201 protein-coding genes, 7 tRNA genes, 3 rRNA genes and 2 pseudogenes (2 of these 213 only partly in view) are annotated in these 230,686 nt (G+C 51.4%); 133 read left to right on the top strand and 80 right to left on the bottom strand.

Translation table 11 applies throughout. The features are described from left to right. Positions 1-73, top strand: the 3' portion of a protein-coding gene (locus tag EO763_RS21580) for an acyltransferase (RefSeq protein WP_161530168.1). It extends 920 nt beyond the left edge of the window; only the last 73 of its 993 coding nucleotides appear in the window; the start codon falls outside the window, past its left edge; it ends in the stop codon at positions 71-73. A gap of 30 nt (positions 74-103) precedes the next feature. On the opposite strand, the gene xylB is transcribed toward EO763_RS21580, so the two are convergent. Further along, the gene (gene xylB, locus EO763_RS21575) at positions 104-1,561 is read right to left on the bottom strand and encodes a xylulokinase (protein WP_161530167.1); all 1,458 of its coding nucleotides are present in this window, start codon (positions 1,559-1,561) and stop codon (positions 104-106) included. Between the two features lie 62 nt (positions 1,562-1,623). Continuing rightward, complete coding sequence (gene xylA / locus EO763_RS21570) at positions 1,624-2,943, bottom strand: xylose isomerase (RefSeq protein WP_161530166.1); 1,320 nt, start codon at positions 2,941-2,943, stop codon at positions 1,624-1,626. 545 nt (positions 2,944-3,488) lie between these two features. Between xylA and xylF the strand changes: the two genes are divergently transcribed. From xylF to xylR, 4 genes are all read left to right on the top strand, one after another. Further along, on the top strand, positions 3,489-4,484 hold the full coding sequence (gene xylF, locus EO763_RS21565) for a D-xylose ABC transporter substrate-binding protein (RefSeq protein WP_161530462.1): 996 nt from the start codon (positions 3,489-3,491) through the stop codon (positions 4,482-4,484). A gap of 116 nt (positions 4,485-4,600) precedes the next feature. Further along, a complete protein-coding gene (locus EO763_RS21560; protein ID WP_161530165.1) occupies positions 4,601-6,142 on the top strand; it encodes a xylose ABC transporter ATP-binding protein in 1,542 nt (513 codons plus the stop codon). A gap of 28 nt (positions 6,143-6,170) precedes the next feature. Beyond that, a complete protein-coding gene (gene xylH / locus EO763_RS21555; protein ID WP_244322102.1) occupies positions 6,171-7,301 on the top strand; it encodes a xylose ABC transporter permease XylH in 1,131 nt (376 codons plus the stop codon). Positions 7,302-7,437: 136 nt separating this feature from the next. Next, complete coding sequence (gene xylR, locus EO763_RS21550; RefSeq protein ID WP_161530163.1) at positions 7,438-8,616, top strand: D-xylose utilization transcriptional activator XylR; 1,179 nt, start codon at positions 7,438-7,440, stop codon at positions 8,614-8,616. A 66-nt stretch (positions 8,617-8,682) separates the two neighbouring features. Here the strand turns inward: xylR and EO763_RS21545 are convergent, their stop codons facing one another. Continuing rightward, positions 8,683-9,258 (bottom strand): DJ-1/PfpI family protein, encoded by a 576-nt coding sequence (locus EO763_RS21545; RefSeq protein ID WP_039542456.1) that lies wholly within the window; start codon positions 9,256-9,258, stop codon positions 8,683-8,685. Positions 9,259-9,684: 426 nt separating this feature from the next. On the opposite strand from EO763_RS21545, the gene argG reads away from it, so the two are divergent. Together argG and EO763_RS21535 are read left to right on the top strand one after the other, a co-directional pair. Further along, positions 9,685-11,031, top strand: coding sequence for an argininosuccinate synthase (argG, locus tag EO763_RS21540; RefSeq protein ID WP_161530162.1), 1,347 nt, complete (start codon positions 9,685-9,687; stop codon positions 11,029-11,031). Between the two features lie 267 nt (positions 11,032-11,298). Further along, positions 11,299-11,952, top strand: a complete 654-nt coding sequence (locus tag EO763_RS21535; protein ID WP_040032263.1) for an acyl-homoserine-lactone synthase — start codon at positions 11,299-11,301, stop codon at positions 11,950-11,952. On the opposite strand, the gene EO763_RS21530 is transcribed toward EO763_RS21535, so the two are convergent. The 3 genes from EO763_RS21530 to EO763_RS21520 all read right to left on the bottom strand — a co-directional run bounded on the left by EO763_RS21530 (position 11,930) and on the right by EO763_RS21520 (position 14,610). Then, a complete protein-coding gene (locus EO763_RS21530) occupies positions 11,930-12,667 on the bottom strand; it encodes a LuxR family transcriptional regulator (RefSeq protein WP_040032264.1) in 738 nt (245 codons plus the stop codon). The two genes, EO763_RS21535 and EO763_RS21530, sit on opposite strands and share 23 nt — an antisense overlap. A 377-nt stretch (positions 12,668-13,044) precedes the next feature. Next, positions 13,045-14,247 (bottom strand): pectinesterase PemB, encoded by a 1,203-nt coding sequence (pemB, locus tag EO763_RS21525; protein ID WP_161530161.1) that lies wholly within the window; start codon positions 14,245-14,247, stop codon positions 13,045-13,047. Between the two features lie 21 nt (positions 14,248-14,268). Then, on the bottom strand, positions 14,269-14,610 hold the full coding sequence (locus EO763_RS21520; protein ID WP_161530160.1) for a GlpM family protein: 342 nt from the start codon (positions 14,608-14,610) through the stop codon (positions 14,269-14,271). 198 nt (positions 14,611-14,808) lie between these two features. Here EO763_RS21520 and EO763_RS21515 point away from each other — a divergent pair, with 198 nt between their 5' ends. The 13 genes from EO763_RS21515 (at position 14,809) to EO763_RS21455 (ending at position 28,953) form a co-directional block, all read left to right on the top strand. Further along, positions 14,809-15,825, top strand: coding sequence for a 3-oxoacyl-[acyl-carrier-protein] synthase III C-terminal domain-containing protein (locus EO763_RS21515; protein WP_161530159.1), 1,017 nt, complete (start codon positions 14,809-14,811; stop codon positions 15,823-15,825). Next, entirely contained in the window at positions 15,822-16,850 is a 1,029-nt protein-coding gene (locus EO763_RS21510; RefSeq protein ID WP_161530158.1) for an NAD-dependent epimerase/dehydratase family protein, read from the top strand. Before EO763_RS21515 ends, EO763_RS21510 begins: the two co-directional genes overlap by 4 nt. Beyond that, entirely contained in the window at positions 16,843-17,649 is an 807-nt protein-coding gene (locus tag EO763_RS21505; protein WP_161530157.1) for an MBL fold metallo-hydrolase, read from the top strand. The genes EO763_RS21510 and EO763_RS21505 overlap by 8 nt, the downstream gene beginning before the upstream one ends. Then, on the top strand, positions 17,646-18,932 hold the full coding sequence (locus EO763_RS21500; protein ID WP_161530156.1) for a F390 synthetase-related protein: 1,287 nt from the start codon (positions 17,646-17,648) through the stop codon (positions 18,930-18,932). The genes EO763_RS21505 and EO763_RS21500 overlap by 4 nt, the downstream gene beginning before the upstream one ends. Beyond that, positions 18,932-19,585 carry a phosphatase PAP2 family protein gene (locus EO763_RS21495; RefSeq protein ID WP_161530461.1) on the top strand — a complete coding sequence of 218 codons (654 nt, stop codon included), beginning with the start codon at positions 18,932-18,934 and terminating at the stop codon, positions 19,583-19,585. The genes EO763_RS21500 and EO763_RS21495 overlap by 1 nt, the downstream gene beginning before the upstream one ends. A 4-nt stretch (positions 19,586-19,589) precedes the next feature. Beyond that, positions 19,590-20,714 carry a sterol desaturase family protein gene (locus EO763_RS21490; protein WP_161530155.1) on the top strand — a complete coding sequence of 375 codons (1,125 nt, stop codon included), beginning with the start codon at positions 19,590-19,592 and terminating at the stop codon, positions 20,712-20,714. Further along, a complete protein-coding gene (locus EO763_RS21485) occupies positions 20,707-21,834 on the top strand; it encodes a fatty acid desaturase family protein (RefSeq protein ID WP_161530154.1) in 1,128 nt (375 codons plus the stop codon). Before EO763_RS21490 ends, EO763_RS21485 begins: the two co-directional genes overlap by 8 nt. Further along, positions 21,834-22,931 carry an acyl-CoA desaturase gene (locus EO763_RS21480; RefSeq protein WP_161530460.1) on the top strand — a complete coding sequence of 366 codons (1,098 nt, stop codon included), beginning with the start codon at positions 21,834-21,836 and terminating at the stop codon, positions 22,929-22,931. Before EO763_RS21485 ends, EO763_RS21480 begins: the two co-directional genes overlap by 1 nt. Positions 22,932-22,991: 60 nt before the next feature. Continuing rightward, positions 22,992-23,921: a lysozyme inhibitor LprI family protein gene (locus EO763_RS21475; RefSeq protein ID WP_161530153.1), complete on the top strand. Its 930-nt coding sequence runs from the start codon at positions 22,992-22,994 to the stop codon at positions 23,919-23,921. A 289-nt stretch (positions 23,922-24,210) separates the two neighbouring features. After that, complete coding sequence (gene aldA / locus EO763_RS21470; RefSeq protein ID WP_161530152.1) at positions 24,211-25,650, top strand: aldehyde dehydrogenase; 1,440 nt, start codon at positions 24,211-24,213, stop codon at positions 25,648-25,650. 227 nt (positions 25,651-25,877) lie between these two features. Beyond that, positions 25,878-27,038: an FMN-dependent L-lactate dehydrogenase LldD gene (gene lldD, locus EO763_RS21465; RefSeq protein ID WP_039501819.1), complete on the top strand. Its 1,161-nt coding sequence runs from the start codon at positions 25,878-25,880 to the stop codon at positions 27,036-27,038. 106 nt (positions 27,039-27,144) lie between these two features. Next, a complete protein-coding gene (locus EO763_RS21460; RefSeq protein ID WP_161530151.1) occupies positions 27,145-27,645 on the top strand; it encodes a GrpB family protein in 501 nt (166 codons plus the stop codon). Positions 27,646-27,738: 93 nt separating this feature from the next. Further along, positions 27,739-28,953, top strand: a complete 1,215-nt coding sequence (locus EO763_RS21455; RefSeq protein WP_161530150.1) for an AI-2E family transporter — start codon at positions 27,739-27,741, stop codon at positions 28,951-28,953. Between the two features lie 10 nt (positions 28,954-28,963). Here EO763_RS21455 and EO763_RS21450 read toward each other — a convergent pair whose 3' ends face one another. Both EO763_RS21450 and EO763_RS21445 read right to left on the bottom strand, forming a co-directional pair. Beyond that, positions 28,964-29,326: a DUF596 domain-containing protein gene (locus EO763_RS21450; RefSeq protein ID WP_161530149.1), complete on the bottom strand. Its 363-nt coding sequence runs from the start codon at positions 29,324-29,326 to the stop codon at positions 28,964-28,966. Between the two features lie 42 nt (positions 29,327-29,368). Further along, positions 29,369-29,755: a hypothetical protein gene (locus tag EO763_RS21445; protein WP_208851969.1), complete on the bottom strand. Its 387-nt coding sequence runs from the start codon at positions 29,753-29,755 to the stop codon at positions 29,369-29,371. 310 nt (positions 29,756-30,065) lie between these two features. Here EO763_RS21445 and EO763_RS21440 point away from each other — a divergent pair, with 310 nt between their 5' ends. Then, positions 30,066-30,611, top strand: coding sequence for a hypothetical protein (locus tag EO763_RS21440; protein WP_161530148.1), 546 nt, complete (start codon positions 30,066-30,068; stop codon positions 30,609-30,611). 47 nt (positions 30,612-30,658) lie between these two features. On the opposite strand, the gene EO763_RS21435 is transcribed toward EO763_RS21440, so the two are convergent. The 4 genes from EO763_RS21435 to EO763_RS21420 all read right to left on the bottom strand — a co-directional run bounded on the left by EO763_RS21435 (position 30,659) and on the right by EO763_RS21420 (position 33,376). Then, positions 30,659-31,216 (bottom strand): hypothetical protein, encoded by a 558-nt coding sequence (locus EO763_RS21435; RefSeq protein ID WP_161530147.1) that lies wholly within the window; start codon positions 31,214-31,216, stop codon positions 30,659-30,661. A 145-nt stretch (positions 31,217-31,361) separates the two neighbouring features. Further along, complete coding sequence (locus tag EO763_RS21430) at positions 31,362-31,538, bottom strand: type II toxin-antitoxin system prevent-host-death family antitoxin (protein ID WP_161530146.1); 177 nt, start codon at positions 31,536-31,538, stop codon at positions 31,362-31,364. Beyond that, on the bottom strand, positions 31,539-32,954 hold the full coding sequence (locus tag EO763_RS21425; RefSeq protein ID WP_161530145.1) for a Fic family protein: 1,416 nt from the start codon (positions 32,952-32,954) through the stop codon (positions 31,539-31,541). It lies immediately after the preceding gene. Positions 32,955-33,073: 119 nt separating this feature from the next. Then, positions 33,074-33,376, bottom strand: a complete 303-nt coding sequence (locus EO763_RS21420; RefSeq protein WP_161530144.1) for a hypothetical protein — start codon at positions 33,374-33,376, stop codon at positions 33,074-33,076. A 213-nt stretch (positions 33,377-33,589) separates the two neighbouring features. Between EO763_RS21420 and EO763_RS21415 the strand changes: the two genes are divergently transcribed. From EO763_RS21415 to EO763_RS21385, 7 genes are all read left to right on the top strand, one after another. Beyond that, positions 33,590-33,949, top strand: a complete 360-nt coding sequence (locus EO763_RS21415) for an HVO_A0114 family putative DNA-binding protein (protein ID WP_208851968.1) — start codon at positions 33,590-33,592, stop codon at positions 33,947-33,949. Beyond that, a complete protein-coding gene (locus EO763_RS21410; protein WP_161530143.1) occupies positions 33,939-35,189 on the top strand; it encodes a DNA cytosine methyltransferase in 1,251 nt (416 codons plus the stop codon). Before EO763_RS21415 ends, EO763_RS21410 begins: the two co-directional genes overlap by 11 nt. 11 nt (positions 35,190-35,200) lie before the next feature. Further along, the gene (locus tag EO763_RS21405; protein WP_208851967.1) at positions 35,201-37,087 is read left to right on the top strand and encodes an McrB family protein; all 1,887 of its coding nucleotides are present in this window, start codon (positions 35,201-35,203) and stop codon (positions 37,085-37,087) included. An 18-nt stretch (positions 37,088-37,105) separates the two neighbouring features. Further along, positions 37,106-39,595 carry a restriction endonuclease-like protein gene (locus tag EO763_RS21400; protein WP_161530142.1) on the top strand — a complete coding sequence of 830 codons (2,490 nt, stop codon included), beginning with the start codon at positions 37,106-37,108 and terminating at the stop codon, positions 39,593-39,595. Positions 39,596-39,864: 269 nt separating this feature from the next. Continuing rightward, positions 39,865-41,090 (top strand): IS3 family transposase gene (locus tag EO763_RS21395; RefSeq protein WP_244322017.1). Its coding sequence is split into 2 segments (ribosomal slippage): positions 39,865-40,210 and positions 40,210-41,090, totalling 1,227 coding nucleotides; the frame shifts between segments, so codons are not numbered across the junction. 139 nt (positions 41,091-41,229) lie between these two features. Further along, positions 41,230-41,754, top strand: coding sequence for a type IV toxin-antitoxin system AbiEi family antitoxin (gene abiEi / locus EO763_RS21390; RefSeq protein ID WP_039490190.1), 525 nt, complete (start codon positions 41,230-41,232; stop codon positions 41,752-41,754). Between the two features lie 29 nt (positions 41,755-41,783). Beyond that, complete coding sequence (locus tag EO763_RS21385) at positions 41,784-42,671, top strand: nucleotidyl transferase AbiEii/AbiGii toxin family protein (RefSeq protein ID WP_161530141.1); 888 nt, start codon at positions 41,784-41,786, stop codon at positions 42,669-42,671. Positions 42,672-42,775: 104 nt separating this feature from the next. On the opposite strand, the gene EO763_RS21380 is transcribed toward EO763_RS21385, so the two are convergent. The 10 genes from EO763_RS21380 to ycjG all read right to left on the bottom strand — a co-directional run bounded on the left by EO763_RS21380 (position 42,776) and on the right by ycjG (position 54,149). After that, positions 42,776-43,639: a YicC/YloC family endoribonuclease gene (locus EO763_RS21380; protein ID WP_161530140.1), complete on the bottom strand. Its 864-nt coding sequence runs from the start codon at positions 43,637-43,639 to the stop codon at positions 42,776-42,778. 97 nt (positions 43,640-43,736) lie between these two features. Next, positions 43,737-44,645, bottom strand: a complete 909-nt coding sequence (locus EO763_RS21375) for a LysR family transcriptional regulator (RefSeq protein ID WP_103162628.1) — start codon at positions 44,643-44,645, stop codon at positions 43,737-43,739. A 204-nt stretch (positions 44,646-44,849) separates the two neighbouring features. After that, positions 44,850-45,797: an isoaspartyl peptidase/L-asparaginase family protein gene (locus EO763_RS21370; protein ID WP_039490183.1), complete on the bottom strand. Its 948-nt coding sequence runs from the start codon at positions 45,795-45,797 to the stop codon at positions 44,850-44,852. Positions 45,798-45,857: 60 nt separating this feature from the next. After that, complete coding sequence (locus EO763_RS21365) at positions 45,858-46,679, bottom strand: M55 family metallopeptidase (protein ID WP_161530139.1); 822 nt, start codon at positions 46,677-46,679, stop codon at positions 45,858-45,860. A 26-nt stretch (positions 46,680-46,705) separates the two neighbouring features. After that, entirely contained in the window at positions 46,706-47,782 is a 1,077-nt protein-coding gene (locus tag EO763_RS21360) for a DmpA family aminopeptidase (RefSeq protein ID WP_425281352.1), read from the bottom strand. Positions 47,783-47,790: 8 nt separating this feature from the next. Further along, positions 47,791-48,690: an ABC transporter permease subunit gene (locus EO763_RS21355; protein WP_161530138.1), complete on the bottom strand. Its 900-nt coding sequence runs from the start codon at positions 48,688-48,690 to the stop codon at positions 47,791-47,793. A gap of 8 nt (positions 48,691-48,698) precedes the next feature. Then, positions 48,699-49,619, bottom strand: coding sequence for an ABC transporter permease (locus tag EO763_RS21350; RefSeq protein WP_014913740.1), 921 nt, complete (start codon positions 49,617-49,619; stop codon positions 48,699-48,701). A gap of 18 nt (positions 49,620-49,637) precedes the next feature. Further along, positions 49,638-51,179, bottom strand: a complete 1,542-nt coding sequence (locus tag EO763_RS21345; RefSeq protein WP_039474573.1) for a glutathione ABC transporter substrate-binding protein — start codon at positions 51,177-51,179, stop codon at positions 49,638-49,640. An 88-nt stretch (positions 51,180-51,267) separates the two neighbouring features. Beyond that, positions 51,268-53,139 (bottom strand): ABC transporter ATP-binding protein, encoded by a 1,872-nt coding sequence (locus EO763_RS21340; RefSeq protein ID WP_161530455.1) that lies wholly within the window; start codon positions 53,137-53,139, stop codon positions 51,268-51,270. Between the two features lie 44 nt (positions 53,140-53,183). Then, on the bottom strand, positions 53,184-54,149 hold the full coding sequence (gene ycjG, locus EO763_RS21335; protein ID WP_208852021.1) for an L-Ala-D/L-Glu epimerase: 966 nt from the start codon (positions 54,147-54,149) through the stop codon (positions 53,184-53,186). Between the two features lie 204 nt (positions 54,150-54,353). Here ycjG and rph point away from each other — a divergent pair, with 204 nt between their 5' ends. After that, a complete protein-coding gene (gene rph / locus EO763_RS21330) occupies positions 54,354-55,070 on the top strand; it encodes a ribonuclease PH (protein WP_102117023.1) in 717 nt (238 codons plus the stop codon). 57 nt (positions 55,071-55,127) lie between these two features. Continuing rightward, positions 55,128-55,769, top strand: a complete 642-nt coding sequence (gene pyrE / locus EO763_RS21325) for an orotate phosphoribosyltransferase (protein WP_161530136.1) — start codon at positions 55,128-55,130, stop codon at positions 55,767-55,769. 59 nt (positions 55,770-55,828) lie between these two features. Here the strand turns inward: pyrE and slmA are convergent, their stop codons facing one another. The 3 genes from slmA to coaBC form a co-directional block, all read right to left on the bottom strand. Further along, positions 55,829-56,425 carry a nucleoid occlusion factor SlmA gene (gene slmA / locus EO763_RS21320; RefSeq protein WP_005967978.1) on the bottom strand — a complete coding sequence of 199 codons (597 nt, stop codon included), beginning with the start codon at positions 56,423-56,425 and terminating at the stop codon, positions 55,829-55,831. Positions 56,426-56,548: 123 nt separating this feature from the next. After that, positions 56,549-57,007, bottom strand: coding sequence for a dUTP diphosphatase (gene dut, locus EO763_RS21315; protein WP_010285710.1), 459 nt, complete (start codon positions 57,005-57,007; stop codon positions 56,549-56,551). Further along, on the bottom strand, positions 56,985-58,262 hold the full coding sequence (gene coaBC / locus EO763_RS21310; protein ID WP_161530135.1) for a bifunctional phosphopantothenoylcysteine decarboxylase/phosphopantothenate--cysteine ligase CoaBC: 1,278 nt from the start codon (positions 58,260-58,262) through the stop codon (positions 56,985-56,987). The genes dut and coaBC overlap by 23 nt, the downstream gene beginning before the upstream one ends. A gap of 153 nt (positions 58,263-58,415) precedes the next feature. Here coaBC and radC point away from each other — a divergent pair, with 153 nt between their 5' ends. The 6 genes from radC (at position 58,416) to EO763_RS21280 (ending at position 63,126) form a co-directional block, all read left to right on the top strand. Then, positions 58,416-59,081, top strand: a complete 666-nt coding sequence (radC, locus tag EO763_RS21305; RefSeq protein ID WP_161530134.1) for a RadC family protein — start codon at positions 58,416-58,418, stop codon at positions 59,079-59,081. Positions 59,082-59,318: 237 nt separating this feature from the next. Continuing rightward, on the top strand, positions 59,319-59,555 hold the full coding sequence (gene rpmB, locus EO763_RS21300; protein ID WP_039278630.1) for a 50S ribosomal protein L28: 237 nt from the start codon (positions 59,319-59,321) through the stop codon (positions 59,553-59,555). An 11-nt stretch (positions 59,556-59,566) separates the two neighbouring features. After that, the gene (gene rpmG / locus EO763_RS21295) at positions 59,567-59,734 is read left to right on the top strand and encodes a 50S ribosomal protein L33 (RefSeq protein WP_002208990.1); all 168 of its coding nucleotides are present in this window, start codon (positions 59,567-59,569) and stop codon (positions 59,732-59,734) included. 136 nt (positions 59,735-59,870) lie between these two features. Then, the gene (locus EO763_RS21290) at positions 59,871-61,244 is read left to right on the top strand and encodes a DUF6880 family protein (RefSeq protein WP_161530133.1); all 1,374 of its coding nucleotides are present in this window, start codon (positions 59,871-59,873) and stop codon (positions 61,242-61,244) included. Between the two features lie 25 nt (positions 61,245-61,269). Continuing rightward, positions 61,270-62,079 carry a bifunctional DNA-formamidopyrimidine glycosylase/DNA-(apurinic or apyrimidinic site) lyase gene (gene mutM / locus EO763_RS21285; protein WP_161530132.1) on the top strand — a complete coding sequence of 270 codons (810 nt, stop codon included), beginning with the start codon at positions 61,270-61,272 and terminating at the stop codon, positions 62,077-62,079. 57 nt (positions 62,080-62,136) lie between these two features. Continuing rightward, positions 62,137-63,126, top strand: a complete 990-nt coding sequence (locus EO763_RS21280) for a glycosyltransferase (protein ID WP_161530131.1) — start codon at positions 62,137-62,139, stop codon at positions 63,124-63,126. Positions 63,127-63,131: 5 nt separating this feature from the next. Here EO763_RS21280 and coaD read toward each other — a convergent pair whose 3' ends face one another. The 4 genes and pseudogenes from coaD to EO763_RS23330 all read right to left on the bottom strand — a co-directional run bounded on the left by coaD (position 63,132) and on the right by EO763_RS23330 (position 65,510). Then, complete coding sequence (gene coaD, locus EO763_RS21275) at positions 63,132-63,620, bottom strand: pantetheine-phosphate adenylyltransferase (RefSeq protein WP_161530454.1); 489 nt, start codon at positions 63,618-63,620, stop codon at positions 63,132-63,134. 39 nt (positions 63,621-63,659) lie between these two features. After that, positions 63,660-64,937: a lipid IV(A) 3-deoxy-D-manno-octulosonic acid transferase gene (gene waaA / locus EO763_RS21270; protein WP_039483094.1), complete on the bottom strand. Its 1,278-nt coding sequence runs from the start codon at positions 64,935-64,937 to the stop codon at positions 63,660-63,662. A gap of 72 nt (positions 64,938-65,009) precedes the next feature. Next, positions 65,010-65,314 (bottom strand): annotated as a pseudogene (locus EO763_RS21265) (ATP-binding protein); the annotation flags it as partial. A gap of 22 nt (positions 65,315-65,336) precedes the next feature. Further along, positions 65,337-65,510: a hypothetical protein gene (locus EO763_RS23330; protein ID WP_167521828.1), complete on the bottom strand. Its 174-nt coding sequence runs from the start codon at positions 65,508-65,510 to the stop codon at positions 65,337-65,339. A 136-nt stretch (positions 65,511-65,646) separates the two neighbouring features. Between EO763_RS23330 and EO763_RS21260 the strand changes: the two are divergent. After that, positions 65,647-65,993, top strand: a pseudogene (locus EO763_RS21260) (IS1 family transposase); the annotation flags it as partial. Between the two features lie 29 nt (positions 65,994-66,022). Here the strand turns inward: EO763_RS21260 and EO763_RS21255 are convergent. From EO763_RS21255 to rfaD, 17 genes are all read right to left on the bottom strand, one after another. After that, a complete protein-coding gene (locus EO763_RS21255) occupies positions 66,023-67,135 on the bottom strand; it encodes a DegT/DnrJ/EryC1/StrS family aminotransferase (protein ID WP_161530130.1) in 1,113 nt (370 codons plus the stop codon). A gap of 17 nt (positions 67,136-67,152) precedes the next feature. Next, entirely contained in the window at positions 67,153-67,686 is a 534-nt protein-coding gene (locus EO763_RS21250) for a GNAT family N-acetyltransferase (protein ID WP_161530129.1), read from the bottom strand. Continuing rightward, positions 67,676-68,083, bottom strand: coding sequence for a sugar 3,4-ketoisomerase (locus tag EO763_RS21245; RefSeq protein WP_161530128.1), 408 nt, complete (start codon positions 68,081-68,083; stop codon positions 67,676-67,678). Before EO763_RS21245 ends, EO763_RS21250 begins: the two co-directional genes overlap by 11 nt. Before the next feature lie 249 nt (positions 68,084-68,332). Further along, on the bottom strand, positions 68,333-69,820 hold the full coding sequence (locus tag EO763_RS21240) for a hypothetical protein (RefSeq protein WP_161530127.1): 1,488 nt from the start codon (positions 69,818-69,820) through the stop codon (positions 68,333-68,335). Between the two features lie 169 nt (positions 69,821-69,989). After that, positions 69,990-71,465, bottom strand: a complete 1,476-nt coding sequence (locus EO763_RS21235; protein ID WP_161530126.1) for a glucosyltransferase domain-containing protein — start codon at positions 71,463-71,465, stop codon at positions 69,990-69,992. After that, on the bottom strand, positions 71,465-72,382 hold the full coding sequence (locus EO763_RS21230) for a glycosyltransferase family 2 protein (protein WP_161530125.1): 918 nt from the start codon (positions 72,380-72,382) through the stop codon (positions 71,465-71,467). Before EO763_RS21230 ends, EO763_RS21235 begins: the two co-directional genes overlap by 1 nt. After that, a complete protein-coding gene (locus tag EO763_RS21225; RefSeq protein ID WP_341874936.1) occupies positions 72,379-72,666 on the bottom strand; it encodes a GtrA family protein in 288 nt (95 codons plus the stop codon). Before EO763_RS21225 ends, EO763_RS21230 begins: the two co-directional genes overlap by 4 nt. Before the next feature lie 110 nt (positions 72,667-72,776). Continuing rightward, positions 72,777-73,562, bottom strand: a complete 786-nt coding sequence (locus tag EO763_RS21220) for a hypothetical protein (RefSeq protein WP_161530123.1) — start codon at positions 73,560-73,562, stop codon at positions 72,777-72,779. 145 nt (positions 73,563-73,707) lie between these two features. Beyond that, the gene (locus EO763_RS21215; RefSeq protein ID WP_161530122.1) at positions 73,708-74,481 is read right to left on the bottom strand and encodes a glycosyltransferase family 2 protein; all 774 of its coding nucleotides are present in this window, start codon (positions 74,479-74,481) and stop codon (positions 73,708-73,710) included. 112 nt (positions 74,482-74,593) lie between these two features. Further along, the gene (locus EO763_RS21210; RefSeq protein ID WP_161530121.1) at positions 74,594-75,388 is read right to left on the bottom strand and encodes a glycosyltransferase family 25 protein; all 795 of its coding nucleotides are present in this window, start codon (positions 75,386-75,388) and stop codon (positions 74,594-74,596) included. 2 nt (positions 75,389-75,390) lie between these two features. Then, positions 75,391-76,410: a lipopolysaccharide 3-alpha-galactosyltransferase gene (gene waaO, locus EO763_RS21205; RefSeq protein WP_161530120.1), complete on the bottom strand. Its 1,020-nt coding sequence runs from the start codon at positions 76,408-76,410 to the stop codon at positions 75,391-75,393. A 77-nt stretch (positions 76,411-76,487) separates the two neighbouring features. Continuing rightward, entirely contained in the window at positions 76,488-77,603 is a 1,116-nt protein-coding gene (locus EO763_RS21200) for a glycosyltransferase family 4 protein (protein ID WP_161530119.1), read from the bottom strand. Further along, entirely contained in the window at positions 77,600-78,661 is a 1,062-nt protein-coding gene (gene rfaQ / locus EO763_RS21195) for a lipopolysaccharide core heptosyltransferase RfaQ (RefSeq protein WP_161530118.1), read from the bottom strand. The genes EO763_RS21200 and rfaQ overlap by 4 nt, the downstream gene beginning before the upstream one ends. Positions 78,662-78,854: 193 nt before the next feature. After that, a complete protein-coding gene (locus tag EO763_RS21190; RefSeq protein WP_244322026.1) occupies positions 78,855-80,108 on the bottom strand; it encodes an O-antigen ligase family protein in 1,254 nt (417 codons plus the stop codon). Between the two features lie 377 nt (positions 80,109-80,485). Continuing rightward, on the bottom strand, positions 80,486-81,457 hold the full coding sequence (gene rfaC / locus EO763_RS21185; RefSeq protein WP_161530116.1) for a lipopolysaccharide heptosyltransferase RfaC: 972 nt from the start codon (positions 81,455-81,457) through the stop codon (positions 80,486-80,488). Beyond that, complete coding sequence (gene rfaF / locus EO763_RS21180; protein WP_161530115.1) at positions 81,454-82,575, bottom strand: ADP-heptose--LPS heptosyltransferase RfaF; 1,122 nt, start codon at positions 82,573-82,575, stop codon at positions 81,454-81,456. Before rfaF ends, rfaC begins: the two co-directional genes overlap by 4 nt. A gap of 23 nt (positions 82,576-82,598) precedes the next feature. Next, positions 82,599-83,531 (bottom strand): ADP-glyceromanno-heptose 6-epimerase, encoded by a 933-nt coding sequence (rfaD, locus tag EO763_RS21175; RefSeq protein WP_010300769.1) that lies wholly within the window; start codon positions 83,529-83,531, stop codon positions 82,599-82,601. 242 nt (positions 83,532-83,773) lie between these two features. On the opposite strand from rfaD, the gene EO763_RS21170 reads away from it, so the two are divergent. Both EO763_RS21170 and tdh read left to right on the top strand, forming a co-directional pair. Continuing rightward, positions 83,774-84,970 (top strand): glycine C-acetyltransferase, encoded by a 1,197-nt coding sequence (locus tag EO763_RS21170; protein ID WP_161530114.1) that lies wholly within the window; start codon positions 83,774-83,776, stop codon positions 84,968-84,970. A gap of 10 nt (positions 84,971-84,980) precedes the next feature. Beyond that, complete coding sequence (gene tdh / locus EO763_RS21165; RefSeq protein WP_040032304.1) at positions 84,981-86,012, top strand: L-threonine 3-dehydrogenase; 1,032 nt, start codon at positions 84,981-84,983, stop codon at positions 86,010-86,012. Between the two features lie 51 nt (positions 86,013-86,063). Here the strand turns inward: tdh and EO763_RS21160 are convergent, their stop codons facing one another. After that, on the bottom strand, positions 86,064-87,011 hold the full coding sequence (locus tag EO763_RS21160) for a divergent polysaccharide deacetylase family protein (RefSeq protein ID WP_010300784.1): 948 nt from the start codon (positions 87,009-87,011) through the stop codon (positions 86,064-86,066). A gap of 2 nt (positions 87,012-87,013) precedes the next feature. Continuing rightward, the gene (envC, locus tag EO763_RS21155) at positions 87,014-88,315 is read right to left on the bottom strand and encodes a murein hydrolase activator EnvC (protein ID WP_161530113.1); all 1,302 of its coding nucleotides are present in this window, start codon (positions 88,313-88,315) and stop codon (positions 87,014-87,016) included. A 245-nt stretch (positions 88,316-88,560) separates the two neighbouring features. Here envC and EO763_RS21150 point away from each other — a divergent pair, with 245 nt between their 5' ends. From EO763_RS21150 to EO763_RS21125, 6 genes are all read left to right on the top strand, one after another. Further along, positions 88,561-88,992: a rhodanese-like domain-containing protein gene (locus EO763_RS21150; RefSeq protein ID WP_010300789.1), complete on the top strand. Its 432-nt coding sequence runs from the start codon at positions 88,561-88,563 to the stop codon at positions 88,990-88,992. Between the two features lie 219 nt (positions 88,993-89,211). Then, entirely contained in the window at positions 89,212-89,682 is a 471-nt protein-coding gene (secB, locus tag EO763_RS21145) for a protein-export chaperone SecB (RefSeq protein ID WP_010283737.1), read from the top strand. Then, positions 89,682-90,701: an NAD(P)H-dependent glycerol-3-phosphate dehydrogenase gene (gene gpsA / locus EO763_RS21140; protein ID WP_010300792.1), complete on the top strand. Its 1,020-nt coding sequence runs from the start codon at positions 89,682-89,684 to the stop codon at positions 90,699-90,701. Before secB ends, gpsA begins: the two co-directional genes overlap by 1 nt. A 267-nt stretch (positions 90,702-90,968) precedes the next feature. Continuing rightward, positions 90,969-91,790: a serine O-acetyltransferase gene (gene cysE / locus EO763_RS21135; protein ID WP_039364143.1), complete on the top strand. Its 822-nt coding sequence runs from the start codon at positions 90,969-90,971 to the stop codon at positions 91,788-91,790. 306 nt (positions 91,791-92,096) lie between these two features. Beyond that, positions 92,097-92,750 (top strand): lipid IV(A) palmitoyltransferase PagP, encoded by a 654-nt coding sequence (pagP, locus tag EO763_RS21130; protein WP_161530112.1) that lies wholly within the window; start codon positions 92,097-92,099, stop codon positions 92,748-92,750. Positions 92,751-92,997: 247 nt separating this feature from the next. Beyond that, the gene (locus EO763_RS21125; RefSeq protein WP_161530111.1) at positions 92,998-93,897 is read left to right on the top strand and encodes a carboxylate/amino acid/amine transporter; all 900 of its coding nucleotides are present in this window, start codon (positions 92,998-93,000) and stop codon (positions 93,895-93,897) included. Here the strand turns inward: EO763_RS21125 and metR are convergent. After that, positions 93,803-94,738: an HTH-type transcriptional regulator MetR gene (gene metR, locus EO763_RS21120; protein WP_039495069.1), complete on the bottom strand. Its 936-nt coding sequence runs from the start codon at positions 94,736-94,738 to the stop codon at positions 93,803-93,805. The two genes, EO763_RS21125 and metR, sit on opposite strands and share 95 nt — an antisense overlap. Before the next feature lie 104 nt (positions 94,739-94,842). On the opposite strand from metR, the gene metE reads away from it, so the two are divergent. From metE to EO763_RS21105, 3 genes are all read left to right on the top strand, one after another. Further along, positions 94,843-97,107, top strand: coding sequence for a 5-methyltetrahydropteroyltriglutamate--homocysteine S-methyltransferase (gene metE, locus EO763_RS21115; protein WP_161530110.1), 2,265 nt, complete (start codon positions 94,843-94,845; stop codon positions 97,105-97,107). 533 nt (positions 97,108-97,640) lie between these two features. Continuing rightward, complete coding sequence (locus EO763_RS21110) at positions 97,641-99,269, top strand: methyl-accepting chemotaxis protein (protein WP_161530109.1); 1,629 nt, start codon at positions 97,641-97,643, stop codon at positions 99,267-99,269. Positions 99,270-99,952: 683 nt separating this feature from the next. Beyond that, complete coding sequence (locus EO763_RS21105; RefSeq protein WP_161530108.1) at positions 99,953-101,614, top strand: methyl-accepting chemotaxis protein; 1,662 nt, start codon at positions 99,953-99,955, stop codon at positions 101,612-101,614. 102 nt (positions 101,615-101,716) lie between these two features. On the opposite strand, the gene EO763_RS21100 is transcribed toward EO763_RS21105, so the two are convergent. Further along, positions 101,717-102,544: a dienelactone hydrolase family protein gene (locus tag EO763_RS21100; RefSeq protein WP_161530107.1), complete on the bottom strand. Its 828-nt coding sequence runs from the start codon at positions 102,542-102,544 to the stop codon at positions 101,717-101,719. A 330-nt stretch (positions 102,545-102,874) separates the two neighbouring features. On the opposite strand from EO763_RS21100, the gene udp reads away from it, so the two are divergent. Next, entirely contained in the window at positions 102,875-103,645 is a 771-nt protein-coding gene (udp, locus tag EO763_RS21095; RefSeq protein ID WP_010283777.1) for a uridine phosphorylase, read from the top strand. A 454-nt stretch (positions 103,646-104,099) separates the two neighbouring features. Then, on the top strand, positions 104,100-104,882 hold the full coding sequence (locus EO763_RS21090) for a tyrosine-protein phosphatase (RefSeq protein WP_010298623.1): 783 nt from the start codon (positions 104,100-104,102) through the stop codon (positions 104,880-104,882). 142 nt (positions 104,883-105,024) lie between these two features. Here the strand turns inward: EO763_RS21090 and ppc are convergent, their stop codons facing one another. Beyond that, on the bottom strand, positions 105,025-107,664 hold the full coding sequence (gene ppc / locus EO763_RS21085; protein ID WP_161530106.1) for a phosphoenolpyruvate carboxylase: 2,640 nt from the start codon (positions 107,662-107,664) through the stop codon (positions 105,025-105,027). Positions 107,665-107,907: 243 nt separating this feature from the next. Further along, on the bottom strand, positions 107,908-109,281 hold the full coding sequence (locus tag EO763_RS21080) for a PTS transporter subunit EIIC (protein ID WP_161530105.1): 1,374 nt from the start codon (positions 109,279-109,281) through the stop codon (positions 107,908-107,910). A 447-nt stretch (positions 109,282-109,728) separates the two neighbouring features. Here EO763_RS21080 and EO763_RS21075 point away from each other — a divergent pair, with 447 nt between their 5' ends. Then, positions 109,729-110,928: a starvation-sensing protein RspA gene (locus EO763_RS21075; protein WP_161530104.1), complete on the top strand. Its 1,200-nt coding sequence runs from the start codon at positions 109,729-109,731 to the stop codon at positions 110,926-110,928. An 8-nt stretch (positions 110,929-110,936) separates the two neighbouring features. On the opposite strand, the gene EO763_RS21070 is transcribed toward EO763_RS21075, so the two are convergent. Together EO763_RS21070 and argE are read right to left on the bottom strand one after the other, a co-directional pair. Next, complete coding sequence (locus tag EO763_RS21070; protein WP_010298630.1) at positions 110,937-111,650, bottom strand: GntR family transcriptional regulator; 714 nt, start codon at positions 111,648-111,650, stop codon at positions 110,937-110,939. 54 nt (positions 111,651-111,704) lie between these two features. After that, positions 111,705-112,856, bottom strand: coding sequence for an acetylornithine deacetylase (gene argE, locus EO763_RS21065; protein WP_029367983.1), 1,152 nt, complete (start codon positions 112,854-112,856; stop codon positions 111,705-111,707). Between the two features lie 202 nt (positions 112,857-113,058). Here argE and argC point away from each other — a divergent pair, with 202 nt between their 5' ends. The 12 genes from argC to hemB all read left to right on the top strand — a co-directional run bounded on the left by argC (position 113,059) and on the right by hemB (position 125,072). Continuing rightward, on the top strand, positions 113,059-114,063 hold the full coding sequence (gene argC / locus EO763_RS21060; protein WP_161530103.1) for an N-acetyl-gamma-glutamyl-phosphate reductase: 1,005 nt from the start codon (positions 113,059-113,061) through the stop codon (positions 114,061-114,063). Positions 114,064-114,100: 37 nt separating this feature from the next. After that, positions 114,101-114,874 (top strand): acetylglutamate kinase, encoded by a 774-nt coding sequence (gene argB / locus EO763_RS21055; protein WP_010283794.1) that lies wholly within the window; start codon positions 114,101-114,103, stop codon positions 114,872-114,874. Between the two features lie 62 nt (positions 114,875-114,936). Continuing rightward, entirely contained in the window at positions 114,937-116,310 is a 1,374-nt protein-coding gene (gene argH / locus EO763_RS21050; RefSeq protein WP_161530102.1) for an argininosuccinate lyase, read from the top strand. A gap of 220 nt (positions 116,311-116,530) precedes the next feature. Further along, positions 116,531-118,090: a DNA recombination protein RmuC gene (gene rmuC, locus EO763_RS21045; RefSeq protein WP_161530101.1), complete on the top strand. Its 1,560-nt coding sequence runs from the start codon at positions 116,531-116,533 to the stop codon at positions 118,088-118,090. 320 nt (positions 118,091-118,410) lie between these two features. Beyond that, positions 118,411-119,166 carry a bifunctional demethylmenaquinone methyltransferase/2-methoxy-6-polyprenyl-1,4-benzoquinol methylase UbiE gene (ubiE, locus tag EO763_RS21040; protein ID WP_039494736.1) on the top strand — a complete coding sequence of 252 codons (756 nt, stop codon included), beginning with the start codon at positions 118,411-118,413 and terminating at the stop codon, positions 119,164-119,166. A gap of 12 nt (positions 119,167-119,178) precedes the next feature. Next, on the top strand, positions 119,179-119,820 hold the full coding sequence (gene ubiJ / locus EO763_RS21035) for a ubiquinone biosynthesis protein UbiJ (RefSeq protein ID WP_039494734.1): 642 nt from the start codon (positions 119,179-119,181) through the stop codon (positions 119,818-119,820). Beyond that, entirely contained in the window at positions 119,817-121,457 is a 1,641-nt protein-coding gene (gene ubiB, locus EO763_RS21030) for a ubiquinone biosynthesis regulatory protein kinase UbiB (protein WP_161530100.1), read from the top strand. Before ubiJ ends, ubiB begins: the two co-directional genes overlap by 4 nt. A gap of 82 nt (positions 121,458-121,539) precedes the next feature. Continuing rightward, complete coding sequence (tatA, locus tag EO763_RS21025; RefSeq protein ID WP_039494730.1) at positions 121,540-121,800, top strand: Sec-independent protein translocase subunit TatA; 261 nt, start codon at positions 121,540-121,542, stop codon at positions 121,798-121,800. Positions 121,801-121,803: 3 nt separating this feature from the next. Continuing rightward, on the top strand, positions 121,804-122,415 hold the full coding sequence (gene tatB, locus EO763_RS21020; protein ID WP_161530099.1) for a Sec-independent protein translocase protein TatB: 612 nt from the start codon (positions 121,804-121,806) through the stop codon (positions 122,413-122,415). Between the two features lie 3 nt (positions 122,416-122,418). Next, complete coding sequence (tatC, locus tag EO763_RS21015) at positions 122,419-123,171, top strand: Sec-independent protein translocase subunit TatC (protein ID WP_010298656.1); 753 nt, start codon at positions 122,419-122,421, stop codon at positions 123,169-123,171. Positions 123,172-123,249: 78 nt separating this feature from the next. After that, positions 123,250-124,032 (top strand): 3'-5' ssDNA/RNA exonuclease TatD, encoded by a 783-nt coding sequence (gene tatD, locus EO763_RS21010; RefSeq protein ID WP_161530098.1) that lies wholly within the window; start codon positions 123,250-123,252, stop codon positions 124,030-124,032. 17 nt (positions 124,033-124,049) lie between these two features. Beyond that, on the top strand, positions 124,050-125,072 hold the full coding sequence (gene hemB / locus EO763_RS21005; protein ID WP_161530097.1) for a porphobilinogen synthase: 1,023 nt from the start codon (positions 124,050-124,052) through the stop codon (positions 125,070-125,072). Between the two features lie 95 nt (positions 125,073-125,167). On the opposite strand, the gene rfaH is transcribed toward hemB, so the two are convergent. Next, a complete protein-coding gene (gene rfaH, locus EO763_RS21000; protein WP_039364226.1) occupies positions 125,168-125,656 on the bottom strand; it encodes a transcription/translation regulatory transformer protein RfaH in 489 nt (162 codons plus the stop codon). Between the two features lie 200 nt (positions 125,657-125,856). Between rfaH and ubiD the strand changes: the two genes are divergently transcribed. Beyond that, positions 125,857-127,353 (top strand): 4-hydroxy-3-polyprenylbenzoate decarboxylase, encoded by a 1,497-nt coding sequence (gene ubiD / locus EO763_RS20995; RefSeq protein WP_010298663.1) that lies wholly within the window; start codon positions 125,857-125,859, stop codon positions 127,351-127,353. A 52-nt stretch (positions 127,354-127,405) separates the two neighbouring features. After that, positions 127,406-128,107, top strand: a complete 702-nt coding sequence (gene fre, locus EO763_RS20990) for an NAD(P)H-flavin reductase (protein ID WP_161530096.1) — start codon at positions 127,406-127,408, stop codon at positions 128,105-128,107. Positions 128,108-128,206: 99 nt separating this feature from the next. Here the strand turns inward: fre and fadA are convergent, their stop codons facing one another. Together fadA and fadB are read right to left on the bottom strand one after the other, a co-directional pair. Next, entirely contained in the window at positions 128,207-129,370 is a 1,164-nt protein-coding gene (fadA, locus tag EO763_RS20985; protein ID WP_161530095.1) for an acetyl-CoA C-acyltransferase FadA, read from the bottom strand. An 11-nt stretch (positions 129,371-129,381) separates the two neighbouring features. Next, positions 129,382-131,571: a fatty acid oxidation complex subunit alpha FadB gene (fadB, locus tag EO763_RS20980; protein WP_161530094.1), complete on the bottom strand. Its 2,190-nt coding sequence runs from the start codon at positions 131,569-131,571 to the stop codon at positions 129,382-129,384. A 185-nt stretch (positions 131,572-131,756) separates the two neighbouring features. On the opposite strand from fadB, the gene pepQ reads away from it, so the two are divergent. The 14 genes from pepQ to yjfF all read left to right on the top strand — a co-directional run bounded on the left by pepQ (position 131,757) and on the right by yjfF (position 146,619). Next, complete coding sequence (gene pepQ, locus EO763_RS20975; RefSeq protein WP_161530093.1) at positions 131,757-133,088, top strand: Xaa-Pro dipeptidase; 1,332 nt, start codon at positions 131,757-131,759, stop codon at positions 133,086-133,088. Then, a complete protein-coding gene (locus tag EO763_RS20970; RefSeq protein ID WP_161530092.1) occupies positions 133,088-133,699 on the top strand; it encodes an IMPACT family protein in 612 nt (203 codons plus the stop codon). The genes pepQ and EO763_RS20970 overlap by 1 nt, the downstream gene beginning before the upstream one ends. 42 nt (positions 133,700-133,741) lie before the next feature. After that, positions 133,742-135,193: a Trk system potassium transporter TrkH gene (gene trkH / locus EO763_RS20965; RefSeq protein ID WP_010298674.1), complete on the top strand. Its 1,452-nt coding sequence runs from the start codon at positions 133,742-133,744 to the stop codon at positions 135,191-135,193. Positions 135,194-135,214: 21 nt separating this feature from the next. Next, positions 135,215-135,754: a menaquinone-dependent protoporphyrinogen IX dehydrogenase gene (gene hemG / locus EO763_RS20960; RefSeq protein WP_161530091.1), complete on the top strand. Its 540-nt coding sequence runs from the start codon at positions 135,215-135,217 to the stop codon at positions 135,752-135,754. A 393-nt stretch (positions 135,755-136,147) separates the two neighbouring features. Next, positions 136,148-137,689, top strand: a 16S ribosomal RNA gene (locus tag EO763_RS20955). A gap of 140 nt (positions 137,690-137,829) precedes the next feature. After that, a tRNA-Glu gene (locus tag EO763_RS20950) sits at positions 137,830-137,905 on the top strand. Positions 137,906-138,141: 236 nt separating this feature from the next. Next, a 23S ribosomal RNA gene (locus EO763_RS20945) occupies positions 138,142-141,048 on the top strand. Between the two features lie 129 nt (positions 141,049-141,177). Next, positions 141,178-141,293, top strand: a 5S ribosomal RNA gene (gene rrf, locus EO763_RS20940). The 16S, 23S and 5S rRNA genes sit together here with 3 tRNA genes alongside, the layout of an rRNA operon. Positions 141,294-141,345: 52 nt before the next feature. Further along, positions 141,346-141,422: transfer RNA gene (locus EO763_RS20935), tRNA-Asp, on the top strand. Between the two features lie 54 nt (positions 141,423-141,476). Then, a tRNA-Trp gene (locus EO763_RS20930) sits at positions 141,477-141,552 on the top strand. Between the two features lie 440 nt (positions 141,553-141,992). Then, positions 141,993-142,949: a galactofuranose ABC transporter, galactofuranose-binding protein YtfQ gene (ytfQ, locus tag EO763_RS20925; protein WP_161530090.1), complete on the top strand. Its 957-nt coding sequence runs from the start codon at positions 141,993-141,995 to the stop codon at positions 142,947-142,949. Between the two features lie 190 nt (positions 142,950-143,139). Further along, complete coding sequence (gene ytfR / locus EO763_RS20920) at positions 143,140-144,660, top strand: galactofuranose ABC transporter, ATP-binding protein YtfR (protein WP_161530089.1); 1,521 nt, start codon at positions 143,140-143,142, stop codon at positions 144,658-144,660. Next, complete coding sequence (gene ytfT, locus EO763_RS20915; protein WP_161530088.1) at positions 144,647-145,657, top strand: galactofuranose ABC transporter, ATP-binding protein YtfT; 1,011 nt, start codon at positions 144,647-144,649, stop codon at positions 145,655-145,657. The genes ytfR and ytfT overlap by 14 nt, the downstream gene beginning before the upstream one ends. Further along, a complete protein-coding gene (gene yjfF / locus EO763_RS20910) occupies positions 145,657-146,619 on the top strand; it encodes a galactofuranose ABC transporter, permease protein YjfF (protein WP_161530087.1) in 963 nt (320 codons plus the stop codon). Before ytfT ends, yjfF begins: the two co-directional genes overlap by 1 nt. Positions 146,620-146,640: 21 nt before the next feature. Here yjfF and hdfR read toward each other — a convergent pair whose 3' ends face one another. Next, on the bottom strand, positions 146,641-147,468 hold the full coding sequence (gene hdfR, locus EO763_RS20905) for an HTH-type transcriptional regulator HdfR (protein ID WP_039487968.1): 828 nt from the start codon (positions 147,466-147,468) through the stop codon (positions 146,641-146,643). Between the two features lie 120 nt (positions 147,469-147,588). Here hdfR and EO763_RS20900 point away from each other — a divergent pair, with 120 nt between their 5' ends. Continuing rightward, a complete protein-coding gene (locus EO763_RS20900) occupies positions 147,589-147,927 on the top strand; it encodes a MaoP family protein (RefSeq protein ID WP_010283921.1) in 339 nt (112 codons plus the stop codon). A 59-nt stretch (positions 147,928-147,986) separates the two neighbouring features. Here the strand turns inward: EO763_RS20900 and EO763_RS20895 are convergent, their stop codons facing one another. Beyond that, positions 147,987-149,513, bottom strand: a complete 1,527-nt coding sequence (locus EO763_RS20895; RefSeq protein WP_161530086.1) for a YifB family Mg chelatase-like AAA ATPase — start codon at positions 149,511-149,513, stop codon at positions 147,987-147,989. A 407-nt stretch (positions 149,514-149,920) separates the two neighbouring features. Here EO763_RS20895 and ilvL point away from each other — a divergent pair, with 407 nt between their 5' ends. From ilvL to EO763_RS20845, 10 genes are all read left to right on the top strand, one after another. Further along, positions 149,921-150,019 carry an ilv operon leader peptide gene (ilvL, locus tag EO763_RS20890; RefSeq protein WP_071531109.1) on the top strand — a complete coding sequence of 33 codons (99 nt, stop codon included), beginning with the start codon at positions 149,921-149,923 and terminating at the stop codon, positions 150,017-150,019. A 140-nt stretch (positions 150,020-150,159) separates the two neighbouring features. Further along, positions 150,160-151,806 carry an acetolactate synthase 2 catalytic subunit gene (ilvG, locus tag EO763_RS20885; protein WP_161530085.1) on the top strand — a complete coding sequence of 549 codons (1,647 nt, stop codon included), beginning with the start codon at positions 150,160-150,162 and terminating at the stop codon, positions 151,804-151,806. 79 nt (positions 151,807-151,885) lie between these two features. Beyond that, entirely contained in the window at positions 151,886-152,146 is a 261-nt protein-coding gene (gene ilvM / locus EO763_RS20880) for an acetolactate synthase 2 small subunit (RefSeq protein WP_039492866.1), read from the top strand. A 25-nt stretch (positions 152,147-152,171) separates the two neighbouring features. Beyond that, the gene (locus EO763_RS20875) at positions 152,172-153,098 is read left to right on the top strand and encodes a branched-chain amino acid transaminase (protein WP_039508688.1); all 927 of its coding nucleotides are present in this window, start codon (positions 152,172-152,174) and stop codon (positions 153,096-153,098) included. Positions 153,099-153,296: 198 nt separating this feature from the next. Further along, entirely contained in the window at positions 153,297-155,147 is a 1,851-nt protein-coding gene (ilvD, locus tag EO763_RS20870) for a dihydroxy-acid dehydratase (protein WP_161530084.1), read from the top strand. Positions 155,148-155,152: 5 nt separating this feature from the next. Then, positions 155,153-156,697, top strand: a complete 1,545-nt coding sequence (gene ilvA, locus EO763_RS20865; protein ID WP_039493001.1) for a threonine ammonia-lyase, biosynthetic — start codon at positions 155,153-155,155, stop codon at positions 156,695-156,697. Between the two features lie 276 nt (positions 156,698-156,973). After that, the gene (locus EO763_RS20860; RefSeq protein ID WP_161530083.1) at positions 156,974-157,183 is read left to right on the top strand and encodes a hypothetical protein; all 210 of its coding nucleotides are present in this window, start codon (positions 156,974-156,976) and stop codon (positions 157,181-157,183) included. Between the two features lie 27 nt (positions 157,184-157,210). Further along, positions 157,211-157,690: an Hcp family type VI secretion system effector gene (locus EO763_RS20855; protein WP_103158239.1), complete on the top strand. Its 480-nt coding sequence runs from the start codon at positions 157,211-157,213 to the stop codon at positions 157,688-157,690. Between the two features lie 142 nt (positions 157,691-157,832). Beyond that, entirely contained in the window at positions 157,833-158,423 is a 591-nt protein-coding gene (locus EO763_RS20850) for a lysozyme family protein (protein ID WP_102116959.1), read from the top strand. Continuing rightward, positions 158,420-158,860, top strand: a complete 441-nt coding sequence (locus tag EO763_RS20845; RefSeq protein WP_102116958.1) for a lysozyme inhibitor LprI family protein — start codon at positions 158,420-158,422, stop codon at positions 158,858-158,860. Before EO763_RS20850 ends, EO763_RS20845 begins: the two co-directional genes overlap by 4 nt. 149 nt (positions 158,861-159,009) lie before the next feature. On the opposite strand, the gene EO763_RS20840 is transcribed toward EO763_RS20845, so the two are convergent. Beyond that, positions 159,010-159,909: a hypothetical protein gene (locus EO763_RS20840; protein WP_161530082.1), complete on the bottom strand. Its 900-nt coding sequence runs from the start codon at positions 159,907-159,909 to the stop codon at positions 159,010-159,012. A 421-nt stretch (positions 159,910-160,330) separates the two neighbouring features. Here EO763_RS20840 and EO763_RS20835 point away from each other — a divergent pair, with 421 nt between their 5' ends. After that, positions 160,331-161,074: a DUF2461 domain-containing protein gene (locus tag EO763_RS20835; RefSeq protein WP_161530081.1), complete on the top strand. Its 744-nt coding sequence runs from the start codon at positions 160,331-160,333 to the stop codon at positions 161,072-161,074. An 18-nt stretch (positions 161,075-161,092) separates the two neighbouring features. Here the strand turns inward: EO763_RS20835 and EO763_RS20830 are convergent, their stop codons facing one another. Next, the gene (locus tag EO763_RS20830; RefSeq protein ID WP_161530080.1) at positions 161,093-161,893 is read right to left on the bottom strand and encodes a lysozyme inhibitor LprI family protein; all 801 of its coding nucleotides are present in this window, start codon (positions 161,891-161,893) and stop codon (positions 161,093-161,095) included. Further along, a complete protein-coding gene (gene ilvY, locus EO763_RS20825; protein ID WP_039363271.1) occupies positions 161,890-162,780 on the bottom strand; it encodes an HTH-type transcriptional activator IlvY in 891 nt (296 codons plus the stop codon). The genes EO763_RS20830 and ilvY overlap by 4 nt, the downstream gene beginning before the upstream one ends. Before the next feature lie 168 nt (positions 162,781-162,948). On the opposite strand from ilvY, the gene ilvC reads away from it, so the two are divergent. Continuing rightward, a complete protein-coding gene (ilvC, locus tag EO763_RS20820; protein ID WP_039487964.1) occupies positions 162,949-164,427 on the top strand; it encodes a ketol-acid reductoisomerase in 1,479 nt (492 codons plus the stop codon). A 113-nt stretch (positions 164,428-164,540) separates the two neighbouring features. Here ilvC and putP read toward each other — a convergent pair whose 3' ends face one another. Beyond that, complete coding sequence (gene putP, locus EO763_RS20815) at positions 164,541-166,025, bottom strand: sodium/proline symporter PutP (RefSeq protein ID WP_161530079.1); 1,485 nt, start codon at positions 166,023-166,025, stop codon at positions 164,541-164,543. A gap of 211 nt (positions 166,026-166,236) precedes the next feature. Between putP and putA the strand changes: the two genes are divergently transcribed. Then, positions 166,237-170,205, top strand: coding sequence for a trifunctional transcriptional regulator/proline dehydrogenase/L-glutamate gamma-semialdehyde dehydrogenase (gene putA, locus EO763_RS20810; protein ID WP_161530078.1), 3,969 nt, complete (start codon positions 166,237-166,239; stop codon positions 170,203-170,205). A 95-nt stretch (positions 170,206-170,300) separates the two neighbouring features. Here putA and ppiC read toward each other — a convergent pair whose 3' ends face one another. Continuing rightward, positions 170,301-170,582 carry a peptidylprolyl isomerase PpiC gene (ppiC, locus tag EO763_RS20805; protein ID WP_161530077.1) on the bottom strand — a complete coding sequence of 94 codons (282 nt, stop codon included), beginning with the start codon at positions 170,580-170,582 and terminating at the stop codon, positions 170,301-170,303. Between the two features lie 160 nt (positions 170,583-170,742). Here ppiC and rep point away from each other — a divergent pair, with 160 nt between their 5' ends. Continuing rightward, a complete protein-coding gene (rep, locus tag EO763_RS20800; protein WP_161530076.1) occupies positions 170,743-172,764 on the top strand; it encodes a DNA helicase Rep in 2,022 nt (673 codons plus the stop codon). A 277-nt stretch (positions 172,765-173,041) separates the two neighbouring features. Here rep and ppx read toward each other — a convergent pair whose 3' ends face one another. Both ppx and rhlB read right to left on the bottom strand, forming a co-directional pair. Further along, positions 173,042-174,538 (bottom strand): exopolyphosphatase, encoded by a 1,497-nt coding sequence (gene ppx / locus EO763_RS20795; RefSeq protein ID WP_161530075.1) that lies wholly within the window; start codon positions 174,536-174,538, stop codon positions 173,042-173,044. Positions 174,539-174,544: 6 nt separating this feature from the next. After that, positions 174,545-175,834, bottom strand: coding sequence for an ATP-dependent RNA helicase RhlB (gene rhlB, locus EO763_RS20790; protein WP_039363256.1), 1,290 nt, complete (start codon positions 175,832-175,834; stop codon positions 174,545-174,547). Positions 175,835-175,952: 118 nt separating this feature from the next. Between rhlB and trxA the strand changes: the two genes are divergently transcribed. The 24 genes from trxA (at position 175,953) to EO763_RS20670 (ending at position 198,820) form a co-directional block, all read left to right on the top strand. Further along, positions 175,953-176,279, top strand: coding sequence for a thioredoxin TrxA (gene trxA, locus EO763_RS20785; RefSeq protein WP_010283883.1), 327 nt, complete (start codon positions 175,953-175,955; stop codon positions 176,277-176,279). A 461-nt stretch (positions 176,280-176,740) separates the two neighbouring features. Then, positions 176,741-178,000: a transcription termination factor Rho gene (rho, locus tag EO763_RS20780; RefSeq protein WP_010283881.1), complete on the top strand. Its 1,260-nt coding sequence runs from the start codon at positions 176,741-176,743 to the stop codon at positions 177,998-178,000. Between the two features lie 206 nt (positions 178,001-178,206). Beyond that, positions 178,207-179,304, top strand: coding sequence for a UDP-N-acetylglucosamine--undecaprenyl-phosphate N-acetylglucosaminephosphotransferase (wecA, locus tag EO763_RS20775; RefSeq protein ID WP_208851966.1), 1,098 nt, complete (start codon positions 178,207-178,209; stop codon positions 179,302-179,304). 21 nt (positions 179,305-179,325) lie between these two features. Beyond that, entirely contained in the window at positions 179,326-180,372 is a 1,047-nt protein-coding gene (wzzE, locus tag EO763_RS20770) for an ECA polysaccharide chain length modulation protein (RefSeq protein ID WP_039474265.1), read from the top strand. A gap of 67 nt (positions 180,373-180,439) precedes the next feature. Beyond that, entirely contained in the window at positions 180,440-181,558 is a 1,119-nt protein-coding gene (gene wecB / locus EO763_RS20765) for a non-hydrolyzing UDP-N-acetylglucosamine 2-epimerase (protein WP_161530073.1), read from the top strand. Between the two features lie 387 nt (positions 181,559-181,945). Beyond that, the gene (gene wecC / locus EO763_RS20760; RefSeq protein ID WP_161530072.1) at positions 181,946-183,208 is read left to right on the top strand and encodes a UDP-N-acetyl-D-mannosamine dehydrogenase; all 1,263 of its coding nucleotides are present in this window, start codon (positions 181,946-181,948) and stop codon (positions 183,206-183,208) included. Next, positions 183,199-184,272 (top strand): dTDP-glucose 4,6-dehydratase, encoded by a 1,074-nt coding sequence (gene rffG, locus EO763_RS20755; RefSeq protein ID WP_208851965.1) that lies wholly within the window; start codon positions 183,199-183,201, stop codon positions 184,270-184,272. The genes wecC and rffG overlap by 10 nt, the downstream gene beginning before the upstream one ends. 42 nt (positions 184,273-184,314) lie before the next feature. Continuing rightward, positions 184,315-185,046, top strand: coding sequence for a dTDP-4-amino-4,6-dideoxy-D-galactose acyltransferase (wecD, locus tag EO763_RS20750; protein WP_161530070.1), 732 nt, complete (start codon positions 184,315-184,317; stop codon positions 185,044-185,046). A gap of 4 nt (positions 185,047-185,050) precedes the next feature. Next, positions 185,051-186,181 (top strand): dTDP-4-amino-4,6-dideoxygalactose transaminase, encoded by a 1,131-nt coding sequence (gene rffA, locus EO763_RS20745; RefSeq protein WP_039492900.1) that lies wholly within the window; start codon positions 185,051-185,053, stop codon positions 186,179-186,181. 1 nt (position 186,182) lies between these two features. Further along, positions 186,183-187,433, top strand: coding sequence for a lipid III flippase WzxE (gene wzxE / locus EO763_RS20740; RefSeq protein ID WP_161530069.1), 1,251 nt, complete (start codon positions 186,183-186,185; stop codon positions 187,431-187,433). Then, on the top strand, positions 187,430-188,515 hold the full coding sequence (locus tag EO763_RS20735) for a TDP-N-acetylfucosamine:lipid II N-acetylfucosaminyltransferase (protein ID WP_161530068.1): 1,086 nt from the start codon (positions 187,430-187,432) through the stop codon (positions 188,513-188,515). Before wzxE ends, EO763_RS20735 begins: the two co-directional genes overlap by 4 nt. Further along, positions 188,512-189,894 carry an ECA oligosaccharide polymerase gene (wzyE, locus tag EO763_RS20730; RefSeq protein WP_040033239.1) on the top strand — a complete coding sequence of 461 codons (1,383 nt, stop codon included), beginning with the start codon at positions 188,512-188,514 and terminating at the stop codon, positions 189,892-189,894. The genes EO763_RS20735 and wzyE overlap by 4 nt, the downstream gene beginning before the upstream one ends. Beyond that, positions 189,891-190,640, top strand: a complete 750-nt coding sequence (gene wecG / locus EO763_RS20725) for a lipopolysaccharide N-acetylmannosaminouronosyltransferase (protein ID WP_039492906.1) — start codon at positions 189,891-189,893, stop codon at positions 190,638-190,640. The genes wzyE and wecG overlap by 4 nt, the downstream gene beginning before the upstream one ends. Before the next feature lie 308 nt (positions 190,641-190,948). Continuing rightward, positions 190,949-192,340: a bifunctional threonine/serine APC transporter ThrP gene (gene thrP / locus EO763_RS20720; protein WP_010294621.1), complete on the top strand. Its 1,392-nt coding sequence runs from the start codon at positions 190,949-190,951 to the stop codon at positions 192,338-192,340. Between the two features lie 139 nt (positions 192,341-192,479). Next, positions 192,480-192,556, top strand: a tRNA-Arg gene (locus EO763_RS20715). Between the two features lie 122 nt (positions 192,557-192,678). Further along, positions 192,679-192,754 (top strand) — tRNA-His (locus EO763_RS20710). 42 nt (positions 192,755-192,796) lie between these two features. Then, positions 192,797-192,883 (top strand) — tRNA-Leu (locus EO763_RS20705). A gap of 44 nt (positions 192,884-192,927) precedes the next feature. Then, a tRNA-Pro gene (locus EO763_RS20700) sits at positions 192,928-193,004 on the top strand. Positions 193,005-193,357: 353 nt separating this feature from the next. Then, on the top strand, positions 193,358-194,722 hold the full coding sequence (gene purB / locus EO763_RS20695) for an adenylosuccinate lyase (protein WP_010294611.1): 1,365 nt from the start codon (positions 193,358-193,360) through the stop codon (positions 194,720-194,722). A 9-nt stretch (positions 194,723-194,731) separates the two neighbouring features. Continuing rightward, positions 194,732-195,274, top strand: a complete 543-nt coding sequence (locus EO763_RS20690) for a GNAT family N-acetyltransferase (RefSeq protein WP_161530067.1) — start codon at positions 194,732-194,734, stop codon at positions 195,272-195,274. Beyond that, entirely contained in the window at positions 195,271-196,062 is a 792-nt protein-coding gene (locus tag EO763_RS20685) for an amino acid ABC transporter substrate-binding protein (RefSeq protein WP_010294606.1), read from the top strand. Before EO763_RS20690 ends, EO763_RS20685 begins: the two co-directional genes overlap by 4 nt. Positions 196,063-196,142: 80 nt before the next feature. Then, positions 196,143-196,814: an amino acid ABC transporter permease gene (locus EO763_RS20680; RefSeq protein WP_039492914.1), complete on the top strand. Its 672-nt coding sequence runs from the start codon at positions 196,143-196,145 to the stop codon at positions 196,812-196,814. A 9-nt stretch (positions 196,815-196,823) separates the two neighbouring features. After that, complete coding sequence (locus tag EO763_RS20675; protein WP_039305227.1) at positions 196,824-197,585, top strand: amino acid ABC transporter ATP-binding protein; 762 nt, start codon at positions 196,824-196,826, stop codon at positions 197,583-197,585. A gap of 77 nt (positions 197,586-197,662) precedes the next feature. Next, positions 197,663-198,820 carry a M20 peptidase aminoacylase family protein gene (locus EO763_RS20670; protein WP_044207244.1) on the top strand — a complete coding sequence of 386 codons (1,158 nt, stop codon included), beginning with the start codon at positions 197,663-197,665 and terminating at the stop codon, positions 198,818-198,820. Positions 198,821-198,878: 58 nt separating this feature from the next. Here the strand turns inward: EO763_RS20670 and EO763_RS20665 are convergent, their stop codons facing one another. From EO763_RS20665 to EO763_RS20635, 7 genes are all read right to left on the bottom strand, one after another. Beyond that, positions 198,879-199,679 (bottom strand): amino acid ABC transporter ATP-binding protein, encoded by an 801-nt coding sequence (locus tag EO763_RS20665; protein WP_010294598.1) that lies wholly within the window; start codon positions 199,677-199,679, stop codon positions 198,879-198,881. A 42-nt stretch (positions 199,680-199,721) separates the two neighbouring features. Then, the gene (locus EO763_RS20660) at positions 199,722-200,831 is read right to left on the bottom strand and encodes an amino acid ABC transporter permease (protein WP_161530066.1); all 1,110 of its coding nucleotides are present in this window, start codon (positions 200,829-200,831) and stop codon (positions 199,722-199,724) included. 10 nt (positions 200,832-200,841) lie between these two features. Next, on the bottom strand, positions 200,842-202,065 hold the full coding sequence (locus EO763_RS20655; protein ID WP_161530065.1) for an amino acid ABC transporter permease: 1,224 nt from the start codon (positions 202,063-202,065) through the stop codon (positions 200,842-200,844). 125 nt (positions 202,066-202,190) lie between these two features. Then, the gene (locus EO763_RS20650; protein ID WP_161530064.1) at positions 202,191-203,243 is read right to left on the bottom strand and encodes an amino acid ABC transporter substrate-binding protein; all 1,053 of its coding nucleotides are present in this window, start codon (positions 203,241-203,243) and stop codon (positions 202,191-202,193) included. Between the two features lie 221 nt (positions 203,244-203,464). Further along, a complete protein-coding gene (locus EO763_RS20645; RefSeq protein WP_161530063.1) occupies positions 203,465-204,226 on the bottom strand; it encodes a sulfite exporter TauE/SafE family protein in 762 nt (253 codons plus the stop codon). A gap of 75 nt (positions 204,227-204,301) precedes the next feature. Continuing rightward, positions 204,302-205,627 (bottom strand): MmgE/PrpD family protein, encoded by a 1,326-nt coding sequence (locus EO763_RS20640; RefSeq protein WP_161530062.1) that lies wholly within the window; start codon positions 205,625-205,627, stop codon positions 204,302-204,304. 63 nt (positions 205,628-205,690) lie between these two features. Beyond that, entirely contained in the window at positions 205,691-207,043 is a 1,353-nt protein-coding gene (locus tag EO763_RS20635; RefSeq protein WP_161530061.1) for an MmgE/PrpD family protein, read from the bottom strand. A 337-nt stretch (positions 207,044-207,380) separates the two neighbouring features. On the opposite strand from EO763_RS20635, the gene EO763_RS20630 reads away from it, so the two are divergent. Beyond that, positions 207,381-208,031, top strand: a complete 651-nt coding sequence (locus tag EO763_RS20630) for a GntR family transcriptional regulator (RefSeq protein WP_010294580.1) — start codon at positions 207,381-207,383, stop codon at positions 208,029-208,031. 599 nt (positions 208,032-208,630) lie between these two features. Here EO763_RS20630 and hemY read toward each other — a convergent pair. The 4 genes from hemY to hemC are packed head-to-tail and all read right to left on the bottom strand — an operon-like array spanning position 208,631 to position 212,653. Beyond that, positions 208,631-209,824, bottom strand: coding sequence for a protoheme IX biogenesis protein HemY (hemY, locus tag EO763_RS20625; RefSeq protein ID WP_161530060.1), 1,194 nt, complete (start codon positions 209,822-209,824; stop codon positions 208,631-208,633). 2 nt (positions 209,825-209,826) lie between these two features. After that, the gene (hemX, locus tag EO763_RS20620) at positions 209,827-210,951 is read right to left on the bottom strand and encodes a uroporphyrinogen-III C-methyltransferase (protein WP_161530059.1); all 1,125 of its coding nucleotides are present in this window, start codon (positions 210,949-210,951) and stop codon (positions 209,827-209,829) included. A 23-nt stretch (positions 210,952-210,974) separates the two neighbouring features. Then, positions 210,975-211,715: a uroporphyrinogen-III synthase gene (hemD, locus tag EO763_RS20615; protein WP_161530058.1), complete on the bottom strand. Its 741-nt coding sequence runs from the start codon at positions 211,713-211,715 to the stop codon at positions 210,975-210,977. Beyond that, positions 211,712-212,653 carry a hydroxymethylbilane synthase gene (gene hemC / locus EO763_RS20610; protein ID WP_161530057.1) on the bottom strand — a complete coding sequence of 314 codons (942 nt, stop codon included), beginning with the start codon at positions 212,651-212,653 and terminating at the stop codon, positions 211,712-211,714. Before hemC ends, hemD begins: the two co-directional genes overlap by 4 nt. Before the next feature lie 455 nt (positions 212,654-213,108). Here hemC and EO763_RS20605 point away from each other — a divergent pair, with 455 nt between their 5' ends. Further along, the gene (locus tag EO763_RS20605; RefSeq protein WP_161530056.1) at positions 213,109-215,667 is read left to right on the top strand and encodes a class I adenylate cyclase; all 2,559 of its coding nucleotides are present in this window, start codon (positions 213,109-213,111) and stop codon (positions 215,665-215,667) included. Positions 215,668-215,715: 48 nt separating this feature from the next. After that, positions 215,716-216,888 carry an MFS transporter gene (locus tag EO763_RS20600; protein WP_161530055.1) on the top strand — a complete coding sequence of 391 codons (1,173 nt, stop codon included), beginning with the start codon at positions 215,716-215,718 and terminating at the stop codon, positions 216,886-216,888. Positions 216,889-216,921: 33 nt separating this feature from the next. On the opposite strand, the gene cyaY is transcribed toward EO763_RS20600, so the two are convergent. Continuing rightward, positions 216,922-217,242: an iron donor protein CyaY gene (gene cyaY / locus EO763_RS20595; protein WP_161530054.1), complete on the bottom strand. Its 321-nt coding sequence runs from the start codon at positions 217,240-217,242 to the stop codon at positions 216,922-216,924. Positions 217,243-217,301: 59 nt separating this feature from the next. On the opposite strand from cyaY, the gene lptM reads away from it, so the two are divergent. The 10 genes from lptM (at position 217,302) to EO763_RS20550 (ending at position 226,808) form a co-directional block, all read left to right on the top strand. Next, positions 217,302-217,487 (top strand): LPS translocon maturation chaperone LptM, encoded by a 186-nt coding sequence (gene lptM / locus EO763_RS20590; RefSeq protein WP_010294557.1) that lies wholly within the window; start codon positions 217,302-217,304, stop codon positions 217,485-217,487. Positions 217,488-217,551: 64 nt separating this feature from the next. After that, positions 217,552-218,376 carry a diaminopimelate epimerase gene (gene dapF / locus EO763_RS20585; RefSeq protein ID WP_014916928.1) on the top strand — a complete coding sequence of 275 codons (825 nt, stop codon included), beginning with the start codon at positions 217,552-217,554 and terminating at the stop codon, positions 218,374-218,376. Further along, positions 218,373-219,077, top strand: a complete 705-nt coding sequence (locus tag EO763_RS20580) for a DUF484 domain-containing protein (RefSeq protein ID WP_039277683.1) — start codon at positions 218,373-218,375, stop codon at positions 219,075-219,077. Before dapF ends, EO763_RS20580 begins: the two co-directional genes overlap by 4 nt. Next, entirely contained in the window at positions 219,074-220,009 is a 936-nt protein-coding gene (gene xerC, locus EO763_RS20575) for a tyrosine recombinase XerC (protein WP_161530053.1), read from the top strand. The genes EO763_RS20580 and xerC overlap by 4 nt, the downstream gene beginning before the upstream one ends. Beyond that, entirely contained in the window at positions 220,009-220,725 is a 717-nt protein-coding gene (gene yigB, locus EO763_RS20570; RefSeq protein WP_161530052.1) for a 5-amino-6-(5-phospho-D-ribitylamino)uracil phosphatase YigB, read from the top strand. Before xerC ends, yigB begins: the two co-directional genes overlap by 1 nt. 214 nt (positions 220,726-220,939) lie before the next feature. Next, complete coding sequence (uvrD, locus tag EO763_RS20565) at positions 220,940-223,102, top strand: DNA helicase II (RefSeq protein WP_039492952.1); 2,163 nt, start codon at positions 220,940-220,942, stop codon at positions 223,100-223,102. Positions 223,103-223,245: 143 nt separating this feature from the next. After that, positions 223,246-223,992, top strand: a complete 747-nt coding sequence (locus EO763_RS20560) for a cyclase family protein (RefSeq protein ID WP_161530051.1) — start codon at positions 223,246-223,248, stop codon at positions 223,990-223,992. Between the two features lie 187 nt (positions 223,993-224,179). Further along, positions 224,180-224,236 carry a YsgD/CorL family protein gene (gene ysgD / locus EO763_RS23995; protein WP_349814568.1) on the top strand — a complete coding sequence of 19 codons (57 nt, stop codon included), beginning with the start codon at positions 224,180-224,182 and terminating at the stop codon, positions 224,234-224,236. Positions 224,237-224,402: 166 nt separating this feature from the next. Continuing rightward, entirely contained in the window at positions 224,403-225,353 is a 951-nt protein-coding gene (corA, locus tag EO763_RS20555) for a magnesium/cobalt transporter CorA (protein WP_161530050.1), read from the top strand. Between the two features lie 396 nt (positions 225,354-225,749). After that, on the top strand, positions 225,750-226,808 hold the full coding sequence (locus EO763_RS20550; protein WP_161530049.1) for an AbrB family transcriptional regulator: 1,059 nt from the start codon (positions 225,750-225,752) through the stop codon (positions 226,806-226,808). On the opposite strand, the gene rarD is transcribed toward EO763_RS20550, so the two are convergent. Next, the gene (gene rarD / locus EO763_RS20545; RefSeq protein WP_161530048.1) at positions 226,774-227,703 is read right to left on the bottom strand and encodes an EamA family transporter RarD; all 930 of its coding nucleotides are present in this window, start codon (positions 227,701-227,703) and stop codon (positions 226,774-226,776) included. The two genes, EO763_RS20550 and rarD, sit on opposite strands and share 35 nt — an antisense overlap. 98 nt (positions 227,704-227,801) lie before the next feature. Beyond that, positions 227,802-228,290, bottom strand: coding sequence for a thioesterase family protein (locus EO763_RS20540; RefSeq protein WP_039492962.1), 489 nt, complete (start codon positions 228,288-228,290; stop codon positions 227,802-227,804). A 250-nt stretch (positions 228,291-228,540) separates the two neighbouring features. On the opposite strand from EO763_RS20540, the gene pldA reads away from it, so the two are divergent. Next, positions 228,541-229,407: a phospholipase A gene (gene pldA, locus EO763_RS20535; protein ID WP_161530047.1), complete on the top strand. Its 867-nt coding sequence runs from the start codon at positions 228,541-228,543 to the stop codon at positions 229,405-229,407. A 133-nt stretch (positions 229,408-229,540) separates the two neighbouring features. Beyond that, positions 229,541-230,686 carry the 5' portion of an ATP-dependent DNA helicase RecQ gene (recQ, locus tag EO763_RS20530; RefSeq protein WP_161530046.1) on the top strand. It continues 684 nt past the right edge of the window, so 1,146 of the gene's 1,830 nt are visible here — the first part of the coding sequence; it begins with the start codon at positions 229,541-229,543; its stop codon lies beyond the right edge, outside the window.

Genomic DNA, 230,686 nt, shown 5'->3' with positions numbered 1-230,686 from the left:
CGTCACGCTGGTGGCCAGCCTGCTGCTTTCGATGGCGCTACAGAAAGTCGATGTGCGTCGCTGGGTAAGTTGATAGTCCGTCCGGCGTGCAGGATGGGTTACGCTACATCAGCGGACTAAGCTGCTGGTAGAGAGCCTTAAATGTACGCCTCCGCTCGGCATAGTCGGCGTGACGCTGGGGATCCGGTTGATGAACCTGTTCCAGCGGTAGCGGCGGCAGGAGCTCTGCCAGTGGCGTATGCGGATGTATGGCAATTTGCGCCAAACGGGCGGCACCGAGCGCAGGGCCAACATCTCCTCCCGTGCGGTACGCCAGCGTTTGACCGCTGATATCTGCCAGCATTTGCCGCCAGCAGGCGCTACGTGCACCACCGCCAATTAGCGTAATACTATCGGGCTTGAGCCCGGTCATATGCAGCGCGTCTATGCCGTCGGCAAGCGCAAATCCCACACCTTCCAGTACCGCTTTTGCCAGTTCTGCACGGCCGTGTTGGTGGGTGAGCCCCCAGAATGCGCCTTTGGCATCGGGATTATTGTGCGGCGTGCGTTCGCCGGAAAGATAAGGCAAGAACCACACTGGCGTTATCGTGTCGTCGGCTGGTGTTGAAGCGATTTCCTGCAACAGTGCCGGCACGCTCTCCGCGTGCGTCAGGCGGGCGACCCAGTCGAGGCAGGACGCGGCGCTTAACATCACGGACATCAGGTGCCAGGTATTCGGCAGCGCGTGGCAGAAGCTGTGGACGGCATGTTGCGGATTGCTGAGAAAACCGTCACTGACGGCGAAGTAAACGCCGGATGTGCCGAGAGACAGCATTGCCTGACCCGTTTGATACAGCCCGACGCCAATCGCGCCTGCTGCGTTATCTCCACCGCCAGCAATGACGGGGACGGGATCCATGCCCCAACGGCTGGCGATGTCAGGTCGCAGATAACCGGTAATCTGGCTGCCTTCATACAGCGTGGGCATGTGCTTGCGGCTCAGCGCACAGGCTTCCAGCAGAGTGTCACTCCAGTCTCGTTTGGCGACGTCCAGCCAAAGCGTTCCCGCCGCATCGGACATGTCGCTGGCAAATTCCCCTGTCAGACGCCAGCGGAGATAGTCTTTCGGCAACAGGACCTTGTCGATTTGGCGGAAGATATCGCTTTCGTTTTGCTGCACCCATTTCAGCTTGGGCGCGGTAAAGCCCGGCATCATCAGGTTGCCGGTAATCTGGCGCGATGTAGGCACCTGTTGCTCCAGCGTTCGGCATTGGGCTGCGCTGCGTCCGTCATTCCAGAGAATCGCAGGGCGCAGTATGTTCTGGCGGGTGTCCAACAACGTGGCACCGTGCATTTGCCCGGTCAGCCCTAGCGCTTTCACGGCGCGAAGATTGTGCGCGGCGGCCAACGCCTGTAGCGCCTGCTCGGTTGCTTGCCACCAGTCTTCAGGCGCCTGTTCCGACCAGAGCGGGTGCGGACGAGAAATGTTCAGCGCAGCGCTATGGCTGGCAACCACCTCACCTGTTTCATCCAGCAGGATGGCTTTCACACCGGACGTACCCAGATCAATACCGATATACATAGTGGCTCCTGATAAGCCTCTGCGACAGGGGTTAGTCTGTCGCAGTAGGTGAGCGTACCGTTTTAGCCAAATAGGTGGCGGTTAACCAGATTTTCCAGCAATTCCTGCTGACCACTCTGGTGCTGTGGCGCCAGTTGATGGCTTTCCGCATAGCGGGCAAGCGATTCCAGCGAGGCGTTACCTTGCAGGATTTGCTGACCCAGTTCCCCGTTCCAGCCCGCATAACGTTTAGCGACCAACTGATTGAGCTTATCATCCTCAATCATTCTGGCGGCAGCCTTGAGCGCCAGTGCCATCGTATCCATCGCGCCGATATGTGCATGGAAAAGGTCATAGCGATCGGTGCTCTGGCGGCGAACTTTGGCATCAAAGTTCAGGCCACCCGTTGTGAAGCCACCCGCTTTGAGAATTTCGTACATGATTAGCGCGTTCTCTTCCACGCTGTTAGGGAACTGATCGGTGTCCCAGCCGAGCTGCGGATCGCCGCGGTTTGCATCGACAGATCCGAAAATGCCCAGCGCGACAGCGGTGGCGATTTCATGATGGAAGGAATGGCCTGCCAGCGTAGCGTGGTTGGCTTCCACGTTGACTTTAATCTCTTTTTCCAGCCCAAACTGCTTCAGAAAGCCATAAACGGTGGCGACATCGTAATCGTACTGGTGTTTAGTCGGTTCCTGCGGCTTCGGTTCGATGAGCAGCGTGCCCTGAAAACCGATTTTGTGTTTATGCTCGACGACCATTTGCATGAAGCGGCCGATCTGTTCACGCTCCTGACGCAGGTCGGTATTGAGCAGGGTTTCATACCCCTCACGCCCGCCCCACAGCACATAGTTTTCGCCACCCAGTTTTTGGGTCGCGTTCATGGCTGTGAAAACCTGTGTGGCCGCCCAAGCAAAGACGTCTGGGTCAGGACTGGTGGCCGCGCCTGCGCCGTAGCGGGGATGAGTGAAGCAGTTCGCGGTGCCCCACAGTAGCTTCACGCCGCTATCTTGCTGCTTTTCCGCCAGCACATCGGTAATGACCGCAAAGTTATGCAGATACGCTTTCAGTGAATTCCCTTCTGGCGCGACATCGACATCATGAAAGCAGTAGTAAGGCACGCTGAGCTTTTGAAAGAATTCGAATGCAATATCCGCTTTGCGCTTTGCCAACTCCAGCGCGTCGCCTGACTGCTGCCACGGGCGGGCAAAGGAGCCGACGCCAAACATATCCGCGCCGTTCCAGCAGAACGTGTGCCAATACGCGATGGCAAAACGCAAATGGTCCGCCATACGTTTACCGAGTATTTCCTGATCGGGATTGTAGTGACGAAAGGCAAAGGGGTTGTTGCTTTGGCTACCTTCATAACGGACTTTTTCGATCTGTTCAAAATAGGCTTGCATCGTTAACTCCTTAGAAACCACCCAGACGGAAGAGACGGGAATGTGATTAATTTTCGGAGTGGATGAGTGTTTCCTCAATTACGTTATTTCACACTGAAATTCAGAGAATTATTAAATGTGCGCTGTGTCGCAAAAATAACGGCGTTTTACTCTGAATACGCTTCGCAATAGGTAACAAAATGAAAATGTGACTCGACAATAAAATATGACCCGTATCAAAAAATGGAAATTAAACCAAAAAACATAATTGGAGGATAAAAATCTGTAATTGATGGGGGGATGTTTAGCGACAATACTCATCTGGCTATTGGAGTCTTACCCGTCATACTTCAAGTTACATGTGCGTTGGCAGCGTTCAGTCACCCGAATCACTTACTTGTGTAAGCTCATCGGGATTTCCTCTCTTGCCGCGTTATTCGGCCTTATGGCCTCACCCCTTTGGGGTCAGCGCAAGCACTGTTCAAAAACGCCTTGGCGTTTTTGTCCTGTAACTCGAATTATTTAGGGTATCGCCCTGCATCTTAAATAAAAAAAGGTACGCTATGATGAAAGTTAACCATTTTTTACTCTCAGCTTGTGCCGTATTCACTTTAGCTTGTCAGCCCGGATTCGCGAAGGACGTTAAAATAGGCATGGCGATTGATGACTTGCGTCTTGAACGCTGGCAGAAAGATCGCGATCTTTTTGTTGAGCAAGCTAAAAAGCAGGGCGCTGATGTTTTTGTTCAATCAGCAAACGGCAATGAAGCGACGCAGATTTCTCAAATAGAAAACATGATCAATCGCGGTGTCGATGTATTAGTGATTATTCCTTATAACGGTCAGGTACTTGGCAATGTTATTGCAGAAGCAAAACGCGAGGGAATAAAAGTGCTTGCTTACGATCGCATGATTAATAATGCGGACGTGGATTTTTATATTTCATTTGATAATGAAAAGGTTGGAGAACTACAGGCGAAATATCTCGTTGATAAGGTGCCCAGCGGGAACTATTTCTTAATGGGTGGCTCACCGGTCGATAATAATGCGAAGCTGTTTCGTCAGGGGCAAATGAAAGTGCTCACGCCGTTGATCGAGAGTGGGAAAATAAAAGTGATCGGCGATCAGTGGGTTGATGCCTGGCTACCAGAGAACGCGCTGAAAATTATGGAAAATGCGCTAACAGCAAATAGTAATAAGATCGATGCTGTTGTGGCGTCGAACGATGCCACGGCGGGCGGGGCGATTCAGGCGCTTGCCGCACAGGGATTAGCAGGGAAAGTTGCGATTTCTGGTCAGGATGCCGATCTGGCGGCCATCAAACGGATTGTCGCAGGCACGCAAACCATGACGGTCTATAAACCGATCAGCAAGCTGGCGAAAGACGCCGCAGATATCGCCGTGGCGCTCGGTTCCGATAAAGCTCCGGAATCTAACGCTAAATTAAACAATGGCATGAAAGATATACCTTCCTTCTTACTGACTCCTATTCCCGTCGATAAATCCAATATCGATTCCACCGTCATTGCCGATGGCTTCCACAAAAAAGCGGATGTGTATTAACGCACGCCGCAGCCAATAGATTTCAGGATGTAGGAAATTTACCGAGCCACGATATGCCGTTGTGGCTCGCCACTGTCGCTGACGAGGTCTGAGACACCTGAATCACGGGGGCCACGATGCCGCATCTGTTAGAAATGAAAAACATCACGAAGGCGTTTGGTGCGGTGAAAGCCGTAGATAACGTTAGCCTGATGCTGGAGGCAGGTCAGGTCTTGTCGCTGTGTGGCGAGAATGGCTCTGGCAAATCGACCTTAATGAAGGTGCTGTGTGGCATTTACCCGTATGGCAGCTATGACGGGCAGATCGTGTTCTCGGGTGACGAGCTACGCGCCAACCATATTCGTGATACGGAGCAAAAAGGCATCGCGATCATTCATCAGGAACTGGCGCTGGTGAAAGAGATGACGGTGCTGGAGAACCTCTTTTTGGGCAACGAGTGGACGCGTTTTGGCGTGATGGATTACGACAATATGTATCTACGCTGCCAGCGTATGCTGGAGCAGGTCAAGCTGGCTGTCGACCCGAATACCAAAGTGGGTGAGCTTGGATTAGGTCAGCAGCAACTGGTGGAAATCGCCAAAGCGCTGAACAAGCAGGTGCGTCTGCTGGTGCTGGATGAGCCAACGGCCTCATTGACCGAGCGGGAAACCGCTATCCTGCTTGAGATCATTCAGGATCTGCGCGATCACGGTATCGCCTGCATCTATATCTCGCACAAGCTCAACGAAGTTAAAGCCATTTCCGATGTGATTTGCGTGATTCGCGACGGGAAGCCTATTGGTACGCGTCCGGCGGCCGAGCTGAGCGAGGACCAGATCATCGCCATGATGGTGGGGCGAGAGCTGACGGAGCTTTATCCCAATGAACCGCATGTCATTGGTGAAGAAGTGTTACGCGTAGAACACCTGACCGCCTGGCATCCCGTCAATCGCCATATTCGCCGGGTGGATGATGTCTCGTTTGCTCTACACCGAGGCGAAATTCTCGGCATTGCCGGGCTGGTTGGGTCGGGGCGTACGGAGACGGTGCAGTGCCTGTTTGGTTCCTATCACGGCCATTGGCAGGGCGACATCTTTATTGATGGTAAGCCAGTGACCATCAGCAACTGCCAACAGGCGATGGCACAGGGCATTGCGATGGTGCCGGAGGATCGTAAGAAGGACGGCATCGTTCCGGTGATGAGCGTGGCGCAGAACATGACGCTGGCGGCACTCGACCAATTCACGGGGGCGTTTTCCATGCTGGATGATGCCCGTGAGCAGGACATCATCCGGCAATCGCTAGCGAACCTGAAGGTGAAAACGTCCAGCCCAGAACTGGCGATTGCCCGGTTAAGCGGCGGCAACCAGCAAAAAGCGGTGTTGGTGAAATGCCTGCTGTTGAACCCCCGCATTCTGATTCTCGATGAACCCACGCGCGGCATTGATATCGGTGCCAAATACGAAATCTATAAACTTATCAATGCGCTGGTAAAACAGCACATTGCCGTCATTGTCATTTCTTCTGAATTGCCCGAAGTGCTGGGGTTGAGCGATCGGGTATTGGTGATGCATCAGGGGCGTATCAAAGCGGATTTGATCAATCGTGATTTAACCCAGGAACAGGTTATGGAAGCTGCATTGAGGAGTGAACATCGTGCTGAAAACATCGCAGTCTGAACAACAACATATTGCTGGCTCTGCCTTGATGCTGCAACGGCTGAAAAGCATCAACCTTCAGGTCTACGTGATGATTGCCGCCATCATCGCCATCATGCTTTTTTTCACTTACATGACCGACGGGACGTATCTCAGCGCGCGTAATCTCTCTAACCTGCTGAGGCAAACGGCGATCACCGGCATTCTGGCGGTTGGCATGGTGTTTGTCATTATCTCTGCCGAGATCGATCTGTCGGTCGGTTCGATGATGGGGCTGTTGGGTGGTGCGGCGGCTATTTTTGATGTCTGGTTTGGCTGGCCCTTGCCGTTGACCATCGTTGTGACGCTCGCGCTGGGATTATTGCTGGGGGCGTGGAATGGCTGGTGGGTCGCCTACCGGAAAGTCCCTTCGTTTATCGTGACGCTGGCGGGGATGCTGGCTTTTCGCGGCATTCTGATCGGTATCACCAATGGGACGACGGTTTCTCCGACCAGCGAAGCGATGTCGCAGATTGGGCAAAGCTATCTGCCTTCTGGCATCGGTTTTATGTTCGGTGCCATCGGGCTGATGGTGTTTATTGCCTGGCAGTGGCGTCGACGCAGCAGTCGTGCCCGATTAGGGTTACCGATAAATCCACCCGCAGGTGATATTGGCCGTCAGACCGTGACGGCACTGGTGGTACTGGGCGCGATTTATCTGCTGAATGACTATCGCGGTGTGCCAACGCCAGTGCTGGTGCTGACGCTGTTGATGCTGGGCGGTATTTTTCTGGCGACGCGAACCGCATTTGGCCGCCGTATCTATGCCGTGGGGGGGAATATTGATGCCGCTCGCCTATCGGGAGTGAATGTCGAGCGCACCAAAATGACGGTATTCGCGATTAATGGCCTGATGGTCGCAGTCGCCGGGCTGATTCTCAGTTCACGATTGGGGGCTGGTTCGCCATCCGCTGGGAATATTGCCGAGCTGGATGCGATTGCCGCCTGCGTGATTGGTGGCACCAGTCTGGCAGGCGGGATTGGCAGCGTAGCGGGTGCGGTGATGGGGGCATTTATCATGGCGTCGCTGGATAACGGGATGAGCATGCTGGATGTACCTACGTTTTGGCAATACGTCGTAAAAGGCGGAATCCTGCTATTGGCGGTATGGATGGATACCGCGACAAAGCGGCGTGTATGACGTGATGTTGAGTCTGCGGAGGAAATACGCGGCGGCTCGCAGTAATCAGCAAATTATTTTGGCCTCTGGGGGCGCTGTGCTATTCAAGGAAGAAGACTTTATTCAAGGAACTTGCGATTAATGAGCGCCAACTGCCATGTTTGAAAAACGCTATCGCATCACGCTGCTGTTCAACGCCAATAAAGTGTATGACCGTCAGGTGGTTGAAGGCGTTGGCGAGTATTTACAGGCTTCCCAGTGTGACTGGGACATCTTCATCGAAGAGGATTTCCGTTGCCGCATTGATAACATTAAAGAATGGCTGGGCGACGGCGTGATTGCCGATTTTGACGATGGTGAGATTAAACGGCTGCTACAGGATGTGAACATGCCGCTGGTGGGGGTGGGTGGTTCTTATCACCAGCCTGAGGATTATCCGCCTGTGCATTATATCGCGACAGATAATTATGCACTGGTGGAAAGCGCGTTTATGCACCTCAAAGAGAAAGGGCTGAACCGCTTTGCGTTTTATGGCCTGCCGGCATCGGGTGGGAAAGGCTGGGCGCAGGAACGGGAGCACGCTTTCCGACAGCTGGTTGCGGCAGAAAAATATCAGGGCGTGGTGTATCAGGGAATGGAAACGTCGCCGGATAACTGGCAATACGCGCAGAATCGGCTGGCTGACTGGGTGCAGGGGTTACCGCCGCAGACGGGGATTATTGCGGTGACGGATTCCCGCGCGCGCCATCTGCTACAAGTCTGCGAACACCTGAATATTGCCGTACCGGAAAAGCTGTGCGTCATCGGGATCGATAACGAAGATCTGATTCGCTACCTTTCACGCGTCGCGCTCTCGTCAGTTGCGCAGGGCACGCGCCAGATGGGATATCGTGCAGCGAAACTGCTGCACCAGCTGCTGTTGAATCAAACGGATGTACCGCTGCAACGTATTTTGGTGCCGCCGGTTCGGGTGGTTGAACGTCGCTCAACGGATTATCGCTCCGTGCACGATCCTGCTGTTATTCAGGCGATGCACTTTATTCGCTATCACGCCTGTAAAGGGATTAAGGTTGAGCAGGTGCTGGATGCGGTAGGGATTTCCCGCTCTAATCTGGAAAAACGCTTCAAAGACGAAGTCGGCCAGACGATTCACGGTGTCATTCATGCAGAGAAGTTGGATCGGGCGCGTAACTTGCTGATATCGACCTCGCTCTCGATTGGCGAGATTTCGCTGATGTGCGGCTACCCTTCTCTGCCCTATTTTTATGCCGTCTTTAAGAAAGGGTATGACATCACGCCGAAAGAGTATCGCGAGCGTTATGGCGAAGGTTATTAAGGTTATTGATGCGGGAAGGGCAGGAAGGCGCGAGGGTGCGCGCCTTATCATTAGGTTGGTGAACAGTTACGCTGGCACGCGCCAGTAATCGTAATCGATGTGCTCAACCTGGAAGTTGGCGTTTTCTTTGTCACCGGTCAGGCGGTTGGCGAGGGTAAAGGCAAAATCGAATGTCACGCCCAGACCTTTACCGCTGATCAGATTGCCGTCTTCCACGACTTTCTCGTCAACATAAATGCCATCGGTCACGTCCTGCCATAAATTCCCGGAGCAAACGTAGCGGCGGCCTTTCAGCAGTTTGTTACCACCCAGCACGCGCGCGGCTGCGGAGCACAGTGGGCAAATCAGTTTTCCCGCGTCATCGTGGCGACGGATAAACTCGACGACCATCGGGTTTGCGGCCAGATTGACCGTCCCCTGTGGGCCGCCGGGAATGACCACGGCATCAAACAGCGTGTCCTGGTTTCTTTCCAGCAGAGCATCGGCAAACATGCGAATATTGTGATAACTGTGCAGCTCCAGTCTGTCATAGCATGACAGCATGGTGACTTCTATCTTCATACGGTGCAGTACATCAATCACCATAATCGCTTCTGCTTCTTCAAACCCAGGAGCCAGCAGAACGGCGACTTTCTTAGACATAGCATCTCCAGCAATATGCAAGGGAAGGTGTTAACCGCAAGAGGATAGCAAAGAAATATCGATAAAATGAAACGATGTTTTATTAATGTCGGGTGGGTCGCGTAAACGATTTTTGCTGCTTAGTCTGAAGAGAAGATAGCGCTATACTTGCTAACTTGGTCGTGAATTGGCCGCGAATTTTTTTGCATGAAAGTATGACTCTTCTCTTCCTGTCCTGCCAAAAAGATGTTTAAATTATCACTCACTTATTTTGCATAAATATGCATTTGTGAGTGTGTCGATGTTGGTCATCGGCCAGCCCGCTTGATGCAGGATGTGCACAAGGTGCGAACACTCACGAATGTATGGCGTAACATAATGGTGTGGCGGCTAAGCTGATACCCTAGGGGTATATCACCATAGATCTTTCGAGCAGGGATTACATATATGACAACGATTCTCAAGCATCTTCCGGTTGGTCAGCGTATTGGTATTGCGTTCTCGGGTGGTCTGGATACCAGCGCTGCGCTGCTTTGGATGCGTCAAAAGGGCGCGGTTCCTTATGCGTATACCGCAAATCTGGGGCAGCCAGACGAGGATGACTACGAGGAAATCCCACGTCGGGCGATGGAATACGGTGCAGAAAATGCGCGCCTTATCGATTGCCGTAAGCAATTAGTCGCTGAAGGTATCGCTGCAATTCAATGTGGCGCATTCCACAACACGACAGCGGGCGTAACCTATTTCAACACCACGCCGCTGGGCCGTGCGGTTACCGGTACGATGCTGGTTGCCGCGATGAAAGAAGACGGCGTAAACATCTGGGGCGACGGTAGCACCTATAAAGGCAACGATATTGAGCGTTTCTATCGTTACGGCCTACTGACCAATGCTGAACTGAAGATTTACAAGCCGTGGCTGGATACCGATTTTATTGATGAGCTGGGCGGCCGTCAGGAGATGTCCGAGTTTATGTCACAGGCAGGGTTCGGCTATAAAATGTCGGCCGAGAAAGCCTATTCCACCGATTCCAATATTCTGGGTGCGACGCATGAAGCGAAGGATCTGGAATTCCTGAATTCCAGCGTCAAAATCGTTAACCCGATTATGGGCGTGAAGTTCTGGGACGAGAACGTCAAAGTACCAGCAGAAGAAGTGACCATCCGTTTTGAACGCGGTCACCCGGTTGCGCTGAACGGCAAGACCTTTACCGATGACGTTGAACTGATGCTGGAAGCGAATCGCATCGGTGGCCGTCACGGTCTGGGCATGAGCGATCAGATTGAAAACCGTATCATTGAGGCGAAAAGCCGCGGCATTTATGAAGCGCCGGGAATGGCACTGCTGCACATTGCCTATGAGCGTCTGGTTACTGGTATCCACAACGAGGACACTATCGAGCAATACCACGCTAATGGCCGTCAACTGGGGCGTTTCCTGTATCAGGGACGCTGGTTCGATTCTCAGGCACTGATGTTGCGTGATGCTTCTCAGCGTTGGATCGCCAGCGCCATCACCGGCGAAGTGACGCTGGAACTGCGCCGTGGCAATGATTACTCCATCATGAATACCGTGTCTGACAATCTGACCTATAAGCCAGAGCGTTTGACCATGGAGAAAGGCGACTCGGTGTTCTCGCCGGATGACCGTATTGGCCAACTGACCATGCGCAATCTGGACATCACCGACACGCGTGAAAAACTGTTTAACTATGCTGAAACAGGCTTGCTCTCTTCCTCCGCCAGCACGGGTCTGCCGCAGGTCGGGCAACTGCAGGATAAAACAGAGAAATAACGCACAGATTGAGTAATATAAAAATCCGGAATCGTCTCGCGCTTCCGGATTTTTTTTATCTGTTTATCATATGTTTATATTGGGTTTTCTCGTGTTGTCTTTTTATGTGTGAACTCTTGCTGACAATGCGGGTTGCATCTGTACAACCGCCGTGGAAAGCGACAGAATACAATGACAATAAGCCGAGAATTTTAAAAGGCGAAAGAACGTATTGGATGGTGTATCTGTTTTTGTGATGTCTAGCTGCAAATTTTCAATGGAGGAAAAATGTTAGAAATATTTGATGTAAGTTACACACTATTGTCGGAAAAAAAATCGGAAGAATTGTTTACGCTCAGAAAAGAAACTTTCAAGGATCGGCTTAATTGGGCGGTAAAATGTATTAATGGGATGGAGTTCGATCAATACGATGACGATAACGCGACCTATCTTTTCGGCGTAGAGGATAATCAGGTTATTTGCAGCTCCCGGTTAATCGAAACAAAATATCCTAATATGATTACCGGCACATTTTTTTCCTATTTTGATAAAGTAGATATTCCCGAAGGGAATTATATTGAGTCGAGCCGATTTTTTGTAGATAAGGCTCGTTCGAAAACTATTTTAGGTAATACTTATCCCGTTAGTACGATGTTCTTTTTGGCAACGGTGAATTACTCAAGAAGTAAAGGGTATGATGGCGTTTACACAATCGTCAGCCATCCTATGCTCACAATATTAAAGCGATCTGGCTGGAAAATTTCTGTTGTTGAACAAGGGTTGTCAGAAAAGCAGGAAAGGGTTTATTTACTGTTTTTACCTGTCGACAAAGAAAGTCAGGATGTGTTAGTTCGTCGTATAAATAACAATCAAGAATTCGTTGAAAGTAAGCTACGAGAGTGGCCACTGTCTTTCGAGCCTATGACTGAATCGGTCGGATAAGCTGTAGTTCGATGCCAAGTCTGATTGCATGTTTGGCATTTAATACACCGAGTTTTTTTACAACATTCCCGATGTGGAATTTAACGGTGCCTGTTTTAATGCCTAATATCAGCGCGATTTCTTGATAGGTTTTTCCCATACTGGCCCAGTAGAGAATTTCATTTTCTCGTTGAGAAAAAATATCTTTATCATTTGACCTTTCATCCTCTTTGTTTCTAATCATCTCTCTGTAAAGAGAGATGGTTTCTGCATGGATATTCATCAACGTCATTTGTAACTTATCTTTATTACTCTCAATAACCTCATCAATGTTACTTACATTAGATTCGTCAATCATGATAGATAACATAACCAGATTGTTACTATGGTCATGAAGAACAAAAGTATAGCCGTTAGTGATGTTATGCTCTCTGGACAAGTTGAATATCTTTGACATCTTCAACTGTGTGCTGACAAGTAAATCTTCATCCCAAGGGAAAGGTGTGATCTTATTAAGAGCAGCAATGACTACAGGATCAATGTGTTGATAGTTGTTGGCTCGGTATATCTCTCTCCACTCATCGTGGTGATTTGAAATGATAAGAATTTCTGTAGGTTTTTTCTTATTTAATACCATATAAGAATATTTGATGTCGCCATAGTGACTTAATGCGGTATCGAATTGATTTTTTATTACCTTGCTTATAGTTTCGTTATTGGAGAATAATTGCGACATCTCATGACCTCAGTCTGAAAACTCAACATCCTGTAATAGAAAAAGTATATACCTATACCTATAGGTATATCTATAAGAACCTATACCGATAGCTCTACCTATACCTTAGTATAGCTTTTCTTTGCGGTTTAAAAACATACAATCTTACAACAATGTTAAGGACGTAAAGCAAAAGGAATAAACACCGCTCTGGATAAGCGTGATGACTGGCTAACATCAGGGAATGCTAATTAAGCAAGATTTATCAATAGTATAATAAAAATAATGTTTTTCCTCCTCATGGCCTGTATTGTTTACAGGCCCATCAGGTCTCAATTACATTAATTGTCTTCATGAGTCGCATCCGCCTTTCATATTCTGTTCTCTTCCGTCTGATATCACACCGCGTCGATATTGTGGTATTCCCACAGCCGATTGAAATGCACATCGTCGAGATTGCGGGCTGAATCCGCGTTACCCGCAAAGGGCCGTGCGGTCGTTGCCGCAGCTCCCCACGGTTGCTCTTTGTCATAGCTGGCGTCAATCGTGCTGTCGCGAATCACTAGCTGGCCGTTTGCTGTCTGCCCCGGCTGGTATCCCGTCTGCCTTGCTCCCTGATCCCAGGCGCGCCCCAGTTTGGCCTTTCTTTCTCCGCTGAAGCCCTCGTCTCCCGTAAAACGACACGCCACTGCCAGAAAGCCGTACTGCACCCACGGCATGCTATCAGGCGCGAAGACGTGAATATCTTTCGCCCCACGGCTGGAAACGGTATGAAAGTGGACACGCTCGAATACTGCGGTCGCGCGCCCAAAAACGTAATCGACATCACCCTCAATGTAGCTGTCTTTAATGTAGGCCCGGCTATAGCGGTCCGTGACGTACTCATTGCGGCGGTTGCTGGTATTGACGAAAAACGTATCCTGGCGACCGATGAGGCGAACCTGTTCAAGCTGTATCTTGTCGCCGTCGGTGCGCAGCGCGACGGCCTGATGCGCGCGACCATCCACTGAATCCAGCAAGGTATTCATTACCGTCAGGTTTTTCATCTGGAAATTGTCGCTTTGCGACCAGACCACGGCGGCACAAATGGTATCAATCGTCGCGTTCTGCTTTGACGCACAGAGGTCGTACAGGTACCAGGCAGGGTCTCCGAGCTGGTATTCGCCGTGTGAGTTCACTGTTTCTTGGTAGGTTGCCGGTGAAAACATCGAATCAAGCGCGAGTTGAATCACTACGTCATCCGGTTGTTCTCCCGCCCCACATAGCGTGAGCGGTGGCGCATCGGCGGGGATGTAGACCGTGCCGGTATAGGTGCCCGGCAGCAATGTAATCTCAATGTGCGCCCGATCCTGCTGCGCCCGCAGCGCGGCGTTCACCGCCTGTTGAATATGGGTATGTGTTGCACCATCCACCCCCACCTGCGGCCCAACAACCCACGGCGTCGCCGGATCGACCTCAATTGGTGCGGGCAGCCAGATATCAGCCTCCGTCTGACCATCGTTCCCACGCGGCGTGAAATAGTGCGGGAGCGTGAAGCGCTCTGCTTCCTGTGCGGAGAGAATAGGGCGATAAACGGTGCCGGGGTACGTCGTTTTTTTCATCGTGTTATCCTAATAAAGAAGTTAATTCCCCTGATACCACGTCCAGATTTTGACCAACAGTGCCGCTGACACACTCCAACACATGACCGCTGCGAGCAGTGCCTGTGGCAATTTCATCCACGCGGTAAAGTAATAAAGTGAAATGAGATAAACCAGATAAGGAATAACAGACCAGATGCCAAACAGGATGGTGGCGCGTAGCGCTTCCAGTCCGCGTTCGGTGCCAACGATGTAATGTGCGATCAGCGCGAACGTAGGAAATAGCGGCACCAGCCCGGCAATATAATAGTTTCGGCTTTTCGCCAGTACGCTGATGAGCAATACGATCAGCGCGCCAATAACCGATTTGATAAACAATGACATAAGTAGAACTTCTGGCTTAATTCAGCATCGCGAATGAACAGAGAATAGCGAAAAAGTGTCAGGATAGAATAGTGCGATCGCACAGCTTAAGATTTCAATTCGTGGTGATTTCGTTATTCTTAGCAGCAGAATGAATAAATACCGTACGTGATAGCCTGCTCAGTACAGCTAAAACGATAATGAATCTGAAAAGGATGGATGTTGAAGACGCAAAGCTATGCATTTACTCAGGGATTGGTTCCGCTCAAGATTATTTCTACCGGCAGCGCGCTTCCTGCGCAGCGGGTGATGTCGGCTGAATTGGATGTGCGGCTCAATAAACCCGCTGGTTATGTCGAAAGCCGTTCAGGCATTATCTATCGCCACCATGCGGATAATCATGCTAGTCAGGCCGAGCTCGGTGTGGCGGCGTTAAATGACGCGCTGACGCGGGGAATTATTCCGCCCGCGTCAATCGATCTGCTGCTGTTTGCTTCTGCCATTCCGATTCAGGCGCTGCCTTATAGCGCCAGCCATTTATTAAAGGTGTCGTCTCTGCCAAAAGGGACGGCCTGTTTTGATATTAACAGCAGCTGCGTCAGCTTTATTTCCGCGCTTCAGGTGGCAGCTGGTTTGCTGAATACTGGCGCTTATCGGCGCATTGCCATTGTCTCTACCGAACTGGCCTCACGCGGCATTGACTGGGATGATGAAGAGTCGTCGCTGATTTTTGGCGATGGTGCCGCGTGCGCCATTGTTGAACGCGGCGATGGGCGCAGCGGTATTGCGGCGTGCCTGCTGGAAACTTATCCGAAGGGCAACGAACTGTGCCAAATCCGCGCAGGCGGCACCTTGCGTAACCCGCGTGCGGGGATGGAGCTACATGATTTTCTGTTCCACATGCAGGGGAAACGGCTGTTCAGGCAGGCTTCTGCCTTGATTGAAGGCTATCTGCAACGTCTGCTGGATGCCAGTGGGTACTCGCTGGATCAGATGGCGGCGGTGGTTCCGCATCAGGCTAGTCACCTGTCGCTGGAACATATGCGCAAGCGGCTGGCGATTCCGACGGAAAGGCTGATTGATATTTACCGCTATCACGGCAATCAGGTCGCGGCGTCGATTCCGACGGCGCTGCATCATGCCATCGTGACGCAACGCCTGCCTGAAGGTGAACCCGCGATGCTGGTCGGTACGGCCGCCGGGCTGACGCTGGGCGGGATGGTACTGATCCCATGAGAGTCTTCGTCACGGGCGCAACCAGCGGACTGGGGCGTAACGCGGTGGAATGGCTGCTCCAGGCTGGGCATCAGGTGCTGGCCTGCGGGCGCGATCGCACGGTGGGGCAACAGCTTGAAGCACAGGGGGCGCAGTTCGCCCGCATTGATTTGGTGGAAACGTCGGTAGAGCAGTGTCGAACGCTGATGGTGGGCTGTGATGTGGTCTGGCACTGTGCCGCAAAATCATCACCGTGGGGTCAATATGATGATTTTTATCAGAATAATACCGAGGTAACGGCGCGACTGGCTGAAGCTGCGGGTCAGTTGGGTATCCCGCGCTTTGTGCACATCTCCACGCCTGCGATTTACTTTGATTATCAGCACCACCTGAATATTGATGAAAGCTACCGCGCGGTGCGTTTTGCCAATCACTATGCACAGACCAAATTTCTGGCGGAAGAACGGCTTCAGGCGCTGACGTCACGCTACCCGCAAACGACCTATGTCATCCTGCGCCCGCGTGGCTTGTTTGGCCCACATGACCGCGTGATACTGCCGCGTGTTCTGGAGCAAATCGCGGTGGGCGGCGGTGTGCTGTGTCTCCCGCGCGGTGGCGAAGCGCTGCTGGATCTGACGTTTGTCGGCAACGTGGTAGAGGCGATGGCGCTTGCCAGCCAGCGCACGGGGTTAGTTTCAGGTTCGGCGTACAACATTACCAATCATGAGCCCGCACGCCTTGCAGACATGCTTCAGCAACTGCTGGTCGGTCAGTTGGGCATGAATTATCGCGTTAAGGCAGTGTCGTATCCGTTACTGCACGCGGTGGCCGGTGGTATGGAGCTGTTCTCGTGGTTTAGCCGAAAAGAGCCGCTGCTGACGCGCTACAGCGCGGGAGCGGTGAATTTTGATATGACGCTCAGCGCGGAGAAAGCGCAGCAAGAGCTAGGCTATCAGCCGCGTTTTTCCCTCCAGCAGGCCATCGAGTTAACCGGTAACTGGTTCAAAACACACCTTGCGCAGCGGAGCACTGACGGACATGGCTAATATTTCGACGTTTGAAGTAGGGTACTGCCTGCATCCGGGTTGCATGGCGCTGCGTGGTGCGGGATGGAAGGTGTGCCGTTTTCCGGCGCGGGTCTGGATGCTGGAAAGTCAGGGTAAGCGCTGGCTGTGGGATACCGGCTATGCTCAGCATTTTACCGACGCCACGCGTTCCGGCCTGTTTCAACTGTACCGCAGAATGACGCCAGTGCATTTCGAAACGAAAGACGCGCTGATTCACCAGCTACACGCGCAGGGCATTCAACCTACGGACATCGATGGCCTGATTATTTCCCATTTTCACGGCGACCATATCGCGGGGCTGCGGGATTTCCCCTCCGTGCCGTTTATTTGTTCGGCGCTGGGCTGGCAGCAGACGAGACACCTGCGCGGTTTCGCCGCGTTGAAACGGGCGTTTGTCCCCGCGCTGATTCCTGAACATTTCGAGCAAGCGCTCCAGTTTGTTGAGAGCTTCCCGCTTACCGATCTGCCTGCGGAGCTGGCACCGTTTACGCAAGGCTATGCGCTGCCCGGTAGCGATAAAGAGATCGTGCTGGTGCCGTTGCCCGGCCACGCAGTTGGACACCTTGGCGCGTTTGTGCTGACCGAAAACGGCTGGGTGCTGCTGGCAAGTGATGCCGCCTGGTCGCCGCACAGCTATCGTGAAGGTCGCGGACCGTCGCGCTTGGCGAATCTGGTGATGGACGATCCTAAAGCCTATTACCGAACGTTAGACCAACTGCATCAGTTGCACTTGAACGGGCTGGTTGATATTCGGCTGTGTCACGAGGGCGACCTATGATTCCGCTGATGACGATCTGGCACTATTTCCGCGCCAGACGCCTGCGTTTTACCACCCGTCAGGCGCTTGAACGCCATCAGCAGAATCAGCTCGCCCGCTTCGCGCGACGGGTGCTGGCGCGTAGTCCCTATTTTCGTCCTTACTGCCAGCTTCCTATTACGTCGTGGCCGACGATGGATAAAGCCGTAATGATGGCTGAATTCGATCGCATGAACACCGCCGGGCTTAAGAAAGATGACCTGCTTGCCTGCGCACGCCGCAGCGAAGCGGATCGCGACTTCACGCCGAATGTGAACGGGTTTAGCGTCGGGCTGTCATCCGGTACGTCTGGCCAGCGTGGTCTGTTTGTTGTCAGCCCGCGCGAACAGCAGATTTGGGCGGGAGGCATGCTGGCGAAAATGCTGCCGGACGGTTTACGCGCCGGTGAACGGGTGGCGCTGTTTCTGCGGGCGGATAACAACCTGTATCACAGCGTCGATAACCGCTGGCTCAGCCTGTCGTTTTACGATCTCTTTGCGCCATTTTCCGGCCATTTTGCGCGGCTGGAAGCGTGGTCACCGTCGATTATCGTTGCCCCCGCACAGGTGCTGCGCGAGCTGGCGCTGGCGGTACAGCGCGGCGAACTGCGGCTAGCGGTCAAAAAGGTGATTTCTGTGGCTGAGGTACTGGAACCGCAGGATAAGCAACTGTTGCAGCAGGTCTTCGGGTTGGTCGGGGAAGTGTATCAGGCAACGGAAGGCTTTCTGGCATCGACCTGTGAACATGGCACGCTGCATCTTAACGAAGAATTTATTCACATTGAGCCGCAGTGGCTGGATGACGAACGCTTTACGCCCATCATTACCGATTTCACCCGCAGCACGCAGCCGATTGTGCGCTATCGGCTGGATGATGTGCTGGTCAAACAGCGGGAACCCTGCGCGTGTGGCAAAGTGACGATGGCGATAGCCCGTATTGAAGGGCGCAGTGATGACAGCCTGAGGTTGCCGAACCGCAACGGTGAAACTCAGACCGTGTTTGCCGATCTCTGTAGCCGAGTGATTGCTAACGCGCTGCCGCTGCATGCTGATTATCGGCTGGTGCAGCAGGGCGAGGCGACGCTGCATTTATCCGCCGCGTGTAGCCTGCCGGAGCTGGAAGCCTGTCAGGACAGTCTGGTGCAACAGTTTGTGTTGCAGGGCATTGATGCATCGCGGCTGCGGTGGCATCTCACCGCCGGGGAGATCGCGCCGGAATTTACGCAAAAGCGCAGACGGATTACCCACCTGAAGGGGGAAGCATGATGCGATTTCCTCAACATACGCTGCTATTGCGGCTGAAAGCGCTGCTCTTCGGCTGGGGAACGGTCGGCGTGGTGTATCAACTGAGTGCGCAGTTTCAGGGGCAGGGAATGGTACTGCCGACGTCGCTTGTTGATGAGTGGATTCCCTTTAGCGCTTCGGCTATCTGGCTGTATCTCTCCTTTTTCATCATCGTGCCGCTGTCCTATTTATCCTGCCCAATATCGCGTCTGGCAGGGTTACGTCGTGCAACGCAGCTCACCGCCTTGATTGCGGGCGCGGTGTACCTGATTTTTCCGACCACGATGGTGTATCCGCTGGTCGTCGGGGACGATTTTTCCACGCGTGTGCTACAGCTTTTGCTGCTTATCGACTCGCCACAGAATTGCCTGCCGTCGCTGCATATTGCGCTAACGGTGCTGGCGGTGTGGGCGATGAGCGATGGCCAGCAGAAAGTGAGGACCGGCTTGTATCTTCTGTGGGGAGCGGCGATAGCCTTTTCCATCCTGCAACTGCGCCGCCACCTGTTCATCGATCTGGTGACTGGCGCGATGCTGGCGGGGATCGCGGGATGGGTCTTTCTGCGTGGCCGAGAGGCGGTGAAGGCCATTTCCCCAGCGGCTCCGCTGCCTAACGATAAGCAGCATCAGGAATGACATCATGATCGATTTAGCACTACCCATTGTCTTCATGCTGGTTGTGGTGATTGGCGAAGCGCTGGTTTTACAGTGGATGCAGCGTGAAACAGTGAACTGGCATGACGTGGTTTTCAACCTGAATTCAGGGCATATCATGCTGTGGCTCTTTCGCAGCGTGGAAATTTTTTGCTACGGCTATGTCGCGGCGCATTTCAGTTTCGGCTGGGTGGAAACCTGGCCGCCGGTGCTGATGTGGCTGTTCGCGCTACTCGCCTGGGATTTCGGTTTCTATTGGCTACACCGTCTGCACCACACCTTCGGCGTGCTCTGGGCGGTGCACGTGGTTCACCATCAGGGAGAGCATTTCAATCTGTCACTGGGCGTGCGTAACTCCTGGTATTCCTCGCTGACCTCGATTCCGTTCTTCCTGATTCTGGCACTGCTCGGCGTTCCGCTGTACGTGTTCGTCACCGTGTCCATCCTGCATTACAGCGTTCAACTGTTTAACCATAATGCGATGACGCCCAAACTGGGCTGGCTGGAAAAGGTGCTGGTGACGCCAGCACACCATCGGGTACACCATGTGAATGACCGTGCGTACGCCGATAAGAACTTCGGCGGCACCTTTATTTTTTGGGACAAGCTGTTTGGCAGCTTTTGTCCGCAACTGCCTGACACACCTTTCCGCTACGGCGCGGGTCGGGAAATACCCTCGAAAAACCCGTTTTGGGCCAGTAACCTGCCTTTTCTGTCGTACCTGAAACTGTCTGTGCGCCGTACGCGTCAGGCGACGTTTCACTGTACGCCGATGGCGTTGATTGCTGGTGCGATGCTGCTTTTTGCGCTGGTGGTGGGCTACGTCTACCTGTATGGCTACGGCTATGATTCCGCCGATCTGTCGCAGGCGGCGCTCTTCCTATTGCTGGTGGCGGGGGCGGTTGCGCTGGGCGGCATTTCCGAAGGACGACGCTGGGGGATTTACGTTTGGTTATTGGTCGTGCTGCTATTCCCTGCCGTGTTTCTTGTCTATCTGGGCTGGGAAGCGCTCTACTGGAAGATGGCGATGCTGATGCTGGCGCTGCACGGGCTGGCGATGGCGGTCGGCTGGGGCCGACGCCCCCTGATTGAGGAGCATGAAAATGTCTAGTGTGCTTTCCGCCAAACGGTATCCTGCGAAGGGCGAACAGGCTTTCCATCGGGCATTACAGCGGGAAACGTCGGCCTATCTCCGCGCTAATCACGATCATCGCTTTGCCGATAGCGGGCAGTTTATTAAGGCCGGATTACTCTTTTTATGCTGCATCGCCTGTTATGCCCTTTGTTTAGTGCAGCAGGTGGCGTGGACGTTCTTCCTGAGCTATTTTTCTTTCATCATGCTGTCGATGTTATTGAATATCATCGTTAATCATGACGCCTCCCATAATACCTTTTTCCGCAACCAGACACTGAACCGCGTGGTCGGGCGCATCGTCACGTTGCCATTAGGCATCGATCCCGATTACTGGCGTTTGCGTCATGTGGACTTCCACCATCTTTATCCGAATGTGGAACATTACGATCTGGATACGGAAGAGAATGGGGTTTTCCGCCAAACGCCTTTTCAGCGTCACCGTTCCTACATGCGTTATCAGCATCTTTACTGGCCGCTGGTGGCCGCGTTCTCGCTCCCTTATATCGCTTGGATTTTTGATTGGGCCGATCGCTTGGGTAAAACCCCCGTTAATGCTCGTTCAGTACAGTTAGGCTACCGTGGATGGATGATTTTTATCGGCAGTAAAATCGGCCATATCCTGCTGTTATTGGTGATTCCCATCATGGTGGGGGCGGCACACGGCATTAGCCCAGGCATCGTGCTGTTAAGCTATTTGCTGGGTCAGATGCTGGCCTCGTTGCTGGTGGTGTTTTTACTGCTGGGTACGCACTGGGCTGAAGCTGAGTTTTATGCCGTTGCCGATACAGAGGCGATGCCTCAAGGCTGGTATCAGCACAACTTTGCGACCGCCTGTGACTGGCTGCCGACGCCGCGCTGGCTTGAGCATTGGACGGGAGGGTTAAACCTGCACCTGACACACCATCTTTTCCCTGGCTGGCATCATCGTCATTATCCTGCGTTAGCCGACATCTTACGGCGCGTGGCTGCTGAGCATGGCATGAACTACCGCTGTATTACCTATCGTGAGCTACTGGCTAGCCAGCGACGGTTTTTAAAATCGATGGGTGAGGGGAACGATCGGCGTACCGTGCAACATGGCTCAGAGGAAGGATGATGCTCGCACCGCTGAAGCCGCTACGCTATGAACAAGGCCGCGATCTGGCGTTGCATCGGGCGCTGATGAAGGCCGCGAATGACTATCTGGCCGCAGCGGGCGATCACCGTTTTGCCAACGCTGGGTTTATCGGCAAGATGCTGTTTCTGGTGGCGCTGTGCCTGACGTTTTATGGTTTCAGCCTCTGGCAGACGACGCTGTGGGGTTTTGCGGGCTGCTATTTTGGCTTTATTTTTACCGCCATGTTTCTGGCGGTGAACGTGGTGCATGACGCCTCGCATAACGTCTTTTTCCGGCGGCCGTGGGCAAATCGCCTGCTCAATATTGTGGTGAGTATTCCGCTCGGCATGGATTCCGACTGCTGGCGAGTGCGGCATGTGATTTTTCATCATGCGCACGTCAACGTGCAGCACTACGATCTGGACATCGAAGAGAACGGCGTTTTGCGGCAGTCGCCCTACCACCGGTTTCGCTTTTTTATGCGCGCCCAGCGCTACTACTGGCCGATGGTGGCATCGTTGACATTCCCCTGCATCATCTGGTTTTTTGACTGGCTCGATCGTGCGGGGAAAACGCAGGTGACGCGCAATATGACGCTTCAAGGCGGTAAGGGCTGGGGTGTTTTCCTGTTATCAAAAGCGCTGCATGCTCTGCTGGCATTGGCGATCCCCTATTGGCTGTTGTCGCCGACACCCGTCAGCGCCGGTGCGCTGTTGCTGGTTTACCTGCTGAGTCAAATGCTGTCGTCGCTGATTTTTGTCGTCCTGATTCTGGGGTCGCACTGGGCAAAGGGGACGTTCTATCAGGCACCGGAAGATGGCTTATTCAGGCATGGTCGCTATCAGCACGTGTTTTCCACCACGGTGGACTGGACTACCCGACCTGCCTGGCTTGGTTACTGGCTGGGACAGCTCAATATGCATCTGACCCACCATATTTTCCCCAACTGGAATCATCGGCACTATCCCGCGCTGTCGAAAATTATTGCGGAGGTTGCCCCGCGTTACGGCATTGATTATCAATGCATTACGTTGAAAGCGATTTTAGTTGAACAACAGCGCTTTCTTAAAAAGATGGGTGATGACAGCAAGAAATAGTCCGTTATCTATATTTATTAATAAGTTAGGTTTTTATCTGTATTCAAGGAGCGAGATTTCATGCGTTATTTATCTCTGGCCGTTTCATCCCTGCTGTTATTTTTTACCTCGTCCGTCTGGGCGATGGATTGCAGCAAGGCCAGTACAGACACTGAGAAAATGATTTGTGCCAGCAGCCGTTTGCAGCAGCTCGATGCGGTATTAAACAAGGCCTATCAGGGTTATGTGAAAAAGGAAGACAAAGCGCAAGCGCGTCAGGAGCAGCGCGCGTGGCTGGCTGAGCGTGACCGCTGTAAGGATGACGTTTGTCTGGGGGATGAGATGGTTTCCCGTATTCAGGCGCTTTCCGGCAGTGAAAATATTTCCCTGATTACTCAGGCATCAGGCCAGTGGGACTTCGTTCTCAGCGTGGCGACGTGCAACCTTGACCCTTCTTATTCAACCTGTGAAGGCGCGGGCACACTGGATATTTTCAAGAAAGGGCGTGGTGACCTGTTCCAGCGTATCAACATGGAAAATATATTCATCGAGCTGAACAATAAGGGTGAAGTCACAGCGAATTTGATCGAGGTCTACGGTGAGAACAACAGTGGGCTGGTAATTGATGATGCTAACTTCGACCATCATGTGGATATCATGCTGCGTAATGGCAATAACGGTGCTTACGGCGGGCCGTCTTACGATGTGTACCTGTTTGATGTGGAAAAGCAGCAGTTCACCCAGAATGCGCCGCTGACCGAGTTAGCCAGTTCCAACCTCGGCCTGTTCGAGATTGATGAGAAAAGTAAGACCATCACGACGTTTACCAAAAGCGGCTGCTGCTGGCACCAATGGTCTACCTATCAGATAGCCAATAATAAGCCTGTCCTGATTGTCGAAACCACAGAAGCTTACTCCGAAGAGAAGCAGGCGATGGTCGCCACCACCCGCGAACTGGTGGGCGGCCAGTGGAAGGTGAAGGAAGAGATAGTAAAAGTCGACGAACAGTAAAATTTCCCTGCTTCACAGACAGACGCCGTAGCTGAATGCGGCGTCTGTCACCGCCCCGTTCAGTCCCACTCTGCCGTTATTCCCCTGCATTCTCCGATACTTTGCAAAAGTGTTACGTCAGACGTTCTCTGTATGACTTTTTTGCCACTTGCCAGACTGAGATGGCAGCCATGAAAAGGTAAATGCAGCGCAAATCGCGCAGCATGGCAAAACTTCACAAAAAAGACGTGTTTTATTAACAACTCGTTTATGCGTTGTATTCTCTAACCCTACTTTGGAGATGCCTGACATGAGCACCACCCAAAAACGTATGTACATCAACGGTGAGTTTGTTGAAAACAGAAGCGGGAAGTGGATTGATGTGGTGAACCCGGCCACAGAGCAGGTTATTTCACAGATCCCGGAAGGCTCCGCTGACGACGCAAAGAGAGCGATAGAGGCGGCAGAAGCCGCACAGCCGGGCTGGGAAGCGCTGCCTGCGGTTGAGCGCGGCGTCTGGCTGCACAAGATTGCCGATGGTATTCGCGAACGCGAAGCCGAACTGACCGACACTATCATCGCAGAAGGCGGCAAAACGCACGGTCTGGCGCAGACGGAAGTGCTGTTCACCGCTGACTACCTCGACTACATGGCGGAGTGGGCGCGCCGTTATGAAGGCGAAATCATTCAGAGCGACCGCCCGAATGAAAATATCTTTGTCTTCCGCAAAGCCATTGGCGTCACGACCGGCATTCTGCCGTGGAACTTCCCCTTCTTCCTGATCGCGCGTAAAGCGGCTCCAGCGCTGATCACCGGCAATACCATCGTCATCAAACCGAGCGAGATTACACCGAATAATGCGGTGATTTTCGCCGAAATCATTCACAAAGTTGGACTGCCGAAAGGCGTCATCAATTTCGTTACCGGCTATGGCCCAACGGTAGGGCAAGAGCTGGCGGCTAACCCGAAAGTCGGCATGGTCAGCCTGACTGGCAGCGTGGCGGCGGGGATTGCTACCATGACGGCGGCGGCGCAGAACGTCACGAAGGTATCGCTGGAACTGGGCGGCAAAGCGCCCGCCATCGTGATGGACGATGCCGATCTCGATCTGGCAGTGAAAGCGATTGTCAGCTCCCGCGTGATCAACAGCGGGCAGGTGTGTAACTGTGCTGAGCGCGTTTACGTGCAGAAAGGCATTTACGACGAGTTTATCTCCCGTATTAAAACTGCGATGGAGCAGGTGACCTTCGGCAACACGGCGGAGAAGAAAGCGCTGGATATGGGGCCGTTGATCAGCGCGGCGGCGCGACAGCGTGTAGAAGACAAAGTGGCGAAAGCGGTATCACAGGGCGCGAAAGTGCTGCTCGGCGGCCAGCGCGAAAGTGGTACAGGCTATTTCTACCCGCCAACGCTGCTGGTGGACGTGAAACAGGACATGCCGATCATGCACGAAGAAGTGTTTGGTCCGGTGCTGCCCGTCGCGACCTTCGACACGCTGGAAGAGGCGATTACGATGGCGAACGACAGCGAATATGGCCTGACGTCGTCGATCTATACTCAGAATATCAATACCGCGATGAAGGCGTTGAAAGGGCTGAAATTCGGCGAAACCTACATCAACCGTGAGAACTTCGAGGCGATGCAGGGCTTCCATGCGGGCTGGCGTAAATCCGGTGTGGGTGGGGCGGACGGTAAGCACGGTTTGCAGGAATATCTGCAAACGCATGTCGCGTACCTTCAATTTCACTAAAAGCAGTTTCACTAAAGGCAATCTCACTAAAGTCATGCCGATCGCTTAAGTATCGAGATACACGGGGCGACCACAGGGGTGAGGCGTCCCTGCGGGAACCTCCCCCTGTGTTTCCCCTAAAAGCGGACTGAAGTGAACAGTATGAGCTCCACTAAAAGCAGTTCAAGTAACAGTCATGCCACTTACCGTAACAGTGGCACAAACAAGAAGAAGGATGGGAAAGGACGATGATCATCTCTGCTTCAACGGACTACCGGGCGGCGGCGCAGCGTAAGCTGCCGCCGTTTCTGTTCCACTACGCCGATGGCGGTGCGTATGGCGAGCACACGCTCAGGCGTAATACCGCCGATCTGGCGGATATCGCGCTGCGTCAGCGTATCCTGAAAAATGTCTCCGACCTGAGCCTGGAAACCCAACTGTTCGGCGAAAAACTGGCGATGCCGGTGGTGTTGGCACCCGTTGGCCTGACCGGGATGTACGCCCGACGCGGCGAGGTTCAGGCTGCCCGTGCGGCGGCGCAGAAGGGCATTCCCTTTACGCTGTCTACCGTTTCCGTCTGCCCGATTGAGGAGGTCGCCCCCACTATCGATCGGCCACTGTGGTTCCAGCTCTACGTGTTAAAAGATCGCGGCTTTATGCGCAACGTGTTGGAACGTGCGCAGGCGGCGGGGATCAAGACGCTGGTCTTCACCGTGGATATGCCGACGCCGGGCGCGCGCTATCGTGATGCCCATTCCGGTATGAGTGGCCCGAATGCGGCGATACGTCGCGTTTTGCAGGCGATGGTACATCCACAGTGGGCATGGGACGTTGGCCTGAACGGTAAACCGCACGATTTGGGGAATGTTTCCGCTTATCGCGGCACGCCGACGACGCTGGAGAACTATATCGGCTGGCTGGCGGAGAATTTCGATTCTTCTATTTCGTGGCAGGATTTGGCGTGGATCCGCGAGATGTGGAAAGGGCCGATGATCATCAAAGGTATCCTCGACCCAGAAGATGCCAAAGAGGCGGTGAGGTTTGGCGCAGACGGCATCGTGGTCTCCAATCACGGCGGTCGTCAACTGGACGGCGTGCTCTCGACGGCACATGCGCTGCCCGCTATCGCCGATGCGGTGAAAGGTGAGATCACCATTCTGGCGGATTCCGGTATTCGTACCGGGCTGGACGTGGTGCGCATGATCGCGCTGGGTGCGGATGGTGTGATGCTCGGACGCGCGTTTGTCTACGCGCTGGCCGCAGCGGGCGAAGCGGGCGTGGTTAACCTGCTGAACCTGATCGAAAAAGAGATGCGTGTAGCGATGACGCTCACCGGTGCCAAATCGATTGCCGACATCACCACGGATTCACTGGTGCAAGCGACCCAGCGGCGACTTGATGGCCTGTAAGCACGGATGACGCGGCGAGCATCACTCGCCGCGTGATGGCTTTTGAACCTTCCTCTGAACGTTGATAACCTTTACGGGATAGGACAACGTTGGGGAAGATAAGCGAATGGGCAAGCGCACGATTGCCGTGGTGGATTACGATCCACAATGGGTGACGAATTACGCAACAGAGGCGAGTGCGATAGCGCAGGCGCTCGGTGACGTTGCGGTGAGAATCCACCATATTGGTAGCACGGCCGTGCCGGGGTTACCCGCTAAACCGTTGATTGATATGCTGCTGGAAGTGGTTTCGCTGTCCGATTTGGATAGGTTGGATCACGTCATGGTCGATTTGGGCTATCGCCCCCGCGGCGAAAATGGGATAGCGGGGCGTCGTTACTACACCAAGGGCGGTGACGCTCGTACTCACCATCTTCACGCCTTCGTGGTGGGTGACGAATCTATTCAGCGACATTTGGCTTTTCGTGATTATCTGCGGGTGAATCCTGACGTGTGTGCGGAATATGCGGCAATAAAGCGCGCTGCTGCGCTGGCATGTGACCATGATGCTGTGGTGTATAGTCAGCTAAAAAATGACTTTATTGCCACACATGAGGCACGAATATAGCTGGTTGCTCAGCATCAGACGTTTTTTCCTGTATTGCAAATGCCCCACTTCGTTCTATATTTCGAGAGCAGATTGAACGAAGGGGAAATCGTTGTGAATATTAAAGGGCTTACGAAGGGATTCTTCATCCTTATCTTATTTGTCGCCACGCTGGCGTTTTTTGACATACTGGCGCCGTATTATTCCGCCATCCTGTGGGCGGCGGTGTTGGCCGTTATCTTCCATCCACTGAAAAGCAAAATTCGGCAAAAATTGAACGATCGCAACGGCGTTGCCTCGTTGTTGACGGTCCTGATCATCTTCCTGATCGTGTTCATTCCATTGGGGATCATTGTTTCCTCGCTGGTGGTTGAGATTAACGGGGTTTACACCCGATTGCAGGACAGCAATACGCAATTCCCGGTGGTGCTGGCGGAGCTGCTTCAGCATCTGCCGAAGTGGGCACGGCATTTCCTGGCGGAACACAATCTGGATAACGCCGCCAAAATACAGCAAGAGCTGTCTCAGGTTGCGCTGAAAGGCGGGCAATATCTGGCGGGAAGCGTACTGCTGATCGGCAAGGGGACGTTCACCTTCTTTATCGGGTTCGGGGTGATGCTCTACCTGCTGTTCTTCCTCCTGAAAGACGGTTCCTATCTGGTGAACCTGATTCTGGAATCGCTGCCGCTGTCCACCCATGTTAAGCATCACCTGCTGGTGAAGTTTGCCGCGGTATCCCGGGCGACCGTAAAAGGCACCGCAGTGGTGGCGATTGTGCAGGGGACGCTGGGCGGCATTGCGTTCTCCATTGCAGGAATAGAAGGCAGCCTGCTGTGGGGCTCGCTGATGGCGTTCCTGTCGCTAATCCCCGCCGTGGGCTCGGCGATTATCTGGGTGCCTGCTGCCGTCTTCCTGTTCGCGACGGATATGCTCTGGCAGGCGATCTTCATTGTCGCGTTCTTCGTGTTGGTGATTGGGCTAGTGGATAACATTTTGCGTCCGCTGCTGGTGGGGAAAGACACCAAAATGCCGGATTACCTGATTCTGATCGCTACGTTGGGCGGCATGGATATCTACGGTATCAACGGTTTTGTGATTGGCCCGCTGATTGCTGCGCTGTTCATCGCCTGCTGGAACATCCTCTCTGGTCGCGATAATCAGGGGAATATTGAAGGCATCGACGAAGATTTTATTGAGGAAGGTCGTCTGTACGCGAGTTCGGTAAACCCCGAAGACGCTGATGCGGCGGTGAGTCAATCGTCGGACAGCAAGGCGGTAGCTGAGCCAACGGCGGAAAGTCAGGATTCGGGAAAGAAGAAGGTAGAGTGAGCCGCCTACGCTAAGTCCAACTCTCTTGCCCCTCGGGCGTGATCCACACGACGCCTGCGGGGGCTTTGGCTAAGAACCACAGGCCAAATTCGTCGACATCATCAAATTCATCATCGGACATTTCAGGTGGAAAGGCGTTGCGGAGCCGATCGACCTGATGTTTCGGGTCGCCTAGCAGGTAATCTCCCTGACTGGCAAGCCGGATTCTGCCCTCTGCGATGAGCCGTTCCAGCAGCGTAAAAAACAGAACCTGACGTTGGGCGTAGGTTCTGGGATTGCTCCGACACTCCACCGCAATATGTTGCCATATCGCACCCATCGATAGCCCGTATGCGCTGGTGGCGACAGCATCGTAAATGTCGTTGTCGTCCATCTCGCTCTCCCTGTTTCCTGTTTTTGTCATAAGCTCACGTTTCTAACGCGCAGGGTCATAGGCATTGACCTCATGGCTCCACGGAATACCACGATCGTCGACCGCGACGTGCCATTCACAGTGTGTCAAAACGCCGCGTATTTCGGATAAACACTGGCACCAGTGCTGTACGCCAACCCAGGTGGCTTCTTCATCGTTGTCGGGAAGTTTGGTTGAACCGGAGAGTACAATCCCCTTCCTGAATACGTTACCGATTTTCACGTTCAGAGCGAAATCAAAGGATTCCCAATTCAGGCCTTCACCGGTTGTCAGATATTTCTCAATTTGGTCATCAACGGAATGGCGTTGGACGATCTCCTTCACGGCAGATATCTCTGTCTGGCTCAGGGATTTTTTACGTCGTGCGGTGTAATAGAGAGAAATTGCCATGTTGCCTCGTTTATACCCGTCATACTTCAAGCTGCTTGTGCGTTGGCAATACTCGGCTCATCTCTGAGCCTCGCCCTGAAGGGCCGCCGTAAACGGCGTTCAAATTGGCTTAGCCAATTTGTCCTTACTCACCCCAGTCACTTACTGCTGTAAGCTCCTGGGGATTCGCGTAGTTGCCGCCTTCACGCAACTCGAATTATTTAGGGTATATTAATAGTGTTTAAGGTGAGGTAATAGAGCATAAATTTTCGAATAAAAAACGGCATAAAATAATCAGGAAATTCTGATTTTATAAAGGTAAGGGACGGTTATGTTTGGGAAAATTATTCTGATTGGGATAAGTGCGGTATTACTTAGCGGATGCTCGGTAGCAACCTACAGTCATAAATTGGAGGATTATCAGGGGACTGACCGCGTGGGTATCACGTTCGATAATCGTAACCTCGACTATATTCGCGTTTATCCGAATACCGATAGATGCATTAATCTTGATGCGCCAGAAAATGGCTACACCAATAACGCGATTGGGTTCCAAACTAAACTCAATAATAAAGAGCTCGGCTTCCCAGCTATTCCAGAAACGCCAACGATGATCCGTGAATTTTGGGTCAGTGCGCAACACAATATTGCGGTCAGAATGATTGCTGCCAATGGTGGATTTAGCACCGTGACGTTTAAACCCGTGGTCGGGAATTACTATTATGTCACTGGCAAGTTTGATGGACCTTATTCGCCACGACGCCTCGAGGTCTACGAAGTGTTCAAGACCGAAAAAGGTTACTACGACCGCCGACCTGTCAAAGATTTGATGCTGAAAAACTGCGGCCAGTTTACTTCCAGAATGCAGAAATTCTAATGCCGCTCTTGGCCAGACGTGACCTGTCTGGCCGCCTCAACTGAGTTTTACGTCAGCTGTTTCCCGGTAAACGTACCGGCATACCAGGCATCCATCACCGACAGCAGGTTTTTCACTTCCTCGACGGTCAAGCCATAAGAATCAGCCGTTTGATGAGGTTTAACGACGAGTAGCTGAACATCGGCACGCGTGTGCAGATAATCGAACTGATATTCCACTTCGCTATTGTAAAACAGGCTTCCGCCTACGTTTCCGGCCTTACGTAGCAGCTTGATCTGTTTATCTTGCGCGTTCGGATCGTCTGCCCAAATCAGGAAATCACGCAGCGGCTGCGTCTGGCGGGAAAAATCATCACGCGTGAAGCCGAAATAGGCATAGCGTTTTCCTACCACTAATGCAATTTTGCTTTTATCGTCCGTAATCCTGACGTTAAAAGAACGCTTTTCTACGGTACAGTCGCGAAACTGCGGCTTGTACTCACAGGCGGAAAGATTCTTCGCTTCATACACTTCATAAAGCCGCATCGTGGCGTATTTATCGAAGGTGGTAACCGCCTGACAGCCGGTTAAGGCAAAAAGGATGAGCGGGAGGACGAGATAACGCATGACGGTTTTTCCCTGTTTTGCTGCTGGTGAAGACGTTCTAAAGATGGTGTCGGTGGTTTGGTGAATCGATTTGTACTGCGATGATGGGACTATATTCCCATTTTTGATGGGATTGTAGGCATACAGTCCTATTTTGTTGTATGTATTATCGGTCGTTCAGCGTTTTGATAGTATGACCATAGCGCTGCATGATGAGAGCAAATTCGGCGTCTAGCTTGGCATTTTGGTGATCTTTGGATGCCGTTTTGCTGCTCGCCACTGTTACGTTTCTGTCCTGACGAGTAATTCCCACCGATTCGCTGCGATTCTTCCGTTCATTCAATTATTTTTTCCACTCAATAAACATTTTTTCCGTAATGCCAAGTCCAACGATTGATCCAACATGAAGTTGAGCTAAATCACTGAGTGTCATGGCAATAAATTTATCGGCAGAAGGAATGTTATTTTCTGCACAATATTTCTTAAGATATTGTTCTGCAAGCGGTTCATTAAGATTTTCCCGGATAATGCTCCCCATCGCCACTTTTCGTGCCGCACGATGTTGTATGCGATAAATATCAATTTCGCCAATCGACTCTTTTACTACATCATATTGTTCGCAAGATCTCGTATAGGCCCATTTGAACAGCTCTAAAGCGGGCAGGAGCTCATTGGTTTCATAGAAATACAGCAGTGACTTAAAGTAATCCTCTTGCGGTACATCAATAAAACTTAAAGGGCAAAAATTGTGCTTAATAAAAGGGATATTGCAGGATAATCGAGCGGTTCGCTTGTTTACGTCTTCAAAGGCTTGTAGATAAGATAAATGAATGAATAAGAAAAAGCTTTGTTCAAAGGGGTTGTGGATTTGTTCTGCTTTGCGTAGCAATAGAGAGAAGTATTCCTCGAGTTGATGGGGGTTGTTTAGCGGAAAATAGGCCGATCTTCCAAGAGAGACTTCTATCTGCCTGATATTACCGCATGCGTTGGGATTGGCGAGTAAATCTTGCGAAAGTAGGGCGTGAATGTTTCTGATCGTGAAGGCGTTAATTATTATCTCTTCAGCATTTTCAATTAAAAATTCAATCGCTTCTTTGTGGTTCATGATCATGATGGTTTCTTCATGAACTTTACCATCGGCTGTAAGTCCCTGTTCTATAAGTTTTTGTGTATCAAGCTTGGAGTAAGTATTACCTTCTAGTCGACTAGAGTTATAAGACAAATCAATGAGTAGGCGTTGACTAATATTTCTCGCGTAAGTACCGGCTGCAAGTGTGTCATCAAATCGTTTCCCCATTTTCGCCAGCGTCGTTTGTATCTGATCCGGTAGATACTGGGTTACGTTGGGTAAATAATTATTCAACATATCACATTGATAGCTGGATTTTTTACGCGCGTATGAAGGCGTATCTAAATAGGCGAGCTGTGAGATAGCCTCTTTGGAAAAGATGGGGTGATTGTCCTCATCTGCCCGTATTGTCCCTATGTTGTTATCGGTAGTGTCCTTATCGAATGACTTAAGGACATGCAATGAAGGTGAATTGTCCTTATTTGCATAATATTTAGTATTGCGTTTTTCCCCTACCGTCACGATCTGTTCGTCGTCGTGCAGCTCTTTAAGTCGGCGCTGTAGTGTTTTCTTATTTATTGAAAAAAATAGAAATTTTTCAATTTCGCCCAGGCTTTTTGCTTCATCGAACTGAAGCATTGCTTTCAAAATTGATGTTTTCTCTTGCTGTATACGATTGTCTTGGCTCATTTTTATAAGGACAGAGTGGTAGTCGGTGTCTCTAAACGTAGTAGAGATAAGGACAGATCGCAAGCCAATAAGGACAGTTTATAGGAGAGTTGTCCTTATTGGGCTTTGATAGGGACAGTTTAGGTGAGGTTTACCGTGTGAATTGATGAAACCTGTTCGCTGATTGCCATCAATGCCGGAATCAAATGTGCGCAGGTGTTGAGGTAAGTGCTGATTTGTTGAAGGTGTTCTGTGGTGGTTTCTGCGACCAGCGATTCGCTTAGATACTGGAAACCGTGGCATAACCCTTCAATCGACTCTGCGGCGATTGCGCTGAGGTCTTCACGTTGAGCTCTGCTAAGGTTTTGAATGGGTAGCGAAGCGATTAGATCTCGGAAAATAGTGATGGAACTCTCGGTAGCGGCAGCATTTATGGTAGTCATTGGCGATCCTCCTTGAAAGTCAGTGCCGCCAATTGTCGATGCTTTTTACGGGTTCAGATACTACGAGTTTCGTAGTCATGTAATCGAAATTGATGGCTTAAATCACTTTCGATTAAATTGGGTGCAGAATACAATACTTGCCTAAGTATCATCAGATGATAATATGAATATTCATGTATAAATACACAGTTATAGATTACGGGTTGAGTGTCAATGTCAACAGGTTTTTATAAAACCATGCCAGAGGTTGATGGCCGAAAACGCTGCGTCGTCGGCATTCGGGGGCAGACGGAAGATCCAGCGTATCCCGTTGATATTTGGTTTGATTCCCTGAAATCGGTGGCGAATGTGCTTTCCATAGAGAATCAGCAATTGCTCAAAATTATAGCCGAGTATGAACCTAAAACCATTACCGAGCTGGCTGCTCTCACCGGAAGGGCTGTGAGTAATGTGTCGCGTACGCTGAAAACGCTAAAAAAGTACGATTTGGTAACCCTGAGTCGTTCAAAAAACACGCTAAGTGCGCGTATTAATCATCAAGAATTCGTGGTAGTTATAAACAATGAAAAATAGTTTAGAAATAATCAATAAAGCAGAGAAATTAATCGAACCGCTTGTGATTTCTCACGTTCCCGAGGGGACTGAACCAAAGGCGTTGGTTGACCAGTGGTTGCATGCAATAGCAACTGATAGCCAGTTTTTCTGTAATTCAAGTATTTCTTCGCCTGCAATACTGAAAGAGCAAGTATTGTCATTGTTAAAAGATCAAGGCATCTATGTGGATAGGGATCACTTTTTTGATTGTGTATTTGGCGATCTAAAATTAAAGCCTGCTAAAGATGCTAAGTTTAAATTTATTGATTTATTTGCTGGTATTGGCGGTGTAAGACTTGGTTTTCAAAATGCAGGTGGAGCATGTGTTTTCTCGTCTGAATATGATAAACATGCACAACAAACATATATGAGAAATCATGGGGAATATCCATTTGGTGATATCACATTGATTGATCCTGATTATATTCCAGATCATGATATTCTGTTAGCGGGTTTTCCTTGCCAACCATTTTCTCATGCTGGATTGAAATTAGGTATTGATGACACCAGAGGGACGCTATTTCATGATATCGCTAATATAATTGAGAAGAAAAAACCTAAATTTGCTTTATTAGAAAATGTCAAAGGCTTAATAAGCCATGATAAAGGCTTTACATTAAAAGTTATACTAAAAACTCTCACTAGAATTGGCTATAGCTGTAATATTCCTAAAGATATTATTGAGAATGGATCTACAAGGAAAATTCAAGAGCTAGCAAAAGAGATGGTCCTAAAATCGATAGACTTTGGTGTTCCACAAAATAGACAAAGAATATACATAATTTTATGGAAAGACGGTGAGCTAGATAAATTTGAATATCCTAGTGCATGCGATAAAAGTGTTTGTGTTGGTGATATTTTAGAAAGGTCCCCCGACCCTGACTTAACAATTTCTGATCGTTTATGGGCTGGGCACCAGCGTAGAAAAGTTGAAAATAAGAAGAATGGTAAAGGATTTGGATTTGGTTTGGTATCAAGTGAGTCATCTTATACCAACACGATATCGGCTCGTTACTATAAAGACGGTAGTGAAATATTAATTGATCAAGGACACGATAACCCTAGAAAAATCAGCTTGAGAGAAGCGGCGAGATTACAAGGTTTTCCGGATGACTTTGAACCGAGTAAGTCAAAAATGCAAGCGTACAAACAATTTGGTAATAGCGTAACTGTTTCGGTTATTGAAGCTATTTCTAGAAAGTTAATATCTTACTTTTAAAAGGACTTCTCATGCTTACAAATCTAAGAGATATTAAAATTAAAAACCCCATAGTCAATGAGAATGAGTTTTCTGACTATAGAGTTCCGAAATTACTAAAAGATCAGCTTACGAAAGTTCTTGGTGAGTTAGGGTATGGTTTTGATTCTTATACTTCTTTTTCAGCCACTGATAAAAGGAGTATAGATAAGGCAAATAATGACAAAGTGAGGAACTATGCAATAATTCCTAACCAATATTTTAGTTATGCTTGCGAAATGTATCCTTTTGCCATAGAGTTATTTAAGTATATAAATATATTTGATAGTCTTCGGGGGTATTCAAACGGTTTGCTTGGCGATGCTGATAAAATAGAGGGTTTTATAAAAGCCAATCAATCCATCAATTCAATTTTCGAAACTGATGAGGATATTATCTTATTTTCAAAATTCCTAGATGATTATGATAACAAATTTAGAATGGGATCAAAGAAATTTCTTAATGAAAAGGGAGAGGCTAGAGGTGCAAAGGATTGTTTTGGTTCTGTTATTTTAAAAGGAATTAATCTTCCCGATGTATCTTCGAGTGTGTTTGGCGAGTTAGTTTATGATCTATGCAAAAACCCAACTCTTTATCAAGCATTACTTGAGAATCATAAATTATTTAATATGGTTAAAAATGAAAGAAAAAATTTTGATGGTCATCAAAATTTTATTTCCCTCCCCAAACCCTTCCTACTCCTCGCCGGCATCTCCGGCACAGGGAAATCACGTTTTGTTCGTGAACAGGCGATAGCGACAGGGAGTCGTGAAAAAACGTATTGCTTAGTTTCCGTCCGGCCAGATTGGCATGAACCCAGCGATTTGTTAGGTTATACCACCCGTTTGAATGGCGAAGCTGGGTACGTCACCACCGATGTGTTGCAATTTATTGTTAAAGCGTGGAAAGCCATTGCAGAGACTGGGGTGCAAATCGCAGAGAACAAAACGGCAGGCCACCGTAATGATTTGCAGGCAATACCGCCGTATTGGTTATGCTTGGATGAAATGAATCTTGCCCCTGTCGAGCAGTATTTTGCGGATTATTTATCTATACTGGAAACCCGCGAATGGGAATGGGAAGATGATGCGTTTACCTACCAGTGCGATCCGCTATTAAAAGCCTCGGTGATTCAGTCACTTTCCCCTGTTAAGCAGAATGAATTGTGCGAGCGTTTAGAGTTAGACCCGACTTCTGCGTTATGGCTTGAATTTTCTGAGAATGGTATCGGCATTCCCTTTAACTTACTGGTGGCTGGCACGGTAAATATGGATGAGACCACGCACGGTTTTTCCCGTAAGGTGATTGATCGCGCACTGAGTTTTGATTTTGGTGACTTCTTCCCTAATGATTTTGACGATTATTTTTCGCCAACAGTCGCCTCTAAAAAATTATCCTATCCGATTTATTCCAGTGCTGTGAAGAATCAAGCACGTTTGCCTGCGATTGATGCAGATGGCAAAAAGAGTATTGCCTTTTTACAATCGCTCAATATCGAGCTGGATAACACGTCCTTTAAATTAGCCTATCGCGCCTTAAATGAATTGCTGCTGAGTGTGATAAGCCTACAACCAGAAAACGACGAAGTATTGCAAGCCGTTTGGGATGATTTTTTAATGTGCAAAGTGCTGCCGCGTATTGAAGGTGATAGTGATAAATTAGCACAATTTGATATTGAACAGTCATTGCTCATAAAGTTATCTGATACGTTAAAAGAAAACCTGTCTGCTATTTGGGATAAAAATAATGTAAGACCAGATTTTTATCGTGAAAAGCACCAGGATGGCGAGACCATAATGATTGCTTGCCGCAGTCGCGCTAAAATTGAGTGGATGCAAAATAAGCTTGCTCAATCCGGCTTCACCAGTTTCTGGCCATAACCCACAAGGCGGTACGAAATGCCCGAATTACTGCGAGTACAAACTGAGCATTTTGAACTGTCGATTTGGTGTAATGATATCGCTAAACGGCAACAGGTTTACCGTAACACGCTGGCTAAACGAGCTCAGCACGCTGATGCTCGTCATCCCTCGGCTGAGAATCGGGTGGGCTCAGAGGTGCGTTTTTCCCCCGCGATGGATTTACAAGAAGTGGCGGTTCTTGATCAAACCCTCATCTCTGATGCGTTGGGGAACGCGCCCAGTTTGCAGAGTGAATGTGTTAATTTGCGGGAACCTTTGTTTTTTGAAAATGCGCAATATCAGTTTGAGTGGGTATTTTTTAATGAGGTGGAGAAAGCCGGCTTGACCCACCGCGTAAGGCTGGTGAATGAAGGTTTTCGCTTTGCTGCAAAGAAACGTGATATTCCCGCTCGCTTAACGGGCACCATCAACACCGGTAATGATGTCGGCTGGATGCGCCTGCCGCTTAGCTATCGCCTTGCAGGTAAGGATTATCGGTTTACCCTTGCTTTTGAAGTGTTGCCGACCAAAATGGATTTGCACCGTGATTTGTTGGAGATGTACCACGTACTCGACAATCATTACCCGCTATGGCGTTTTAGCCTGGCGGAAAAAACGGAGCAAGATGCAGAGCACAGTAAACAGCGTGGTGATTTTCCATTACTTTGGTTGGCTAATTTCACTACGCTGAGACAACGCTTGGCGCAAAGTTTAAAAATTATCAGCCAAGCGCCTCATCGTCGTTTACAGCCCAACATTTCATTTGTACGCGCGGATCGTTTAAAAGGGCGATTACCTCAGCGCTTAGCCGAAAACGTCATTAACGATCTGAAGAATGGTCGATCTGATAGACGCTATCGCGTTGAAAAAAAATACTTGAGTGTCGATACGCCAGAGAATCGTTTTATCAAAATGGTGGTCACCCAGTGCAAAAATCGATTAGCCGAGTTTGAACGTAAGCTGCGAAAAAATAATCAAGCCCCAGAGAATCAACGCCTTTCCGATGTGTTCCTCAACGAAATTGGCAGTTGGCAAAAACCATTAAGCAAAATGCTGAATCACAGTTTTTTACGTGACGTTGGTGTATTTAATGGCTTGGCTAAATCATCTCTTGTGCTGCAACAAAAAACAGGATACAGCGCGGTATACCGTATTTGGCAGGAACTTAAATGCTACTTGGATGTTTTTGCCAATCAAACCAGTATCTCGATGAAGTCGGTTGCCGAAATTTATGAAGTGTGGTGTTTTCTGGCATTGCGCAACATTTTAGTCGACGACCTTGGCTTTAAGGATGTCACGCCGAATCGCCAAACCTTAGTATTAAAAAATGACTTTGAATATCAATTAAAGAATGGTTTTGCGGGCGCTTTTGTTTTTGAACGCGATGATGGTTTAGTGGCGAGATTAGCACACGAACCTATTTTTACCCCAAACAGCAAGGATATTCGTTCTTACTTCGTCTCTCATTGTCCTGATATTGTCTTGAAGGTCGAATTCCCTACGCCGAGCGACAAACGCTTTATTTGGCTGTTCGATGCAAAGTACCGTATTCAAACCAAACCGAGTCAAGTGGATGGTAGCGATGCGCATAAATACGATATTGATAAAACCGATTTGGTGCCGGACGATGCCATTAACCAGATGCACCGTTACCGCGATGCCTTGATCCGTATTACGCAAGATCAATCGTCCGCTATGGGCCATAAAAGCCGTCCCGTGTTTGGTGCTTTTGCCCTCTATCCTGGATGTTTTAACCAACACGTGGACGACAACCCTTACCTTGATATGATTTCTGAGGTGGGGATTGGTGCATTTGCGCTTCTTCCGAACGACAAGGATCAATTTGGGTGCCGCTGGATGGTTGATTTCTTAAAGCGTCAACTTGGCGCTGCGGGAAGTGATTACAGCACGCAAAAATTGCAAGAGCACTTATATTTGCAAGAACCTGCTCGAATCCCTTATTACGGTATGGAGCAAACGCTTTATCCCGATTTAGTGATGACGGCATCCTTGGGCGGCACTAAAGGGCGAGCCAGCACGTATTTTGATAATTTTGAAAACGGCACATCAGCATGGTATCACACCAGAGTTGAGACATTTAATCAGGCGATGAAGAACTCCAGAAACCACCTTGTCGCAGAAATACGTTACCTCGCTATCGCCTCAACGAGTGACTTTGATCACCACTGGAAATCGATTAAGAAAATATGGCCCATTAAAAGCCAGAAAATCGTTAAAAGGAATGAATTAACGGTAGAGCACGCAGGGAAACTAAGCACCGATTCATACGATTGTATTTTGTTTGAATTAGGTAAACCACTGACGTTAAACACACCGATTGAAAACGTTCCTCATCGGCCGATTCGTCACTCGATGAAGCTGACAACGCTGAGTGCGCTGGAGGCGGCTCAGCAATTTAATTCTGTGAAAGACGTCTATAAGGAAGCCTTGACGGTATCACATGCAAGGGAGGGGGAAGGGAAATAACGCGACAAAAACGCTCTGAGCGTTGTATCTAATACTGGGCACTTATCAAGCAAGGTGTGAGCCACCTTACGCTCTTCAAAATAAGTATCCAACAGAATGCCTTGCCCATTCAAAATGGGTATCACCGTGTCCAAATTCTATAAAAATGCTCAGTATGGACATAGTGGTATCCCTGGCTGGCGATATACAAGAGTCGAGAGCGAAGGTTACTCATGTAGTAGCCCCCATTTAAACCGGACACTTCATCAATAAGACATAGGCATAGACCTATGTTTAAGGAGTGTCTTGTGCAAAGAATCGAAGTGATCACTGGCGAGCAGAAGCGACGCCGTTATACTGCCGAAGAAAAATCCCGTTTTGTTGCGCTGTCCATGCAACCCGGCTATTCCGTTTCTCTGGTTGCCCGGCAATATGGCATTACACCCAGTCTGCTTTTTAAATGGAAACGACTTATGAACGAAGGTGGCCAATCTGCGATCGCTGCTGGCGATGACGTTGTCAGTGTTGCTGAAGTTAAGGCACTGGAAAAAAAGGTAAAACAGCTTGAGCAGATGCTGGGACGTAAAACAATGGAAGCCGAAATCCTCCGCGATGCGCTGGAGATAGCGCAGTCAAAAAAGTTGATATCGCGCATGCCATTGCTGCCACCGGACGATATCCCCTAATCCGGATAACACAGGTACTGCAGGTATCACGCTCTAATCTTTATGAACGCCTGAGTGGGCAGCGACTGCCCCGTATGGCGCGTTACAGCAAAGAAGCGGATGAGGAATTATTGCCATCAATCAGACAGATATGCAGCCAGCGCTCGACAAATGGCTATCGCAGGGTCACCGCACATCTGAATCGCAGGTTAAAGGAAGACGGTCGCCGGGTAAATCCAAAGCGGATATACCGGATCATGAAACACCATAACCTGCTGCTGGCAAAATCGGGTCATGAGAAAAAACACCGCAACCATATCGGTAGTGTGATCACACTGAAACCGGATACCCGGTGGTGCTCTGACGGCTTTGAAATCCGCTGCTGGAACCGTGAAGTGGTACGAGTGGTGTTCAGCCTGGACTGCTGTGACCGAGAGGTTATCGGCTGGAGTGCCACCACAGGGGGTATCAGCAGTGTAATGGTACAGGATCTGCTGACAGAAAGTCTGGAGAAGCGGTTCGGTAACGCACTGATGGTCCCACATGCAGTAGAATGGCTGACTGATAACGGCAGTTGCTACATAGCCGATGCCACGCGTACGTTCGCCAGTTCACTGGGGTTCATCGCGTGTACCACCCCAGTACGTAGCCCGGAAAGCAACGGCATGGCAGAATCGTTCGTCAAGACGTTCAAGCGGGATTACGTCTACGTAAATGACCTGCCGGATGCAGTATCAGTGATGGAAAAAATGGCAGAATGGATGGAGGACTATAATAACCTGCATCCGCACAAGGGGCTGAATATGAAATCCCCACGCGAATATCGCGATGCCATGTTAGCTGTTAATTAGCCGTGTCCGTTTTAGTAGGGGCAACTCCAACTCAGGTTTAATAGGTCTACGCTAAGTTACTTATCACGTAACAATCTGTAGACCTTTCTCTTGCGCAGGTCTACACTACATTACTTATTTGGTAATGTAGTGTAGACCTATGGCTAAATCTGATGAGCTATTAAACGCGTTGGCTAAATCAGTGAACGCTGGCGGTGGCATTCACAGTGTAACAGAGCTGGCTTTTATGCAGGGTGTGCCTTGTGACCCAGCCTTTAGAAAGTTCCTGGCAGATTGCGTAAAGAAGGGGTTGCTAAGACGAGTGGTGAAAGGCTTCTATGAAAGTGTTATTACACCACCTGAGCCTGAGACTGCCATTTATAAAATCATCAAAAAGTTGCGCAGTGGCGTATTGAACTACATCAGCTTAGAAAGTCAGCTCAGTCATACTGGTGATATTTCACAAGTTGTGATGGGTAGGGTCACGGTGGTGACTAAAGGTCGAAGTGGTTGTTTTGATACGCCTTATGGCGTGATCGAGCTTACCCATACTAAAAAGCCAGTCGAGCAAATTGCACCTAATTTGTACTATGACCCTGACATCAAAATGTATCGCGCATACAAGGAACAAGCGATTGCAGATCTAAAGCACTGCCAGCGCAATCTACATATGTTGGAGAGCTAAGTATGGGGGAAGTGTGTGGGAGATAACGTATGCTGAAGCAACAAATTCGCCAAATCATCCAGTCAAACCCTGACTATGTCGCAGTAACACCCGTCATAGAAAAAGAGATCTTGCATCATGACATTATCGATGTGCTGATCAAACAGGGCGTCATGCAGCGGTTAACGTTTATTGGCGGCACCTCATTACGAATGTGTTACAACAGCAGCAGGCTATCAGAAGATCTTGATTTCAATGGTGGTCATGATTTCCAGCCCTCAGCGTTTGAGGGGCTGGAGTCCGAAATTCAAACCTATATTCAGAACAAGTATGAAACCGAAGTTTGGGTAAACAAACCTTCTGGCGAGCAGCAAGGGGATACCGTTTCTTGGAAAATTAGTATCGTAAAAGAAGCTAATCGTCCTGATTTGCCACGGCAAAAAATGCATATTGACGTCTGTGCTATTCCGTCATTTGATATTGAAAAGCGCCCGCTAATCAATCATTACGACATCGTTGTACCGACTGAAGGGATTTTGGTTCCGGTACAGTCGTTACAAGAAACATTGGCCGATAAGTTGATCGCGTTAGCGTATCGGGCAAGGCGTATTAAACCTCGTGATATCTGGGATATCGTTTGGATTAAGCAGCGCGGTATTGATTTATCCAAGACACTGGTTGAAAAGAAGCTCACCGCCAGACAGAAGCAAACAGAAGACTTTCGACAGGCACTGTCTATTCAGTTAGCCAAGCTGATGTCGGAAGATGAAGTCCGTGACGACTTCAATATGGAAATGAGCCGCTTTATTCCTAAGCAAATTAAAGAGAGAACCCTCGATAATCCTGAATATTGGGCTTATGTTCAGGGCGAGGTAAATGCCATCGCGTCTGAGTTATTGAATGACGGAACAACAAAAAATCCATTTGATATGGGTTAGCCCCATGTTTTCGTCTTCCATCATAAAACAAAAAAGGCCATGATTTACAATGGCCTTTTTATCCTGACACGACTTAGTGAGAGAACGCGAGAGCGCGTGACACATCACTCGATATTCTGAATCTGTTCCCGCATTTGCTCGATCAGCACTTTCAACTCAATGGCTGACGCGGTGACGTCGGCGTTGATGGATTTCGAGGCCAGCGTGTTCGATTCGCGGTTGAATTCCTGCATCATGAAGTCGAGGCGGCGGCCGACGGCTTCTTCTTTTTTCAGGATTTTGTAGGTTTCTTTGACGTGAGCGTCGAGGCGGTCGAGTTCTTCCGAGACGTCGACGCGCTGTGCCATCAGAACCAGTTCCTGTTCCAGACGGTTATTTTCCAGCTGTACCTGCGCATCTTCCAGTTTGCTTTGCAGACGCTCGCGCTGCCATAGCAGGATGTTCGGCATCTGGGCGCGCACTTTGACGACTTCGGCGCTGACGCCAGCCAGACGCTGTTCGATCATCCCTTTCAGCGCATCACCTTCGCTTTCACGGGCGGCGATGAAATCATCCAGCGCGCCTTCCAGTGCTTTCAGCAGTTCGGCGCTGATGGCGTCCAGATCCTGCTCTTCCGCCGACATCACGCCGGGCCAGCGCAGAATATCAACCGGGTTGATTTCCCCTTCGTCGCTTTGCATCTTGACCCAGTTGGCCGCATTAATCAGCTGTTTCGCCAGCTTTTCGTTCAGGATCAGCGCACTTTGCGCACTCGGGTCGAGCTCAAAACGCAGGTTGCATTCGATTTTGCCACGGGTCAAGCGGGCGCGGATGCGCTCACGCGCGACAGGTTCGAGGCTGCGGAATTGTTCCGGTAAACGAAGATAGGTTTCCAGATAGCGCTGGTTAACGGAACGCAGTTCCCAGGCTGCGCTTCCCCAGTTGCCCTTGATCTCTCGGCGGGCGTAAGCGGTCATGCTGCGAATCATTGGTGCATACCTTAAAGCAAATGATGAGAAGGATTATAGCGTTGAGTCCCGCGCAGGGGATAGGAAAAACCGTCCGTGGCGTAGCGTCTGTCGTGAATCAGGCGGCGTAAAGCAGCGTCTCGTTCTGTCTGGCGATGTCGCGACAGCGATTTTTCATCATCTGTTTCAGTTGCAGCGTCGCCTGTGACTGTGGGTTGTCGCGGCGGCTGATTAGCGTGACTTCAAAAGGCAGCGGCTGATCGATAGGGACGATCTTGAGCTGGTCGGCATAGCGACAGGCGGTAAAGAGATCGACGATGCCCGCACCGCCGCCCGCCAGCACCATGTCGGCAATCACCGAGTAGGTTTTGATGTAGAGCGAAGCCGCCGGCTGTAGCGCCTTGTCGCGCAGGGCGCGGTGCACCACCTGACCGAGCGGGTCCTGATGCTGCATCATCAGCAGATTGTTGTTGCACAGCCATTCCAGCGAGACGGGGCCATTTATCGGGCTGTCTTTCGGCAACAGGGCAACCATCGTGGACTGGAACAGGGGTTCTGCCAGCAGTTCGGACGGCACCTGCTGACCAAAGATCAGCGCGAAATCGAGCTGGTTTTGCAGGATGTTCTGGCACAGCGTGCTGAAGTGTTCGGTGACGAGTTCGACGTTAACCGAGGCTGCCTGCTTATGAAATTCCACCAGCGTCGGTGCCACGATCATTTGCCCGAATGCATGCGCTGCACCCAGCCGTACGGAGTGTGCCTTGCTGGTTTTGATTTGTTCAGTGAGCGAACTGATGCTTTGCAGATGGCTGAAAAGCTCCTGCACTTTTGGTATCAGGCGCAGCCCTTCTTCGGTGGCGATCATTCCCTGTGTGCGACGTTCAAACAGGGAAAAACCGAGCTGTTGTTCTGCGTGATTCAATACCCGGCTGACGTTGGGTTGTGAGACGTTGAGTAAACGGGCGGCGCCGCTGATGGTACCTGCCTGAACAATGGCCTGGAAGATTTCAATATGGCGTAATCGCATGGTTGCAGGCTCCGGCTGACGCTTTCTGATGAGCATCGTATGAGTAATAACCAAAAAGTCTGCAATTATTACGCCAGGTTATAAGGTCGTGATGAATGGTCGATAGATAAGCGATGAGAACACTTTACGCACTATTTTTACGCCCGATAATAGTGCAATGCACCGATATCGGGCGTTTTGATTCTGTTTCGACGCGCTGGCAAGTTAGCGATAAATATCGGCGACGGGGGCTTCTCCCACGTAGCCATAGCCGCGATACATGCCTTCGCTGTTAAATGGCAAGGCGATGTTGCCTGCTTTATCGACAGCAATCAGTCCGCCGCTGCCGTCCATTTGCACGAGTTTCTCCATCACTACGCGATCGCTGGCCTGCTGTAGCGTGAGTCCGGCATATTCCATCAGCGCCGAGACATCATAGGCGGCGACGGCACGCATAAAGACCTCGCCAGTACCGGTGCAGGAAACGGCCACCGTCTGGTTATTGGCGTAGCAGCCTGCGCCGATGATGGGGCTATCGCCCACGCGTCCGGCCTGTTTGTTGGTCATGCCGCCCGTCGAGGTTGCCGCCGCGAGGTTGCCTGCGCTGTCCAGTGCGACCGCGCCCACGGTGCCGAATTTACGGTCGGGATCGATAGGGTCGTTCTGACCATCATGGTCGAGGATGACGCGGCCTTCTCCCGCCTGTGCGTTATGCAACTGCTGACGGCGTTCGTCAGTAGAGAAAAATGCAGGATCAACCCTTTCCAGACCGTGCTGCTGTGCAAAGGCTTCCGCGCCGTCGGCGGTAAACATCACATGCGGGCTGGCTTCGAGTACGGTGCGAGCCGCCAGAATCGGGTTACGGATATGGCTGACGCAACTGACCGCGCCAGCATCCAGCGACCGTCCGTCCATGATGCTGGCGTCCAGTTCGTGGGTTTCCGCGTGGGTGAAGACCGAACCGTGTCCGGCATTGAATAACGGGCACTCTTCCAACAGACGGACGGCTTCCGTTACGGCATCCAACGCGCTGCCGTTTTCAGCCAGAATGCGTTGTCCGCTGGCGACAATCTCGGACAGCGCAGCCAGATAGCGTTGCTCTTTTTCAGCGCTCATAGCCGAGCGGGTCAGCGCACCTGCGCCACCGTGGATCACAATCACGGGTTTCGTCATGCGATAAATTCTCTTTTCAAGCGGTTTACGCTCCCGAAATCAGGGGCGGAGAGACCGGAATCAGTTTTGCGTCGTCGCCAGATAGGAAAAGGCACCCAACAGGCTGGTGATTTCCCGCATGCTCTGCGCCGTATAACCTACGGTTATGGCATCTAAACGTTCAACGCTTGGCAGCAGACAGAATAGATCGGCCAGTACCGGTTTTGCCACCATCAGTTCAAGACGGTAGGGTGCCTGAATCCGTGAGTTCAGCGTCCGGTGCGCTTTTTCCACCGCCGCTTTGGCTGCATTACGAATCACCTTACGGGCCTGCTCGGTGCTGAGGGATTCCGCTGCATGCTGTGAAATGGCGCGTTTGACGCAGGCGTAATCGGTGGCAGGGTAGTAGCGGGCGATCCAGCTCTGGAGCGTGTCGTCACCGCTGACCAGCCAGAGTGGCGTCTTCTGTTCCACACCGGCGGCAGCGTAGATGTCGCTCTCGCCCATGATTTCACCGTTGATGCGCACGCGGTAGAACGCACGACCATTGATGGTATGCGACAGCACGCCAAACTCGCCTGCTGCACTGTGATAACCGATGAACATCAGGCCGTCGAACTGTTGTTGCTCCAGCCCTTCTACCATCGAATAGCCGCGCGGTTTGCCTTGTACCAGTCGGGCGCGGGCGTCGATGTTCTCCGCACGCAGATTGACCATTGCCGCATGGCTGTCGGCGACCACCACCTCTGTTGCGCCACCCGCGAACGCACCGTCAATCGCGGCGTTCACTTCCTGCTCCATCAGGCCGCGCGCCAGTTGGTATTCCGCGGTGCCGGGGCTGCACTGTTCTGGGCGCATCACGCCCGCGATCCCTTCGATATCAGCAGAGATAAACACTTTCATAGTCAGTTTCCTACGGGAGAGTTTGCTTATGGATAAAGCGTTGCAGCCAACCGATCCAACGCCTGTGGCAGCGTCGGGCGATGATGGCTGCGAAAACCAGTCACGGCGTCTGCCTGAAGCATGGCGTCGAGCACCGCGTGTTCGGTCGCGTCGGCGGCGGCGCTTAACAGCGATTCAAGCTGCGCATCCTCCGGCGGTTGCGGCTGTGGGCAGGTGGAAAACGCAACGGCGATATCGCCGGAGCCGTGTCCCCAGTAGCTGCCGAGCCGACCTAATCCTGCACCGGCACGCTTGGCGATACGCTTGAGCTGTCGGGCATCGAGCGGGGCATCCGTCGCCATGATAATGATGATCGATCCGGCGTCCTGTTGCGGTGCGAGCCCCGGCAGGATAGGGGCGATGGCGTCGCCCATCTGCACGCCGTCCAGCGTCAGCGCGGAAAGCGTGCCGAAATTTGCCAGGACCAACACGCCGAGCGTGGCGTTTAATTCGGGAATCAGGCGCGATGCGGTGCCGATGCCGCCTTTCAGGCTAAAGCAGCTCATACCACGCCCAGCCCCGACGCTGCCGCGTGCAAAGGTGTCCGTTGCATCGTCCAGCGCTTGCCGTGCCATCGGTTCTGTTACTGCCAGCGCCTGAATGTTGTTCAGCCAGCCGTCGTTGCACTCCAGCGCCAGCGGGTTAACCGTCGGCAGCGTGCGGCCCAGTTCTGGATTACGGGAAATGGCATCGCGCACCAGCGCGGTAAACAGCGTGCCAGTTGCCAGCGTGTTGCTGAGTAAAATGGGGGTTTGCAACAGCCCCAATTCCTCAATCTGTACCAGCCCAACGGGTTTAGCGAAGCCGTTTAGCACGGCCGCGCCGCAGGGCAGGGGATGGGTGAACAGGTTCTCACCGGGCGGCACAATCGCCGTGACGCCGGTTTGTACTTCACCCGCAGCCAGCGTGCAGTGGCCGACGCGCACGCCCGCTACGTCGCTGAGGCGGTTATGCGGCCCGCTGGCCGAGCGCGGCGTACCCAACTGCCGCGTCGTTTTCCAGCGTTGTAGCAACAGCGCCTGCTGCTGCTGGTGATAGTCGTTCATCGGGTGATCGCCGTGCATTGCCTTCCTCAGCTTTTCAGTTTGGGATCGAGCGTATCACGCAGCGCATCCCCGAGCAGGTTAAACGCCAGCACGGTGAAGAAAATTGCCAGACCGGGGAACACGCTGACGTGCCAGGCACCTGCCATCATCAGGCTGCGGCTCATGGCCAGAATGTTGCCCCATTCCGGTACGTCCGGCTCCGGGCCGAGGCCGATGAAGCTCAGGCCTGCCGCGGTCAGGATGCTGGTGCCGATACGCATGGTGAAATAGACGATCACGTTAGGCAGCGTGCCGGGCAGGATGTGGCGCATCAGCACAATGCGATCCGGTGCGCCGGCGCAGCGTACCGCTTCCACATAGGCCGCCTGTTTCAGCGACAGCGTAGAAGCACGCACGATGCGGGCGAAGACCGGTACGCTGAAGACTGCGACGGCGATAATCACGTTATTCAGGCCGGGGCCGAGGATCGCAACGACCGCAATCGCCAGCAGCATGCCGGGGAAGGCGAACAGCACGTCAGAACCGCGCATGATCAGCGTATCCACCCAGCGACCGTAGTAGCCTGCTAGCAGACCGAGCACGATGCCGGCCAGCATGCCCAGCGTGACGGAAAAGATACCGATGTATAACGAGATGCGTGCGCCGTAGATGATGCGGCTCATCACATCGCGCCCGAGATCGTCGGTGCCCATCCAGTGCGCCGCCGAAGGCGGTGAAGCCAGCGATGCCCAGTCGGGCTCCATCGGGTTCCACGGTGCCAGCCAGGGGGCGAAAATGGCGACCAGTACCAGCAGCAGGACGACGCCGCTGGAAACTAGCGCCATCGGGTTACGGATAAAGACCTGAACGAAGTCGCGCCACGGCGAACGTATCGTCTCTTCATCAAGCGTGGCAACAGCCACGACGGGTTCTGGAGGAAGGTTCATCGTGTCTCCTAACGTAGGCGAATCGCCGGATTGACCACCGCGTACAGCAGGTCCACCAACAGATTAATGACAATAAATTCAAACACGAACAGCATCACCAGCGCCTGAATGACCGGCTGATCCTGCGTCTTGATCGATTCAATCAGCAGCCAGCCCAGACCCGGCCAGCTAAACACGCTTTCGACCACAATGGAGCCACCAAGCAGGAAGCCGAATTGCAGCCCCAACATGGTGATGACCGGGATCAGCGCATTACGCATCACGTGCTTCCAGGTGACTAGCCGATTGCGCAGCCCCTTGGAGCGCGCGGTGCGGACGTAGTCTTCCTGCGCGACTTCCAGAAACGCGGAGCGGGTAAAGCGTGCCATAACGGCCGCTACCGATGCCCCGAGCGTCAGCGCGGGCAGAATGATGTCGCTGGGCTGATTAAAGCCGCTGACGGAAAAGACGCCGAACGGCATGGCGACAAACTGAATCAGCAACAGGCCGAGCCAGAACGGCGGCATGGAAATTCCGCCGACTGCAAAGCTCATCAGCGTCCAGTCTTGCCATTTCCCCCGCTTGAGCGCGGACACCACGCCAATCAGCAGGCCAAGCAGCACCGACCAGACAAAGCCTGCCAGCGCCAGCCACATGGTGGGCATAAAGCTCTTGCTGATGACGTCGATGACGGGTTGCTGGGTGCGGTACGTCACACCCAGATCGCCGCTGAACAGGCCGCCGAGCCAGTGGACATACTGCTGCGGCAGCGGGTCGTTCAATCCTAGCTGCTGACGGGCGGCTTCCACCGCCTCAATGGTCGCGTCAGCACCTGCATAAATACGTGCCGGATCGCCCGGCAACAGTTTTATAAAACCGAACACTAACAGGGAGACCACCAGTAGAACCGGGATCATTTCCAGCAAACGTCGGACGATATAAGCAAACATGGCGTTCTCCCTGACCGATTACTTAAATTCAGCCTGATCGAAGATCAGTGAGCCATCCGCCAGCATGTACACGCCGTCGAGGTTCTTGGTTTTGCCGACAACGTTGTCCGGCGAGCCCAGGAAGACCACAGGCGCATCCTGCCAAATCTGACGTTGTGCATCAGCGTAAGCCGCGGCACGTTTGTCTGCATCGGCAGTGGCCAACCCAGCGGTAATCGCTTTATCCGTTACCGGATTGCTGTAGTAGGAAACGTTATACGCAACCGGAACCCAGGACTCTGTCGCGAACAGCGGACGCAGCGCCCAGTCAGCATCACCGGTAGACGGAGACCAGCCGTTGTAGAACAGGTCAAATTCGGCGTCTTTCGGATCTTTTACGCCAAACAGCTTGGCGTTACGCATCCCGGAATCCATCGGGGTGACGGTGACCTTGATGCCGACCTGCTCTAACTGCTGCTTGAAGAACTGTGCGCTACGGATGTAGTCGGTGCGGTTCGTCGTCCACAGCTTCAGGCTCAGGCCGTTGGCGTAGCCCGCTTCTTTCAGCAGCGCCTTGGCTTTTTCTGGGTTATAGGTGTAGTTCGGTGAGCTTTGGCGTGCGAAGAACTGCACGTCCGGTGCCATCGCAGAAGAGGCAGGAACGCCCATGCCGGCAAAGCCAACTTTCAGCCAGATGTCACGGTTGATGGCGTAGTTGAGCGCCTGACGCACGCGGATATCGTTCAGCGGCGGACGCAGGTTGTTCATCGCCAGCCAGAATTGATAAATACTCGGGTCGCGCTGAATCGCCAGTTTGCTGTCGTTTTGTACGGTGCCGATCAGATCGGAAGGCAGCGGATAAACGGCATCGACCTGGCCGGATTTCAGTGACGCCACGCGGGTGGAATCTTCCGGCGTCGGGTAGAAGGTCACGCTGTCGACTTTCGGCCAGCCTTTCTGCCAGTAGTTGTCGAATTTCACCAGCTTCACGTCTTTACCCTGCTGCCATTCGGTGAATTTGAACGGGCCAGTACCGACTGGGTTCACGCGCAGCTGTGCTTCGTCTGGGTATTTCTTCAGCGCTTCCGGGCTGTGCATAACGGCAGACGGGTGCGCCAGTGTGTTCACAAAGGCTCCGAAAGATTTGTTCAGCTCGATTTTGACCTGAGTAGGCGACAGCACGGTGACGGTTTGCACCATGTTAAACAGGCTGTTGCGTTTTAAGCCTTTGCTCTGATCGGCCAGACGGTCGAGGTTAGCTTTAACGGCGTCGGCGTTGAAGGGAGCGCCGTCCTGGAAGGTGATGCCTTCGCGCAGCGTAACGACGAACTCGGTGGCGGTGTCATTACTGGTGTAGCCCGTCGCCAGACGCGGCACCAGCTTCATTTTATTATCGAACTGGAACAGACGCTCGAAGATGCCGCTCTGAATGGAGTAGCTCAGCGTATCCGAGGTGTCGTGCGGGTCGAGCCCGGTGATATCGGCATAGATGGAAATACGAAGGTCTTGCGCCTGGGCAACAGCCGCCAGACACAGTGAGAGCCCGAGGGCAACGGCAGAGCGACGAACGAATGGCTTCATGGTTTCTCTCCTGGTCAGCAATGAACGTGTGTTGTGTTTTATAAAAACGTTGTGTTTTATGGCTATTTTCTTGTCATGACGTTGTGTTTCAGGCTGCCGATTCGTTGTCGGCGACCCAGTGCTGCGGCGCGACCTCTCGGTAGCGCGTTTTGGCGACGGCCTCGCCTGCTTTACGCAAGGGTGAGGGGATTTCGCTGTCGTCAAACTGGCGTGCGCCGCGACGGGTTGGATCGGCAATCGGAACCGAGGCCAACAGGCGGCGGGTATACGGGTGCTGCGGGTCGTTAAACACCGACTGGCGCGGGCCGATTTCCACAATCTGACCGAGGTACATCACCGCGACGCGGTTGGCGATGCGTTCGACAACGGCCATATCGTGCGAGATGAAAATCCACGACACGCCGGTTTTTTTCTGGAGATCCATCATCAGGTTGATGACCTGCGCCTGAATCGACACATCGAGCGCCGAAACGGCTTCGTCAGCAATGATGACCTGCGGCTGTAGCGCCATCGCGCGGGCAATCGCGATACGCTGACGCTGTCCGCCGGAAAACTCGTGCGGATAACGACGCGCGTGCTCTGGCAGTAGGCCGACGCTTTTTAACAGCGCCTGCACCTGTGGTGTCGCTTCTTCCAGCGATTTCACCAGCCCGTGCAGCAACAGCGGTTCCGCAATGGTGAAGCCGACCGTCAGGCGCGGGTTGAGCGAGGCGTACGGGTCTTGAAATACCATCTGCATTTCCCGACGCAGCGGCTGGAAATCCCGCTCTTTCATCTGGGAAATTTCGTTACCCTGAAAATGAATGCTTTCGGCTTGGCTCTGTACCAGACGCAGCAGGGCGCGTCCGGTGGTGGACTTGCCGCAGCCGCTTTCTCCGACGATAGCCAGCGTTTCGCCCGGCCAGACGTTGAAATCGATCTGTTCTACCGCGTGAACGTGGTGGGTGATAGTGGATAAAATCCCACTGCGCATGGGGTAATACACGCTCAGTCCGCGAATATCCAACAACGGCTCAGCGTCATAGCGGGCGGTGACCTGTTCACTATTTTCTGGATCGGCAGCCTGTCCCAGTAAAGGAAAGCGCTTCGGCCAGAGGCTATCGCGCATGTCGCCCAGCTTCGGTACGGCGGCCAGCAGCGACTGGGTATAAGGGTGTTGCGGTGCGGCAAAAATCTGTTCGACGGTGCCTTGCTCGACGATCTCGCCGCGGTACATCACCACCACGCGATCGGCGATTTCCGCCACCACGCCCATGTCGTGCGTGATAAACAGGACCGACATGTCACTCTGCTGTTGCAGGTCGCGCAGGATTTGCAGAATGCGAGCCTGCACGGTGACGTCCAGCGCGGTGGTCGGTTCATCGGCAATCAACAACTGCGGATCGCAGGCCAGCGCCTGTGCAATCATCACGCGTTGACGCATTCCGCCAGACAGCGAGTGCGGGTAGCTTTTCATCACGCGATCGACGTCTGCGATACGCACCTTGTGCAGCAGCTCACGGGCTTTTTTGTCCGCGCTGGCGGCATCGCAGATTTTGTGGTCAAGCAGGGCTTCGGTGAGCTGATCGCCGACTTTCAGCACCGGATTAAGCGAGGTCATCGGTTCCTGAAAAATCATCGCGAGATCGCGACCGCGCAGCTTACGACGCGCTTCTGCTTTCATGCTCAGCAGGTCATGCTGTTTGCCGTCGCGTGCGGTGAAACGGAGCGTGCCGCGTTCGATGTTGGCAGAATCCGCCAGCAGCCCCATCACGGCGAGTGACGTCACGGACTTGCCTGAACCACTTTCGCCGACCACGGCGACCACTTCCCCTTTATTCACGGTAAAGGAAATGCCTTTTAGCGCCTGATGCGTGCCGGAACGGCCGCTAAAGCTGACGCTCAGGTCATCGATTTCCAGTACAGGTCTGGGGGCGTTACCGGGTGCTGTGGCGGCACCCGCGTGCATGATATCCGTCATGGTCACTCCGGTTGAGGGTTTCATGGTTGCTTCGGTTGATTGCGTCATAGCCAGATTCGGCCGAGGTTATAGGTCAGATAAGGCGAACTGTCGGCGGCTAGCCAAATAGGGCCATCGAGATCGACGTGCTCGGCATCGGCGGCGACGGGCAGGGCGGCTTCCATCGCCATTGACGAGCCCAGCGTGCAGCCGACCATAATGCGCAGGCCGTGAAAGTGGGCTTCGCGCACCATCGCCAGCGCTTCGGTTAGCCCGCCACACTTGTCCAGCTTGATGTTGATCATGTCGTAACGACGGCGCAGCCCGACGATGTCACCGCTGTGGCGGCAGCTTTCGTCCGCGCAGATCGGAATCGGGTGAGAAAACTGCTGTAAATCCTCGTCCTTACCGACAGGAAGCGGTTGCTCAATCATGGCGACCTGATAAGGCAGCAAGGCCGTGGACAGGCTATGTAAATCCAGCCCGCTCCAGCTTGCTCTCGCGTCGATAATCAATCTGGTATTGGGCGCGGCGGCACGAATGGCAGCGACCTTCTCCAGAATCAGCTCGCGATCCAGTTTGATTTTCAGCAGCAGGGCGCCGTGGGAAACCGCATTGGATGCGGCGGTGGCCATTTTCTCTACGCTGTCGAGCGCCAACGTTTGCGCACAGACCACGGATGTCGGGGGATGAATGCCGATGCGCTGCCACAGCGTCTGTTTTTCCAATGCGGTGTTGAGCCGCCACAGGGCGCAGTCCAGCGCATTTCTGGCCGCACCCGGCGATAAATCTTTCTGGAGCTGTTCGATGGTCAGGCCGTGTTCTATTGCTTCACGGACCGCAGAGAGCTGGCGACATACGCTGTCGGCGGACTCGCCATAATGGGCGACTGGCGTACATTCGCCTTGTCCAATAAATCCTTTTTCTTCCAACGCGACGCGGATAACGGTAACCGCGTGACGCGTCCCGTTATCAACCGCCATAGGACGGGCTAGGGGCAGATTGACCGTTTCAATTTGCATATGCCGCATCATGATTTTTTCTCATCAACGCTCAAGGGATGAACGGACTATTTCATGATGCATCATCACTGACGAATACTTGTTCATCAGTAGGGTATAACCTCAGGTTATACCCTAAGTTCAAGGTATGGCTTTCTGATGCCGCTTTCCCGCAACGCGAAGGATTTCGTGTATAATACGCGCCAGTTTTCATTGATCCACCGGAGATGAGCCATGCGCCCAACAGGCCGAAGTGCACAGCAAGTACGCCCCCTTACATTCACCCGTCATTACACGAAACACGCTGAAGGTTCCGTTTTAGTCGAATTTGGCGATACCAAAGTGTTATGCAATGCCACGGTAGAAGAGGGTGTTCCGCGCTTTCTGAAAGGCCAGGGGCAAGGATGGGTCACCGCCGAATACGGTATGCTGCCGCGTGCGACGCACAGCCGTAACGCCCGTGAAGCCGCTAAAGGCAAGCAGGGCGGGCGGACGCTGGAGATTCAGCGCCTGATTGCACGTTCCCTGCGTGCGGCAATCGACCTGAAAGTGCTCGGCGAATACACCATTACGCTCGACTGCGATGTCTTGCAGGCGGATGGCGGCACGCGTACGGCGTCCATCACCGGTGCCTGCGTGGCGCTGGCCGATGCGCTGAACCAGATGGTTGCCAAGGGTAAGCTGAAAAAGAACCCGATGAAAGGCATGATCGCCGCCGTTTCCGTCGGCATCGTGAACGGCGAAGCGCTGTGCGATCTGGAATACGTGGAAGATTCCGCTGCGGAAACCGACATGAATGTGGTCATGACCGAAGACGGCCGCATGATTGAAGTGCAAGGGACGGCCGAAGGCGAGCCGTTCAGCCATGAAGAATTGCTCACCCTGCTGGCGCTAGCCCGAGGGGGAATTGATACCATCGTTCAGGCGCAGAAAGCGGCCTTAATCGATTGATTTTATAAGCGACCAATTGGTCGCTTTTTTTATATCTGAAGACGAGGAGATGCAGTAATGAAAGCCTACCAGCGCCAGTTTATTGAGTTTGCACTCAGCAAGCAGGTATTGAAGTTCGGCGAGTTCACCCTGAAATCCGGGCGTATCAGTCCCTATTTCTTCAACGCTGGGCTGTTTAATACCGGGCGCGATCTGGCCTTACTGGGGCGTTTTTATGCAGAAGCGCTGGTGGATTCCGGCGTAGCATTTGATTTGCTGTTCGGACCGGCTTACAAAGGCATTCCGATAGCCACGACCACTGCGGTGGCGCTGGCAGAACACCACGATCGCGACCTGCCGTACTGCTTCAACCGCAAAGAAGCTAAAGATCACGGCGAGGGCGGTAGCCTGGTCGGTAGCCCTTTACAGGGCCGCGTGATGCTGGTGGACGACGTGATTACGGCCGGTACCGCGATTCGCGAATCGATGGAGATCATCGGTACACACGGCGCGACGTTGGCCGGTGTGATGATTGCGCTGGATCGTCAGGAACGCGGCCGCGCCGAACTATCCGCGATTCAGGAAGTGGAACGCGACTATCAGTGCACGGTGATTTCGATTATCACGCTAACGGATTTGATTGCTTATCTGGCGGAAAAACCAGAGATGGCAGCGCATCTGGATGCGGTGAAAGCCTATCGTGAGCAGTACGGGATTTAACGTGTGAGTCAGGAACCCGCCAGAAATATCTGGCGGGTTTTAATATCTCAGGGCGGCGTTTAGTTCAATTGTGCAGCTAGCAGCGGCCAACGGGTGTCGAATTCCTGCGTCGGACGATAGCGGAATTCAGAGCGAATGAAGCGCGACAGCATCCCTTCGCAAAACGCTAGCAGCTGGCTAGCCAGCAGCGTTTCATCATGCTGAAAACCTTTGCCATCGCGTAGCTTGTGCTCGCGCAACACCTGACGCAACTGTGATTCAATACGCTCAAACAGCTGGTTAATACGCCCCTGCAAGCGATCCTGTTCAAACATCAGCGCGTGGCCAGTCATGATGCGAGTCAGACCCGGGTTCCGTTCCGCAAACCCTAAAATAAGCAGCAAAATCAGACGAAGACGATTAAACGTTTCTTTTTCGTCTTGCAGAATCAGGTTAATGCGGGTGGTCAGACTATCCTCAATAAATTCAATCAGGCTATCAAACATCCGCGTTTTACTGGGGAAATGCCGGTAGAGCGCCGCTTCGGACACGCCGACGTTCGCAGCTAATTTTGCCGTGGTGATACGTTGGCTACCGTCGCTGGATTCCAGCATCTGCGCCAGCGCCTGCAAAATTTCCTCGCGGCGATTCCTTTTCGTATTTTCTTTTTCTGCCATGTCTGAAAAGACCCTTGCTAAATATTTGACTGACAAGCACCCGTTAGCGCCACAGTCGCCATTCCTGTTTGAGTCGGCGCTGTGGCTTATAGGAATTTTTACACTATGGGTGGCTGGATCGCGTTAGCTACGGCCGGAGTGGCCGAAGCCGCCTTCTCCACGTTCGCTGCCGACAAAATCTTCGACCAGATTGAATTCGGCCTGAACGACGGGCACAAAAACCATCTGTGCGATACGCTCGCCCGGTTCAACCGTAAACGTTTGTTGACCACGGTTCCAGACGGAAACCATCAACTGTCCCTGATAGTCCGAATCAATCAGCCCCACCAGATTCCCCAGCACCACGCCGTGCTTATGGCCCAGCCCGGAGCGGGGCAGGATAACCGCCGCCAGCCCGGTATCGGCAATGTGAATCGCCAGCCCGGTTGGGATCAGGGTTGTTTCGCCTGCTTTGAGTTCAATTGCCTGATCCAGACAGGCACGCAGATCGAGCCCAGCAGAACCCGGAGTGGCATAGGTTGGTAACGGAAATTGCTGTCCAACGCGTGGGTCAACAATCTTAACGTCGATTTTTTTCATCATAACGGCTGATAATCTCGTCGATTAATTTTTGGCCAAGTAGACGCTTGTCGCACTGCGGTAACGGCGTGTCACCACCTTGCCAAAAAAGGTGTAACGCATTGGTTTCACTGTTAAAACCATGCCCGGAAAGAGAGACGTTGTTCGCGCAAATCAGATCCAGCTTTTTACGCGCCAATTTTTGTCGGGCGTATTCTTCCACATTCTGGGTTTCGGCAGCAAACCCGACAACATAAGGACGATTTTTCGTCATGGCTGCGACACCGGCGATAATATCTGGATTTTTGACCAGAGTGAGAGTCATTTCATCGCCCTGCTGATTCTGTTTTTTAATCTTCTCATCAGCGATGTGTTTAGCACGATAATCTGCAACCGCAGCACAACCGATCACAATATGCTGCTGAGCCGCATGCTCCATCACCGTGTGCTCCATCTCCAACGCGCTGCTGACATCAATACGCATGACGCCCTGCGGTGTGGCAAGTGAGACAGGGCCACTTACCAGTGTAACCTTAGCGCCACGAGCGGCAGCGGCCTGCGCGATAGCAAAGCCCATTTTCCCAGAGCTGTGGTTGGTAATAAAGCGAACTGGGTCCAGCGCTTCTCTCGTTGGCCCAGCGGTGACCAGAATGTTCAGATGTTGCAGATCGTTGATGGCAGAAAAATGACGCTGCGCCAGCCCAACAATGTCCATCGGGTCGATCATGCGGCCTGGCCCAATATCGCCACACGCCTGACTGCCGCTATCCGGCCCCCAGATCGGTAAACCTCGGGCGACCAGCGTGCGCAGGTTGTCCTGCGTGGGCTCTGCGCGATACATCTGCTGATTCATCGCAGGGACAACGGCGATAGGGGCGGATGTTGCCAGACAGATCGTGGTCAGCAGGTCATTCGCCATGCCAGCAGCGACTCGTGCGATCAGATCGGCAGTCGCTGGGGCGAGAATGACTAAATCAGCCCATTTCCCCAACTCGATGTGGCCCATTGAAGCTTCCGCCGCGGGGTCGAGCAGGTCGTCTGATACTGGGTAGCCGGAGACAGCTTGCAGCGTCAGCGGAGTGATGAAAGCTTTAGCGGCAGAAGTCATGACAACTCGTACGTCAGCTCCGCCATCGCGTAGACGTCGCACCAGTTCCGGGCACTTATACGCGGCGATGCCGCCGCTGATACCCAGCACGATTCGTTTGCCGGAGAGTGCATTCAGGCTGGAAAATTCCGTCATCATCATGGTCCGATTGAAAGTCAGAAGATGCGCCATTTTACCATAACCTTGAGGCCAGATAGGAATCTTAAGGTTGCTGCTGCGGTTTTCCGAAGAAGATTGCGAAGCGCTTCGCAGCTTTTTATCGCAGATATCGTCCTGTTTTTTCTGGCGTGACATGATGCCGTCGAGCGGTACAGGGAGAGGCTGATGGGCTGGGAAAAGGGATTGGCACCGCGTGAAAAACTGGTGCGCTTAGGGGCGGAATCGCTGACGGATGCCGAACTGTTGGCGATTTTTTTACGCACAGGGTTACCCGGCGTGCATGTGATGCAGTTGGCAGAGGGCTTGTTGGCGCACTTCGGGTCACTCTATCAACTGATGATGGCCGATCAGTCAGCGTTTCAGAATGCTAAAGGCGTGGGGATATCAAAATATACGCAGATCAAGGCGATCTCAGAGCTGTCGCGGCGGCTGTTTTTCTCTCGTCTGGCGAAAGAAGATGCCATGCTAAACCCAGAAGCGACGGGGCAATATTTGCAATTTCTCTTGTCTCGACGTGAACGCGAGGTCTTTTTAGTCCTGTTTTTAGACAATCAGCATCACGTTATTCGCCATCAGGAGATGTTTGTTGGTACGATTAACAGCGTGGAAGTCCACCCACGTGAAATTGTGCGTGAAGCGCTAAAGGTGAATGCTGCAGCGCTGATTCTGGCGCATAATCATCCGTCGGGAAAAGCGGAGCCGAGTCAGGCTGACCGTGCGATAACCGAACAGATTGTCAAAGCGTGCCTGTTATTGGAGATCCGCGTGCTCGATCATTTAGTCATTGGGCAGGGTGAATATGTTTCTTTTGCCGAGCGCGGCTGGATTTGACAGATATTTCCGCGATCCAATGGGATCTTTAGCTGTTCGGGACTTGAGCACTTACGCTTCAGAGCGTATACTACGCCACCTTTGAGAATCTTGGGTGTGGCGTTAAGAGCCTATCTCAGCAGGTTTATCCTGATGACAGAGTCTTTTCAGTGAAGTTGCTGAGATGGGCTCTAAAGCCTGACGAGGCGGCCAAACCCTATACGAAGCTCGAGCTGATTTGATTTTTGGAGAATAGACATGTCCCGAGTCTGCCAAGTTACTGGCAAGCGTCCGGTGGCCGGTAATAACCGTTCCCACGCAATGAATGCGACCAAACGCCGTTTTCTGCCGAACCTGCACTCACACCGTTTTTGGGTTGAAGGTGAAAAACGCTTTGTAACGCTGCGCGTATCTGCGAAAGGTATGCGTGTTATCGACAAGAAGGGTATTGAGACGGTTTTGGCCGATCTACGTGCCCGTGGTGAAAAGTATTAAGGAACTGAATCATGGCTAAAGGTGTTCGCGAGAAGATCAAGCTGGTTTCTTCTGCTGGTACTGGTCACTTCTATACCACTACGAAGAACAAGCGTACTAAGCCGGAAAAATTGGAACTGAAGAAATTCGATCCAGTTGTCCGTCAGCACGTACTCTACAAAGAAGCTAAAATTAAGTAATTTCTGCTTCTTGATGAAAACCCAGCCTTGGCTGGGTTTTTTTTGAACTTATTTTCTAATTATTCCTCTTGTATCCCTTTTTGCATTATGCCAATTTTCTGGGCTCTGGCTTCTACAACCATCCGGTAATGAAAATATGGGCTCGACATTGCACCAGCTTTTGTTAGCGACACCACAGACGCAACTCTTACTTTTGATCGAAGCGATTTATGGTTTAGATCCAAAGGTAGACCAGCGTATTGAAGCGCTGTTGTATCGGCAGGATACGGTGAAGCAGGAAAAATTGCTGAAAGAACGTATTGCATCTATTGCTCGTGGTAAACGATTTATTGATTATTATCAGAGCCATGGCTTTGCTATGGAGCTTGAGGCGCTGGTTGGTGATATCGGCTATCTGATCGACGACGCACCGAAAAAAGCATTTGCACTGATTGATGCACTGATGTCCACGCATGCTCGTGTTTATGAGCGAGCGGATGATTCCGATGGAGCTATTGGTGATGCATATGCGGCGGCGCTTTCGGTATGGGTTAAGGCAGCCAGCCAGTGGCGAGCACAAGGTGGAAAGACGTGGAATTGGCCTGATGAGGTAAGAAAACGGCATGATGAGAACGATTATGCCGTGTGGGATGATTTGATTGCACAAAGTGGCACGTTACTTACCGAGCCAGAGTTGCGGCAACTGGCGCAGGACTTTGAACGTGAATATGCTGCCGCCTTGGTCTCTGCACCGCAAAAGAAATATAACTTTCGTGCTGCGCATGCCACTCTCGGTATTTCTGGGGTGGCACAAGTTCTGAAAGATGTCACGCTCTTTGAGCGCGCTACACTTTTAGGCTCTCCAAATCCTAATGAATTGCAAAAGCTCCACATTGTGGAATTCTGCCTGTCGATCAATGAAGCGCAGTCGGCGCTGAAGTGGCTATCGGAACCTTTCCAGCATTACGCCGAGGACAAACGGCAGGCATTGCTGGATAAAGCCTACGTTCAGCTTGGCGATCAAGACACACTCCTTGCGTTACGGCGCGAGGCCTATCGGCAACGTCCTGATTATACTCGGCTACAAGCACTGGTTGCAGTCTTGCAAGATGAGACGGAACGAGAAACGTTACAGAATCAGGCGGCTACCCATGCGTTGGCGATGGAAGATGTTGAATCCAGAATTGATACGTTATTGGCACTGAATGATTATGGGCAAGCATCAGCACAACTGCTTGCCCATTGGGAATCACTCAATGTCTTCTTCGGCGTATTGTTGGGGTGGGCAGAGCAATTTCATGATGCAGAATACCCTTTAGCTGAAGTAGTTTGCTATCGTCTGCTACTCGACGATATTTTATCTTCTGGCCGGAGTAAGGCATACGACCATGCAGCAAATTATTATCGTCAGTTGGATAAGTTGGCTTCTCGGATAACAAGCCATGCACCACTATTGGAATGGGCGGATTATCAGGAACAGCTAAAACAGCAGCATGGCCGAAAATATTCATTTTGGCAGCGTTTGCAATAATTGAGAGACTCCCCAGAGAGAGAATATGCCCGAATTACCTGAGGTTGAAACCAGTCGTCGGGGTATTTCCCCTTATCTCGTTGGTCACACCATCCTTTATGCGGAAGTGAGGAACACGCGCCTGCGCTGGCCGGTATCGGCTGAGATCCTTTCACTGAGCGATGAGCCAGTCGTAAGCGTGCGCCGGCGGGCAAAATATCTGCTGATTGAGCTTACCCGCGGCTGGCTTATTGTGCATCTCGGCATGTCTGGCAGCCTGCGGGTGTTGCCGGAATATAGCGAGCCGGAGAAGCACGATCATATTGATTTGGTGATGGACAGCGGTAAGGTGCTGCGTTATACCGACCCTCGGCGCTTTGGTGCCTGGCTGTGGACGGATAATCTGGAAACCTGCTCGGTATTGGCGCATCTCGGGCCAGAACCGTTAGAGGCGGAATTCTCTGCAGATTATCTTTATCAGGCTTCACGCGGTAAAAAGACGGCAATCAAACAGTGGATTATGGATAACAAAGTCGTCGTCGGCGTAGGCAATATTTACGCGAGCGAATCGCTGTTTGCGGCGGGTATCCATCCTGACAGAACGGCCGGATCGTTAAATGAAAACGATGCAGCTATATTGGTTCGTGTGATTAAACAGGTGCTACAGCTTTCGATTGAGCAGGGAGGTACGACGCTGCGTGACTTTTTGCAATCAGATGGCAAACCCGGTTATTTCGCGCAGGAGCTGCGAGTCTATGGCCGCAACGGTGAACCTTGTCGGACATGCGGAACGCCGATAGAAACCGCGAAGCATGGGCAGCGCAGCACATTTTTCTGTCGCCGCTGTCAGAAGTAATCCTATTTTTCTTTTTTAGTTTTTATAGCCTAAATATAAAAATTTTCAGAGGGCATTATGAGTCGTGTGGATATTAGCGTCATTGTTCCTATATATAACTGCGAAGAGTACATTGATCCTCTTTTTTCGTCATTGCTTGCTCAGGATAATGTCTCTTTTGAAATTATTGCGGTCAATGATGGTTCCACCGATGGCAGCCTTGTGAAATTGAATGAGATAGGAAAATCGGTTACGAATTTGGTTATTGTAAACCAAGAAAATAAAGGGTTATCTGAAGCGAGAAATACAGGAATTCGGCATGCGAATGGAGAGTGGATTGCATTTGTTGATGGCGATGATTGGTTGGAAAAAGACACGCTATCGACATGGTTTGGAAAAGCTGAGGAGCAACGCCTCGATCTCTTGATAGGTAATGGTTTCAAGTTTCATGAAAACCCAGAACAAGAAATAAAAGAACCTATTCAGACGAAACAGTCATGGGGTGAGGTAATCAGCGGCGATGAATGGATTATTCGTGGTGTAAAACATAACGAATGGTGCCACTTTGCCTGGTTGCAGCTCATACGCCGCGATATTATCTCATTGAATAAATTAAACTTTATTCCAGATATGATGCATGAAGATATTCTGTGGACGGCAAATTTAGCGCTGGTAGCCAAGCGAGTCGGTTTCTGTGAAAAAATGAGTTATGGCTATCGCGTTGGTAATACGCATTCGATCACAAAGTCATCATCAATTGAGAAAATAGCCCGCAGAGCAAACAGCTATATTGATATCATGCAGGGGCTGATTTCTCTCGCGACTCAGAACAAAGATAACGTTACTTTAAATAAAGCGTTAATTCGTCATGCTAATCGAGAGAGTCGCCATCTTTTTGGGCTTTTGCGTAAAAAAATATCATCGCCTGATGTTCGGCAGCAGCTAGCTAGAAAATTTATCGTGACGGGCATTGGCGGAAATTTATTCAAGGGAATGACGTCATTTAATGATTTTTGGTATGCCCTGCGTTTTTATTTTACGGTTTATCTATATTCAAAGAAAAAATAATTCCTCTACATCTTTTTTGATAGCTTGTCCTGTAAGGCACTAACGATGGCATCGGGTAAGAAATGTGATACGTCACCGCCGTGGCGAGCCACTTCCTTAACCAAAGAAGATGAAATAAACGACCACTCTTCCGATGGCATCAGGAAAACGCTTTCAAGTGTGGGCATCAGGTGGTGATTCATTTTTGCGAGCTGGAGTTCATATTCGAAATCGGCAACGGCTCGCAAACCACGCACAAGAATATTGGCGTTTTGTTGCTGTACGAAGTGCACCATGAGATCGCTGAAACCGACCACTTCGACGTTCGGTAAATGCTGCGTCGCACCCTTCGCCAGCGCGACGCGTTCATCCAATGTGAAAAGCGTATGCTTGCTCGGGCTGGCAGCGATGGCCAGCACCACCTGATCGAACAGTCGTGATGCGCGCGTCAGCAGATCCAAATGCCCATGGGTTAATGGATCGAACGTTCCAGGATAAATCGCTTTGGTTGTCATCACGTCAGCCCTTCATTCACTGTATAGGTAGCCACTGCTTTACTGTGTCCGCTGGGGCAAATAAGGTTCCAGTAGCGTTAGCAGCATCTGTAGTGCGCCCTGATTTTGGTGTAACACTTCCACGGCGTGTCGACCATAGTAAAGACGATAATCTTCGTCAGCGAGCAGTTTCCCGACTTCTTTTCCAAGTGAGTCTGCATCGGTCACGGTAATCAGCCCGTCGGCCTGATCGAGTTTGTTGCAGATGTCTTTGAAATTGAACGTGTGTGGCCCCATCAATACCGGAATAGCATGCGCTGCCGCTTCTAGCGGATTATGTCCGCCTCGTTCAACCAAGCTTCCACCAACAAAAGCCAGATCGGCAATGCCGTATAACAGCATCAGTTCGCCCATGGTGTCCCCAATGACGACCTGCGTGTTTGCAGGAGGCTGTTCACCGCTGCTGCGTAGCGTGTAGGTGAACCCCAGATTTTCTGCCAGCATTTGCGTGGTGGAGAAACGTTCTGGGTGGCGAGGCACCAGAATCAGTAATAAGTCAGGGTAGGTGTCGAGCAGCTGTCGATGAGCGGCCAGAACGACCGCTTCTTCGCCCTCGTGCGTACTGGTGGCGATCCATACTGGGCGACGTGGTGCCCATTGTCGACGTAATGTAATGGCTCTAGCCGCCAGTTCCGGCGTCACGGAGATATCAAATTTGAGGCTGCCGGTTACTTTCAGGTTTGAGCGCTTCAGGCCAAGATCGATAAATCTGTCTCCGTCTTCCTGATTCTGTGCGGCAACGAGGGTAATTCGCCGCAAGATATGGCGCATTAGCTTCCCGATCTTTTTGTAACCCGCTGCGGAGCGTTCTGACAGCCGGGCATTCGCAATGACCAGCGGAATTTCGCGTTTATGCAGTTCCGCAATCAGATTTGGCCACAGTTCGGTTTCCATAATGATGACGATTTTTGGACGAACCTGGTCAAAAAAGCGCTTCAGAGCACAGGGCAAATCATAAGGCAGGTAAACGTGATAGACCGTGTCGCCAAATGCTGAACGCACGCGCTCGGAGCCGGTTGGCGTCATGGTTGTTACCGTGATCGGCAGATTGGGGTAACGATGGCGTAGTGCTCTCACTAAGGGAATAGCGGCCAGTGTTTCACCCACCGACACCGAATGCAGCATGATGCCGTCTGGCTTGACCTTCTCTGCACAAAAACCGTAGCGTTCACCCCAGCGTCGACGATAGGCCGGAGCCTTACGGCCACGAAGCCACAGGCGAAGCCAAATCAACGGTTGGATGAGATACAGGATGATGGTGTAGAGAGTTTGTAACATAAGATCTACTGTTATCGGTTATCGCTGGGGTGATTTTATCGGGTTAGTGAGGATAAGGCTATTTGTAAAACGGATGTCGTTTTCTTTGCGCTCGACGAACACCAGCTCGGCCAGTTCTCGGATGACCCGCTGGTCGATACCTGGCTGGAAGCTGAAGTCGAACTGCTCCAGCGTTTTTATCCAGGGTAGCCGGGCCTGTTTAAGCTGGGATTCCAGTGCCTTATGCCGTCGGCCATTCCATTCATGGCTCAGTACCCGAACCAGGGTTTCCCGTGCGCGTTAAGTTCTTCCTTTATGGCCTGCTCCAGTAATTTGTCCACCGCGTCCGTCAGGTGCTCCATCTCCAGTCGCACCATCAGTTCTGTCAGTTCGTTCATCACAGCAATTCCTCATAATCGCTCAACGCACGCTGTGCCACCCAGCAGGTTTGCTGCCATAGAGGTCGGTGACGCGCGGCAACGGTCTGCCAGCTTCTTTTTCAGTGAGATGTCGTCGAACCGTGCGCTCGGAACATCCGATGTGGTGAGCAATGTCGATAATATGTGCGTCGTGAATACGTATCTGCTTTATCATGAGAAGCCCCCCCTGCTTAACATGTGGCTTCTCCGTCTGGTGTAGGAACCTTAAGACAAGCCCATGTTGGGTGGAGTGAACAAAATTCATGGTGATTTGCGGTCTTATATCAGTGTTGCTGACATTGTAGGAAAAAAAAGCGCGACAACACTGGCTCTGGTACGCGTATGACACAAAATATGGCGGAGTACTGGCTTACACGTTTGGCCCACGAACGGACGAAACCTGTCAGGAATGACTGTCACTGCCCGTCCTTTTAGTATCTGCATGATAACCAGCGATGAGTGGGGTTATCATGCCAGAGAAGTGCCAAAGGAGAAGCATCTGACAGGCAAAATCTTCACGCAACGTATTGAGCGTAACAACCTGACATTGAGGATGCGTATTAAACGTCTGGCTCTGAAAACTATCTGTTGCTCACGCTCGATTGAATTGCATGAAAAAGCCATCGGAGGGTTCATTGAAAAACACATGTTCTACTAATTGGAGTCATTATCGTTGTGAGAGTAATTTTACCCCTGATACTCATTTATTGCCGTAATAACAGCTTGTACTTCTATATCAGACAGTGTTGGCCCTATAGGTAAACTTAATACTTTATTATGAATGGACTCTGTAATCGGTAAAGTCCCTTCTTTTAGACCTAATTCACGATAAGCTTGTTGAAGATGTGGAGGCGTGGGGTAATGAATTAATGTCTGAATCCCTTTATCTAAAAGAAATTCTTGTAATTTATCTCGGTTATCACATTGGATCACAAAAAGGTGCCATACATGTTCACTGGAAAAATCTGGTAAGTGAGGTAATGAAATTAAGTTGTTCATAATGTCAGTACAATATTTTTTAGCTATTTGCTGTCTTCTGCTATTGTTCTCATCTAAGTATTTTAATTTTATAGTTAAAAAAGCAGCTTGAAGTTCATCAAGTCTGCTATTTACACCTTGATAAAGATTTTCATATTTTTTATGTGAACCGTAGTTTCTCAGTGCTTTTAACGCATCTGCCAATTCATCATTGTTGGTTGTAATAGCACCAGCATCACCTAGTGCACCAAGGTTCTTCCCTGGATAAAAACTGAAACCAGCTGCATCTCCCCATGATCCTGCCTTCTTACCATTGAGCACTGCACCATGAGCTTGGGCACAATCTTCAAGAACAAGAAGATTGTGTTCTTTGGCAATGGCCATAATTTCATCCATAGGGCTGATTTGACCATAAAGATGCACAGGCAAAATAGCTTTAGTCTTTGGCGTAATTGCTGCTTTTATCGTATCAGGTAAGAGATTGTAGGTTACAGGACTGGGTTCAACTAATACAGGGACTAAATCATTCTCAGTAATGGCAAGTACAGATGCAATGTAAGTATTTGCTTGAACAATGATTTCATCGCCTTTTCTTAACCACCCTAATTCCTTCCATGCTCTGATTGTTAAAGTGAGTGCATCTAATCCATTCGCTACTCCAATACAATGCTTTGTTTCACAGTATTCTGAGAATTTTTCTTCGAAATTATAAAGCTCTTGACCTGCAATATACCACCCGGATTTTAATACTCTCAAGAAATTTTCAGTTAACTCCGTTTCATGCGGGGAATTAACCTCTTTAAGGTTTAAAAAATCAATCATTTTAGTCTCCAAAAAATTCATAAAAAATTTTTATATTTTTCTTTTAATTTCAAAAAAGCTTCGTGTGTATAAACAAAAAATAAATCTATGTCGTTTTCAGTTACTAACTGCGCACCACTTTTTTTATGAAAATCAATAACGCGAATATTGTTTTTTCTGACATCAAAATGACATTTTTTAAAACCAAGATGCATAAATCCAACTTCATAGACCAATAAAGCACTTTCTATTGCAGCAGATCGTGTTTTATTTTCGTTCAAAATCCAGCTTCCCCAACAAAAAGACTCCTTATGATTTATAAAATCATACAGCCTGACTGTCCCAATAGGCAGTTTGGAATCATTTCTCATAATAATATAATAATATTCGAGATTGTTATTTTCTTTTATTTTATAGTTGGTTAACCATTTTTTTTGGCTTTCTATATCCCCATCAACTAATGATATATATTTATTTAATTTATCATTAACGCGGAGTTGAAATATAAATTCAGCATCACTAGTTGTAGCTAACCTTAAGGAAATTGTCTTGCTTGATATATCAGACACCATGTGTTGTTTCTCCTGACTTGAATTTGCTATATTCTCTGATGTAGTCGGACTCATCATAAATCTGATCGGCTAGCACCATTAATACGCAGTCATCGGTAAAATCATACATTTCTCGCCAAATACATGAATCAATAAGAAGTCCTTGAGCTGGGTTATCTAATAATAACTCTACCTTTTCAGTGCCATCATCAAGTAAGAAACGACAAGAGCCACGAACGGCAATTGCTATTTGTTTTAATGATTTATGGGCATGAAATCCTCTTCTGACACCCTCTTTAGTTTTAAATAAATAATATACACGTTTAATTTCAAATGGAATATTTTTACCTTGTTCTAGTGCAACTAATGCACCACGGTCGTCACCGTGTGTTTGTAACTGTATTATTTTTACTTGCATAAATTTATTCCAATATTATTTAATAACATGTTTTAAATATTGCGCATACTTAAAACTTATCTCAATAGGATTTTTTCTGGCAATGAGTCTATAGCGCAGGGGAAGCACGCTTCATAGTCCTCGAACCTTTTCATCATAAACTAACTTTCGATGAAAGCGATTCGTTCCGTCTGTCTACTCTTTTATTTTTATAAATATTAATATAAAGCTATATGAAGTTGGCTTACATTTACTTTAATGGTATTCACTTTAGCGAGAGTGTTTATATTCTAAACAGGATTTTATTAATTTATCAAAGGGCTTTTTTACGGTTTTTTTATAAATTAAATATGAAATCTTATTGGCTTTCTCTTTGAATGTAAGATATTTAAAGCAAATTGGTGCTATATTGTTTTTACTACGTATTGATATAGGAAAGTCCATTATTTTTTCCTTCTCAAGGAAACTGATATCGCCTGACCATGAAAGATGCTTATTACAAAGGTTTTCAGCATAGATATTATTTGTTAGGGCATCAATAAATCTATTTTTTATAGACTCTTGAGCGTTTATTTCTTTCAGTACTTGATATGTTTCATCTATTTCTTCTGATGTGCTCATGTATTCAAACATATCTTTTATGTTTTTTTTCTTAAGGCGTTCTACAGGAGAGTACCCTTGCAGAGGGCTAGTCAGACCGATGCATTTTTTCCCATAAATAAATTGTTCAGGAAAAGCCGTAGCTCCGGGGAGTGGGTGGCTATCTATATAGACGGATGCATTTTCTGTTATCTGCAAAAAAATATCATGTGGAATACTTGCCATCAGTTTTAAACGTTTTGTATATTTTATTTTTTCCACTATCCACCAAGGATCATTAACAATATCGCACCCTATTACATAAAATGTAGATTGAGGATAGTTTTTCATTACGAATGATATTATTTCTTTAAATGAGATTTCTTTATTTTTATTAAATTTATAAGACGTGCCTGAAGTGAAAAAACTATCACCATCCTGTATTCTTTTAGATTTATTGAGTATGCTTTTTGATGCATTCCCCATGTCTAGTGGTATGCCAAGGAATGATTTTTTAGCATGTAACTCTCTTTTATCGTCTATTCTTTGGCCGAGCGAACTAATTTCAAACCAAACATCTGCGACACTCACCCCATAACTGAACGTATGATCTGAATGGTTTACAAAATAAATTGTTAAATTATCGTTTATTTTTTTCGCTAAAGCACAGGAGATAACAGTGTGAATATCGTCTGGGTGAATATTTAGTATTAATTTTTTATATTGACTAAGCGATTTAGCAACCTCAAAAATACGATTAATACCATCAGGAAATTCATCCTCTGTATATGAAATTACATTTTTGAAATATTGCTTCATTCTAATTTTTTCATCATAGCCAGATTTTCTTGTAATAATCAAATCTGGTTTGTCATCTAGATATGACGAAATACGCTCCATTAACCTCGTGTGACCACCACTGAGATAAGGTTGGGAAATAACAAATAAATTTTCATGAGTACTTACTGGTGAAATTTCTTTCATTATTACTGTATCTATTTCGTTAATATACCTGTTGGATAGTGAATTCTCAATCTCGGTTAAGCTATAAACTCCAATGTTGTTATTAGACAAGATTTCACCGAGAATTTTCGCGTCAATTAAAGATTCATTTAAGGATTTACCATTTATAACAGTATCTATCAATTCTTTTAACTGACGTTTGCTGTTTTTTAACATAACCATTTTCTCTTTGGTGATATACTTATTCGGAGATGAAGTACTGATAATTATTTTATATGTGTAACACAGTACTCAACAAAGAGTGCATGAATGCCTCTTCATTATTTTCTATAAATTAATACGATGATGTTAAGTTTTTTAGATGGTCTATTATTAGGGAGGTTTTTTAAAAATGAGCGCAGAGGTTATTTTTTTCTTTAAAAAAAACCAAATAATAATCATCACTTTTATAGATCGAATAAAAATAATTATCTCGTAAAGGCATTGGGTTTTTCTGGCACAAAAGCTCTATTATTTCTTTAGGATCACCGTCCCAAAGCTGAACTGTATTTTTATGTCCATAAGCAAGGAGAAGCGGACGAGCAATCCAAGGTTCAAGAGGACTAAGAATCTTACCTATAATTGGTTGATGAGAACTAATTACTTCAGATACTGGAGATAAGCCCACGCTTCCTGCAACATAGATTGGTTGCGAGGTGATTTTTAAGTTACTCAAATCATAAGATATATATGATATTATTTCTTTTTCATACTCGCGCTGCGCTTTTAAAGCGTTTGCGAATTGAAATGAAATCACGCATGCTATAAAAAGAAAAATTCCTGTTGGAACAAATCTTCCTCTTTGATGGATATATTTTGTTATGCCCACGACAAAAAAGAAAGGAACTGCTGAAAACCCAACCAATACTCTGACATCAGTAATTTTTTCTACTAATAAAAATGATACACCTGTTGTTGAAAAAAATAAAAGGAACGGTATAGACACTAAGCATGTAACTATTTTAATAAAATAAGATTTATCTTTTTTACTAAAAATATAAATCTTATATACGTTCTGCATGGACAATAATAAAAATAAAATCAGTAATATGCAGGCTATCCATTTTATATAACCAGTATAAAGTAGTTTTAGTATTCCCCATGTTTGATAAAAAATTATTTCAAGGGATAGTATAACGTCTGAAAAAGGAATAATACTTGCCCGCCCGCCACCTATATTTCCTAGCTTTATTTTTTCAAATATATAATAAATAACATAAGATGTGATGAAAACTGCGCTATCTTTTAATAAAGACTGGAATTTGGATTCATCTGTATTTTTGATATTAAAAGCAATGTGCGTGGCGATTAACCCCAAAAATATATTAACGCAAGGTTGATATATAGTAAGGGATAGAAATAATAAAAATATAGGTTTTAATTTGTATTTATTATCTTTATTTTTCGATAAATAAAATGCAAGCACTGATAGTGCTAACGAAATAATCATCCCTGCACTATCAAAACGATAGGCCAGATTTTGAAGGAATAAAGGACTAACAAATAGTAAAGGTAGCGTTATTTTAGCATATACAGAGTCTATAGATAGATTCTTATTTATTATAAATGTAAGTGTATAGCACATTATTGCGATAGAGACTATGTACCCTAATGGATAAGAGTCAATATTTGATCTGCTTAAATAAAATATATGGGCTATAAGGTCTGCACCTTGTCTACCTGCCCATCCCCACGGCCCGTCACCGGTGACAACTCGAAACGCATCATCCCTATAATAAACGCCTGTTAGCATTATTGGCAATGAGAAAATTATACATGAAACCCATATAAATATATTTATATTTTTCGTTTCTTTTTCCATTAGCCTTTCTTCCTTAATAAATAGCGGGGGCGCCTTTTGGTTTCTATGTATACACGGCCTATATATTCACCAAGAACACCTATTCCAATTAATTGGACACCTCCGAAGAATAAAATAGAAACGAGTAATGAAGGATAGCCAGGCACGGGGTTACCAAGAGTTATCGTCTCAATAATCATCCATATGCCGTAGATGAATGATAAAAGAGCAATAACTGAGCCAATATAAGTCCATATACGTAGAGGTAGTGTCGAAAAACTTGTAATTCCTTCTAGAGCAAGGTTCCAAAGCTTCCAGCCATTAAATTTCGTTTTTCCCGCTATGCGCTCAGCTCTAGAATATTCAATGATTTCCGTTTTACCGCCAACCCATGAAAGAACCCCTTTCATGAAAAGGTTTCTCTCTGGCATTTCTCTTATATGTTCAACTATTTCCCTTGACATTAAACGAAAATCGCCGACATTTTCTTCTATTTGAGGGGCGCTAATTTTGTTTTGAAGTTTATAAAATAGCTCTGCTGTTCTTCGCTTAAAATATCCATCAATGGAACGATCGGAACGTTTTGCTAACACTACATCTGAGCCTGATTGCCATTTTTCTATCATCAGAGGAATAATTTCTATTGGATCTTGTAAATCCACATCAATCGGGATGATAGCATCACCTGTTGCATGCTCTAGCCCTGCAAATAGCGCAAATTCTTTGCCAAAATTTCTTGTGAAAGATAGAGGTATAACTAAAGGATCTGTTAGCGATAGCGTGTCTATTATATATTCAGTAGAGTCTCTACTGCCATCATTAATGAAAATCATTTCAACATCGTATTGCTTAAATTCTCCGAAATTACGTACCGTTTTATAGAAAATGGGAATGGCTTCCTCTTCATTGAAAACAGGTATGACTAGCGATATTTTCATTTCCCTTCCCTAAATATCACATATTTTGAAAATATAAACCCAAGTATTAGGCTTATTCCTGAAAACACAATTAATGTTATTAATGGATATATTTCATAGTAATCTGAAATACTTCCGCAAATAAAACTTACCATTCCGGTAAAAATGACGAAAGCTGTATATTTTATTGTTGTTGGCTTGACTTTAAAAGTGAATCTTGCATTTGCAAAAAAAGAAAAAGTCACTGCCATTATAAATGAAATTAAATTACTCGATGCTTGATTAAAAGAGAAAACATAAAGCATTATATAAAATGCAACCCAGTGAATTATTGTGTTAATAACACCAATTGTCATATATTTATAGAATAAACTAATCATTTTTTCTTTATTTAAGTGATTTTTATATTTACTGATTACTTTTTTAAATTTAACTTTCTTGCAACTCGTTTAAATTCACGTGATATTTTTCCAATAATACTTTTCTTGCTTAAATACTTAGATACATACCTATCATGGCTTTCATTTGATGCCCTGATAATATATTTTCTGTAATCAATTTCTCCTTCGCTTGAGATGATATCATTAGACATTTCAATGAAGCAGTCTATGAGATCTTTGTTTCTTGACTCAAAAAGATGAAGATAGCTATGTTCGTAAATAGTAAATAAACCACAGATGTATTTTTCTCCAATTAACCATTTTGGGACTGCTACATCTGAGGGGTAAACGAATTCAGGTAGGTGTCCCGCTTGTTGTGCCGCATCAGTTAGACGGCCTCCAACATCAAATTCATCATCTGCTTGTAATGATGGCTTTCCTGCATCTCTCCAAGTTTTACCCGTTAGAGAAAGAAACATTGGTCCAGCATAAATATAATGATAATCAATATGGTTCGCTGATTGAGCACAGCCAAATACTTTTCCATTACGTGCAGATATTATGGCTTTTTTAACTGCATTTGAGTTTAGCGGGATACAATCAATATCAACAATGATAATAACATCTTCATCTGCTGCAGCATTAAAAATTCCCTCCATCCATATACCATGATCCATCCCGTGATAGTTGTGTTGCTCAATTTTGAAACCGAATTTTTCAAAAACCTCTCGTTGAGCATTAACTAGCTGTAAATCGACATTGTTCCAATAAAGAGTAAATATTCGAACATTAGAATTATCGAAAGAATTTAACTCATTCATACCTACGGCCTTATGTTAAATTTAAATAGGAATATTTCATTCTCTAGAAATGTAATTAAATAACATATTCCATCAACGCTATTATAAGAATTAATTTACAACTCTATTCTTCTATATTCGTAGAATGAATGGTTTTTTATTAACTCTATGTATTATCTTTTTGTAGAGACCACAATTCCGTATATTTATTAAAAGTATACTGAGAGTTCACTATGGCTAGTAGCAATCCTTGTTTTCCATCTAAAAAACCAGCCCTAAATATCCATGTTTTAAGAAATGCAAAGGCTGTATGAATGAATATGTCTGAATAGCGGCACCGTTTCCCTCGACTGTGTCGTTCTTCTGCCCATGCCAAAGCGTAATGTAGTTGTTTTTTCTGGAAGCTTGAGAACTCACGGCATGTTAAATGCAATAAGTCACCTGATAACTTTTTAAGGGATGCACTACCATAATTTAGAGATTCATGTACAGTATTATCGTTATAAGTAAAACAGTTGTTGGCATAGAAGCGAATGACATTATCTGGGTACCATCCACTGTGGCGCATAAATCGGCCAAGGAAGAGATTCCTTCTAGCACAAAAATATACATTTCTATTATCAATGTCAGGCTTGGCTAGTATTTTTTCAAGAGAATTGCGTAATTCAGGTGTCACTCTCTCATCTGTATCTATCACGAAAATATAATCGCCGTTGGCATAGCGTTGAGCTTTTTGCCTCTGTTTTCCATATCCTGGCCAGTCATTTGTATGATAGACTCGGGCACCATAATTTTCAGCGATCTCTACAGTATTATCGGTACTTCCTGAGTCAACAATAATTATTTCATCTGCCCATTCTACTGAGCGCAAGCATTCTTCAAGAAGTTCGGATGCGTTTTTTGCAATAATAACAATAGATAATTTATTTCGGATTCCCATTATTTATTGCCTTTATGATTTCTATGCCTTAATTTTTTTGATTTTTATAAATCTATAGCTTGGAAGTGATATAGTGAATGACCTCATTTTCTGGTATCTATTAGATGAAGAGTTACCATTTTAATGAACGTAAGAGTTTTTTTATAATAAAGAAAAACTCATTAATACCTTTTTCAATATTCCCTTTCTTTCTACTCTCTTTTTTTATCTCTTGATCTAATTTCGCTAATCGTTCTTTCTCAATGTTACTGTTGGATATATCTACTATGGGGTGAGATATTATTTCTGTTAGATATATTTTTTTAAAACATTTTTTTTTGTATAGATAGTCCCACTTATCAGCAATGTAATAGTTATTGTTGAATTCTTCATGCAAATTTATTGCTAACTTTCTACTTACAAGATAACAACATGTTCTTGTTATATATATTGGCTTATAGGTTAGCTTTTTAAAAATAATACCATTTATATTTATTTTGTTAAAAAATGACAAGGATATTTTTCTTCTCTGGCTAAGGCCATCTTGCCCGCCCAGTATATAAAGATCCTCTTCGCACATTTTGAGAGTTGACTCCTCAGATAATCCGTTTATAAGATGCTTCAATGAGGAGTTAATAATTGCATCATCTTCAAGAATAATAGCCCATTCTATTTTTTCATTAATTATTTTGGAATATATTTTTTGATGGCTTAAAGAGCATCCTATTTCCGATGCTGTTGGATTAAACTCTTTTGGCGAACTAGCCTTAATCCTGTCTAGCTCCTCTCTTGGTAGATCAGAACCTCGTATCGCGTCAATAAACTCAAAATCAATACTCTCTTTTTTTAGAGTATCAGCGATGGATTTTCTTCTGTTGGTGTCTTTAACTAAAGATACAATGAATACTGGAACTTTATTATTTTCCATTTTTACTTTCCAAAGAATGCTTTAATGAAAAAATACTTGGCATAACTTTTTACGCCTTTTATATATTTTCTATTGTGAAACTGATGCTTAGCACAATACCGCATATTACTTGCGGTCACGGCGTCTAATAGAGGCTCATTTCTCCATGGGGAATTATATTTGGCTTTTAAAAAATATTTTGTGCAAGTGTAATTGGCAGCCCACTTATGCCAGGGCTTAGTGGGGCCAATGTAATGAATAAATACCGTTTCTGTGGAGATAGGTGTTGGCGCAGGTTCGCCATTATTATATTTTAATTCATAATTTATACTAAATTGGGTGTTGTATTTATTATCCAGTTGATGAAAATTTCCTGCCAAAAGTATATTTAAAACATCCTGATCAGGATGGGTAATGACTTTCTTCATCTCTGGATCGACCAAAAAACGCATGCTGTTTTCTGTTACAGATGCCTGATACCAGTTATTGATTTCAATTAACAAAACGCCAGAGTTAAAGTAACCATTGTGGAGTTCAGGCTGCTGAAATTTTTGTGCACGGTTTTTCCACCAGTTACTATCACCATCTAAAACAACGGCGGCGATATGGCTACTAACATCTAGTTTTATTAATTCGTGCAATGAGCCATTACATATAATGTCTGCATCAAGGTAGAGAACTTTATCAAGTATCTGATAGAAGTAGTCGGCAATAATAAAACGAAAATAAATGGCATAGCTCCAGAGTTTTGTTTCTGGTAACGTTTTTAACCAAGTGCAATCAACGATATAAATGTTAATAGTTGTATTGTATTGCTCTGCCATCTCTTGAAATCTGGCTTTATCACCATCACTGAGTTTGTCGGTAAATACGTGAAAGGATAAACAGTAATCCGGATTCTTTAATAAAATAGATGCGATAGCGATGGCGCAGCCATAAATGAACTTTTCATCCGTGCCAAAGGCTATGTTTAATTCGGCATCGTTTTTAGTATAGGAGAATGAGTGTACAGTTCTTATGACTTTTTCTTTGTCAAAGTACATGTGCTTACCGTGTTGGATAAATAGCGGAAAGAATAACGTATTGTAAGAAACAGGTCAGAATATGTCTTTATTTATCATTATGATTCGATAATCAACTGTGCCGCTTTTTCTGGCAAACTATAAATATCTTCTGTATCGGCAAAATGGCGGGCATTTTCTGCCCACTGTTTCAGCGTTTCTGGCTGGCTGAGTGCGTGTGACAACGCGTGGTTCAGTGCTGTCTGGCTAAAGGGTTCTGGGATGACCTGCCCGGCCTGCGAGCGCTCAATGTAAAAAGCATAACCGCACGCATCGGTGACGAGTATGGGTAGTCCAGCAGCGATAGCCTCAAGTAAAACGATGCCTGCGGCTTCCTGATGAGCCGGATGAAGTAACAAGTCTGCGGCTGCCATGAAGTCAGGAATGTCGTCTCGGCCAGAGAAGAACTGTATTTGTTTACCGATGCCGAGCTGCTCTGCCTGTTGTTGAAACGGTTTTGGATCGTCCTGGCCGACAACCAGCAGCGTTACGTGCTGACGCAGTTCCTGTGGCAGGCTGGCGATAGCGGTCAAACTGCGGCCAACACCTTTACGTTTGAAGTCGGAACCGACCTGTAATAGAACAAATCCGTTTTCATCCAGATGATGCTGCTGACGGAACTGTGAACGCGTATCTGGAGAACGCGTGCTGTACTTTCTATCCAGTGAAATACCCGGCGGTAGCATAAAAAAGCGTTCATATTGTGTACCGTAATGCTTCTGGAAATGGGCGATTTGCCGCGGCGTCAGCATCAGCATGCGCGTGTGGCTATCTTTATCGAACACGTCTCGTTCAAGTGCTGCATATCCGCGGTAGCGAGGTGTGAGTCGATAAAAGAAACCTTTTTCCTGAACGGCCTTTTCTGCCGTACATCCTTCTGCGGCATAGTAGAAGTCTAGCCCTGGCATTTTGCTAAATCCGACAACGCGATCGACAGGGTGCTGTTGTAAATGGCGTTGTATCCAGTCGGAAAAATGGCGATGGCGCGTATGATTACTCAGTCCAGAGATGGGCACGAGAACGATGTCGAACCCTTCAGGTTTGTCGCCTTGCCATTCGCTGGTATAAACGCGAATATCGTGACCTTGTTTCTGGCAGACTTTTGCAATGCTCAGAAAATCCCGCTGTAGCCCGCCGAAAGGAAAGTATTTATAGACGCAGAATGCGATGTTCATTTGGTGTTCTCTTCCTGCAGCATGTCTTCTGATGCCTGGATAACCGCTTGTGCAGGAATGCAGGACAAATATTTGACCGTCTGATCGTAATTCTGTTGGGCTGGCATTTGTTGATATTCACCTGCCCAAATCTGTTTATAGTGTTTGCACCATGGACGCCATAATTTATAGTCTGTTGGGCCGAACAGACACACTAGTGGTGTATTCAATGCGGCAGCCATATGCATGGGGGCGGAATCCACGCCGATATACAACACGGCGTTGTCAATTAACGCAGCCAGTTCCAGAAAACTCGTTTTACCTGCAAAGGTCATATCGGGTTTATGCGTGCACTGTGAGTGAATGTCCCGCACCACGTTTAAATCGTCTTCTGAAGGACCACAGGTCAAAACGACTTCCAGATTTTTGGTTTTAAGATAGTCAATGACCTGAGCGAACTTGTCGTTGTCCCAGTATTTGTAGTATTGGCGAGTCGTGGGTTGGATGACGACGTAGCGTTGCGTTAAAAGTGTAGGACGTTGGTTAACGATACTTTGGGCGTCTTCCTGACGATAATGCAGTGATAATGTAGAACATGTATTTGACACTGGCAGGTTGAGCGGGGTGAGGAGATGAAGATTTTGCTCAACAATATGCGCGCCTATTGGCGGAACGCAGGTGCTGAAAAATGAACGCCACATCTTTCCCTTCAGATTATCGCCCCGATCGAGAGCAATACTGCGGCACCCCAATGATTTCACTAATAGAGCAATGGGCCACTGGTCAGCTAAATTGACGATCAGATCGTAATTGTTTTGCTTAAGCTCTTGTCTGACGCTTTTGAAATTACAGATCTTTTCCAAAAGCGTACTCGTCTTTCTTTTGAGCCCATAAAGCTGATGTATCTCTGGGTTTGCAGAGAGAATCGGCATCGTATCCTGGTACAGCAATACGTCGATTTTGGCATCAGGGTAGTTGGCTTTCAGCGTACTGATGAGCGGAGTGGTCAGCAGCATATCGCCATGATATCTGAGCTTTACTACAAGAATCCGGTGATAGGAGATGATGCGTTGACTCACTCGTTTTCCTTCATGTAATCAAAAGTTATGATTTTTACAGGCACGCTACCGCCTTTGGCTCAACAGCTACCAAAAGACTGATCTTATCCATGTGTCGCGACAGCATGGATAGCTAATTTTCCCGCTATGGTACTAAAACCCACACCCCTCTCACAGAGGTAAATGCTACTGCCACACGCTAATTATAACAGGACTAATTCTTTAGCCATTTTCCGGTCAGCGTTGTGCCGAGACAAAACGCCATAAGCCACGCAATAAGCATGTCGCGTGAATAGAGAATGACATCGCTAAGTCCATACATGATCAGGGCGAAAAGCAGAGCCGCAGAGAGGTGGCTGCGTAGAACAAAAAATGAAAAATAAAATAAGGACACATAGAACAATATTAGCAATATTGTACCCGGCAACCCCTTAAGGGAAAAGGCATCAACCACTTCGTTATGCAGATGGACATTCAAATATCCCAGCGCGCCAGATAATTCAGACTCTTGCTTTGCTTGTGCAATGATATGTTCTGCACGCTGTTCGGCGGATTGCCCCAATAGCGCTTCTTCCCCAGCTTCTATACCAGATTGGTACATCGCAATGCGCGCACCCACCGATGTCATGCTGTTGTTCATGCTATAGCTGTGTATATCGTTAATCAGGTCGCTGATACGTTGGTGAAGCGTATCCTGGAAAAGGAATAAACACAGGAGAATAGTGGCCGATGAACCGATAAATGCCTTGATGAATAAACGCTTATTGTGTCTGACTTCTGACAATAAAATGGTTGCGCCAACAATAGGATAGACGAATATAGCCGCTCGAGTTTCTGTCAGGAAAATAGCGATGGTGACTAACAGAAAATGTCCCAGATAGAGATAATACTTATAGGCTGAATCGAGCTTAAGCAGTGCTTGCGCGCTTAACGCACCAATAAAGGTAAGAAAATAGGCTGCACTGGTTGCGGTGCCAAATACCAACGCAATACGGTGCATTCCACTGAACAATGACTGATAAAACGCATAGCCCAGCGTTAACACACAAATTGCGATGAGGTAGAAGAGTGGCTGTTGCCGATTTTTTTGCGAGATATGCAGGACTGTCAGCAGGATGAATGCACCCAGAATACCGGCATGGGCGGATGTCCTGTAGGCGTTATACACATAAGGGAAAAGGCTATCGGGGTGATAATAGTGGTGATACCAAATGAGATTGGTTAAGCCGATAGCCAGCAGGCAAAGTGGAATCAGTAACAGCCGCTTAGCCGCTATGACTGTTTTTAAATGTGTCGCTACATAAAAAACAGACAGCAAGCCCGTGAGATAAAAAAGCCACTCGGCAATAATGCTACTAAATGGCATAATGGCTAATGTGAGTAAACAGCTGGGGAAAACCGCTTTAAGCGCGACAGCCGAACTGATGCTGGGCGTTTTTCCCAGTTCGTACTTTAATTCATTGAGCATGTATTTGTTCACAGTCGGGAGCGATATCACTCGTCTGATGCAGGTAATTCTATACCCGTCATACTTCAAGTTGCATGTGTGTTGGCAGCACTACTCGGCCCACTTTCGTGGACCTCGCCCCGTTGGGGCCGCTGCAAGCAGCGTTCAAACCTGCCTCTGGCAGATTTGTCACTCACCCGAATCACTTACCTGAGTAAGCTCATCGGGATGAGGGAGAGACATCCTGTCTCTCACCGGAGGCCAGCCTTTGGCTGAGCAAATTCGTTCCCGACGAATTTGTCCTTCTCTTGCCGCATTACGAGGCTCATAATGAGCCTCGCCCTGGCGGGCCAACGCTTTGCGTTTTTCAAACGTTAACGTTTGTCCTGAAACTCGAATTATTTAGTGTATATCAGCTTCTCTAATTTCTGATGGACGAGGCTAGTGGGAATAGTCTCCATTTTCTGGCTTTCAGACATTTCCACCACCTGATTCATCCCGTAGCCGCCAATCAGTCCTGGGTCGGTTGGCCCGTATAAGGTGATATTCGGACGATCCAGCGCCGCCGTCAGGTGGCTAAGCCCGGTATCGACGGAGACAACCGCGCTGGCGCCCGCGAGTACCTCGGCAATCTGTTGCAGCGTGAGGCGTGGTAAGACTTCAACGTGTGGAAAGCCTTCGGCTAGCCGTAATGCACGCTGGTGCTCATGCTCCGCTCCCCAGGGGAGTTTGATGTGTAGTCCACTCGGTGCTAATAGGGCAATCAGTTCACGCCAGTGCGTTTCCGGCCAGTGTTTTTCATCACGCGTTGTGGCGTGGAGAAACACCAGATAGCGGTTGGCGTCTGCGGGCGACTGAGAGAGAAAGCGTGAGGCAATCGCGTAATCGCCACGCTCGGTGGGTTTCCGATAGTTCAGGCTGGCGGCAAACAGCGCCCGTACGCGCTCGACAGCATGTTGTCGACGGCTTATCGGGTGGCGATAGTTATAAAACCAGCTTGCCAGCGGCTCGCGCGCGCTTTTGCAATCCAATCCGTGTTTCTTTCCGTTGGCGAGTCGCGTAACCAGCAGCGCGCTTTTTATCAGCCCTTGTGCATCAATAACCGCATCATAGCGGTACTGGCGTAGTTGTCGCGTAAATTCTGCACGTTCCTGACGTATCGGGGCACTGAACCAGCTTTTGCGCCAGCGGCGTATTGCGACTGGAATGACGCGGGAAACCGCCGGGTGCCAACTGGGGATTTGTGCGAAACCTTCTTCAACCACCCAATCGAACTGGATACCGGGAATCGCCTGCATCGCGTCGGTTAAGGCTGGCAAGGTGTGCAGCACATCGCCCATCGACGACGTTTTCACGATCAGCACTCTCATGCATCTGCTCCCGGTTCCAGATTTTCTACAGGAGCGAGACTTTCTCCTGGAGTGAGACTTTCTTTTGGAACGAGGCTTTCTCTTGGAACAATATAGTTATCCAGTGCGCTGAGCACGCGCTCGGGCTGAATGTCGATCAAACTCTGGTGATAACCCTGTTCAGCATCCCCTTTGCGCACTCGGTGATAGCCGGTAATCAGTCGAATCACCTCGGCCTGATGGGACAGCGGCGGGGTAAAGTCAGGGCTGCTCGGACCGTAAAGTGCCACCAGAGGACGATGAAGTGCCGCAGCAACGTGCATGAGTCCAGAGTCATTGCTGACGACGGCGTGACAGGCGGCAATGAGCACCACCGCTTGTTCCAGCGAGGTTTTCCCCGCCAGATTAGCGCAATGCTGCCGTGCGTCTTCCGTCAATCCTTGAAGGATGTCGTCACAGGCCGAACGATCATTGGCCGAGCCGAACAGCGCTATCTGGTAACCGCGTTCAATCAGTGATTGTGCCAGCGCAGCATAGTGATAATGCGGCCAGCGTTTGGCAGGGCCGAATTCGGCACCGGGGCAAAAACCGATGGTGGGGCGCACATCGCTGAGGTTAAACGCCTGCGTCATGTCCGTAATTTCGGTCGGATTGACCTGCAACTGCGGCCACAGTAACGGCTGCGGCAGATCCTCAGCCCGACGGATACGGCTACGATCGTAGGCTAACGCGGTATAGCGCTGCACCATCAGCGGAAATGCGGCTTTATTCAGCACGCGTACGTCGTTCAGCAATCCGTAACGCATTTCGCCACGCCAGCCTGTACGCTGCGGAATGTTTGCAAAGAAAGGGACTAGCGCGGACTTAAAGGAGTTGGGCAGCACATAAGCGCGGTCATAGCCCGCATCGCGCAGCGATACGCCAAGACGGCGACGTTCGCCCAGCTCAAGTGCGCCGTGACCGAGCGGCATGGCTAACGCCTGATTGACTTCCGGCATCCGTGCCAGCAGCGGACGGCACCAGGCTGGCGCCATCACGTCAATGACCGCTTCCGGGTGTTCAGCCTTCAACGTGCGATAAAGGCTGTGCGACATCATCATATCGCCGACCCAGGAAGGGCCGATGACCAAAATTTTCATACCGCTTATGAATCCTTATCCGATTAAACGGTACGGTTCAGCCAGGCCATATATTCCGCCACGCCTTCGGCGACGGTTTTGAACGGCTTGTCATAGCCTGCGGCACGCAAATTGGTGAGGTCGGCTTGTGTATAAGCCTGATAGCGGCCTTTCAGTTTCTCAGGAAATTCGATGTATTCCACGCTGCCTTTTTGATGGAAGGCGAGGGTGGCGTCGGCGACTGCCTGGAAGGATTCGGCGCGACCGGTACCGCAGTTGAAGATGCCAGAAACACCGTTTTGCCAGAACCACAGGTTGACGGCGGCGACATCACCGACGTAGATAAAGTCACGTTGGAAGTTCTCGCTACCGGAGAACAGCTTCGGATTTTCACCCTGATTAATCTGGTTGTTCAGGTGGAACGCGACGCTCGCCATGCTGCCTTTGTGGCCTTCGCGTGGTCCGTAGACGTTGAAATAGCGGAAGCCGCAGATCTGCGATTCAGCTTCTGGGAGAATTTCACGCACGTACTGGTCGAATAGGAACTTGGAGTAGCCATAGACGTTCAGCGGCTGCTCGTATTGGCGCGCTTCGATAAAGTTATCGTTACGACCGCCGTAGGTCGCGGCAGACGAGGCATACAGGAACGGAATGTTGCGATCGAGGCAATAGTGCAGCACGTCTTTAGAATACTGATAGTTGTTGTCCATCATGTATTTGCCATCCCACTCGGTGGTGGAAGAGCAAGCACCTTCATGGAATACGGCATCAATATCGCCCAGATCGTCGCCTGCAACGATGCTGGCGATGAAATCTTCTTTATCCACGTAATCTGCGATGTCCAGATCGACCAGATTGGCGAACTTGGTGCCGTCTTTCAGGTTATCGACAACCAGAATGTCCCGATAGCCGATGTCATTCAGAGATTTTACGATATTGCTGCCGATAAAACCGGCACCGCCAGTAACGATAATCATGGGCGCGACCTTTATTAATCTTGCTGGTGAGGCACCGCGCCCCACGCTGTTTATGACCGCTATAATAGCATTTCATTTTACCGCAAGCAGCCAGAGCTTAATTTATCCCGTGTCGCTCCCACTTTTTTAAGATGATTCAGGCCGTGACGAAGCCAGCATTTTCAGACTGTTTACCCCGCATTTCTGCCCACATCCGCTAGCTTAAAAACCATAAAGCGATCTTTTTATGGGAGAGTGACGCTATGCCAGCCGCATTTTATCAACAACTTACTACACAAATCATGGCCGCACGTACCGAGGGCGTGTTCAAGGAGGAACGCATCATTACCTCTGCGCAGCAGGCTGAAATCGAGGTGATGGACAGTAACCGCCTGCTCAATTTCTGTGCCAATAATTATCTTGGTCTGGCGGACAACCCTGAGCTGATTGCCGCTGCAAAAGCCGGATTGGACAGCCACGGTTTTGGCATGGCATCGGTGCGCTTCATCTGCGGAACGCAGGATATCCACAAACAGTTGGAGCGTAAGCTGGCGGATTTTTTGGGAATGGACGACGCGATTCTCTATTCCTCCTGTTTTGATGCCAATGGTGGGCTGTTTGAAACGCTGATGGGACCGGAGGATGCCATTATTTCCGATGCGCTCAATCATGCTTCGATCATCGACGGTATTCGGCTATCGAAGGCGCGACGCTATCGCTATGCCAATAACGATATGAGCCAGTTGGAAGCACAGCTGCAACTGGCAAGAGTGGAAGGGGCAAGGCACGTCATGATCGCCACCGACGGCGTTTTCTCGATGGATGGTGTGATTGCCGATTTGCAGGGGATTTGCGATCTGGCGGATCGTTATGATGCGTTAGTGATGGTGGATGATTCGCATGCGGTGGGATTTGTCGGTGAACGAGGGCGCGGAACGCACGAACGCTGCGGGGTGATGGATCGCGTTGATATTATCACCGGTACGTTGGGCAAGGCGTTAGGGGGCGCGTCGGGCGGTTATACGGCGGGCAAGCATGAGGTGATCGACTGGCTGCGTCAGCGCTCGCGACCCTATCTTTTCTCCAACTCGCTCGCACCCGCGATTGTCACCGCGTCGCTCAGGGTACTGGATCTGCTGGAACAGGGTGGAGAGCGGCGTGAACGTCTGTGGGCAAACGCCCGTCTGTTCCGTGAAAAGATGACGGCCGCAGGGTTCACGCTGGCGGGGGCTGACCACGCCATTATTCCCGTCATGTTGGGTGAGGCGCAGCTGGCACAGGATTTTGCGCAGGCGCTACAGCGGGAAGGCGTTTATGTCGCCGGCTTTTTCTATCCCGTTGTGCCCCTCGGTCAGGCGCGTATTCGTACTCAAATGTCAGCCGCCCATACACCGCAGCAAATCCAATTCGCCGTTGAGGCTTTTATCCGCGTGGGCAAACGTCTGGGTGTGATCATCTGAGGAAACCATCATGAAAGCATTGGCAAAACTGCGGCCGGAAGAAGGCATCTGGATGGTGGACTCGCCCACGCCGGAGCTCGGGCATAACGACATCATGATTAAAATCCGCAAAAGCGCGATCTGCGGAACAGATGTGCATATCTATAACTGGGACGAATGGTCGCAGAAGACGATTCCCGTTCCGATGGTCGTCGGGCATGAATACGTGGGTGAAATTGTCGCTATCGGCCAGGAGGTTAACGGTTTTCATATTGGCGATCGGGTTTCTGGCGAAGGGCATATTACCTGCGGTTACTGCCGCAACTGTCGTGCCGGACGGCGTCATTTATGCCGCAATGCCATTGGCGTCGGGGTAAACCGTCCCGGTTCGTTCGCGGAGTATCTGGTGATTCCTGCCTACAACGCGTTCCGCATTCCCGACAATATTTCTGACGAACTGGCCGCCATTTTCGATCCCTTCGGTAACGCGGTGCACACCGCACTGTCCTTCGATTTAGTGGGAGAAGATGTCTTGATTGCTGGCGCAGGGCCGATAGGCATGATGGCAGCGGCGGTATGCCGTCACGTGGGGGCAAGGAATGTCGTGATTACCGATGTGAATGCGTACCGTCTGGATCTGGCCCGTAAAATGGGTGCAACGCGTGCCGTCAATGTGGCTCAGGAAAATCTGGCGGACGTGATGATAGAGTTGGGCATGACCGAGGGGTTTGATATCGGTCTGGAGATGTCGGGTGCGCCATCAGCCTTTCGCGCCATGCTGAAAGCGATGAATCACGGTGGACGCATCGCCATGCTGGGCATTCCGCATGAACCGATGTCGATTGACTGGGGGGACGTGATTTTTAAAGGACTGTTTATCAAAGGTATCTATGGACGGGAAATGTTCGAAACCTGGTACAAAATGTCGGCGCTGATTCAGTCTGGACTGGATTTGTCACCGATTATCACCCACCGCTTTCACATTGATGAGTTCCAGAAAGGGTTCGATGCCATGCGTTCGGGTCAGTCGGGCAAGGTTATTCTCAACTGGGATGAGTCATAACCCTGCGATGACGAGTTCGTGCGATGTCAAAAGGGAAATGCACGCTCGGTATTAAGGCTTCGCGTGCGTTTCGGTCTCGGCTGGCTCAATCCAAGTCTGCCAGCGGTGCTTGATAAACATCACCGGTGCGCTTTCCTGAATACTGCTGCTCACCAGCTTGAAGAACACATCGTTCTTCACCGGTTCCGGCGGTTGTTTGACCTGACATTGCTGTATGCCGCGGAACGGATTACGCGGTTTGACTGGCTGCTGCGGTTGAGGCTCATACTGCCGCGTCGGCTCATTCAGCAACTGGCTGGGGCGGACTAAGACAATATCGGCATCCAGCGTGGGCAACATCTGCTGTAAGACGCGGATGGTTGAAGGGTGTGGATGCCCGATAGCGATGGCGGAACCGCTGCGGCGGGCGATTTGCACCGCGCGGGTAAACTGTTTGCGAATCTCGGCTTCGTTTTGCGAATCATCCAGAAAGACTTTGCGTTTGATGACTTTGACGTTCGTCCCTGCCGCGGCCTGGCTCGATTGGCTGCTGCCGATGGTCATGCTATCGAGGAAATAGAGTTGGTAGGCGCTCAGTGCCTGCATGACTTTTTGCATGCCGGGCAGGCTGGCGGTCATCGCGCTGCCCATATGGTTGTTCAACCCCACAGCGTAAGGCACGTTATTGACGGATTGGCGAATAATGCGCTGAATTTCGTCGCTGCTCATGTCCGGGCGTAACGTATCGCGCTCCAGCGGCTGCTTGCTCATCGGTGCCATCGGCAGGTGGATCAGCACTTCTCGCCCTTGCTGGTGGGCTTTGGTTGCCATTTCACGGGCGTACGGCGCGTTGGGTAATACCGCGACGGAAATCGCTGTTGGCATCGCCAGAATCTGGTTCTCATTGTGCGGGCGATAGCCGAAATCATCGATGACGATGGAGAGTTTTCCGGCCAGCGCCAAAGGAGACAGGGCAAGCAGACTCAACGCCAATAACGGTGTTTTGGTTAAATAAGACAAGACTATCTTCCCAGCCAAGGTTGTGGATTGACCGCCTGACCCTGGCGACGGATTTCAAAATACAGTCCAGGCTGGCTCTGCCCACCGCTGGTGCCGACCAGTGCAATAGATTGTCCGGCCTTGACCTGAGCGCCAACGGAAACCAAGGCACTCTGGTTATAGCCGTACAGGCTCATATCGCCTTTACCGTGCTGCACAACAACGACCAACCCGTAGCCCTGTAGCCAATCGGCCATCAGTACGGTTCCGTCGGCGATAGCTTTCACTTCCGTCCCTTCTGGTGCGGTAATCACCATGCCCTTCCAGCGCAGCTCGCCCTGTAACGGTTCACCGAAGCGGTGCTCGATGCGGCCGTTAACCGGCCAGATGGCTTGGCCAGAAGGCCGTCCTAAACCGCCGGTTCGGGCCATGAGTGAGCGTTCACCCTCTGTGGGTTTGTAGCTGCTGCCGCTGCGTTTGGCCTGTTCTTCTTTAGCGCGAACCTTGGCGGCCTCGCGCGCTTCCCGTTCAGCACGGGCTTTCGCTTCTCGCTCAGCACGGGCGATTTGATCGCGCAACCGGGTTTCATTCTGGCGCAGTTCCGTCAACTGCTGCCGATCTTTTTCCAGCGAGCTTTCCAGCGTCGACAGCGTTTTCTTCCGATCGGACTGTGCCTGCTCCAGCGTCTGCTGTTGCTGCTGTTGGTCGCTCAGCAGCGTTTTTTGCTGCGTCTGCTTTTGTTCCAACTGGCGTTTTTGGTCAGCCAGCTCCACACGCGTTTGCTGCAATTCGTTGATAGATTTCTGCCGTGCTTCATTCAGGTAGCCGAAGTAGGCGAGGATGCGCTCGTTGCGCTGGCTTTCTTCTCCGTTCAGCATGAGTTGCAGTGCGCTGTGCTGACCTTGCCGGAAGGCGGCGTCAAGCTGACGGGAAAGTAGCGTTTGTTGCTTATCCTGCTGAGATTGCAGTTTTGCGATAGAGGCGCTGAGACTGACTAATTCTTTATTGAGTGTGGACAGCGTATTGCGTGTTTCATGCAACTGACGACTGGCCTGAGAGATGGACTGCTCCTGCTTTTTCAACTGCTGGACTAAGGCACTGCGTTGCTTTTTTTGTTCTTGAACGCTTTTTTCTTTCGCGGCGATATCTTGTTGCAGGGTCTTAAGCTGTGCCTGATTATCTTCCGCTTGGCCGAGCGCGGGCAACAGCAAAACGCCAACGCAGAGTGCGCTGACGCAACGGGTGAGTAGCCTGTGTAATGCGGATACATGGCGATCGGCGCTACATGCCACCCGACTCTGTACAAATAACGCGTTTTTACTCATAGCGGTGAATTATTCCACGATGAACAGCGGCTTACCAGTTGTCTCTTGTCTGATTTCTATTTCCAGACGTGACAAGCATGGCACAAAGGTGGGCGTCTGGGCGCATCAATAGATAGATAAATGGAAAGCTCGCCGCAGATTCGATACGCTATATTGGCTTACTGGCTGTAATTGCCGTATCGCGCAGGTATACTCAGGAACCTTATATTTTTGTTGCTTAACTGATCCGGGAGTCGTTACACCCCATGCAAGAGATTATGCCATTCATTAGCAAGCACCCTATTTTGAGCATTTCCTGGGTTGCACTGTTGGTTGCGGTCATTGTGCTTACTGTGAAGAGTAAACTGTCGAACGTAAAAGAAGTGGTTCGCGGTGAAGCGATCCGACTGATTAATAAAGAAGATGCCGTCGTCGTTGATATCCGTAACCGTGACGACTATCGCCGTGGCCATATTGCCAGCGCATTTAACCTGTTGCCGAACGACATTAAAAACGGCAGCGTAGGTGAACTTGAAAAACATAAATCGCAACCGATTATCGTGGTATGCGCTAACGGCCTCTCTTCACGCGAAGCAGCCGAGAATTTGCACAAAGCCGGTTTTGAGCGTGTGCAGGTACTGAAGGACGGTCTGGCTGGCTGGAGCGGTGAGAATCTGCCTTTAGTCCGCGGCAAATAAAACAGTTTGTGGTAAAACTATCCGCATCGTGCCAGGTGTGTAGATCATACGCAGCGAAAATGGCGGCGATTTTGCAGGATAATCGACAGGCTGATTGCAGTACTACCGTTATTGCAACTACAGTGATTGCAGTATGACAATGACAGAAATGTGCTGACGTCCGCCCACTTATGACGACGGAAGACGTCAAGAAAATCTAACAAAAGGGTATTACTTAACATGTCTGAACAAAACAACACAGAAATGGCTTTCCAAATCCAGCGTATCTACACCAAAGATATCTCTTTTGAAGCGCCGAATGCGCCTCAGGTGTTCCAGCAGGAATGGCAGCCGGAAGTAAAACTGGATCTGGATACGGCTTCTAGCCAACTGGCTGATGACATCTATGAAGTCGTACTGCGTGTGACCGTAACGGCTTCTCTGGGTGAAGAAACTGCATTTCTGTGTGAAGTTCAGCAAGGTGGTATCTTTACCGTTGGCGGCATCGAAGGAACTCAGCTGGCGCACTGCCTGGGCGCATATTGCCCGAACATTCTGTTCCCTTACGCGCGTGAGTGCATCACCAGCCTGGTTTCTCGCGGTACCTTCCCGCAATTGAATCTGGCGCCAGTGAACTTTGATGCGCTGTTCATGAATTACCTGCAGCAGCAGACCGAAGGTGAAGGTGCTGCGCAGCCTCAGGATGCCTGATGAACGCGTCTGACGCTTCAATGACCGTCATCGGTGCCGGCTCGTACGGCACCGCGTTGGCCATTACGCTGGCGCGTAATGGCCATCGAGTCGTGCTGTGGGGCCACAACCCTACGCACATTCAGGCGTTACAGGCCGCTCGCTGTAATCAGGCATTCCTGCCTGATGTGCCTTTCCCCGATTCGCTACAGCTGGAAACCAATCTGGCGCAGGCGCTTGCTGCCAGCAGAAACGTGCTGGTCGTTGTGCCGAGCCATGTGTTTGGTGATGTTCTGCGCCAGTTGAAACCTCATTTGCGTGCCGATGCGCGTATCGTGTGGGCGACTAAAGGGCTGGAAGCGGAAACGGGACGCTTGTTGCAAGATGTCGCACGCGAAGCGCTGGGCGAAACGATCCCGCTTGCGGTGGTTTCTGGCCCGACATTTGCCAAAGAATTAGCCGCTGGCATGCCGACGGCTATTGCTCTGGCATCAACAGACAGTGAATTTGCTGACGACCTACAACGATTGCTGCACTGTGGGAAGAGCTTCCGCGTTTACAGCAACCCCGATTTTATCGGCGTGCAGCTGGGCGGCGCGGTGAAAAACGTCATTGCCATCGGTGCTGGGATGTCTGATGGCATTGGGTTTGGTGCCAATGCACGTACCGCTCTGATCACCCGCGGACTGGCGGAAATGACCCGTCTTGGCGCAGCGCTGGGTGCGGATCCCACCACCTTCATGGGGATGGCTGGGCTTGGCGATCTGGTGCTGACCTGTACTGATAATCAGTCCCGTAACCGGCGCTTCGGCATGATGCTGGGGCAGGGAATGGATGTACAGAGCGCGCAGGATAGCATTGGTCAGGTTGTTGAAGGATACCGCAATACGAAAGAAGTCTTGGCATTAGCGCAGCGCTACGGCGTTGAAATGCCGATTACTGAGCAACTCTGGCAGGTGCTGTATTGTGGGAAAGACGCCCGAGAGGCGGCGCTGAGCCTCTTAGGGCGTACGCGTAAAGACGAAACCGCCAAGTTATAAAACACGTCGTTCCATACTCTAAATAATTCGAGTTTCAGGCAGGCGGCAAGGGAAGGAGTCCCGATGAGCTTACTCAGGTAAGTGATTCGGGTGACTGAACGCAGCCAACGCACATGAAACTTGAAGTATGACGAGTATATGCTGGGCTTCCTAATCTGGGAGGCTCATAGTATCTTCATTTTCTTGTATACGAGCGGTGGTGCTAATAAGCCTGCCGTTTGAGAACAGATATACGTTGTGGTGTGTGGTATCTCGGAGAGTAAGGCAATGTCGACAGAAGAACTGGAACTGGTCTGGACCAATATCAAGGCAGAAGCGCGCAGCCTTGCGGACTGTGAACCGATGCTGGCCAGCTTTTTTCATGCCACATTGCTGAAACACGAGAATCTGGGTAGCGCACTGAGCTACATGCTGGCAAACAAGCTGGCAAACTCGATCATGCCTGCGATCGCCATTCGAGAGGTGGTGGAAGAAGCCTATCGTGCCGATCCGCAGATGATCGTTTCTGCCGCGCGCGATATTCAGGCCGTTTGCCTACGTGACCCGGCGGTGGATAAATATTCTACCCCACTGCTCTATCTGAAAGGGTTTCATGCATTACAGGCCTATCGTATTGGTCACTGGCTTTGGTCGCAGGATCGTAAAGCGCTAGCGGTCTATTTCCAGAACCAGATCTCGGTTTCTTTCGGTGTCGATATTCACCCTGCGGCGAGAATCGGCTGCGGGATCATGCTCGATCACGCAACAGGCATTGTGATCGGTGAAACGGCCGTCGTTGAAAACGATGTCTCTATTCTGCAATCCGTGACGCTGGGCGGTACGGGTAAAACGAGCGGCGATCGCCACCCTAAAATTCGTGAAGGCGTGATGATTGGCGCGGGCGCTAAAATTTTGGGGAACATAGAGGTTGGCTGTGGTGCGAAAATTGGCGCCGGGTCTGTCGTGCTGCAATCGGTTCCTCCACACACGACGGCGGCAGGGGTTCCTGCTCGCATCGTCGGTCGCCCGGAAAGCGATAAACCCGCTATGGATATGGATCAGTATTTCAACGGGATCAATCGCGGCTTCGAATATGGCGATGGTATTTAATCCCACTGCGTAGGTGATTCATCATTCTTGCTATCTCTCTGGAACGGGTTCCAACCAGAATATAAACCACCGATAAACCAGGTGGTTTTTTGTTATTTCAGCTAGGAAACGTCTGAAATCGGAGCGGAATTCACTATCTATTTAAGCAAAGTTGCTGTTTATCCCTTCATAATAGACTGTTTTGGTTTCCCGCCTATATGGGCAGATTACGTAAACTGAACTATATATTTTGGTAACAACCAAAATAGTTTTGTTTGGATCACCTTTGTTTGAATGGAATCGTGACGCTGTTACCGAGAACCTTATATGTATTTGAAGCGAATTTTAATCACGTTAAGTTTGATTACACTATCCGTTGTCCCTTTTTTGAGCTACGCAGCAGAAAGCATAAATAATGTGGGGACAAATAACACGAGCAGCACGGCAAACCTCGCGCCCGCTACGGCTGATTCCAATGATTCGGCGTCGGATAAGCAGGATGAAAGCTGGTGGCAGAGAAGTAAAAATAATCTGTCTACGACCTGGAATTCGTCGCAGAGCCACGATATTTATATCCCGACGATTACCTGGCATAACCGCTGGACGTATGATAAAGAAAAGACCGACAAATATAATGAAAGGCCGTGGGGCGCGGGCTACGGTGTTTCCCGTCTGGATAAGGATGGGGACTGGCACGGGCTTTATATCATGGCATTCAAAGACTCCTATAACAAATGGGAGCCTATCGGTGGCTATGGATATGAAAAGCGCTGGCGGCCAACCAGCGATCAGGATTTCCAACTGGGTCTGGGCTTTACGGCGGGCTTCACGATGCGTGATAACTGGAACTATATTCCAATTCCCGTCTTATTACCTTTGGCATCAATAAGCTACAGCAAGCTCTCTTTCCAGGCGACTTACATTCCCGGAACATACAACAACGGTAATGTTTTCTTTGCCTGGTTTAGATGGCAGATTTAATTCCTCGGTCACAGGGCCTCTTTATTTTATAAATAGAGGCCCTATTTTTTGATAAAAGAGTAGCACTGATTAAATATATTTAATGACGTGGATGCTACCTGATAAAGGTTATTTAACGCCGCCTCTCTACGTTGTTAAGCTTATTTTCTGTTTGTTCGCTATTTAATCTAATGTAAACCACATTGACTGAAATTCATTCAGCCATCTCCGTTACAATGGCGATACTTTTTCCTAAGCGGATGTTGTCGTGCCATTACTCACTATCACCACTATTTTGTGGGCATTTTCATTCAGCCTGATTGGCGAATATCTGGCGGGTCAGGTTGATAGCTGGTTTTCTGCGATGTTCCGTCTGACGGCCGCAGCCGTGGTGTTTTTGCCATTCTTACGCCTGCGGGGTTATACGCCGCGCGTCATTTTCTTGTATATGTTAGTGGGCGCTTGCCAACTGGGTATCATGTACCTGTTCGTGTTTCAGGCTTACCTGTACCTGACCGTACCTGAGTTTTTACTCTTTACGGTGATGACGCCTCTGTACGTTACGCTGATTTACGATCTACTTTCCCGACAGCGCCTGCGCTGGGGCTACGTGATGAGCGCTCTGCTGGCGGTATTCGGGGCGGCGGTGATCCATTATCACGGCGTGAGTGAACATTTCTGGAGGGGATTCCTGCTGGTTCAGGCGGCGAACGTGTGTTTTGCCGCAGGTCAGGTGGGTTATAAGCGCCTGATGGAGCTCTATCCCGTGCCGCAGCACTGCGCGTTTTCCTGGTTTTATCTGGGGGCTGCGATTGTGACGATAGCCGCATGGCTGCTCTTCGGTAATCTGGATAAGTTACCTACCACAACCTTGCAGTGGGGTGTGCTGGCTTGGTTGGGGATTGGCGCTTCTGGCCTGGGTTATTTTATGTGGAACTACGGCGCAACCCAGGTGGATGCCGGAACGCTTAGCATAATGAACAACTTTCACGTGCCGGCTGGTCTACTGGTCAACTTCGCTATCTGGCATAAAACGCCAGACTGGCTGAGCTTTATCGTGGGGACGATAATTATTACGTCCTCACTGTGGGTACACCAGCGTTGGGTCGTGAAGCGTCCTTCACAAATGGTAAGTGCTCACAAGCGTGCTGACGCGCCGAACGAATAAACGCATCAATCACCGGTTGGCGCTGCTCTCCGTCACGGACGGCAGCGTACAACCGGCTCCACAGCCCGTCACCCAGCGATTTAGTCACAATCAGCCCCTGACGCTCGAAGCTTTCCACCACCCAGTGCGGTAGTGCGGCGATGCCCATGCGGGCGGCGACCATCTGAATCAGCAGCAGCGTATTGTCCACGCTTTTCAGCGTAGGACTGACGCCTGCGGGTTGTAAAAAGTGACGCCAGACGTCCAACCGCTGCCGCTGTACCGGATAAATCATCAGGGTCTCGGCGGTGAAATCCTCCGGTTCGATTTTCTCTTTTCCTGCCAGCGGATGGTCGGGAGCCAGCACCAGTCTGACTTCAAAATCAAACAGAGGCGAATAGTGCAGGCCACTGCGCGGCATGATGTCGGAGGTCATGACCAGATCCAGTTCGCCTTGTTGAAGTGCTGGCTGAGGGTCGAATGTCACGCCTGATTTAAAGTCCATCACCACCTGCGGCCAGTGCTGGTGGAATTCGTCTAGCGCAGGCGTCAGCCACTGAATACAGCTATGGCACTCAATGGCCAGACGCAGCGTGGTTTGGTGCGGCTCATGGCACGACTGTAACGCCTGCTGGATTTGCGGTAACACCTGCTCTGCCAACTGCAACAGAATTTCTCCCTGAGGCGTAAAGCGCAGCGGCTGGCTTTTACGCACGAATAACCTGAACCCAAGGCGCTGTTCCAGATCGCTGAACTGGTGGGATAACGCCGATTGAGTTTGGTGAAGTGCAGCGGCAGCGGCGGCTAACGATCCGGTATTGCGCAGTGCTTGCAGCGTTCGCAGGTGTTTAAATTCGATCATGAGAGTCCTTCACAGTGACAGTGAATAAATTGCGCTTGTGATTACTACAGTACCTGCGGATTATGGATGTGTAAACATCTGGACGGCTAAATGAGGAATTAACGATGGCGATTGTGAATCATACACTGGGTTTTCCGCGCGTTGGACTACGCCGTGAACTGAAAAAAGCGCAGGAAAACTACTGGGCAGGTAACGCGACACAGGAAGAGTTGCTGACCGTTGGACGTGAGCTGCGTGCGCGTCATTGGCAACAACAGAAGGATGCTGGCGTTGATCTGCTGCCAGTGGGTGATTTCGCCTGGTACGACCATGTGCTGACCACGAGTCTGCTGTTGGGTAACGTACCTGCACGCCATCAGAATGAAGACGGCTCGGTCGATCTGGATACGCTGTTCCGTATTGGCCGTGGACGTGCGCCAACCGGTCAACCCGCTGCTGCGGCAGAAATGACCAAGTGGTTTAACACTAACTATCACTATATGGTGCCGGAATTCACCAAAGGGCAGCAGTTCAAGCTGACCTGGACACAGCTGCTGGATGAAGTCGATGAAGCGCTGGCGCTGGGCCATAACGTGAAGCCTGTTCTGTTAGGTCCGGTTACTTACCTGTGGCTGGGCAAAGTGAAAGGTGAGCAGTTTGATCGTCTGTCGCTGCTGCAGGACATTCTGCCAGTCTACCAGCAAGTGCTGGCTGAGTTGGCGAAGCGTGGCATTGAGTGGGTGCAGATTGATGAACCTGCACTGGCACTGGAACTGCCGCAAGAGTGGCTGGCCGCGTTTAAACCGGCTTATGACGCACTGCAAGGTCAGGTGAAACTGCTGCTGACGACTTATTTCGATAGCATTAGCCAGAATCTGGAAACGATCAAAACGCTGGCAGTTCAGGGGCTGCATATCGATCTGGTTCACGGTAAGGATGATGCCGCTACGCTGAGCGCCCAACTGCCCGCTAACTGGGTCCTGTCTCTGGGGGTGATTAACGGTCGTAACGTCTGGCGTGCTGACCTAAGCAGCTGGTTCGAGCGTCTGCAACCGCTGCTGGGAACGCGCGATCTGTGGCTGGGCAGCTCATGTTCACTGCTGCATAGTCCTATCGATCTGAGCGTGGAAGTGCGTCTGGATGATGAAGTGAAGAGTTGGTTTGCCTTTGCGATTCAGAAATGTGCAGAGCTGTCGCTGCTGTCTCAGGCACTGAACAGCGGCAACGGTCAGGCACTGGAAGCCTATAGCGCACCGATTCGTGCTCGCCGTACCTCAACGCGTGTGAATAACGCCGCCGTTGCACAGCGTCTTGCTGCTATCACCGCACAGGATAGCCAGCGTCAGAATGTCTATTCAGTTCGTGCTGATGCCCAGCGTGAGCGCTTTAATCTGCCAGCATGGCCGACAACCACGATTGGTTCTTTCCCACAAACCACCGAAATTCGCGGCCTGCGTCTGGATTTCAAACAGGGTCGTCTGGATGGCAATAACTACCGCACTGGTATTGCCGAGCACATCAAGCAAGCCGTGGTTGAGCAAGAACGTCTGGGTCTGGACGTGCTGGTGCACGGTGAAGCCGAGCGCAACGACATGGTGGAATACTTCGGTGAGCATCTGGATGGGTTTATCTTTACCCAGAACGGCTGGGTGCAGAGCTACGGCTCTCGCTGTGTGAAGCCGCCTGTTATCATTGGTGATGTAAGCCGTCCAGAAGCGATCACCGTTGAGTGGGCGAAATACGCACAGTCTCTGACCGACAAGCCGATGAAAGGCATGTTGACAGGTCCGGTGACAATCCTGTGCTGGTCTTTCCCGCGTGAAGACGTTACGCGTGAAACCATCGCTAAGCAGATTGCGCTGGCGCTGCGTGATGAAGTGGCAGATTTGGAAGCAGCAGGCATTGGTATCATCCAGATTGACGAACCGGCACTGCGTGAAGGTCTGCCGCTGCACCGCTCTGACTGGGATGCTTATCTGGCCTGGGCGGTGGATGCTTTCCGTCTGAACGCCGCGGTGGCGAAAGATGATACGCAAATCCATACCCACATGTGTTATTGCGAGTTCAACGACATCATGGATTCTATCGCCGCGCTGGATGCAGACGTGATTACGATTGAAACCTCTCGTTCCGATATGGAATTGCTGGAGTCGTTTGAAGAGTTCGAGTACCCGAATGAAATCGGCCCGGGCGTTTATGATATCCACTCCCCGAACGTACCGAGCGTGGAATGGATGGAAGATCTGCTGAAGAAAGCAGCGCAGCGTATCCCAGCGGAACGCCTGTGGGTGAATCCGGATTGCGGTTTGAAAACTCGTGGCTGGCCGGAAACGCGTCAGGCGCTGGCGAATATGGTTCAGGCTGCGCAGCGTCTGCGTGAAACCCAGTAATAGCTAATGGCTGATGACATCAGGGAGGCTATGGCCTCCCTGACTTTTTACACCTGACGAATAGATAAAATTCGCATTATTTCCCTGATTCTCAATTTTTTATTATTTCCCTCGGCGTATTTTCTGCCTTCCTGAAAGTCAACTATATTGTCTTTCCTTTAATAAAATCGCCGCGCTATCCCCCTTGTTTTTCTGCATCGACTGGTAGGTTATTTGTCGAAAAAAATATTTATCCGCTATCAATCTCTCTATTTTGGGGGGGCATTAATCGACGCTGTCATAAAGCTAAAGAATATTGTGCCGATAAGGTAGACGGCATGGAGGCGGCTCTGGATGTACCAATAGAGCGAGGTTTTTTGTATTTTTTAACGTTTTACTTATGTTGAAAGTGCACCTGAAATTACTCTCTTGTGGGTATATTTAAAATACCCATGAAGCATATTTATTTTCCCGAAAAAAAGATTATTTCCCACTCTGCTGCGTTATTAGACGAGCAGTAGTCATTATTATGTATTACCTAAAAGGAGTAAGACATGAGTTTAGCGAATTGGCGAATTGGCTATCGATTAGGAGGCGGGTTTGCCATCTTGATTCTGATGTTGTTTACCGTGAGTATTTTTTCTTTGTCTAAGCTGTCCTCTTTTCAGGATGGTGCCAGAGGTATCGTCAAAGAGGTGTATCCACAAACGGTAGATGCGAATGATCTCATCGATAACGTGAATGGGCATTTTGTCGCTTATTTACAGATGATGCTGGTATCCGGTCAGGAACAGCGTCAGGGATATGTCGATCGGATCATGGCGTACCGCAAGGAAATTAGCCGTCTGCTCGACAATTTGGAAAACAATGCTTCAGGGGAGCTTGCCCGCAAGCAAGTGGGGGTTGTCCGCGGCTTTCGTGCCGAGTTTATCAAGTCTGGTGATAAAATTATTAGTGATGCGCTGGCGGGGAATAACGACGTCGCCGTCGCGGAATTCAACAACACCCTGAACGTCATTCAGCGCAATTACCGTGACTCGGTGAAGCAGTTGGTGAATTACCAAAATGATGCGATGGATAATTCTGTCGAGACCATGGCTGCAGTATACAACAATACTCGCATCATTTTACTGCTTATTTTGGCGCTGGGTGCCGTGTTTGGGGCGCTGATTGCTTGGGCTATCACGCGCAGCGTAACCCGTCCAATAGAGCAGGCTTTACAAGTGGCAGACAGAGTGGCGCAGGGCGATCTGACTTCACGCATTACGGTGACCAGCAAGGATGAAACCGGGCTGCTGCTGCAATCGTTGGATCGCATGAACACCAGCCTGAGCACGATTGTTGGTCAGGTGCGTGATGGCGCGGAAACGATCTCGACAGCGGCGTCGCAAATCACGGCAGGTAACCAGGATCTATCATCGCGTACTGAAGAACAGGCCAGCTCTCTGGAAGAAACCGCAGCCTCAATGGAGCAGTTGGCATCCACCATTAAAAACACCGCGGAAAACACCCAACAGGCCACGGAGATTGCCAATAAAGCGACCGGTGCGGCGAAACAAAGCGGTGATGTCATGCTTTCCGTGACGCAAAAAATGCGTGGTATTCGTGATTCGTCTCAGCGTATGGCGGAGATCATCGGTGTGATTGATGGTATCGCTTTCCAGACCAACATTCTGGCGCTGAACGCCGCGGTTGAAGCGGCGCGGGCGGGCGAACAGGGGCGTGGCTTTGCGGTGGTGGCGGGAGAAGTCCGTTCACTGGCGCAGCGCAGCGCGACCGCCGCACGGGAGATCAAGGATTTGATTGACGACTCGGTGAGCAAAATTCGCGAAGGAATGGATCTTGTCGATACTGCTGAAGAAACGATGGGCGGATTGACGGCCCACGTGAAAGACGTACACGACATTATCAGCGAGATTTCACAGGCTAGCCGTGAACAGAGCGACGGGATTAACCAGATGAATCTGGCGATTGGACAGATTGACACCACGACTCAGCAGAACGCGGCTTTGGTTGAAGAATCTGCCTCTGCGGCGCTGTCTCTGCAAGCACAGGCCTCCGTTCTGGCGGAAGCCGTGAGCGCGTTTAAAATACAGTCATACGGCAGTAGCAACGCTGGGTCTTATTCGCCAATGCCGATGAACACACCCACACTGTCTCTGGCGCTGGCAAGAAAAGAGTAAACTGACTGCCATTATTTAGCGGCACTGTGTAACGCAACGCTATCTTACAGGGAGGCAACAGCCTCCCTGATTCTTTTCATGTGCGACATAGAGTAAATACGTTTTTTTTCCTTCCTGCTTAGTTTATTATCCTTTACTAATAAATATTAGTATCTCTTTATTTTTAATATCGAATATGTCTGACTATCCTGTTATGTAATTGAGGCGTTATTTCTGTTAATGGCTCGTAGATTAATGTGTGTTTTTTCCGATCGAAATTGGTTTTTTGATAGCTGATAACTATTTATTATTTGTTTTTGAATGATTTAAACGATCAAATGATAAAGATCATGGGCGGTATGCCGATAAAATGGATAACACAGGAGCGGTCATGTCCGCATGAGTTCGGAGAGGGAAGGCCATCATTATCACCTCAGTAACGTCTCTGCGGTCTTATCAGTTGTATTTGTAGCATTTTAGATTTATTTCCACTTTTGCACCTCAACACCCGAGGGAAACTATTTGATTTTTGATAGCACCTCTCATGCTGAGAGCGTGCGTAAAATGCCTGCCTCAAGGTATCTCTGGCGTGTCAGAAGGTTTGTTCCCCTTCGAATCGCCAATCATTCTCCGCCCTGTGGTTCCATCAAGTTGCGACATGTGCGCAATTGACATTGCTATCCATTACCTAAAAGGAGTGAGACATGAATTTAGCGAATTGGCGTATCGGCTATCGACTGGGTGCGGGGTTTGCCGTCCTGATTTTGATGTTGTTTATCGTGAGTATCTTTTCCCTGTCTAAGCTATCCGGTTTCCAGGATGGTGCCAGAGACATTGTGAAAGAGGTTTACCCACAGACGGTGGATGCCAATAGCCTCATTGATAATGTAAACAGCATCCTTGTGGCCTATCAGCGGCTGATGCTGGTGTCGGGTCAGGAACAAATTCAGACAAACGTAAGTCGCGTGGGTGAGTTCCGTCAGGAGATCGGCCGCTTGCTGGACAAGCTGGACAGCCAAACGGTTGAAGAGCGTTCGGTCGCTCAGTTACGCGCTATTCGTGGGATCCGCACCGAATTTTTGAAATCCGGTGACAAGATTATCAGCGAAGTGGTGGCGGGCAATCGGGAAGCGGCGATTGAGGAGTTCAACAACAACTTGAATGTCATCCAACGTCAGTACCGCGATGCGGTAAGACAATTGGTGAATTATCAAGATGATGCAATGGATACCTCCATTGAAGCGATGGCTGAGGTATACAGCAACACCCGCATGATTTTGTTGCTTATTTTAGCGCTGGGCGCCGTATTTGGAGCACTGATTGCCTGGTCAATTACGCGCAGCGTAACCCGACCGATACAGCAGGCTTTGCAAGTGGCAGACAGAGTGGCACAGGGCGATCTGACCTCACGTATCACTGTTACCAGCAAAGATGAAACCGGATTGCTGCTGCAATCGTTGGATCACATGAACACCAGCCTGAGCACGATTGTTGGGCAGGTGCGTGACGGGGCGGAAACCATCTCGACGGCAGCCTCGCAAATCGCCGCAGGTAATCAGGATTTGTCATCGCGCACCGAAGAGCAAGCCAGCTCGCTGGAAGAAACGGCGGCGTCGATGGAACAGCTGACCTCTACCATTAAGAACACGGCGGAAAACACCCAGCAGGCAACAGACATCGCGAACAAAGCCTCTGGTGCGGCGAAGCAAAGCGGCGACGTTATGGCTTCCGTGACGCAGAAAATGCGCGGCATTCGTGATTCATCCCAGCGTATGGCGGAGATCATCGGTGTGATTGACGGCATTGCGTTCCAGACCAACATTCTGGCGTTGAACGCCGCGGTTGAAGCCGCGCGTGCAGGCGAGCAAGGGCGTGGCTTTGCGGTGGTGGCGGGAGAAGTTCGCTCTCTGGCACAGCGCAGTGCGACAGCCGCGCGTGAGATCAAGGATTTGATTGACGACTCTGTGAGTAAAATTCAGGAAGGCATGTCGCTGGTGGATACCGCCGAAGAAACGATGAGCGGATTAACGGGCTATGTACAGGATGTGAATGAGATCATCAGTGAAATCTCGCAGGCTAGCCGTGAGCAGAGCGATGGGATTAACCAGATGAATCTGGCGGTTGGACAGATTGATACCACCACGCAGCAGAATGCGGCTCTGGTTGAAGAATCGGCCTCTGCGGCGCTATCTCTACAATCACAGGCCTCTGTTCTGGCGGAAGCGGTAAGCGCGTTTAAATTGCAGTCATATGGCAGCGGCAAAACTGCTTCTTATGCACCGGCACCAACGCGCACGCCAACGCTGTCTTTAGCGCCAGCGGCAGCGAAAGACAAGGGAAATAACGGCGACTGGACGACGTTCTAAAGCTGTCTTTCTCTGTAAAACAGTAAAAAGGTAAAACACCAACGCCACCGTTGTTCGGTGGCGTTTTAGATCGTGGATAAGAACGAAAATGGTGTGACGGCGTTACGCAACGCCGTTTTTCTGGAACCATGCCAGCATACGTTGCCAGCCGTCGTGTGCGGATTCTTCATGATAGCTGGGGCGGTAATCGGCATGGAAAGCATGCCCGGCATCGGGGTAGACGATGATGTCTGCCGCTGCGTTGGCCGCACGCAGCGCCTGCCGCATGGTATCAACCTGCCCCAACGGAATCCCTTCGTCTTTCGCGCCGTACAACCCCAGTACCGGGGCTTCCAATTCCGTGGCGACATCGACCGGATGTTTAGGGCTATTCAGCGTTTTCTCACCCGTACACTTGCCGTACCAGGCAACGGCCGCCTTGAGCTGTGGGTTGTGCGCGGCGTAGAGCCAGGTGATGCGTCCGCCCCAACAGAAACCCGTTATCGCCAGCTTACTGGCGTCGCCGCCCTGTTTAATCGCCCAGTTGGCGGCGCGATCGAGATCGGACAGCACCTGCGTATCAGGCACCTTGTAAACCAGCTCGGTCAGGATTTGCTGAATGTCGTTATAGCGGCTGGGGTCGCCCTGACGAAAATACAGCTCTGGCGCAATGGCCATGTAGCCCTGCTTGGCCAGCCTGCGGCAAACGTCCTGAATGTGTTGATGGACGCCGAAAATCTCCTGCACCACCAGAACGATAGGGTACGGCCCGTCGTGGTTTGCCGGTCTGGCGATATACGCGGGTAGCTGCTCACCCTGAGAAGGAATAGTGGTTTCACTGGCAACGATACCGGCAGAATCTGTCGTAATGATGGAGGCGGTCTGCGGTTCCACCGCTGGGGATAACCCTTGGGGAAGATGTGTGAAGGTCGTCTGTTCATCAGTCTTCATTACGCGCTCTCCTGTTATCGGCCGATTTTCATGGAAAGAGGGATTTCAGAATATCCATGATAAATACTATCAATGATTAAAGAATCTACACTAGAAGACAATTAATCGGCAAAAATGGCGTCCTTATCTGGGGTATGGTGATTTTGGTCACATTTTTTATGTATGTTGATGTTTGTTTCTTTTTCATCGGTGACTGCCGTCACTTAAAAAAACGTAATGATGCGCTAGAGTCTTTTTATTGAACGGACGCTGACTGGCTGCGAAAGGCTGTGTAGATGAGCGTCCGGCGCGATTTCTCTGAATACCCAATTGATTGCCCGGGAGGCAGTTATGTCTACATCTGATGTGTTCCATCTTGGTCTGGTCAAGAACGATTTACAGGGCGCGACGCTGGCTATCGTCCCCGGCGATCCTGAGCGTGTTGAAAAAATTGCTCGCCTGATGGATAACCCGGTACATCTGGCATCACACCGTGAATTTACGTCCTGGCGTGCAGAGTTGGATGGCAAGGCGGTGATTGTTTGCTCGACCGGTATCGGCGGCCCGTCAACATCAATCGCGGTAGAAGAATTGGCACAGCTCGGCATCCGGACTTTCCTGCGCGTCGGTACGACGGGGGCGATTCAGTCCGGCATCAACGTCGGTGATGTGCTAGTGACCACCGCCGCCGTTCGTCTTGACGGCGCGAGCCTGCACTTCGCACCAATGGAATTCCCAGCCGTTGCTGATTTCGGCTGTACCACCGCGCTGGTGGAAGCGGCGAAGGCCTCGGGTGCGGCGCTGCACGTGGGCATCACCGCGTCTTCCGATACGTTCTACCCCGGTCAGGAACGCTATGACACCTTCTCTGGACGCGTTGTACGCCGCTTCCGCGGCTCGATGGAAGAATGGCAGAGCATGGGCGTGCTGAACTATGAAATGGAATCCGCCACGCTGCTGACCATGTGCGCCAGCCAGGGGCTGAAAGCGGGTATGATCGCGGGCGTGATCGTGAACCGTACTCAGCAGGAAATCCCGGATGCGGCGACCATGAAACTGGCCGAAACCACCGTCATCAAGGTGTTGCTGGACGCGACTCGCCGTTTGTTAGCGGCTGAATAAGCACAAAAATTGATGGTGTTTGGGGCTGGCTATCATCGATGCCAGCCCGTATCCTGATATACCCGTTATTCTTCAAGCTGCATGTGCGTTGGCTGCGTTACTCGACACACTTGAGTGTGTCTCGCCCCGTTGGGGCCGCTGCAAGCAGCGTTCAAACCAGCTTCTGGCAGGTTTGTCAGTCACCCGAATCACTTACTTGAGTAAGCTCATCGGGATGAAATGAGAGACATCCTGTCTCTCACCGGAGGCCAGCCTTTGGCTGGTCAAATTCGTTCCCGACGAATTTGTCCTTCTCTTGCCGCGTTACGATGCTCATTGCTGAGCATCGCCCTAGCGGGCCAACGCTTTGCGTTGTTCAAAACGCTAACGTTTTGTCCTGCAAATTGAATTATTTAGGGTATACACTAAATAGTTCAATTTGCCTTGCTCGCCTTTCAACCTCGCAAGGAGATGTATGACCGAACCAACGTTGCTCCATCCCTCTTTATTACCGCTGGACGGCGGAATCAACTTCCGCGATTTAGGCGGCAACCGCGCTGCTGATGGGCGGCTTATTCGACACGGTAAACTTTTTCGCTCTGGCTCGCTGGATCTGCTGAGTCAGGCTGACTGCGAACACCTTGCTGGCGTACCTATTTCTCACGTGGTGGACTATCGGGATGCTGATGAAATTGCACAGAAGCCTGACATATTGTGGACGGGGGCTAATTATCACGCCTATCCGGCCAACCCATTACGCCACGAAGTGACGGCCAATCTGGATTCACTGGGGTCTGATGTGCTGGCGGCGTTTGATTCCCGGGCATTCATGTTGGAACTCTACCGCCGTTTGCCTTTCAATAACTCGGCCTATACACAACTGGTGTCGCTGTTATTACGGCCGGATGAGGGAGGGCTAGTGCAGCACTGCGCCGTGGGCAAAGATCGCACGGGTATCGGTTCGGCGCTGGTGATGTTTGCGCTGGGTGCGGATGAACAGACGGTGATGGAGGATTACCTGCTCACCGAGACGACGCTGACGCCCTTCCGCCAGCAGCTACTGACACATCTGTCGGCAACGCTGAATGAGAAAGCGCTGGGGCAGTTCTCTTATGTACTGTCGGTGCAGGAAGAGTTCATTGTGACGGCGTTGAAGGCCATCTACGAACGACACGGTTCGATCGATAGCTGGCTTGAAGTGGAATACGGCCTGGATAATCGTGCGCGGAATTATTTGCAGGATAAATATCTGGCGTAAGGTTTTCTTCACCTTATTCGGCGAATCTCTTCATTATCACCGCGTAACTGATTTTTCTGCAAAAAAGGCCGGTCAAATGACCGGCCCCTATTTTTACTTACTACAAGTTTTGCTGTCTGTTTAGCTTTTGCTGCCTGCGCGATTAACCCGTATTACGCATGCCCGCTGCGACACCGGCGATCGTCACCATCAGCGCCAGTTCCAGATCGGCATCTGGCTGTTCCTGCTGGCGTGAACGATGTAGCAACTCAGCCTGCAGCACGTTCAGGGGATCGGTATAGACGTTACGCAGTGCGATCGACTCGGCGATCCACGGCAGATCCGCCATCAGGTGATCGTCGTTGGAGATCGCCAGCACGACGTTAATATCGGCGGCTAACTGATCGCGCAGCTGTTTCCCTAACGGCCACAGTTTCTCTTCTACCAGACGCTGATCGTAATACTCCGCCAGCCACAGGTCGGCTTTGGCGAACACCATCTCCAGCATGCCGATACGCGTCGAGAAGAACGGCCAGTCGCGGCACATGGCTTCCAACTGTTCCTGCTTGCCGTCATCCACCACTTTCTGCAATGCAGCACCTGCGCCTAGCCACGCTGGCAGCATCAGACGGTTCTGCGTCCAGGCAAAAATCCACGGGATAGCACGCAGGCTTTCCACGCCGCCGTTCGGACGACGTTTGGCCGGACGTGACCCCAGCGGCAGTTTGCCCAGCTCCAATTCCGGCGTCGCGGCGCGGAAGTAAGGGACGAAATCCGGGTTCTCACGCACGTAGCCACGGTACATCTCGCAGGACACACGAGAAAGGTCGTCCATCACCTCGTGCCATTCCTGTTTTGGTTCCGGCGGTGGCAGCAGGTTCGCTTCCAGAATCGCACCGGTATACAGCGCCAGACTGCTGATGGTGACTTCCGGCAGACCGTATTTAAAGCGGATCATCTCGCCCTGTTCCGTCACGCGCAGGCCACCTTTCAGGCTACCCGGCGGTTGTGACAACAGCGCTGCGTGAGCCGGTGCACCACCGCGACCGATAGAACCACCGCGTCCGTGGAACAGCGTCAGTGCGATACCCGCTTTCTCACAGGTTTTGATCAGCGCGTCCTGTGCACGGTACTGCGCCCAAGAGGCCGCCATCACGCCCGCGTCTTTTGCCGAGTCGGAATAGCCGATCATGACCATCTGCTTGCCCTGAATAAAGCCGCGATACCAGTCGATGCTCAGCAATTGCGTCATGACATCATCAGCGTTGTTCAGGTCGTCCAGCGTTTCAAACAGCGGCGCGACCGGCAATGCAAACGGGCAACCGGCTTCTTTGAGCAGCAGGTGAACGGCCAGCACGTCGGAAGGTGTGCGCGCCATTGAAATAACATAGGCTGCGACTGAACCGATGGGCGCTTTGGCGACAACACGACAGGTATCCAGCACTTCTTTGGTATCCGCGCTCGGCTCCCAGTAGCGTGGCAGGAGTGGGCGCTTAGAGCTGAGTTCACGGATCAAGAAAGCCTGCTTATCAGACTCTGACCAGCTTTCGTAGTCGCCCAGACCCAGATAGCGGGTAATCTCGGCCAGCGCTTCGGTGTGGCGGGTGCTTTCCTGACGGACATCGATGCGTACTAAAGGCACACCGAAGCAACGTACGCGACGCAGCGTATCCAGCAGGCGACCATCGGCGATGATGCCCATGCCGCAGGTTTTCAGCGATTGGTAACAGGCGTGGAGCGGTTCCCACAGCTGTTCGTTGGTAATCAGCAGATCTTTCGGCGGCAGACGCTCTTCACCTGTCAGACGCGCTTCCAGATAGCTCAGTGTACTGCTCAACTGCGAACGCAGTGACTTCATGATGGCGCGGTACGGTTCTTGTACCTCGCTGCCACCGGCCAGCTCCAGCAGCTCCGGCGTACACTCGGACATCGACAGCTCGGAAACCAGCACCTGAATATCACGCAGGAACAGATCGGCCGCTTTCCAACGGCTGAGTAACAGCACGTGGCGAGTGACTTCTGCTGTGACGTTCGGGTTACCGTCGCGGTCGCCGCCCATCCAGGACGTAAAGCGCACCGGAACCGCATCAACGGGCAGACGATAGCCGAAAGCCTGTTCCAACTGTTCATCCAGTTCGCGTAAAAATGCAGGCACGCCTTCCCACAGGCTGTTTTCCACCACGGCGAAGCCCCATTTGGCTTCATCTACCGGGGTAGGACGAATTTTACGGATTTCATCGGTATGCCAGGACTGCGCAATCAGCTGGCGCAGGCGGCGCATGATCTGATTGCGCTCATAATCAGCCAGATCGTTGTGGTCGAGCTGCTTGAGGCAGGTATTCACTTCTACCAGCTTGTGGATCAGCGTCCGGCGGGTAATTTCGGTCGGGTGTGCGGTCAGCACCAGCTCGATCGACAAGGATTCTACGGCGTCACGGATATCGCGTTCGGTCAGATCTTTGCTTTCCTTCAGGCGCTCAAACGCGTGGGAAAGCTGTGCCGGGTTACTCGCGGCTTCACCGTGCGGTGAAATCGTATGATATTGCTCAGCGGTATTGGTCAGGTTAAGGAACTGGCTGAATGCACGGGCAACGGGCAACAGTTCATCGTTAGACAGGTTTTGCAGCGTAGTCAGCAACTCCTGACGATGTTTTTCACTACCTGCGCGGGAAGACTTTGACAACTTGCGGATTGTTTCGACTTTATCAAGGATGTTTTCACCCAGTGCTTCCTTGATGGTATCGCCGAGAAGCTTGCCGAGCATACTGACGTTACTGCGCATTGCGGAATATTGTTCGTTCATAGTTACCCTGACCCATCCCTACCATTTTTGTAAGTTTATTTCACTTGACATATTTTGACGCACTGCCTCCATCTAGCCACGATAAGGCGGGTTCGTCAATTGACGATTCTTTCTTCTCCTTATTCTTTGTACTTGCATTGAGGCTGGCTTGGCAATTTGTGAAATTTAATTACAGAGGCGCGGATATTAGAGGGACTTATTAGCAGGGGAACGTCGCGGGGCGCAGCGGCCCCGCGAGTGCGGTTACGACTGTTTAGAAGCTCTGACGACCAGAATATAAGTTAGAGTAAAAGAAAGCACGATGGCGATAGCCATGCCAGAGACGGCATAGCTAAAGTACGGGCCGATATAGGCTGGCAGGCTGAAAATACTCGACAAGATATAGCCATACAGCCGGACACCGAAGAACGCGATAAAGGCTGAAGCGATAGAACTGGCGACGGTGGCGGCGATAAACGCTTTTTTGTACTTCGTCAGCACGCCGAACAGCGCGGGTTCCGTAATACCGAGCAACGCGGACACTCCGGCAGACAGTACGACAGATTTATCCTGACGGTTTTTGGCATGGAAGTAGATGGCAAACGTGGAACCTGCAATCGCCATATTGGCCATACACATCATCGGCATCAGCATATCAAAACCTTGGTCGGAGAAGTTTTGTAGCGCAATGGGTGTCATGGCGTGATGCATGCCGGTCAGGATGGCGACAGGGCGGATCGCACCGACCACAAAACCCGCGAAGACCGCGGACAGATCGAACAGGCTTTGGATAAACAGCGCCAGCAGCTTACCGAGGTAGATACCAAATGGCCCGATCACCGTGAGCGACACCAGTGCGGCGATAAACAGCGTCAGCGTTGGGGTAAACACGGTTTTCAGCACCGAAGGCATAATGCGATCGACCCAGCGGTGGATATAACTCAACGCCAGCACGGAGAAAATCACCGGGATGACGCTGGCGGAGTAGTTGAACACCGAAATGGGCAGCACGCCCATAAAGTAAAAGGCGCTGACCGCATCAGGGCTGTGGCTGGCTAAGGCCTTTGCGGCTTCCATCAACGACGGATACATCAGGCAGGCTGCAACGGCCGCCGCCAGATATTCGTTCGTTTTAAATATCTTCGCGGCCGAGACGGCGAGGAAGAACGGGAGGAAATAGAATACGCCGCTGGCGATCAGATCGAGGACGATCACGGTATCGGTTTTCGCGGAGATCACTTTCATGGCGATCAATCCGGCTAGCAGCCCTTTGATCATCCCGGCACCCGCGATGGCAGGCACGATCGGACCAAATACGCCGGAAACGGTATCCATGAACAGCGAAATCAGCCCCTTCTTCTGCTTCTGCACGTCTGGCTGTGATGTCGCTGTAGGCGAAAGCTGGGCGTTCAGCAGTTCGTAATACTCATTGACCTGCGGCCCGATAATAATCTGAAACTGTTCACTCTGATGTTGGGCACCTAATATGCCCGGCAGACTTTTGATGGCTTCAGTTTGCACTTTACTTTCATCAATTAAATCAAACCGAAGCCGCGTCATGCAGTGCCAGGCTTTATTAATATTTTCGCTTCCGCCAACCAGTTTAATGATTGACTGAATAACGTCATTTTTTCCCATGAAATAAACTCCCCGCATATATCCGTCATAATTCAAATTGCATGTACGTTGGCTTCGTTCAGTCACCCGAATCACTTACTTGAGTAAGCTCATCGGGATTCCCTCGCTTGCCGCCTTCCTGAAATTCGAATTATTTAGGATATCGACTTATGTTATTTTTGGCCGAATTATTTCCACCGATAGTAAAAACTTAAAGAAGAAAAAACAAACCAATAAAACATGAAGTTCGTCACATGGTTAGCCTATAAGGGGCTTTTTGTTGCCATTATTCGATAATTGGTCTGGTTTTTTAATCAATTAGATGGCTTTTTCAAACCAAAATAAATCTTTTAAATAAGAGGTTTACAATAAAAGAAAAAATAAGTAGAAAACAAAAAAAGAAACTGATTTTAGACTGTGTTTTTGCCGGGTAGAGCTATTCCGGTAAATGCTCTGGAGGATATTTTTGTGTTGCCGACAATCATTACTGACATTGAATGTCTTGTTACCCGCCCCGACCGCCATAATTTAGTGACGGTGGTGGTTCACACGGATAAAGGCGTGACGGGTTATGGATGTGCGACCTTCCAGCAGCGCCCGCTGGCCGTCAAAGCGATGGTGGACGAGTACCTCAAACCGCTGCTGCTAGGACGGGATGCTAACCACATTGAAGATCTGTGGCACATGATGATGGTCAACGCTTATTGGCGTAACGGGCCGGTGATCAACAATGCGGTGGCGGGCGTCGATATGGCGCTGTGGGATATCAAAGGCAAGCTGGCGGATATGCCGCTTTATCACCTGTTTGGTGGGAAATCCCGTGATGCCATTGCCGCTTACAGCCATGCTGCCAGCGATACGCTGGACGGGCTGTATCAGGAAGTGGATCGGCTGTATGCGCAGGGCTATCGTCATATCCGCTGCCAGCTAGGATTCTATGGCGGTAATCCCGATGCGTTGCACAGCACGCGGCAGCCAACGGAGGGAGCCTATTACGATCAGGATCAGTACATGGCCAACACGCTCGCCATGTTCCGTGCGCTGCGCGAGAAATACGGCGAGCGTTTCCACATTCTGCATGATGTCCATGAGCGTCTGTTCCCGAATCAGGCCGTGCAGTTCGCCAAAACGATAGAAGTGTATCGTCCCTATTTCATCGAAGACATTTTGCCGCCTGCGCAAAATGAGTGGCTGGCGCAGATCCGCAGCCAGAGCGCGGTGCCGCTCGCGACCGGGGAGCTGTTTAATAACCCCGCCGAGTGGCAGAGCCTGGTGATTAATCGACAGATTGATTTCATCCGCTGCCATGTCTCACAGATTGGCGGGATTACGCCAGCGCTGAAACTGGGCGCGTTCTGTCAGAGCTTTGGCGTTCGTCTCGCGTGGCATTGCCCGCCGGATATGACTCCGATCGGTGCGGCGGTTAACATTCACCTGAATATCCACCTGCATAACGCCGCGATTCAGGAGTTTGTCGCTTACCCGGAAAATACCCGCAAGGTCTTCCCGCAGGCGGTGGAACCGGAGAAGGGCTATCTGTATCCGATTGAGCGCCCCGGTATTGGCGTGGGTATCGATCTGGATGCGGCACGGCAGTTCCCCGTCGTCTATCGTCCGCACGAATGGACGCAGAGCCGCCTGCCCGATGGCACGATGCATACGCCTTGAGTGAACTATTATGGCGACTGGCGGAAATTCAGGTTATCGCGGTTGAAGGGGATGACGTAGGTGCAGGCGTAGTTAATGTCGATGATATCGCTCGATTCGTACACGCGACCGCCCTGTAAAATACCGCGATTAAGAATGTGCATCGCCGCCGTGCCTTTCTTGCAGCCCAGTAGCTCAGCCTGTGCTTTAGTGACGTTAACCGCCTGATAATGTGTCAGGTAGTGTGAAATCGCATAGCCCTTGCTGAGCACATACTGCTGAATAGAGCTTTCAATAATCTTCTGGCTCATGTCCGGGAAATCTGCGGCGGGCATTTTCGATATCTCAATCTGCACCTTACGGTTATCGACATAACGTAATCGACTGAATTCCCAGATGAACGTATTTTCGCTGATAGCAAAAACCTGCTGCTCTTCCCGAGTCGGCAGCCGCTTATGCAGGCTAAGCAGACGGAATGAAATCTGGTTAAATTTCTTTTCGGTAATCGAGTTATACACCAGCGGGTTGCTGCGTACGCCCTGATTAATGAAGTTACCCGATCCCTGCACCATATGGATCGCGCCGATGCTGGCGAGTTTTTCCAGCGCCTGACGGATGGTAAAGCGCGACACGCCGTATTCTTCCGCCAACTGGCGTTCCGGCGGCAGCTTCTCTGGCAGCGGGTCGGTGTGCTGATAGATTTTGCTCAGTAGATCCTGTGCGATGAAATCTTTCTTTTTCATTCTCTGTCTCAAAATGACCCTGTCAGCATGGCTGACAAGGCCGCTTTCGTTGGATCAGTGGTGGCAGAAGTGATGAATCACCTGCGAGATCAGATCCCGCGTTGGTTTAATAAACTTGGTATCAATATATTCATCCGGCTGGTGCGCCTGCTCGATTGATCCTGGCCCCAGAACCAGCGTTGGACACAGCGTCTGAATAAACGGTGCTTCGGTGCAGTAGTTAACGATTTCCGTTTTCGTCCCCAGCAGATTCTCCACGACGGACACCAGACGGTGGTCTGGTGGGCACTCATAGCCAGGAATCGGCGGATGCAGCTCGCTGATGGTCAAGCGGCCCGGCCAGCGCTGGCTGACAGGCTCAAGCGCTTCTGACAGCAAACCGTCCAGATCGTTAAGCGTAATGCCCGGCAGCGGACGGATATCCATATGTAACTCACAGCAGCCGCAGATACGGTTAGCGGCATCGCCGCCGTGAATGTGCCCGAGGTTCATGGTCGGGTGAGGAATGTGGAAAATCGGATTGTGATAGCGTTCCTGTAGCGTGTTACGCAGCACCAGCAGATGAGAAATGGCTTCGTGCATCAGCTCGATCGCGTTCACGCCGCGCGACGGATCGCTGGAGTGGCCAGACTGCCCCTGAATGCGGATCGCGTTGGACATATGGCCCTTGTGGGCGCGCACCGGTTGCAGCGAGGTCGGTTCGCCGATGATGGCGCAGTCCGGGCGAATCTGCGTCGATTCGGAGAAATACTTGGCACCGGCCATCGTCGTCTCTTCATCTGCCGTTGCCAGCACATAGAGCGGTTTCGTCAGCTTGGTCGGATCGATATCGCGCAACGCATCCAGAATAAAGGCAAAGAAGCCTTTCATGTCCGCCGTACCCAGGCCGTACAGCTTGTTGTCATGTTCGGTCAGCGTGAACGGGTCGCGCGTCCAGCGACCGTCGTCGAACGGGACGGTGTCGGTGTGGCCTGCTAACAATAAGCCACCTTTTCCTTCACCAATCCGCGCCAGCATATTAAATTTATTGAGGGTGCCGGGGACTGGTTGGACTTCCACATGGAAGCCGAGATCGCCGAACCAGCCTGCCAGCAGGTTGATTAAGGTATGATTACTTTGATCGAGCGCGCTGTCGGTGGCACTGATGGACGGTGTGGCGATCAATGCCCGATATAGCTCAATAAAAGGGGGTAAATTCATCTTCACTGTTGACAGCCTCTGGTTAGGATAGTATCAATATTCATGCATTTATTTTGAATAAAAATACAATAATGCTCGGCGAAAGGAAACCCAAAGGTACGGCGATGGCGATTCGTCACTTTCACTGAGTTTCGCGGGTGAACAGCGTACCGACGCTGGTGAGCCCTGTTACCTGTTCCATAGATAAGTAAGAAGGTATACGGATCCCATGCTGAATACGCTGATTGTTGGTGCAAGTGGTTATACCGGCGCTGAGCTTGCGCTCTACCTGAACCGTCACCCACAGATGAACATAACCGCTTTGATGGTTTCTGCGCAAAGTGTCGATGCAGGAAAATTGATTTCTGATTTACATCCGCAGCTCAAAGGCATCATCGATATCCCGGTAAAACCGCTGACCGATGCGGAAGAAGCGGCGAAAGGCGTGGATGTCGTTTTTCTGGCGACCGATCACAAGGTCAGCCACGATCTGGCCCCTGTTTTTCTGGCAGCAGGCTGTACTGTTTTTGATTTGTCCGGCGCGTTCCGCGTACAGGATGCCGAATTTTATCGTCGTTACTATGGCTTTGAGCATCAGCACCCTGACTGGCTGGCAAAAGCGGTTTACGGGCTGGCCGAATGGCGTGCTGAAAGCGTAAAACAGGCACAACTGGTTGCCGTGCCGGGCTGTTATCCAACGGCTGCGCAACTGGCGCTTAAGCCGCTGCTGGATGCCCAACTGCTGAACCCGGCTCAGTGGCCAGTGATTAATGCCGTGAGCGGCGTGAGCGGGGCGGGGCGTAAAGCGTCGCTGACCAGCAGCTTCTGTGAAGTCAGCCTGCAACCGTACGGCATTTTCAACCACCGCCATGAGCCTGAAATTTCAACGCACCTCGGTACGCCAGTGATCTTCACACCGCATTTGGGCAACTTCGCTCGCGGTATTCTGGAAACTATCACCTGTCGCCTGCAACCGGGCGTAACCCAGCAGGATGTCGCTGAGGCCTATCACAATGCTTATCACGATAAGCCGCTGGTTCGCCTGTACGATAAGGGCGTTCCGGCGCTGAAATCCGTTGTCGGCCTGCCGTTCTGCGATATCGGTTTCTCTGTTGATGGTGAGCACCTGATCGTGGTGGCAACCGAGGATAACCTGCTGAAAGGTGCGGCGGCACAGGCTGTGCAATGCATGAACATTCGTTTTGGTTTCCCTGAAACCCAATCGTTAATTTAATCACTACTGGTCCCGACATTTCGAGGCGCGAAGCATAATGAATCCGTTAATTATCAAATTAGGTGGCGTTTTACTGGATAGCGAAGAAGCGCTGGAACGCCTGTTCACTGCGCTGGTGGCTTACCGTCAGGAACACCAGCGTCCGCTGGTGATTGTGCACGGCGGCGGCTGTCTGGTGGATGACCTGATGAAGAAACTGGCGCTGCCCGTCGTGAAGAAAAACGGCCTGCGCGTCACGCCTGCCGATCAGATTGATATCATCACCGGTGCGCTGGCGGGTTCCGCCAACAAGACGCTGCTGTCATGGGCGAAGAAGCATGACATCAATGCGGTCGGCTTGTGTCTGGGCGATGGCGGCAGCACGACGGTCACACAGCTAGATGAGTCTTTGGGCTTTGTGGGTAAAGCAGAAGCGGGATCGCCTGCGCTGCTGAACACGCTGCTGTCAGCGGGCTATCTGCCTGTTGTTAGCTCCATCGGTATTACGGCACAGGGCGACCTGATGAACGTCAATGCCGATCAGGCAGCGACGGCGCTGGCGCAAACGCTGGGCGCGGATTTAATCCTGCTGTCTGATGTTAGCGGCATTCTGGACGGTAAAGGCCAGCGTATCGCCGAAATGACGGCGGAGAAAGCCGAGCAGTTGATCGCTCAGGGCATCATCACCGACGGCATGATTGTTAAGGTCAACGCCGCGCTGGATGCCGCGCGTGCGCTGGGTCGTCCGGTTGATATCGCCAGTTGGCGTCATGCCGAGCAGCTACCTGCGCTGTTCAACGGTGTGGCGATTGGCACACGTATTCTGGCGTAAGTCGTTTCTGGGTATGGCATGATGCGATACCAACGTGAATTATATTTTTGGGAGTAAGGGTTATGGCTTTGTGGGGCGGTCGGTTTAGTCAGGCAGCAGATCAGCGTTTTAAACAATTTAATGACTCACTGCGGTTTGATTACCGTCTGGCGGAACAGGACATCGTTGGCTCGATCGGCTGGTCGAAAGCACTGGTGACGGTCAATGTGCTCAGCGAGCAGGAACAGCAACAACTGGAACAGGCGCTGAATGCGCTGCTGGTTGAGGTACAGGCTGATCCTGAGATGATCCTGCAAAGCGATGCAGAAGACATTCACAGCTGGGTTGAACTGCGTCTGATTGAGAAAGTCGGCGATTTAGGTAAAAAGCTGCATACCGGTCGTAGCCGTAACGATCAGGTTGCGACGGATCTGAAACTGTGGTGCAAGGCGCAGATTGTTGAACTGCTGCTGTCGGTACGCCAACTGCGTCAGGCGCTGGTTACGACGGCGGAAGCGAATCAGGATGCGGTGATGCCGGGCTACACCCACCTACAGCGCGCACAGCCGGTGACGTTTGCGCACTGGTGTCTGGCCTACCATGAAATGCTGGCGCGTGATGAAAGTCGTCTGGAAGATACGCTGAAGCGTCTGGATGTCAGTCCACTGGGCTGCGGTGCACTGGCAGGAACGGCTTATCCAATCGACCGTGAGCAACTGGCGGGCTGGCTGGGATTTGCCTCGGCCACGCGTAACAGTCTGGATACGGTTTCCGATCGCGATCATGTACTGGAACTGCTGTCTGATGCTTCGATCGGCATGATCCACCTGTCGCGCTTTGCCGAAGATCTGATCTTCTTCAACAGCGGTGAAGCGGCGTTCGTTGAGCTGTCTGACCGTGTGACATCAGGTTCTTCCCTGATGCCGCAGAAGAAAAACCCGGATGCGCTGGAGCTGATTCGCGGTAAATGCGGTCGCGTACAGGGCGCGTTGACCGGCATGATGATGACGCTTAAAGGCCTGCCGCTGGCGTATAACAAAGACATGCAGGAAGACAAAGAAGGGCTGTTTGACGCGCTGGATACTTGGCACGACTGCCTGATGATGGCGGGTCTGGTGCTGGAAGGCATTCAGGTTAAGCGTCCGCGCTGTAAAGAAGCGGCCGAGCAAGGCTACGCGAACTCGACAGAGCTGGCGGATTACCTGGTCGCGAAAGGCGTTCCGTTCCGTGAAGCGCACCATATCGTGGGCGAAGCGGTAGTTGAAGCCATTCGTCAGGGTAAAGCGTTGGAAGCGCTGCCGCTGGCCGATCTGCAAAAATTCAGCGCTGTGATTGGCGAGGATGTGTACCCGATTCTGGCATTGCAATCCTGTCTGGATAAGCGTGCGGCACAAGGTGGCGTGTCACCACAGCAGGTTGCTAAAGCGATTAGTGATGCGAAGCAGCGCTTAGCCTAAGTTGCCCTCTTCTGCTTCAGTTCCCCCAACGTGGTGTTTCACGCTGGGGGGATTTCTGCGTTACCGATCTGATTCTTCTGCAAATTATCGTCTATCCCTGTTCATATGGAATGCGGCTCGCATTTTTCTGCTCAGCGTCTTCCCCACCGGAATTGTTTCTGGACATCCATACAGTATCATTTTACCTTGACCGACAGCGTGAAAGGCCTGCGGAGGCAAAGTGGATATCAGCATATTTTATGGTCTGGGCGGCAGTGCGGTCGGGCTACTGGTCGGGTGGTTGGTTGCCAGCTTGATTCATCAGCAGAAGCTGTCGCAGCATGACACCGAACAGCGCTTGCTGGCGCAGACATTGCAGCAGACTCAGCAGTCGCTCAGCGAACAACAGCAGGCAAAGCTGCAGGACGAACAGCGGCTGCGGCAAAACGAGCTAGAGCTGCGCACGGTTCACGCTCAACTCTCTGCCAGCCATGAAAAGCTGCAACAGCTTACCTCACTCCGTGAAGAGTGCGTGCAGTTAAATCAGGAACTGCGAACGCTGCGTGAAATCAATAGCGCGCAGGAAGCGGAGCTGCGGGAAGTCACCATTCGGTTGGAAGAAACCCGTATGGCGGCGGAAGAAAAGCAGCGGCTGCTGGCAAACAGCGAACAGCGGTTGACGACGCAGTTTGAGAATCTGGCGAACCGGATTTTTGAACACAGCGGTCGTAAGGTGGATGAACAAAATAAGCAGAGTCTGGATAAGCTGCTGATGCCGCTGCGTGAGCAGCTTGATGGGTTCCGCCGTCAGGTGCAGGACAGCTTTGGTGCGGAAGCGCGCGAACGTCACACGCTGGCGCATGAAATCCGCAATCTGCAACAGCTGAACGCGCAGATGGCACATGAGGCCATCAACCTGACGAAAGCGCTGAAGGGCGATAACAAAACGCAGGGTAACTGGGGTGAGGTGGTGTTAAGCCGCGTGCTCGAAGCCTCTGGCCTGCGGGAAGGCTACGAGTATCAAACACAGGTCAGTGTGCAGACGGGGGCAAATAGCCGCCTGCAACCGGATGTCATTGTGCGTTTACCGCAGGGCAAAGATGTCGTGATCGATGCCAAGATGTCGCTGGTGGCCTACGAGCGTTATTTCAATAGTGACGATGACGCAGAGCGGAGTGTGGCGCTGAACGAACATTTGCTCTCGGTTCGCAGCCATATTCGGCAGTTGAGCAGCAAAGATTATCAGCAGCTTCCGAGGTTGCGTTCGCTAGACTACGTGCTGATGTTTATTCCGGTCGAACCTGCCTTTCTGGTTGCTATCGATCGCCAGCCCGAATTGATCAACGAGGCGTTAAAACACAATATTATGCTGGTCAGCCCGACCACGCTGCTGGTGGCATTACGCACCATCAATAATTTATGGCGCTATGAACAGCAGAGTCGCAACGCGCAGCAGATCGCTGAAAAAGCGTCGCGGCTGTACGATAAGCTGCGGTTGTTCGTAGACGACATGGAAGCGCTGGGGCTGAGTCTGGATAAAGCGCAGGGCACTTATCGTCAGGCGATGAATAAACTTTCCTCTGGGCGTGGTAACCTTATTGGCCAGGCTGAGGGGTTCCGTGCGCTGGGCGTAGAAATTAAACGCACGATCAGCCCGTCATTAGCAGAAAAAGCAACGGCCCATGAGCACGCTGAACGCGATGAATTACCGGATTCCGTAGCACCCGACGCTGTTTCACCAACCGTGAAAACGGAGGGCGAAGAAGGGGAAACTCCTTTCGCTACCCGTACCCAATCCTAAATAATTCGAGTTGCGTGACAAAACGTTAGCATTTTGAACAACGCAAGGCGTTGGCCCGTTAGGGCGAGCCTCATTTATGCGCCTCGTAGCGCGGCAAGCGCACGAGTCCTCAGGAGCTTACTCAAGTAAGTGACTGAGGTGAGTCAGTGAAGCCAACGCACAAGCAGCTTGAAGTATGACGGATATAAATAGGTATGGATTTCGCGGGCTTGGGCACCAGGCTATGTGAAATTAGTGCAGTGGGGTTTTTATACGGGTCTGGTACACTCTTACCATAAATGGGTAGACCCGAAATTTGACTGAAATAGTAGGCGGATAAGATGGCAAGTGAGCAGGAGAAAACGGCCGACTTTGGTTTTCGGACTGTCGCCAAGGATGAAAAAGAAGTCATGGTGGCTGAGGTTTTTCATTCTGTAGCAGCAAAGTATGACTTGATGAATGACCTGATGTCCTTTGGTATCCACCGTGTCTGGAAGCGTTTCACTATCGAATGCAGTGGCGTTAGACGTAACCAGCGTGTTTTGGATCTTGCCGGAGGAACAGGGGATTTAACTGCCAAATTTTCCCGCATGGTTGGTGAAGGTGGTGAAGTCATTTTGGCGGACATCAATGCGTCTATGCTGAAAGTGGGGCGCGAGAAACTGCGTAACAAAGGCATTATCGACAACATCAATTACGTGCAGGCTAATGCAGAAGCGCTGCCGTTCCCTGATGACTTCTTCGACTGTATTACTATCTCCTTTGGTCTTCGTAACGTGACGGACAAAAACAAAGCGCTACGTTCGATGTACCGCGTTCTGAAGCCCGGCGGTCGGTTGCTGGTGTTGGAGTTTTCCAAACCGGTGATTAAACAGCTGAGCACTGTTTATGATGCTTATTCATTCCACATCTTGCCGAGGATTGGCGAAGCCGTGGCAAGTGATGCCGGAAGCTACCGCTATCTGGCGGAGTCCATCCGCATGCACCCCGATCAGGAAACGCTGAAAGGGATGATGAGCGACGCCGGTTTTGACAGCGTTAATTATTTCAACCTCACTGGTGGCATCGTTGCGCTGCATCGTGGGTTTAAATTCTGATTGGAAATACCAATGCTGATAACGTCTTTTCTGACTGCTACGCTAGAAACCGCGCTGAATCAGCTGCTTTTTCACGATACTGTTTCTTGCGATCGTGGTTTTTCGTGTGATCGAAGTATGAAGTCTGCCCGCCAGCGCTTACAGGGGAAAACACTCCAGATCGAGTTGGCTGAACTGGATGTGCCCTTGGTGCTGGTGTTCAACGAACAGCGGCTGGACGTTATCAGCCAATGGGGCGAACCTGCGGATTGCTGCCTTAAAACACGCATTCCGGTTCTGATGAAATTACGCGATCGTCAACAGCTATCGTCGCTGATGCGCAGCGGCGAGCTGGTGATAGAAGGCGATATTCAAGTCGTTCAACAGTTCATCGTGCTGTTTGATCTGGCGGAGTTCGATCCGGCGGAGTGGTTGTCCCCTTATCTGGGCGATATTGTTGCTCAGGGTCTTACCCAGACGGCACAGAAAACCCTGAGCTTCCTGAAACGATCTCTACATCAGCAGCAACATTTCCTGTCCGAGACGTTAACGGAAGAGTGGCGACTGGCTCCGGGAAAACTCGAAAATGCCTGGTTCCATGAGGAAATTGTTGCGTTGGATAAATCCGCCGATACGTTGTCCGAACGGCTGGCGAAGCTGGAGGCTTTACGATGACGCCCAGTGAATTACGCCGCCTTTACAGCATTGTGCGTGTGCTGTTGAGCTATGGTCTAGACGAGCTTATTCCTAAAATGCGACTGACGCTTCCGTTACGTGTGGGTCGTCGTCTGCTGTTCTGGTTACCCAATCGTCACCGTAATAAGCCTTTAGGGGAACGTCTACGTTTGGCGCTTCAGGAACTGGGGCCTGTGTGGATTAAGTTCGGACAAATGATGTCTACACGCCGCGATCTGTTCCCGCCCGCTATCGCCGATCAGCTAGCGATGTTGCAAGATAAGGTTGAGCCGTTTGACGGCAAACTGGCGCGCGAACAAATTGAGCTGTCGATGGACGGAATCCCTCTTGAAGAGTGGTTTGACGATTTTGATATTAAACCGCTGGCCTCTGCCTCGATTGCGCAAGTTCATACCGCGTGCCTGAAAAGTACGGGAAAAGAGATCGTTATCAAGGTCATCCGCCCAGACATTTTGCCTGTCATCAAGGCGGATATGCGTCTGATGAAACGCCTGGCGGGTTGGTTGCCTCACCTGTTGCCGGATGGTCGCCGCCTGCGTCCGCGCGAAGTGGTGCTGGAATATGAAAAAACGCTGCTTGATGAGCTGAATTTGCTGCGAGAAGCGGCAAACGCTATCCAACTGCGGCGTAATTTTGAGAACAGCCTGATGCTGTATGTGCCGGAAGTTTATTCGGATTATTGCAGCGAAAGTATGTTGGTGATGGAGCGAATCTACGGTATTCCTGTTTCTGATGTCGACGCGCTGAAAGCCAATGGCACGGATATGAAGTTACTGGCAGAACGCGGCGTTCAGGTTTTCTTCACGCAGGTGTTCCGCGATAGCTTCTTCCATGCAGATATGCATCCCGGCAATATCTTTATCAGCTACGAGCACCCAGAGGACCCGCAATACATCGGTATTGATTGCGGTATCGTCGGTTCGTTGAATAAAGAAGATAAGCGCTATCTGGCTGAGAATTTCATCGCCTTCTTCAACCGTGATTATCGCAAAGTTGCCGAACTGCATGTGGATTCGGGCTGGGTGCCTCCAGACACCAATGTTGCAGATTTTGAGTTTGCTATTCGTACGGTTTGTGAGCCGATCTTCGAGAAGCCGTTGGCGGAAATTTCGTTCGGCCATGTATTATTGAATCTGTTTAATACGGCGCGTCGCTTCAATATGGAAGTACAGCCTCAACTGGTGTTGCTGCAAAAAACGCTGCTGTATATTGAAGGCGTGGGTCGGCAGCTTTATCCGCAGCTCGACCTGTGGAAAACCGCCAAGCCGTTTCTGGAGAGCTGGCTGAAACAGCAGGTCGGTTTACCTGCTGTCTTCCGCGCGCTAAAAGAAAAGGCACCGTTCTGGGCTGAAAAATTACCGGAAATTCCCGAGCTGTTTTATGACGGATTGCGTCAGAATAAGATGTTAAAACAAAGCGTCGATAAGCTGACTCACGAGCTGAGAATGCAGCAGGCGCGCCAAGGACAATCACGATATCTTTTGGGTATTGGCGCAACGCTGCTAATCAGTGGTACGTTGTTACTGGTCAGCCGTGTTGAAGCTGATATGGTTCCCGCTGGGTTGATGGCGGCAGGGATCGTCGCTTGGATTATCGGTTGGCGTCGAACTCGTTGAAGCAGATCATGATGCACGCCAGAATTACCCGGTATAATAACGAGAATTCTGTCGTTCCCCTTTTTGAAAAGAGGTAAATGTTATGGGTGGTATTAGTCTCTGGAACCTGTTGATTATCGCAGTCATCGTCATCTTGCTGTTCGGAACCAACAAGCTGAGAACGCTGGGGTCGGATCTGGGAGCATCCATCAAAGGCTTTAAGAAAGCGATGGGTGACGATCAGCCGTCTACTAGCCCAGACAAAACACAGCCAGATGCTGATTTCTCTACCAAGTCTATCGCTGACAACCAGTCAGATGTCAAGCCGGGCGAAACGAAGAGCCAGCATAAAGAGCAGGTGTAATCTGTGTTTGATATCGGTTTTGGTGAACTGCTATTAGTGATGGTTCTCGGCCTGATTGTCCTCGGGCCGGAGCGTTTGCCTGTGGCAGTCAGAACGGTTGCAAGCTGGATCAGGACGCTGCGTTCACTGGCGTCTACGGTTCAGAATGAGCTGTCGCAGGAGCTGAAACTCCAGGAGTTTCAGGAAAGCCTGAAGAAAGTCGAAAAAGCCAGTTTGCAGAATCTGTCGCCGGAGTTGAAAGCCTCAATGGATGAACTCAAAGAGGCGGCAGAAGCGATGAAACGTGGCTATACCGAGCCATTGTCACCGCAGAAATCAGATGATCACCAAAAGTCAGATGATCATAGCGCGTCAGATGGTCATAGTGCGACGGTGGAACCGCAGCGCAATACCCCGCTAAACGATCCTGAAGCGGCCTACGATGGGGTGATCGAAGCGGAAACCGCAGTACGTCCTGCAGACAGCCAGCAGAAGCCTGAAAACGCTGCTGCTAAACATCACTATGATGGCCGCAATGCCACAAGTGATGATGTTGTTGTCGGCAACGATAATGTCAAACCTGAGCAGTCCCAGTCTTCTGCTGTTTCTGCCCGCCAACCGAGCGATAGTCGTTAGTTTATGGCCGATGAAGATACTCAACCGCTAATTAGCCACCTAATTGAGCTACGTAAGCGGCTATTGAACAGCATCATCTGTGTGCTGGCGGTATTTGTTGTGCTGGTGTACTTTGCCAATGACATTTACCAAGTGGTTTCTGCGCCGCTCATCAAGCAATTGCCTGCGGGTGCCAGCATGATCGCGACCGATGTCGCTTCGCCTTTCTTTACACCGATAAAGCTGACGATGATTGTCTCAGTGTTTGTCGCTGCGCCACTTGTGCTGTATCAGGTGTGGGCGTTTGTGGCTCCTGCTCTGTATAAACACGAACGCCGCTTAATGATGCCGTTGCTGGTATCCAGCAGCCTGCTATTTTATTCGGGCATGGCGTTTGCGTACTTTGTGGTGTTCCCGTTGGCGTTTGGCTTTTTTGCGAAAACCGCGCCGGTTGGTGTGCTGATTGCGACAGACATCAATAACTACCTCGATTTTGTTATGGCGCTATTCATGGCGTTCGGCGTATCGTTTGAGGTGCCCGTTGCCATCGTGCTGCTCTGCTGGAGTGGTGTGGTGACGCCAGAAGATCTGAAGAAAAAACGCCCTTATATTTTGGTGGGCGCATTTGTTGTCGGGATGCTGCTGACGCCGCCGGACGTTTTCTCACAGACGCTACTGGCGATTCCGATGTATCTGCTGTTTGAAATCGGTGTATTCTTCGCACGGTTTTATGTTGGCAAAGGCCGACGGGCTGAAACGGAAGAGCCATCGCAGTAACGAACGGTTCCCTGCGGCAGGACGGTAAAATGACCTCTCTTTGAGAGGTCTTATTTTTTATTCGCCAGAGTGAGAGTCATGTTTGATATCGGTGTCAACCTAACCAGTTCTCAGTTTGAAAAAGACCGAGAGCAGGTCGTCATCCGGGCAAAGCAAGCGGGTGTCAGTGGCATCTTGATCACCGGAACCAACGCCCAGGAAAGCCATCAGGCCATGTTACTGGCGCAAGCCTATCCCGATTACTGTTGGTCAACGGCGGGTGTTCATCCGCACGATGCCAGCCAATGGAATGACGCCATCGCTGAACAGATTCACCAGATGGCAAGCGACGCTTGCGTGGTTGCTATTGGCGAATGCGGGTTGGATTTCAACCGTAACTTTTCGACTCCAGAAGAGCAGGAACGGGCATTCAGTGCGCAGCTAGCGATAGCGGCCGAACGGTCCATGCCCGTTTTCCTTCATTGCCGTGATGCCCATTCCCGCTTTATCTCTCTGTTGACGCCATGGCTGAGTCAATTACCTGCTGCCGTGGTTCACTGCTTTACCGGCAATCGCCATGAATTGGATGAGTGTCTGGCTGCGGGACTGATGGTTGGCATTACCGGCTGGGTTTGCGATGAGCGCCGCGGACTTGAGCTGCGTGCCTTATTGCCGCATATTCCTGCCGATCGGCTGTTGGTGGAAACCGATGCACCTTATCTGTTACCCCGGGATTTTCGCCCTAAACCGGCCTCCCGCCGTAACGAACCCTGTTATCTGCCTCATATTATTCGCCAGATTGCGGAGTGGCGTGGAGAAGATGCCACATGGTTGGGACAGACAACAGATGAAAATGCCCGCCGGGTTTTCCGGCTGGCCTGATTCAGGAGAATAATGACATGAGCACTGCTTTTCCCGGCACTTTCCCTGGCCGACGTATGCGCCGCATTCGCCGCCATGATTTCAGCCGTCGCCTGGTTGCTGAAAATCAACTGACGGTGAATGATTTGATTTATCCCGTTTTCGTGATGGAAGGGATAAATCATCGTCAGGAAGTTCCCTCCATGCCGGGGGTATACCGGATGACTATCGACGTGCTTCTGAAAGAAGCCGAAGAGATCGCTAAGCTCGGCGTTCCGGTACTGTCGCTGTTCCCCGTCATTGAAGCGGATAAAAAATCACTCTATGCCGAAGAAGCCTATAACTCGGAAGGTCTGGTTCCTCGCGCGATCCGCGCGCTGAAAGACGCTGTCCCTGAGCTGGGTTTGCTGACGGATGTGGCGCTCGATCCCTATACCACACACGGGCAGGACGGGATTATCGATGCAGATGGTTATGTGATTAACGACGTCACCAAGGAGATTTTGGTACGTCAGGCGCTGTCCCACGCAGAAGCCGGAGCAGAAATTATTGCGCCGAGCGACATGATGGACGGCCGCATCGGCGCTATTCGTGACACTCTTGAAGCGCAAAACCTGATCAATACCCAGATCATGGCGTATTCAGCTAAGTATGCATCGTGCTATTACGGGCCTTTCCGTGACGCCGTGGGCTCAGCGGGCAACCTGAAAGGTGGCAACAAGAAAACCTATCAGATGGATCCGGCTAACAGCGATGAAGCCTTGCAGGAAATCGCGCAGGATTTGCAGGAAGGCGCGGATATGGTGATGGTCAAACCGGGGATGCCTTATCTGGACGTGGTGCGTCGCGTCAAAGAGTCGTTCGGCGTGCCGACGTTTGCTTATCAGGTATCTGGCGAATATGCGATGCACATGGCGGCGATTCAGAACGGCTGGTTGCAAGAACAACCGGTAGTGATGGAGTCTCTGCTGTGCTTTAAACGCGCGGGTGCAGATGGTGTGCTGACCTATTTTGCCAAGCGTGTCGCACAGTGGCTGCACGATCAGCATATGCAACGCTAGGTCTGTTCTCATCCGGCGCGGGATAAACGCGCCGGGTAGGACAAAGAGGCAAGGAGCGTCGGGCTATTTTTTCAAAGGGCTATATTTTCAAAGGATTAGGCTTTGCGAAACTCGCGGTTATCAATGCTCTGTCTTACCTGTTTGTTCAGCATATTGAGCAACAGCATCGAGCGAGCTTCGCCGTCAGGCTCGGTGTAAATAGCCTGAAGGCCAGAGAAAATACCGTCGGTAATAACCACGCTATCGCCGGGCTGTGGCGTCAGTGGGTCAATGATTCCCTGAATCGGGCGAAGTGACAATTCATCGATAACCTGCTGCGGAATGGTCGCCGGCAGCGCACCGAATCGCACAAAGTTACTCACCCCACGCGTCGCGCTGATGGTGGTGGTGTGGATGCGTTCGGGATCGAACTCCACAAACAGGTAGTTCGGGAACAGCGGCTCACACACTTCGGTCCGTTTACCACGAACGATCTTATCCAGCGTGATCATCGGGCTCACGCAGGTGACATCTTGACGTTCCAGATGCTCTTTTGCTCGCAGCAGTTGACCACGTTTACAATACAGTAAGTACCAGGCTTCCATAATTTCGCAGACTTATGATTCCGACGAGCAAGCATAACAAAAGCGAGCACGGATAAAAAATTTTCGGCAGATATTTTTGTTACCACATTTTGGCGTTCGGATTCTTGATAGTGAGCAGATTCTTACCATAAATAGGCGTTGCGGGAAGCGACAGGTTGGCGAAGAGACTTTATAATAGCCAGAACGATAGACTGCCCCCGATGAATAGCATGAAATACCGTGACTTACGCGAGTTCCTCTCACTGCTGGAAGAGAGAGGGGAGTTAAAACGCATTACCCAGCCCATCGATCCCTACCTTGAAATGACGGAAATTGCTGACCGAACGCTGCGTGCGGAAGGCCCAGCCCTCCTGTTTGAGAACCCCAAAGGCTATGACATGCCGGTACTGTGCAATTTATTTGGCACGCCGAAACGTGTTGCGTTGGGAATGGGGCAGGAAGAGGTCAGCGCACTACGCGAGGTGGGCAAGCTGCTGGCGTTTCTGAAAGAGCCGGAGCCACCCAAAGGGTTCCGCGATCTGGTGGATAAAATGCCGAAGTTCCGTCAGGTATTAAATATGCCGACGAAGCGCCTGTCTTCTGCGCCGTGTCAGGAACAGATTTGGCAGGGGGATGACGTTGACCTGCGCCGGATTCCGGTGATGCAGTGCTGGCCGGAAGATGCCGCACCGCTGATTACCTGGGGGCTCACCGTGACCCGCGGGCCGCTTAAAGAGCGGCAGAATCTGGGAATCTACCGCCAGCAGGTGTTGGGCAAAAACAAACTGATCATGCGCTGGCTATCTCATCGCGGCGGCGCACTGGATTTTCAGGAGTGGTGTCAGGAAAATCCAGGGCAGCGTTTTCCGGTGTCTGTCGCATTGGGCGCTGACCCTGCGACGATCCTCGGTGCGGTGACGCCCGTGCCCGATACGCTATCGGAATATGCCTTTGCGGGTTTGCTGCGTGGGCATAAGACTGAAGTGGTGAAGTGCTTGTCGAACGATTTGGAAGTGCCCGCCAGTGCAGAAATTGTTCTGGAAGGCTATATTGAACCGGGAGAAATGGCGGCGGAAGGGCCGTATGGTGACCATACTGGCTATTACAATGAAGTCGATCACTTCCCGGTTTTCACCGTTACGCACATTACTCAGCGCCAGAATGCGATTTATCACTCGACTTACACCGGACGGCCACCGGATGAACCTGCTGTTTTGGGCGTGGCGTTGAACGAAGTTTTCGTGCCGATCCTGCAAAAGCAGTTTCCTGAGATTGTCGATTTTTATTTGCCACCGGAGGGTTGCTCTTACCGTCTGGCGGTCGTTACCATGAAGAAACAGTACGCGGGCCATGCTAAACGCGTCATGATGGGGGTGTGGTCTTTTTTACGCCAGTTCATGTATACGAAATTTGTCATTGTCTGCGATGATGACGTTAATGCGCGTGACTGGAACGACGTGATATGGGCGATCACTACGCGTATGGATCCGGCACGCGATACGGTGTTAGTAGAAAATACGCCGATAGATTACCTTGATTTTGCCTCGCCGGTTTCTGGCCTTGGCTCCAAAATGGGTCTGGACGCCACCAATAAATGGCCTGGCGAGACGCAACGCGAGTGGGGTCACCCCATCAAGAAAGACCCACAGGTTTGTGCCCGCATTGATGAAATATGGGACGAATTGGCCATTTTTAGTGACAGAGAGCCCCGGCGTTAACGGCTGCTGCCCTGTTCTCAGTTTTGCTTTTATGACCCTATAGAGGGAATGCATGACAACATTGAGCTGTAAAGTGACTTCGGTCGAAGCCATAACCGATACGGTTTATCGCGTTCGTTTGTTACCTGAAGCGCCGTTTTCCTTTCGGGCTGGCCAGTATTTGATGGTAGTGATGGGCGATCGGGATAAACGTCCTTTTTCACTGGCATCGACCCCAATGGATAAAAACTTTATTGAGTTGCACATTGGGGCGTCCGAACTGAATCTTTACGCGATGGCCGTGATGGAGCGCATTCACAAGGAAAAAACCCTGACGGTTGATATCCCGCATGGTGAAGCCTGGCTGCGAGAAGAGAGTACGCGTCCGCTGGTGTTGATTGCGGGCGGAACTGGATTTTCGTATGTGCGTTCTATCCTGCTGACCGCGCTGGCGCAGCAACCCGAGCGCGATATCGCTATTTACTGGGGTGGACGTGAATCCCAGCATCTGTATGACTTAACCGAGCTTGAAGGTTTTTCGGCTAAGCACCCCAATCTGCGGGTGGTGCCAGTCGTCGAACAGCCAGAAGAGGGATGGGATGGCAGAACGGGCACCGTTCTGAGCGCAGTATTGCAGGATTACGGCTCATTGGCAGAGCAGGATATCTATATTGCTGGTCGCTTTGAAATGGCGAAAATTGCCCGTGAACGTTTTTGTAACGAGCGCGGTGCGCTGGCAGCCCATATGTTCAGCGACGCATTTTCGTTTATTTAAAGCGGTCGATAACAGTAAGACATAAGCAAGTAAAAATAAAAATCCCACGGCTGTGGGATTTTTGGTTTCTAGCCGTTCTCTGACGGAGCTTTCCTGTGTTTAGACACGCTCAAACACGGTCGCAATACCCTGTCCCAGCCCGATGCACATCGTCGCCACGCCAAACTGAGCATCGCGACTTTCCATCAGATTAATCAACGTGGTAGAGATGCGTGCGCCTGAGCAGCCGAGCGGGTGACCCAGCGCAATTGCGCCGCCATTGAGATTGACCTTTTCATCGAGCTGTTCCAGTAGCCCCAGATCTTTAATACAGGGTAGCGTCTGGGCAGCGAATGCTTCATTGAGCTCAAAGATGCCGATATCGGTCAAACTGAGTCCTGCCCGTTTCAACGCCAGTTTGGTCGCCGGGACGGGGCCGTAACCCATAATCGAAGGATCGCAGCCAACCACGGCCATCGCCCGGATGCGAGCACGTACGGGTAAGCCTAACGATGCCGCGCGGGATTCGCTCATGATCAACATGGCTGATGCGCCATCGGACAGCGCCGAAGATGTTCCGGCGGTCACTGTGCCGTTAACCGGATCAAACGCTGGTTTGAGCGCGGCAAGGCTATCGACGGTGGTGTCTGGGCGAATGACTTCATCATAATCGAAACGTTGCAGCGCGCCGTCTGCGTCATGCCCCGCCGTGGGGACGATTTCATGGCGGAATGCCCCTGACTGGGTGGCGCTGTGGGCACGCTGGTGAGAACGTGCGGCGAACTGATCCTGCATCTCACGACCAATATTGTGCATACGCGCCAGCATCTCAGCCGTCAACCCCATCATACCCGCAGCCTTAGCCGTGGTGCGGCTCAGTCCCGGATGAAAATCGACGCCATGATTCATCGGCACATGCCCCATATGCTCAACGCCGCCAATTAAGCAGACATTCGCGTCGCCAACCATAATGGCACGGGCAGCATCATGGAGCGCCTGCATGGAGGAGCCGCACAGCCGGTTAACCGTGGTCGCGGGAACATTCATCGGAATTTCTGCCAGCAAAGCAGCGTTGCGGGCGACGTTGAAGCCTTGTTCCAGCGTCTGCTGCACACATCCCCAATAGATATCGTCGATCTCACGGGCATCCAGCGCTGCGTTACGGCTCAATAGGCTACGCATCAGGTGTGCGGACAGGTCTTCGGCTCTCACCTGACGGAAGGCTCCGCCTTTGGAGCGCCCCATCGGCGTGCGTACGGCATCAACAATCACTACCTTTTCCATATTTCCTGCCCTCATGCCGGTTGACCGTAAGAAACGTCCGCGTGTGGCGCGACCGATGGATAATAGCCTTCATTACTTTTGGCTTTTTGCTGCAAGCCGTCAGGTACCTGATAGATTGCACCGAGGTGCGCCAACTGTTGCGCCATCTCGACGTAGTGTTCGCTGCCTAGTGTATCCAGATAGCGGCAGGCTCCGCCGTGGAAGGGAGGGAAACCTAACCCATACACCAGCGCCATGTCCGCTTCGGCGGGGCTAGCGACGATACCTTCTTCCAGACAGCGCGCGACTTCATTAATCATCGGGATCATCATGCGAGCGATAATCTCTTCTGCGCTGAATGCTTTTTTCGGCTGGCTGATGTCCTTAAGCAGTGCTTCGACAGCCTCATCCTGTTCTTTATGCAGCTTCCCCTTGCTATCGGTTTGATAATGGTAGAAGCCGTGACCATTCTTCTGTCCGAACCGCTGGTGTTCAAACAACACATCAATCGCATCGCGATAATCTTTCGCCATGCGCTGTGGGAAGCCTTCAGCCATCACGGCCTGAGCATGGTGAGCGGTATCAATACCGACAACATCCAGCAGATAGGCTGGGCCCATCGGCCAACCGAACTTTTTCTCCATGACGCTATCGATCTCGCGGAAATCGGCACCGTCTCTGAGCAATAAGCCGAACGCAGCAAAGTAGGGGAACAGTACCCGGTTCACGAAGAATCCGGGGCAGTCGTTCACGACTATCGGTGTTTTGCCCATCTTGCTGGCATAAGCCACCACGCTGGCGATGGTGCTATCGCTGGTTTTGGGGCCGCGAATAATTTCGACCAGTGGCATGCGGTGGACTGGGTTAAAGAAGTGCATACCGCAGAAATTTTGCGGTCGTTTTAACGATGCTGCCAGTGAAGCGATCGGGATGGTTGAAGTATTCGAAGCCAGAATCGTCTTCTCGCTCACGTGCGATTCCGTTTCCGCGAGTACGCTGGCTTTGATTTTCGGGTTCTCAACCACGGCTTCAACGACGATGTCGGTGCGCTCGAACCCAGCGTAATCCAGCGTTGGCTGAATGCTCGCCAGAATCGTTGCCATTTTCATTCCGTCCAGCTTGCCTCGATCCACCTGCTTATTCAGCAGCTTGGCTGCCTCATTCATCCCCAGCGCGAGTGGCTTCTCGTTGATATCTTTCATCCGAATCGGCACGCCTTTGAACGCGGATTGATAGGCAATGCCGCCACCCATAATGCCCGCACCTAGCACGGCGGCCTGCTGCGGCACGAATGTCTCGCCAATCAGTTTCTTCGCTTTGCCTTTAACATATTGATCGTTGAGGAAAATGCCAACGAGTGCGCGAGCTTCATTTGAACGCGCCAGTTGAACGAAATGCTGCGTTTCGAGCTGCAATGCGTCATCGCGCGTCATCGTCGCGGCAGCTTCGATGGTTTTTACCGCTAGCATCGGTGCGGGATAGTGCTTGCCAGCGGTTTGCAGCACCATCGCTTTGGCGGTGGTAAAACTCATCATGGCTTCAATCTTATTGAGCTTCAGCGGTTCAAGCTTCGGACGTCGGTAAGCCTGCCAGTCCAGTGCGCCGTCAATCGCCTGTTTCAACATCTTGATGGCAGCGGGAACCAGTTTGTCATTAGCTACAACGGCCTGCACGAGTCCCACTTTTAAGGCATCGGCTGCGCTGACGTCTTTACCTGCGGCGATGATCTCCAGCGCGCTGTCGGCGCCCAACAGGCGTGGTAGCCTAACCGTGCCGCCAAAACCCGGCATAATCCCCAGTTTGGTCTCAGGCAGCCCGATGCGTGCATCCGTGGTTGCTAAACGAAAGTCGGTTGCCAGTACGCATTCACACCCTCCGCCCAACGCATAGCTATTGATTGCGGACAGTGTGGGAACGGGTAAATCCTCAAGGCGGCTGAAAATGCGGTTGGCGAAGACAAGCCATTCATGCAGCTTTTCTGCTGGTGCGGCAAAAAGAGAAAGGAATTCCGTGATGTCGGCACCGACAATAAATGCCGGTTTGTCAGAACGTAACAGTAAGCCCTTCAGATTCGGCTGTTCCGCCAGAACGTCCAGCGCCTTACCCAGGCTGGCAACCGTGCGGGTATCTAGCTTGTTTACGGAGCCTGAGGCAGAAAATACCAGCTCGACAATACCGTCCTCAAGCCAGTTAAGGTAGAGGGATTCACCTTGATAAAGCATGTTCATCTCCGCTGTTTGTGTGAGTGATCTGGTATGACCAGATAACCGAATTGTGGTTTTAATGTTAATTTTTTGCAAACGAGAGATTAATTTTTTGCCGAATCGATCACAAAGCACCGGACGCTGCTGTTGGGGAATGCCTGTGTTAAAATGGAGAGATCATGTCGTGACGTACAAGGATACTCATGGAAAAGCTGGCTTCTTTATATCATCACCATCTGGCTACGCTGCAAACGCGTGCTCAGGCGGTTTTAGCGCGCCATCAGCTTGACGCATTACTGATTCACTCTGGTGAGCTGTTGACCGTTTTTCTGGACGATCACGACTATCCTTTCAAAGTTAACCCGCAGTTTAAAGCGTGGGTGCCCGTCACGCAGGTGCCGAACTGCTGGCTCTGGGTTGACGGCGTGAACCCGCCGAAGCTGTGGTTCTATTCGCCAGTCGATTACTGGCATAACGTTGCACCGGTCCCCGAGAGCTTCTGGACTGAAGAGATTGAGATTAGCGTGCTACGGAATGCCGATGATATCGGGAAGCTACTTCCATTGCAGCGTGAGCGTGTTGCTTATATCGGCTACGCCCCGCAGCGTGCGCAGGATTTGGGCATTCGTGCGGATAATATCAATCCTCAGGGTGTGCTGGATTATCTGCACTATCATCGCGCTTACAAAACCGATTACGAGCTGGCCTGCATGCGTGAAGCGCAGAAGACTGCGGTTATCGGTCATCGTGCCGCGCATGAAGCATTTCTGTCCGGGATGAGTGAGTTTGATATTAATCTGGCGTATCTGACGGCCACTGGTCATCGTGATATCGATGTCCCTTACGGCAATATCATCGCGCTCAATGAACATGCGGCGGTGTTGCACTATACCCAGCTCGATCATCAGGTGCCTTCCGATGTCCGCAGCTTCCTGATTGATGCAGGGGCGGAATATAACGGCTATGCCGCCGATCTCACGCGTACCTATTCCGCACAGAGCGATGGCGCGTTTGCCCTGCTGATTAAAGATCTCAATCAGGAAATGCTTTCATTGATTGATACCGTTCAGGCGGGAGCGCGTTATACCGATTACCATATTCAGATGCATGAGCGGATTGCGAAGCTGCTGAAGTCACATCAACTGGTGCGAGATATCAGCGAGGAAGCCATGGTGGAGCAGGGGTTCACGTCGCCTTTCCTGCCGCACGGTCTTGGCCACCCTCTGGGCTTGCAGGTGCATGATGTCGCCGGATTTATGCAAGACGATCGCGGCACACATCTGGCGGCGCCGTCGCAGCATCCTTACCTGCGCTGTACCCGCGTGCTTGAACCTGGCATGGTCATGACGATCGAACCGGGCATCTATTTCATTGAATCCTTACTTGCTCCGTGGCGTGAGGGCGAATTGAGTCAGCACTTTGACTGGCAAAAAATCGAGGCGTTGAAACCGTTTGGCGGTATCCGTATCGAAGATAATATTGTCATTCATGAAGGGCGCGTGGAGAACATGACGCGCGACCTGAATCTGGCCTGATGCAAGCGTATCCCGTTCCTGCTGCGCCCGTGAGCTTCAGCGAGGAAATCAAGAAAAGCCGCTTTACGACGATCCTGGCGGCAACGCCGGGAATCGACGCAGCAAAGGCGTTTATCCAGCACGTCCGGGAAGAGTATGCCTCGGCGGGTCATCACTGCTGGGCGTTTGTTGCAGGTGCGCCCGACGATTCCCAGCAGCTTGGTTTTTCTGACGATGGCGAGCCGTCCGGCACGGCGGGCAAACCGATGCTGTCGCAGCTAATGGGAAGCGGTATCGGTGAGATTACGGCTGTGGTCGTGCGTTACTATGGCGGAATCCCACTGGGCACGGGTGGGCTCGTGAAGGCTTATGGCGGCGGCGTTCAGCAAGCGCTGAAACTGTTATCGCTGCAAGAGAAAGTATTGCAAAAAGAGTATGGCTTACACTGTGACTATGCGCTGTTGCCCCAGGTGGAATCCCTGATCTTCCAGCTTGGCGGAAAAGTTCTGCATAGTGAGTATGGCGTGGACGTCGTATTGCGGTTCTCTATCCCCGTTAGGGGAACCGAGGAGGCGGCAATGAAATTGCGTGATTTAAGCCGCGGCGCGTTGCATTTATTGCCTATTCCATAATAATCCCAGCGCTTTTTATGAATCATTAAGGAATTCCCTGCGATGCACTTGCGCGCCATAACCCGTATTGTCGGCCAGTTGGTTATCCTTTTTTCCGGGACGATGGTTATTCCCGGACTGGTGGCGTTAATTTACCGCGATGGCGCAGGCCGGGCGTTTACGCAGACATTTATTGTCGCGCTGGCGATTGGCATCATGCTGTGGCTACCAAACCGAAAACAGAAGCATGAACTGAAATCTCGTGAAGGGTTCCTGATCGTAGTCCTCTTCTGGACGGTGCTGGGCAGCGTCGGTGCACTGCCTTTCCTGTTTGCTGAACATCCTAATCTGGGCGTAACGGATGCTTTTTTCGAATCGTTCTCTGGGTTAACGACAACGGGTGCGACTACGCTGGTCGGGCTGGATTCACTGCCTAAAGCCATCCTGTTTTATCGACAAATGCTGCAATGGTTTGGTGGGATGGGGATCATTGTACTCGCCGTTGCCATCCTGCCGATTCTTGGTGTCGGTGGGATGCAGCTTTATCGTGCGGAGATGCCGGGGCCGTTGAAGGAAAACAAAATGCGCCCCCGTATTGCCGATACGGCAAAAACGCTGTGGCTGATTTATCTCTTGCTGACGATTGCCTGTGCCGTCGCGCTTTGGCTGGCTGGCATGCCGGTATTCGATGCGATTGGTCACAGCTTCTCTACGGTGTCTGTTGGCGGGTTCTCTACTCATGATGCGAGTATCGGCTACTTTAATAGCCCAACGATTAACACCATCATCGCGATATTCCTGCTGATTTCCGGCTGTAATTTTGGTTTGCACTTTGCTCTGCTGAGTGGTCGCAGCCTGAAGGTATACTGGCGTGACCCAGAATTCCGCATGTTCATTTTTGTTCAGCTGTCGCTGGTGGCCGTATGTACGATTGTCCTGTGGTTCCACCACGTTTATGACAGCGGGATGCAAACGATCAATCAGGCATTCTTCCAGGTTGTCTCGATGGCGACAACGGCAGGGTTTACGACGGACAGCATTGCATCGTGGCCGCTTTTTCTGCCGGTTTTGCTTCTGTGTTCCGCGTTTATTGGCGGGTGTGCGGGCTCAACCGGGGGCGGCTTGAAAGTGATTCGTATCCTGCTGCTTTTCCTGCAAGGCTCGCGTGAGCTCAAGCGTTTAGTGCATCCGAATGCGGTTTACACGATCAAGCTGGGGCACCGCGCGTTGCCAGAGCGTATCCTTGAAGCCGTATGGGGGTTCTTTTCCGCGTATGCGTTGGTTTTTATTGTCAGCATGCTAGCCGTCATTGCGACAGGCGTTGATGATTTCTCTGCGTTTGCGGCGGTTGCGGCCACATTGAATAATCTGGGACCGGGTCTGGGTGTCGTCGCGGAAAATTTTACGTCGATGAACGATACGGCGAAATGGATTCTGATACTGACAATGCTGTTTGGTCGTTTGGAAGTTTTCACGCTTTTAGTGCTGTTTACGCCAACCTTCTGGCGGGAATAGTCCCCATAAGGATAAAGAACAATGAAAGCTTTGATCGTGTTTTCGAGTCGGGATGGGCAAACAAGAGCGATTGCCTCCTATATTGCGAATACGCTGAAAGGAACCCAGGAGTGCGATGTTGTTAACGTACTCAATGCGAATGATATCGATCTGAGCCAGTACGATCGGGTTCTGATTGGTGCGTCGATTCGGTACGGGCGCTTTCATCCTGCGGTAAATCAATTTATCCATAAGCATCTGACTTCTCTGCAACAGCTGCCAAGCGCATTTTTCTCAGTGAACCTCACTGCGCGTAAGCTAGAGAAGCGCACAATACAAACCAATGCCTATACGCGTAAGTTCCTGCTGAATTCTCCTTGGCAGCCCGATTTGTGCTGCGTGTTCGCTGGTGCCCTGCGTTATCCACGCTACCGCTGGTTTGATCGGATAATGATTCAACTCATTATGCGTATCACTGGGGGGGAAACGGATAGCACTAAAGAGATTGAATACACAGACTGGCAGCAGGTTGCCCGTTTCGCACAGGATTTCGCCCAATTAGCGGCGAAAAATCCGGCATAACGGCGTCTTTTACTGCGCTTTGCTGAAAAAACCCTCACTCGATATTTTTTTTGCATTTAGCGCTTGTCAGCGTGCGAGAAGTCCCTATAATGCGCCTCCACTGACACGGCAACAGCGACACGCGGTTGCGGTGACAGGAAAAAAGATTCAACGAAGGCGGTCAGTAATGACTTGACTTCACAGCGGAAAAGCATAGTATATGCAGCCCGCGCCACCGATGAAGTGGCACTGCTCTTTAACAATTTAATCAGACAATCTGTGTGGGCACTCACAAGACCGTATCTTAACGATATAAAAAGTCTTGAAGAGTGAACAACAGTAAAATTCATTACGAATAAACAGTTACTAATTCTTTGAGCATCGCTGACGAGTTCAGCAAATCAAACAAATCTTAAATTGAAGAGTTTGATCATGGCTCAGATTGAACGCTGGCGGCAGGCCTAACACATGCAAGTCGAGCGGTAGCACAGGAGAGCTTGCTCTCTGGGTGACGAGCGGCGGACGGGTGAGTAATGTCTGGGAAACTGCCTGATGGAGGGGGATAACTACTGGAAACGGTAGCTAATACCGCATAACCTCGCAAGAGCAAAGAGGGGGACCTTCGGGCCTCTCGCCATCAGATGTGCCCAGATGGGATTAGCTAGTAGGTGAGGTAATGGCTCACCTAGGCGACGATCCCTAGCTGGTCTGAGAGGATGACCAGCCACACTGGAACTGAGACACGGTCCAGACTCCTACGGGAGGCAGCAGTGGGGAATATTGCACAATGGGCGCAAGCCTGATGCAGCCATGCCGCGTGTGTGAAGAAGGCCTTCGGGTTGTAAAGCACTTTCAGCGAGGAGGAAGGCAGTCGTGTTAATAGCACGGCTGATTGACGTTACTCGCAGAAGAAGCACCGGCTAACTCCGTGCCAGCAGCCGCGGTAATACGGAGGGTGCAAGCGTTAATCGGAATGACTGGGCGTAAAGCGCACGCAGGCGGTCTGTTAAGTTGGATGTGAAATCCCCGGGCTTAACCTGGGAACTGCATTCAAAACTGACAGGCTAGAGTCTTGTAGAGGGGGGTAGAATTCCAGGTGTAGCGGTGAAATGCGTAGAGATCTGGAGGAATACCGGTGGCGAAGGCGGCCCCCTGGACAAAGACTGACGCTCAGGTGCGAAAGCGTGGGGAGCAAACAGGATTAGATACCCTGGTAGTCCACGCTGTAAACGATGTCGATTTGGAGGTTGTGCCCTTGAGGCGTGGCTTCCGGAGCTAACGCGTTAAATCGACCGCCTGGGGAGTACGGCCGCAAGGTTAAAACTCAAATGAATTGACGGGGGCCCGCACAAGCGGTGGAGCATGTGGTTTAATTCGATGCAACGCGAAGAACCTTACCTACTCTTGACATCCAGAGAATTAGCTAGAGATAGCTGAGTGCCTTCGGGAACTCTGAGACAGGTGCTGCATGGCTGTCGTCAGCTCGTGTTGTGAAATGTTGGGTTAAGTCCCGCAACGAGCGCAACCCTTATCCTTTGTTGCCAGCGATTCGGTCGGGAACTCAAAGGAGACTGCCGGTGATAAACCGGAGGAAGGTGGGGATGACGTCAAGTCATCATGGCCCTTACGAGTAGGGCTACACACGTGCTACAATGGCGTATACAAAGAGAAGCGACCTCGCGAGAGCAAGCGGACCTCATAAAGTACGTCGTAGTCCGGATTGGAGTCTGCAACTCGACTCCATGAAGTCGGAATCGCTAGTAATCGTAGATCAGAATGCTACGGTGAATACGTTCCCGGGCCTTGTACACACCGCCCGTCACACCATGGGAGTGGGTTGCAAAAGAAGTAGGTAGCTTAACCTTCGGGAGGGCGCTTACCACTTTGTGATTCATGACTGGGGTGAAGTCGTAACAAGGTAACCGTAGGGGAACCTGCGGTTGGATCACCTCCTTACCAAGAAGATGTGTGTTAAGTGAAGTGCTCACACAGATTGTCTGATGAAAATACTGAGCAAGCGCACCTGTTGATGCGATGAGTGTAAACTCATGCTGACGCGATAGTGCCGGGTTTATGATCCGGTACGGATTTTTCGTGTCCCCATCGTCTAGAGGCCTAGGACACTGCCCTTTCACGGCTGTAACAGGGGTTCGAATCCCCTTGGGGACGCCAATCCGATAATGAGTGAAAGACATTATCATGAATATCTTAAAGATGATTCTTCGGAGTCATGTTTACGATATTGCTCTTTAACAATCTGGAACAAGCTGAAAATTGAAACATGACAGCTGAACATACTGATATGACATTTATGTCATGTGAGTGATGCGTCAGTGTGTCAATGAGTCTCTCAAATAATCGCAGCACGACAGTGACTTTGATTAATCAAAGACACCTTCGGGTTGTGAGGTTAAGCGACTAAGCGTACACGGTGGATGCCTAGGCAGTCAGAGGCGATGAAGGGCGTGCTAATCTGCGATAAGCGTCGGTAAGCTGATATGAAGCGTTATACCCGACGATACCCGAATGGGGAAACCCAGTGTGTTTCGACACACTATCATGACATGAATACATAGTGTCATGAGGCGAACCGGGGGAACTGAAACATCTCAGTACCCCGAGGAAAAGAAATCAACCGAGATTCCCCCAGTAGCGGCGAGCGAACGGGGAGGAGCCCAGAACCTGAATCAGTTTATGTGTTAGTGGAAGCGTCTGGAAAGTCGCACAGTAAAGGGTGATAGTCCCGTACACAAAAATGCACAAGCTGTGAGTTCGATGAGTAGGGCGGGACACGTGACATCCTGTCTGAATATGGGGGGACCATCCTCCAAGGCTAAATACTCCTGACTGACCGATAGTGAACCAGTACCGTGAGGGAAAGGCGAAAAGAACCCCGGCGAGGGGAGTGAAATAGAACCTGAAACCGTGTACGTACAAGCAGTGGGAGCCTACTTGTTAGGTGACTGCGTACCTTTTGTATAATGGGTCAGCGACTTATATTCTGTAGCAAGGTTAACCGTATAGGGGAGCCGCAGGGAAACCGAGTCTTAACTGGGCGTTAAGTTGCAGGGTATAGACCCGAAACCCGGTGATCTAGCCATGGGCAGGTTGAAGGTTGGGTAACACTAACTGGAGGACCGAACCGACTAATGTTGAAAAATTAGCGGATGACTTGTGGCTGGGGGTGAAAGGCCAATCAAACCGGGAGATAGCTGGTTCTCCCCGAAAGCTATTTAGGTAGCGCCTCGTGAATTCATCTTCGGGGGTAGAGCACTGTTTCGGCTAGGGGGTCATCCCGACTTACCAACCCGATGCAAACTACGAATACCGAAGAATGTTATCACGGGAGACACACGGCGGGTGCTAACGTTCGTCGTGAAGAGGGAAACAACCCAGACCGCCAGCTAAGGTCCCAAAGTCATGGTTAAGTGGGAAACGATGTGGGAAGGCACAGACAGCCAGGATGTTGGCTTAGAAGCAGCCATCATTTAAAGAAAGCGTAATAGCTCACTGGTCGAGTCGGCCTGCGCGGAAGATGTAACGGGGCTAAACCATGCACCGAAGCTGCGGCAGCGACACTTAGGTGTTGTTGGGTAGGGGAGCGTTCTGTAAGCCGTCGAAGGTGGCCTGTGAGGGCTGCTGGAGGTATCAGAAGTGCGAATGCTGACATAAGTAACGATAATGCGGGTGAAAAACCCGCACGCCGGAAGACCAAGGGTTCCTGTCCAACGTTAATCGGGGCAGGGTGAGTCGACCCCTAAGGCGAGGCTGAAAAGCGTAGTCGATGGGAAACAGGTTAATATTCCTGTACTCGGTGTTACTGCGAAGGGGGGACGGAGAAAGCTAGGTTATCCGGGCGACGGTTGTCCCGGTTTAAGCGTGAAGGTGGATGACTTTGGTAAATCCGGGTCATTGTTAACACTGAGGCGTGATGACGAGTCACTACGGTGATGAAGTAACCAATGCTACGCTTCCAGGAAAAGCCTCTAAGCTCCAGGTAACATCAAATCGTACCCCAAACCGACACAGGTGGTCAGGTAGAGAATACTCAGGCGCTTGAGAGAACTCGGGTGAAGGAACTAGGCAAAATGGTGCCGTAACTTCGGGAGAAGGCACGCTGATGGTAGGTGAAGTGACTTGCTCATGGAGCTGAAATCAGTCGAAGATACCAGCTGGCTGCAACTGTTTAATAAAAACACAGCACTGTGCAAACACGAAAGTGGACGTATACGGTGTGACGCCTGCCCGGTGCCGGAAGGTTAATTGATGGGGTCAGCCGCAAGGCGAAGCTCTTGATCGAAGCCCCGGTAAACGGCGGCCGTAACTATAACGGTCCTAAGGTAGCGAAATTCCTTGTCGGGTAAGTTCCGACCTGCACGAATGGCGTAATGATGGCCAGGCTGTCTCCACCCGAGACTCAGTGAAATTGAACTCGCTGTGAAGATGCAGTGTACCCGCGGCAAGACGGAAAGACCCCGTGAACCTTTACTATAGCTTGACACTGAACCTTGAGCCTTGATGTGTAGGATAGGTGGGAGGCTTTGAAGCGTGGACGCCAGTCTGCGTGGAGCCAACCTTGAAATACCACCCTTTAATGTTTGATGTTCTAACGTAGACCCGTAATCCGGGTTGCGGACAGTGTCTGGTGGGTAGTTTGACTGGGGCGGTCTCCTCCCAAAGCGTAACGGAGGAGCACGAAGGTTAGCTAATCCTGGTCGGACATCAGGAGGTTAGTGCAAAGGCATAAGCTAGCTTGACTGCGAGAGTGACAGCTCGAGCAGGTGCGAAAGCAGGTCTTAGTGATCCGGTGGTTCTGAATGGAAGGGCCATCGCTCAACGGATAAAAGGTACTCCGGGGATAACAGGCTGATACCGCCCAAGAGTTCATATCGACGGCGGTGTTTGGCACCTCGATGTCGGCTCATCACATCCTGGGGCTGAAGTAGGTCCCAAGGGTATGGCTGTTCGCCATTTAAAGTGGTACGCGAGCTGGGTTTAGAACGTCGTGAGACAGTTCGGTCCCTATCTGCCGTGGGCGTTGGAAGATTGAGAGGGGTTGCTCCTAGTACGAGAGGACCGGAGTGAACGCACCACTGGTGTACGGGTTGTGATGCCAATTGCATTGCCCGGTAGCTAAGTGCGGAAGAGATAACCGCTGAAAGCATCTAAGCGGGAAACTTGCCTCGAGATGAGTCTTCCCTGGGCACTAGATGCCCCTGAAGGGCCGTTGAAGACGACGACGTAGATAGGCTGGGTGTGTAAGCGTAGCGATACGTTGAGCTAACCAGTACTAATGACCCGAGAGGCTTAACCTTACAACACCGAAGGTGTTTTGAGATGACTCAAAAGACAATACTCAGCTTGTTCAAAGATTGGTTCTGATGGTTGTACAGATAAGAAGCGAAAGCAACTTAAGTGCAACGGTTGGGATGAAACAGAATTTGCCTGGCGGCGATAGCGCGGTGGTCCCACCTGACCCCATGCCGAACTCAGAAGTGAAACGCCGTAGCGCCGATGGTAGTGTGGGGCTTCCCCATGTGAGAGTAGGGAACTGCCAGGCATCAAATTAAGCAGTAAGCCGGAGCAATCTGGTGGTTGTAGAGAAATTCGGTGGAGCGGTAGTTCAGTTGGTTAGAATACCTGCCTGTCACGCAGGGGGTCGCGGGTTCGAGCCCCGTCCGTTCCGCCACTCATTTAAAATTATGCCTGCTAACTTTAGCAGGCATAATATTAAGCGTAATTTAGGGGCGTAGCTCAGTTGGTAGAGCACCGGTCTCCAAAACCGGGTGTCGCGAGTTCGAGTCTCTCCGCCCCTGCCAAATAAAACCCTTCACGTTATCGTGAAGGGTTTTTTCTGATCTGTACTTTATACTCGATCCTGTCTTGTATCCCTCTTTCCAATTTCTCCGTTATTTCTCCCTTCTGGATGTCTAATTAATCTAACGTGTTGTTATTTAATAGATAAATTTTTCTGATGTGTTGTTGATAGATCGTGCTGATTTAGCTGTAAATATGCACAAAATCACCGTAATACCAGGTTGTGAACTTGCTCATCTACCTTGTTCGATATTTGAACTAAAACTATCTACAACCTGAGTGAACGGTAAATCGTTTTTCAGAACGATCCTTCAGGTCGCATTCACTTGTTAGTAGTATCTGCCAACATCACATCGATAGCGCTATAGCAGAAATTCGTAGCGCTATGTTGTACCTGAAATCTGACTAAGTAGCTGTAAGACTACGCAGGAGGAGTTTAAGTATGTACAGACGTTTACTGGTAGCTGTTGCTGTAAGCACGGCGTTGTGTGGTGCCGTACAGGCAAAACCCTTAACTGTTGGTTTTTCCCAGATTGGTTCAGAATCAGGATGGCGCTCTGCGGAAACTAAAGTATCAAAGCAGGAAGCCGAGAAGCGTGGAATAACGTTAAAAATAGCTGATGCTCAGCAGAAGCAGGAGAATCAGATTAAGGCTGTGCGGTCGTTCATCGCTCAGGGCGTAGATGCCATATTTATTGCGCCAGTCGTCGCGACAGGTTGGGCACCAGTCTTACAGGAAGCTAAAGAAGCAAAAATCCCAGTGTTCCTGCTTGATAGAACGATTGAGGTTAGCGATCCATCGTTGTACACCGCTGCTATCGCCTCTGATAGCGTCTATGAAGGAAAAGTAGCAGGGGAGTGGCTTGTGAAAGAAGCCGCAGGCAAACCTTGTAATGTTGTTGAATTACAGGGAACGGTTGGGGCTAGCGTTGCGATAAACCGTAAGAAAGGGTTTGCTGACGGTATAGCTTCAGATCCACAGATAAAAATTATTCGCTCACAGTCGGGAGACTTTACTCGCAGCAAGGGTAAAGAGGTCATGGAAAGCTTTATTAAAGCTGAGCAGAACGGAAAGAATATCTGTGCGGTCTATGCACATAATGATGACATGGCTATAGGTGCTATTCAGGCAATTAAAGAAGCTGGCCTGAAACCTGGTTCACAAATAAAAGTTGTCTCCATTGATGGTGTCCCTGATATTTTCAAAGCCATGATGAATGGCGAAGCTAATGCCACCGTTGAATTAACACCTAATATGGCCGGGCCTGCTTTTGATGCTTTATTAGCGATGAAGAAGGACGGGAAACAGCCTAAAAAATTCATTCAAACCGAATCACGTTTATTACTGCCTGACACAGCAAAACAGGAATATGAAACCAAGAAAGACCTTGGTTATTGATATTTATATTATGGATTTATCATTGATATAAATTTTGCTAAATACCTGGCAGAAACATGAATATGGAAAAGTGGGCTTGCGATGCTTTCTGCACCGTTTAATCACGGGACAGTGAATATTGTCAGCCTACTTACCATAATATTGCTCAGGTGTGACGTAGCCTTGTTAAGTTGCCGCATAGGTGATGCTGATGGAAACGACACGGTTGTTAGATATTCGGGGCATGAGCGTTGAGTTTCCGGGGGTAAAAGCATTAGATCAAGTGGACTTCACGCTTAATCGTGGCGAAATAGTGGCGCTATTAGGAGAGAATGGCGCAGGGAAATCAACGTTAATTAAGGCGTTGACTGGTGTTTATCATCGCTCATCTGGTGACATTATCCTCGATGGTATTGCGATTAATCCTGTAAATACGGCTCATGCTCAGTCGTTGGGTATTGGTACGGTCTATCAGGAGGTCAATCTATTACCGAACCTGTCCGTTGCAGCAAATCTATTTATTGGCCGTGAGCCCACTCGCTGGGGCATCGTGGATCAACATAAAATCCTGCGTCAGGCCGAAGCGCTTTTATTGAATTATGGGCTGATGATCGATGTTAGCCATCCGCTTGGTAATTACTCCATCGCAGTTCAACAAATTGTGGCCATTGCCAGAGCTATCGATCTTTCCGCTAACGTTTTAATTCTTGATGAGCCCACCGCAAGCCTTGATGCAAAAGAAGTCGATATGCTGCTGGATATATTGCGGAAGTTGCGCGATCGCGGAATCGGAATGATATTTGTGACGCACTTCCTTGATCAGGTTTACCGCATTAGCGACAGAATTACCGTTTTACGCAATGGACGGCTAGTTGGAACATTGCCTGCTGCGGAATTACCACGTATTGAATTAGTCCAAATGATGCTGGGGCATAGTTTTGATGAAACGTTACTGAAGTGTAGCAAACATAGTGACGTCTCAGGGGAGCCCATTGTGCAGTTTAAACATTATGGTCGGCGTGGCTCGATTAATGACTTCGAGCTTTCCGTGCGCCCGGGAGAAATCGTTGGCCTTGCTGGTCTACTGGGTTCCGGTCGGACAGAAACCGCGCAGCTGATATTTGGTATTAATGTGCCTGATGCCGGAGAAGCAAGGGTTGATGGTAAACAAGTCAGTATTCGCACACCGCGTGCAGCAGGAAAGCTCGGCTTTGGCTATTGCCCTGAGGATCGTAAGACCGATGGTATTGTCGGTGCAGCAACGGTACGAGAGAACATCATTCTGGCGCTTCAGGCGCAGCGCGGCTGGCTGAAGCCTATTTCTCTACGTGAGCAAACCCGTATTGCTGAAAAATTTATCAGCCTGTTAGGGATTCGTACGCCCAGTCCAGAGCAGGAAATTCAGTATCTATCGGGTGGGAATCAGCAAAAAGTCCTGCTATCGCGCTGGCTGGCGACAGAACCGCGCTTCTTGATTTTGGATGAACCAACACGAGGGATCGATGTCGGTGCGCATGCTGAAATTATTCGCCTGATCGAAAAACTGTGTGAGCAGGGGATGGCCTTACTCGTGATCTCTTCTGAATTGGAAGAACTGACCGGTTATGCGGATCGCATCATTGTGCTGCGTGACAGGCAGCACGTTGCGCATCTCGAACATAATGAGATCTCGGTTGCCGCAGTGATGCAGGCAATCGCAGTACAAACGGGAGCAGCTGATGACAGACAATAACGTCAAACCTGCCAAAAAAGTCCGCCTAACGTTCACCAAAGGGGTGCCACAGCTTCTCGCGCTCGTTGCCATCTTGTTGATTGATAGCATGGTCGCGCCCAACTTCTTCTCCCTCCACATTCAGGATGGGCGCTTGTTCGGTAGCCTTATCGACATCCTTAACCGCGGTGCCCCCGTTGCGCTGCTGGCATTAGGTATGACGTTGGTGATTGCCACCGGCGGTATCGATTTATCGGTGGGCGCAGTTATGGCGATTGCTGGAGCGACGGCCGCAACACTGACCGCTGCTGGTCATCCACTCCCTTCTGTACTGCTGACTGCGCTATTGGTTGGTGCACTGTGTGGGCTATGGAACGGTTTTCTGGTTGCGGTGTTACAGATTCAGCCGATTGTAGCGACGTTAATGCTGATGGTTGCTGGGCGAGGCATTGCTCAGCTGATTACCGAAGGTCAAATTATCACGTTTGATAACGCCGGGTTGGCTAAGCTGGGCAGCGGGACCCTGTTCTATCTACCCATGCCAGTGATTATTGCCTGCGTAATGCTGTTGGCGCTGTGGGTTTTGACGCGTAAAACGGCGCTTGGGCTATTTATCGAGTCTGTCGGTATTAATTTGCGATCGGCTCGCAACGCTGGCGTGAGTACGAAGCTGGTATTGGTCGCAGCTTATGTCATATGCGGCGTGTGTGCGGCCGTAGCGGGCGTTATCGTGACGGCAGATATCCGCGGGGCGGATGCGAACAACGCGGGCCTCTGGCTGGAATTAGACGCGATTCTGGCTGTGGTGATCGGTGGAGGTTCGCTACTTGGAGGCCGTTTTAATTTGCTGCTCTCTGTCGTCGGTGCCTTGATTATTCAGAGTATGAATACTGGCATCCTGCTGTCTGGCTATCGGCCGGAATTCAACTTGGTTCTGAAGGCACTCGTCGTTCTGCTGGTTTTGGTTATGCAATCCCCGCGTATTTCGTTGCACCACCTATTCAGGAGGAAAACATAATGTTGAAACGCCACTTCCCCCTGTTGATGACGATTCTGGTCTTTATTGCTGGCTATTTATTCTGTCTCAGCCAGTTTCCCGGCTTTGCTTCGACGCGAGTGTTCTTTGATTTACTGACGGATAACGCTTTTCTGGGGATCGTGGCGGTTGGGATGACGTTTGTCATCCTGTCTGGCGGGATCGATCTCTCTGTTGGGTCAGTCATTGCATTTACCGGTGTGTTACTGGCCAAATTGATCGGTACGTATGGTATTGATCCTTTCTTTGCGTTCGCAATAGCGCTGGTTATGGGCGCAATGTTTGGTGGGGTGATGGGATGGATTATCGACACGCTGAAGTTGCCTGCCTTTATTATCACGCTGGCAGGTATGTTCTTTGTCCGAGGAATGAGCTTTATCGTCTCACAGGAGTCGATTCCAATCGATCATCCGGTCTATAGCCAGTTGGCGGGTTTAGCATGGCGCATGCCGGATGGGGGAAGGTTTACCTTTCTGGCGTTAGTGATGTTGATTGTGGTGCTGTTGGGGATTGTGATAGCGCATCGAACCCGTTTCGGTAACCGTGTTTATGCGATTGGTGGTAGCAGCTATTCTGCGGAACTGATGGGGGTGCCTGTCAGGCGAACTACGATTCATATCTACATGTTTTCCAGTACGTTAGCGGTGCTGTCAGGTATTGTATTCTCTCTCTACACCTCCGCGGGTTATGCCCTGGCGGCAAGCGGTGTGGAGTTGGATGCCATCGCAGCTGTCGTGATTGGTGGCACACTACTGACCGGCGGTGTTGGTACCGTATTGGGAACCCTATTTGGCGTACTGATTCAGGGCCTGATTCAGACGTATATCACGTTTGACGGCACCTTGAGCTCATGGTGGACAAAAATCGTCATTGGTTTCCTGTTGTTTGCTTTTATTGGGTTACAGAAAGCGTTAAGCACATTCTGGTTAGCCAGACGTGCTTAAGTTGGTCGTGAGCAAAATCGCTCATGGATTAATCACAATAGGCGTTTTCAGCAACTGACGAATCATCGTCTGTTGATCGCTGTTTTGTAACCAAACAGCGTAAAACGGGCGCACGACGGGCTGACTGTCGCCGACTATCCGCAGGTTGGAGTAGGTTTGTAACCAATGGCTGGGTAAAAACGCGCAGCCACCGGTTGTTTCAAGCAATTGACGGGTTAACTGGGCCGACGTTGTTGTCAAAACAGGAAGCTGATCGCTGGTTAATAGGCGGTGTTCTTGCTGATGAAAGTCTGCGCCCCACTCCAATTTTATATAAGGCAGTTCCTGTCCGGGTGGGTGTGCTTCTGCTGCAAACAGCGAAAGGGAGAAATTGCCCAGCAGCTGGCTTGCCAATTCTTCCATTTTTGGCTGTTCGGTCGTAATCAACAGATCCAACTGACGCTCATGGAGTTGTTTTACCAGCGAGTGGCGTAAGGCAATTCGCGCTTCTAGCTGGAGCAGTGGGCGCTGTTGGTACAGCGATTGTAGCCAGGGGGTCAGATAGGCCTCCCAGAGCGACGCGGTTGCCCCTACCGAAAGTAGGCTGTGTTGTTGCGAGCGTGCGACCTCTTTTTTAGCGATCTGCCAGGTACCGATAAGGCTTTCTGCATAGGGCAGAAGCCGTTCACCGGCGGGCGTCAGGCGTATATTGTTTCGATGGCGCGTGAACAGGTTGGCACCAAGCTGCGTCTCTAACTGGCGAATCCGAAAACTCACCGCTGACTGCGTGAGATACAGGGATTCGGCGGCACGGCCAAAGTGTCTTGTCCTGCTGACTTCCAGAAAGGTTTTTAGTAATTCGGTATCCACGCCCATCTCCAAAAAAATTTTGTCGTAATGATTTAAATGTTTTGTTTTACACAATGTCAAGCCTATCTAATACTCCGCGCCATAAACAACACGACCATAGAAGAATTAGGAGCGTGTAAGATGGCAGAAAGCTTCTCTACCACTAATCGTTTTTTTGATAACAAGTTCTACCCGCGTGGTTTTTCCCGACATGGCGACTTTACGATTAAAGAAGCACAATTGTTGGAGCGCCACGGTTACGCGTTTAACGAGCTGGATTTGGGTAAACGTGAACCAGTGACTGAGGAAGAGACATCGTTTGTTGCAATGTGCCGCGGCGAACGTAAAGCGGAAACGGAACTGGAAAAAATCTGGTCCAAATATCTGGATCGTATTCGTCGTCCTAAACGCTTCCATACGTTGTCTGGTGGTAAGCCACAGATGGACGCGGTGGAAGAATACACTGAAAGCGATGATTAATTAAGAATGGGGCGTTAGTAGCCCCATTTCCTTTTGTGGCGAATAATATAGCGCCCTTGCTATTCAAGGCTTTTGTGGAGCTGGATGAGCAATCGATCCATACAGCGATAGCTCAGCGCTTCGGCAAGGTGTTTTCTCTCAATGTTGCCCCGATCACCGAGGTCAGCGATCGTGCGCGCGACTTTCAATATCCTGTGCCAGGCGCGTACGGATAAGCCAAGTTTGTTCATCACCTCTTCCAGATAGGCCGCATCAGCCATCTCCAATCCGCAGTGTTTTTCTATTTCACGTGAAGTGAGTAGTGCGTTGATTTTATTTGCCCGCTTCAACTGTATTTGCCGTGCGGTCAGCACGCGTTCGCGAATCGTCGCGCTGCTTTCGCCTTGATAATGTTGCTGAGATAACACCCCCGGTGGTAGCAAAGGAACTTCGATAGAAAGGTCAAAGCGATCCAAAAAGGGACCGGAAAGTTTGCTGAGATAGCGCAGTATTTGTTGTGCTGGCAATCGGTTATGAATGCCCTGATAGTGTCCTGATGGACTGGGATTCATTGCGGCAACGAGCTGCACGCGTGCTGGGTAGCATACTTTGGCTCGAGTGCGAGAGATGATAATTTCACCGGACTCCAGAGGCTCTCGTAGTGAGTCCAGGACGCGCCGCTCGAACTCCGGTAATTCATCCAGAAACAGCACTCCGTTGTGGGCGAGCGAGATTTCTCCGGGTTTGGGTAATGACCCACCACCCACCAGTGCAGCCATGGAAGAACTATGATGAGGTGATCTGAATGGCCTTGCTCGCCAGCGCGTCATGGTGGCATCAATGTTGATTAGGCTGTTGATCGCGGCACTTTCTAACGCTTCTTCATCGCTTAACGGCGGCATCAGATTGCCTAATCGACTCGCCAGCATGGTTTTCCCTGTTCCCGGTGGCCCTAGCAAGAGCAGGTTATGACCGCCTGCCGCCGCGATTTCCAACGCGCGTTTAGCTTGCTCCTGACCGATGATATCCTTCAAGTCGAGCGTATCTTCCCCTATCTGTGGAACGGGCGTCATATCGGAACAACTGAGCAATTCCTCTTCTCCGCTGAGAAAAGCACACACGTCCAACAAATGCCCGGCCATTAGCGCTTCACCCTGTGGTATCAGCGTCATCTCCCGTTTATTGTCATCTGGCAGGATAAGCTGGCGGCCTGCTTTTATGGCTTCTAATGCGGCGGGAATCGCGCCATTGACGCCACGTAAGGTGCCAGACAGGCCGAGTTCGCCAAGAAACTCGTAGCGGCTTAGCTTTTCACCATCGATTTGTTCTGAGGCTGCCAGAATCGCCAGAGCAATCGGTAGATCGTAGCGTCCCCCTTCTTTTGGCAGGTCTGCGGGGGCGAGATTGACCGTGATGCGCTTTGCTGGAAAGGTAAATCCGCAATTGATGAGTGCGCTGCGCACGCGATCGCGCGCTTCCTTGACGGTGGTTTCTGGTAAACCCACCAGCGTTAGGGCCGGCAGCCCGCTGCTGATGTGAACTTCGATATAAACGTCCGGTGCTTGTACACCAATCATTGCCCGAGTATAGGTAACTGCCAATGACATGCTATTTCCCCTTTGCTGATGATGTGCATCATGTCTGGCAAGGGAGAAGAAGTAGAGACCGTCTTCGCCAGTCTGCGCGGCGGTGTCATGAAATAATTCACTGTTTCAGTAATGAGTAAAATTTGTGCGCGATGTGTCGCAATTATCTAAGATGAACCGATCGCTTAATGCTATCCGGCGATCGACGACGCCCGTTTTCATTTGCCACGTTTCTCATACAACGCTCATTTTTACGCCAACAGGCGAAAATAATTGGATGCGCTTCTACCTTATGATTACGTTGTGTTTTTTCCCGTATCATAGGTAATCCTTACGGGTGGCAATGAAAAAAAATTGTTGTCAGCCCATGTCTGACTGTGATAACTCTGTAGGTATTCGTTCGACAGAAGATTAATGAACAACCTATTATGAAAGCCCTATCCCTAGTGATTAGCCTAGTCGTGATTAGCGTGGTGGTGATTATTATCCCACCGTGCGGGGCTGCACTTGGACGAAGAATGGCTTAGAAATCAAGGCCTAATTCAAGAAAACCCCCGCACCGAAAGGTCGGGGGTTTTTTGTTGGGCGTAATCTATAACGGAAAGGAACAGAAAATGAACATCAGCATAAAATTCTGTTATTCCCATAAGATGTCGGGGAAATAACTATGAATGGAGCACAGTGGGTGGTTCAAGCGTTGCGAGCGCAGGGAGTGGAAACCGTTTTTGGTTATCCGGGGGGCGCGATAATGCCAGTTTATGATGCACTTTATGACGGCGGCGTGAAACACCTGCTGTGTCGCCACGAGCAAGGCGCGGTGATGGCGGCGATTGGCTATGCTCGCTCCACGGGCAACGTGGGCGTCTGCATTGCGACATCTGGCCCAGGAGCAACGAACCTGATCACTGGTTTGGCCGATGCGCTGCTGGATTCTGTCCCTGTGGTCGCGATCACTGGGCAGGTCGGGTCGGCGCTGATTGGCACTGATGCTTTCCAAGAGATCGACGTGCTGGGGCTGTCGCTGGCCTGTACGAAACACAGTTTTCTGGTTGAGTCTCTCGAATCACTGCCGGAAGTGATGGCAGAAGCGTTCGCGATTGCCAACAGCGGTCGTCCAGGCCCTGTTTTGGTCGATATTCCTAAAGACATTCAGCTGGCAGTGGGGGATTTCACTCCAAACTTTGCGCCTGTTGTTAACGATGTCGATTTCCCCGATCAAGATATTGCGCAGGCGTACGCTCTGCTGGCGAAAGCGCAAAAACCGGTGCTGTACGTTGGCGGTGGGGTCGGCATGGCGAATGCAGTTCCGGCACTGCGTGAATTCCTGAGCGTAACGGATATCCCGTCCGTTTCTACGCTGAAAGGGCTGGGTGCCGTGGATGCCAATCATCCCTATTACCTCGGTATGATTGGTATGCACGGCACGAAGGCGGCGAACCTGATTGTGCAGGAGTGCGATTTGTTAATCGCGGTTGGGGCGCGTTTTGATGACCGAGTGACCGGTAAACTGAACGCCTTCGCGCCCCATGCCAGCGTGATTCACATGGATATCGACCCAGCAGAGTTGAGCAAATTGCGTCATGCTAATGTCGCGTTGCAAGGCGATCTGAACGCGATATTACCTGCGCTGCAACAGCCGCTGAACGTCAGCGCGTGGCGCCAGCAGGCGACCATGATGAAGGCGGAATACCCGTGGCGTTATGATCATCCCGGTCAGGCGATTTATGCACCTGCGCTGCTGAAAACGATCTCCGAACGAATGGATGCGGATACTGTGGTCACGACCGATGTGGGCCAGCACCAGATGTGGGCCGCACAGCATATGACGTTCAGCCGTCCTGAGAATTTCATCACTTCCAGCGGTCTCGGCACGATGGGCTTCGGCGTACCCGCTGCGGTAGGCGCACAGGTTGCGCGCCCGGACGACATGGTTATCTGCATTTCCGGCGACGGCTCTTTCATGATGAACGTTCAGGAATTGGGCACCATCAAACGAAAACGGCTGCCGCTGAAGATCGTGCTGCTGGATAACCAACGGTTAGGCATGGTGCGCCAGTGGCAGCAGTTATTCTTTGATGAACGCTACAGTGAAACCGACCTCTCCGATAACCCTGATTTCCTGACGCTGGCAAGTGCGTTTGATATCCCCGGCCAGCGCATCACCCGCAAAGATCAAATTGATGTCGCGTTGGACGCCCTGTTTAACAGCGAAGGCCCCTATTTATTACACGTATCGATTGATGAGTACGAAAACGTTTGGCCACTGGTTCCGCCGGGTGCGGGCAACGAAACGATGCTTGATAAAACCAAGTAAGGCTCGACAAAACCAAACTAAGCTCGACAAAACCGAACAATGGCCGACTTACACAGAATTAAGTGCTGGAGACAACAGAATGACACACCATCAACTTTCGATTCAGGCGCGCTTTCGTCCCGAGGTTCTGGAGCGTGTATTGCGTGTTACTCGCCATCGCGGTTTCAAAGTTTGCGCGATGAATATGGTGCAAACTACCAATACCGATCACATTAATATTGAACTGACCGTTGCCAGCCATCGTTCGGTAGATTTATTGTCAACGCAATTGAGCAAGCTGTTGGATATTGCCTGCGTTGACATTAAACCGATGACGACATCACAGCAGATCAGCGCCTAACGCAAAAGAGTAAGGAAAAAGAAGAATGACAAAAAAAGCGGATTACATTTGGTTCAATGGCGAGATGGTTCCATGGGCTGAGGCAAAAGTACACGTCATGTCGCATGCCCTGCATTATGGCACCTCCGTCTTTGAAGGCGTTCGTTGCTACAATTCACATAAGGGCCCGGTGGTTTTCCGTCACCGTGAGCACATGCAACGTCTGCGTGATTCGGCAAAAATCTACCGTATGCCCGTCGCGCAAAGCGTAGATGAGCTGATGGAAGCCTGCCGTGAAACGCTGCGTAAAAATAACCTGACCAGCGCCTATATTCGTCCACTGGTGTTCATTGGTGATGTGGGTATGGGTGTTAACCCGCCAGATGGTTATCAAACCGATGTGATCATCGCCGCCTTCCCGTGGGGCGCGTATCTGGGTGAAGAGGCGCTGGAAGCAGGCATCGATGCGATGGTGTCGTCCTGGAATCGCGTGGCGGCGAATACCATTCCAACCGCCGCAAAAGCGGGTGGCAATTATCTGTCCTCTCTGCTGGTGGGTAGCGAAGCGCGTCGCCACGGCTATCAGGAAGGGATCGCGTTGGATGTCCACGGCTATGTTTCCGAAGGTGCGGGCGAGAACTTGTTTGAAGTGAAGGACGGTATTATCTTCACGCCGCCGTTTACCTCTTCGGCGCTGCCAGGTATTACGCGTGACGCTATCATCAAACTGGCGAAAGACGCAGGTTATGAAGTGCGTGAGCAAGTGCTGTCCCGCGAGTCACTGTATCTGGCCGATGAAGTTTTCATGTCCGGTACTGCGGCAGAAATTACCCCCGTGCGCAGCGTCGACGGCATTCAGGTCGGTGCTGGCAAACGCGGCCCGGTCACCAAAGCCTTGCAGCAGGCGTTCTTCGGCCTCTTTACGGGTGAAACCGAAGATAAATGGGGCTGGTTGGATCCGATAAATCGTTAAATTATATACCCTAAATAGTTCGAGTTGCAGGAAGGCGGCGACGCAGAGAATCCTCAGGAGCTTACATCAGTAAGTGACTGAGGTGAGCGAGGAATGCCAACGCACATGCAGCTTGAAATATGACGGGTATAGAGACAGACAGTCAGGCGGTGACTCGTTCCGTCATCGCCAAATTCGTAATTTTTGGAGTAAAAGAGCATGCCTAAGTACCGTTCAGCCACAACCACACACGGCCGTAATATGGCGGGTGCCCGAGCCTTGTGGCGCGCCACCGGGATGACCGACGACGATTTTGGTAAACCGATTATCGCGGTGGTTAACTCCTTCACCCAATTCGTGCCGGGCCATGTGCACTTGCGCGATCTGGGGAAACTGGTTGCCGAGCAGATCGAAGCCTCCGGCGGCGTCGCGAAAGAATTTAACACCATTGCAGTTGATGACGGTATCGCGATGGGACACGGCGGCATGCTCTATTCCCTGCCTTCTCGTGAACTGATCGCCGACTCCGTGGAATACATGGTCAATGCCCACTGTGCGGATGCAATGGTGTGTATTTCCAACTGCGACAAAATCACCCCGGGGATGTTAATGGCGTCGCTGCGCCTGAATATTCCGGTGATTTTTGTTTCTGGTGGCCCGATGGAAGCGGGGAAAACCAAGCTATCCGATCAGATCATCAAGCTGGATCTGGTGGATGCGATGATTCAGGGCGCGGACCCGAAAGTCTCTGATGAACAGAGCGAGCAGGTGGAGCGTTCTGCCTGTCCGACCTGCGGCTCCTGCTCCGGTATGTTTACCGCTAACTCCATGAACTGCCTGACCGAAGCGCTGGGCTTATCTCAACCGGGCAACGGTTCGCTGTTGGCGACGCACGCTGACCGTAAGCAACTGTTCCTGAACGCGGGCAAACGCATTGTCGGTCTAGCGAAGCGTTACTACGAGCAGGATGATGCAAGCGTATTACCGCGCAACATCGCCAATAAAGCCGCATTTGAAAACGCCATGGTTCTGGATATTGCGATGGGCGGTTCCACCAATACCGTTCTGCATCTGTTAGCCGCGGCGCAGGAAGGTGACGTGGACTTCACCATGACCGACATCGACAGACTGTCACGTCAGGTTCCTCATCTGTGTAAGGTGGCGCCGAGTACGCAGAAATACCATATGGAAGACGTACACCGCGCGGGCGGTGTGATCGGTATTCTGGGGGAACTGGACAGAGCGGGTCTGCTGAACCGTGAAGTGAACAACGTGCTGGGCAAAACGCTGCCGGAAACACTGGAAGCCTACGACGTCATGCTGACGCAGGATGACAGTGTGAAAAGCATGTATTCCGCTGGCCCTGCGGGTATCCGTACGACCAAAGCGTTTTCTCAGGATTGCCGCTGGGATTCACTGGATACCGATCGTCAGGAAGGCTGCATCCGCTCGCGTGAATATGCCTACAGTCAGGATGGCGGGTTGGCCGTGCTGTACGGCAATCTGGCAGAAAATGGCTGTATTGTGAAAACTGCAGGTGTGGATGAAGGTAGTTTGGTATTCCGCGGTCCGGCAAAAGTTTATGAAAGTCAGGATGATGCGGTAGACGCTATTCTGGGCGGTAAAGTTGTGGCGGGCGATGTGGTTGTGATTCGCTACGAAGGGCCAAAAGGCGGGCCGGGCATGCAGGAAATGCTGTATCCGACCACCTACCTGAAATCGATGGGATTGGGTAAAAGCTGTGCGTTGATCACCGACGGACGCTTCTCCGGCGGTACCTCGGGTCTGTCTATCGGCCATGCGTCTCCTGAAGCGGCCAGCGGCGGCACCATTGCTCTGGTACAGGACGGTGACACCATCGCGATTGATATTCCGAACCGCAGCATTGCGCTGGTTCTAGATGATGCAGAGTTAGCGAGCCGCCGCGAAGCGGAAGAGGCGAGAGGCGAGCAAGCCTGGACGCCACATAATCGTGAACGTCAGGTGTCTTTTGCGCTGCGTGCGTACGCTAGCCTGGCAACTAGCGCAGATAAAGGCGCTGTGCGGGATAAAAGCAAGCTGGGAGGCTAATGCTGATGGCTGTGTCACAACCTCTTCCTGCCGCGCCGGGGGGCGCGGAATACCTGCGGGCGATCTTGCGGTCGCCAGTGTATGAAATCACGCAGGTCACACCGCTGGAGAAGATGGATAAGATCTCTTCGCGGCTGGGTAATGTCATTCTGGTAAAACGTGAAGACAGGCACGCGGTGCACAGCTTCAAGCTGCGTGGTGCGTATGCGATGATGGCAGGTCTGAGCGATGAGCAAAAATCTCACGGTGTGGTAACGGCATCAGCCGGTAACCATGCGCAGGGTGTTGCGCTCTCTTCCAGCAAGCTGGGGATTAAATCGCTGATTGTGATGCCGGTAGCGACAGCTGATATCAAGGTGGATGCGGTGCGGGGTTTTGGCGGCGAAGTGCTGCTACACGGTGCCAACTTTGATGAGGCCAAGGCCAAGGCTATTGAGCTGTCAGAGCTGGAGCATATGACCTTTCTGCCGCCGTTCGATCATCCTGCGGTGATTGCTGGGCAGGGCACGCTGGCGATGGAACTACTACAGCAGGATGCGCATCTGGACCGCGTGTTTGTGCCGGTTGGTGGTGGTGGTCTGGCGGCAGGTGTTGCCGTGCTGATCAAACAGCTGATGCCGCAGATTCAGGTGATCGGCGTAGAAGCGGAAGATTCCGCCTGTCTGCGTGCGGCGCTGGATGCGGGTCAACCGGTCGATCTGGCACGTGTCGGGCTGTTTGCCGAAGGCGTGGCGGTGAAACGTATCGGCGATGAGACTTTCCGCCTGTGTCGGGAATATCTGGATGACGTGATTACCGTCGACAGCGATGCCATCTGTGCGGCAGTGAAAGATCTGTTCGAAGATGTCCGTGCGATTGCTGAACCCTCTGGGGCGTTAGCCTTGGCGGGGATGAAAAAATACATCCAACAGCATCAGATTAAGGGCGAGCGTCTGGCACATATTTTGTCCGGTGCAAACGTCAACTTCCACGGGTTACGTTACGTTTCCGAGCGTTGCGAGCTAGGTGAACAGCGTGAAGCCTTGCTGGCCGTGACGATCCCCGAGAAACAGGGAAGCTTCCTGAAATTTTGCCAACTGTTGGGCGGCCGTTCTGTTACCGAGTTCAACTATCGCTACGCGGATGCCAAAGACGCCTGCATTTTTGTCGGTGTGCGTTTGACGCGCGGCTATGCGGAACGGCAGGAGATTATCGCCGAGCTGTCCGCAGACGGTTATGAAGTGGTGGATTTATCCGATGATGAAATGGCGAAGCTGCACGTTCGCTATATGGTCGGCGGACGCCCTTCCAAACCGCTCCAGGAACGGCTGTATAGCTTTGAGTTCCCAGAGTCGCCGGGCGCGTTACTGAAATTCCTGCATACGCTGGGGACGCACTGGAATATTTCGCTGTTCCATTACCGCAGCCACGGCACGGATTTTGGCCGCGTGCTGGCCGCGTTTGAACTGGATGCGGGCGATCGGGAATTCGAGCAGCACCTACAGGCGCTGCGTTATGAATGTCACGACGAAACCAATAACCCAGCGTTCCGTTTCTTTTTAGCGGGTTAATTGCTGAGGAAAAGAAAAAACACGGCGGAATATTCGCCGTGTTTTTATTAAGAGCACAGTTCTGTTGGTTATTACTAATCGATGGAATGTTCTTTTTTTTCTTGTTAGGTGAATATCTAACTCATTAATGTAACCATTAATATAGGTTGCTTAATATATCCTGGTGAATTATTTAATTTTTTATTTGGATGGTTTTTCGTATTGTTGTGAATATTGCTAATTATTATTCTTTGGGTTATCTTGTGCCGCAGTGAAGATCACACATGGAGCCCGCGTATGAAAAATAAAGAAAAACTGGTTTCTCAGTTAAATGACCAATTAAAAGAGAGTGTCCTTAATAGTTCATTACCTCCTGAAGAGATATTAGCGTTGATGATGAGGCTATGCCTTTCTCTGATGCAAGTGACCCAAAGCAACCTTGTGGAAATGAAAACGTCAGATGGACGAAAACTTTCACTCAGGATTGATACTCCGTCAGTTCATTAATAATATTTATTCTTAGGAGTTAATAAGATGTCGAGTGTTATTTATTTGGAATTAACGGGCGATAAACAGGGGTTAATTTCTTCTGGTTGTTCAACATTACAGTCAATTGGTAATAGAAGCCAAATTGGTCATGAAGATCAAATTCAAGTGTTAAGTTTAAATCACTCAATGAGTCATGCTGATAATCTATCTTGTCATCCTGTTGAAATAATTAAACTTATCGATAAGTCGTCACCGTTGCTTGGTGTTTCTACTTCTTCCAATGAAAAGCTAACTGCAAATTTCTTTTTGTATAGAATAAATTCTGCTGGGCAGCTAGAACTTTTTTATGTCATTAAATTAACAGATGCCCGCATTGTTGATATTTCTTGTCACTATCCACATTCGATTAATGACAATGACGTAATGCCATATGAGAAGGTTTTATTAAAATATAATTCCATATCATGGGAGCACAAAGTTGCGGGAACATCGGGTTATAGTATCTGGAATGATAGTGGTATTTAGTTTTATTTAGTAATAAAATATGCAGTCATTGATAATTATTTTGTCTATGGCTGTTTTTATTAACTAATTAATCACTAACCCAAAGAGATGCTAAATAATTTTGTACATTGGGGCCGCGTATTAATAAAAAGGAATTTACTCAATGCTAAGAGTACCTCAAGGACAAATAACTTTCGATGGAGAAGGGGATGATATTCCCAATAGCCCTTTTTTTAGCCGAGTCATTCACTGGCCAAGAAAGGCTAAGTCTGGTGTGACGCTGGGGCGAGGCTATGATATGGGGGAGAGAACCAAGGGTGAAATCTATTCGGATATGCTCAGAATTGGTATTGGTAGTGAAAAAGCGAATTTGATAGCGAAGGGGGCCGGCTTGAAGAACGGTGCTGCTGCCACTTTCGTGAAACAGTATAAAGAAAAAATTGGCGTGATTACACACCAACAGCAGGTGGAATTGTTTAATATGATTTATGTTGGGTATATAGAAATAGCTAAAAAGCGATACGCTCGTTTTTCCAAAGATGTACCCAATAGGGTCGGTTGGGCTGAACTTCACCCTGCTATTCGAGATATTTTGGTGGATCTGGCCTATCAAGGGATCGCTGGGGAGACGACTATCCCTGTCGCAGCAAAGAATGATATCGAACTGTTAATAAATAAAATAGAAAATACACCGAAGTTGCTAGAGTATGAGGCCGGAAGAAATCGAGCGGGTTATCTAAGGATGAAAAAATGAAACCTATATATTTTTGTATATTGATGTTATTTGTAGTGAACGGTATATCTCCTGCATTTGGTGAAATTTACCTGAACCAATTGAATTTGATGAAAAAAACGTTATGTAAAGACCTAATGAAAGGAGAGAGTTATCATGAAGTGGATATTTGTATTGATCGGATGCTTGCTGATTCGACAGAAAAATTAGAACAAAAAAATAAAGAAGCAATAAGCTTTCTTTCCAAACTTATAACTATGGAAGATGAGGAAAGTGCAGTTAAGCTCTTCAAAGCAGATCAAGCCGCGTGGAAAAATTATGTTGTCCATCGTTGTGCGTATAAAGTACATCCGTATATTAAAGATAGCCCTATTTATTTCTCAGATAAAAGCCTTTGCGAGGCGGTCGAAAACTACAGACGGATCGAGTCGCTAGACGGTGAACTCAATATCCCTTAATACTCATCCTTTAGATAAGTGTGTCACGCCGCCGATGGTGTTTCTCATACGGATTATTTAAGGATGAGGGGGGCGGAGTATATACTTATTTCGATGTTATTATCACAAAGGCCATTTCATTATGGCCTTTGTGTAAAAATAAAATTTAATTATTTAGCCAAAATTCCATAGCTGAATAGATATCCTGTTTGATGAATGAAGTCGTTATATTTTTCATTTTGCTCAACGGAGTGGGAGGATGTTTTTCTGGTGCTGCTAGAGGCTTTTACTAGATCAATGTTCAGTTGAGTGAATTGTTTTCTTAATTTTTCATGAATAGCGGTGTCATCAGTTTCTTTCAAATTTTTTAATAGCTCTACTAATTTTTCTGCTGGTGCCTGAATGCTAGGGTTAAGCCCATTCGTGGCAGGAACATCATAACTAAATACCATATTGATGGAGTCTTTATTTTTTTCTTCGATAGAATTAGTCGCAAGGTTCTCACCATATACCTCTGCAATGTATTCGACTAACTCTGGTTTATCAAAGCATTTAGATTGGATGTTACCACTCGATGTTCTATCATGGACGGTGATTGATTCAGGAAATACTTCGCCTAATTGATAGGTACATTTGAACATGTTTGCATCAATTACAGAAGCATTGGCGCTTCTGACAGCCATCTCTAATTGGTGACCATTAATCATTACCTCATAGGTCATGGGGTTAAATCTTTTTTCCTTGCCTTCGACAGCATAAGCTTCTGATAACGTATAATAAATATAATTATTGGGGTTGATAATTCCACCGTTGTTATTATCAAAAACCATGAATGAAAAACTCTCACCTTTGCTATTTTCTAATATATGTTTGCCTGGTGAAAGTTTTATCGTGTCGCGATGATTCGGTAAAACATCATAATTTTTTCCATCAACCTTAAATGTAAGGTTACTGGCAGTGGGGTTGCTGTAATAAAATACGCCTTTTTGACTGGTTGGATCTAAACTATCACAAGCAGAAACAGAAAGGACGACAATACCGATTAACCCAACTTTTAATGCTGTCTTCATTATATGATTGCCTTGTTACAAATATTTTGTTGTTAATAATTATCGAGATTAAATTATACTAATGTTAACATATTGGTTGCAGTGGTATGTTCTAAATTAAGTCAAATCCTACGACTATTTGCCTATAACGCCTCAGAAATAAATCACATGGATGTATTCTGGGGGGGCGCGAAGAAAAACGGTAACTATAAAATGGTTAACGTTTGTAGAAGGTAAGTAGGGAGCCCTTATTCCTCCTTTGGGAAAATAAAAAATATGTTTGTTTGGGGGGGAAGTTCCGTCATGCGTGACTAACGTTAATAAGACTAGGTTGATTGCCTTGTTGTCACGGTAGAATATGGCCTTTCCACCGCCGATGGTGTTTCAGCGTCAGCGGCGTTATCTTTATGTCATCTGACAGCAACAGGGATGGCATCTCTTTATGGCAACGCAGTTCACAGGTTTTTCTCAAGCGGGTTTAACGTTTCTTCAGCAGGTACGTCAGTACAACGATAAAGCGTGGTTTGACGAGCATCGTGCGGTTTACGATGAGCAACTGGTTGCGCCGTTCCGCACGCTGGTGGATGAACTCAGTCTGACCATGTTGCAGATTGACGACCATTTTGAAACGCGTCCTGCTATCGGCAAAACGCTCTCCCGTATTCACCGCGACACGCGCTTTTCTCACGATAAATCACGTTATCGCAGCCATATGTGGCTCACTTTCAAACGGACACGTAAGGACTGGACGGACGCGCCAGTGTATTTCTTTGAAATCACACCGGATACCTGGCGTTATGGGCTGGGCTATTACAGCGCGACACGTAATACGATGGACCTGTTCCGTCATACGCTGCGCGGGAATCCGTCACAGTTTCTTGAAGTGGCGAGCTGTTTGGGCAATACCTTCACGCTGGAAGGCGAAAGCTACAAACGCCCGTTGATTAAAGGCCAGGAGCCGGAACTGGCTGACTGGTATAACCGTAAGTCGTTTGCCGCGATAGGTACCCGGCAGGATATGGATGCGCTGTTTTCCGGTGATCTGGTGACGGTTCTGTCACAAGGTTTTACCCAGCTTGAACCGCTCTATCATTACCTGATGAACGTCGAAACCATGAAGAAAGCCGCGCAGGAAACGGAGTCCGATACGCGGGCATTTTCGGCGGATAAGTGGTTTGAACGCTAGAATCAGAGTGAGTCAACGCTACGGCGTTTTCTGCTGATCCTGTGGGGTTTTATCGCGCTCCAGCAAAGTGTTAAATAGGTAACCTTCTTCCCGATTGCTGCCGAAGGTGGCGATTTGCAGATGATCATCGTCAATGCAGGTGAGCAGTATTTTCACCTGCTGGCCGAAGCTGCTTTCGCCTTTGCCAATCGCTTGTACATCGCTCATCTGACGGGCCGTGAAGGCAGAATCATCCAGCTTGTTACCGTAGCGGAATGCAATGGATGCGCCGCCCTCAATCTTGCCGCGCTGGTTGGTCATCGTCAGGCTGACGGCGTGGTAGGGCGCTTTCTGGTCATACATCTCCCGAAAATAATCACCCAACTCGCGGTACTCTTCGGCAGAAAGCCCTGACATCACATACTCATAGCTGAATGAACCGTGGAAGCAGGACGTATTTTTCACCGGCGTAATCGGCGAGGGGAGTGCGTGCTGCGCGATGTCATTCAGATAGCGCAGCCGATTTAACTGCTGCTGATAGCGCTGGCGCAGACAGTCTTCGTCTTTGCATTGATCGCGGGTGGTCAGCCAGCTACGCTGAAACTGGTTGAGCGTTTTTTCCCACGGTGCGCTGTTGTCGTACGCCGTCAGGGACGCGCGGGAGGTCTTCCATGTCTGTGCCAGTTCTTCATCCAACTGTCCGAGCAGCGGGCTGGCGCAAATCAGCGTCTCCTGCGCTGAGGCGGCTTTTTCGCAGGAGAAACTGGCGGCTTGCGCAGTGTGGCTGAGGGCGGCCAACGTCACCCCAGCGGCGATGATGGCAGTAAAGGCTATCTTCATGGCGTGTCCTGTAATATGTCCCAAAAGGCGGCAATCAGCGGCTCGCTAAGCCGTTTTTTCTGTACGCACACGCCGAGTTCTAGCGGCTCCATCACCTGTTCGACAAAGACAGAAACGCGGTTGCGTACCGGTTCCGGGCTGTTCTCCAGCACGACGTTGGGAATCAGCGCGATGCCGCAGCCCAGCGCGACCATCGATACCATCGCTTCATGCCCTGAGATGGTGGCGTAAATTTGCGGATTGGTAATGTGGTTGCGTCGGAACCACAGATCGATGCGCTTACGTACTGGGCCGTGTTCCGGCAGGATGAACGGAATCTGCGACCAGTCTGGGTCTGCTTGCCGCACCAGCGACTGCACAGGGCAGGGAAGGGCTGGGATAATCAACGCCAGAGGCAGCTTATCGAGCGGCATGAAATCAACGCTCGCAGGCAACGCTTCCGGGCGTCCTGCAATCCCCAAGTCTCCATCATTCGACTGGATTTTCTCCACGGCATCGGCGGCATCGCCGGTTGTCAGCTTAATTTCTACCAGCGGGTGCAGCGCCCGAAAGCGATCCAGAATCGGCGGCAGGTGGCTGTAGGCGGCGGTGACGGAACAGAAGATCCGCAGCTCGCCGCTTAATGACGGCCCGTGCTGGTCTATCGTGTGGCGTAGCTGCTGGTATTGCAGCAGCGTTTGCTGGGCGAACAGCTTCAGATGCTCTCCGGCATCGGTGAGCTGTACGGTTCGGTTATCACGCAGAAACAGCGTCTGCCCTAAATCCTCTTCCAGCCGCTGAATTTGCCGCGACAGCGTGGACGGGCTGATGTGCATCGCCTTGGCGGTACGGCCAAAGTGCCGGCTTTCTGCGAGGTGCAGGAATAATTTGAGATCACGTAAATCCATGCGATGCAGGCCCCGTTTTTTATCTTGCAAATAGTGCAATGTGACGTTGTTAATATATCAATTTAAGCAACGCAATTCCTGTCATATGATGGGGTCATAGTGAATTCCCATCTGACGGGAATCCTTTTTACGAATAATAGACAAACAAAACCGTATACGGAGCACAACATGGCTAACTATTTCAACACATTAAACCTGCGTCAGCAGCTGGATCAATTGGGCAAGTGCCGCTTTATGGGGCGTGATGAATTTGCCGATGAGGCGAGCTACCTGAAAGGGAAGAAAGTGGTGATCGTCGGCTGTGGTGCTCAGGGTCTGAACCAGGGTCTGAACATGCGTGATTCTGGTCTGGATATCGCTTACGCCCTGCGTGCTGAAGCGATTGCCGAAAAACGCGCATCATGGCGCAAAGCGACCGAAAACGGCTTCACCGTTGGTACATACGAAGATCTGATCCCGCAGGCTGATCTGGTGGTTAACCTGACACCGGACAAACAGCACTCCGCAGTGGTTCAGGCGGTACAACCGCTGATGAAACAGGGCGCAGCGCTGGGCTATTCTCACGGTTTCAACATCGTTGAAGTGGGCGAGCAAATCCGTAAAGACATCACCGTCGTGATGGTGGCACCGAAGTGCCCAGGTACGGAAGTACGTGAAGAATACAAACGTGGTTTCGGCGTACCAACGCTGATCGCGGTTCACCCAGAAAACGATCCGAAAGGCGAAGGCATGGCCATCGCTAAAGCCTGGGCTGCGGCTACCGGCGGCCACCGTGCTGGCGTTCTGCAATCTTCTTTCGTTGCAGAAGTGAAATCTGACCTGATGGGTGAGCAAACCATCCTGTGTGGTATGTTGCAAGCGGGTTCTCTGCTGAGCTTCGACAAACTGGTTGCTGAAGGCACCGATCCGGCTTATGCAGAAAAATTGATTCAGTTCGGCTGGGAAACCATCACCGAAGCGCTGAAGCAAGGCGGGATCACGCTGATGATGGATCGCCTGTCTAACCCAGCGAAACTGCGTGCTTACGCACTGTCTGAGCAACTGAAAGGCATCATGGCTCCGTTGTTCCAGAAACACATGGACGACATCATCTCTGGCGAATTCTCCAGCGGCATGATGGCTGACTGGGCGAACGATGACGTGAAACTGCTGACCTGGCGTGAAGAGACGGGCCAAACTGCATTCGAAAACGCACCGCAGTTCGACGGTAAAATCGCTGAGCAGGAATACTTTGATAACGGCGTGCTGATGGTTGCGATGGTGAAAGCGGGCGTTGAGCTGGCGTTTGAAACCATGGTGAGCTCTGGCATCATCGAAGAGTCGGCTTACTACGAATCACTGCATGAGCTGCCACTGATCGCCAACACCATTGCGCGTAAGCGTCTGTATGAAATGAACGTGGTTATCTCTGATACCGCAGAATACGGTAACTACCTGTTCGCTAATGCTGCCGTTCCATTGCTGAAAGATGCATTCATGGCCTCTCTGCAACCGGGCGATCTGGGCAAAGCGGTCGCGGGTACCGAAGTGGACAACGCACAGCTGCGTGATGTTAACGAAGCTATCCGTAACCACCCAATCGAAACCGTAGGCCACACGCTGCGCGGTTACATGAAAGACATGAAGCGTATCGCCGTTGCGGGTTAATGCCTGTCGGTGATCGAAATAGAAGAGGGCACAGCATTAGCTGTGCCCTCTTTTTTTATCAACGAACTTTTTATCGTCGGACTTTTGTAGCAATAGCAAACGTGCGTGTTTTATTAGACTGACTTATATTTTGTTTCCGCCTGATTGAAGCGGTCGGTAATCGTTTTTGATGGCGATTTACCCAACAGGCTGACGATGAAAATAGTCAGGCTGTTGAAGATGAAACCGGGGATGATTTCATACAGACCCAGCCAGGCGTACTGTTTCCAGATCAACACCGTTGCCGCACCCACGATCATTCCGAGCAGTGCGCCGTTGCGCGTCATACGTGGCCACAGCAGAGAAATCAAAATCACCGGCCCGAATGCAGCCCCGAAGCCTGCCCAGGCATAGCTCACCAGACCCAGTACGCGGTTTTCTGGGTCGAGAGACAGCGCGATAGCGATGATCGCCACGAGCAGTACCATGGCGCGCCCCACCCAGACTAGCTCTTTCTGGCTGGCATTCTTGCGCAGGAATGGCTTGTATAAATCTTCGGTGATGGCGCTGGAACAGACCAGCAACTGGCAGCTCAGTGTACTCATCACAGCCGCTAGAATCGCAGACAGCAGCACGCCAGCAATCCACGGATTGAACAGCAGCATGAACAGCTCGATAAAGATGCGCTCGCTGTTTTGCGCCACGTTGCCTGCCTGATCTGGGTTATTGTTAAAGTAGGCTATGCCGAAGAAGCCCACCGTCACGGCACCGGCCAGACAAAGAATCATCCAGGTCATACTGATGCGGCGTGCGTTGTGCATTGTGTGGTGTGAATCTGCTGCCATAAAACGCGCCAGAATGTGCGGCTGGCCGAAATAGCCCAGACCCCAGCCCATCAACGAGATAATAGCGATAAAATCCAGCCCTTTGAACATGTCCAGATTGGCGGGATTTTTCGTTTCAATCACCATCAGCGAGCTATTGATCCCCCCAAGTGACAGAATGACCATCACCGGTGTCAGGATCAGGGCGAAAATCATCAGGCTGGCCTGAACCGTATCCGTCCAACTCACGGCCAGAAAGCCGCCGATAAAGGTATAGGCGATGGTGGCCGCTGCGCCTGCCCATAATGCGGTTTCGTAGCTCATGCCAAAGGTGCTTTCAAACAGACGAGCCCCCGCTACCACGCCGGAAGCACAATAGATCGTGAAGAAAACCAGAATAACTAACGCGGAAATCACGCGCAGTAATTTACTGTTATCTTCAAAACGATGGCTGAAATAGTCGGGCAGCGTGAGTGCGTTATGGTTTACCTCAGTGTGTACACGCAGACGTCCTGCGACCCATTTCCAGTTCAGGTATGCGCCTAGCGTCAGGCCGATGGCGATCCAGCTTTCGGATATCCCGGAAATGAAAACGGCACCCGGTAACCCCATCAGCAGCCAGCCGCTCATATCGGAAGCGCCAGCCGACAGTGCAGTCACCACGCTACCCATCCGACGTCCGCCCAAAATGTAATCGCCAAAGTTATTGGTGGCACGATAGGCAAACAGACCGATGAGAACCATCCCGAAAATATACACCAGAAACGTCACCAACACGGGTGTGCTTATTGTCATTCAATTCTCCACATTATTTTTCGTGCCGCTATCACGACAACATTGTGTTTTATAGTAACCACTCAGGTCAGGCCGGAACGAGGCCTGAAGGTGGCAATGGGTTGCAACCACATTATGACTAATAATGCTTAACACTGGTTGCACAAAGTTGCAACATAATCGATATTGATGGTTTCCCGATGTTTATCTTTTAATGACAGGAGTGGACGCTATGGGCTCTACCACGATGGGTGTAAAACTCGATGAGGAAACGCGTGAACGTATCAAGGCCGCAGCGCAGCGTATTGATCGCACACCACATTGGCTGCTCAAACAGGCTATTTTCCATTACCTCGAACGCCTCGAAAGCAGCCTCGACACTCCTGAAACACCACTATGGGCGAACGGCAGCCACACTGGACCAGAAGAGATTATGTCGCAATCTCAGGAAGAAGAAGCCTATCAGCCCTTTCTTGATTTCGCCGAGCAGGTTCTTCCTCAATCGGTTATCCGTGCTGCCATTACGTCTGCTTATCGCCGACCTGAAAATGAACTGGTGCCCATCTTGCTTGAACAGGCAAGACTTACTGATGAAATGTCACAGTTAACGCAGAAATTGGCTTATCAACTGGCAGAAAAATTACGCGGTCAGAAAGCCGGAAATGGGCGTGCGGGCATTGTGCAAGGGTTGCTACAGGAATTCTCACTTTCTTCTCAAGAAGGGGTGGCGTTGATGTGTCTAGCTGAAGCGCTGCTGCGTATTCCTGATAAATCCACGCGTGATGCGCTGATCCGCGACAAGATCAGTCGGGGAAACTGGCAGGCGCATCTTGGTCACAGCTCGTCTCTCTTTGTGAATGCTGCAACCTGGGGGCTGCTGTTTACCGGAAAGCTGGTGGCGACGCACAACGAAGTGAATCTCTCGAATTCGCTGAACCGTATCATCGGGAAAAGCGGTGAGCCGCTTGTCCGCAAAGGCGTCGATATGGCTATGAGGCTGATGGGGGAACAGTTTGTCACTGGGGAAACCATCGGTGAAGCGCTGGCGAATGCCCGCGAACGGGAAAGTAAAGGCTTCCGTTACTCCTACGATATGTTAGGTGAAGCCGCGCTGACGGAGCACGATGCTGCCGCGTATCTGGCGGCTTATCAACAGGCGATTCATGCTATCGGCAAGGCCTCGAACGGGCGTGGGATTTACGAAGGGCCGGGCATCTCCATCAAGCTGTCGGCGCTGCACCCGCGCTATAGCCGGTCGCAGTATGACCGTGTGATGGAAGAACTCTATCCACGTTTGTTGATGCTGACGCTGCTGGCGCGTCAGTACGATATCGGGATCAATATCGACGCAGAGGAAACCGACCGACTGGAGATCTCGCTCGATCTGCTGGAAAAACTCTGCATGGAGCCACAGCTGGCGGGGTGGAACGGTATCGGATTTGTCATTCAGGCTTATCAGAAACGCTGCCTGTATGTAATCGATGCGCTGATTGAGCTGGCACAGCGCAGCCGTCGGCGGCTGATGATTCGTCTGGTGAAAGGGGCGTACTGGGACAGCGAAATCAAGCGCGCGCAGGTTGACGGGCTGGAAGGCTATCCGGTCTACACGCGTAAGGTCTATACCGATGTGTCGTATCTGGCGTGCGCTCGGAAGCTGCTGGCCGTACCGAATCTGATTTACCCGCAGTTCGCCACGCACAACGCGCAGACGGTAAGCGCGATCTACCACATGGCGGGCAACAATTATTATCCCGGTCAGTATGAGTTTCAGTGCCTTCACGGCATGGGTGAACCGCTCTACGATCAGGTGGTGGGCGCGGTTGCTGACGGAAAACTGAACCGTCCGTGTCGTATTTATGCTCCGGTCGGAACCCATGAAACGCTGCTGGCTTATCTGGTGCGACGTCTGCTGGAAAACGGCGCGAATACCTCATTTGTTAATCGCATTGCGGATACCTCAATGGCTCTGGAAACGCTGATTGCCGATCCGATTCGTAGCGTAGAAGCGCTGGCAAAAGTGGAATGGGGCATGGGCGCACCGCATCCCAAGATCCCTCTACCGCGTCAGCTATATGGACGGGAACGGCAAAATTCGAGCGGGCTGGATCTCTCGAATGAGCACCGGCTGGCTTCGCTTTCCTGCGCGTTGCTGAATCACGCGTCACAGCCGTGGTACGCCGTGCCGATGATTGAGGGGGAAAGTGAGGCGAGTGAAGAAAGGCCTGTCGTGAATCCCGCCGATGTACACGATGTGGTGGGCTATGTTCGCGATGCCTCCGTGGCAGATGTTGAGCTGGCGATAGAAACGGCGGTGCATGCAGGCACTATCTGGTTTGCGACGCCGCCCGCAGAGCGTGCGGCGATATTGAATCAGGCCGCCTCGCTGATGGAAAGGCAGTTGCAAAGCCTTCTGGGGTTGCTGGTGCGGGAAGCGGGTAAATCTTTCAGTAACGCGATTGCGGAAGTGCGCGAAGCGGTGGACTTCTTACGCTATTACGCGGCTCAGGTTCGGAATACGTTCACCAATGATACCAACCGTCCGCTGGGGCCAGTGGTTTGCATCAGTCCGTGGAATTTCCCGCTGGCGATCTTCACCGGGCAAATTTCTGCCGCGCTGGCGGCAGGAAACAGCGTGCTGGCGAAGCCTGCTGAACAGACACCGCTGATTGCGGCGCAGGCGGTGCGTATTTTACGGGAAGCGGGTGTCCCTCAGGGCGTGCTGCAACTGCTGCCCGGACAGGGAGAAACGATTGGAGCGGCGTTGGTGAACGATGAACGGGTACGCGGCGTGGTGTTTACCGGATCGACGACCGTTGCAAAAATCCTGCATCGCAGCATCGCAGGCAGGCTCGACCCACAGGGGCGTTTGACGCCGCTGATTGCCGAAACGGGTGGTCTGAATGCAATGATTGTCGACTCGTCTGCGCTGACGGAACAGGTGGTGAATGACGTTATTGCCTCTGCATTCGACAGCGCCGGACAGCGTTGCTCGGCGCTGCGCCTTCTGTGCCTGCAAGAGGATATCGCGGATCGTACTCTGGCTATGCTGCGTGGCGCGATGGCGGAGTGTCGAATGGGGAATCCTGAACGATTATCGACCGATATCGGCCCTCTGATTGACGCCGAGGCGAAAGAGAACGTGGATCGGCATATTCAGGCTATGCATGCGAAAGGGCATACCGTATTTCAGGCAGCCTATCCGCAGGATGAGGAGACGTGGCGGCACGGGACGTTTGTGAAACCGACCCTGATCGAACTGGGCAAGATAGACGAGCTGAAAAAAGAAGTTTTTGGTCCAGTTTTACACGTTGTTCGCTATCAAAGCCAGCAGTTGGATACAATGATTGAGCAGATCAATGCGGCGGGATATGGGCTGACGCTGGGTGTGCATACCCGCATTGATGAAACTATCCTGCGTGTGACGGGCAAGGGGAAAGTGGGTAACCAATATGTGAATCGCAATATGGTCGGTGCCGTTGTCGGCGTTCAACCGTTTGGTGGGGAAGGCTTATCAGGAACCGGACCAAAGGCTGGCGGGCCGCTTTACCTGTATCGTTTGTTGGCACATCGGCCGGACGAGGCGCTTGCGGCAGAATTGGCTAAGCAGGCTCGTGAGCAAGCGCTGGATGCTTCAGCCCGATCGTCGCTGCTGGTTGGGCTACAGGCGTTGGAAGACTGGGCGATAGCGGGGGAGCGTCACGGGCTGGCGGCGTTATGCCAGCGCTATAGAGAATATAGCGTTAGCGGGACAACGCTGCTGCTGCCTGGCCCGACCGGGGAACGTAATTCTTATACGCTGCTGCCGCGTGAGCGGATTCTGTGTCTTGCGGATAATGAGGGCGATCGCTTGGTTCAGACGGCAGCGGTGCTGGCGATAGGCGGAAAACTGCTGTGGCCGGAAGGTGAGCACGAGAAAATGCTTTATGGCCGTTTACCCGCAGGTGTGCAGTCGTATATTCAGTTCACACCTGACTGGCAGCGGCACGAGGTGTCTTTTCATGGCGTCATTTATCATGGGGATGCCGATCGGTTACGGCAGTTGAGTGAGGTGCTTGCAGAGCGAGACGGCCCAATTATCCTGCTGTTAGGCTATGCGCAGGGCGACACCCACGTTCAGTTGGAACGTCTGTTGATCGAACGTTCTCTGAGTATCAATACCGCCGCCGCGGGCGGTAATGCCAGCCTGATGACGATAGGCTAGTCAGGCGGGTAGAGTAGAAAAAGCGCGCCAAACCAGAAGGTCGGCGCGCTTTTTATGTTCGGGGTGTCGGCGTGACGACTGAGTTGCAGGACAACTTAGTTGCGGTATAGCACTTTGATCACATGGTAACCAAACTGGGTTTTCACCGGACCAAACGGTTTCAGCAATTCGCAGGAAAACACCGCCTTATCGAAAGCTGGCACCATGTCGCCTTTACGAAATTCACCTAAATCGCCGCCGTTACGTTTTGACGGGCAGGTCGAGTGTTTCTGTGCCATTTTCTGGAAGTCTGCACCTTTTTCCAGTTGAGCAAGAATGTCGTTAGCCTGCTGTTCAGTGTCTACCAGGATGTGTAGGGCTGCTGCGGTATTTGCCATGTTATTACCTTTTTTGCAAAAGAGATTCCTGCGCGCAATGTAACATTTGCAATGCAAGATGTGGACTGCGATGTGCTTTCCTTAATAACAAATCCCTGGTCAAGATCGATGCGGCTTTCTGCTACAATCGCCTTCCGTTTTATGAGTGAGCAAGATCGTTATGCGCTTAAACCCCAGCCAACAACACGCCGTCGAATTCGTCACCGGACCTTGTCTGGTGCTGGCGGGCGCAGGTTCAGGCAAGACCCGCGTTATCACCAACAAAATCGCGCACCTTATTCGCCAGTGTGGCTATCAGGCTCGGCACATTGCCGCTGTAACCTTTACCAACAAAGCCGCACGTGAGATGAAGGAGCGCGTGGCGCAAACGCTGGGGCGCAAAGAAACGCGTGGGCTGATGATCGCGACTTTCCATACGCTGGGGCTGGAGATCATCAAACGTGAATATGTTGCGCTGGGCATGAAATCCAACTTCTCCCTGTTTGACGATCAGGACCAGATGGCGCTGCTGAAAGAGCTGACGGAGCAGTGGCTGGAAAACGATAAAGTTCTGCTGCAACAGCTGATCTCTACGATCTCAAACTGGAAAAACGATCTGATCGATCCTGCCGGTGCGGCAGCAACCGCTCGCTCCGAACGCGACAAGCTGTTTGTGCATTGCTACTCGCTCTATCACGATCACCTTCGCGCCTGTAACGTGCTGGACTTCGACGATCTGATTTTGCTGCCTACGCTGCTGCTGAAACACAATGTTGAGGTGCGTGAACGCTGGCAGAATCGGTTACGCTACCTGCTGGTGGATGAATATCAGGACACCAACACCAGCCAGTATGAGCTGGTTAAGCTGCTGGTTGGTACCCGCGCACGTTTTACCGTGGTAGGGGATGACGATCAGTCTATTTACTCCTGGCGTGGTGCGCGACCACAGAATCTGGTGTTGCTACAGCAGGATTTCCCCGCGCTTGATGTGATCAAACTGGAACAAAACTACCGCTCATCCGGGCGTATTCTGAAAGCAGCCAATATTCTCATCGCCAATAACCCGCACGTCTTTGAAAAGCGTTTGTTCTCCGAGCTAGGTTACGGTGATGAACTCAAAGTCATTACCGCCAACAACGAAGATCACGAAGCGGAGCGGGTTGTGGGTGAGCTGATTGCCCATCACTTTATTAAAAAGACCCAGTACGGCGACTATGCCATTTTGTATCGTGGCAACCATCAGTCGCGTTTGTTTGAAAAGATGCTGATGCAGAACCGTATTCCGTATCGTATCTCCGGTGGCACATCCTTTTTCTCCCGACCTGAAATCAAAGATTTACTGGCTTATCTGCGCGTACTGACGAACCCAGACGATGACAGCGCGTTTTTACGCATTGTGAACACGCCTAAGCGTGAGATTGGCCCGGCAACGATGAAGAAGCTAGGCGAGTGGGCAGGGCAGCGTAATAAAGGCCTGTTCAGCGCGAGTTTTGATCTCGGGCTGAGCCAGTCGCTGACTGGCCGTGGGCTGGAATCCCTGCAGCGGTTTACCCAGTGGCTGTCGGAGATTGCCCGTCTGGCAGAACGTGAACCGGTAGCCGCTGTACGAGACCTGATTCATGGGTTGGACTACGAAAGCTGGCTGTATGAAACCTCGCCGAGCCCAAAAGCCGCAGAAATGCGGATGAAGAACGTCAATCAGCTATTTAGCTGGATGACGGAAATGCTGGAAGGTTCCGATTTGAATGAACCGATGACGTTGACGCAGGTGGTGACGCGTTTCACATTGCGGGACATGATGGAACGTGGTGAAAGCGAAGAGGAACTGGATCAGGTCCAGCTAATGACGCTACATGCTTCCAAAGGCTTGGAATTCCCATACGTCTTTCTAGTCGGGATGGAAGAAGGTCTGTTGCCGCACCAGAGCAGCATTGATGAAGATAACGTCGATGAAGAGCGGCGTCTGGCATACGTGGGAATTACGCGTGCACAGCGTGAACTATTTTTCACATTGTGCAAAGAACGCCGCCAGTATGGCGAGTTGGTGCGCCCCGAACCGAGTCGCTTCCTGCTTGAATTGCCGCAGGATGACGTTGTATGGGAAACGGAAAGGAAAGTGGTCAGTGCGCAAGAGCGTATGCAGAAAGGTCAGACGAACGTCGCCAATATCCGGGCGATGTTGGCGAAAGCCAAAGGGGGGTAGTATACCCGTCATACTTCAAGCTGCATGTGCGTTGGCAATACTCGGCTCATCTCTGAGCCTCGCCCTGAGGGGCCGCCGCAAGCGGCGTTCAAATTGGCTAAACCAATTTGTCCTTACTCACCCCAGTCACTTACTGATGTAAGCTCCTGGGGATTCGTGCGCTTGCCGCGTTACAAGGCACATAAATGTACCTCGCCCTGACGGGCCAACGCTTTGCGTTGTTCAAAACGCTAGCGTTTTGTCCTGCAACTCGAATTATTTAGGGTATATATGCTCGTTAAGCGGGGGTTTCTTCCAGCATCAGGGGCCAGTGTACGTAACTCTGCCAGCGGCTTTCCTGTTCCAGCATTTCTGCCCGCAGTGGATGCTGAGCTAACCAACCTCTAGGCAGGATCAAACGCAGTGCCTCGCCTTCTACGCGTAGCCGCACTGCTGGCAGCGTGTCATCACGGCGGCGGCTGGCAAAAATAATCGCCAGACGTAATAAGCGGCACAGGCGCTGTGCCTGATTAGCAGGTAGCGCATTTTGCTGGCTCAGCGGAATCAAATCGATTGGGTTAACTTGGTTTTGTAGGAGTGTGGCTAACAGCTTCTTCTGGGCTGGCGTAAAGCCGGGGAGATCGCTATGGCGAATCAAATAGTCTGCATGCTGGGGAGAGTGGCGAAAATCGATACTTAAACCGATTTCGTGTACCAGACAGGCGCTTCGCAATAACTCGCGACATCGGCTATCTAGCTGCCAGTCACGGGCAACCTGTTGCAGAAAGTTGTCCGCCAAGGTACTGACGCGTTTAGCCTGTTCGGTATCCAGCAGATAACGACGTTGCAGGGTCGCCAATGTGCGGTGGCGAATATCCTGATCGACGGGCATATGCAGCATGCCATAGACCAGTCCTTCACGCAGTGCGCCTCCAGCTAGCGTCATCGTTTTGATGTCGAGTTCTTGGAAGATCGCCAGCAGAATGGCTAACCCGCTGGGAAACACCAGCGCGCGTTCCAGCGTCAGACCTTCAATTTCCAATTCTTCCAGTTTATCGCACTGAATCGCATGCTCTTTAAGCTGTCTGAGCTTCGGCAGAGTAATGTATTCATCCATACCCTGCGCGACCATGATTTCCTGTAGCGCTTGTACTGTGCCGGAAGCACCGACGCAGATTTGCCAGCCCTGTTCGCGCAGAGAAGCCGCGACAGGACGAAGCATTTCACGTGCCGCTTGTTCAGCACGTTCAAAGTTACCTGCTTCCAAATTGCGGTCGCTGAAATAACGATCCAGCCAGGTTACGCATCCCATCGGGAGGCTGATCAACTGGGTCGTCTTTGCGCCGATTCCCGTTGCCAGTTCGGTACTGCCACCGCCAATATCTACGACCAGACGCGCATCTGGGCCACCTGTCGTATGTGCTACACCTTGATAAATCAAGCGTGCTTCTTCTTCACCGCTGATAACCTGAATCGGCAAGCCTAGAATTTCCTGAGCCCGTTGCAGAAATTCATCAGCGTTCGTTGCCAGCCGCAGGGTTGCGGTAGCGACGACGCGCACCTGATCCTGCGGGATGTCCTGCAACCGTTCGGAGAACAGTTGTAGACACTGCCAGCCGCGCTGCATTGCTTCCTGCGAGAGCCGGTTTTGCTTATCCAGCCCTGCCGCAAGGCGGACTTTACGCTTGATTTTCGCCAGCGTCTGAATGCTGCCTGCGGTTTCCCGAGTGACCAGCATATGGAAGCTGTTCGAGCCGAGATCGATGGCAGCGTAAAGTGAAGAAGAGCTCAGCATCGACGGTTAGTCCGCTCGTTTACGGTTATTACGGGGCGCTCCACTGCGGCGCGGCGCATTGTGTCGGCGCGGGCCATTATTGGAACGCGGTGGACGCGTTAAACGCTTCGGCGCAGGTAAATCGCTCATCAGCGCGTCACTGTTGTATTTGCTGACTGGGATACCGTGACCGATATAGGTTTCGATAGCTGGAAGGTTCAGCGCGTACTCTTCACAGGCCAGACTAATAGAGAATCCGCTTTGTCCCGCACGGCCTGTACGGCCAATACGGTGAACGTAGTCTTCGCAGTCATCCGGCAGATCGTAGTTGAAAACGTGGGTCACAGAAGGAATATGCAAACCGCGTGCTGCAACGTCCGTTGCCACCAGAATATCCAGATTACCCTGGGTAAATTCTTCCAGAATACGCAGACGTTTTTTCTGCGCGACATCGCCCGTCAGCAGCCCAACGCGATGGCCATCGGCAGCCAGATGGCCCCAGATGTCTTCGCAGCGGTGCTTGGTATTCGCAAAAATAATGCAGCGATCCGGCCACTCTTCTTCCAGCAGTGTCTGGAGCAGGCGCATTTTTTCTTCATTGGACGGATAAAACAGTTCTTCTTTAATGCGGTGGCCGGTTTTCTGCTCTGGCTCTACTTCCACGTACTCGGCGTTATTCATCTGTTCAAACGCGAGTTCACGCACCCGGTAGGAGAGCGTAGCGGAAAAGAGCATGTTCAGGCGCTGTGCCGCTGCGGGCATGCGGCGGAATAGCCAGCGAATGTCTTTGATGAAGCCGAGATCGTACATGCGATCGGCTTCGTCCAGGACGACGACCTGAATCGCGCCCAGATTGATGTGGTTCTGCTTGGCGTAATCGATCAGGCGACCGGTGGTGCCGATCAGAATATCAACGCCGCTTTCCAGCACTTTAAGCTGTTTGTCGTAGCCGTCACCACCGTAGGCTAAACCTAATTTTAGCCCAGTTGCATGAGACAGCGCTTCTGCATCAGAGTGAATCTGGACAGCCAATTCACGGGTTGGTGCCATAATTAAAGCACGTGGCTGGTTGGTCTGACGCTCTGCATTTGCAGGGTGTGAAAGCAGATAATGGAAAGTAGACGCAAGAAAAGCCAGCGTCTTGCCGGTACCGGTTTGCGCCTGACCCGCAACATCACGCCCTGACAGAGCCAATGGCAGAGCTAACGCCTGAATAGGCGTACAGTTATGAAACCCTTTACTTTCAAGAGCTTCAATAACCTGCGGGTGCAGGGCGAAGTCGGAAAACTTCTGTTCAGTTAAGTGTGTTTTGCTCATAGTGTGGTAGAATATCAGCTAACTATTGCTTTACGAAAGCGTATCCGGTGAAATAAAGTCAAGCCGTTGTTGGTTAATGCTACACCAACAAGGTAGAAATAATCCTGCGGAGTAAAATATGAGCGATAAAATAATTCACCTGACTGATGACAGCTTCGGCACGAAAGTATTGCAAGCTGAGGGCGCTATCTTGGTTGATTTCTGGGCTGAGTGGTGTGGTCCTTGCAAAATGATCGCTCCTATTCTGGATGAAATTGCTGAAGAATTTGAAGGTAAACTGACGGTTACCAAGCTGAACATTGATGAAAACCCGGCTACCGCACCAAAATATGGTATCCGTGGCATCCCTACTCTGCTGCTGTTTAAAAACGGCGAAGTCGCTGCGACGAAAGTCGGCGCACTGTCCAAAGGGCAACTGAAAGAGTTCCTGACGGCGAATCTGTAATTAGCTTGCTCCCCTTCTAAAGGGGGGCGGCGGGCGCAATTGGTCAATATGCAATTCTCGTATTGACTGCTTGCCGCTCGTCGGGAAGCGTGTTAGATTCTTCATCACTGCACATCGTACTTGCCTATGTTTAAGCCCTTAGGCTTAAGCCTGAAAGTTAGAGTCTAAAGCATTATTCTGTGTCGAAATCGAAAAAATCGTTGTTTTACAACACGTTTGTGATCCGATTTTGACAGTCTATTAGTTTTACAATAATTAGTTTTATGTGTCTTCGATCTCCTGCCGTTGATTTATGCGGATATCGTTTATGCGGATGTCGTTTTGCGCGGATTTAATGCGCTTCAGGTGTGAAACCAGACAGGAATCCGGTGGTTGAAGGCTGCTATAGAGGCACGGATGATCCTGCCATACCATTCACGTTAATAGTTCGAGATTTACCCCGAGTTAAAGAACCCACCACTATGAATCTTACCGAATTAAAGAATACGCCAGTTTCTGAGTTAATTACTCTTGGCGAAAATATGGGACTGGAAAACCAAGCCCGCATGCGTAAACAGGATATTATCTTCGCTATTCTGAAGCAGCATGCTAAAAGCGGCGAGGATATTTTCGGCGATGGTGTGCTGGAGATATTGCAGGATGGCTTCGGCTTTCTCCGCTCCGCAGACAGCTCCTACCTCGCAGGCCCCGATGATATCTACGTTTCTCCCAGCCAAATCCGCCGTTTTAACCTCCGCACTGGTGACACCATTTCTGGCAAGATTCGTCCGCCGAAAGAAGGTGAACGCTACTTTGCGCTGCTGAAAGTTAACGAAGTCAACTACGACAAACCTGAAAACGCCCGCAACAAGATCCTGTTCGAAAACTTAACACCGCTGCACGCAAACTCTCGTTTGCGTATGGAACGGGGTAACGGTTCGACAGAAGATCTGACGGCGCGTGTGCTGGATCTGGCTTCGCCGATCGGCCGTGGTCAACGTGGTCTGATCGTTGCACCGCCAAAAGCGGGTAAAACCATGCTGCTGCAGAACATCGCGCAGAGCATCGCTTACAACCATCCTGACTGCGTGCTGATGGTGCTGCTGATTGACGAACGTCCGGAAGAAGTGACCGAGATGCAGCGTCTGGTGAAAGGTGAAGTGGTTGCGTCAACGTTTGACGAACCTGCTTCCCGTCACGTTCAGGTTGCTGAAATGGTGATCGAAAAAGCGAAACGTCTGGTTGAGCATAAGAAAGACGTTATCATCCTGCTGGACTCCATTACCCGTCTGGCGCGTGCCTACAACACCGTGGTTCCGGCTTCGGGCAAAGTGTTGACCGGTGGTGTGGATGCGAACGCCCTGCATCGTCCGAAGCGTTTCTTCGGTGCGGCGCGTAACGTTGAGGAAGGCGGTAGCCTGACAATCATCGCCACCGCGCTGGTTGATACCGGTTCCAAGATGGACGAAGTGATTTACGAAGAATTTAAAGGTACAGGTAATATGGAACTGCACCTGGCGCGTAAAATCGCAGAAAAACGCGTGTTCCCGGCGATTGATTACAACCGTTCCGGTACGCGTAAAGAAGAACTGCTTACCACCTCTGAAGAATTGCAGAAGATGTGGATTCTACGCAAGATCATCCACCCAATGGGTGAGATCGACGCGATGGAATTCCTCATCAACAAGTTGGCGATGACAAAAACCAACGATGAATTCTTCGATATGATGAAACGTTCATAAATCCGGGCGTTCATCCATTACGGATAACTCGGGGAACGCCACGCTGGGTCGTGGCGTTTTTTTATCCCCTAATTGATCGGATGTGAAGGGGCTTTCTACTGTGAAGCCTCGGTTATCACTCAATTTGTACTGGCGATCAATGTGGGCGATAGGATATAAGGCGTAAACCGAGTCTATACTGAACAGCTACAGCGCAGCTGTTAACGGTGAACTTACTCACTATGAGTACCGAATTACTATTTATTTTCTTGTTTTCTTTAGGCTTCCTTTTTTTTGCTCGCAGCATCGCGGGTAAAATAGGGCTTGTCGATCGTCCCAACTACCGTAAACGCCATCGGGGTCTTGTGCCTCTGGTCGGTGGTATCTCCGTGTATGCGGGTATCTGCTTTACCTACTTCATTACCGATCAATATATCCCCAACTTCCGTCTTTACCTGCTGTGCGCGGGTGTGCTGGTGTTTATCGGCATGCTGGACGATCGTTTTGATATCAGCGTGAAAATTCGGGCTGTTGTGCAGGCGTTTGTTGCCATAGTGATGATGGCTTTCGCCGGCTTGACGATACACAACTTGGGATACATTTTCGGCCCGTGGCAGATGGGGCTGGGGCCGTTTGGCTATCTGGTCACGCTGTTTGCCGTTTGGGCGGCGATTAATGCGTTCAATATGGTGGACGGGATCGATGGATTGCTCGGCGGATTGTCCAGTGTCTCATTTGGGGCGATGGGGATTTTGCTGTATCTGAGCGGCCATACGAATCTGGCATTGTGGTGTTTCGCCATGATTGCTGCGACCTTACCTTACATTCTGCTTAATCTCGGCATGTTTGGACCTCGCTACAAGGTGTTCATGGGCGATGCAGGTAGCACGATGATTGGCTTCACGGCCATCTGGCTCCTGATTCAAACAACGCAAGGCCCGCAGCATCCGATTAATCCAGTTACCGCATTGTGGATCATCGCTATCCCGCTGATCGATATGATCGCCATTATGTATAGGCGCTTGCGTAAAGGGATGAGTCCGTTCTCGCCTGACCGACAGCATATCCATCATTTAATGATGCGCGCTGGCTTTTCTTCCCGCCAGGCATTTTTGTTGATTACGCTTGCTGCCGCCTTGTTGGCTGCGGTTGGCGTGTTGGGAGAATATTTCTTTTTTATACCCGAATGGTTCATGTTGGCATTATTCTTGCTTGCATTTCTACTGTATGGCTACTGCCTGAAACGAGCATGGCGGGTCGCCCGTTTTATCAAGCGAATCAAACGCCGTATGCGGCATTCTGATGAGCAAAAGCAGTCATCCTGACCAAATAATTTTGGGGAAGTAATGAAATCAGAGAACTTGTCTACCGGGAATGCATTGATTGATAACGAACTGGATATCCGTGGGCTATTTCGCCTGTTGTGGCGTGGAAAGGTGTGGCCGATAGCGTTCGGCCTGCTTTTTGCCGTCGTGGCACTAGGCTATTCCTATCTTGTTAAACAGGAGTGGAGCGCGACAGCGATTACCGACAAGCCGACGGTCAACATGCTGGGAGGGTATTATTCGCAGCAGCAATTCCTGCGTAACCTCGACGCCCGCTCTTTTTCTGCGCCTCAGCCAGAGCAACCGTCTATTTCGGCCGATGCGTATGACGAATTCATCATGCAATTAGCGGCTTACGATACCCGCCGCGATTTCTGGCTGCAGACTGACTATTATAAGCAGCGTCTGGAAGGTGATGAAAAAGCCGATGCGGCTCTGCTGGATGAATTGGTCAACAATATTCAGTTTACGCCGCGTGACGACGGGAAAAAAACCAATGATTCCGTGAAGCTGGTGGCGGAAACCTCTAAAGATTCCAACACGTTGCTTCGTCAGTATGTGGCTTTTGCCAGCCAGCGTGCAGCCAGCCACCTGAATGAAGAGATCAAGGGTGCCTGGGCGGCCAGAACCATCTTCATGAAGTCACAGATCAAGCGTCAGGAAGCGGTAGCAAAAGCGATTTATGATCGTGAAGTCCGCAGCGTTGAACTGGCGTTGAAAATCGCCCAACAGCAAGGTATTAGCCGTAGTCAGACGGATACACCCGCAGACGAAATCCCCGCATCGGAAATGTTCCTGCTTGGCAGGCCGATGCTTCAAGCCCGACTGGAGACGTTGCAGACCAGCGGCCCGCACTACGAACTGGATTACGATCAAAATCGCGCAATGTTGGCGACGCTGAACGTTGGCCCAACGCTTGAGGCTGCTTTCCAGACGTATCGTTATTTGCGTACGCCGGAAGAACCGGTGAAGCGAGACAGCCCACGCCGGGCATTCCTGATGGTGATGTGGGGGGCGATTGGTGCGCTCGTCGGTGCGGGTGTTGCCTTGGCTCGCCGCCCGCGCTAACCCGCTTGCTGATTCGCGTCTGATGCTCAGCGAGCGTCTGCGTATAACCTGATTAAAGAGATTCAATGTGAAAGTATTGACTGTTTTCGGCACCCGGCCGGAAGCCATAAAAATGGCACCGCTGGTTCATGCCTTGGCTCAGGATGGAGCCTTTGAATCGAGAATTTGCGTAACAGCCCAGCACCGGGAGATGCTGGATCAGGTGCTGCGTTTGTTCGATATTACGCCGGATTACGATCTGGATATTATGCGACCTGGACAGGGACTCAGTGAGATATCTTGCCGGATTTTATCGGGACTTGAACCCGTTATGGCGGAGTTCAAACCGGATCTGGTGTTGGTACACGGCGATACCACCACGACGTTAGCAACTAGTCTGGCGGCTTTTTATCAGCGTATCCCCGTTGGCCACGTAGAAGCGGGATTGCGTACTGGCAATCTCTACTCGCCCTGGCCGGAAGAAGCTAACCGCAAACTGACCGGGCATTTGGCGATGTACCATTTCGCCCCGACGGAAAATTCCCGCCAAAATTTACTGCGTGAGCATCTGTCTGATCGGCATATTTTTGTGACGGGTAATACGGTGATTGATGCGCTGTTCTGGGTGCGCGATCGCATTCTCGGGGACGCCGCATTACGCCGCAACCTCGACGAAAAATATGCTTTTTTAGACGATAACAAGAAGCTGATTCTGGTTACCGGACACCGTCGCGAGAGTTTTGGTGGTGGCTTTGAGCGCATTTGCAGTGCGCTGGCAGATATCGCCCGTCGACACCCTGAAGTACAAATTGTGTATCCGGTCCATTTGAATCCTAACGTCAGTGAACCGGTGAATCGCATCCTGAGCGGCATTGATAATGTGATGCTGATTGCGCCGCAGGACTATCTGCCTTTCGTGTATCTGATGAATCGTTCTTACATGATTTTGACCGACTCTGGCGGCATTCAGGAAGAGGCGCCGTCGTTAGGCAAGCCCGTATTGGTGATGCGTGATACGACAGAACGGCTGGAGGCGGTTGAAGCGGGTACGGTCAAGCTGGTAGGTACGGAAGTAACCAGCATTGTCGATGCGGTATCTATGCTGTTGACGGATGAAGAGGCGTATCAGGCAATGAGTCGCGCTCATAACCCTTATGGTGATGGACAAGCCTGTCAACGCATCGTTGATGCTTTAAAAAATCGCTAGGAGCGATTTTAAACGTCGCTATGCGACGGCCCGAAGGGGGTCGGGCAGGGATAGCCCGACATAAAAAATCGCTAAGTACATTTTCGGGCTGCGAAGAGCCGATTTACAGAATGCAAACGGTGATAATGGGATAGAAGAGTAAAGCGTTTGCGCCATGGACAAAAACGTCATGAACGTTTTTGAACGTCGCTAGCGACGGCCCTGAAAGGGTGAATCTCAGGGATGAGATTCATATCTGCGCAATCCGAGCGTACAGGGAGGTATTCACAGCGTCTTTACGATCTACCCATTATCACCGCTCAATGCATCTATCAGCATCCGAGAATTACTCAGATCCATGTTAAACGCCGCTCTGCGGTGCAGACATAAAAATTATCAGGTGACACTATGAGCTTTACTACCATTTCCGTAATCGGTTTGGGCTACATCGGTTTACCCACCGCTGCGGCGTTTGCGTCGCGCCAGAAAAAAGTCATCGGTATCGATGTGAACAAACTGGCGGTCGAAACCATTAATCGCGGCGAAATCCATATCGTCGAGCCCGATCTGGATTCGTTGGTCAAAGTCGCTGTGGAAAAGGGTTACCTCCAGGCGATGACAAAGCCTGTGGCAGCCGATGCTTTCCTGATCGCCGTTCCTACCCCTTTCAAAGGCGATCACGAACCCGATCTGGCCTACGTTCAGGCGGCGGCGGCGTCCATCGCGCCTGTTCTGAAGAAAGGCGATCTGGTGATTCTGGAATCGACCTCCCCCGTGGGGGCGACGGAGCAAATGGCCGAGTGGCTGGCTGACGCGCGCCCTGACTTGACGTTTCCGCAGCAGGTTGGGGAAACGGCGGATATCAATATTGCCTATTGTCCTGAACGCGTGCTGCCGGGGCAGGTCGTGGTCGAGCTGATTAAAAACGATCGCGTCATTGGCGGCATGACCCCAGTGTGCTCTGCTCGCGCGAGCGAACTGTACAAAATCTTCCTCGAAGGTGAGTGTGTGGTTACTAACTCCCGCACCGCCGAAATGTGCAAGCTGACGGAAAACAGCTTCCGCGACGTCAATATTGCTTTCGCCAATGAGCTCTCGCTGATTTGTGCCGAACAAAACATTAACGTATGGGAACTTATCCGATTGGCAAACCGCCATCCCCGCGTCAATATCCTGCAACCCGGCCCTGGCGTCGGCGGGCACTGTATCGCTGTCGACCCCTGGTTTATCGTGGCGCAGAATCCGCAGCAGGCTCGGTTGATTCATACCGCCAGACTGGTGAACGATGGCAAACCGCTCTGGGTGGTGGATCGCGTAAAAGCAGCCGTGGCGGATTATCTGGCGCAAACGGATAAACGCGCGAGCGAGGTTACGGTGGCCTGCTTTGGGCTGGCGTTTAAGCCTGATATTGACGATCTGCGTGAAAGTCCCGCAGTAGGGATTACGTCCATGATTGCACAGTGGAATACCGGCGTGACGTTAGCCGTCGAACCGAATGTCAAACACCTGCCGTCCGTGTTGGCCGGACAGGTAAAACTGGTCGATACCAGCAGTGCATTAAAAGAAGCCGATGTGCTGGTAATGTTGGTCGACCACCGTCAGTTTAAAGCGATTAACCCAGAAGATGTGAAACAACAGTGGGTTATTGATACCAAAGGAGTATGGCGTTGAAACGTATTTTAATTACCGGCGGAGCAGGGTTTATTGGTTCAGCGTTGGTCAGATACATTCTGACGGAAACGCAGGACAGCGTCGTCGTTGTTGATAAGCTGACCTATGCGGGCAACCTGTCTTCGCTGGCTCCCGTTGCTGATAGCTCACGCTTCGCGTTCGAGCAGGTGGATATCTGCGATCGTGCTGAATTGGACCGTGTCTTTACGGCTTACCAGCCTGCGCTGGTGATGCATCTGGCGGCAGAAAGCCACGTCGATCGCTCTATCGATGGCCCGGCGGCGTTTATCGAAACCAATATTGTCGGCACCTATACGATGCTGGAAGCAGCACGCCACTACTGGCAGAACCTGGCTGATGCCGATAAGCGTGCGTTCCGTTTTCACCATATCTCTACCGATGAAGTGTTTGGTGACCTGCACGGGACGGACGATCTGTTTACAGAAACCACGCCTTATGCGCCAAGCAGCCCTTATTCCGCATCGAAAGCCTCCAGCGACCACTTGGTTCGCGCCTGGCTGCGCACCTACGGGTTCCCGACGGTTATCACCAACTGCTCGAATAACTACGGCCCTTACCATTTCCCAGAGAAACTGATTCCGCTGGTGATCCTGAATGCGGTCGCGGGCAAACCGTTACCCGTTTACGGTGACGGTGCGCAAATCCGTGACTGGCTGTTTGTCGAAGACCACGCTCGTGCACTGTACAAAGTCGTAACGGAAGGCGAAATCGGCGAGACGTACAACATCGGCGGTCATAACGAGCGTAAAAACATTGAAGTCGTGCAGACCATTTGCGCGCTGCTCGAAGAGCTGGCACCGAATAAGCCCGCTGGCGTGGCGTATTACCGCGATCTCATCACCTACGTGAAAGACCGTCCAGGCCACGATATGCGTTATGCGATCGATGCTGGGAAAATTGAACGTGAGCTGGGCTGGCGTCCAGAAGAAACGTTTGAGACGGGCATGAGAAAAACCGTCAGTTGGTATCTGAATAATGAAAAATGGTGGCGCAGCGTGCAGGATGGCTCTTATACCGGCGAGCGCTTAGGGCTGAACGACTAAACCCGTGCCTGAACCAGATGGCGGAAACGAAGGAGCGAAACGATGACCCATCCGGCATCAATAGGAAAGGGAGAGATTCGTGCCACGGTTGAACCGTTAGGCTGGGAGAGTGAATTCTTCAAGATTGACAGCGGTAAGCTGAATTTTTCGCCTTCTGCACCTGCGTTGACGCTCGATGCGCTGAATGCATTGACGCTGACGCAGGCCAAAATTGCGGCGGACAATCTGGGGCTGGCAGACGCGCTTGCCGATCTTGGTTTTCGATTGGTGGAAGGCGAGGTCGATCTCAGTCTGCCGCTGCAACGGGCGACTGTTGTGACACCGCTACCGTGCTGGCGTGAAGCCACGCTCGACGATATCCCTGCACTGAGGGACGCGGCGTCACGTGTTTTTGCACTGAGCCGTTTTCGTTCTCCGTGGTATCAGCCGGAGGATAGCGGGCGTTTCTATGCGCAGTGGATTGAAAACGCTGTGCGCGGTACGTTCGACCACTGCTGTTTACTGGCGGAAGATGCCGCTGGCAATCCACAAGGATGGGTCACGCTACGTAGAATGGATGACACGGATGCACGTATTGGGCTACTGGGCGTCTGGCCGGGCGTTACGGTACGAGGCATCGGTTCACAGCTGATGGCGCTGGCGGAAATGTGGTGTCGACAACAAGGATTGGTACGTCTTCGGGTCGCGACGCAGGTTGGCAACGTAGCGGCGCTTCGTCTTTATCTTCGCCGTGGTGCTACGATTGAAAGCACGGCGTATTGGTTATACAGGTGATCACATGATTCCATTTAACGCGCCACCGATTGTCGGTACGGAACTGGATTATATGCAGGCTGCCATGAGCAGCGGCAAATTGTGCGGCGATGGGGGATTTACCCGCCGTTGTCAGCAATGGCTGGAACATTATTCCGGCAGCAAAAAAGTCCTGCTCACGCCTTCCTGCACCGCTTCGCTGGAAATGGCTGCGATATTGCTGGACGTTAAGCCCGGCGATGAAGTGATCATGCCGAGCTATACCTTCGTTTCTACCGCCAACGCCTTTGTTCTGCGCGGTGCGAAGATCGTGTTTGTCGATATCCGCCCGGATACCATGAACATTGACGAAACGAAGATCGAAGCCGCAATTACGGAAAAGACGCGCATTATCGTGCCAGTTCACTACGCGGGCGTGGCCTGCGAGATGGACGCGATTATGGCGCTGGCGAAGAAATACGATTTATATGTCGTGGAAGATGCCGCGCAGGGCGTGATGTCCAGCTACAAAGGCCGTGTTCTGGGCTCCATCGGCCATATCGGCTGTTTCAGCTTTCACGAAACCAAGAACTACACCTCGGGCGGTGAGGGCGGAGCCACGCTGATTAATGATGCAAGGCTAGTGGAGCGTGCGGAAATCATCCGTGAAAAAGGCACCAACCGCAGCCAGTTCTTCCGTGGGCAGGTGGACAAATATACCTGGCGGGATATCGGTTCAAGCTACCTGATGGCGGATATTCAGGCTGCCTATCTTTGGGGGCAGTTGGAAGCGGCGCGGCCGATCAACGAGCGTCGCCTGAAACTGTGGCAGAACTACTACGCGGCATTCAAATCGCTGGCCGATGCCGGGCGTATTACCCTGCCGACCGTGCCTGCCAATGGGATTCACAACGCGCACATGTTTTATATCAAACTGCGCGATCAGGATGACCGCAGTGCGTTTATCAATTACATGAAAGAAGCCGAAATCATGACGGTCTTTCATTATATCCCGCTACACAGTTGCCCGGCTGGCCTGAACTTCGGTCGTTTCTCCGGTGAGGACCGCTACACCACGCAGGAAAGCGAACGGTTGGTGCGTTTACCCTTGTTCTACAACCTCTCGGACGTCAATCAGCGGACGGTCATCAATACCATTCTGAGCTTCTTCTCCTGATATGTCGTTGGCGAAAGCATCGATATGGACGGCAGGCTCCACGCTGATAAAAATCGGCGCAGGGCTGGTTGTTGTCAAACTGCTGGCGGTCGTTTTTGGCCCCAGCGGTGTGGGGATGGCAGGAAATTTCCGCCAGCTTATTACGGTTCTGGGCGTGTTAGCCGGTGCCGGGATCTTCAACGGCGTCACCAAATACGTGGCGGAGTATCAGCAACAGCCGGAACGACTGAGGCCGTTGCTCGGTACGTCTGTCACGCTGGTGCTGGGCTTCTCCACGCTGCTGGCGATTCTCTTTCTGGCGGCCGCAACGCCTATCGCCAATCTACTGTTTGGGCATGACGACTATCACGACGTGGTGCGGGCGCTGGCGTTTATCCAAATGGGTATCGCCTACGCCAACCTATGTCTGGCGATCCTCAAAGGTTATCGGGATGCGATAGGCAATGCGCTGGCCGTTATCGGTGGCAGCCTGATCGGGCTGGCGGCCTTTTGGCTCTGCCTGCAACTGGGTGGCTATGTTGGTGCGTTGGCAGGGCTGGCGCTGGTGCCTGCGCTGCTGGTGATTCCGGCGGGAATCATGCTATTGCGGCGCACACCGCTGGCGCTGACATCGCTAAAACCCGCGTGGGATCGTGCGATTGCCGGACAGTTGGGCAAATTTACGCTGATGGCGTTGATGACGGCGGTGACGCTGCCCGTTGCGTACATCATGATGCGTAACCTGTTGGCGGCACATTACAGCTGGGATGAAGTGGGTATTTGGCAGGGCGTCAGCAGTATTTCCGATGCTTACCTGCAATTCATTACCGCCTCCTTTACCGTGTATTTGTTGCCGACACTCTCGCGTCTGACGGATAAAGCCGCGTTGGCGCAGGAGATTGTTCGCTCGCTGAAATTTGTGCTGCCCGTCGTGGCAGGCGTCAGCTTTTGTGTGTGGCTGCTGCGAGATTTTGCCATCTGGCTGCTGTTCTCCAGCGAGTTCACGGCAATGAGAGATCTTTTCGTTTGGCAATTGGTAGGCGATGTAATGAAAGTGGGCGCTTACGTCTTTGGCTATCTGGTCATTGCGAAAGCGGCGCTGCGCTTTTATCTGCTCACGGAAGTGAGCCAGTTTCTCCTGCTGACTGGGTTTTCCCACTGGCTGATTCCACTTTATGGCGCACAAGGTGCGGCGCAGGCCTATATGGCAACCTACCTGGTCTATTTTTTGCTTTGTTGTTGCGTATTCATTATTTACCGTAGGCGAGCATGACGACACTGATTCATGTATTGGGATCTGACATCCCGCATCATAACCAGACCGTTTTACGTTTTTTTAACGACGTACTGGCGACGCAACTCCCCGAACAGCAGATTCGGCACTTTATCGTGGCTTCTCACGACGGCATTTCATCGGCCGATTTCCCCGCGTTGCGTATCGAAACCTGCGTGGATAAGAAAACGCTGGCTGAGGCGGTCATCGCCAGAGCTAAAGCAAACCGCAAGATGCGTTTTTTCCTGCATGGGCAGTTTAATCCCACGCTGTGGCTGGCGTTGCTGAGTGGAAAAATCAAATCCGAGCAAGTTTACTGGCACGTTTGGGGTGCGGATTTGTATGAAGAAGCGAGCAGCCTGAAGTATCGCCTGTTTTATCTGCTGCGGCGTATGGCGCAAAAGCGTGTCGGACACGTGTTTGCCACGCGTGGCGATCTGGCGTGGTATCAGCAGCGTTCACCTCGGGTGCCGACGTCATTGCTGTACTTCCCAACGCGAATGAATCCGGCGCTAACGGGCATGCAGGTGGATAAACCACTGGCAGGGCCGATGACGATTCTGGTCGGCAATTCTGGCGATCGCACCAATCGCCATCAGGAAGCGCTGCGGGCAATTCACAAGCAGTTCGGGAAAAATGTGCGGGTGATTGTGCCGATGGGCTACCCCGCGAATAACGCATCCTACATCGCACAGGTGGAAAAGGACGGTTTGGCGCTGTTCGGTGTGAAAAATTTCCAACTGTTAAAAGACCAACTGGCGTTTGATGATTATCTCAATATGCTGCGCACCTGTGATTTGGGCTATTTTATTTTCGATCGCCAGCAGGGAATCGGGACGTTATGTCTGCTGATTCAGTTTGGTGTGCCGTTCGTGATCAGCCGGCAAAATCCGTTCTGGCAGGATCTGACGGAACAAGGGCTGCCCGTGTTGTTTTACGGTGACGAGCTGGATGAGGCATTGGTGCGTGAAGCGCAGCGCCAACTGGCATCGGTCGATAAGCACCAGATTGCATTCTTCAATCCCAATTATCTGCAAGGCTGGCGGGATGCGCTGGCGTTGGCAGCGGGAGAGCCGACATGACGCTGGGGCAATTTGGTGGACTGTTTGTCGTCTACCTGATTTCAGTCATCTTTATCCTGAGCCTGACCTGGATGGAGTTTCGGCGGGTGCGTTTTAATTTTAACGTGCTGTTTTCCCTGCTCTATTTATTGACGTTCTATTTTGGTTTTCCATTTACCTGCGTGCTGGTGTTCCGGTTTGGCGTTGAAGTGGTTCCCGTGCAGTTTCTGCTTCAGGCGATGCTGTCTGCGACGGCGTTCTATGCGATCTATTACGTCAGCTATAAGACACGGCTACGCCAGAAAGCCTCCGCGCCGCGTGCGCCACTCCTGACGGTAAACCGAGTTGAAGCCAATCTGACCTGGCTGCTGCTGGCGTTGATTGCGGTAGCCACTGTCGGTATTTTCTTCCTCAACAATGGCTTCTTGTTGTTTAAGCTGCGTTCGTACAGCCAGATATTTTCCAGCGATGTGTCTGGCGTGGCGTTGAAGCGCTTCTTCTACTTCTTCATTCCGGCGATGCTGGTGGTGTATTTCCTGCGCCAGACGCAGCGTGCGTGGCTACTGTTCCTCATCGGAACGGTCGCGTTCGGGATGCTGACGTATGTGATTGTCGGCGGAACGCGTGCGAATCTGATCATCGCCTTCGCCCTGTTTTTGTTTATTGGGATTGTGCGCGGCTGGATTACGCTCTGGATGCTGGTTGCGGCTGGTGCATTCGGGATTGTCGGGATGTTCTGGCTGGCGCTGAAGCGCTATGGGTTGGACGTCAGCGGTGATTACGCATTTTATACGTTCCTCTATTTAACCCGCGACACCTTCTCGCCCTGGGAAAATCTGGCGCTGCTGTGGCAGAACTACGACAAGATTGAATTCCAGGGACTGGCACCGATTGCCCGTGATTTCTACGTCTTTATTCCCTCTTGGCTATGGCCGGACCGTCCGAATCTGGTGTTAAACAGTGCGAACTATTTCACCTGGGAAGTGTTGAATAACCACTCTGGGCTGGCTATATCTCCCACGCTGTTGGGCTCACTGGTGGTGATGGGTGGCGTGCTGTTTATCCCGCTCGGCGCGATTGCCGTAGGGTTGGTTATCAAGTGGTTCGACTGGGTGTACGAGTTAGGGAAGAACGACAGTAATCGCTATAAGGCCGCTATTTTGCAGGCGTTCTGCTTCGGGGCGGTGTTCAATATTATTGTGCTGACGCGTGAAGGCGTTGATTCTTTTGTTTCGCGTGTGGTGTTTTTCTGTCTGGTCTTCGGCCTGTGCTTGCTCGTTGCCAAGCTGCTCTACTGGCTGCTGGAAAGCGCCGGGCTAATCCGGCAACGTCTGATGCGTATGCGTGCCACGCCGACACCTAACACCGTACAGGATCCTGTGATAAAGGAGCAGGTATGACAGCGTTAAAAACCACAGAGACCATTCCTCTGTATACCATTCGTGGTTTGCCCATTCACGGTTTTCGTAATATGGCGCAGTTTGTTGATTACCTGTTTGCGGGCGAGCGGGTTGAAACGGGCACGCTCGTCGCGATTAACGCTGAGAAAGTGCTAACGGCGGAAAAAGACGTGGCGCTACGTGCATTGCTCGATCGTGCAGAGTACAAGTATGCGGACGGCATCAGCATCGTGCGCTCCATTCGGCGCAAGTATCCGCAGGCTGACGTCACGCGAGTTGCGGGCGCTGACCTGTGGGAAGCGCTCATGGAGCGGGCAGGTAAGTCGGGCACGCCGGTTTTTCTGGTGGGCGGTAAACCTGATGTGTTGGCACAAACGGAAGCAAAACTGCGGGCGCAGTGGAACGTGAATATTGTCGGCAGTCAGGATGGCTATTTTACGCCAGAGCAACGTGATGCCCTGTTCGAACGTATTCGCACCAGCGGTGCACAGATTGTTACCGTCGCGATGGGGTCGCCACGACAGGAAATCCTGATGCGCGATTGTCGTCACCATTATCCTGATGCGCTGTATATGGGCGTGGGTGGGACCTATGACGTCTTTACCGGGCATGTGAAGCGCGCCCCGCTCGTGTGGCAAAACTTAGGGTTGGAGTGGCTGTATCGTTTGTTGTCCCAGCCGAGCCGTATTTTTCGGCAGCTTAGGCTGTTGAAATATGTTGCCTATCACTACAGCGGTCGCCTGTAGCGTCATTGAATTGGCGCGTTAAACGCGCCAACCTTGCTCCACAATCCTTCCTCGCAATATATAAACCTGATTTTTTATTCCTATTCGATTTTAATTGTCTGTTTGCCAGCCAATCAGAAATACAGAATTCTATCTTTGGCGTATTCGTCATCCCTTATGTGTTATTCAAACCCACATTACGGTATTTTCATGGCCGCTAATTTGAGGCGAAGGGTACGTTCTTTCTCATCGGTAGTCGGCAGTATTTCTGAAATAAGAACAATAACCGGCATCAGCCGGGATAAGCACAACATAAAGACAGAGGATATATGGCAGAAGATGTAAAGCAGGAAAAACTCCATCGAGGGTTGGAAGCCCGGCATATTGAGCTGATTGCGCTGGGCGGCACGATCGGCGTTGGGCTGTTCATGGGCGCCGCCAGCGCGCTGAAGTGGGCGGGGCCGTCAGTATTGCTGGCCTATATTGTCGCCGGAATCTTCGTTTTCTTCATCATGCGCTCAATGGGTGAAATGCTCTATCTGGAGCCAGTCGCGGGATCGTTTGCCGTCTACGCGCATAAATACATGAATCCCTTTTTCGGTTATCTCACCGCGTGGGGCTACTGGTTTATGTGGATGGCGGTTGGGATTTCGGAAATTACTGCGATTGGCGTGTATGTTCAGTACTGGTTCCCCGATTTGCCACAATGGATACCGGCTATTGCCGCTGTTGCTCTGGTGGCGGGCGCAAACCTTGCTGCGGTAAGGCTGTATGGCGAAATCGAATTCTGGTTCGCGATGATAAAAATTACCACCATCGTCGTGATGATCGTCGTCGGCGTGGGCATTATTTTCTTCGGCTTCGGTAATCACGGTCAGGCAACCGGATTCAGTAACCTGACCGAACACGGTGGCTTCCTCGCGGGAGGCTGGAAAGGCCTGCTGTTCGCACTGTGTCTGGTTGTGGCATCCTATCAGGGGGTGGAACTGGTCGGCATTACGGCGGGCGAGGCGAAAAATCCGCAGGTGACGCTGAAGCGCGCGATCAACAATATTCTGTGGCGCATTCTGATTTTCTATGTGGGTGCGATCTTCGTTATCGTCACGATTTTCCCCTGGAATGAAATCGGCACCTCGGGCAGCCCGTTTGTGATGACATTTGCGAAAATTGGTATCACCGCAGCGGCAGGGATCATCAACTTTGTGGTGCTGACAGCCGCGCTGTCCGGCTGCAACAGCGGCATGTATAGCTGTGGACGTATGCTGTATTCGCTGGCCAATAACCGTCAGCTTCCTGCCTGGTTAGGTAAAGTGACGGCCAGCGGCGTACCCGCAGCAGGCGTCATGATTTCTATTCTTTGCCTGATGGCGGGGTCGGTGTTGAATTACATCATCCCTAATCCGGAAAAAGTGTTTGTTTATGTTTATAGCGCCAGCGTACTGCCGGGCATGGTGCCGTGGTTTGTGGTGTTAATCAGCCAGTTGCGTTTTCGTGAACAGCATCGTGCTGCGCTGGTCGCACATCCGTTTAAATCGGTGTTGTTCCCGTGGGTAAACTACCTGACGATGGCGTTTTTGCTGTGTGTGCTGGTGGGAATGTACATCAATATCGATACGCGGATGTCTTTATTGGTCGGCGTCGCGTTTTTAGCCGTCGTCAGCCTGTGTTATTTTGCGTTGGGACTGGGCAAAAAAATGTCGCTGACAGAGGATAAATCGTAGTAGTTGGGGGCGGGAAGGGCGGGACTGTGTGTTATTTAGCTTGGAATGAGCAAATCATAATCAAACGCATCATTTCGATAAAAAAGCACTAGACAGCCAGTCGCTAAGCCCGTAATATCCCGCCCCGCAACGGCGCTAAGCGCCCGTAGCTCAGCTGGATAGAGCGCTGCCCTCCGGAGGCAGAGGTCTCAGGTTCGAATCCTGTCGGGCGCACCATTATATTTTATATGAAGTATGTTGTGTGCAAGAGCTGCGGTGGTACACTTTTCTTTGTAAAGAAAGTATCCCGTAAAAAGGAAGTACCGCGTAATAAGTAGTTGATGTAAAGTGTGGTGATGGTGGCTATAGCTCAGTTGGTAGAGCCCTGGATTGTGATTCCAGTTGTCGTGGGTTCGAGTCCCATTAGCCACCCCAGATTTTGTAGTTAAAGTAGTTGATTGACAGTTTGTGAGTTATGCGAAGGTGGCGGAATTGGTAGACGCGCTAGCTTCAGGTGTTAGTGTTCTTACGGACGTGAGGGTTCAAGTCCCTCTCTTCGCACCACACACAAACGAGAACATCAGTGATGTTCAAAAAAGCAGTACATTCGGCGAGTAGCGCAGCTTGGTAGCGCAACTGGTTTGGGACCAGTGGGTCGGAGGTTCGAATCCTCTCTCGCCGACCAATTACAAAGAAAAGCACATCGAAAGATGTGCTTTTTTTTCGTCTGTGCTCCTCCAGTAAATAGCGTTGACACATTTAACTCGCACACCGAGGAAAATGTTATGAACCAATATGTTAAATGCACCCAGTGAGATTACCCTCTATCCTGTAAATTGGCTGTTGCCGCCCCGCTTTGGAAAGCATGCTAGCGAACATTTCTGCATGCATATCTATATGCATAGTTTGCAATCAAACTTTTTGATCTAAGATAGATCCCAAAGGTATAAGGCGCATAATTTCCGCATGTTATATTTTTAAAAATTAAAAAGACGACATAAATCCCCGCCTGATAAATCCAACACTAACGAGTTAATTATGGCATCACATCTTATTGATTTTCTTCTTATAGGGAATAACTTTGGCACGCCTGAAATGCGCGGCGTATGGTCCGAGCATAACCGCCTGACTAAACAGGTCGAAGTAGAAGTTGCCCTGGCACTTGCCGAGGGTGAACTGGGTGTCATTCCGCTGGATGCGGCAAAAACCATTGCAGAAAACGCTGATGCAAGCGCGCTTAACGTTGAAGAGATTGCAAAAGATGCCGCGCGCATGAAGCATTCTCTGATGCCGACGATTGCCGCGATTCAGAAACAGTGCGGTGCCGCAGGTGAGTTTATTCACTACGGCGTGACCACGCAGGACATCGTTGATACGGCGACGGTGTTACAGCTGAAACAATCTTTTGATATTGTCGTCAGAGATACACAACTGCTGGCCGTTGAGTTGAAACGTCTGGCAAAGAAACACCAGCATACGCTGATGGCGGGTCGTACCCACGGTATGCAGGCGTTGCCCACCACGTTTGGCTTCAAACTGGCCGTCTGGCTGGATGAATTTATCCGTCACCTCGAACGTCTGGGTGAAATCAAAGAACGTGTTTTGGTTGGCAACATCAACGGTGCGATTTGTACCTATGCCTCTTTTGGCGAGAAAGGGCCGGAAATCGAGCGTCTGACGCTGGATAAGCTGGGGTTGAATACGCCGAATATCGGCTGGCAGTCTGCCCGCGATCGCTTTTCCGAATATGCCTCTGTTACGGTTCTGATCAGCGGTACGCTGGGCAAAATCGGCAACGAGCTGTACAACCTGATGCGCACCGAGATTAACGAAATCGAAGAGCCGTTCTCCGAAGGGAAAATCGGTTCTACTACGATGCCGCATAAACGCAACCCTGCCGCATTGGAAGGGCTGGCGAGCTTGACGGCTCCACTGTTTAAGAGCGCTGCGTTGATTCATGAATCCATGAAAGTTGAGCATGAGCGTGATGCGATGAGCTGGCGTGCGGAGTGGATCGCGCTGCCGGAAATCAATATCTATCTGTCTGCTCAGCTTCAGAACGCGCTTGGCATCCTGCGTGGCATGTCCGTCAACGAGAAGCAGATGCTGGCGAACCTCGATCTACAAAATGGCCTGCTGCTGTCCGAGAAAGTGATGTTCGAGATTGGCAAACGTCTCGGCAAGCAGACGGCTCACCATCTGGTTTACGAATGTTCTATGCAGGCATTCGAGCAGAATCAGTCCTTTAAGTCAGTACTGCTGGCCCACCCGGTGCTTTCTGAACAGGTGACCGCCGCCGATCTGGACGAATGGCTGAATCCGGCTAACTACGTTGGCAGTGCGCCGCAGAAGGTTGATGACGTGATTCGCTATGCGGATAACTCCGGCCTGCTGCCAGCATAAGGTGACATCATGAGTATTGTATTTCGTCAGGCTACGCTTGCGGACGATGAGACCTATCTGGCACTGGCGCTGGCGGCATTTGAGCCGATTCGCCAACTGGGTATCAATTTTTCTGCCGCTCATGCGGACATCGACATGGTGCGTACGCATATTGCCTCACACGGCGTTTATGTGATGGAAAAAGACGGCGAAATGGTGTCGTCATTTACCATTCGCTATCCGTGGGGGCCGGAGCCGGGCCCGCTCGGTTTGCCCCATTTGGGCTGGTTTGCGACGCACCCTGGTTATAAAAAACAGGGGCTGGGTAAGCAAATGATGAACTGGCTGGAAGAAGAGATTCTGATTAACCAGCTCAAAGCGCCTGCGGTGTCGCTTGGCACCGCGCAAAACCACCCGTGGCTGATTGAGATGTACAGAAATTATGGTTTCAAGGAAGTCGGGCAGACGAATCTGGGAAAAGGACACCTGACAATCTGGATGGAAAAAATCCTTGATAACTCATTGTATGACCAGTGGAAAGATAAAAACTCAAAAAGAGAGGCAGTAAAATGATGAAAAAAGTAACGTTGTCTGTTCTGGCGCTGACGACCGCCTTTCTTGTGGCTGGCTGTGACTCTGGGAAGAGCGGCTCTGAGCAGGAAAAAGTACTGAAAGTGGGTTCAACAGGCCAAAGTTATCCAAGTGGCTTCAAGCAAGATAACAAGCTGGTCGGGTTTGACGTTGAAGTGACGGAAACCATCGCGAAAGATCTGAACTACAAAGTTGAGTGGGTTACCGCCGATTTCAGTGGTTTGATGGGGCAACTGGAAGCGAGAAAACTGGATACGGTTGCGAACGTGGTGGCAATTACCCCCGCGCGTCAGGAAAAGTATAACTTTGCCCAACCGTACAGTTACTACGGTAGCCAGATTGTGACGCACAAAGACAACACGGATATTAATACATTGGCTGACCTGAAAGGGAAGACGGTAGCCGGTGTTCTGGGTTCCAACCACGTCAACAACCTGAAAAAAGCCTTTGCCGACGGCAGCGTGAATATTCGTACCTATGAAACGCGCGATGGCGCGATGAACGATGCGCTGTCTAAACGCGTTGAAGGCTATGTGAATTCACGTCCGATCCTGTTGGCAGAAATCAATAAGCGTAACCTGCCGTTCAAACTGGTTGGTGAGCCGCTGGTGATTGAAGAAGTGAGCTTCCCGTTCCATAAGGACGAAAATGGTGATGCATTACGTAAACAATTCGATGCTGAATTGACGAAAATGCGTGAAGATGGACGCCTGAAAGCGCTCGCCGAAAAGTACTTTGGTGAGGACATCTCAGTTCCACCGAAAAAGTAACGCTATTGCCGCTTGTCGGTTGACTTATCACCTTCTCCACCGGCGCAGTATGGCCGGTGGAAGCATTAATGGTATGACTCATGAATGTCGATCTTGCCTACCTGTTAAAAGTCTTTCCTCAGGTATTAATGTATTTGCCGACCACGCTGTTCCTTGCCGTGGTTTCGATGTTTTTTGCTATGGTTCTTGGCCTGGTACTGGCGTTAGTCCGTGAAAGCAAGATCGTCGTGGTAGTAAAAATCGTCGAACTGTATATCTCGCTGTTCCGCGGCATTCCGTCGCTGGTTCAGCTGTTTATCATCTACTTCGGCTTGCCGCAGCTATTCCCCGGCTTATCCAATCTGGATGCGATGACGGCCGCGATTATCGGCTTTAGCCTGAAAACATCCGCCTATATGGCTGAGATTTTCCGTGCGGGCTTGGCCTCTGTGGATTTCGGCCAGACGGAAGCGGGCCTATCCATTGGCATGAGTAAAGCACAGGTCTATCGCCGCATCGTGTTGCCTCAGGCCATGCTGAATGCGCTGCCAGCGACCGGGAACACCTTCATTTCCCTGATTAAAGATACCTCGGTAGCCTTTGCGCTGGGTGTCTCCGAACTGTTCGCGGAAGGCAAAATGATTGCCGCCGAATCTCTGCGTTTCTTTGAGACCTTCCTGGTTGTGGGTCTGATTTACTGGTTGGTGATCATTGTTTACTCCTGGCTGCAAAAACAGCTTGAGAAGAAACTGAATCACTCGCTACAGCGATAAGGGGCTGACATGATCAGTGTAAAGAATCTTTCTAAACGCTTTGGCGATCAGGTGGTGTTGGACAACATTAGCCTGGATATCGCGAAAGGCGAAGTCGTCGCGATCATCGGTCCATCGGGTTCGGGTAAGTCTACGCTGCTGCGCTGTCTGAACCTGCTGGAAACGCCAGAGTCGGGCACGATCGAAATTGGTGAACAAACGCTGGATACGCGCCGTTACAGCTCTAAAGAAGCCTATGCGCTGCGCCGCCAGACGGCGATGGTATTCCAGAGTTATAACCTGTTTAAGAACAAAACAGCGCTGGAGAATGTGACGGAAGCGCTGATTGTCGTGAAAAAAATGCCGAAGAAGCAGGCGGATGAAATTGGTCTGGCGCTGCTGGAGCAGGTCGGTCTGCTGCCACAGGCGGCACAATATCCGGTGACGCTGTCCGGCGGACAGCAACAGCGCGTGAGTATTGCGCGTGCGCTGGCGGTGGATCCGAAGGCGATTTTGTTTGATGAACCGACCTCGGCGCTTGACCCGGAAAGGGTACACGAAGTGCTTCAGGTGATTCAGAAGCTGGCGAAAAACGACACCACGATGGTGATCGTCACCCATGAAATGCAGTTTGCGAAAGAAGTGGCTGACCGCGTGATCTTCATGGCGGATGGGCACATCGTTGAGGAAGGCCCGGCGGAGCAGGTGATTAGCTTCTCGGACAACCCGCAAACCCAGCGTTTCCTGCGTCAGTTGACCAAGCTGCCTGAGCCGCTTGAGTACGATATTTAACGCATACGTAGAGACACCTGCACGCCTGAACAAGGTAGCCCTGCCAGGCAGGGCACGATAATGTGGAGCAAGTATTCATGAAAACAGCATCTCAGCACGAGCCTCTGGCTCAGTTTATTCAGGCGTTTCGCCACGATTTACACCGCCATCCTGAACTGTCGAATCAGGAGTTCGAGACTACGAAGAAGATTCGTGCGGTATTGGAAAAAGAAGGGATTCGTATCCTCGACCTGCCGTTGAAAACCGGTCTGGTTGCGGAAGTGGGCGGCTTACAGGAAGGTCCACTGGTTGTGGTGCGTTCCGACATCGACGCCCTGCCGATTGAAGAAGAGTCTGGCGTAGAGTTTACGTCGCTCAACAAAGGCGTGATGCACGCCTGTGGTCATGATTTTCACTCTTCTGCGGCGCTGGGCGCGGCGATTCTGCTGAAGAAAATTGAGCCGGAGCTGAAAGGCACGGTGCGAATTTTGTTTCAGGCTGCTGAAGAGACAGGATTGGGCGCGCCGGAAGTCATCGCCGTTGGCGCGTTGGACAATGCGGTAGCGATTTTTGGCATTCACAACGATCCAACGCTGCCGGTTGGCGTTATCGGTGGGAAAGACGGCGCATTGACGGCGGGTGTTGACCGCTTTGAGATCAAGATCGCAGCGAAAGGCTGTCACGCCGCGAAGCCGCATGAAGGCAACGATCCGATTATCATTCTGGGTCAGCTGATTTCTGCTGTACAGACCATTATCAGCCGCACGGTATCGTCCGACAATAACGCGGTGGTGTCGATTACGCAGGTACATAGCGGCAGCACCTGGAACGTGATCCCAGACACGGCCTATGTTGAAGGTACGGTCAGAACGTTCAATCAGGCCGCGCGTGATTTAATTGAACAGCGTTTTCGTCAGATCGTAGCGGGTATCGCCAGCACCTTTGGTGCAGAAATTGAATTCCTGTGGCATGCAGGGCCGCCGTCGGTGATCAACACGCCAGAGTGGGTTGAGTTTGCACTGAATGTGGCGAGTGACGAAGGGTTTGAAGCGCGTCGCGTGGAAGCCAGCCCGATTGGTGAAGATTTTGCGTTCTATCAGCAGAAATTGCCGGGTACGTTCATGATGGTCGGCTCCGGCGGGCCGTATGCGCTGCATCATCCGAAATTCCGCGTTGATGACAGCGCGCTGTTCCCGACTGCGCACTATCTGTATCAAGTCGCGAAACAGAGTTTAGAACAGTTGTCCTCCCGCTAATTCACGGTTAAGCCATGCTATCCGCGTCGATTCCTCGACGCGGATATTTTTTTGCTTATCAATGGCTCAATATCTGATCCAGGAATTGGCGCGTACGCGGGTGTGATGGCGTGTTGAAGAAGTCTTGCGGCGGGGCGGATTCCACAATGCTGCCATCGGCCATCAGAATGACCTTGTCCGCGACCGTTTTAGCAAAACCCATCTCATGGGTGACGACAATCATCGTCATGCCGGATTCCGCCAGATCGAGCATCACATCCAGTACCTCTTTAATCATCTCTGGGTCCAGCGCCGACGTGGGCTCATCAAACAGCATGATTTCCGGCTGCATGCACAGTGCCCGGGCTATTGCCACGCGCTGCTGCTGGCCGCCAGAGAGCTGTAGCGGGAATTTGTGCGCCTGATTGGCGATATGCACCTTTTCCAGGTAGTGCATCGCTAAATCAATGGCTTCCTGCTTCTTACGCTGTTTGACCAGCGTCGGGCCGATCGTCAGGTTATCCAGCACGCTCAGGTGGGGAAACAAATTGAACTGCTGGAACAGCATGCCGATGCCGGAGCGCACGCGGTTGATGTTCTTGATATTGTCGTTAACTTCAATGCCGTTCACGCGGATATGCCCGTCGTGGTGCTCTTCCAATCGATTAATGCAGCGGATGAGCGTGGATTTGCCGGAGCCGGAAGGGCCGCAAATCACCACGCGTTCTCCTTTCTCCACGTTCAGCGTCACGTTATTCAGCGCCTGAAACGCACCGTACCACTTGCTGACAGCGTCGATCTCAATAATGACGTTGTTGTTTGTAACGATACTGTTTGTCACTGCATTGTCTGTAACGAAAGTGTCTGCGGCTAAGCTCATGATAACAAAGCTCCTGTCTGTGTTTTCATCAACGGCTATCGCTTAACCGTGATACGTTTCTGGGTTACGGCTGGCATCGATGCGTTTTTCCACCCACAGCGCGTAGCGTGAGAGCAAGAAGCCAAACAGCAGATAGATAGCCGAGATGAAAAGGTACGTTTCAATGTAATAGCGCCGCCATATTGGATCCTGCATCACCGAACTGGTGGCGGTGAGGATGTCGAACAGCCCGATAATGATGACGAACGAGGTATTCTTCATGGCGGCGATAATATGGTTGGTCATGGCGGGCAGGCAGATACGTAACGCCTGCGGCAGGATGATTTTGGTCGTCGTGTGCCAATAGCCGAGGTTGAGCGCCATTGCCGCTTCGTATTGCCCGCGTGGAACGGACTGTAAACCACCGCGAATCACCTCAGCCTGATAGCAGGCGAAAAACAGCGCGATGCCGATGATGATGCGCAGTAGCTTGTTGATTTCCATGCCTGCGGGCAGAAATAACGGGAAGACGTTAACCGCGACGAACAGAATCGTGATGAGCGGTACGCCGCGCAGGCCTTCGATAAAAATAACCGACAGACCGCGCAGAAAGGGCAGCGGTGAGCGTCGGCCTAACGCCAATAAAACCGAAACCGGCATACCGATGACGACCGTGCCGCTAAACAACAGAATTGTCAGCGGCAGTCCGCCCCATTCGCTGGAAGGCACGTAAGATAAGCCAAACACGCCACCAGACATCAGGATGGCAATGCCCACTACCGCGACGATCCACAGCGGTAAGAGGATGCGCGAATGCCAGAAGCGCGGCATCAGCGACAGGCCAAGCGCCAGAAACCAGATTCCCATCGCCAACACCAGACGCCAGTGTTCATCGTAAGGATAAAGGCCAAACAGGATGGGGCGATGTTTTTCCGCGATCACTGCCCAGCAGGCGCCAGCGGCCACACGGCAGATGTCCGGGTCAGCGGTGTACCACACGGCATCAAGAATGCCCCAGTGCAGCAGTTTATTGCCGACATTCCACATCAACACCGCTAGTAGCAGTGTGAGGACGGTTTGCGGCACGCTGCTGAACAGGTGGCGACGCAGCCACAGCAGCGGCGTGCGCAAGCGGCTGGGAACGGCGGAGAGTGACAGTACCGGAAATAACATTCAGTGTTCCTCAGCGCTCTTTGATGGCAACGACGCGGTTAAACAGGTTCATCAGCAGCGATGTCACGATGCTGACCGTCAGGTAAACCACCATCATGATGGCAATCACTTCGAGCGCTTGACCGGTCTGGTTCATCAGCGTGTTACTGATGTTTGCCAGCTCCGGGTAACCCACCACGACTGCGATTGAGCTGTTTTTTGACAGGCTGACATATTGACTGGTCAACGGCGGAACGATGACGCGCATGGCTTGTGGAATGATGATGTGGCGCATCATATGCCAGGGCGAAAAAGACAGCGCGCGCGCCGCTTCCAGTTGGCCTTTGGGGATAGACTGAATGCCTGCCCGCACGATTTCCGCGATAAACGCAGAGGAATAGAGCGCAATGCCAAGCAGCAGTGCAGTGAATTCAGGGCTGACGGTAAAGCCACCGCGGAAGTTAAAGCCGCGCAGGATAGGTCGGTCAAGCTCTGCTGGAGCGCCAGAAAGCCACCAGACCAGCAGCGGTAACCCGATGATTGCGGCCAGTATCAGGCGACCTGTAGGCAGAGAGCGGCCTGCATTTTCCCGCATGTAACGGGCCACGCGTTTCAGAATCAGGCTAATCAGGACGGCGGCGAGTAGCGCGATCCCGGCCCACAGCCAGCCGTGATGCGCGGCGGGGACGGAAAAAGACAGCCCGCGGTTGGTCAGAAATCCCAGGCTACCAAGCTCAATGGCGTCGCGTGGCGAGGGTAAATTACGGATCACCACCGACCAGAAAATCACCTGCAAGATCACGGGGATATTACGCATCAGCTCGATGTATCCCCCGGCGAGCCGTGCCAGTAGCCAGTTGCGGGAGACGCGGGCGATCCCGACGGAGAAACCGAGCAGTGTGGCGAGTACGATGCCGCATAGCGTGACGTACAGGGTATTCAGTAACCCGACGCCGAGCGCGCGCAGATAGCTGTCTCGCGGGGTAAACGCGATGAGCTTTTCACCAATCTCAAACTGTGCGGTGTGATCAAGAAAACCGAAGCCGGTGGCAATGTTTTGCGAACGCAGGTTTTCGACCACGTTGGCGTACAGCCAGTAGCTGAAAGCGACAATCAGGAGGCCGAGCAGGCACTGATAAATCCAGGCGCGTAGGGACTTGCTGTCAAACGCATTCAACAGACGGCGCGAATAAGGTAGTGTTCCCAGCCATGGTGGTGCAGAGGCTGACGATAGCGTCTTCTGTGATGATTTCATTACCGGCGGTCTTTTCTTCTGGTCAGTACCGCTGCTCAACATGCGATCTGATAGCGGTAGGGCGTGAATGCGATGGCATGGCATCAGCTCAGAGATTTCCGAGCTGATGCCGATGGTGTAGTGAATTAACGAATGGGCAGGCCGTAGAGCAGGCCGCCTTTCGTCCAGAGATTATTCAGGTCGCGCTCTAGCGGTGCCGGGGTGTCTGGCCCGAAGTGGCGGTTATAAATATCACCGTAATTGCCTACCTGCTTAATCAGGTTGTAAGCCCACTGGTTATTCAATCCCAGCTTCTGACCGTAACCGCCGGTGGCTCCAAGCAGTGCCTGTATATCCGGGTCTGTGGATTTGAGTTTGTTGTCCACGTTCTGCTGGCCGATTTCCATCTCTTCCGCGTTGAACGTGGCATACACCACCCATTTCACGATGTCGTACCACTGATCGTCACCCTGACGGACTGCCATTGCCAACGGCTCTTTTGAGTAAATCCCCGGTAGAATGACGTGGTCAGAAGGCTTTTCCGCATCGAAGGTGCGCACGCCGGGCAGCGCCACTTTATCGCGGGCAATGACGTCGCAGCGTCCAGACAGGTAGGCTGCGACGTACTCTTTATTGTTCTCGATGACGACCGGGGTGTAATGCAGGTTGCGTGATGCAAAAATCTGCGCGACGTTGCGTTCGGTGCTGCTGCCCGGCGTGATGCAGACGGTCGCGCCGTCCAAATCTTCCACCTTCTTCACATTGGCGCTGGTACGCACCATAAAGCCCGTTCCGGTATAGAAGGTCGGCGGTGCGAAGTTCAGGCCCAGCGACGTATCGCGCGACAAATCGGCAGTGATATTGCGTGACAGCACGTCAACTTCACCAGACTGAATCGCCGGGAAGCGCTGTGCGGTAGACAGGGCGGCAAAACGCACTTTGTTTGCGTCGCCAAAAATAGCGGCAGCTAACGCGCGGCAATAATCGACGTCCAGCCCGGTCCACTGTCCTTTGCTATCAATCGCAGAAAAGCCGTGGCGCGCCGGGTGCACGCCGCAAACCAGCTCACCGCGTGCTTTGATCTTTTTGAGTGTTTCACCATTTCCAGCGTCAGCGGCAGTGGCCTGAGCAACAGGCAGCAGGAGACTCCCTAAAGTCAGCGCTGTGGCGGTCGTCAATGAGAGTAGTTTTCTCAGCATAGTATCCTCAGAATAGTCGGTGTTGTTTTAACGTGTTGTAATTAATTGTTTTTATTATGGTGCGTCCATTTGTATACAAATGTTCTCAATGTTACATTCAAATGGCAAATAGCATATTTCTCTATCTAAAGCTGAATAGTGGATATAGCCATTTTGGGGATAATGCGAAGGGGAAAAGAGTGCTGCGCCTCGCACGGTAAGCAAGGCACAGAAGGGAGAGATTAGTGGGCGAGCAGGCCTTGTACGCCTTGCCAAATGAGCTGAGCGCTGAGTATCAACATGGTGAGACGAAAGGTGGTGCGAAAAAGTTTTTCGGGCAGATTATCCAGCAGGCGCGTGCCCAGCCAGGTACCCAGCACACCGCTGGCAATCATTGCGGCCAGCATCGGCAGCCAGTCGTGATAGGCAAACCCCATCAGCCCGAATGCCAGAATCTTCAACCCGTGCTGTAACACCATGCAGAGCGCATGCGTGGCGATCAGGGGCTGTTTGGTCAGCCCTTGAGAACTGATAAGACCGGCAACCATCGGGCCTGTTGCGCCGACGATCATGGTACCGAGGCTGGTGAGTGCGCCGCCCAGAATGAAGAACAGCCGGTTAACCGGTTTTGGTGCGGTGCGTTTACGAAAAACTGACCACAGAATGAAAAGGGCCAGCGCGATTTTTGCCACGTTGTCTGGGATCCAGACTGCAATAGGGGCACCCACTGCGATGCCAATGACGCTGCCAATAAAAAACCACAGCGCCAGCGGCCAGACGATATACAAACGTTGGATCAGGCTACGGCTGAGGTTGGAGCCTAGCTGGACAATGCCGTGAACCGGCAGCAGGCTGCTGACTGGCATACCCAGTCCCATGATGGCAAGCAAGGTGACGCCGCCGCCCAATCCCAGCGCTGCCGTTAGCGCCGATGTCAGGAAGCTGCAAAAAATCAGGATACTGGCAAAGAGTGGCGAGATGTCGGGTGGAACAAGATCTAGCATGGTGGAACCCATCGCGTGGTAGAGCAAATGATAATGCCTGATGCGATCAAGGCGTATCAAGCATCCTTCCTGTTGTTAACGATAATCGTCACGTAACAGGCGTTGGTATAACGCCAGCGCTTCGGTGCGCGGCAACGCCTGACTGGCGCAGTCGATAAATTTCTCCGCGATCAGGTTGTCCGGCAGCGGGTTCTCTGCGCTGGAGCCGAGTGCGCCCGCCACACGACGATGATAGGTATTCCCCCCATGAGCCACCAGCGTGACGTGCGCCGTATGCGTAGTGGTTTCGTCATGGCAGATCAGCTCAACGCGTGCCATCAGCGACTGTGTGGTGGGGTCGTGTAGTGCTGCATCGTCAATAAAATCATCCAGCGTCAGCTTCCCTTGCACCCAAGCGCGGGCAATGCAGTAATGCAGGCTGAATTTTCCCGCCAGCGGTGTCTCCGGCGCGGGAATGTTGATGTGCGGAAAGCGAATGGGGTGGATGGCTATCTGAATGCGCTCCAAGGATTCGGGAGCCAGCCCAGTTTCCTCACGCAGCGCCAGCAGCCCGTCCAGCGGTGCCAGAATGGCGTAGCAGCAGGGGAAATATTTAAAATTATTGCCTTTTACGGGGTCCAGAATGTGGGACGGTGCAGACCAGGGTTCGGTTAACGGCGTGGTGTCGACGTTTTCGGCTGTACGGTTGTAGACGTTGAAATAGCCGTGGTGATGTTCAAACGCGGTATCTCCCGCACTGTATCCCTGACGCGCCAATAATACTGCCATGACGGCGCTGCGGTTGGCGTGGCCGACCGCCAGTGATTTCGTCTGGCTGCCAAAGTTGGATTTTATGCCGGAGGCTAGCGATGCGGTGATTGCAAAGGCGGTCGCCGTTTCTGCTTCGCTAAGCTTCAACAGTACCGCGCAGGCGGCTACGCCCGCGAAAATGCCGACTGACGTTGTCGGGTGCCAGCCGTTGCGATATTGGAAAGGGCTGACGGCTTTGCCCATGCGTGCCGCGGTTTCATAGCCGCACAGATAGGCGTGCAGGATGGCTTCTCCATCGGCTTCCTGCTCATCAGCCAGTGCCAGCAGCGCGGGAAGCACGGCAACGGAAATATGCCCGTGCAGCCAGGAATTGGAATCGTCGAAATCAAGTAAATGTGCGGATGTGCCGTTCAGCAACGCGGCGTCCAGCGAGTTGAGTTTGAGGTCCGTACCGAAAACCCGGCTCTTTCCCACGGCAGCAGAGGGAACGATCACCGCCCTGAGTTTTTGCGCCCCGTCCTGAATCCCTCCGGCGAGCGTGACGCCCAGCGTGTCAATCACAGCGGTTCGTGCGTGTGCCAATACATCGGCAGGGAACGTCTGGCGAGAAAATTCCAGCAGATTATGGGCAAGCTGGCGGGCAATGGTCATGAAAGTATCCTGTCGTTATCGTGAAATTTTTATATCGAATCGTTTATGCCGAACGGCAACGCGTTAGCCCGCTAATAGCTCAGTGAGTGCAGCGAGTGAACCCGGCTGCTCAAAGTGGAAAGCTGCCTGATAGAGTCGATCGCTACGGGCTTCTCCTAATACGGGAATGGTCAGGGCGTCGAACTTGGCATGCAGCTCGGCGTCGGTCAGGGGATTTTGCGGATGGCCGCGATAAACATCGGTTTCCGCATGCAGTGTTTGGCCGTCTTCCAGTTCGATATCGATAAACGCGGAACTGGCCGATTGCCCCTCGACTGCGTCGATCTGCAAGCGCGACAGCAGTTGGCGCGGTGCTGGGTCGTCGACGGTCTGCTGCGTGAAATCGGTATCGTTGAGGCGATAGCCGCTCAGCGCCAGCGCAATGCAGTGTGGAATGCTGAATTTGCTCTCCAGCGGATTTTGCGGGTTGGCGATCCCAGCGTTCACCATCCCCATTGGATGGACCTTGGCATGAATGCGGGCGATAGCGCGGCCTTTTAGCTGTGGATAGAGCTTAAGCGCGGTTTCGATTGATGCATGCGTTCCCCGACAACTGGCATACAGCTTGTAGCCGTTACCCAGTAGCTCCCAGCTCTCGCCAAAATCGAGCGGTGGGATGACGGCACTACCGTCTTGCACGAATGTTTTCACCCAGCCATCGGTTTCATAAAAGTGATGGGCGGCAATAAAGCCCTCATCAGCCAGTTCTGCTGCTGTGATGCCGTCCATTGCCGCTTTGCCAGCATGAAACGGTTTGCCGTGCGTACCGGATGATTTCTGTAATCCCCCCATCATGGTCGCAGCTGCGCCCAACGCATTGGCAATCGCGTTGGGTTCAAGGCGAAGAATGGAAGCGGCGACGGCCGCAGCCCCCGCGCGCCCGACAATCGACGTCGGGTGAAAGCCTCGGCGTTGTAAGTTGCGGCCCACGCCGGGCACCCAGCCGCCACCCAGTCTGGCCATGACTTCAAAGCCGGTGATGAAAGCGATAAGCGTTGTGCGCTCGTCCGCGCCGTAGTGCTGCGCCATTGCCAGCGCGGTAGACCAGCACGGGCCGCTGGGGTGTCCTGCACCAGCCGGATGCGTATCGTCATAGTCGGCCGCATGAGACAGCGTGCCGTTGATCAGGGCTGCCAGCGACGGTGTAGTTTTCGCACCGAGAATGATTTGCGCATTGCCCTGAGCCTGCCAGCGTTGTGCCACGCGCTGAACCGCGCTGGCCGCGTCGTCTCCTACTGCGCCAATAGAGACGCCAAGGTAGTCAATGAGCGCTCGCTTGGCTTCGTGCCAGACGGCGTCGGGTATCGTAATCGTGGAGGCGGTGTGAATAAACTGGCTGAGCGCGTTGCCGCGAGGAAACGTCGGGGTGGCAGACATCGTAGGAGCTCCTTAGGCGAAAACGCGATGATATTGCCAGCACAGTCGAACGGTTCTGGGATTCACGTTTTGTCTTGTTGAATGCATTTGTATACAGTGTGTGGCGAAAAGCATAGGCAATCGCCCATTCACTGACAAAGACGCTTTTTCGCTAAGCTAAGCACAAAATATGCGATTCGATATCTTGCTAAAGGCAGGGCGTCGGGCAAACTTGAATTTTTCTCAATGCATGACGATCCACGGCGTAGCATAAACGCGCGAACCGACATAAAGGCGAGGTGTTTTACCCGTCTGCGCGTGCTTCCGCTTTGACCGTCACACGACATATCAAGGGATTATGAACTTAACACTTAACGACAAAGAGCTGGCGCTGTCGCCGTTCGAGATACTGATTAACGCGATCGAGAAGGGTGAGCTGCTGCCTGGTGAACGTTTGCAGGAAACACGGCTGGCGCAGCAGTTTGGGCTAAGCCGTACGCCGATTCGTGAGGCGCTGCATCGGCTTGAAGCGCTGGGATTGGTGGAACCGGGCCCGCAGCGCGGGCTGATGATTGCGCAGATCAGTTATGAGCGGCTGCGTCAGCTTTTCGCCGTGCGTGAAGGGTTAGAAAGGTTAGCGATGGAACTCGCCGTGGCTTCTGCGTCGGCAGAAGAACTGGAACTACTGCAAGATATGGTTGAAGTGGAGAAGACGCTCACCGATAGCAGAAAACTGCACGATCACAACCGTCTTTTCCATCGGCAGATTTATCGGGCGACGCATAATCCCTATCTGAACGAGATGCTGGAAAATCTGCGTATTCATCTGTCACTACTGCGCGGAACCACCTATGAATCGACGGAACGTACCGAGGAAGCGCGGCGTGAACATCAGGCGATTGTGGAAGCGTTGGTGCGGCGTGATAAGGACGCCGCACAAGAGGCGGCTTGCCAGCATATTCGTAACGGTTACCGCGCCCGGTTAAGCATGTTGAATCAACAGCTTTGATAAGGCTGTCGGAAAAACACGACACTCTAGGGGCTCTGCTGTCGCAAAAAAGAGACATTTAATTCGTTGATTATTAATGATTAATATTTTACATAACAAATTCGTCTCTGAATGGCGACAGGTTTTGTGAGCGCGATCTCGTTTTTGTCGCCCATCGCGTCTTGCGCTCTCTCCCAGTGGATAAATAAAAATATTATTGATTATTAGCTGGTTAGGTTTACTTTATGAAGTGTTGATAATAAAATTATGCATGTTGGCATAATTTATGCTTAAATAAGCGTGTAGATGCTCATTCCACCTTCTATGTTTGCTTCGGCTTCATAATCCTGGGAATGACGCAGAGCCAATTTGAGGTGCCTATCGTCCAACTCCAGATGAAGATGCAAATCTCCATCGGGCCTTCCGGACATAACGTTGAGTGAGGCACCATTCTGTTGTCTGACAGACCTGATATTTTCAACGCTTACCGTTTATCGGTAAGCGTTTTTTTTCGTCTGAGGAAAATGTTCGGTAACCGCCCTCTGTCGGGCTATTCAGGACGGGTCATACAAAAGAATAAGGCTCCAAAAAGGAGCCTTATGAAAGGAACCGCGCAGTGACTAGTCGGCAGGCTGCTGTAGCGTGAGCAACAGCCCTTCGCGCCGCATCTGTGCCGCTTCATCCGGCAGACGCAACCGATCGAGTGCGTCGGCACGCCAGGCATAATCATAAGCGTCTGGGCGTAACTCTAGCGCGGTACGGAAGGCATCGCTGGCCTGCTGCCATTCGCCGTGTTTCATCAGCAACTGACCTAACGTACTGCTCAACAGCGGCGTTGCTCCCTGTTGCTTAATGTACTGATGCAGTACTTTTTCCAGCTGTTCTGGGTTTCCGGCTTTGAGGCGTGGCATCCGCAGGATCAAACGTTCGTCATACTGGCGTTTGAGACCGTCGAGAATGATCTTCTGAGCGGTATCATGATCGTCACACTCGATCAGATGCTCAACCATCGCGACCTGGAGCGGGATCTCATGGCGAACTTTACGGCTCTGATTATTCCACCACGACTTCAGCCCTTCGCTGCCGCCATCCGCCATCGCTTGATTCATCAGACCGATATAGGCCTGCTGTTGTAGATCCAGCAAACGCGCTTCAGGGTACAGGTTGATCTTGCGCATCGCAGGTAGAATATCGAGCAGCGCGCTATAGGCGTGAGCGCGCAGGAAAGCCTGTTCCGCTAAACGCAGAACCTCAGGGTGGCGAGGCGCGACCTCCAGCAGTTTGTCCACGCCGTGACGTGCAGCATGATCTTCATTACGCGCCAACTGAATACGCACGCGCGTAATATCCACCGGAAGCTGATCGGTATCTGCAACCTCGGCGGCACGCTCCAGATATTGCTTGGTGCGGAACTCGTCACCACGCTGCTGGGCGGCTTCGGCAGCCAGCAGGTAGTTAACCACGGGCTGCTCTGCATGGTCGGCATTGCGAGTCAGCAGCTTCTCTACCTGTAAATAATCGCCCTCGGCCAGCTTGAGCAGTGCGGCTTTGGTCTGTTTGCTGGCGCGACTACGCTTGCGGCCGAGGAACCAACCGCGCGTGCGGGAACCGGTACGAAAGATCCGGCGGAGCACCCATTCCACCGCCAAAAAGGCGAGGAAGAACAGCACCAGCATGATGACTAGGCCGGTTACGCTGGTTTGAATGTCGTAGTTATCCGTCTGGATCAGAACATAGCCTTGGTGACCCGCAACGATCGGGCCGATCACCACGCCTGCGATCAGGATCAGGAACAGCAATAAGACTTTCAGCATGTTCACTCTCCCTGCTGTGTGGCTGGCGCCTGAGCCAGCAGGTTACGAACGCGCGTTTGCATCAGCTTTTCCAACAGCACCTGACTTTGTAGCTCCGTTGGGACATCCAGTGAAACTGACTGCTGGCTTAAGGTATCAAGCTGATCCAAAAAGGCCTGCGTCGTGGGGTCGGTGGTATTGAAGTAAGCACGAACCCAGGTTGCTGCCGTTTCCAGCGACTGTTTGTACACTTCATTCTGGTGGCGAGGAATGGCCTGTGCGGCAACCAGCAGACGTGAGCGGATATTCTCGCGCAGATACACATCCTGATTCGGTGCCAGCAGCGGCTCGGCCGCGCTGTCACGGCGGCGAATGGTGATAAAATCAGCCAGGAAATTGTGCCAGCTCTTGCTTAGATTTTGTCGCCACTCGCTCAAAGAGGCGGACAGCTCTGTGCTGTTGGCATCCATCGGTGCTTCATCGGTGTTGTTGTCGGCGAGCTGTAAGTTGTCCAACTGATCGGTGAGCTGATTTACTTTCAGGATAATGCCGTCAAAATCGACCTGACTGACGCCTGCCAGTGCACCGATATCGTTGGTCAGCGCGCGGCGGATTTCTATCAGGCTGGGATCGTTCATTTCCGCCAGACTAGCATCCGCGCTTTTCAGCAACGCGCCTGCGGTGGTGACGTCTTTGTCGCTCCACAGCTTGCGCCCTGCCAGTTTCACCAGAAAATCTGCCTGAGCGATTAGCCAGGTATTGGTGTCATGGCTGGAAAGCGCCGCCAGCTTATCGCGCAGCTCGTCTGATTGACGCGTTAGCGCCTCAAGACGCTGTGCGGCAGTCTCCTGTGCTTTGCTTTGCTGTTGTTGAGCGTCCAGCCATTGCTGCTGCTCTTGCTTGTGCTGCTGCTGCAATGTGTTTAACTGCGTTTCCAGGCGTTGAAGCGCGGCAGTTTCTTTCTGCGCCTGCTGGTGGCCGTGGTAATACAATCCCGCGCCTATTGCCAGCGCAATCACAATCGCGATCGCCCCTAGCACGGCACCGCTACGTTTGGGCTGCGGTGCGGGATCCTGCTGCTGATGCGCGGGTTCAACCCGTTCAGCAACCTCGTCGGATGGAGCTGTGGGGGTATTGTGTTCCGTCATAATGGTACATCCCATGATCAGGTTTATTGTAGTGCGCGCACGAGCGCATCGTTATCGGCGTTATCGGCCACTCGAATATCGCGCCAGCCAAGCTGACGAGCCTGTTCTGCCAGTCGTTCGCTGACGACGATCAGTTGGCAGCCGAGTAACCAGGAAGCCCGATAGTAATCAGGTACTAAAGTATAGATCCGTTGTAGCATTTCTCCGCTGGTGATCACCAGTTTGTCGATGCCTATTTGTTGCCAGTGGCGGCTTTGCTCCGGCCCATCATAGTGAACGTCCCTACGCTGATAGCATTCACAGTAGGTTACCTGCGCGCCTCGCTCGGTTAGCGTCTCTCCCAGCAGTTCCCTTCCACCATTGCCACGTAATAATAGTGCACGTTTCCCAGCAACATCTTGTAGGTCAGGCAGTTGCAATAGCGTTTCGCTGGTTTCGCGCTCAGGCGGATAGATTACCGGATGTGCGCTGATTTTATGTAACGCCAGTGCCGTGGTACGGCCGATGGCGTAATAAGCGAGGTGGGCAGGCCAGCTGATACCCGTACGTGCCAGCATCGGATCGGCGTAATGAATCGCGTGTTGTGAAAGCGCAAACACCAGATCGTCGGCGCTCAGTGCCTGTAATAGTGAAGGCAGGCTGGCGAGTTCTCGTCCGGGTGAAAACTCGATCAGCGGGCTGTGCCAGGCGTTATAGCCGAGCTTTCTTAAACGGGTCACCAGTTGTTCGCCAGTTGGTGACGGACGGGTAACCAGAATAGTCATGATGAGCTTGACCCGTGATAAACGGCTTGAAGGATGGCGCTGGCACCTTTTGCCAGTAGCTCTTCAGCCAGTGCAATCCCGAGTTGTTCGGCATCGGAGACGCTTCCTCTCCGTTCGCCGACGATCATTTGGCTGCCGTCTGGCGCGCCAACCAGCGCACGCAGCCACAGTGTATCGCCTTCCAGTTCGGCGTAGCTGCCAATCGGTACCTGACAGCCGCCTTCAAGGCGCACATTCATCGCGCGTTCAGCCAGTACGCGGGCTGCGGTAGCGGGGTGATTGAGCGGGGCAAGGCGTTGACGGACATGTTCGTCACCCAAACGGCATTCGATGCCGATAGCACCTTGTCCGACGGCTGGCAGAGATTCCTCTGGGCTTAACGCACAGCGGATGCGCTCTTCAAGGCCGAGACGTTTCAGACCGGCGACGGCAAGAATAATGGCGTCATACTCGCCGTTGTCCAGTTTTGACAGGCGTGTGCCGACATTGCCGCGCAAATCACGAATCACCAGATCGGGGCGTCGGGCGCGCAGCTGGCACTGACGGCGCAGGCTGGAGGTGCCGACGCAGCTGCCTTCCGGCAATTGTTCGAGGCTGTCGTAATGATTGGAAACAAAAGCGTCGCGCGGGTCGTCGCGTTCGCAAATGGTGGTCAGGCCGAGGCCATCTGGGAATTCGACGGGCACATCTTTCATGGAGTGGACGGCAATATCGGCACGCCCTTCAAGCAGCGCCAATTCCAGCTCTTTAACAAACAATCCCTTACCGCCGACCTTCGCCAGTGGCGTATCGAGGATGATGTCGCCGCGGGTTACCATCGGCACCAGTTCCACGTGTAAATCTGGGTAGAGGTGATTCAGACACTGCTGAACATATCGTGCTTGCCACAGGGCGAGCGGGCTTTGTCGGGTAGCAATTCTAATAATATTGGCTAACATGCTTGATACCGTTTTTATCATTTTCCGCCATCGTATCATTGATGGTGCGTTGGTGTCAGGTTGTGAGCATTAGCGGTGCGCCTTTTAAAACGGTCTGAAATTCGGGTGCCGCAACTATAGATATACTCTAAATAATTCAAGTTTCAGGAAGGCGGCAAGTGAAGGAATCCCGATGAGCTTACTCAGGTAAGTGATTCGGGTGAGTGAGCGTAGCCAACGTACATGCAACTTGAAGTATGACGAGTAAGAAGCCGTGCTGATGCAGTCGGGTAGGGAAATTCATAATAAAGCAAGATAGGTAAGTCTAACTTTCTTTACTTTCTTTACGCCCAATCAGCAAGGTGTTAAATTGATCACGTTTCCAGCAATAATTCGCTAAACATTCTTCTAATTTCATGATGCGGATTTGGAACACGGGGTTTTTCTAGGCACTGGGATAAATCAGGCGAAACGTCTTGTACTTCTACATCGAGACTTTGAAGCAAAGACTGGATGCGATCAACCAACTGCGTGTTGACCGTGCTCTGGGAGCAATGAAGCCCGCTTTTCAGCAGGTTTACAGTCTTCTGCCCATTTTATTACATCATCATCACCCGTTGATGCCAGGCTACCTTGAAGGCAAGGTGCCTCACGGTATCTGCACTCACACGCCTGATGAAAAACAACAACAGTACCTTGATGGCATCGCGTTGCGCTGGGGTCAGTTTGACGGTTCTCATCCGCAGGGTGAACTGCCGATCACGGGCATCTATTCCATGGGAAGTACCTCATCTATCGGGCAGAGCTGTAGCTCCGATCTTGATATCTGGGTGTGCCACCAATCCTGGCTGGATAGCGAAGAACGTCAACTTCTACAGAAGAAATGTACGCTGCTCGAGCAGTGGGCAGCAGCGCAGGGCGCTGAGGTCAGTTTCTTCCTGATGGATGAAAGCCGCTTCCGCCACAATGAAAGCGGCAGCCTGAGCGGTGAAGACTGCGGCACCATGCAGCATATCCTGTTACTCGACGAATTCTACCGTACTGCCGTGCGTATGGCCGGTAAGCGTATTCTGTGGAACATGGTGCCGGTCGAAGAAGAATCCCACTACGACGAATATGTGCTGTCGCTGTACTCACAGGGGGCGCTGGCTCCTAACGAGTGGATGGATTTAGGCGGCTTAAGCACGCTGTCGGCGGAAGAGTATTTCGGCGCGAGTCTCTGGCAGCTCTATAAAAGCATCGATTCTCCTTATAAAGCCGTACTGAAAACGCTGCTGCTGGAAGCCTATTCCTGGGAATACCCGGACACCAGTCTGCTGTCGACCGAAATTAAAAAACGCCTGCATGATGGAGAGATCGTCTCTTTCGGCCTCGATCCTTACTGCATGATGTTGGATCGTGTGACGCACTATCTGACGGCGATCAACGATCCCACGCGCCTCGATCTGGCGCGTCGATGTTTCTACTTAAAAGTCTGTGAAAAACTCTCCAGAGAAAAAGCCTGTGTCGGCTGGCGTCGCCAGATTCTGAGCCAACTGGTGCAAGAATGGGGATGGAGCGACGAACATCTGGCCATGCTGGATAACCGCGCTAACTGGAAAATCGAACAGGTACGCGAAGCACATAATGAGCTGTTGGATGCGATGATGCAGACCTATCGCAACCTGATTCGCTTCGCCCGCCGCAATAATCTGAGCGTCAGCGCCAGCCCGCAGGATATCGGTGTGTTGACCCGTAAACTGTACGCTGCGTTTGAAGCGCTGCCGGGTAAAGTTACCCTGCTGAACCCACAAATTTCGCCGGATTTGTCGGAGCCGAATTTAACCTTCATTTATGTTCCACCGGGTCGCGCGAACCGTTCGGGCTGGTATCTGTATAATCAGGCACCGTCGATGGATGCGATCGTCAGCCATCAGCCGCTGGAATATAACCGCTATCTGAACAAACTGGTGGCGTGGGCGTATTTTAACGGCCTGCTGACGCCAAGCACGCGTCTGTACATTAAAGGCAACGAGCTGTGCGACATCACGCGCCTGCAAGCGCTGGTGGACGACGTCGCCAGTCACTTCCCGCTGCGCCTGCCCGCACCGACGCCGAAGGCGTTGTACAGCCCGTGTGAAATTCGTCATTTGGCGATTATCGTCAATCTGGAACACGATCCGACGGCGGCCTTCCGCAATCAGGTCGTGCATTTCGATTTCCGTCATCTGGATGTTTTTAGCTTCGGCCAGCAGCAGCAGTGTCTGGTTGGTAGTATCGACCTGCTGTATCGCAACTCGTGGAATGAAGTGCGTACGCTGCATTTCAGCGGCGAGCAGGCGGTGTTGGAAGCGTTGAAAACCATTCTGGGCAAAATGCATCAGGATGCCGCGCTGCCGGAATCACTGGAAGTCTTCTGCTACAGCCAGCACCTGCGCGGGCTGATTCGTACCCGTGTGCAGCAGTTGGTGTCCGAATGCATTGAGCTGCGCCTGACCAGTACGCGTCAGCAGGAGCCTGGGCGTTTCAAAGCGGTGAAAGTCGCGGGTCAAACCTGGGGTCTTTTCTTTGAACGGCTGAGTGTCTCGGTGCAGAAGCTGGAAAATGCGGTCGAGTTTTATGGCGCGATTTCCAACAACAAGCTGCAAGGCCAACCGGTTCAGGTTGAAACCAACCATGTGCATTTACCGCCGGTGGTCGATGGCGTCGCCAGCGAGGGGATCATCCAGTTCTTCTTTGAAGATCTGACAGAAAATCAGGGCTTTAATATCTATATTCTGGATGAGTCGAACCGCGTTGAGGTCTATCACCACTGTGAAGGCAGTAAAGAAGAGCTGGTGCGCGATGTCAGCCGCTTCTATTCGTCTTCGCATGACCGCTTTACCTACGGCTCCAGCTTTATCAATTTCAATCTGCCGCAGTTCTACCAAATCGTACAATTGGACGGCCGTACGCAGGTGATCCCGTTCCGCAGCAGTGCGCTTTCTCATCTGTGCATTACACCCGTGGTGGATGATGAAGCGATGACGATGAAGCAGCGGCTGCAAATCCTCTAGTAACGCTCTGATACTCGGCTTTCAGCGTATTCAGGAAGGGATGTATTGATGGATTCGTTGCAACGCCGAAACCTGATACTGCTGGCGCTCGGACAAGGGCTGACCGGCAGTATTATTTCCCTGATGACGCTGTGTTCTACGCTGGTTGGCGTATCGATGACGCCCGTTCCTTTGTTGACCACGCTACCGATTACCGCGACGGTGTGCGGTGCTGCGCTGATGATCTACAGCGTTTCATCGCTGATGACAAAACATGGCAGGCGCAATGCGTTCATCATCGGCACGCTGATCGGGCTAGTGGGCGCGCTTTTGGCGGCGCTGGCGATTGCACTACACAGTTTCTCCCTCTTTGTCTTTTCGACATTTGTTCTGGGGATGTCCTGCGCCTTCAATCAGTATTATCGCTTCGCGGCGGCTGAGATATTTACCGATAATCAGCAGAAAAACCGGGCGATCTCATGGGTGATCAGCGGCGGTATCCTGGGCGGTTTTCTCGGCCCGTTCGCGGCGAGCCAATCTTCTCAGCTCTGGGCGTCGTACCCGTTTCTCGGCAGTTTTATTGCAGCGGCCTTCATCTGTGTTATCACGTCTCTGTTGTTGCTTGGCCTTAAACTGCCTCCAATGTCCGTTACCACGCCCAGCGCTCAGCGTAGTGAACCGCTGGCGGCGATTCTGAAAAGCCGGGCGTTTGTGTTGGGAACGGCAAGCTGTTCCGTCGGGTTTGTGGTGATGACGCTATTAATGAATTCTGTGCCGCTGGCGATGCATCAGCACCACTTTTCCGTCAGCCACAGCGCGACGGTGTTGCAATGGCATTTTGTGGCCATGTATGCGCCCGCGCTGCTGTTAGTGCTGCTGGCGAAGCGGCTGACGCCGGTTCAGGTTGTGGTGATTGGCATGGTGTGCAACGTTGTCGGGGTGGCGGTAGCGCTGAGTGGCTTGACGTTCTGGCACTTCCTCTTTGCACTGATGTTGTTTGGCATCGGGTGGGCGTTTATGTTCAACGGCGGGACATTCATGCTGAATGCGTTTACCCATTCCTTGCATAAATCCCGTTTGCAGGGGATTAACTCGCTGGTGATTTACGTGCCTAACGCGCTGGCCTCGTTGTCTGCCGGTAGCCTGATGGCGCTGACCAGCGGCTGGCCGTTGGTCAATATGGTGGGTATCGGCATGCTGTTGTTGCTGGTTCTGGGGCTGATCGTTCTGGGACGGCGCTAATGTGTGGAGCGCCGTGAGGTCGTTGAAAGACCGTTACCCGAAGTGAACGGTTTCCCCAGCCTGATCCGAGCAGGCTGCTGACAGCAACGCGATAAAATCTTCACCGCTGCGAGCGCATACCCAGCGTGCTCCCTGACGGTTGAAGTGGTAACCGCCTGCTTTGGTCGCCAACCAGATTTGGTGTAGCGGCTCCTGCCGATTAATCACGATTTTGCTGCCGTTTTCAAAACTCAGCGTCATCACACCGCCGTTGGTTTCGTAATCGATGTCGGCATCACCCCCAAACCGATCCAGTGTTTCTTCCAACTGAAGCATGAGTTCGTCGGCTAATTGGTGGAACTCGCTATCGTTCATTTTCGATTCCTATTGATTTTCATGATCCACCTGCGATTATAGAGAGCATACGAGTATTAATGACAGGTCTTAACGTGATGAAGAACGTATTTCGCCAGTCTTTTCTGGTGTTAGCCGTAGTGAGTTTATTCGGTTGTGGTCTGAAAGGTCCGCTTTATATGCCTGCCGATGGCAAATCCGGTGCGTCAACGACTCAGCAAAATGAGAACCAGCCGCCGCAAAAGAAAACGTCAATGCGTCCTTAGTGCGTGACGACAGTAATAAATAACAGGTCACGCGCCCGGTTAAGCAAGCGGGGGAGTCAGGATAATGCAGTTCGCTAAGATGCACGGGTTAGGCAACGATTTCATGGTTGTTGATGCCGTTACGCAAAACGTTTATTTTTCACCCGAATTGATTCGCCGTTTGGCGGATCGACACTGTGGTGTAGGGTTCGACCAACTTCTGGTTGTCGAGCCGCCCTACGATCCTGAACTGGATTTTCATTACCGCATTTTTAACGCGGATGGCAGCGAAGTGGCACAGTGCGGTAATGGCGCGCGCTGCTTTGCTCGCTTTGTCCGCTTGAAAGGGCTGACCAACAAGCGTGACATCGCCGTCAGTACGCAGACTGGCCGGATGGTACTGTCGGTGACGGACGATGAACTGGTGCGCGTCAACATGGGCGAACCGAATTTCGAGCCGCAACAGGTGCCTTTTCGCGCGGTCAAAGCCGAGAAAACCTACATCATGCGTGCCGACGAGCACACGGTGCTGTGTGGCGTGGTGTCGATGGGCAACCCGCACTGTGTGATTCAGGTTGAGGATGTGGACACGGCGAAGGTGGAAACGCTGGGGCCGTTGCTGGAAAGCCACGAGCGTTTTCCCGAACGTGCCAACATCGGTTTTATGCAAGTGGTTGATAGCCACACTGTCCGTCTGCGGGTGTATGAACGTGGTGCGGGAGAAACGCAGGCGTGCGGTAGCGGCGCGTGTGCTGCTGTGGCGGTAGGGATCCAGCAGGGGTTATTGTCCGCGAACGTTCGCGTATCTCTGCCGGGCGGGGAGTTGGATATCCAGTGGGATGGGCCGGGACATCCGTTATTCATGACCGGGCCTGCAACGCATGTCTACGATGGATTTATTCATTTATGAAGAATGTCGAGGAACAGGCAGAACGCGAGATCGCACTCAGTGACGAGATGGTTTTGCAGTTCCTGCAACAGAATCCCGATTTTTTTATCCGCAATGCGCGTCCCGTCGAGCAGATGCGTATTCCCCACCCCGTCAGGGGAACCGTGTCGCTGGTGGAATGGCAGTTGGCACGCCAGCGTAACCACATTACTCAGCTTGAGGAAGAAATCACGCTGTTGATGGAACAGGCGGGCGCGAACGAAGTGCTGTTCAATCGCCTGCTTGGGTTACAAACTGAATTGGCATCAGCGGACAGCCTGACAGACATGTTGGAGCGCTTGCAGCGTTGGGCGCGTCAGCTTGGTCTGGCGGGCGCAACGGTGCGTCTGTTCAGCGATAAATGGCGCCTTGGCGCGCCTTCTGGTTTCACCCACCTTGGGCTAAACCGCTCCACTTTTGAACCGTTGCGCATTCAGCGCTTCGGACAGCATAACCACTATCTTGGCAGTCTGAACGGGCCAGAGCTGTTGCTTCTGCTACCGCAGGCCAGACAGGTTGGGTCGGTAGCGCTGTCGCTGATGGGAAATCATCACGATTTGGGCGTGCTGATTTTCAGCAGCCGTGACAGCCATCATTATCAGGATGGCATGGGAACCGTGCTGCTCCAGCAAATGGCCATGATGCTGCCAGCGATGCTGGCGCGCTGGGTTGAGCGGGTATGAGCCGGCAGCCCGCGCCATCGGAGGCCCCTTCCTCTTCGCCGTTACAAACCGATGTTGATGCGTTCCTGCGCTACCTGAAAGTCGAACGTCAGCTAAGCCCGCTGACGCAGACCAGCTACTTACGTCAACTGTCAGCGGTTATCACGATACTCTCCGCGGCGGGTGTGGCTGACTGGCGCAAGCTGGACGCCTCAGGCGTGCGTTCCGTGGTGTCCCGCAGTAAGCGCGATGGGCTTCATTCCAGCAGTCTGGCGCTACGTTTATCGGCATTACGCAGTTTTCTCGACTGGATGGTGTCACGCGGTGCGCTGGTGGCAAACCCGGCTAAAGGGGTATCCACGCCGCGAGCGGGTCGTCCGTTACCCAAGAATATGGATGTGGATGAGACGAATCGCCTGCTGGAAATCAATGTGGACGATCCCCTTGCGGTGCGCGACCGTACGATGCTGGAAGTGATGTACGGCGCGGGGCTGCGTCTGGCGGAGCTGGTCGGTATGGATTATCAGCATATCGATCTGGCAAGCGGTGAAATCTGGGTGATGGGGAAAGGCAGCAAAGAGCGCAAATTGCCGATAGGAAAAACGGCGGTAACTTGGCTGGAACGCTGGCTGGCGCTGCGCGAACTGTTTGGCCCGCAGGATGATGCCGTGTTTATTTCCAATCAGGGACGACGCATTTCGATGCGCAACGTGCAGAAGCGTTTCGCCGAATGGGGAATTAAGCAGGGCATCAATAGCCATGTTCATCCTCATAAATTGCGCCACTCCTTTGCGACGCACATGCTGGAATCCAGCGGCGATTTACGAGCGGTACAAGAACTGCTTGGCCACGCTAACCTGACCACGACGCAGATTTACACCCATCTTGATTTTCAACATTTAGCCTCCGTGTACGATGCCGCGCATCCACGCGCCAAACGAGGGAAACCCTGATGCATTTTTACCGATCTCTTGGCCCGATCCGGGCGATCACGTTCGATCTGGATGACACGCTGTACGATAACGCGGACGTCATTCGGCGCACGGGGCAAGAGTCAATCCACTTTCTGCAACAGTACCATCCTGCCCTTCGTGATTTTCAGGCCGATGACTTTCAGAACCTACGCCAGACCTTGCTTGAGCGCGAGCCGGACATTTATCACGACGTGACCGAATGGCGTCGTCGTGCGGTTGAGCTGGCGATGTTAGAACGCGGCCTGAGCGCCGCCGAGTCGAAGGATGGCGCAAAAGCCGCAATGGAAAATTTCGCCCACTGGCGCAGTCAAATTGCGATTACCGAAGAAACGCACCAGACGTTGGCAGCGTTAGCCGAGAAAGTGCCGCTGGCGGCGATCACCAATGGCAACGCGGAACCACACCGGTTCGGCCTCGATCGCTATTTTTCTTTCATCCTGCGCGCTGGCCCGCACGGCCGTGCTAAGCCGTTTGATGACATGTACCATCTGGCGGCGCAAAAGCTCAACCTGCCTGTGCATGAGATCCTGCACGTCGGTGACGATCTCACGACCGATGTCGCAGGGTCGATCCGCTGTGGTATGCAGGCCTGCTGGATTAACCTGCGTGAAGGCAGCCTGACGCAGATTGATGATGCCCGACTGCTGCCGCATATTGAAATTTCGCGGTTGGCATCGCTGTCGGCATTGTTATAATTACGGCATTAGTCTGTATAAGAGCTAATCCTTCATTTGCCATTTTGAACCTGGGCAGTGCTCGAAATCCTCACGTACTATGTGTACGCTCCGGTTTCTGTGCGCTGTCCGTGTCCAAACTGGCTGCACCAATAACGCCTACTGGGATAGGCTCTACATCACCAGTGGAAATGCCTCTTGTGCGGTGTTTCCCGCCACCGGATAACCCGTACCTATGGACGTTTCTGATCTGCTCGATGGCCTCAACGACAAACAGCGTGACGCGGTAGCCGCGCCGCGCAGCAATTTATTGGTGCTGGCAGGGGCAGGCAGCGGCAAAACTCGGGTACTGGTACACCGCATTGCCTGGCTCTTGTCCGTCGAAAACTGCTCACCGTATTCCATCATGGCAGTGACGTTTACCAACAAAGCGGCGGCGGAGATGCGCCACCGTATCGACCATCTGATCGGCACCAGTCAGGGCGGCATGTGGATTGGTACTTTCCACGGGCTGGCACACCGCCTGCTGCGTGCGCACCATATGGATGCCAATCTGCCGCAGGATTTCCAGATTCTGGACAGCGAAGATCAGCTGCGCCTGCTGAAGCGCCTGATTCGGGCGCTCAATCTGGATGAGAAACAGTGGCCACCGCGTCAGGCGATGTGGTTCATCAACGGGAAGAAAGATGAAGGCCTGCGCCCGCAGCACATTGAAAGCTACGGCAACCCGATCGAGCAAACGTGGCAGCGCGTGTATCAGGCCTATCAGGAAGCGTGCGATCGCGCCGGACTGGTAGATTTCGCTGAACTGCTGCTGCGTGCGCACGAGCTGTGGCTGAACAAGCCGCATGTGCTGAATCACTATCGCGAACGTTTTACCAATATTCTGGTGGACGAATTTCAGGACACCAACCGTATTCAGTATGCCTGGATCCGCATGCTGGCGGGCGACAGCGCCAAGGTGATGATCGTCGGGGATGACGACCAGTCGATTTACGGCTGGCGTGGAGCGCAGGTCGAAAATATTCAGCTGTTCCTGAAAGACTTCGCCGGCGCAGAAACGATCCGTCTGGAGCAAAACTATCGCTCGACCAGCAATATCCTGAAAGCGGCGAATGCGCTGATTGCCCACAACGGCGGGCGACTCGGCAAGAACCTGTGGACCGATGGCGCAGAAGGTGAACCCATCTCGCTGTATTGCGCGTTCAACGAACTGGATGAGGCACGTTACGTCGTCAACCGGATTAAAGCCTGGCAGGAAAATGGCGGTGCGCTGAGCGATAACGCCATTCTGTATCGGAGCAACGCCCAGTCGCGCGTGCTGGAAGAGGCGTTGTTACAGCAGAGTATGCCGTACCGTATCTACGGCGGCATGCGCTTCTTCGAACGGCAGGAAATCAAAGATGCGCTGTCTTATCTGCGCCTGATCGCTAATCGTAACGATGATGCGGCGTTCGAGCGTGTGGTGAATACACCGACACGCGGCATTGGCGATCGTACGCTGGACGTGGTGCGCCAGACGGCGCGCGATCGTCAGTTGACGTTGTGGCAATCCACGCGGGCGCTGTTGCAGGAGAAAGTGCTGGCTGGGCGCGCGGCGGCCTCGCTGCAACGCTTTATCGAACTGATTGATGCGCTGGCCTATGAAACCTCTGAGCTGCCGCTGCATATTCAAACCGACCGGGCGATTAAGGATTCTGGCCTGTGGAGCATGTACGAACAGGAAAAAGGCGAGAAAGGGCAGGCACGAGTAGAAAACTTGGAGGAATTGGTGACGGCTACGCGCCAGTTCAGCTATCAGGAAGAAGATCAGGATCTGATGCCGCTTCAGGCTTTCCTGTCGCATGCCGCGCTGGAAGCAGGCGAAGGTCAGGCAGACGCCAATCAGGACGCGGTGCAGCTTATGACGCTGCACTCGGCGAAAGGGCTGGAGTTCCCGCAGGTGTTTATCGTCGGTATGGAAGAAGGCATGTTCCCAAGCCAGATGTCGCTGGATGAAGGTGGGCGTCTGGAAGAAGAGCGTCGTTTGGCTTATGTCGGCGTCACGCGTGCGATGCAAAAGCTGACGATAACCTACGCTGAATCCCGCCGTTTATACGGCAAAGAAGCCTATCATCGGCCTTCCCGATTTGTCGGCGAACTGCCGGAAGAGTGTGTTGAAGAAGTGCGGCTACGTGCCAGCGTCTCCCGCCCTGTCAATCACCAGCGCCTCGGCACACCGATAACGCAAAATGACAGCGGCTACAAATTGGGGCAGCGGGTTCGCCATGCCAAGTTCGGTGAAGGCACGATCGTGAATCTGGAAGGCAGCGGCGATCATGCCCGCCTTCAGGTTGCGTTTCAGGGGCAGGGTATTAAATGGCTGGTCGCCGCCTACGCCAGACTGGAAACGGTGTAATCGTCACGATGCGACCAGGAGTATGACGGGGTTATATAACTTATAAAAACCCTGTCTTAGTCTTTATCATCATTTTCGACAATGCTAGGTGCCTGCCGCGTATCCATGGATGTGTGGTATCACAATAAAAAAGGAGCCTGCCCATGACGCTAGACCAGATTATTGCCGAGTTACAGAAGAAAAAATGGGTCGATCTCACGCATACGGTGGCGGAGTCGATCCCTATTTTTAGCGCGTTTGAAGGCGTGTTGCAGCGCAAAACCTTATTCAACGTTGAAGAGCATGGCTTTTTCGCTCAATCCGTGACGTTTGCGACACAGACGGGGACGCATATTGATGCGCCGGGGCATTTCGTCGCGGGCAAGCGCTATCTGGATCGCATTGATAATAAAGAGCTGTTGCTGCCGCTGGTGGTGATCCACAAACAAGACGCCGTCGCGCACGATCCCGATTACCGCCTATCGGTCGATGACATTCTGACGTTTGAGCACGAATACGGGGAAATCCCGTCAGGTAGCTTTGTCGCGTTTGCCAGTGGCTGGAGCACGCGCTGGCCCGATATTGACGCCTTCGCCAATAAAGATGAAGAAGGAAACAGTCATACGCCGGGGTGGTCGCTTGAGGCGCTGACGTTCCTGTTTGAAGAGCGCGGCATTAGCGCGGTCGGGCACGAAACGCTGGATACGGATTCCGCCGCTGATTTCCGTCGCAACAACGGGCTTATCGGCGAGTTCTTCGTGCTGAACCAGAATGCCTGGCAGGTCGAGGTACTGAATAACCTGCATCAGCTACCGTCTACCGGCGCTTATATTCACGTTAGCTACCCTAATTTTGCCGGTGCACCCGGTTTCCCTGTCCGTGCCATCGCCTATTTGCCCGACAACGACTGACAGATAAACGCAGTTCTTTTTTACTCTGAGGACTGCGTTTTTTACCACTTTCCGCGCCGAATTTATTGGATAAACCTTATCCATTTGACCAATATTTTACAGCGTGTTTCAGCCGCGGTTTTAAAGTTGAAGTCTTTTTCATCTCAGCGTAACATGCGCGCATCATTATTCTCGGAGGACTAACGCCTTGGACACACCCAGTCGATACTGGCTCACTAACCTGTTCATTAGGTACAACTTCTAAGGCTATCTTCCTCTGCTGATACCCTTCGTGGTTGTCAGCGATGCTGTTTTTGTCGCTACGAGTCAGATCCGTCGAACGGACTGAAACCTGCTGGTGACACCTCACCTCTGTTTCTGTGCTTCAATCGCGTTGTCCATCTCTGCTACTGAAAGGGGAGCTATGGCACATGCTGAGCGCATTTAAACTGGATAATTGCCGTTTATCTCGTCTGGAACTGGATGACTCCGATGATCTCACCACGTCAGTTTGGGTCGATTTGATCGAGCCGGAAGACGGTGAGCGTGAAAAAGTACAAAACGAACTGGGACAAAGCCTGGCAACCCGTCCGGAATTAGAAGACATTGAAGCGTCGGCGCGTTTTTTTGAAGATGAAGACGGCTTGCACATTCACTCCTTTTTCTTTTTTGAAGACGCTGACGATCACGCCGGTAACTCGACCGTGGCGTTTACTATTCGCGATGGTCGCCTGTACACCCTGCGCGAGCGTGAGCTGCCTGCGTTCCGCCTGTACCGCATGCGTGCCCGTAACCAAACGCTGGTGGACGGCAATGCTTACGAACTGCTGCTCGATCTCTTTGAGACTAAAATTGAGCAACTGGCGGACGAAATCGAAAACATCTACAGCGATTTGGAATCACTGAGCCGCATCATTATGGAAGGGCGTCAAGGTGAAGAGTACGACGACGCGTTGTCCACGTTGGCGGAACAGGAAGATGTGGGCTGGAAAGTTCGCCTGTGTCTGATGGATACCCAACGTGCGCTGAACTTTCTGGTGCGTAAAGCCCGCCTGCCATCCGGTCAGTTGGAACAGGCGCGTGAAATCTTACGCGATATCGAATCTCTGTTGCCGCACAACGAATCCCTGTTCCAGAAGGTTAACTTCCTGATGCAGGCGGCGATGGGCTTCATCAATATCGAACAGAGCCGGATTATCAAGATCTTCTCGGTCGTATCCGTGGTGTTCCTGCCACCGACGCTGGTGGCATCAAGCTACGGGATGAACTTCGAATTCATGCCGGAGCTGAGATGGTCGTTTGGCTATCCGGGCGCGATCGTGTTGATGATCCTTGCCGGACTGGCACCGTACCTCTACTTCAAACGTAAAAACTGGCTCTAAGTTTTCACCGATGCGTCTGACGGAGATTAACCATCAGGCGCATTGCGTTTCTTCCCTTCAATGCAAAACTCCTTTCCTGCTTGATAGTTTGCGACCTTACTATTTCTGTTTATTCTCCAACTATTCTGTTTATACTCGTCATACTTCAAGTTGCATGTGCGTTGGCTGCGTTCAGTCACCCGAATCACTTACGTGAGTAAGCTCATCGGGATTCCTTCGCTTGCCGCGTTATTCGGCCTTATGGCCTCACCCCTTCGGGGTCAGCGCAAGCGCTGTTCAAAAACGCCTTGCCGTTTTTGTCCTGAAACTCGAATTATTTAGAGTATGGAATGGTGGACTGCTTTTCTGTTCTTGCTTTCTATTTTTACTCTTTATTCCTAAACAAGGGTCGTGTGCATGAAAGGGATGTCACCGTGGGTGCAATGGGGAATCCTGCTGGCGGTCTCATTAATTCTGGGGTTTGGGTTACAGGTTTACCACGTTCCCGCTGCGCTGTTGCTGGGGCCGATGATGGTCGGTGTCGTCATGGGGTTAAACGGTGCGACGATTCGCATCCCGCCCGCCTGCTTTGCGGGCAGCAATGCCGTTCTGGGCTGTCTGGTCGCACAAAGTCTGTCATTTTCCATCCTGAAACCGCTGATGAGCGAATGGCCGCTGGTGCTGTTCATTCTGCTCGCGACGCTGGCTGCCAGCGGATTATCTGGCTGGTTACTGGTCAAATTTAGCGAACTGCCCGGAACGACCGGCACTTGGGGAGCATCGCCGGGCGGTGCGTCTGCGATGGTCGCGATGGCCGGAGAATTCGGCGCGGACGTGCGGTTGGTCGCCTTCATGCAATATTTACGCGTCCTGATGGTCACTGCGTCGGCCGCGTTTGTGGCACGCCTGAGTTTGGGCGACGAGGCGGCGGAAAACAGCGCGATGCTGGTCTGGTTTCCCGCACTGGACTGGCGCTTTCTGGCAACGCTCGGCGTGGCGTTTGGCAGCTCCTGGCTGGGAAGACGTTTGCGCATTCCATCCGGTGCGCTGTTAGGGCCAATGATTATCGGCTCGATGCTGCATGCCAGCGGCACCTTGCAGCTGCAAACCCCGGAGTGGCTGCTGGCGTTGGCCTATGCTTTTATCGGCTGGAGCGTAGGGTTATGCTTCACTCGCCCCATCTTTTTGCTGGCGATACGCACGCTGCCGCACATGATGGCATCGATAGTCGGATTGATGCTGCTGTGCGGCGGAATGGCGTGGATGGTGACGAAAATGATGCCGGTGGATATGCTGACCGCCTTTCTGGCGACCAGCCCCGGCGGGCTGGATTCGATTGCGATTATTGCCGCAGGCAGTCGGGTCGATATGGCATTTGTCATCGCCATGCAGACGCTGCGGCTGTTTTCGACGCTGTTGTTCAGCCCGATCTTATCGCGCTTTATTTCCCGTCGTGTTGAGGCTGGGACGTTGTAGCGGGTGTACGCCGTAGCTTACGCTGTGTATAAAGCGCATCCAGAATGAACAGCCCCAGCGCACCCCAGATGAAGGCAAACGTCACCAGTTTGTCGCTGCTAAACGTTTCACCGTAGAACACCACTGCCAGCATAAACATGATGGTTGGGCCGAGGTACTGGAAAAAGCCGAGCGTCGACAGGCGCAGACGCATCGCTGCCGAGGTAAAGAACAATAGCGGTACCGTGGTGACGATGCCCGCCGAGAGCAACAGCAGATTCAGCGACCAAGGGTTGGCTGTCAGGTGGCTGCTTGGCGTGTCGGCAATAAAAAACAGATAAATGACCGCTACCGGCAGCAGCCACAGCGTTTCGATCAGCATGCCGGTTTGCCCGTCGATGCCAATCTTCTTACGCAGCAAGCCGTATAACGCGAAGCTGAATGCCAGCCCGAGCGCGATAATTGGCAGCGATCCGAATGTCCACAACTGAACCAGTACGCCAGTCACGGCGAGTAGTACGGCCAGCCATTGCAGGCGACGAAAGCGTTCGCCCAGAAAGATCATGCCTAGCATGACGTTGACCAGCGGGTTGATAAAATACCCCAGACTGGCTTCCAGCATGTGATGGTTGTTGACCGCCCAGATATACAACAGCCAGTTCCCGCCGATAAGCACTGCCGTTAATGCCAACAGAAACAGATGCTTGACGTTGCGGCAGGCAAGGCTCACCTGACGCCATTTCCGACCGACGGTCAGCAGGATCAGCATAAAGAAGAATGACCAGATAATACGGTGTGTCAGTATTTCATTGGGCGGAACGTGCTCAAGCAGCTTGAAGTAAACGGGAGCAATTCCCCAAATGAAATACGCGGCGAGGGCGAAAAAGATCCCCTCACGGGTTTGTTGCGCGTTCATGGGTGACTCGATAAGGACGGCGGGAAAACGCTAAGTCTACCCAAAACGGTGAGCGCTTTCACGTAAAGTGTTGATGACCATTTTTTCTAACGTAAAGGTTACCCGACAATATAGGTTGCGGTGGCGCTGGCGAGATGTGAACCCTGTTCGTTATGCAATTCGGCGCGTGCAACGGCGATTTTATTGCCGCCGCGGAGCAGCGTGCTGGTAATAGTGAAGTGTTCGCCATAGCCCGGACGCAGATAATCTACCCGCATATCAATGGTTCCCATGCGGGCGAGCCGATGATGAAACTCCTGATCGCTGATCGTCTCATGGCGCAGCAACGTATTGCCGACGCAGACCAGTCCGGCGGCAACGTCCAGTCCGGCTGCAATCACGCCGCCATGCAGAATTTTTTGTGCTGCATTGCCGATGAGTTTCTCTTGCCGGGCGAACGTCAAGACGGCTTTGTCGGCTTCAAACTGCTGTAACTCAAGGCCTAGCTCAATGTTGAAGGGCATCTTGTAAATGAAAATCTCCCCAACGAGCTGGCGTACAATATCTTTGGTTAGTGTTGTTCCCTGAAAGGAGGGTATATCAGCCATAGTTGTTTTCCGTTCGGGTGAAAGATATTCGTTTATTGTAGTTGGTTTGATGCGTTCAAGTTTCTTAGGTGTTTATTTTATTCGCTAATTTTGTTTCTTTCCAGAAAAGGTCGAGAAATGGGAGAACGATAATTCAAACGTCGTTGAACTGTGTAGAATGACGGGCTTGAGTGGGGAATACTCATCACTAATTGGCTAAAACGAGCGTCGGTTAAAACGAACGTCGTATAAAAAATGTCGGAGAAAATGAATGCGTAAAATAGTACTCGTACTGGCGTCATTACTGACGGCACAGGCTCATGCTGAAGACTCAACCAATGCGCCTGCGCCAAATCAACCGGCGGTACGTGGCAGTATTATCGGCAGCCTGTTAGAAGAGCACGAAACCCCGTTTGTTCTCTATCCTTATGAGAGCAACTACATACTGTATACCTATACCAGCAACATCAATAAAACGGCGATACAGAGCTATAACTGGGGCGATGAAGCACGTAAAGATGAAGTGCATTACCAGTTGAGTCTGGGATTCCCGATCTGGCGTGGCATTCTGGGTGATAACTCGTTACTGGGGGCTTCCTATACGCAGCGCTCGTGGTGGCAGTTGTCTAATAAGAGCGAGTCTTCTCCGTTCCGTGAAACCAACTATGAGCCACAGGTCTTTTTGGGCTGGGCAACGAACTACACATTAGCAGGCTGGACGCTGCGGGATGTGGAAACGGGCTTTAATCACCAGTCTAATGGCCGCTCTGACCCGACGTCGCGTAGCTGGAACCGCGCTTATGTCCGCCTGATGGCGCAGAACGGCAACTGGCAGGTTGATGTGAAGCCGTGGGTGCGTTTCTCCGACAGTCAGGATGATAACCCGGATATCATTAAATACATGGGTCATTACCGTTTACGCGTTGGCTACGTGTGGGGGGATAGCGTGTTTAGTGCGGAAGGGCGTTATAACTGGAACAGTGGCTACGGCGGTGGTGAACTGGGCTGGAGCTACCCGCTGACGCGTCATGTCCGTTTCTACACCAAGGTCTTTAGCGGCTACGGCGAATCCCTGATTGATTATAACCATCGTCAGACCCGCTTTGGCGTAGGGGTGACACTGAACGACATGTTCTAACGATCGTGTTTTAGAGACTGGTATTTTAGCGATTGTCGTTTTAACCCTTGTCGTTTTACCAAACTAACGATTGCAGTTTTACCCAACGGCGCTGAAAATAGCGCCTGTTTGATTTCATTGAATTGGGGAAGGCGTGTCTACGGCGGAAGTATTGAATAAGGAAGCGCTGGCAGTTCAGGTTCTGCGGGACACGTTCGGCTACCAGCAATTCCGACCGGGTCAGCAGGAGATTATCAGCGCGACGCTCAGTGGGCAGGATTGTCTGGTTATCATGCCGACTGGCGGCGGTAAATCGCTGTGCTATCAAATCCCCGCGCTGGTGATGGACGGGCTGACGCTGGTGGTGTCCCCGTTGATTTCACTGATGAAAGATCAGGTTGATCAGCTTCAGGCCTACGGCGTCTCTGCCGCTTGCCTGAATTCGACGCAGACGCGCGAGCAGCAGCTTGAGGTGATGGCAGGTTGTCGTACCGGTCATATCAAGCTGCTTTATATTGCGCCGGAACGTCTGACGACGGACAGCTTCCTCGATCATCTTGCCCATTGGCAGATTTCCCTGATCGCGGTGGATGAAGCGCACTGCATTTCTCAATGGGGACACGATTTCCGCCCCGAATACCGGACGCTGGGGCAGATTAAACAGCGCTTCCCTCATCTTCCTTTTATTGCGTTGACCGCTACCGCCGACGAGGCCACGCGTAACGATATCGTTCGCCTGTTGGATCTCCAGTCGCCGCTGATTCAGATCAGCAGCTTTGACCGCCCGAATATTCGCTACACGCTGGTGGAAAAGTTCAAGCCGCTCGACCAGCTCTGGATGTTCGTGCAGGCGCAGCGTGGAAAAAGTGGCATCATCTACTGCAATAGCCGTTCCCGCGTGGAGGACATTAGCGCGCGTTTGCAGGCGCGTGGGTTGAGTGCAGGCGCTTACCACGCTGGATTGGATAACGAACGACGTGCACAGGTGCAGGAAGCGTTCCTGCGTGACGATCTCCAAGTAGTCGTGGCGACTGTGGCGTTTGGTATGGGTATCAACAAGCCTAACGTTCGGTTCGTGGTGCATTTTGATATTCCGCGCAACATCGAATCCTACTATCAGGAAACGGGGCGAGCTGGACGTGACGGCCTCGCCGCCGAAGCTGCGCTGTTCTACGATCCGGCGGATATGGCGTGGCTACGTCGCTGTCTGGAAGAAAAACCGGCTGGGTCGCAGTTGGATATCGAGCGTCATAAGCTCAATGCGATGGGTGCATTTGCCGAAGCGCAAACCTGCCGCCGT

The sequence above is a fragment of the Pectobacterium odoriferum genome (assembly GCF_009931295.1).
GTDB lineage: Bacteria > Pseudomonadota > Gammaproteobacteria > Enterobacterales > Enterobacteriaceae > Pectobacterium > Pectobacterium odoriferum.
Note: the sequence above shows the minus strand (reverse complement) of the source record. Positions and strands in the feature narration are given on the sequence as shown.

What these genes read in the sequence shown, in the direction of transcription:
- ytfT (WP_161530088.1), top strand. Translation starts at nt 144,647, where the DNA reads ATGACAGACAATAACGTCAAACCTGCCAAAAAAGTCCGCCTAACGTTC.
- hemD (WP_161530058.1), bottom strand. Translation starts at nt 211,715, where the DNA reads ATGACTATTCTGGTTACCCGTCCGTCACCAACTGGCGAACAACTGGTG.
- EO763_RS21170 (WP_161530114.1), top strand. Translation starts at nt 83,774, where the DNA reads ATGCCAGCCGCATTTTATCAACAACTTACTACACAAATCATGGCCGCA.
- tatD (WP_161530098.1), top strand. Translation starts at nt 123,250, where the DNA reads ATGTTTGATATCGGTGTCAACCTAACCAGTTCTCAGTTTGAAAAAGAC.
- tatC (WP_010298656.1), top strand. Translation starts at nt 122,419, where the DNA reads ATGGCCGATGAAGATACTCAACCGCTAATTAGCCACCTAATTGAGCTA.
- EO763_RS21460 (WP_161530151.1), top strand. Translation starts at nt 27,145, where the DNA reads ATGGGCAAGCGCACGATTGCCGTGGTGGATTACGATCCACAATGGGTG.
- EO763_RS21290 (WP_161530133.1), top strand. Translation starts at nt 59,871, where the DNA reads ATGGGCTCGACATTGCACCAGCTTTTGTTAGCGACACCACAGACGCAA.
- slmA (WP_005967978.1), bottom strand. Translation starts at nt 56,425, where the DNA reads ATGGCAGAAAAAGAAAATACGAAAAGGAATCGCCGCGAGGAAATTTTG.
- tatA (WP_039494730.1), top strand. Translation starts at nt 121,540, where the DNA reads ATGGGTGGTATTAGTCTCTGGAACCTGTTGATTATCGCAGTCATCGTC.
- wzzE (WP_039474265.1), top strand. Translation starts at nt 179,326, where the DNA reads ATGAAATCAGAGAACTTGTCTACCGGGAATGCATTGATTGATAACGAA.
- EO763_RS21410 (WP_161530143.1), top strand. Translation starts at nt 33,939, where the DNA reads ATGAAAAATAGTTTAGAAATAATCAATAAAGCAGAGAAATTAATCGAA.
- EO763_RS20835 (WP_161530081.1), top strand. Translation starts at nt 160,331, where the DNA reads ATGGCAACGCAGTTCACAGGTTTTTCTCAAGCGGGTTTAACGTTTCTT.
- rarD (WP_161530048.1), bottom strand. Translation starts at nt 227,703, where the DNA reads ATGAACGCGCAACAAACCCGTGAGGGGATCTTTTTCGCCCTCGCCGCG.
- EO763_RS20655 (WP_161530065.1), bottom strand. Translation starts at nt 202,065, where the DNA reads ATGAAATCATCACAGAAGACGCTATCGTCAGCCTCTGCACCACCATGG.
- EO763_RS20560 (WP_161530051.1), top strand. Translation starts at nt 223,246, where the DNA reads ATGACGCTAGACCAGATTATTGCCGAGTTACAGAAGAAAAAATGGGTC.
- rpmB (WP_039278630.1), top strand. Translation starts at nt 59,319, where the DNA reads ATGTCCCGAGTCTGCCAAGTTACTGGCAAGCGTCCGGTGGCCGGTAAT.
- EO763_RS21350 (WP_014913740.1), bottom strand. Translation starts at nt 49,619, where the DNA reads ATGTTTGCTTATATCGTCCGACGTTTGCTGGAAATGATCCCGGTTCTA.
- EO763_RS21545 (WP_039542456.1), bottom strand. Translation starts at nt 9,258, where the DNA reads ATGTCTAAGAAAGTCGCCGTTCTGCTGGCTCCTGGGTTTGAAGAAGCA.
- EO763_RS21440 (WP_161530148.1), top strand. Translation starts at nt 30,066, where the DNA reads ATGTTTGGGAAAATTATTCTGATTGGGATAAGTGCGGTATTACTTAGC.
- EO763_RS20645 (WP_161530063.1), bottom strand. Translation starts at nt 204,226, where the DNA reads ATGCTAGATCTTGTTCCACCCGACATCTCGCCACTCTTTGCCAGTATC.
- ycjG (WP_208852021.1), bottom strand. Translation starts at nt 54,149, where the DNA reads ATGCGGCATATGCAAATTGAAACGGTCAATCTGCCCCTAGCCCGTCCT.
- EO763_RS21505 (WP_161530157.1), top strand. Translation starts at nt 16,843, where the DNA reads ATGGCTAATATTTCGACGTTTGAAGTAGGGTACTGCCTGCATCCGGGT.
- EO763_RS20840 (WP_161530082.1), bottom strand. Translation starts at nt 159,909, where the DNA reads ATGAAGACAGCATTAAAAGTTGGGTTAATCGGTATTGTCGTCCTTTCT.
- argG (WP_161530162.1), top strand. Translation starts at nt 9,685, where the DNA reads ATGACAACGATTCTCAAGCATCTTCCGGTTGGTCAGCGTATTGGTATT.
- radC (WP_161530134.1), top strand. Translation starts at nt 58,416, where the DNA reads ATGGGCTGGGAAAAGGGATTGGCACCGCGTGAAAAACTGGTGCGCTTA.
- rfaF (WP_161530115.1), bottom strand. Translation starts at nt 82,575, where the DNA reads ATGAAAATTTTGGTCATCGGCCCTTCCTGGGTCGGCGATATGATGATG.
- EO763_RS21500 (WP_161530156.1), top strand. Translation starts at nt 17,646, where the DNA reads ATGATTCCGCTGATGACGATCTGGCACTATTTCCGCGCCAGACGCCTG.
- EO763_RS20900 (WP_010283921.1), top strand. Translation starts at nt 147,589, where the DNA reads ATGGCAGAAAGCTTCTCTACCACTAATCGTTTTTTTGATAACAAGTTC.
- xylA (WP_161530166.1), bottom strand. Translation starts at nt 2,943, where the DNA reads ATGCAAGCCTATTTTGAACAGATCGAAAAAGTCCGTTATGAAGGTAGC.
- dapF (WP_014916928.1), top strand. Translation starts at nt 217,552, where the DNA reads ATGCAGTTCGCTAAGATGCACGGGTTAGGCAACGATTTCATGGTTGTT.
- xylR (WP_161530163.1), top strand. Translation starts at nt 7,438, where the DNA reads ATGTTTGAAAAACGCTATCGCATCACGCTGCTGTTCAACGCCAATAAA.
- lptM (WP_010294557.1), top strand. Translation starts at nt 217,302, where the DNA reads ATGACAGGTCTTAACGTGATGAAGAACGTATTTCGCCAGTCTTTTCTG.
- hemG (WP_161530091.1), top strand. Translation starts at nt 135,215, where the DNA reads ATGAAAGCTTTGATCGTGTTTTCGAGTCGGGATGGGCAAACAAGAGCG.
- wzyE (WP_040033239.1), top strand. Translation starts at nt 188,512, where the DNA reads ATGACGCTGGGGCAATTTGGTGGACTGTTTGTCGTCTACCTGATTTCA.
- EO763_RS20735 (WP_161530068.1), top strand. Translation starts at nt 187,430, where the DNA reads ATGACGACACTGATTCATGTATTGGGATCTGACATCCCGCATCATAAC.
- EO763_RS23330 (WP_167521828.1), bottom strand. Translation starts at nt 65,510, where the DNA reads ATGATAAAGCAGATACGTATTCACGACGCACATATTATCGACATTGCT.
- EO763_RS21450 (WP_161530149.1), bottom strand. Translation starts at nt 29,326, where the DNA reads ATGGACGACAACGACATTTACGATGCTGTCGCCACCAGCGCATACGGG.
- EO763_RS21245 (WP_161530128.1), bottom strand. Translation starts at nt 68,083, where the DNA reads ATGCAAGTAAAAATAATACAGTTACAAACACACGGTGACGACCGTGGT.
- EO763_RS20665 (WP_010294598.1), bottom strand. Translation starts at nt 199,679, where the DNA reads ATGAGCTTAGCCGCAGACACTTTCGTTACAGACAATGCAGTGACAAAC.
- waaA (WP_039483094.1), bottom strand. Translation starts at nt 64,937, where the DNA reads ATGTTACAAACTCTCTACACCATCATCCTGTATCTCATCCAACCGTTG.
- EO763_RS20895 (WP_161530086.1), bottom strand. Translation starts at nt 149,513, where the DNA reads ATGTCATTGGCAGTTACCTATACTCGGGCAATGATTGGTGTACAAGCA.
- cysE (WP_039364143.1), top strand. Translation starts at nt 90,969, where the DNA reads ATGTCGACAGAAGAACTGGAACTGGTCTGGACCAATATCAAGGCAGAA.
- rhlB (WP_039363256.1), bottom strand. Translation starts at nt 175,834, where the DNA reads ATGAGCAAAACACACTTAACTGAACAGAAGTTTTCCGACTTCGCCCTG.
- EO763_RS21480 (WP_161530460.1), top strand. Translation starts at nt 21,834, where the DNA reads ATGCTCGCACCGCTGAAGCCGCTACGCTATGAACAAGGCCGCGATCTG.
- EO763_RS21405 (WP_208851967.1), top strand. Translation starts at nt 35,201, where the DNA reads ATGCTTACAAATCTAAGAGATATTAAAATTAAAAACCCCATAGTCAAT.
- rffG (WP_208851965.1), top strand. Translation starts at nt 183,199, where the DNA reads ATGGCGTTGAAACGTATTTTAATTACCGGCGGAGCAGGGTTTATTGGT.
- EO763_RS21495 (WP_161530461.1), top strand. Translation starts at nt 18,932, where the DNA reads ATGCGATTTCCTCAACATACGCTGCTATTGCGGCTGAAAGCGCTGCTC.
- EO763_RS21280 (WP_161530131.1), top strand. Translation starts at nt 62,137, where the DNA reads ATGAGTCGTGTGGATATTAGCGTCATTGTTCCTATATATAACTGCGAA.
- EO763_RS21520 (WP_161530160.1), bottom strand. Translation starts at nt 14,610, where the DNA reads ATGTCATTGTTTATCAAATCGGTTATTGGCGCGCTGATCGTATTGCTC.
- rfaD (WP_010300769.1), bottom strand. Translation starts at nt 83,531, where the DNA reads ATGATTATCGTTACTGGCGGTGCCGGTTTTATCGGCAGCAATATCGTA.
- EO763_RS21210 (WP_161530121.1), bottom strand. Translation starts at nt 75,388, where the DNA reads ATGGAAAATAATAAAGTTCCAGTATTCATTGTATCTTTAGTTAAAGAC.
- EO763_RS21425 (WP_161530145.1), bottom strand. Translation starts at nt 32,954, where the DNA reads ATGAGCCAAGACAATCGTATACAGCAAGAGAAAACATCAATTTTGAAA.
- putP (WP_161530079.1), bottom strand. Translation starts at nt 166,025, where the DNA reads ATGACAATAAGCACACCCGTGTTGGTGACGTTTCTGGTGTATATTTTC.
- EO763_RS21360 (WP_425281352.1), bottom strand. Translation starts at nt 47,782, where the DNA reads ATGCACGGCGATCACCCGATGAACGACTATCACCAGCAGCAGCAGGCG.
- ppiC (WP_161530077.1), bottom strand. Translation starts at nt 170,582, where the DNA reads ATGGCAAATACCGCAGCAGCCCTACACATCCTGGTAGACACTGAACAG.
- EO763_RS21490 (WP_161530155.1), top strand. Translation starts at nt 19,590, where the DNA reads ATGATCGATTTAGCACTACCCATTGTCTTCATGCTGGTTGTGGTGATT.
- ilvG (WP_161530085.1), top strand. Translation starts at nt 150,160, where the DNA reads ATGAATGGAGCACAGTGGGTGGTTCAAGCGTTGCGAGCGCAGGGAGTG.
- EO763_RS21385 (WP_161530141.1), top strand. Translation starts at nt 41,784, where the DNA reads ATGCTGAAGCAACAAATTCGCCAAATCATCCAGTCAAACCCTGACTAT.
- pepQ (WP_161530093.1), top strand. Translation starts at nt 131,757, where the DNA reads ATGGAAAAGCTGGCTTCTTTATATCATCACCATCTGGCTACGCTGCAA.
- EO763_RS21370 (WP_039490183.1), bottom strand. Translation starts at nt 45,797, where the DNA reads ATGACGAAACCCGTGATTGTGATCCACGGTGGCGCAGGTGCGCTGACC.
- xylH (WP_244322102.1), top strand. Translation starts at nt 6,171, where the DNA reads ATGCTGCAACGGCTGAAAAGCATCAACCTTCAGGTCTACGTGATGATT.
- ppc (WP_161530106.1), bottom strand. Translation starts at nt 107,664, where the DNA reads ATGAACGAACAATATTCCGCAATGCGCAGTAACGTCAGTATGCTCGGC.
- EO763_RS21420 (WP_161530144.1), bottom strand. Translation starts at nt 33,376, where the DNA reads ATGACTACCATAAATGCTGCCGCTACCGAGAGTTCCATCACTATTTTC.
- wecC (WP_161530072.1), top strand. Translation starts at nt 181,946, where the DNA reads ATGAGCTTTACTACCATTTCCGTAATCGGTTTGGGCTACATCGGTTTA.
- ppx (WP_161530075.1), bottom strand. Translation starts at nt 174,538, where the DNA reads ATGCTGAGCTCTTCTTCACTTTACGCTGCCATCGATCTCGGCTCGAAC.
- EO763_RS20600 (WP_161530055.1), top strand. Translation starts at nt 215,716, where the DNA reads ATGGATTCGTTGCAACGCCGAAACCTGATACTGCTGGCGCTCGGACAA.
- EO763_RS21110 (WP_161530109.1), top strand. Translation starts at nt 97,641, where the DNA reads ATGAGTTTAGCGAATTGGCGAATTGGCTATCGATTAGGAGGCGGGTTT.
- EO763_RS20675 (WP_039305227.1), top strand. Translation starts at nt 196,824, where the DNA reads ATGATCAGTGTAAAGAATCTTTCTAAACGCTTTGGCGATCAGGTGGTG.
- EO763_RS20685 (WP_010294606.1), top strand. Translation starts at nt 195,271, where the DNA reads ATGATGAAAAAAGTAACGTTGTCTGTTCTGGCGCTGACGACCGCCTTT.
- EO763_RS21375 (WP_103162628.1), bottom strand. Translation starts at nt 44,645, where the DNA reads ATGCGATTACGCCATATTGAAATCTTCCAGGCCATTGTTCAGGCAGGT.
- rph (WP_102117023.1), top strand. Translation starts at nt 54,354, where the DNA reads ATGCGCCCAACAGGCCGAAGTGCACAGCAAGTACGCCCCCTTACATTC.
- pagP (WP_161530112.1), top strand. Translation starts at nt 92,097, where the DNA reads ATGTATTTGAAGCGAATTTTAATCACGTTAAGTTTGATTACACTATCC.
- pyrE (WP_161530136.1), top strand. Translation starts at nt 55,128, where the DNA reads ATGAAAGCCTACCAGCGCCAGTTTATTGAGTTTGCACTCAGCAAGCAG.
- EO763_RS21435 (WP_161530147.1), bottom strand. Translation starts at nt 31,216, where the DNA reads ATGCGTTATCTCGTCCTCCCGCTCATCCTTTTTGCCTTAACCGGCTGT.
- fadA (WP_161530095.1), bottom strand. Translation starts at nt 129,370, where the DNA reads ATGGAAAAGGTAGTGATTGTTGATGCCGTACGCACGCCGATGGGGCGC.
- ubiJ (WP_039494734.1), top strand. Translation starts at nt 119,179, where the DNA reads ATGCTGATAACGTCTTTTCTGACTGCTACGCTAGAAACCGCGCTGAAT.
- argC (WP_161530103.1), top strand. Translation starts at nt 113,059, where the DNA reads ATGCTGAATACGCTGATTGTTGGTGCAAGTGGTTATACCGGCGCTGAG.
- EO763_RS21225 (WP_341874936.1), bottom strand. Translation starts at nt 72,666, where the DNA reads ATGCTTTATGTTTTCTCTTTTAATCAAGCATCGAGTAATTTAATTTCA.
- mutM (WP_161530132.1), top strand. Translation starts at nt 61,270, where the DNA reads ATGCCCGAATTACCTGAGGTTGAAACCAGTCGTCGGGGTATTTCCCCT.
- ilvL (WP_071531109.1), top strand. Translation starts at nt 149,921, where the DNA reads ATGAAAGCCCTATCCCTAGTGATTAGCCTAGTCGTGATTAGCGTGGTG.
- EO763_RS21400 (WP_161530142.1), top strand. Translation starts at nt 37,106, where the DNA reads ATGCCCGAATTACTGCGAGTACAAACTGAGCATTTTGAACTGTCGATT.
- EO763_RS20845 (WP_102116958.1), top strand. Translation starts at nt 158,420, where the DNA reads ATGAAACCTATATATTTTTGTATATTGATGTTATTTGTAGTGAACGGT.
- hemC (WP_161530057.1), bottom strand. Translation starts at nt 212,653, where the DNA reads ATGTTAGCCAATATTATTAGAATTGCTACCCGACAAAGCCCGCTCGCC.
- argB (WP_010283794.1), top strand. Translation starts at nt 114,101, where the DNA reads ATGAATCCGTTAATTATCAAATTAGGTGGCGTTTTACTGGATAGCGAA.
- EO763_RS20650 (WP_161530064.1), bottom strand. Translation starts at nt 203,243, where the DNA reads ATGCTGAGAAAACTACTCTCATTGACGACCGCCACAGCGCTGACTTTA.
- EO763_RS21485 (WP_161530154.1), top strand. Translation starts at nt 20,707, where the DNA reads ATGTCTAGTGTGCTTTCCGCCAAACGGTATCCTGCGAAGGGCGAACAG.
- EO763_RS21510 (WP_161530158.1), top strand. Translation starts at nt 15,822, where the DNA reads ATGAGAGTCTTCGTCACGGGCGCAACCAGCGGACTGGGGCGTAACGCG.
- ytfQ (WP_161530090.1), top strand. Translation starts at nt 141,993, where the DNA reads ATGTACAGACGTTTACTGGTAGCTGTTGCTGTAAGCACGGCGTTGTGT.
- EO763_RS20855 (WP_103158239.1), top strand. Translation starts at nt 157,211, where the DNA reads ATGTCGAGTGTTATTTATTTGGAATTAACGGGCGATAAACAGGGGTTA.
- EO763_RS21475 (WP_161530153.1), top strand. Translation starts at nt 22,992, where the DNA reads ATGCGTTATTTATCTCTGGCCGTTTCATCCCTGCTGTTATTTTTTACC.
- EO763_RS20850 (WP_102116959.1), top strand. Translation starts at nt 157,833, where the DNA reads ATGCTAAGAGTACCTCAAGGACAAATAACTTTCGATGGAGAAGGGGAT.
- udp (WP_010283777.1), top strand. Translation starts at nt 102,875, where the DNA reads ATGTCTACATCTGATGTGTTCCATCTTGGTCTGGTCAAGAACGATTTA.
- EO763_RS21380 (WP_161530140.1), bottom strand. Translation starts at nt 43,639, where the DNA reads ATGATTCGCAGCATGACCGCTTACGCCCGCCGAGAGATCAAGGGCAAC.
- wzxE (WP_161530069.1), top strand. Translation starts at nt 186,183, where the DNA reads ATGTCGTTGGCGAAAGCATCGATATGGACGGCAGGCTCCACGCTGATA.
- EO763_RS21070 (WP_010298630.1), bottom strand. Translation starts at nt 111,650, where the DNA reads ATGAAAAAGAAAGATTTCATCGCACAGGATCTACTGAGCAAAATCTAT.
- ilvD (WP_161530084.1), top strand. Translation starts at nt 153,297, where the DNA reads ATGCCTAAGTACCGTTCAGCCACAACCACACACGGCCGTAATATGGCG.
- EO763_RS21200 (WP_161530119.1), bottom strand. Translation starts at nt 77,603, where the DNA reads ATGAACATCGCATTCTGCGTCTATAAATACTTTCCTTTCGGCGGGCTA.
- ilvA (WP_039493001.1), top strand. Translation starts at nt 155,153, where the DNA reads ATGGCTGTGTCACAACCTCTTCCTGCCGCGCCGGGGGGCGCGGAATAC.
- hemY (WP_161530060.1), bottom strand. Translation starts at nt 209,824, where the DNA reads ATGCTGAAAGTCTTATTGCTGTTCCTGATCCTGATCGCAGGCGTGGTG.
- EO763_RS21415 (WP_208851968.1), top strand. Translation starts at nt 33,590, where the DNA reads ATGTCAACAGGTTTTTATAAAACCATGCCAGAGGTTGATGGCCGAAAA.
- EO763_RS21530 (WP_040032264.1), bottom strand. Translation starts at nt 12,667, where the DNA reads ATGTCGCAATTATTCTCCAATAACGAAACTATAAGCAAGGTAATAAAA.
- uvrD (WP_039492952.1), top strand. Translation starts at nt 220,940, where the DNA reads ATGGACGTTTCTGATCTGCTCGATGGCCTCAACGACAAACAGCGTGAC.
- EO763_RS20540 (WP_039492962.1), bottom strand. Translation starts at nt 228,290, where the DNA reads ATGGCTGATATACCCTCCTTTCAGGGAACAACACTAACCAAAGATATT.
- ilvC (WP_039487964.1), top strand. Translation starts at nt 162,949, where the DNA reads ATGGCTAACTATTTCAACACATTAAACCTGCGTCAGCAGCTGGATCAA.
- EO763_RS21445 (WP_208851969.1), bottom strand. Translation starts at nt 29,755, where the DNA reads ATGGCAATTTCTCTCTATTACACCGCACGACGTAAAAAATCCCTGAGC.
- secB (WP_010283737.1), top strand. Translation starts at nt 89,212, where the DNA reads ATGTCTGAACAAAACAACACAGAAATGGCTTTCCAAATCCAGCGTATC.
- dut (WP_010285710.1), bottom strand. Translation starts at nt 57,007, where the DNA reads ATGATGAAAAAAATCGACGTTAAGATTGTTGACCCACGCGTTGGACAG.
- ubiE (WP_039494736.1), top strand. Translation starts at nt 118,411, where the DNA reads ATGGCAAGTGAGCAGGAGAAAACGGCCGACTTTGGTTTTCGGACTGTC.
- EO763_RS20830 (WP_161530080.1), bottom strand. Translation starts at nt 161,893, where the DNA reads ATGAAGATAGCCTTTACTGCCATCATCGCCGCTGGGGTGACGTTGGCC.
- argH (WP_161530102.1), top strand. Translation starts at nt 114,937, where the DNA reads ATGGCTTTGTGGGGCGGTCGGTTTAGTCAGGCAGCAGATCAGCGTTTT.
- rpmG (WP_002208990.1), top strand. Translation starts at nt 59,567, where the DNA reads ATGGCTAAAGGTGTTCGCGAGAAGATCAAGCTGGTTTCTTCTGCTGGT.
- fadB (WP_161530094.1), bottom strand. Translation starts at nt 131,571, where the DNA reads ATGCTTTATCAAGGTGAATCCCTCTACCTTAACTGGCTTGAGGACGGT.
- xylB (WP_161530167.1), bottom strand. Translation starts at nt 1,561, where the DNA reads ATGTATATCGGTATTGATCTGGGTACGTCCGGTGTGAAAGCCATCCTG.
- EO763_RS20690 (WP_161530067.1), top strand. Translation starts at nt 194,732, where the DNA reads ATGAGTATTGTATTTCGTCAGGCTACGCTTGCGGACGATGAGACCTAT.
- EO763_RS20630 (WP_010294580.1), top strand. Translation starts at nt 207,381, where the DNA reads ATGAACTTAACACTTAACGACAAAGAGCTGGCGCTGTCGCCGTTCGAG.
- EO763_RS21255 (WP_161530130.1), bottom strand. Translation starts at nt 67,135, where the DNA reads ATGATTGATTTTTTAAACCTTAAAGAGGTTAATTCCCCGCATGAAACG.
- rfaC (WP_161530116.1), bottom strand. Translation starts at nt 81,457, where the DNA reads ATGAGAGTGCTGATCGTGAAAACGTCGTCGATGGGCGATGTGCTGCAC.
- corA (WP_161530050.1), top strand. Translation starts at nt 224,403, where the DNA reads ATGCTGAGCGCATTTAAACTGGATAATTGCCGTTTATCTCGTCTGGAA.
- EO763_RS20640 (WP_161530062.1), bottom strand. Translation starts at nt 205,627, where the DNA reads ATGACCATTGCCCGCCAGCTTGCCCATAATCTGCTGGAATTTTCTCGC.
- rffA (WP_039492900.1), top strand. Translation starts at nt 185,051, where the DNA reads ATGATTCCATTTAACGCGCCACCGATTGTCGGTACGGAACTGGATTAT.
- ytfR (WP_161530089.1), top strand. Translation starts at nt 143,140, where the DNA reads ATGGAAACGACACGGTTGTTAGATATTCGGGGCATGAGCGTTGAGTTT.
- EO763_RS21240 (WP_161530127.1), bottom strand. Translation starts at nt 69,820, where the DNA reads ATGTTAAAAAACAGCAAACGTCAGTTAAAAGAATTGATAGATACTGTT.
- EO763_RS21090 (WP_010298623.1), top strand. Translation starts at nt 104,100, where the DNA reads ATGACCGAACCAACGTTGCTCCATCCCTCTTTATTACCGCTGGACGGC.
- EO763_RS20860 (WP_161530083.1), top strand. Translation starts at nt 156,974, where the DNA reads ATGAAAAATAAAGAAAAACTGGTTTCTCAGTTAAATGACCAATTAAAA.
- EO763_RS21220 (WP_161530123.1), bottom strand. Translation starts at nt 73,562, where the DNA reads ATGAATGAGTTAAATTCTTTCGATAATTCTAATGTTCGAATATTTACT.
- EO763_RS21215 (WP_161530122.1), bottom strand. Translation starts at nt 74,481, where the DNA reads ATGGGAATCCGAAATAAATTATCTATTGTTATTATTGCAAAAAACGCA.
- abiEi (WP_039490190.1), top strand. Translation starts at nt 41,230, where the DNA reads ATGGCTAAATCTGATGAGCTATTAAACGCGTTGGCTAAATCAGTGAAC.
- trkH (WP_010298674.1), top strand. Translation starts at nt 133,742, where the DNA reads ATGCACTTGCGCGCCATAACCCGTATTGTCGGCCAGTTGGTTATCCTT.
- cyaY (WP_161530054.1), bottom strand. Translation starts at nt 217,242, where the DNA reads ATGAACGATAGCGAGTTCCACCAATTAGCCGACGAACTCATGCTTCAG.
- EO763_RS20550 (WP_161530049.1), top strand. Translation starts at nt 225,750, where the DNA reads ATGAAAGGGATGTCACCGTGGGTGCAATGGGGAATCCTGCTGGCGGTC.
- EO763_RS20875 (WP_039508688.1), top strand. Translation starts at nt 152,172, where the DNA reads ATGACAAAAAAAGCGGATTACATTTGGTTCAATGGCGAGATGGTTCCA.
- EO763_RS21080 (WP_161530105.1), bottom strand. Translation starts at nt 109,281, where the DNA reads ATGGGAAAAAATGACGTTATTCAGTCAATCATTAAACTGGTTGGCGGA.
- EO763_RS21250 (WP_161530129.1), bottom strand. Translation starts at nt 67,686, where the DNA reads ATGGTGTCTGATATATCAAGCAAGACAATTTCCTTAAGGTTAGCTACA.
- EO763_RS21230 (WP_161530125.1), bottom strand. Translation starts at nt 72,382, where the DNA reads ATGAAAATATCGCTAGTCATACCTGTTTTCAATGAAGAGGAAGCCATT.
- EO763_RS21150 (WP_010300789.1), top strand. Translation starts at nt 88,561, where the DNA reads ATGCAAGAGATTATGCCATTCATTAGCAAGCACCCTATTTTGAGCATT.
- putA (WP_161530078.1), top strand. Translation starts at nt 166,237, where the DNA reads ATGGGCTCTACCACGATGGGTGTAAAACTCGATGAGGAAACGCGTGAA.
- EO763_RS20670 (WP_044207244.1), top strand. Translation starts at nt 197,663, where the DNA reads ATGAAAACAGCATCTCAGCACGAGCCTCTGGCTCAGTTTATTCAGGCG.
- ubiD (WP_010298663.1), top strand. Translation starts at nt 125,857, where the DNA reads ATGAATAGCATGAAATACCGTGACTTACGCGAGTTCCTCTCACTGCTG.
- trxA (WP_010283883.1), top strand. Translation starts at nt 175,953, where the DNA reads ATGAGCGATAAAATAATTCACCTGACTGATGACAGCTTCGGCACGAAA.
- aldA (WP_161530152.1), top strand. Translation starts at nt 24,211, where the DNA reads ATGAGCACCACCCAAAAACGTATGTACATCAACGGTGAGTTTGTTGAA.
- wecG (WP_039492906.1), top strand. Translation starts at nt 189,891, where the DNA reads ATGACAGCGTTAAAAACCACAGAGACCATTCCTCTGTATACCATTCGT.
- metE (WP_161530110.1), top strand. Translation starts at nt 94,843, where the DNA reads ATGGCGATTGTGAATCATACACTGGGTTTTCCGCGCGTTGGACTACGC.
- wecD (WP_161530070.1), top strand. Translation starts at nt 184,315, where the DNA reads ATGACCCATCCGGCATCAATAGGAAAGGGAGAGATTCGTGCCACGGTT.
- EO763_RS20680 (WP_039492914.1), top strand. Translation starts at nt 196,143, where the DNA reads ATGAATGTCGATCTTGCCTACCTGTTAAAAGTCTTTCCTCAGGTATTA.
- EO763_RS21535 (WP_040032263.1), top strand. Translation starts at nt 11,299, where the DNA reads ATGTTAGAAATATTTGATGTAAGTTACACACTATTGTCGGAAAAAAAA.
- xylF (WP_161530462.1), top strand. Translation starts at nt 3,489, where the DNA reads ATGAAAGTTAACCATTTTTTACTCTCAGCTTGTGCCGTATTCACTTTA.
- ilvY (WP_039363271.1), bottom strand. Translation starts at nt 162,780, where the DNA reads ATGGATTTACGTGATCTCAAATTATTCCTGCACCTCGCAGAAAGCCGG.
- ilvM (WP_039492866.1), top strand. Translation starts at nt 151,886, where the DNA reads ATGACACACCATCAACTTTCGATTCAGGCGCGCTTTCGTCCCGAGGTT.
- rfaH (WP_039364226.1), bottom strand. Translation starts at nt 125,656, where the DNA reads ATGGAAGCCTGGTACTTACTGTATTGTAAACGTGGTCAACTGCTGCGA.
- rho (WP_010283881.1), top strand. Translation starts at nt 176,741, where the DNA reads ATGAATCTTACCGAATTAAAGAATACGCCAGTTTCTGAGTTAATTACT.
- EO763_RS21355 (WP_161530138.1), bottom strand. Translation starts at nt 48,690, where the DNA reads ATGAACCTTCCTCCAGAACCCGTCGTGGCTGTTGCCACGCTTGATGAA.
- coaBC (WP_161530135.1), bottom strand. Translation starts at nt 58,262, where the DNA reads ATGGCGCATCTTCTGACTTTCAATCGGACCATGATGATGACGGAATTT.
- thrP (WP_010294621.1), top strand. Translation starts at nt 190,949, where the DNA reads ATGGCAGAAGATGTAAAGCAGGAAAAACTCCATCGAGGGTTGGAAGCC.
- EO763_RS21340 (WP_161530455.1), bottom strand. Translation starts at nt 53,139, where the DNA reads ATGACGGATATCATGCACGCGGGTGCCGCCACAGCACCCGGTAACGCC.
- envC (WP_161530113.1), bottom strand. Translation starts at nt 88,315, where the DNA reads ATGAGTAAAAACGCGTTATTTGTACAGAGTCGGGTGGCATGTAGCGCC.
- EO763_RS21515 (WP_161530159.1), top strand. Translation starts at nt 14,809, where the DNA reads ATGTTGAAGACGCAAAGCTATGCATTTACTCAGGGATTGGTTCCGCTC.
- pemB (WP_161530161.1), bottom strand. Translation starts at nt 14,247, where the DNA reads ATGAAAAAAACGACGTACCCCGGCACCGTTTATCGCCCTATTCTCTCC.
- EO763_RS21235 (WP_161530126.1), bottom strand. Translation starts at nt 71,465, where the DNA reads ATGGAAAAAGAAACGAAAAATATAAATATATTTATATGGGTTTCATGT.
- coaD (WP_161530454.1), bottom strand. Translation starts at nt 63,620, where the DNA reads ATGACAACCAAAGCGATTTATCCTGGAACGTTCGATCCATTAACCCAT.
- gpsA (WP_010300792.1), top strand. Translation starts at nt 89,682, where the DNA reads ATGAACGCGTCTGACGCTTCAATGACCGTCATCGGTGCCGGCTCGTAC.
- EO763_RS21190 (WP_244322026.1), bottom strand. Translation starts at nt 80,108, where the DNA reads ATGCTCAATGAATTAAAGTACGAACTGGGAAAAACGCCCAGCATCAGT.
- EO763_RS20660 (WP_161530066.1), bottom strand. Translation starts at nt 200,831, where the DNA reads ATGTTATTTCCGGTACTGTCACTCTCCGCCGTTCCCAGCCGCTTGCGC.
- lldD (WP_039501819.1), top strand. Translation starts at nt 25,878, where the DNA reads ATGATCATCTCTGCTTCAACGGACTACCGGGCGGCGGCGCAGCGTAAG.
- rep (WP_161530076.1), top strand. Translation starts at nt 170,743, where the DNA reads ATGCGCTTAAACCCCAGCCAACAACACGCCGTCGAATTCGTCACCGGA.
- waaO (WP_161530120.1), bottom strand. Translation starts at nt 76,410, where the DNA reads ATGTACTTTGACAAAGAAAAAGTCATAAGAACTGTACACTCATTCTCC.
- metR (WP_039495069.1), bottom strand. Translation starts at nt 94,738, where the DNA reads ATGATCGAATTTAAACACCTGCGAACGCTGCAAGCACTGCGCAATACC.
- yigB (WP_161530052.1), top strand. Translation starts at nt 220,009, where the DNA reads ATGCATTTTTACCGATCTCTTGGCCCGATCCGGGCGATCACGTTCGAT.
- purB (WP_010294611.1), top strand. Translation starts at nt 193,358, where the DNA reads ATGGCATCACATCTTATTGATTTTCTTCTTATAGGGAATAACTTTGGC.
- EO763_RS21105 (WP_161530108.1), top strand. Translation starts at nt 99,953, where the DNA reads ATGAATTTAGCGAATTGGCGTATCGGCTATCGACTGGGTGCGGGGTTT.
- EO763_RS21100 (WP_161530107.1), bottom strand. Translation starts at nt 102,544, where the DNA reads ATGAAGACTGATGAACAGACGACCTTCACACATCTTCCCCAAGGGTTA.
- EO763_RS20580 (WP_039277683.1), top strand. Translation starts at nt 218,373, where the DNA reads ATGAAGAATGTCGAGGAACAGGCAGAACGCGAGATCGCACTCAGTGAC.
- EO763_RS21345 (WP_039474573.1), bottom strand. Translation starts at nt 51,179, where the DNA reads ATGAAGCCATTCGTTCGTCGCTCTGCCGTTGCCCTCGGGCTCTCACTG.
- fre (WP_161530096.1), top strand. Translation starts at nt 127,406, where the DNA reads ATGACAACATTGAGCTGTAAAGTGACTTCGGTCGAAGCCATAACCGAT.
- ubiB (WP_161530100.1), top strand. Translation starts at nt 119,817, where the DNA reads ATGACGCCCAGTGAATTACGCCGCCTTTACAGCATTGTGCGTGTGCTG.
- tdh (WP_040032304.1), top strand. Translation starts at nt 84,981, where the DNA reads ATGAAAGCATTGGCAAAACTGCGGCCGGAAGAAGGCATCTGGATGGTG.
- EO763_RS20635 (WP_161530061.1), bottom strand. Translation starts at nt 207,043, where the DNA reads ATGTCTGCCACCCCGACGTTTCCTCGCGGCAACGCGCTCAGCCAGTTT.
- EO763_RS20970 (WP_161530092.1), top strand. Translation starts at nt 133,088, where the DNA reads ATGCAAGCGTATCCCGTTCCTGCTGCGCCCGTGAGCTTCAGCGAGGAA.
- EO763_RS21365 (WP_161530139.1), bottom strand. Translation starts at nt 46,679, where the DNA reads ATGAAAGTGTTTATCTCTGCTGATATCGAAGGGATCGCGGGCGTGATG.
- xerC (WP_161530053.1), top strand. Translation starts at nt 219,074, where the DNA reads ATGAGCCGGCAGCCCGCGCCATCGGAGGCCCCTTCCTCTTCGCCGTTA.
- pldA (WP_161530047.1), top strand. Translation starts at nt 228,541, where the DNA reads ATGCGTAAAATAGTACTCGTACTGGCGTCATTACTGACGGCACAGGCT.
- hemB (WP_161530097.1), top strand. Translation starts at nt 124,050, where the DNA reads ATGAGCACTGCTTTTCCCGGCACTTTCCCTGGCCGACGTATGCGCCGC.
- hemX (WP_161530059.1), bottom strand. Translation starts at nt 210,951, where the DNA reads ATGACGGAACACAATACCCCCACAGCTCCATCCGACGAGGTTGCTGAA.
- EO763_RS21560 (WP_161530165.1), top strand. Translation starts at nt 4,601, where the DNA reads ATGCCGCATCTGTTAGAAATGAAAAACATCACGAAGGCGTTTGGTGCG.
- yjfF (WP_161530087.1), top strand. Translation starts at nt 145,657, where the DNA reads ATGTTGAAACGCCACTTCCCCCTGTTGATGACGATTCTGGTCTTTATT.